This window comes from Acinetobacter rathckeae (assembly GCF_015627125.1).
Lineage (GTDB): Bacteria > Pseudomonadota > Gammaproteobacteria > Pseudomonadales > Moraxellaceae > Acinetobacter > Acinetobacter rathckeae.
This window is the reverse complement of record NZ_VTDO01000001.1, coordinates 403,700-634,385: the sequence shown is the minus strand read 5'-3', so window position 1 is coordinate 634,385 and position 230,686 is coordinate 403,700. Positions and strand designations below refer to the sequence as shown.

The window sequence follows — 230,686 nt, the reverse complement described above, 5'->3', positions numbered from 1 at the left end:
TGCACAGTTTCAATAACTTTGCCAATTGACTCAAAGTGTGTCTGTTGATCACCACGAATGTGTACTTCTGGTTGTGGTCGTTTTACCGAATTTTCTTTCAGCTTACTCAACAGTGTTTCTTGATTTGGTACGTACTGTTCATTCCAAAAAACCTGACCTTCTTTATTTACTGCAAGCGTAATATTATCCGCTTTTGCTGCATACTTCTGGTCAACCTCTTCTGGCAATTTCACAGGAATTGTATGCGTCACTACTGGTACTGTGATTAAGAAAATAATGAGCAGTACTAGCATGACGTCGACCAATGGCGTGGTGTTGATGACGCCAATTACGTCATCATCATCACCCTCAGAACCAACGTTCATTCCCATAGTTTTACTCCACAGTTTTCGCTTTTGCCTGCGCTGGCTCATCACCAGACACCATGTTGCCACTCAGTGCAACAGCATGCACATCTGCACCAAATGAACGAACTTCTTCTAAAATTGCTTTATTACGGCGAATTAACCAGTTATAGCCAAGTACCGCAGGTACAGCAACTGCAAGACCAATCGCTGTCATGATCAAAGCTTCACCCACAGGGCCCGCAACTTTGTCAATAGACGCTTGACCAGACACGCCAATCGCTGTTAATGCATGGTAAATACCCCATACCGTACCAAACAAACCAATAAATGGAGAGGTTGAACCCACTGTTGCTAAAAATGCCAAACCACCTGCTAAACGACTTTGTACTTTCTCTACAGCGCGCTGAATCGTCATGGTTACCCAAGTATTGAAGTCAATTCTGTCTAGCATATGGCTACCATGACTTTGTGTAGATGAGTGTGCTTTTTCAGCAATAAAACGATATGCACTTTTTTGATCTAGTGTTTTAGCACCTTGCTCAATTGTACTGGCATTCCAAAACTTTTGACGAGCAACTTGACCTTGCTTTTTCACTTGTTGTTGTTCAAGGAACTTGGTCACAATGATGTACCATGTACCTGCAGACATGAGCAACATAATAATTAAAGTACCACGAGCTACAAAGTCACCTTCACGCCATACTGCACCCAAACCATATGGGTTGTCTACTTTCTCTGAAGTTACAACAGGTGCAGGTGGCGTTGGTTGTGCTGAAGATGCTGTCGCAGGTGCTTTTTGCTCTGTCACCACTTGTGATGCAACTGGCTTTTCTTCAGCCATGCTATACGTAGAAACAAAACTTGCGCTACACAATGCAACCATTGCAGAAGCTTTTGCGACTTTTTTCAATAAAGATGCTTTTTCCATGTTCGTCTTCCAAATCTATTTATCTGTAATGTATAAACTTAATCAAGTTTAAAGGTATATTCCAAGCTAATTGATCCAGCAACAGCAGCACCATCTTTCATTGCAGGTGCAAACACACATTTCTTATATGCACTTACAGTTGCTTTGTCTAAGTTTCTAGACCCCGATGATTTTGCAACTTTTGCATTCGCAACGTGTCCATCTGCTCCAACATCAAGCTCTAACTTCACAGTGCCTTGCTCTTCATTTGCAAGTGCTTCTTGAGGGTACTGCGGTGTTGGACAACTTGCCGAAGCACTTCCTGACACACCTTTTGTTTCACCTTTTGGTTTTTCAGGTGCTGGTGGTGCAGGCGTTGCTGTCACCTCTTTCACAGGTGGACTCGGTGGTGCTTTTTCTTCACTTTGTGTAGTGACCTTCGGTGCATCTGCCTGTACTGGCGGCGCAACTTGTGGTTTTGGCACAAATGGTGCTGGCTTTGGTGGTACAGGTTTAGGGGTTGGTTTCGGGTCAGGCTTCGGAACAACTTTTTCCTTAACAGGTTTCGGTTCTTCTTTCGGCTGTATAATCGGTTTAGGCGGTGGTGGTGGCTTTACGGGTTGAATAATTTGCATTTCAACGGGCGGCTCTACTGGTTTAGTAATTGGCTTGTCAAGACCTGTGACCAATGCATAAATCAGTACGCCGTGAAGTAAAACAACTATTCCTATTCCTATGAATCGCTTTGTAGAACGCGCTTTACCGTCCTGTGAAAAATTCATAATAGTTGCACCTATATTGCAAGCAGCCAAATATAAAATATATTGGCTGCCAAGTTCACAATTAATCGTTGGATAAACTTGAGAGTTTTACCAATTAAAATTTATACGTTACACGACCAAAGTACGTACGGCCCATCACGTCACTATAACGTGCGTCATAGCCCATTTGGAAGTTATCAACAACATTAGACTTCGGTGGCTGTGCATTTAGCACGTTTTTAATACCTAAAGTAATACCTACGTTTTTAAAGCCAGTATATGAACCAGAAAGGTTATACAATGTGTAATTAGATACTTTATGGTTTTGATTACTCACATTCTGATCTAAGTAACCTTTAAAGAAGGTCTGTTGTAGATTTAAACTCCAAGCGTCGTAGTTCCAGTTTAGGTTGACATTATGCTTCCAACGCGTGATGACTGATCCAAAGTTTGAATTATATTGACCAACTGCACTATACCACTCGCCATTCTTTTCAGTTTGGAATTTATAGCTATTAATGTACGTACCATCAACACCTACAGTTAAACGACCATACTGGCTCATTGGGCTACGCCATTGAACACCTAAGTCGATACCTGAGGTTTTCGTCCCACCCATATTTTGTAGACGCTCATCAATATAATCTAAAGAACCATCTGCTTTACGCACATAGTTTGCCGCATATTTCACAGGATCTCCAAAGATTGCACTTTCTGTAGGTGATCCAATTTGGTTTTTAACTTCAATATTAAAGTAATCTGCAGATAACACTACATTTTTAATTGGTTCATATACAAAACCAACCGTAAATGTTTTAGACTTTTCTGCCTCTAGACTTGCATTACCACCTGTTTTTGTATAAAACTGTGTATTACAGTCACGTACTGCATTGCCATTAACAGTTGGTGTACCACCTGGGCATAACACAGGGTCACTCCAAGATGCTTGGGTATATGTTTTATAGTTTGCACTGTGCATTTCATTCAAACTTGGCGCACGGAAACCAGTAGAAAAACTACCACGCATCATAAACTGTTTAACAGGTTCCCAACGTAAAGCCACTTTCGGGTTAAATGTACCACCAAAATCACTGTAGTCATCGTAACGTGCAGCCAATTGTGCACTTAAACTTTTAAAGATAGGTACTTGAAACTCAGTAAATAAAGCCTTCAAATTACGTGTACCTGTACTTGGTGCTTGTGTTGAATCAACACCTGTACTAGCAACCAAACTGTTTACAGCAGCATTTTGCGTTTGTGACCATTCGTCACGGCGTAAACCACCACCAACTGCAAAACCAACATCACCAGCTGGTAAAGTAAAGATGGCACGACTTGCAGTAAAGTCAAAATTCGTGGTTTCAAGCTGTGCACTTTGTGACAAACCACTGATGCTCATGCTGTTCCAGATATTGGCATTTGCACTGGCACCAAATGGGTTTAATGTACCATTCGCTAGGTTATCACGTACTTTTTGGTTATCTATATAACCACTGTACAACGAGTCTTCACCTTGACTTTTTGCATAGCTAATTCCGGTGTTAATATCCCAGTCTGAAATACTACCATCTAGGCCCAATAAAACACGGTCAGCTTTTTGTGTGGTTTCACTTACACGATTGCCCGCTTGTGAACGAATATTAAGTGACAAAGCTTGACCATTTACTCCAGCAATTGCAGGGGTAATACCATTACCTGGGTAATATGGACTTGTGCTTGGAATATAGTAATCACTACCACCACCCGCTAAAACATCTGGTGCAACCGTTGTGGTCATTCTGTTTTCAGAATGCACATATTCAGCAATCGCATTTAAATTATCTGTTAGTTTAAGTGTACCTTTACCCAAGAAAGAAAAGCTTTCTTCTTCTGGTACAATGCCAATATCTGCTTGACTGTTATAACGACAATTTTTACCAGATACTGTATTCTTCGTAGTATCACCACAGCCTGAACTTGCGTAAGGGTTACCAATGCCTGGAATATTGGCAGGGAATGTACTACCGCTGGTACGGTTCAGACCAAGCTCTGGTAAAATACCACCACGGCGTGAGGCCTCACGTTCACTCGCCATTACGCTATCTTTTTTCGCATAACTGGCTGCGCCATATACGTTAAAGCCTTGGTCTTCTAATGAACCATAGCCACCAAAGAAACTATAGTTTTGGCTATCTCCACCACTTTTTTGTGGTGCTGCACCCTCAACAGTTACACCTGCACCTTGGTATTGCTTCTTAGTAATAAAGTTAATTACCCCACCAATGGCATCTGTACCATAAATTGCCGAAGCACCATCTTTAAGTACTTCAATACGGTCAATCAGTGCCAATGGTATAGTATTTAAATCTACTGTAGATGTATCAAATGGGGTGTTGGCTAAACGGCGACCATTCAGCAGTACCAATGTCTTATTCGGTCCTAAACCACGTAAATCAGCCACAGAACCTGCTGTACCACTACGTCCAACATTACTTGCAGATACAAAAGAAGATTGGTTGGCTGACACTGTCGCTAAAGCTTCTTCTGCTGTAGTAACCCCTTGCTTGGCTAAATCTTCTGTTCTCACAATAGAAATTGGTGATGCACTTTGTGAAGCAACACCTTTAATTGAAGAACCAGTCACGGTGATTCTTTCAACTTTAGCAGTTGGTGGTGTATCAGCCGCATGGCTCATCACACTTGTTAACGTAAAACCAATTCCAACCGTACCGGTTAAAACTGATCGAATAGAACGGGTAAGTCGATTCTGCTTCATGGTCGCCCTCTTTTTAAATCAGGTATAAAATATGGAGTATTCGTTAACAATTTCGATACTTTGTAATATAACTGCAATGAGCATGCCACTTCTTGAAAAAAAATATAAATATTTTGATTTAATAAATTTATATTTTTTTATTATTTAATACCAAGGACTAATAACAACACCATAAGATGCTAATAAACATATAAAAATTAATTATATTTCATTTTAATGAAAATTTGGCACAATGTTCGCATATAACTATCCACTAGATGATTCACAGTGTATCTCGCGAAATTAATGCCGATAACCATTTAGATCAATTATCCATCTAATTCACATTATCTACATATTTTATTCGCATTTAGCACATATTGTGAGATTTAAACGACATTTAATATCAATTTCAGTATGTTTTATTTTAGTGCAACCATCAAAAAAGTTGCACTAAAATAAAGCTAACATACTTAAAGCGATACAGTAATGGCAACCCCCTAATTTACGAGCGTGTTTTTAATGAAACCTAAATTGAATTTAACTCTTAACTGGCTAAACCCCAAAAAGCAGAACGCATTCACTCGTACAAAAAAACATGGGTTAGCCTATATGTTGGTTGCTTGTTTAAATGCCATCCCACTACACAGTTATGCAGCAGACCCTAATAAGGTCATTCATACTTATTTTTCAGGTGCTGAAACTGGTTTTGATCCTGTAGCCACCAATGATACCTACTCTAGTTATGTCGATGCTTCAATTTTTGAAACCCTCTATACATATGATTATTTAGCAAGACCATTAAAGCTCATTCCACTCACTGCGGTAGATTTACCACAAATTAGTGCAGATGGCCTCACCTATACCATTAAAATAAAACCCGGTATTTACTTTAGTAATGACCCTGTATTTAATGGTAAAAAAAGAGAGCTCACCTCATATGACTATGCTTATAGTTTAAAGCGTTTGCTTGACCCTCAACTGCATTCTCCAAATAGCTGGCTTGTTGAAGGCAAACTTGTGGGTAGTGAAACATTAGTGAACCAAGCTAAAAAAACAGGTCATTTTGATTACAACAGCAACTTTCCTGGCATTGAAACACCAGATCGCTATACCCTTATTTTACGTTTAAAAGAAAAAGACTATAACTTACCTATGATCTTGGCACACGGCCCAACAGCAGCTGTAGCTAAAGAAGCCATTGAAAAATATAAAAATGATATTGGTTATGCAATGGCAAACCCTGTAGGTACAGGCCCTTACCTACTGAGTAAATGGGTACGCGGTTCTCGTATTATTTTAAAAGCCAACCCAGACTATAGAGGCTACACTTGGAACTTTAAGTCTAAAGACTTTAATGACCGAAAAATCATTGCCGAAATGACGGGTAAAAAAATGCCTCAAGTCGGTGTAGTAGATATCCAAATTATTGGTGAAGCACAGTCACAATGGCTTGCATTTAAACAAAAACAACTCGATTGGATTAGCCTACCCGCCAACATGGTCGGTGATGTGATTGAACATGGTGAGCTTAAACCTGAATACAAACAAGCAGGTATGACCTTGTCAAGCATGCCAGACCTTATTGCTTCTTACGCATTTTGGAATATGAAAGACCCTGTTGTCGGTGGTCTCACTAAAGATAAAATTGCCTTGCGTAAAGCGATTATGATGTCATTTTCTAAAGAGAAATACCTTAATGTACTTAATAACGGTGTAGGCATTCCTCTAAGTTCACCTATTCCACCGAATATTGTTGGTTATGACCCAAATTATCAATCTGCCACACCCTATTCAGTACGAGCAGCCAATTTATTGCTCGACAAATACAACTATAAAGTCGGTGCAGATGGCTACCGAACACTTCCTAATGGCAAACCATTAACAATCACTTATACGACTGCTACGAGTGGTAATTCAGCCGTCAGTGACTTTTGGCAACGTAGCTTAAAAGCCATTCACATACGCTTTGTCAATAAAGCCATGCAATTCCCCGACTACTTAAAAGCACAAAAACAATGTGCCTTACAAATGGGCATACAAGGTTGGGTTGCCGACTACCCTGATGGCGACAACTTCTTGCAACTTTTCTATGGGCCAAATACCTATGCATCTAACTTTGGATGTACTTCTATTCCAGAGTTAGACAAATTATATGCTCAGTCTAAAGCCATGCCTGCAGGGCCAGAACGCCAAGAATTGTATTTAAAAATGGCACGTATACTTGATGTTAATGCTGCTATCATGCCAATTAGCACACCATACGAAAACACAGTCATTCAACCTTATATTCAAGGTTATAAAAGCCACCCTATGCTAAGTACACCATGGATGTACGTAGACATTACAAAATCAAAAAATTAGCAGGCGAGATAAATCACAGATGAAAAAAATACCATCTCTACCACAGCATTTAACACTTGCAGTGAGCATTGCCCTTACTGCAACAGCCATACATGCAAAACCGAGTACCCACTACCCAACTATTCCTTTGCTCACTGTGCAAGACGTGACAACAGGTTGTAAACAGCGTATAGAACTTTACCAAAACGATGTGAAACAGCTAGAGCAAGGCAAAAGTAATGCCTCATGGTTTGCCATGTGGGACAAATTCAATGCCCAACAGCAAGACTTTATGGGTCCTGTAGAGATACTCAGTCAAGTTTCACCAGATGCAACACTGCGCCAACATGCTGAAGACTGTATTGTCGAATATACAAAATTTACCACTGACTTGTATCAAAATGAAATTATTTATCAGAAGTTTAAACAAAGCACGCCACGCGATGCGATTGATGCAAAGTTCAAACAAGATAATTTAGAAAGCTTTGAAGACACTGGTGTTGGCTTAAGTGCTGAAAAAAAAGTGCAACTTAAAAGCATACTCGAACAACTCACGCAACTAAGCCAAGACTTCGATCGTAACGTCAGAGAAAATAAAACCAAACTTGAATTTACAGCAGATCAGCTTAAAGGGTTACCTGCAAGCTATATTGCTAATTTACAAAAAAATGCCACAGGGCATTACCTACTCGGTTTTGAATACCCTGAATACTATCCGTTTATGCAATTGGCAGATGATGACCAAGCAAGACAACAATACTATTATGAATTTACCCGCCGTGGTACAGAAAAAAATCTAAAAATATTAAAAAATATTATGGATTTACGCTACCAAATGGCACAAATTTTTGGTTACCCAAGCTATGCAGATTGGGCGACTAAAAACCGTATGGCTAAAGACGCAAAAACAGTCAATCAATTTTTAGCTGATGTCAAAAACTTTGTTACACCACTTCAACAACAAACGCTTGATCAACTTCAAGCATTTAAAGCAAAAACACTTAACATTCCACTGAGCGATGCAAAAATGCAACCGTGGAGTACCAGTTATTGGGGTGAAAAATACCGCAAAGCCAATTATCAAGTAGACCAAGAACAACTTCGCCAATATTTCCCAACCGAGGCATCACAGGCATGGCTACTTGCAATCACTTCACACCTTTATGGTATACGTTTTGAACAAGCTCAAGTGCCTGTATGGCAAAAAGAAGTCCGTTATTTCAACGTATTCGATGCAAAAACCAACCAGTTTTTAGGTGGGCTGTATATAGACCCATTCCCACGTGACGGCAAATATGGCCATGCTGCAGTATGGCCAATTTATGGCTCAAGCACACTCGCCAAACGTACCCCTATTGCTGTTTTAGTGACGAACTTTAACCGTAAAGGGCTCAATGCAGATGAACTTGAAACCTTCGTACACGAGTTTGGGCATGCCATGCATAACATTTTGTCTAAAACACGTTATGTTGGTCAATCAGGTACAAGTGTTGAGCGTGACTTTGTTGAGGCACCCTCACAAATGTATGAAGAGTGGGCTCAAAACTTACAACCACTCAGCCAACTTTCTCACTACTGCTCACCTGCTTGCCCAACTGTAGATCAAGCATTAGTGACGCGATTAACTGCTGCCAAAAACTATGGCTTAAGCATACAATATGCTCGTCAGACGCTGTATGCACAATATGACATGAGCATACATGCAGCCGATGCACTACAAAAAGACCCGATGACGGTCTGGAAAAATATGGAAGCACAAACACCATTAGGTTATATGGAAGGCACAGAGTTCCCTGGGCAATTTGGTCATTTAGTCAGTGGCTATGGTGCAGGCTATTATGGCTATATGTGGTCACAAGTGATTGCGCTAGATATGCTCTCTGCATATAAAGGCAACCTAATGGACAGCAAAGTCGGTCAACGCTACCGCCAGACGATTCTTTCTCAGGGTAGTCAAAAACCTGCAACTGCACTCATTCAAGACTTTTTAAAACGCCCAACCAACAACACTGCTTTTTATCAAGAGATTGGCGGACAACGCTTAAAGTAACTTATGTACTACACAGGAGATTGAAATATGTTGGCGTACATTATTCGACGGCTTTGGCAAATGGTTCCGACCATGTTAGGCGTGATCGTACTTGTTTTTTTCTTATTTAGTTGGGTCGGTGGTGACCCTGCATATATTCTTGCAGGGAAAATGGCAAATGCCGACCAAATTGAAAATATTCGCACACAACTTGGCGTAAACCAGCCCTATTATGTGCAATTATGGATATTTATCAAACAAGTCATTACTTTCGATTACGGCCTGAGTTGGAGTACTGGCGAAACTGTCAGCCAAGTGATTACATCTCGTATGGGGCCAAGTTTGACTTTACTTATTCCATTGCTCATTTTCCAAACCGTTATATCTATCATTTTAGCGCTAGGTATTTCTTTGGTACGTGGCACATGGATTGACCGCTCATTCATGGCTGCATGTACTGTAGCAATGTCTATTAGTATTTTAGTGTATATCATTCTATTTCAATACTTTTTAGCCTATAAACTGAACCTATTTCCCGTACAAGGTTGGGGCAATAACTTTTGGAGTAACCTGCTACATTACTCACCATTGCCTATTTTAATTATGCTTGCTGTGAGTATTGCACCCACGCTCAGACTATACCGTAGCTTTATACTTGACGAAGTAGGTCAAGACTATATTCGTACTGCTCGTGCAAAAGGTGTCAGCGAACCCCGAATTTTATTTGTACATGTATTGCGTAATGCATCTATTCCCATTGTGACAGATGTCATGGCAGGACTACCTGCTTTGCTGATTGGGGCATTTTTAATTGAACGTTTCTTTGGTATTCCAGGCATTGGACGTGAAGTGATTTTAGCCGTCGAACGTAGTGACTTTCCTGTGATTAAAGCCATTACCATTTACGTGGCTGCACTTACCATGCTTTTTAACCTATTGGCAGATGTTATCTACAAAGCCATTGATCCTCGCTTGAAACTAAAATAGGTCGGTGAATTAATTATGTCTACATCAAATCCTTCCCTAAAAGATACAAGCACGGCTCAAGCATCTTCACCATCGAATAGCTTATGGGCTTTGGCTTGGAAACGACTTAAAAAAGACAAAACAGCCATGATTTCTTTTGCGGTTGTATTGGCTTATTTCGTCATGCTTATTTTATCTATGACAGGAATTATTGCTAAAAACTGGGACAAGGAAGTGGCTGTAAGCTATGCACCACCTACTTTTGTCAGCTACTTTGTAAAAACCCCAGAGACAAGCAATGCACTACCTGTTCAAGATACCCTACTCAGTAAAGCCAATGTACCTAGCTATGGCATAGAAGATCCGCTTGCTCAAGACATGCAAGAGATTCGCAAAACCGTACAAGCTCACCCCATTGATGATAAAACCCAACTTGCATCTACACTCGCATTTGGTGCAGACCGTTGGGGGGTTGATATTATTAGTAAAACTATTAAAGGCTCAGAAACCTCAATTTTGGTTGGTATTATTGCAGCTTTATTTTCAGTGATTTTAGGTACAATTCTTGGTGCAGTATCTGGTTATTTTGGTGGCTGGATTGATGATATCATGAACTGGTTTTACAACGTCTTTACGTCTATTCCATACATGCTACTCATTTTAGCGATTGCCGCCGTGTTACAAAAACAAGGCTTAATGTCGATTATTATCATTTTAGCACTGACAGGTTGGACAGGCACATACCGTTTAATCCGTGCTGAATATATGAAACATACCCATCGTGAATATGTTTTGGCAGCCAAAGCCATTGGTGTAAGTCACTTCCGCCGTATGTTTGTACATATTTTCCCTAATGTGAGCCATATTGCATTGGTTCAAATGTCTATTTTAGTGGTTGGATTTATTAAGTCAGAAGTTATTTTAAGCTTCTTAGGTTTTGGCGTCCCTGTTGGAACAGCCTCTTGGGGTAGTATGCTCAGTGAAGCACAAAGTGAGTTTTTACTTGGCAAATGGTGGCAATTGGTTGCAGCAACAACAGCAATGGCCATTTTAGTCACTGCATTTTCACTCTTTACCGATGCTCTACGTGATGCATTAGATCCAAAGTTAAAATAAGGGCACCTCGAAAATGACTAGACCATTGCTATCTATTGAAAACCTACACGTTTATTTTAAATCTGATGATGGCTATACCGAGGCCATCAAAGGCATTTCTTTTGACATTCAGCCTAACCAAACTGTTGCGTTAGTGGGTGAATCTGGAAGTGGTAAGTCTGTGACCTCTTTGGCAACCATGGGATTATTACCACCTCAGCAAACTAAAATTGATACGCACAGCAAAATTGTTTTTGAAGGTAAAAATCTTTTAGAATACTCACCTAAAGCACTCAGAAAATTATGTGGTAAAGATATTGCCATGATTTTCCAAGAGCCTATGTCTTCGCTAAACCCTGTATTTAGTGTTGGCTCTCAAGTGGCTGAGATTTTGAAAATACACACCACACTTTCAAAAAGTGAGATAAAAAACAAAGTTATTGATTTATTTACAGAAGTGGGCTTACCTTCACCTGAAAGTAAATATAATGCCTATCCAAGTGAACTCTCTGGTGGTCAACAACAACGTGTCATGATTGCTATGGCGATTGCATGTGAACCTAAATTACTTATTGCAGATGAACCGACCACGGCTTTAGATGTTACCATACAAAAGCAAATTATTGAGTTACTTGAAAGCATTCGTCAGCGTAGACAAATGTCTATGCTATTTATCACCCATGATTTGTCATTGGTTGGTGAAATTGCAGATAAAGTTGTGGTCATGCGTTATGGTGTGATTCGAGAACAAGGTGAAGCTAAGCAAGTTTTAGAGCAACCAAAAGATATTTACACCCAAGCACTACTCAACTGTCGCCCACAATTAGATACTCGCCCCTATTTTCTGCCTATCACCTCTGACTACATGAACCAAGACGGCGAAAAAATTACATCTACTGCTGAACATTTAGCTCAAACTGTCAAACAAAGACAACGTGGCATACAAGGCAATGAAGATATTGTACTTGAAGCAAAATCTTTAAGAAAAGTATTTACTTCACGTAAAGGGCTGTTTAAAAAAGAAGAGTTCGTTGCTGTTAAAGATGCTTCTTTTAAACTCGCCAAAGGTAAAACTTTAGGTTTAGTGGGTGAATCAGGCTCTGGTAAAACCACAATTGGTTTATTACTGATGCGTTTGCATGAAGCCAGTGGTGGCGAGATTTTAATTGATGGTAAAGACATTTTAGCGATGTCTGACCATGAGTTTGAAGCATACCAAAGAAAAATACAGATCATCTTTCAGAACCCATATGCATCTCTCAACCCACGCTTTACCATTGGGCAAATCTTAATTGAGCCGATGCAGGTACATGGCATTGGCAAAGATGACGCAGAGCGAAAACAAGTTGCACTTGAGTTACTCAAACGCGTTAGCTTACCTGAAAGTGCATATAATAGATATCCACATGAGTTTTCTGGTGGTCAGCGTCAACGTATTGCTATTGCACGTTGTTTAACACTAAAACCTGAAATTATTATTTGTGATGAATCTGTTTCTGCACTTGATGTGTCAGTACAAGCCCAAGTACTGAATTTACTACAAGAGCTACAAGATGAGTTTCAGCTCAGTTATATCTTTATTTCACACGACTTAGCTGTTGTAAAATACATTTCAGACCAAGTGATGGTCATGAACCACGGCGATATTGTAGAAATTGCCAATTCAGATGACCTTTATCGCAACCCTCAGCACGAATATACCAAAAAGCTACTCAGTGCCATTCCTAAAGGCATTTAAGGCACATAAAAAAGGTGGGCTAGCCCACCTTTTTTATTAAAATCCAATCACTTTAAGCATCAAGTTGCTCTAAAATATGATCTGGGATCTCTACATTGGTATAGACGTTTTGCACATCATCTAGATCTTCAAACATATCAATCATTTTTAAGATCATTTTTGCCTGATCGACATCAGTAATTTCAGCTTTTGTTGATGGGCTCATGACCACTTCAGCATTGTCTGATTTCAACCCTGCTGCCGCAAGAGCATCTTGTACATCACCAAAACTTTCTGGTGTTGTAATCACTAAAATACCATCTTCAGCGACTTCAATGTCTTCAGCACCCGCTTCTAGCACTGCTTCCATAATTTGATCTTCTAAAGATACATCTTCAAAAGAAATTTCACCACGTTTGGTAAATAAATAGGCCACCGAACCCGATGTACCTAAATTACCATTGGTCTTAGTAAAGCAATGACGTACATCAGGTACAGTACGGTTTAAGTTATCCGTCATGGTTTCAACCAATACAGCCACACCACCAACACCGTAACCTTCGTAAGTCACTTCTTTTAAATCATCGTTTTCTTCACCACCAGCACCACGAGCAATCGCACGGTTAATGGTGTCACGTGTCATGTTTACAGACAATGCTTTTTCAACCACGGCACGTAAACGCGGGTTCGCTTGTGGATCAGGCCCACCAAGCTTTGATGCTGTGACTAATTCACGAATATATTTGGTAAAAACTTTACCACGACTTGCATCTTGTTTTGCTTTACGATGCTTAATATTGGCCCACTTAGAATGACCTGCCATGCAAAATGCTCCTAAAAGATTGGACGTATGCCATATCAAAAGACGGGCAATTCTAACATAAGGCACAATTTTAAAAAAATGGCCTTTACAACTTTTATATCGTAAAGACCATTTTTAATACCAATATATCGCTTAAATCAAAAATAAAACCCTGAGCTAAAAGACATTTTAGCATAAAAATATGCAGGTTTAATAAAGCCATGGAAGTAACGTCCTATATTTATTCAATATGGTTTTTATTTCATGGCTTTAATATAAACTTCTGATAAGCAATAGATTACTTAGGCTATTTTGATTGATTTAACCAACGATACACTACAGGCAGTACAATCAGTGTAAGCAATGTAGAAGAAATAATCCCACCAATCACAACCGTGGCTAAGGGTTGCTGTACCTCTGCTCCTGTACCTGTTGCAATCGCCATTGGAATAAAACCAAACGAAGCCACACACGCCGTCATCAGTACTGGGCGTAAGCGTAAAATTGCCCCTTGCCATGTGGCATAGACAATATCGTGTGTTTGGCGTAGTTCTTTAATAAAGCTCAGCATCACCAAGCCATTGAGTACTGCAACACCCGACAATGCAATAAACCCTACCCCTGCCGACATAGACAACGGAATCTCTCTAAGCCATAACGCAATTACACCACCAGATAGGGCAAAAGGCACACCCATAAACACCAATATACTTTCTTGTATACGCCCAAATACTGCCATTAACAGTGCAAAAATGAGAACCAAAGCAATAGGTACAACGATTTGCATACGCTGTGTGGCAGATTGTAAATTTTCAAATTGCCCACCATAGCCCAACCAATATCCCGCAGGTAGTTTAACTGTAGCCAGCTTTGTTTGTACCTCTTCCACAAACGAGCCTAAATCACGATCACGTACATTGGCTGTGACCACAATACGGCGTTTACCTTGTTCACGGCTAATTTGACTGGCCGCCAGTACCTCTTTTACAACAGCTACATCTTTTAAAGCAATCATTCCCCCATTTGGCAATGAGATCGGCAGGTTCTGCAGTTGTTCTGGGCTTTGCATGCTTGGGTTTAAACGTACAACAAAGTCAAAGCGGCGGTCACCTTGTAGAATTTGCCCGACAGACTGCCCACCCACACTTAAAGCCACAAGGTCTTGAATGTGTTTCACTGACACGCCATATTGTGCAGCACGTTGCTGATCTACTTCAACATTGAGCATCGGTAAGCCTTGAGTTTGCTCCACTTTGACTTCACTTGCACCAGCGATACTTTTCAGTTGCTTTTCAATTTTTTGTGCTTCTTGTGCCAATACCTCTAAGTCATCACCAAAAATCTTCACCCCAATATCACTACGAATGCCTGAAATCAGCTCATTAAAGCGAAGTTCAATCGGTTGTGAAAACTCGTTGGCATTGCCTGCAATTTGATTAACATTGGCCATCATACGTTCACGCAATTCAGCAATGCTTTCTTGAGGGTTGGGCCATGCTTTGCGTGGTTTAAGTAGCACAATGCTGTCTGAAATATTTGGTGGCATGACATCTGTGGCTACTTCTGCCGTACCTGTACGGGCAAAAATGGCTTGAATTTCAGGAAAGTCTTTAAGTAAGTGTTGCTCTACTTTCTCTTGCATGAGTAAAGACTGTTCAATACCTGTACTAGGCGAACGCATAAACTGTATCGCAAAGTCCCCCTCGCTCAGCTTCGGAGTAAACTCACTGCCCATTTTTGCAAATAGCATGCCCGTAATACATAAAATGGCAATCACGCTGGCCAATACCACGCGTTTATAGCCATAACAGACATCTAAACAACGTGCATATTTGTTTTTTACACCTTGCATCCAACGGCTTTCTTTTTCTTGCACACGCCCTGTCACACACAGTGCAACCATAGCAGGAACAAAAGTCACCGATAAAATCATGGCGGCAACCAACGCCAATACCACAGTCATCGCCATTGGGTGAAAGAGTTTTGCTTCTACACCCGTAAGTGCAAAAATTGGAATATACACCACCATAATAATGAGCTGACCAAAGATCAGTGGTCTACGGGCTTGTTGGGCCGCTAAAAATACTTCGGTAAAGCGTTCTGACTTGGTGAGCAAACGACCTTTTTGATGCTGTGCTGTGGCTAAACGGCGTATACAGTTCTCAACAATCACCACCGCACCATCCACAATAATGCCAAAATCTAACGCACCTAAGCTCATTAAATTGGCACTGATTTTTTGCTCTGCCATACCTGTTAAGGTAAATAACATAGACAGTGGAATCACACAAGCTGTAATGAGTGCAGCACGTAAATTTCCTAAAAAAATGAATAAAATAGCAATGACTAAAATTGCACCTTCAATCAGATTTTTCGCCACCGTTTTAATGGCTTTATCGACTAAACTGGTTCGATCATAGACCGTATCAATCACTATCCCTTCAGGTAAGGTATTTTGAATCTCTTGAACTTTTTGATGTACTTTTTGGGCAACCGTGCGGCTGTTTTCCCCCATCATCATCATTGCAATACCCAGTACGGTTTCTTGGCCGTTATAGGTTGCCCCCCCTGTACGTAAATCATGGCCTATAGCAACACTTGCCACATCTGCAACACGAATGGCTGTACCTTGTTTTTGTTCCACCAAAATCTGCTCAATATCAGATAAACGGTTTAAAGTGTTTGGCACACGTACTGTCAGTTGTTGCCCATTTTGTTCAATAAAACCCGCACCACGGTTTTCATTACTCACTTCAAGCGCTTGCAACAACGTATCTAAAGAGATATTGAGTTGCTGTAAACGCTGTAGATTTGGTGAAACAATATAGGTTTTATTATAGCCACCAATACTGTTCACCTCTGCCACGCCTGCAACACGTTGCAACTGTGGACGTACAATCCAATCTTGAATTTCTCTTAGGTCAAGTGGTGTATAGGCTTGGCCATCTGCTTTTTTTGCATTAGGCTCAGCACGTATTACCCACTGATAAATCTCACCTAACCCTGTAGAAATTGGCGACATTTCTGGCTCAACCGCTTTGGGCATTTCGGCACGGACTTGCTGTAGTCGCTCGTTAATTAATTGCCTTGCCCAATAAATATCTGTGCCATCTTTAAAAACCACCGTCACTTGCGACAAACCATAGCGTGACACCGAACGTGTTTGTTGCAAATTTGGCAAGCCCGACATGGCTGTTTCTATCGGATAAGTAATGCGTTGCTCTGTTTCGAGTGCGGTAAAGCCTTTGGCTGCACTATTAATTTGTACCTGCACATTGGTTATGTCTGGTACAGCATCAATAGACAGCTTTTGGTAACTAAAAATTCCAACGACTATCCAAAGAAAAGTAAATAACACCACCCATAATGCATTTTTAATAGCAGCTTGAATGATACGGTCAAACCACCCTTGAAGCTGTGGTAAATCATGATCTATTTTAGTGTGCATGGTCAGCCTCTGATTTTTCCAATTCAGATTTCAACACAAAGCTACCTTGTGTCACATAACGTTGGTTTGGTGTTAAACCAGACTTCACCTCTACCCACTTTTCATCGCTCGAGCGAAGCCCCAACTCGACCACTTGCGGTTTAAATGCCAATTCGCCTGCTTGTTCTTGTACCACAAATACAACTGTTTCACCTTCTACTTGCTGTACAGCAGATTGTGCAATGCGAGGAACAACCACGGTTTCAGTCTGACTTGCCAACCATACATTGGCCATAACATTCGGCTTTAATGTCACAGATTGATCTAAAATTTCTGCCTGTACTTTTAACTGACCTGTGGTTGCATCTGCTTCAGGCAATATATTTTTAATCACTGCTTGATAGGTTTGATCTGACTGTAACAACTGAAAATTAATCTTTTGCTGTGTACGTACAGCCACTTGACTAGGTAAAACAAACTCAAGCCACAAGCGGCCTGTTTGATCAATGGTGAGTAACTGATCTGACATTTGCACATACTCACCCACCACAAGGTCTTTTTTAGACACCACACCCTCTATCGGTGAAGTAATGGCGTAACGCCCTTGCGCATGTGCACGTAAACCCAATGCCTTAAACTTACTTTGTAACGCTTGTACTTCAATTTCAGCGCGTTTAAATGCATTATTTGCCCGTAAATAGTCTTGCCTTGCAGATATTCCCTGATCAAATAAGGTTTTCTCACGTAAATAGTCTTGTTTTGCTAAAGCCAAATTTTGTACTGCAATATCTAAATTGGCTTGTTGCTCAATTAACTCTGGTGCATAAATGGTGGCAAGAATTTGACCTTTTTTCACACGCTGGCCTAAAGCCACATCCACCTGTTCTACACGACCTGCATAACCTGAAGACAAATGCGCTTGTTGATCTAAATTACTCACCACTTTGGCAGGATAACGCTGTGCTGCATTGATTTGACCTTGCTCAAGCGGTACAAATTGAACACCTTGGGCTGTGGCTTGTGCCAATGTCATATGAATACTTTCTTCAGCCTCTTCCGCATGCTCAGCCTCGCCTTCTTTATGGTCATGCTCTTCATCGGCTGTTTTACTGTCTTTTTCAGCATGCGCATGACCTTTTTCTTCATCATCATGAGCATGGGTGTCTGACTTAAAAAATAGTCCAATTGCAATACAGATCGTCACGATCACAACAATTAAAACCCACAACCATTCCATACGTTTTTTTTGTGTATTCATATTCACTCTCCACCCACCACAGGCAAATTACTGCGATTACGCCAAACCATTTGATTTAAATCAGTCACTGCATTTAAATTAGATATCTGCTCAAAAGAAATGCCGAGTAATACTGCTTTTTGTTGCAAGTACTTACCCCACAACTGCTTCTTGAGTTGTAATGCATGTAACTGACACTGCTTTAATGCAGAGGTGGCAAGTTGTACATCTGTGACACTATATTTACCCGCCATAAAGCCAAGTAACGTTTTTTCTTTAATGGAGGTAACCAGTGGCATTTGTTGCTGCATGATTTGCTCATACTGCGTATAAATCATGTCATATTCGGCATCAATCGCACTGCGGTTTAAATCCCTCGTTTGCACATCACGTGACTGTGCTTGAGCCACGCCCTGCATTTTTATGTTTTCAATCTGTTGGCGATATTGTTGCCGTTGAAAAATTGCCAGTGGCAATTCCAAACCAACACGTAACTGTTGCTCTTTGAGCTTAGATTCCGCATCTTGCCGATACACCACGCCCACATTTACAGTTGGCATCGGCTTGGCTTGTGCTTTTAAATACGCACGTTGTGCTTCATATTGACGACTTTGTAATTGCATTAAACTGACATTAACATTACTTTTTTCATCATATGACTGATTTTCATATAATGATGTCTTGGTTAATGGTTTTAAAGCAGACAACTCATACGCTGTCGTGTTCTCTCCCCACGTATGTGAAAGCTGACGTTTCATGACTTGTAATGCTTGCACTTGCTGTGCATATGTGGCTTGTAAGTCGAGATGTTGCACATCTACACGCTCCACTTCAAGCTGAGCAATTGAGCCTGCCTTAAAACGCTGTTTGGTTGCATCTAAGTTGGCTTGACTCATGTTTAATTGTTGCTTTAACAATTCAACTTCTTGGCTTAACAGCTGTAATTGCACCCAAAAATACTCTAAAGCCAAAGCCTGCTGCTGTTGCGTACTTTTTTCTAACAGTGCCAATTGTTCTGTTTGTAAATTCACAAGGTCCGCTGCTTTACGGCGTACCGAAAACACATCAATCGGCTGGGAGATGGCCACTTCTAGCTCTTGGTCTTGGCTGTTTTTTAGACCTGTTTGTTGCACGCTTAGGGTTGGATTTTGCCAACTCAGTTGATGCTGCCGTTCTAACTTTAAGATGTCATGTTGCTGTTGCCATACTTTTTGTGTTTGCTGATATGCGGTTACTTTTTCATTGATCTCATCTAAGCTTAAGTTGGCCTGTGAGACTGTTGATACCGAAATAAATACACAAGCAAGACTCACCCGTATACACACTGGCAAAACGGCACGGCAATGCTGTTTACATATAGAATTGAACATAAAATGCCCCGTATAAAATAAAATTTATGACGGTGGGCGATTTTTTGGCTACCCCACCTTATAGCGGGGCAAGTATTGGAGGAGGTGAATTAAAGGCTAAATCAGGCGATTGATACAGATTTTTCCAATCTGTTTTTTGCACAGTCACAATAGACTTGTATGGTGTTCTTGCAAGGTCATGCTGTAGCTGTGACAGCATGATTGGATTTAACGACGGTAAATGATCACTGTGGTCATGTTTTTCAGAAGCCACAACTTGCTCTAATTGCGTATGTAAACTGTTATGTCGCTCTGTGACCACATGATGCCCAAAGTGCGTACGTTCAACTGTAACCGTTTGCGTATTTTCATGTACGCACCAAGCTGCGGCCACATTCCAAACACTTTGGAGTAGCAATACACAACTAAGCAACGTAAAAAATACCGCTTTCGCTTTCACAGCAGTAACCATCTAAAATAATATTCAGATCAAAGCATATTATGTCTAAAAGATCAATCGGTAAATTAGATAACTTTCGATAAAAAGCTTTGCGTTCGCTGTTGCTGTGGGTGATTCAATACAGCATCTGCACTGCCATGTTCAACCACAACACCTTTATCCATAAACACCACATAGTCCGCTACTTCTTTAGCAAAACCAATTTCATGTGTCACCACAACCATGGTTTTACCAAGCTGTGCCAGTTGTTTAATCACTGCCAACACTTCCCCAACCAGCTCGGGGTCGAGTGCAGATGTCGGCTCATCAAACAAAATGACTTTCGGCTCTAATGCCAAAGCTCTAGCAATGGCCACACGTTGTTGTTGACCGCCTGAAAGTTGCTGTGGCCATGCATCTGCTTTTTCTGCCAAGCCCACACTGGCTAAAAGTTGCTGTGCTTTACTGATGGCTTGTACCTTCGTCATTTTTTTATGTGCAAGTGGTGCTTCAATAATATTTTGTAGTACAGTTAAATGTGGAAAAAGATTAAAGTTTTGAAATACATAACCCACATGTATACGTTGCTTTAAAATCTCTTTTTCCTTTAACTCATACAAAGTATTATTTTTTAAGCGATACCCCATAAAGTCATCGTCAATTTTTATCACACCTTCATCTGCTTTTTCCAAATGATTCATGGTACGAAGTAAAGTGGTCTTCCCAGAACCTGATGGTCCTAAAATCACGGTGACTGAACCCGCAGGAATCTCTAAGCTCACATCTTTAAGTGCGTAATCTGCCCCAAATTTCTTAGAAACATGCTGAATTGAAATGTGCCCAATCGATTGTTTTTCAGATTGTGTCATTTTATTTCCCCCACTTCCATGTCAACAACTGTCTTAAGCCAGTTAATCCTGTACTACGTTTTTGTGTTCTAGATAATTTAGACTCAATCGCATACTGAATAACAGAAAATACACTAGTAATAATGGTATACCAAACCGCTGCCACCATAAGTAATGGAATAATTTGTTGGTTACGGTTATATACCATCTGTACGGTATAAAACAGCTCAGGCATGGCAAGAACATACACAATCGCTGTGCCTTTAGATAAGCTAATACACTCATTGACCAATGCAGGTAAAATACTGCGAATGGCTTGTGGAAAAATAATACGATACGTTCTATGCCACCAAGACAAACCAAGTGCAGAAGATGCTTCAAACTGCCCTTTATCTACTGCCAAAATACCACCACGAATAATTTCAGCCGTATATGCGCTTTGCACAATCGCAAGGCCGATTAATGCAGTTGTAAATTGGTCGAGAGCATTAATGGTTTTATAACTCACAAAAACCACTTCTGTAAATGGTATAGCAATTGCAATTCGTTCATACAAATATGAAAAGTTATATAAAACAATTAATACTACCAGTAACGGTACGGAACGAAACAACCAAATATAAAACCAGGCTACACTTTGTACAAGCCATGAAGATGACAGTCGCATCATGGCTAAAATACCACCTAAGAAAAAGCTTAACAGCATGGCAGCAAAAGTCAGCTTTAAAGTTAAATACAAACCGCTTAATACCGCAGGGTCAAAAAACCACAAACGAAAAACAGACCATTCCCATTTTGAGTTAAAGAACACCGACTCAAGTAAAATCAAAATCAGTAAAATTGCAACCGCACTACCAATATAACGCATGGGGTGGCGGGCTTTGACGATGTTGTACGGTAACTGTGATTTTTGATCCATAATAATAACCTACTCCCCAAAACCCGATGGATTAATTTCTGAGTGTTGTAATATTTCATTTGCAAGCCCCCAACGTGCTAAAACGGCATGCATTTTTCCATTTTGAATATTGGCATTAACAGCAACTTGTATCGCAGGATCAAGCCCTGCACCCTTTTTAAGTGTCACAGCAATATCTGCTGTTTTGGGCCAACCACCATTTAAGTAGCCAACACGTTTAATATTTGCCCCATTTTCCATACGCCATGTACCAGACGGATTGGGCACAAAGTAAACATCAGCACGACCGGACTCAATGGCCAAAATTGCCATGGCTTTGTCTTCAAAATATACAGGTGTGGTGGGTGCTAAGCCATTTTTTTGGTTTTCATCAATCCAACGCAGTAAAATTTTTTCCTGATTCGTTCCTGCACCAACAATCACACGTTGCCCTGCAACATCTTTTGCTTCAGAAATATGCTGAATCGGACTATCTTTTGCTACAAACAAACCTAGACTGTCTTTTCGATAAGTCACAAAATCAAAACGTTCTTTACGGGGTTTACTCACTGAAATATTAATTAAAGCCGCATCATACTTGCCTGAATTAATTCCCAAAGGCCAATCTTCCCAAGAAGTTGGCACAAGCTTAAGCTGAAGCCCTAAAGTGTCGGCAATTAACCGAGCAACATCGACTTCTATACCAATCGGGGTTTTATTATCTAAAGCCAACGTGGTAATCGGTGGTGAGTTCCCTGCAATCACAGCCACAGTAAAGTAACCTGAGTTTACAAAGTGATAATTTGCAGGAATTTTGGTTACAGCGGCCTGATCGACCATACCATGAATGGGTATGGTATTACGTGCTAATAACTCTCGCATTGGCTTTGGCATGGTGAGTATGGTCGCATTTGATACAGATGAATCACCATCTTTATGCGGTTCACAGCCAACAAGCCCTAGGTTCATGCAAAAGATAAAAGGTATTAAAAATCGAGTCATACAGGACATCTTTTTTATATTCTATAAATGTAAAAAACATGCATGCACCCATGGAGGCACATGCATGTTTAATCAGTAAAACTTACCAGTGATAATTTACACGAGTGTAATAAAACGCACCGTTAGCACCAAATGGTGAGAACAAGCTGTATTGAATACTGCCACCTGTCGAGCTTGCAGTGGTACGGTCTTTGTCTGGGTAAACATTAGTAATGTTGTCACCACCCACTTCAAACTTCCAGTTACCTGTCTTATAAGACAACGCCAAATCAAGCAACCATTTCGCACCATACTTTTGATCTAGACTTGGACTGGTATTGCTATATGACACAAAACTACCGTAACGGGTTACGTTGGTACTAATACCCCAGTTCCCTAGGCTATAGTCATTGGTAATAGTCAATTTATGTTTTGGTGTACTGCCTGCCAAAATACCATACTGTTCACGGCGATCAATACGATTTAAGTTCACACCCAATGCATTTAAAATGGCAGGATTCGCACGAATCTTAGTCACTTTATTTTCATTGTAGTTATAGGCAACCGATGTATTTAACTGACCATATGGCAAGTTATTCCATGCATAATTGGCCACTAAATCTAAGCCTTTTGTGCGTGTGTCTGCAGCATTATTAAAGAAACGTACTGTATCAAAGTTAATATTACTAATGCCATTGGCTGCTAAATAAGATTTAACAGTGGCACTACTTGCACTAATATTTGATGACAAGCTAATACGGTTTTTAATATCAATTAAGTAAGCATCGAAAGTTAGATAGAAGTTGTCTGCAGGTGTGAGCACAAAACCTAAGCTATAGTCACGTGATGTTTCAGGCTTTAAGTCTTCTGCACCCAATAGACGTGCCACTTGAGAGGTCGTTGAGAACGTCCCTGCTTCTACAATACTTTGGTTCACAAGCTGTGACGAGGTCTGTGTATAATTCGATTGCGCTAAACTTGGTACACGGAAGCCTGAAGAGAAATTACCACGAAACGCAATTGCAGGATTCACCGCATAACGTAATGACAATGCGCCATTATCTGCATGGCCAAAGTCATTATAATACTCATGGCGATATGCCAAAGAACCAGAGAGTTTATCTGTGATACTTGCATCTAAATCTAAATAAGCTGCAATATTATCTCGTGACCATTTTCCTGCGTCTACATCTCTAAAGCCTGCTAGACCCGATGAACCTGTTTTATAATACGAGTTCGGATCACCTGCTTTAATTTGATAGTTTTGGTTTAAGTACTGCACACCTGTAGAGAATGTCAGTGGCCCACTTAGACCTTTAATATCAAAATCACGAGACAAATCTAAGTTAATCACAGTTTGATCGTTAATTAATGCGCCATTATAAAAACGTGTTGGTGTATAGCCAAAGTCTTTATACGTACTCACGTTAATGGTATCTGTACGCACTTGATATTCATTACGACCAAAGTCTGCCGACAAATCATAACGCCAATCAGCAAGATCACCTTTCACACCAACGACAGCAGCAAGATCTTCAGACTGGCCAAAAATTAGCGGTAAATAGCCATTTGGATACAATGCTAAGATATTACTACTTGATGTACTTAAACGATAAAATGCAGCAGACTCAGCATCTTTACGGCTATACGTTGCAAAACCATATAAAGTTGCATTGTCTGATAAATCATATTCACTGTTTAAAGCAATTTTCACGCTTTCTTGTTTTGGATCACCATAACGGAAAGTACGTTGGCCGTAAGTGGTTGCTTTAGGATCACGGCTATCTGTACCTGCACGGTTAGTGCTGTCATCACCTTCTAGCTCACCTGCAAAAGTCACAAAGCCTTTACCTTGTAAACTTGTGCCACCAGAAACATAGGTTTGCTTCTGCTCACCATCGCCTGCACTATACTTACCGTAACGCACACCCACATCACCATGTTTGGTGTCTGTTTTTAAAATAATATTAATAACACCTGCGATTGCATCTGAACCATAACGCGCCGATGCACCATCTTTAAGGACTTCAATACGACTAACTGCAGACATTGGAATGGCGTTTAAGTCTGTTGGAGATGAACCACGACCAATTGTACCACCCATATTAATAAAAGCACTGGTGTGACGGCGTTTACCATTGACTAAAACCAAGACTTGGTCTGGAGATAAGCCCTTTAACTGCGCAGGACGCACAAATTCAGTGCCGTCTGCAACTGAAGGTCTTGGGAAGTTAATTGAAGGAATGAGCTTAGAAAGTGCAGTACCTAACTCACTAGTACCTGTACGTTTTTGTAACTCCTCTGTGGTCACCACATCAATCGGTTGTGATGACTGCGTTGCTGAGCGGTTTACTTTACGTGTACCCGTGACAATAATCGCACTCAAAGCTTGTACTTTGTTTTCAGTACTGGCTGTCGCACTTTTATTTTCTTCTGCATGAGCTACAGGATACAAACTGCTTGCAACAAGGAGTGTCAAGAGTTTGACTTGAAACTTATTATTCATGTTGAACAAATCCCTAATTTAATGTGTGATTATGTTACAAAGACTATTCTTTATGTAAATCAAGTTTTACAACTATGTTTATTTAAAAAATAGATATTGTTTTAGTTTCAGTTTTTAAAATTGTACGTTATAAATTACGCTTAACATACTTTCCGTTTTTTCGCCCTACCAAAAAATAATCTAAGTTATTATTTTAAATAAACTTAATATCCAACTATATACAATATTTATGCCAGTATTCAAAAATATATATTTTATTTTTTAATAAATAGCATTCATCTTTATCACAAATAGTTTAGAAAAAAGCATGTCTTATTCTTTGTTATCATATACTCAAATGCTTTTTTTATATACATATTTAAATCATTTATTCACCACATCTACACATAAAAAACCCATGTTTTAGGTATTTTCATATAAATAACGTGCCATATATTGTGCAGTAAGTGAAATATCTGGCTGCGCTAATAAGTCCTGTATCGTCCCTGTAAACATTACTTCTCCGCCATGTTCACCTGCATCTGGGCCAATATCAATAATCCAATCCGCTTGAGCAATAATATCTAGATTATGCTCAATCACAATCACTGTGTTGCCCTCATCTACAATGTAATTTAAAAGCTGTAATAACTTTGCTGTGTCTGACGGATGTAACCCCGTACTCGGTTCATCTAATACCAAGATATGATCCCGTTGCCCCAGCTCTTTACTCAGTTTTAAACGCTGACGTTCGCCGCCTGAAAAGGTATTTAAGCGCTGACCTAATGCCAAATAATCTAAGCCTAAACGCATTAAACGCTGTAGTTTTTGTTGGATTTTCTCTTGTGTAAAAAATTGCAGTGCTTCGGCCACAGTCATTGCCAACACTTCAGTAATATTTTTACCCTGATAACAATAATCCAAGACCTCTTTTTTATATCCTGTGCCGTGGCAAACCTCACAAGTCAGCTCAATATTATCTAAAAATGCCAGTTCAATTTTTTCAATTCCCAACCCATTACAGTGTGGGCAAGCACCTTTACTATTGTAGCTAAACCACTTCATACTCACCTGATTATATTCGGCAAATAATTTACGTACATCGTCAGACAAGTCTAAAAAAGTCAACAAATTAGAACGCACACTCGCCATAATTGCAGACTGATCAATCACTTTGGTTTGTGGGTACTGTTGTGGTAAAACCTGTGTCATCAGTGTACTTTTGCCTGACCCTGCAACGCCAGTGACCACAGTTAAACAATACAAAGGAATATCCAACGTTACGTTTTTTAAGTTAAAAACATGGGCTTCTTTAACAGTCATCACCTGCTGAAATGCTCTAGGCTGTTGTTTGATTGTTCTTGGCTGGGAAAAATACGCTGCGGTTAAGCCATGCGCAGATGCCAAGCCTGAAAAGTCGCCTTGATAAACCAGTTCTCCACCATTCACACCTGACTTGGGCCCAATATCAATCACTTGATCTGCAATTTTAATCAGGTCTGGATCATGCTCAACCAATAATACCGAATTTCCTTTATCTCTAATTTTTTTAATCATTTGGGCAATATTTTCAACATCTCTTGGGTGTAGTCCCACACTTGGTTCATCAAAAATATAAAGTAAGTCAACCAAACTATTGCCAAGATGCTTGACCATCTTAATGCGTTGCCCTTCACCACCAGATAAAGTATCACTGGTTCTGTTTAAGCTTAAATAACTTAATCCGACCAATGTAAGCATGTCTAACTTATGCAAAATTTCATCAAGTAAAATTTGATACTTAGGTGCATCAATCGCATTGATAAAGTCATATAAACGCTTCACTGACAACGCTGTACACTGTGCAATATTTAACCCTTGAATGGTGCAACTTAAAGATTTAGCATTTAGACGTTGTCCATGACACTCAGAACATGGCTTAATTTCAATAATGTCATCGAGTCGGGCTTTATAGCGGTTTTTTTCTTGCGCTTGCCCTGTCATAAAATTACGTTTAAAGCGAGTAATTAAACCCTCGTAGAGTGCTGTCTTTTTCCACTGGACTGTGGGGTGCTTGGGCTTATGTTGCTCTGCATTAAGCAAAAGTTCCCATTCTTTGGGGCTATAGTCTTTTAGTTTTTTATCTAAGTCAAAATAACCTGAGTCTGCATAACGTAGCCAACGCCATGCGTGTGGTTGATAGGTTGGAAATAAAATAGCACCTTCATTCAAAGATTTATCTTGATCTAAAATTTTATAAATATTCAGTGTTTGCTCAAAACCTGTTCCCTCACAACGAGGACACATACCACTTGGGTGATTAAAAGAAAATACTTGTGAGTAACCCACAAACGGCGTACCGACCCGAGAAAACAACAACCTTAAACTGGCATAAATATCGGTGGCTGTCGCAACGGCGGAACGAATACTCCCAGAAAGTGGTTTCTGGTCGATAATCACAGGGACATTTAAGTTTTCTATACGGTCTACTTCGGCTTGTGGTGCACTTTGCAATCGATTTCGAGTAAAGGTATCGTAAGTTTCATTGATTTGTCGTTGTGCTTCCGCACCAATGGTTTCAAACACCAAAGAAGATTTACCTGAGCCTGATACGCCTGTAAAAACCACAATTTTATTTTTAGGAATCTGCAGTGATAAGTTTTTTAAATTGTTTTGTCTTGCACCGTAAATATTGATTGTTTTTGTCATGGCTTACTCACTTTCACATAAAGCACACTGTGTAATAAATATACAAAAAAGAGTAAATATAAACACTTTTATTTACATAACATCAACATCTAACAACCGATAAAAAACTACCATAAAGCATCTAATCAAGCTTTGAAGTGACATGCTATGCCAGTACATACTGTATTAAAATTATCTGTATTGACAGCGGTGACTTTCCTTTCTGCATGCTCAACGCTTGGCCCCCATGGTGGCTCAGTTCAACAAAGATCAGCCAAACTTTCAACAGCATTACAGCGTGCGTACCATGTGCCATATGACAAAGCCAATGCCGTGTCGCCTTTAATTATTCAATCTGCCGACCAATACAATGTGCCTGCTGAGCTGATTGCGGCAACCATTCGCCAAGAATCCAACTACCGTAGTCAGTTAAGGTCCTCTGGAGGCGCTGTAGGTCTTGCTCAGATTATCCCAAGTTATTGGTCAACGTCATGCCCTGGTAACTTATACGATGACACTATCAATATTTATTGTAATGCCTACATCTTAGCGCAATATAAAGCTCTTGCAGGCTCGTGGTTTAAAGCTTCTGCATATTATAACGTTGGTCCTACAGGCTATGGCGCTAGCTTTTTCACTCGGCATAAAGCAAAAAAATATGCACGTTCTGTGCGACACTATAAAAAAGAACTCAAGCAAGCCCTGCCTTAATTCCATATTGAGCACATGACACCAAAATATCATTAAATCGTCACAGCACTGTCATATCTTTTTACCATGATACTTACCAATGAGATCGTTCTCATTTGAGTAAATTATTATGAGTAGCATAGTCCAAGTATCTAAAATTGTTGGTGTTTCTAGAGCAACAGTCGCACGGGCATTTGCATCGCCTGAGCAAGTCAAGCCAGAGACACGTGAGAAAATATATCAAGCGGCCAAAACACTTGGTTTTCGCCCAAACTATGCAGCTCGCCAACTCAGAACACAAAGCAGTAAAATGCTAGGTGTCATGTTACCCACACTCAACAATCCCATTTTTAGTGGCCAATTAGAAGCCATGGAAAAAATGGCAAGAGAAAATGGCTACTCTTTATTGGTCGCAACCACCGAATATGACCCACAAGCAGAGCTTGAAATTTTAGAAAATATGCTTAGACAGCGTGTTGATGGTCTGATTTTAACTGTGGCCAATGCACAACAAAGTGATTGTTTAAACAAAATCAAAGAAGAAGCCATACCAACTGTGCTTACCCACAACCCCATTCAAAACACAGATTTTATAAGTATAAACATAGACAACTATGCTGCTATGTATGATGCAACACAACGTTTAATTGAATATGGCCACTGCCATATTGCCATGCTCACAGGGCCATTTTTTCAGTCAGACCGATCTGCTTTACGCTACCAAGGCTATGCAGATGCCATGACAGCAGCAGGTCTCATTGCCATGCCTGTGGTTGAAATGCACAGTCATACACAAGTACATATAGACACCTTACTACCACTTTTAAAACAAAATGTAACTGCTTTGTTATGTTCAAACGATCTTTTAGCACTGAGCAGTATTGGCAACCTACAACGCTTAGGCTATTTAGTACCAGAACAGATTTCTGTTGTGGGTTTTGATGGCATTTCGCTTGGAAAAACCCTGTATCCCGCTTTGTCATCTGTAGCACAACCACGAGAGCTTTTGGGGTGGCTTTCAGTTAAAACGTTGCTACAGATGATTTCAGGTCAGCCCGTTACTTCACAAACCCTATGTACTCAATTCAACCTTGAGGAAAGCATGTCTAATGCCCCTCAACATACATCTATTGACAAGGATCTCTCATGAAAAAACAGCTGTTAAGCAGTTTACTGTGTGCTGCGTCTGTATTACCAAGCATGGCTTTTGCACAAGACAATACTGCGATTTGTTATAACTGCCCACCTGAATGGGCAAACTGGGGCGTACAAATTCAAGCCATTGCCAAAGATACTGGCGTTGTCGTACCACCTGATAACAAAAACTCAGGTCAAGCTTTAGCACAGTTGGTGGCTGAAAAAGCCAGTCCTGTGGCTGACTTTACTTACCTAGGTATTACTTTTGGGATGCAAGCTGACCAAGCAGATGTATTGGCATCTTATAAACCAAAAGGTTGGGACAAAATTCCTAAAGACTTAAAAGACCCAAATGGGAAATGGGTTGCAGTTCACTCTGGCACCATTGGTTTTATGGTTAATGTTGACGCTTTAAACGGTGCACCGATTCCAAAAAGCTGGGACGATTTATTAAAACCTGAATATCAAGGCATGGTTGGTTATTTAGACCCATCAAGTGCATTTGTTGGTTATGCAGCGGCCACTGCTGTGAATATGGCCAAAGGGGGTACATTGCATAACTTTACCCCTGCTATTAACTATTTCAAAAAACTCAGCGCCAATAAGCCAATTGTACCAAAACAAACGGCGTACCCACGTGTATTGTCAGGTGAAATTCCTGTACTGATTGACTACGACTTTAATGCATACCGTGCTAAATACAAAGACAAAGCCAATGTTGTTTTTGTGATTCCAAAAGAAGGCACCATTAAAGTACCATATGTGATGGGGCTTGTTAAAAATGCACCACATAGTGAAAATGGTAAAAAAGTACTTGATTATGTCCTTTCAGATCGTGGACAAAAAATCTGGGCAGACAGTTGGTTAAGACCTGTAGATGAAAAAGCCATTTCACCTGCTGCCAAAGCACAATTCTTACCAGATAGCGAGTACAAACGCGCCCACACGCTAAACTACAAAGAAATGGCAGACATTCAAAAAGACTTTTCACAGCAGTACTTGCGTGAGGTCAAATAATGAAATTGAGGTCTAAGCAAACAATTTGGCCAAAAACAGTATGGTTACTTATACCCACCATGATTGCGTTTTGTGCATTTTGGCTTATTCCTTTTGGGTACCTTGTGGTTTTAGGTACCCTTCCCGACCAATCTAACCACAAAATGGCGTATTGGTCTGTAATTAGCCAACCACATTATTTATCTAGTTTTATCACCACATTTGTGATTTCTGCCTTAGTTGCAATGATTGCTGTCCTTATTTCAACCACTATTGCCTATTTTGTAGCAAGACAGCATTTTATGGGTAAAAAACTATTACTCACCTTACTCACTTTTCCAATTGCTTTTCCCGGTGCAGTGGTCGGTTTTTTTATCATTATGCTTGGTGGTCGTCAGGGGGTATTTGCACAACTTGGCCAAAGCTTAGGCATGGGTAAAATTATTTTTGCTTATAGTCTTATTGGACTATTTTTGGGTTACCTCTACTTTTCTATTCCACGTGTGATTATGACCTTAGTGGCTGCCTGTGAAAAAATAGATATTCAACTCGAAGAAGCCGCACGCTCACTTGGTGCAAGTCGTTGGCGTGTGATTAAAGACGTGATTATTCCAAGCCTTTCTCCTGCTATTGTCTCAAGCATGGCCATTTGTTTTGCAACCAGTATTGGTGCATTTGGTACTGCTTTTACTTTAGGAACAGATCTCAATGTATTACCACTGACCATTTATGGTGAGTTTACCAACTATGCCAACTTTACTGTTTCAGCAGCGTTGTCTGTACTGATGGGACTCATTTGCTGGCTAACGCTCATTCTGACACGAAAACTCACAGGCAACTCAACTGGGAGCCTAACATGAATCGACATTTTATCTTTGCATTACAGCTTAGCCTAACCCTTTGCGTCTGCCTCTTTTTACTTGTACCCATTGCCATGTCTATTCTGGCAAGTTTCACAGAAAACTATTTTATTGGTATCAAAAGTGGTTTTACCTTACGTTGGATTCAAGAAGTTTGGGCCATGTATGCCAACACCTTTTGGCTGTCACTGTTTATTGCTTTGTGTTGTTTATGTATAACGGTTGCTTTAGGTCTACCCACGGCATGGGCACTTCTTAAAAGCCCATCAAAAACTGCTACATATATTGAAGAGTGCCTCATGCTCCCTGTGGCTATTCCGGGCATGGCAACCGCACTTGGCTTGCTCTTAGTTTATGGAAGTTTCAGAGAGTTTCGCGAAAGTTGGGCATTTATTTTAGTTGGCCATGTACTTTTTACACTGCCATTTATGGTGCGTTCAATTTTAGTAGTCATGAAATCTTCCCACCTGCACACGCTCGATGAAGCGGCCGCAAGTTTAGGAGCAACACCTCTACAACGCTTTTTTAATGTGATTATTCCAAATTGCGTTACGGGCATACTTGCAGGGGCATTTACTGTCATCACGCTATCTATTGGTGAATTCAATATTACCTGGATGCTACACACTCCCATGACAAAAACCCTACCTGTAGGCCTCGCAGACAGCTATGCATCTATGCGTTTAGAGGTCGGCTCTGCATATACCACACTCTTTTTTGTCATGATTATTCCGCTGTTACTGACTTTACACTTTATTCGTCACTTGGTTAGCCCTTCAAGCGAGAAAAAAATATGAATCAAACTACCCATATTCATTTACAGCAGTGTGCTAGAACTTTCCACCCCAACAACCAAGTGCTTAAACCACTCGACTTAGAGATTTATCAGGGGGAAACACTGGTACTACTTGGGCCATCGGGCTGTGGTAAAACCACAACACTACGCCTTATTAGTGGTTTAGAGCAACCTGACCACGGCGGAAAAATCTTTTTCAACGACCAAGATGTCACACATCTTCCGATTGAAAAACGTCATGTAGGCATGGTTTTTCAACACTATGCACTTTTTCCAAACTTCACTGTTGGTCAAAATGTAGCGTACGCACTTAAAATACAAAAACTGCCTGCCGATGAGATCAAAGCACGTGTAGAAGAAATGCTCGCGATGGTCGATTTAGCAGGCTACCATGACCGTAACATTAATACACTCTCAGGTGGTCAAAAACAGCGTGTATCTTTAGCACGTGCTTTAGCTGCCCGACCAAAAATATTACTTTTTGATGAGCCTTTGGCTGCACTGGATGTCAAACTCAAAGACAAACTACGTGAAGACATCAAAAAACTACTCAAAGGTTTAGGGATTACTGCCATTTATGTCACCCATGACCAACAAGAAGCGATGGCCCTAGGCGACCGTATTGCGGTCATGCAACATGGTGAAATTGAGCAAATTGGCACAGCCAAAGACATTTACCAACACCCTGAAACGGCATTTGTTGCACACTTTGTCGGTAGCACAAACCATATCAGAATCAATGATAAAACACTCTTTTGCCGACCAGAAGATATTTTACTCAATCAACAAACGTCTGCTTTTAGTCATGGTCAAGTCAGCCAAATTACCTTTTTAGGGCAAACACAAAAACTGATTGTGACAGATCAAAATAACCAAACATTAACCGTCACTTGCTCACCGCATGAGCAATGGCATGTAGGGCAACACGTCAGTTTACACATCTCCCCTGAACGACTATTTCACGCAACTTAGGAACGTATATTTTGAAAGACCAATTTGTTATCGCACAAATTAGCGATTTACATATCAAAGCACACGGTAAGCTTTCGTATAAAAAAGTAGATACGTTGCAGGCCTTTAAAAACTGTATTGCTTATTTAAATCAGCTGTCACCTCAACCCGACTTGGTCGCAATTACAGGTGACTTAACTGACTTTGGCCGTAGCGATGAATACCAAACTTTTTCAGAAGCCATTGCATCACTCAAACTACCGTGGGTCGCGATTGCAGGTAACCATGACGATCGTCACAACCTTCGTACTGCATGTCAAAACCAGCCTTGGCTTCCTGCTGAAAGTGAGTTTTTTCATTGGTCTCTCAATGACTCCCCCCTACACATCATTGGCTTAGATTCAACTGCCCCTGAAAAACCGTGGGGTGAGTTTTGTGAAAAAAGACAACAGTGGTTGGATCACGCTTTATCTCAACACCCACAAAAACCTACGGTTGTCATGTTGCACCATCACCCATTTATCAGTGGAATTGGTCATATGGATGCACAAAACTTACGTGGCATCGAACGTCTAGAAAGCACACTCAAAAAACACCCGCAAGTACAACGTGTTTTGTGTGGGCATTTACACCGTTTCATTACCACAACACTTGCAGGCATCACTGTGTGTAGTGCCCCTGGTACATCACACCAAGTCGCAGCAGACTTTAATGTCAATGCCCCTGCACATTTTAGTTTAGAACCTGCAGGGATGTTATTACACCGTTGGCATGCCGAACAAGGGTTTACCACCCACTACCTAAATATAGGCAATTATGGGCCAACCCATCCATTTTATGATGCCAATGGTTTAATTGACTAAATCAGCTCAACCATTACAGAATCTTGTTTAATATTCTTTTAATCCCTTGACTAGACAATCGAAGCCGTATAAAAGAATCTCACTTCTAGTCTAGGGAAATGTTACAAATGATGAAATACCTGCCAGACCGCTTTAGTTGCATGATTGTCGGCATGCTCATTCTTGCAACCATACTCCCCATACATGGTCAAGCAGCAACTATATTTAACACCCTCACTAACTGTGCGATTGCATTGTTATTTTTTTTACACGGCGCAAAGCTTTCTCGTGAAGCCATCTATGCAGGCATCACCCATTGGCGACTACACCTCACCATTTTCGCCGCCACTTTTATTTTATTTCCAATCATCGGGCTGGCTTTAAAACCCGTGCTTGAGCCCCTATTAGGTCATCAGCTGTATTTGGGCATACTCTATTTATGTCTACTGCCATCTACAGTGCAGTCTTCAATTGCATTTACTTCTATTGCACGTGGCAATGTGCCTGCCGCGTTATGTAGTGCATCAGCATCAAATATTTTAGGTATGTTTATTACGCCGTGTTTGGTTGGATTATTTTTAGTGACGGGCTCTTCAACTCATTCCTCTTTTTCTCTCAGTGCTGTGCTTAATATTATTGGTCTATTGTTTGTTCCTTTTGTATTAGGTCAAATCTTGAGTAAAAAAATACGCCCAATGTTACAACGGCAACCTGCAAGAATTAAAATGGTTGATCAAGGCTCAATATTAATGGTGGTATATGCTGCTTTTAGTGAAGCGGTCATTGAAGGCGTTTGGCATCAAGTTTCTGCAGAGCAACTGATTTTATTGGTTGTTGTGTGTATTGCACTGCTATTCATTGCAATGCTTTTAATCCACTTTTCAAGCAAAAAACTTGGCTTTAATCGTGCAGATCAAATCACTATATTATTTTGTGGCTCTAAAAAAACACTCGCCAGTGGTGTACCTATGGCCAAGATTTTATTTGCAGGCCATGCCTTTGGTCTCATTATCTTACCACTCATGTTATTTCACCAAATCCAACTGATTACTTGCGGTATTTTGGCCAGTCGATTTGCAGAACAACCTGAGCAAAATACCGATCAACAACACTCTTGAAATCAATTATTCATTTAATTCATATAAACATGATTTTTTATTATTTTTTATGCTGATTAATTATGAGTATTCTTGTTTTTCACCTCGCCAGACTTAGCTACAGGGAAATAAGATTATGTCATTTCAGAAGATTAAAATTGCTGTTGTTGCAACTTTAGTAAGTGCTTCAACATATAGCATGGCCGCAAAAGACTTCTTGAATGTGTCTTATGACCCTACCCGTGAGCTATATACAGAAGTCAATCAAGCGTACGGGCAGTATTGGAAACAACGTACTGGCGAAGAGATTAACTTCAAGCAATCACATGGTGGCTCAGGTAAACAAGCCCGTGCAGTCATTGATGGCTTAAATGCAGATGTAGTGACTTTAGCTTTGGCTGCAGATATTGATGCCATTGCAGAAAAAACGGGTAAACTGCCACTCAACTGGCAGTCTCGTCTACCACAAAACTCATCACCATATACATCAACCATCGTATTTTTAGTGCGTAAAGGAAATCCTAAACACATTAAAGATTGGAATGACTTAGTGCGTCCAGACGTTGCTATTATTACGCCCAATCCAAAAACATCTGGTGGTGCACGTTGGAATTACTTAGCTGCATGGGCTTGGGCGAAGCATCAACCTAAAGGCAACGACCAAACAGCACAAGCCTTTGTCAGTAAAATCTATAAAAATACAAAAGTTTTAGACTCTGGTGCTCGTGGTGCAACCACAACATTTGCAGAACGTGGCATTGGTGACGTACTCATTGCATGGGAAAACGAAGCATACCTTGCCACACGTGAGCAACCGGGCAAGTTTGAAATTATCACCCCATCTTTATCTATTTTGGCTGAACCACCTGTAGCCGTAGTCGATGCAAATGTCAAAAAAGATGGCAATGCTTTAGTGGCCCAAGGTTATGTTAACTTTTTATATTCACCATGGGCACAAGATATTATTGCGAAAAACTTTTATCGCCCTCGTAACCCAACAGTGTTAAAACAATATAGTAATGTATTTAAACCACTTAAACTGGTAACCATTGACCAAGAATTTGGTGGCTGGCAGAAAGTACAAAAAACGCACTTTGAAAATGATGGTATTTTTGACCAAATCATCAAAGCCAATGCACAAAGCAAATAAATACAGTATTTCTATACCAAACAGGAGTAATGATATGACACAACTATGCAATATTATTGTTCCTGGTGTGGGTGGTAGTGGTGAAGAGCACTGGCAGACATGGCTAGAGCAACGCCTTCCTAATACTCAACGTGTCATGCAACAGTGGCATGAGCCAATCTTAGAACAGTGGGTTCAGCAATGGCTCAAAACCATTGCTACAACCAAAGGGCAAAAACTACAAATTATTGCCCATAGTTTTGGCTGTTTAACCAGTATTGCAGCCTTGGCTAAACACCCACATTTACAAGCCCGTATTGAAAAACTCATTTTAGTTGCCCCAGCAAACCCAATACGCTTTTCACAACAAGGCTTTGCAACACAAGGACATGATCATTTTCTCGAATACTTTAAATCACTACACATTAATGTACCTACAGTGATGTTCATTAGCGAAAATGATCCTTGGCTGAACTTTGAAGATGCAAAATATTTTGCTAAACAATGGCAAGTCCCTTATGTTAATTTAGGAAAAGTTGGACACATTAATATCGAATCAGGGTTTGGGGCTTTTCCTCAATTACTACCACATCTCGTTGCAATGCAAAAACAAAACATACGAGATTATGCACACTATGCATTGGTAGGAAGCCATAAGAATCATGTTTTAGTGCAGTCTATATGAAAACAATAGACTGCTATTTGAGAGATCATCATGCGTAACAACAAAGCTGTTTTACCAGGTTTTGGTTTATCTTTAGGTTATACAATCTTATATTTATCCATTATTGTATTTTTACCTTTGTCAGCAGTATTCATTAAATCATTCGGCATTGGCTGGAGCGGATTGCTAGACATTATTCAAGACACACGCATACTAAAAGCTTTACAGCTGAGTTTTACAACGGCTTTTGTTGCGGCTTTGATTAATGTTTTTTTAGGCTTACTGTTAGCATGGTGCTTAGTCAGATATACCTTTCCTGGCAAGCGTATTATTGATGCGCTGATTGACTTACCTTTTGCACTACCAACAGCAGTCGCAGGGATTGCACTTACATCACTATATGCTTCTACAGGTTGGGTTGGTCAATACCTAGAACCTTTGGGTATTAAAGTGGCTTATACCTCTACAGGTATTACCTTAGCACTTATTTTTATTGGCATTCCTTTTGTGGTACGTACAGTTCAACCTGTGCTGAGTGACTTAGAAACTGAACTAGAAGAAGCTGCCTCGGCACTCGGTGCAACACGTTGGCAAACCTTTAGGCGTGTGATTTTTCCAACTATTTTACCACCACTCATTACGGGGTTCGCCCTCGCTTTTGCACGTGGTGTAGGTGAATATGGCTCTGTTATTTTTATTGCAGGTAACCAACCTTATAAAACTGAAATTGCACCGCTGATGATTGTTTCACGGCTTGAAGAATATGACTATGCAGGGGCAACAACCATTGCAGTCATTATGCTCATTTTGTCTTTTAGCATTTTGTTGCTGATTAATATTTTCCAATCTTGGGCAACACGCCGTACAGGGAGAAATGTCTAATGAGTGGCTCTAACCAAAATCTTGCCAAACAACTACAAAGCAAAGATGCCACACGTGAGCCAGCATGGGTACGTAATATCTTACTCAGCATGAGTTTAATCGTTTTTCTTGGTTTGCTTATTTTGCCATTGGTTTTAGTCTTTGTTGAAGCATTTAGACAAGGCATTGAGGTTTACTTCAATGCTCTAGTTGAACCAGATACACTTTCTGCGGTTAAACTCACACTACTGACTGCAGCCATTGCCGTTCCTTTAAATGTTATTTTTGGTGTAGCTGCAGCATGGGCTGTAGCCAAGTTCAACTTCAAAGGCAAAACATTACTGACGACGCTAATAGATACACCTTTTTCAGTCTCTCCTGTGATTGCAGGACTCATGTTAGTACTCATGTTTGGTACTCAAGGTTGGTTAGGTAGTTGGCTACAAACCTATAATATTCAAGTGCTGTACTCTGTTCCTGCAATTGTCTTAGCCACCATTTTTATTACTGTGCCTTTTGTAGCACGTGAGCTCATTCCGCTCATGCAAGCTCAAGGCAATGAGGAAGAAGAAGCCGCAATTTTACTTGGTGCATCGGGTTGGACAACTTTCTGGAAAATCACACTACCCAATATTAAATGGGGCTTGCTCTACGGCGTCATTTTATGTAATGCCCGTGCAATGGGTGAGTTCGGTGCCGTGTCTGTGGTTTCGGGTCATATCCGTGGCGAAACCAACACCCTACCGTTACACGTAGAAATTTTATACAACGACTACAGCTACAGTGCCGCTTTCGCTGTGGCATCACTACTCGCATTCTTAGCCATACTTACCCTTATTATTAAAACATGGGTCGAAGTTAGCCAAGAAAAAAACAATTCAAGCAACACATAGGGAGCATGTAAAATGAGTATTCAAGTTAAAAATATCGAAAAGAATTTTGGTAGTTTTCACGCTCTCAACAATATTAGCTTAGATTTCCCAGAAGGCCAACTCGTGGCACTACTCGGCCCATCAGGCTGTGGTAAAACCACTTTACTACGAATTATTGCAGGGCTAGAACAAGCCGATTCAGGACAAATTATTCTTGAAGGCTCAGATGCCACCAAAACGCATGTCCGAGAACGTCAAGTTGGCTTTGTATTCCAACACTATGCACTTTTCAGACACATGACAGTCTTTGAAAACGTTGCTTTTGGCCTGCGTGTACGCCCAAAATCGACACGCCCATCAGATGCAGAAATTAAACAACGTGTTCACCAACTGCTAGAACTCGTTCAACTCGACTTTTTATCTGATCGCTACCCTTCACAGCTCTCAGGTGGACAACGTCAGCGTATTGCACTTGCTCGTGCGTTAGCGGTAGAGCCACGTGTTCTATTACTAGATGAACCTTTTGGGGCACTTGATGCCAAAGTACGTAAGGAACTGAGACGTTGGTTACGCCATTTACATGACGAGCTACATATCACCTCTATTTTTGTGACCCATGACCAAGAAGAAGCATTAGAAGTCGCAGACAAAATTGTGGTCATGAATAAAGGCAATATTGAACAAATTGGTTCACCACGTGAAGTCTATCAACAACCGCAAACCCCGTTTGTATTTGACTTCCTTGGCCAGGCCAATCGCTTTGAAGGTACTGCACAAAATAATGTGTTGCACATCGGAAATGATAGCTTACAATTAACATCAAGCCATGAAAATAGCACGGTCACTGCATTTGCTCGACCACATGAACTGCTTATTCATACCATTGCTTTAGATCATGCCATTGAAGCAACTTTTTTACGTTATGTTTGGGTGGCAGGAAAAATTGTGGCTGAACTAGAAGATCGCAATAACAACCACATTGAAATTTTTGTATCGGCAGAAGAAGCCAATGCTCAAGCACTCAGTGCAGGCCAAACGGTTTGGATTACTGCAAAGCATTTACATCTGTTTGAAACCAAGTCATCATCTGTGACCTAACAATAAGAGTACAACACCATGAATTTTCAACAGTTACGTATTATTCGTGAAACGGTCAGACAAAATTTTAATTTGACCGAGGCATCTGCAGCGCTATTTACCTCGCAGTCTGGCGTAAGTAAACACATTAAAGACTTAGAAGATGAGCTTGGTGTACAGCTATTTATTCGTAAAGGTAAAAGAATACTTGGGCTTACAGAGCCAGGACAAGCTCTACTTTCTGTCGTTGAGCGTATGCTGATTGATGCAGACAACATTAAACGACTTGCCGATGAATTCAATAAAATTGATGAAGGCACACTCACGATTGCAACGACACACACGCAAGCACGCTATATTTTGCCACCTATTGTCAACTTATTTAAAAAGCAGTTTCCTAAAGTACACTTGGTTTTACAACAAGCCAGTCCTGCTGAAATTGTAGAAATGTTGCTACAAGGCCAAGCAGATATTGGTATTGCGACCGAGTCACTCACAACTGAAGACAACCTTGCGGGTATTCCATATTACACATGGCAACACAGTATTATTACCCCTAAAGATCACCCTTTAACAAAGCTTGATCACATTACACTCGAAGATTTAGCACAATACCCGATTGTCACCTACCATGAAGGTTTTACGGGTCGAGCTAAAATCAACCAAGCATTTGTCGATGCACACTTAGATGCAGATATTGTGATGTCAGCCCTCGACACTGATGTGATTAAAACCTATGTTGAACTCGGCATGGGCATTGGTATTATTAATAGTATTGCTTATGATGAAGAGCGTGACATACACCTATCGCAAGTAAAAACAGCACTCTTTGATATCAACACCACGTGGATTGCTGTGCGTAAAGGGCACTTACTTCGTGGCTATGGATACGACTTTATTTCTTTGTGTTCACCTGATGCCAACATTAAAGCACTTAAAAAAGTCGCTTATCCAGATGAATAATGAACGCTTATTGATAAAAACCTGCTGATCACCATTAGCAGGTTTTTTCACTTCAAGATACAATAAAACTTCAGATAAAATAGGACACTGTTATGAACCACCCAGCAGATCGAAAATATGCCACAACACATGAGTGGGCTAAAGTCGAAGGTGATTTAGTTATTACAGGCATATCAGACCATGCACAAGATGCACTAGGTGATTTAGTTTATGTTGAACTGCCTGAAGTGGGTCAACATATTGAAGCAACCACCCAAACAGGTGTTGTAGAATCTGTAAAAACAGCCTCAGACATTCACATGCCTATTTCAGGCACCGTGGTTGAAGTCAATGAAACCCTTGATGATGACCCAGATTTTATTAATGATGACCCATACGGCAAAGGTTGGATCTATAAAATAAAACCAGACAATATCAATGATATAGATAACCTACTATCGAGTACAGACTACGAAGCAGGACTATAAAAATACAGGCCAATCGGCCTGTATTTTTTACACTTCACTTAAGCAGATAAATCTGAATAGACTTGTAACACCAACTGCTCGGTTTTCTCCCACCCCAAACAGCCATCCGTTACAGATTGACCATAAGTCATATTGGTTGAAATTTTCTGAGCACCATCCAGCAAATGACTTTCAACCATGACCCCCCTAACTTGCGTTAAAGCTCTTTCTGCAACGATCTGCTTTAATATAGCAGGTTGTTTTAATGGGTCTTTTCCACTATTTCCATGGCTACAGTCAATCACTAAAGCAGGCATTTTTTCACCTACTTTTTCTTTAATGACTTGCACAGATTGTGCATCATAGTTTGTACCCGTATTTGCACCACGTAAAATTAAGTGTGGAAATGGGTTACCTAAACTACTTTTGAGTACTGGCCCACCGTGTTGCCCAAGGGCAAAGAAATCATGCTTTGCCGCAGCAGATTGTATTGCATCTAATGCAATTTGTACGGAACCATCTGTACCATTTTTAAAGCCTACTGCAAACGGCAAGCTACTTGATATTTCACGATGAATTTGTGACTCAGATGTTCTTGCCCCTATCGCTCCCCAAGCAATTAAATCATCAAAATAGCCTGTGGCCATTGGGTTTAAAATTTCACTCGCAATGGGAATACCAGCCGCAACCAATTCAAGATACAACGCACGAGACTTTTCAATCCCTTGTTTTAAATTTGCACTACCATCTAACATTGGGTCATATAAAAAGCCTTTCCAGCCCACTGTTGTTCTTGGCTTTTCAATATAAGCACGCATCACAATAAAAATACGATCTTTCACTTCTAATTGTAGCTTTTGTAATTTTTTCGCATATTCTACAACCGCAACAGGGTCGTGAATCGAACAGGGTCCCATAATGAGCAATAAACGGTCATCTTGACCCGCTAAAATGGCATCTACAGTACGTCTATGCTGTGTAATTTGTGCTTTAAGTGTGCTAGAAAGTGGCAAATCTTTTTTAAGTTGCTGTGGTGTAGGAAGCGTTTGTTCTTGAACAGGAGTAACAACAGTATTCATTTTATATCCTTAGGGGGTCGAAACCCTTACTTTATTTCTGGGAAGATCGTATTTGATGTTGAGTATCTTGTGCTAGGCAAAATTGGCTATAGATAAAGTAAAAGTTAAATTGGTCAGCCATGTGAAATCTCCAAAAAATGACATAAAAAAACCTGATTGGCTGTTGCCAATCAGGTTATAAATATGATGGGCAACCTATCTTTTGCCCATACGCATAGGGGCAACTATCTAAAGTGCCAAAAGTATACGTATGAAAAAACAGATTGCATCAATAAGGTCATGTATTGTCTTCAAAATAAATATGATCTCATTTTAAAATACGCTATTTTTTCTATGCTGACAAGTGCTAATCAAAAAAATTAAGGTCACTGTATAGACGTGCCATAGCAGTGACCCTAACTTGCATCAATTACTTAATTTTTGCGACTGACTTTAAGTAATCAATATAATCTGCCAATTCCTGCTCACCATGAAGTTGCTGATAGGCTTTTGTTGCTTGCTGAACTTGCTCTGGTGTGAGCTTAGTAAATGCATCTCGATCAACCTTAGATACAGCCACAATTACGAGTTCATCAGATAAATCTGCTGTACCTACAGACCACATACCTGCTTTAGGTATAGGCTGCGTAAAGGCAACATCAGCAATATCTTTTTTCAGATTTTGACGACTAAATAATGCAGGTTTCTCAAACTTAATCGCACTTTTAGCAAGTACTTCAGCTGCAGGCTGTGTTTTAAAGGCCTCTAGCGTAGCTGCAATTTTTGCGGTTGCAATCGCTGCTGCTTTTTTATTTAACAATGTTGCTTTAATGGCATCTGTTGCCTGCTCTAAAGTCTGTAAACCTTCTGGATAGTAGCGACGTATTTTCAACCACAACGTTTCACCATTGGCAAGAGCAATGCTCGTTGAAATATTATGATCACCATTTTTTACATCATCATTAAACAATTTTGCTTTAACAAGAGGCTGACTTAAATAAGTATTGCTTGTCCATAAAGTCACATTTTTAGCACTTTGAATTGAAGCTGTTTTTACTTGCTGTGTAATTACATCTAAAGCATCTGCATTCACTGCAGCATCATTCAAGCTATTCACAGTATCTGTATACACATTTGCAAGCTTACTTTTTTCCAGACTGGCTTGAAGTGCTGCTTTTTCTTGCTCAAATGGCACGACTTTTACAGCATCAGTCTTCACATCAATAATATGGTAACCAAAGTTTGTTTTTACAGGTGCAGAAATTGTATTGTCTTTTAATGCTTTTACAGCATCATCAAACTCAGTTGAACCCAATGTTCCTGCTTGGTAATCTTGGATTAAACCACCTTGCAATTTAGATGTTGGATCCTCTGAAAATTGTTTAGCCGCATCTGCAAAGGATAAACCTGCTTTAATTTTAGCTTCAACGTCATTTGCCAACTTGAGTGCATCTGCGTCACTGCGGGTATCTTTAGTAATCAGAATATGACGAACTTTTTTCAATGCATTATTTTTTTGTGCATCTACATATTGCGTATATGCTTGCTGTAACTCAGCATCTGTTATTGGCGCTGTTTGCGTAAACATGCTTGGCTTCACCACCACATAGTCTACATCTACAGACGCACTACGTCTAAACTCAGCTTTATGCTTTTCATAGTAATCCGCAACATCTTGGTTTGATATTGTGATTCCTTTTTTGTACTCATCTAATTTAATGCTTGATAAATACAGCTCTCGTTGTTCAGATTGTAGGTTAACAAAGTTTTCAACACCTTGTTTGCTGGTTAAAGCATAACTTGATGCTGTAGCAGTGAGCATTTTCAAAGCATGATCTTGCTGTAAATTTGCCAACAATGCCTCTTTAGTAATACCACGGCTACGTAAGTAATTTCCAAATACTTCATTACTGAACTTACCATTGACTTGAAAGTCAGGGAGCTGAGATAACATTTGTACAAATTGAGTATCACTCATTTGAATACCGAGTTTACCAGCTTGCTGTAAAAGTAATGTTCTAGCAATTAAAGTATTAAGCGCTGACTCTCTAATAACACCTGTGTTCAAAAGAGATTCATCTCCTTGAACATACTGTAAGTACTGTTGTTGGTAAGATTTCACCAACTCATCAAGTTCTTTATTTGAAATGGCTTGACCATTGACTTTTTTAGCAACATCTCCCTTGTTTGATCCACTAAAATAGCCTTCAATACCCACAAGTGCCAAAGGAATTAGGAATAAAACAAGTAATACAATACCTAACCAACCTTTAATCAGTTTACGAAACGATTCCATCTGTATTCCAATATCTTATTTGTCTGCAATTCTAACTGAAATAACACCATCAATGCATGTATTACGCCAGATTTATTTATGAGTGTGAATAAAAAAACGCGCCTTCAGGCGCGCTTTTATGCAAGTTGTAATTAAGCAACCGCATCTTTTAGGCTTTTACCTGCTTTAAAGCTTGGCACTTTGCTCGCTTTAATTTGTAACTCTTCACCAGTTTTAGGGTTACGGCCTGTACGTGCTGCACGTTCTTTTACCGCAAACGTACCAAAGCCAACCAACGTTACCGCATCGCCTTCTTGTAATGCTTTTGTAATTGAAGCAATCGTTGCGTCAAGTGCTTTACCAGCATCAACCTTTGACAATCCCCCATTTTGTGCAATGTTATCAATTAACTCTGATTTATTCATGAAGATTATGTCCTCTAGTATGGTCTATTTAAGATCTAGTCATGTTCTATCTCTTGCCTCAGTGCCTTTATATCAATGCTTTGGGGCAAAAGGCAAGACTCAGCTATGGCTTTTCATACTTTTTAATTTTAAAAAAACAAAAAAAGCACGAAAACACATATTTTTTGTCAAAACATCTGCTTTTCATCAGTTTACTTTGCCCAAAGTGGCACCAGATACCAACAAAAGCAAACATCTATAGAGACATGCTTACACCTCAAGAACATGCATAAGAAGTATGCAACAATTCAGCAATAGATGGCATGTCCTTGCTAGATTTTGACTTTTGATCTATTTTAGATAGCCAATATAAATCAGCTTTTAAGTGGCTAAAGTAAATCTTGACGAATATGAAGTCATAAGACAAACATAAATACACTTTCATTGTATATAACGCCACTTTATTGAGGACTCCCAATCATGAAAACACCAACAGAAGAAAAAAAATTACTTTCTTTCTTACTTGAAACACTCATGATTGGCTTAGAAACGTTCTACAGCTTTGTTTTCAAACATGACAATATGGTACAGCAACAAGCTCAACCATTTGTAAGTAACAATATTGTGCTCAAAGTAAATTGCTATATTCCCTACTTCAATTTTTATGTCAGCTTCACAAACAAAGGCTTACTCTTTAACCTAAATACACCAGAGCAAAAAACAACGCTAGAAATCAGCAGTACAATTTTTGGCTATGTTCAGGCATTGGCCTTGGGCAATAAAAGAAGCATTTATGGCATAAAAATTTATACTGAAGATGCAACGACTAAAGATCAACTCAGAGATTTCCTTATTTCTTTATCGCTTCCTCACCTTGGTAGCGATTGGAAAAAATGGATTTTCACACCTAGCCATAAAAAAGACACTACAAGCTCACCACTGCGCACATCTGCTTTATTAGAGAAAATCGACCAACAACGTGCTAAAATCAATCACTTATATGTAGAAAACAAACAGCTAAAAAATCGTGTTCGACACATTCAATCATCGCAAAAAAGAATTAATATTATCTTTTTTATCATTACATTAAGCTTAATTATTGCGTTAATATATAGCCATGTTCATTAAAAATTTTGGCCTATAAATACCGTCATCATTTTTATATGAGTTAAAACTTGACTATTTTAGTCAGGATTCTTAAAATTGTACTATCTAGTCTTAAATATGTGTATCGAGTCATGCGCCTAACAACTCGCGGTCGCTACGCAGTGACTGCCCTTTTAGATCTTGCGTTACAACCAGCAGATAAAACCATTACACTGACTGAAATAGCAACCCGTCAGACTATCTCAGTGGCTTACTTGGAACAACTGTTTGCTAAACTCAAACGCAACGGCCTCGTATCTAGTGTACGTGGTGCAAACGGTGGCTATCACCTTGCGAAAAGTGCAGATGAAATCACAGTATTAGAAGTGATCGAAGCTGTAAATGAGACCGTCGATACAACACGTTGTGACCATCAAGGCAATTGTCAAAATGGTGCAATGTGCCTTACACACGACCTTTGGCATGATTTGTCAAACCATATTGAAAATTATTTAGCAAAGATATCGCTCGCTGACCTTACATCTGCAAAGAATGTACAAACTGTAGCTATCCGCCAAAAATCAGCACATCTTGATTCAGCCACCTTACAGGCGACAGGTATTTAACATGAAACGTCCAATCTATCTTGATTATGCAGCAACAACACCAGTAGACCCTATCGTGGCGGAACGCATGATGGAATGTCTTACCTTTGATGGTACTTTTGGTAACCCTGCTTCACGCTCACATGCCCATGGTTGGCAAGCTGAGGAAAAAGCAGAGTACGCAAGAGAGCAAGTTGCCAACCTTGTGAAAGCTGACCCTCGTGAGATTGTCTGGACTTCTGGTGCAACTGAAGCAGATAACCTTGCACTTAAAGGTATTGCACAATTTTACTCACAAAAAGGTAAGCATATTGTTACCAGTAAAATTGAACACAAAGCAATTTTAGATACCTGTCGTGAGCTTGAGTCAGAAGGTTTTGAAATTACGTATATTGAACCTGAACCAAAAACGGGTTTAATTACTCCAGATATGGTTGCTAAAGTATTACGCCCAGATACAGTTTTAGTGTCACTGATGATGGTAAATAACGAACTTGGTACGATCACTGATGTCGCTGCTATTGGCGAACTGACCCGTGCCAACAAAACATTTTTCCATGTTGATGCAGCACAAGCGGCAGGTAAAGTAGACATTGATTTAAGTACACTTAAAGTCGACTTAATGAGCTTTTCTGCACACAAAATATATGGCCCTAAAGGCATTGGTGCACTCTATGTACGCCGTAAACCACGTGTGCGTTTAAAAGCACAAATGCATGGTGGTGGACACGAACGTGGTATGCGTTCAGGCACACTTGCAACTCACCAAATTGTAGGTATGGGTGAAGCATTTGAGCTTGCAGGTAAAAATCTGGTGGCTGAACAAGAAAGACTACGTGTTTTACGTGACCGTCTTTGGAATGGTTTACAAGACCTAGAGCAAGTATTTTTAAACGGCCATCCTGTTTATAATGTTGCAAACTATCTAAACGTGAGCTTTAACTTTGTTGAAGGCGAATCACTCATGATGGCACTTAAAGATATTTCTGTATCAAGTGGTTCAGCATGTACGTCTGCAACACTAGAGCCATCTTATGTACTTCGAGCACTTGGTTTATCTGATGAACTCGCACATAGCTCAATTCGTTTTAGTTTTGGTAAATATACCACTGAAGCAGAGATTGACCATGTGATTGCCATCACAAAATCAGCTGTTGAGAAGTTACGTGATTTATCTCCGCTTTGGGATATGTACAAAGACGGGATTGACCTTTCATCGGTTGAGTGGGCTGAGCACTAATCTCACCCATCTTTCAATTTCATAACATATATTGCAAAACTTAGGTAACACCCAGGTTAGGAGAAATATCATGGCGTATAGCGACAAAGTAATTGACCATTACGAAAACCCAAGAAACGTGGGTGTATTAGATAAAAATGCAGCAAACGTAGGTACAGGTATGGTGGGTGCACCTGCATGTGGTGACGTCATGCGTTTACAAATTCAAGTAAGTGATGATGGCATTATTGAACAAGCACGTTTTAAAACGTATGGCTGTGGTTCAGCAATCGCTTCAAGCTCTTTAGTGACAGAATGGCTAAAAGGCAAAACACTCGATGAAGCTCAAGCCATTAAAAATATTGACATTGCAACAGAACTTGCCCTTCCTCCTGTAAAAGTACACTGTTCAGTACTTGCAGAAGATGCAATTAAAGCTGCAATTGAAGATTTTCGTACCAAGAAATCTAGCGTTTAACACCTTACCCACTGGCGGAGTTTTCATGATCTACTTAACCGAAAGTGCTGCAACACACATTCGCAATTACATTACAAATCGTGGTAAAGGCGAAGGCATTCGTGTTGGGGTGAAAACTTCTGGGTGTTCAGGGCTTGCTTATGTTCTCGAGTTTGTCGATGACATAGATCAACACGACCAAATATTCGAGCACTTTGGGGTAAAAGTTTTTATCGACCCTAAAAGCCTTGTTTATTTGAGTGGTCTAGAAATGGACTACGTGAAAAATGGTTTAAATGAAGGTTTTGAGTTTAACAACCCCAATAAAAAAGGGGAATGTGGCTGTGGTGAATCATTCACAGTTTAAGCCTGAAATAAACGCTCACTCTTTTGCAATGTTCTTTAAACGGTGTTTCACCGTTTTTAGCTTTTTATGGCGATGACGTATGAACTATTTTCAACAGTTTGATCTTCCTGAACAATTAGAGCTTAATTTAACTACACTCAAAGCTAATTTTCTGAAGTTACAACAGCAATATCACCCAGATCAGGCAAAAGATAAAAACCTTGCACTCATTCAATCGAGTGAAATTAACCAAGCGTATAAAACCCTTTTTTATGTCGACTCACGTGCAGGCTACCTCTTAAAGTTGCAACAACAAGACCAGAATCTTGATCAATCTATTCACGACTTAGATTTTTTACAGTCTGCATTAGAGTTAAGAGAAATGCTTGATGAGGCAGCCTCGGTAGAACAACTGAATCAACTAAAAAAAGAAGTTGGCTCACACGTTGACAGCCTAACCAATGCATTTAACACGCAGTTTTCCCAACAACAGTGGTTAGATGCTCAAGACAGCGTTAGAAAGTTACAGTTTTTCCAAAAAGTTTTAAACGATATAGATAAAGCAGAAGAAGATATCCTCGATCATCAAATCAATTTAGATGACGACTTCTAACTCACTTTACACTTATCAAGGATTTTTAACACATGGCCCTTTTGCAAATTGCAGAGCCCGGACAATCAAGCGACCCACATCAACACCGTATCGCAATCGGTATTGACTTAGGAACAACCCACTCTTTAGTGGCAACCATGAGGTCAGGCAAAGCACACGTACTACCCGACCAAAATGGCCATGTATTGCTTCCATCTGTCGTGCACTATAGCACTGAAAGTGTTTCGTATGGTTACGCTGCACAAGCATTTTTAGTCAATGATCCAAGCAACACCATTACCTCGGTAAAACGCTTTATGGGGCGCTCTCAAGCCGATATTAAGTTTCAGCACCCATATCAATTGGTGGGTACAGCACAAGACATGCCAACATTTCAAACAGCCGTTGGTCAAAAGACACCTGTTGAAATTTCAGCTGATCTACTTAAACAGCTGAAAGCGAGAGCAGAAGAAAGCGTCGCTCAAGACATTCAAGGCGTTGTAATCACAGTACCTGCCTATTTTGATGAAGCACAAAGACAAGCCACTCGTGATGCCGCACAATTAGCAGGCCTCAATGTACTACGCTTACTCAATGAACCTACAGCAGCAGCTGTAGCTTACGGTTTAGATCAAAACACTAAGCTAGAACTTGATCAAAACTATGTCATTTATGATTTAGGTGGTGGTACATTTGACGTCTCTATTTTACGCTTTTCACAAGGCGTATTTGAGGTTCTAGCCACGGGTGGGCATACAGCTTTAGGTGGTGATGATCTTGATAGACTCATTGTTAAATGGCTCAAACAACAGCTAAATATTGAAAGCATAGACAATTCAACCAATGCAAACTTCATAACAGCTGCAAAAAAAGCAAAAGAAGCACTCTCGAATCAACCAGAAGTCACTATTAACATCGCTGACCAGATTGTTACATTAGATAGAGCAACATTTGAAACAATTATACAGCCAGCTTTAGACCGTACCTTACATGTATGTAAGCGTGTACTCAGAGATGCCAAGCTTGAGCTTTCAGATATTAAACATGTGGTATTAGTAGGTGGCTCTACCCGCTCATATGCTGTACAAGATGCTGTAGAACAGCTATTTGATCAAACACCACTGTGCAGTATCAACCCAGATGAAGTTGTCGCAATTGGGGCAGCAATGACTGCCGACCAACTGATTGGCAACAGTAAAGATCAAGCCTTATTGCTCGATGTGACACCACTTTCTCTAGGTTTAGAAACCATGGGGGGACTGGTTGAGCGTATTATTCCTCGTAATACAGCCATTCCAATTGCACGTAAGCAAGAGTTTACCACCTATAAAGATGGTCAAACGGCCATGCTCATACATGTACTACAAGGTGAACGCGACTTAGTAGAACATTGTAGATCGCTTGGTCAATTTGTTCTGCATGGCATTCCGCCTATGACAGCCGGTCAAGCACGTATTGAAGTGACCTTCCAAGTCGATGCAGACGGCTTACTCTCTGTATCAGCACAAGAAACAACATCGGGTACGCAAGCAAAGATTGACATTAAGCCTTCTTATGGTCTATCTGATGCAGATATGGAACGCCTACTACTCGATGGCTATAAATATGCAGAAGAAGACAAGCACCTTCGCCACTTGCATGAAACCAAAATGGAAGCAGAGCGTGAGCTTGAAGCACTCACTCAAGCACTGACTGTAGATGCTCGATTGCTCAATGAAACACAGTTGTTAAAGCTACAGCAGGTTCAACAAGAACTAAGCACGGCGTTACAAGGTGATGATATTGATCACATCGAAAGGTCTGTGAAACAGTTAAAGCAACATAGTGATCAATTTGCTGCTTTACGTATGAACCGCCATATTGACCACGCCCTCAAAGGCACTAAACTTGATGACTGGTCCACCCCAAGTACTAAATAGGTAACCGATATGCCACGTATTAAAGTCCTTCCTCATGCACAGTTTTGCCCAGAAGGTGCAGAGTTTGAAGTTGAACAAAACAGCAACTTGTGTGCTAGCTTACATGAACATGGCATAAAAATTGAACATGCTTGTGATATGTCATGTGCATGTACAACCTGCCACGTTGTAATTCGTAAAGGGTTTGATGGCCTAGATGAAATGAATGATGTAGAAGCAGATCTACTTGACCGTGCATGGGGTCTTGAACCAGATTCTCGCTTATCTTGTCAGGTTAAAGTTATAGATGAAGATTTAGAAGTAGAAATTCCGAAATACACCATCAATCACGCATCAGAAGGTCATTAAGACTCTGAGTAAATGCTTAGAGTGACTAAGCATTTACTCTTTATCTAAGATTTCAACCACTTCATCACTTAAAGTCAATTTAGCAACACCTTGATTAGTTGTCATACGCTTTTGGGTTTTAAGCGTTGCTGTCATTTTTTCTAAAATATCAATCAGCTTTACATGTTCATAATGCTGTATTTCTTCTAAATTTAATAATAAATGAAAGCCTTTGTAATTATAGTCAAACCATTGTTGCATATCGGCAGTGTTACCTGTGTATTTCTCTAAAATCTGCCATGTATTCATTGAGTTTTGCATTCCTTTCAACTGCATAGGCTGTTTTGGAATACAAATAAATTGGTCTTTTACTAAGTTGTATGTACTATCTGCCACCAGAATTTCATCAATATCTGCAACAGCCTGCAAGCGAGATGCTAGATTTACATTATGACCAATTACGGTATAAGACATGCGATAATCTGAACCATAATTTCCAACGTGACAATACCCTGTACTTACTCCCATACGAATATGTAACTCAGGAAATCCCATTTTAAACCATCGTTCACGCAATACATGCATTTGCTGACGCATCATCAGTGCCATTTCAATACACTTTTTAGCGTCTTGTTCTAAACCATTACTGTGAGGGTCACCAAAGAAAATTAAGATTCCATCGCCAACAAACTTATCTAATGTTGCTTCATATTTTTTGGCAATTTCAGTCATATGCCCTAAATAATCATTCAATAAAAATGCCAACTCTTCAGGCGGTAAGTTTTCTGCAAGCTCAGTAAAACCTTGAATATCTGAAAAGAAAATGGTCATTTTTTTTCGTTTATATTCAATTTTAGCTTGGGTTTCACCGCTCATAATCGACTGCCACAATTGTTTAGGCGCGTAGCGACTTAGCTGCGTAGAAAACTGGACATAACGGTCCATTTGTTCTTGGTAATAATGTTTAGTTTTTTTAACATGCTCTAAGTAGTTTTTATAAAAATAAAATGCGGAACCTAAAAACAACAAGAAACAGGAAAAGCTATAGAGCACCAGTCGGATATCATTTAAATTAAAATAATTTTGAAACCCAAAGATAAAAATACTAGCTAAGTAGCTTGTGATAATCCCTATGGCACACACAACTACAGTGGTTATAAATGATGATTTAAAACTATTACCAATAAAAATCAGGCTAATAATTAACAGTAAACTAAAAACCAATGAAAAATGTACAGATGCAATCGCCAATGCAGCCACGACAACATCTAATACAAAAATACATTGTCGTGCAGATGCTTCATTAATTTTATATTTTAAATAGTAAAATGCTTTAATGGATATGGATAATAAGATCACACTGGCAATGGGTACGGTCCAATACATCAAACGCATAGGCTCATCTGTATAATAGATGAGTACACCCACAGAAAGTATCGTATATGCAATTGCACGATAAACGCATTCTATAGCAAACCTATTCATTGAAATACGATCAAACAGCATCTATAACACGCCTATGCAACCAGTGTATTGATTCTATCTTATACCAATTAGTCCATACGCCAATCAAACGGCATGTCACCTTGCCCACGTAAAGCAAGCATCAGTGTTTGACGCATATGCGATAACACTTCACTGCTATACGGTACAGCATTTAAACCCCAAACAGGTTTTGGCCATGCAGTGTCATTTTGATAGCGAACAACATGATGAAAATGTAATTGCGGTACAACATTACCAAGCGCCGCCACATTCATTTTATCTGCACGAAATACTTTTGATAATTGGCTAGACAACCAACTAGACTCTCTTAAAAATTGTTCTTGGTCTGCTTGGCTTAACTCATATAATTCAGTAATGCCTGGTACTCTTGGCACAAGAATCAACCAAGGAAACTGCATATCATTGACTAATCGGCATGTTGATAACGGAAAGTCACCAACAAAAAAGGTATCTTGGGCTAACTGTGGATGTAAACTAAACATATCTTTATAGATCATGACAGTAGAAGTTGCTTCATATTAACATATAGATGCTATTGTGAATATCTAAGCACCCTATTTATGACAATATTTGCCCAATAGAGTGCTGTCTTTAGCAACAATTTAATTAGCTCGTTAGACTCTGTTGTAGCTTTTGTAGCAAATCTTTAATAAAAGCAATACGCTGTGCGTAATCAGTCAGATTAACAGATATTTTCAAGCGTTGCCCACCTTCCATTCTAAAATGGGTTGGTTGCTTTTGCATAAGCTGAATAATAGTAATCGCTTGTACAGGTGTTGTAGGTGAAAACTCCAAATACCCACCTTGTGCTGCAATATCAATCTTACTAATTTCTAATTGTTCAGCAGCCAAGCGAATCTCATGTACTGCAAACAACTGCTTTACAGCATCAGGCAATAGACCAAAACGATCAATTAACTCCATACGGATATGGTTTAGCTTATCTAGCGTACTGGTATTACTAATACGCTTGTAAAAAAGTAACCGCTGATGCGCATCACCCAAATAACTGTCTGGAATCAAAGCAGGAAGATGTAAATTAATCTCTGCGGTTAAATTCAGTGGTGCATCAAAATTGGCTGTTTTACCTTTTTGTACCGCTTTGGTCGCTTTTTCAAGCATTTCCATATACAAACTATAGCCAATGGTTTGCATTGAACCACTTTGTTTTTCACCGAGTAACTCACCTGCACCTCGAATTTCCAAGTCTTCAGTGGCCAACATAAAGCCGGCACCCAAGTGCGTAGCTCGTTGTATGGCATCTAAACGCTTTTCAGCATCGCCCTTTAACCCCTTAATCGATGGCACTAAAAGATAAGCATACGCTTGATGATGCGAACGCCCAACACGACCACGTAACTGATGTAACTGTGCGAGACCCAATTTATCGGCACGTTCAATAATAATGGTATTGGCATTGGGAACATCAATCCCTGTTTCTACAATGGTCGAACAAACTAAAACATTATGTTCTTTGTGATAGAACTGTTGCATCACTTGCTCAAGCTCAAGTTCACGCATTTGCCCATGTGCCACAGCAACACGGGCTTCTGGGACTAAGTTACGAATATTTTCTGCAGTACGTTCAATGCTATCCACTTCATTATGCAAGAAGTAAACTTGTCCACCACGTAGCAACTCACGCAAAATTGCTTCTGTAACAGTGGCATTGGTCTGCTCTTGTACAAATGTTTTAACTGCTAAACGGCGTGCAGGTGGCGTAGCAATAATAGATAAATCACGCATACCACTAAATGACATATTTAAAGTTCGTGGAATGGGTGTTGCTGTGAGCGTGAGCATATCTACATCGGCACGCAATGCTTTTATACGCTCTTTATCACGCACACCAAAACGATGCTCTTCATCGACCACCATCAAACCTAAGTTTTTAAATACAATATGATCTTGTAAAATTTTATGTGTGCCAATCACAATATCGACTTGACCATCAGCCAAATCTTGAATGGTTTTTTGATGCGTTTTGTTTGAGCCAAAACGAGAAAGTACCTCTATACGTACAGGCCAGTCGGCAAAACGATCTTTAAAGGATTCATAATGTTGCTGTGCCAACAACGTTGTCGGTACCAGTACTGCCACCTGCTTACCATTTTCAACCGCAACAAATGCAGCTCGCATAGCTACTTCTGTTTTACCAAAACCAACATCACCACATACCAAACGATCCATTGGTTTTGGTTGTTGCATATCATGCAAGGTCATTTCAATGGCATTGGCTTGATCTAAGGTCTCTTCATATAAAAATGAGTTAGCAAATAAATGGTATGCCGTATCATCTACTTTAAACGCAAAGCTTGGTTTCGCCTGACGGCGGGCTTGCACATGTAATAACTCAACAGCCACATCGTGTATTTGCTCTAATGCTTTGCGCTTTGCTTTACTCCAAGCATCTGTACCTAACTTATGCAATGGTGCTAAATCTGGGTCGCCACCGCTGTATCTACTAATTAAATGTAGGTTTGATACTGGTACATATACTTTTGCCTCGCCTGCATAGTTTAGCTGTAAGAATTCATGTTCTTGACCATCAATTTCTAAAAATACAAGCCCTGCATAGCGTCCAACACCATGATCTATATGCACAATTGGCGAACCAATACTCAGCTCCGTTAAACTTTTAATTAAAAACTCTTCAGAAACCTCTTGTTGCCTTTTCTTACGGCGTTGCATGACTCGATGTTCGTATAGTTGGTTTTCAGAAATCACCACCAAACGCTCAGGCACATCCAAACCACGATCTAACGGTGCATGAGTAATCGCAAGTTTTGTTTTGTTTTTTATAAAATCGTGATATGACTGTGTTTGTTTTATTTCCCCCAAGTGTGGGCGTAAAGCATCTTTCAGTGACTCTCTACGACCTGCTGTTTCTGCCACAACCAATACCTTGGCTATTTGTGACACAATAAATTGACTCAGCTCAGCAAAAGGTTGTTGTTTTTTAATGTCTACTGCCAGTTTTTTTGGTGGTTGTGCCGTTAAATTCACAACCCCAGACTTATCAGCAACTAAAGACTCAGACATTTCAATTCGACGAAAGGTATTCATATGCTCAAGCACCTGATTTGGCTGTAAAAACAGCTGTTCAGGGGCAAGAATTGGCTGATCTAGGTTATGTCTACGGTCTTCATAACGTCTATAGGTATCTTGCCAAAAATGTAATAAGTCAGCATCTAGTCCATCATGTGTAATGACAACTGCATGACTTGGAAGATACGATGAGACATAACCATCTGCTAGCATGGCTTCTTCAGTAAAAAAGAGCGGAAAGTAAAACTCAATCCCTGGCGATGAAATACCTTCGAGAATATCTTGATAAAATGGATTTTTCTTACTGTTTGAGCGTGGAAAGCTTTGGGCATAACGCTCACGAAAATTCGCTCGCCCCTCTTTAAGCGGAAATTCTTTGGCAGGCAACACACGAAACTCAGTTAGGTTTTCTGTGGTACGCTGTGTTTCTGGATCAAAAAACTTAAGTGTTTCAATTTCATCATCAAATAAGTCTATACGTATTGGTTGTGTTTGACCTGATGCATAGATGTCCATGATGCTACCACGTACTGCAAATTCGCCGTGGTCATATACAGAATCAACCAAGTGGTACCCTGCTTGAATCAAACGCTTTTTTTGCGTTTCTAAATCAAAATGATCACCAAGCTGAATATCAAAATGCTCACCCAATAACCAAGAGGTTGGTGCAACACGTTGCGAAAATGTTGAAGCTGTGAGCAATAATACACCGCTATTTGGCATATTTGACAAGATTGCCAAACGCTCAGAAACAATGTCTTGATGCGGTGATAAACGGTCGTAAGGCAAGATTTCCCAATCTGGAAATACAAAAGCTTGTACACCATAAAATGCCAGTTCGCTCTCTAACTGTACAAGGTGTTGCGTATTTTTGGCGACTACGACAAAAAGCTGCTTCTTGTGTGTTGCTAAAATTTCCGTCAGTAATAAACTGGCTGCTGAACCAGATACACCACCTACCCAACGTTTTTGTTTGTGTTTTAACTGATCTAAACCTAGGGTTGCAATTTCTTTTTCAAAAATAAACATAGACTCAAGACATCATCTGCATTTTCATAAAGTGAGATATTAACATGTATTATCTCGCTTGTTATGTTCTTAAATTGAGAGCATAAATTTGCTTAGGCTAAATACAAATTTAACACTGCACCGTTTCTAAAAGCGTACGCCCTATCAAATGCATAAAAAAAAGACAAGACAGATAAATTCATCACCTTTCTAGGTATATTTGCACATTTTGAAGTAAACACAGGCGATCACTGACCGAATAAGGGTTGACTTAATCGCTATGATTCATCACAATATCGCACTTGTTTACGGGCTGGTTTAAGGGGAACTGTGTAGTTTCGGTTTTGTTTCAGCCCGCCCAGACCAATCTAATTCAAGGAGTGCAAGAGTGGCAAACTCTGCTCAGGCAAAAAAACGTGCACGTCAAAACGTGAAAGCACGTAAACACAACGCAAGCTTGCGTTCAATGGTTCGTACTTACTTAAAACGTACGTTAAGTGCGATTGCTTCTGGTGACTACGCTGTTGCTACAGATGCTTACAAAAAAGCAGTTCCTGTAATCGACCGCATGGCTGACAAAGGCATTATCCACAAAAACAAAGCTGCTCGTCATAAGAGCCGCTTAAATGCACAAGTTAAAGCACTTGCTTCTAACTAATTTGCATTAAGTAAAAAAGCCTCCTATAAAGGAGGCTTTTTTATGTCTATATGTTCTATTTGGCTTTAAATAGGCCAGAAACACTTACACAATGCTTTTGGCCTCGCCACACCCAAACTAAATCACTGTCTAAAAATGTTGTACCTTCAAACCAAATAAACATGCCCTCCATCATCTGTGGCCAATCACTTTGCTCTAACACTTTTATTTGTTTTAAATATGCATAAGCAACCGCCATAATGGTGTCATGAGTGACTACTAAATGCATACCAGAACGGTGTTGGCTTAACTGATATAAATCTGCCAAAATATCGAACACGCCTTGACGTACAGACTTCATGCCTTCAACTTGATTGTTTAGAAAAGCGTTCACAAAGCCTAAAGCACCATATTTTTTAAATGAGGGCGATGCTTTTTTTAAATCAACGACAAAACTTCCAGGCTCAACCAACAATGGGTTACACACCTGTTTTAAATCAGCAGATACATTTTTTCCTGCACCAGTGAGCATATGCCGACTTGTGTCTACACAACGTTGTATTGGACTAGTATTTGCACTCACAATAGTCACCTCTGTAGCTAGATATGCACCCCACGCTTGTGCTAAAGCCACGCCCTCTTCGGTCAATTGTAAATCATAGCCTGCTAAGCCCTGTCCCTCGACCACTTCTCGAATCGAGTGTCTGGTCAGCAATACCACAGGTATATCTTTAGGTAGCAAAGCAATCGCATCAAGCATGTTTGCAGGGAGTTTTGCTAAAGTCATCCTTTGCTCCTCAGTTAGAATCAATACAGGCTATAAATTTACACACACTGAAATGCATTGTGTGCATATTGCATCTGCGTAAAGGCAATAAAGTTTCCATTCAGTAAACTTTGCCTTTGATTATAAGTAAATGGCACTTGTGTATGAGACCACAATCCACCACCCACACTTTCTAAAAGGCATTGCCCCGCACTGGTGTCCCACTCACATGTTGGATGAAATCTGGGATAAATATCAATTTTACCTTCTAACATCAAACAAAACTTATAAGCACTTCCAGCACGGATGACTTGCAGTGGCTTAATCTTTTCTAGTCGTTGTAAAAAGTCTTGCATTTGCTTAGAGTCACTATGATGACTCACACCAACACGTAAAGGTTGATCAGCTAAATCTATATTTGATTTTTCATATCGCCACCACGTATAGTTTGAAAAGTCATATTTAAAAGGCAGTTGTCCAACATAACCAATATAAAGACAATTTTCTTCGGGAACAGAAATAATGCCTAGCTCTGTTTTTCCATGTTTAACCAAACTTAAGTTAATGGTAAATTCAGGTCGCTTTGCCAAGAACTCCTTTGTGCCATCTAATGGGTCTAATAACCAAAAGGCATCCCATGCCTGCCGTTCATTATGTATTCCCTCTTCTGACAACACAGGATACTTCTCGCTCAAGCTTTGCAATGCCTTTGATAAATATGCATGTACACTAAAATCTGCCTGTGTCACGGCGGACTGGTCTGCTTTTTGTTGTATATTAAAGGTATCGCTATGATTTAAAAACAGTTGAAATTGCTGTCTTAATATTTGGTTTGCTTCACCCATAAGCAAGATAATTTCTGCAAACAGTTCATCTTTTGGAGCAATACTCTGTTTAAACATCATGATAAAATTCTAATAAATAAAGCTAATCTACAATACATCTTGCTTAAAAATACAGTCATCACTGCTAGAAAAACCCAAAGCGTGGCTTTCTTAACATAAAACATGCCATAATTTAGTCTATTTTTTGAAATATGAGCATGATGTTAAAACAAATTTATATGTTTGATATGGACGGCACATTGCTTGACCTCGCTTATGATGACTTCGTTTGGAACGTTAAAGTCCCTGAATACTACGTCTCAACACATTCATGTAGTGACAACGACATTCATCACCTGATGCACCAATATCATCAACAATACAAACATACACTGTCTTGGTATTCGACCCAATTCTGGTCAAAAAAATTACAACTCGATGTTGTAGAGATACACAGACAGCATGCCAAACATATCGCTACTCGACCGTACTGTACTGAACTACTCACCGAACTGACACAACAGGGCCATGAGTGCTGGCTTGTGACCAATGCAGATATAAAAACCTTAAATCTTAAGCTTGAAAAAACCCAGATTGGGCATTATTTTAAACATATTATTAGCAGTGAAGACATTGGCTATGCCAAAGAAGATGCTCAGTTTTGGCATACATTACATACACACCTGCCGTTTTGCATCAAAAGTAGCGTCTTTATAGATGACACAGCAGCCGTACTACAGCAGGCTGAGCAATTTGGCCTGAAGCACTTATGGAGCATTACACAACCTTCGAGTACACGAACAATAACAGCAACACATCATTACCCTATGCTAGACCAACTCACCGATCTCCTCAAATTCCTGCCAAAACCATTAAAGGAACACGATGAAAAAAGTCACTGAATCTACACATCATATAGAACGTATGCGTATTGATAAATGGCTATGGGCTGCACGATTTTTTAAAACACGTAGCCTAGCTAAAACAGCCATTGAAGGCGGTAAAGTACATCACCTATTTGAGCGAGTTAAAGTATCTAAAGAAGTCCACGTTGGCTTAGAACTCACCATACAACAAGGTTCAGATAAAAAAACTGTTGTGGTTCAAGGGTTATCCAACCAACGTGGCCCTGCCCCCACAGCACAATTATTATATGAAGAAACTGCGGTGAGTATTGCACGTCGGGAGCTTCTTGCATCTCAGCGAAAACTAGACAACTTAGCTAAACCAGATCATCGACCAAATAAAAAAGACCGTCGCCAAATTCATAAGTTTAAACAAAGTCATGATGAACAATGGACCTATCAATGAAAATAGTACGACATAAACTGTCGCACCAAATAAAAACTTACTAGTAGAAATTTAACAAACCTGTCAATATAGCCTTCGTGGAATCAAGATGTACTCAAACGTCCACCTGGGTTATCAATCATATTTATTATTTTGAGGTCTTCACATGGACGAAAATAAAGGCAAAGCCTTAACTGCAGCACTGGCACAAATTGAAAAGCAATTTGGTAAAAATTCAGTCATGCGATTAGGCAGTAACACTGTGCAAGCGGTTGAAGCAATTTCAACAGGTTCATTAATGCTAGATATTGCGCTTGGCATAGGTGGTCTACCTAAAGGACGTATTGTTGAAATTTATGGCCCTGAGTCATCTGGTAAAACCACTATGACCCTACAAGCCATTGCTGAGTGCCAAAAAGCAGGTGGTACATGTGCGTTTATTGATGCTGAGCATGCCCTAGACCCACAATATGCACGTAAACTTGGTGTAGATATTGACAACCTATTGGTTTCGCAACCAGACCATGGTGAGCAAGCATTAGAAATTGCAGATATGTTGGTACGCTCTGGTGCAGTCGATATGATTGTTGTCGACTCAGTCGCTGCCCTTACCCCACGTGCAGAAATTGAAGGTGAAATGGGTGACTCTCATATGGGCTTACAAGCACGCCTTATGAGCCAAGCACTACGTAAAATTACAGGGAATGCAAAACGCTCAAACTGTATGGTGATTTTCATTAACCAAATCCGTATGAAAATTGGTGTTATGTTTGGTAGCCCTGAAACCACAACAGGTGGTAATGCACTCAAATTCTACGCTTCTGTACGTTTAGATATTCGCCGTGCTGGCCAAGTAAAAGAAGGCGATGAAATTATTGGTTCAGAAACCAAGATTAAAGTGGTAAAAAATAAAATGGCACCTCCATTTAGAGAGGCTTTATTCCAAATTTTATATGGTAAAGGTGTCAACCACCTCGGTGAAATTGTTGACCTTGGGGTACAACAAAACATTGTGAAAAAAGCAGGTGCTTGGTACTCATACCAAGATGGAAAAATTGGTCAAGGTAAAAATAACGTCATACGTTATCTTGAAGAAAACCCAAGTATTGCTGCCGAAATTGAAGCAAAAATTCGTGCTGAGCTACTTACAAAAGTCACTGTGACCGAAGAAACAGAAGATGAAATAGCCCCTTTAGATGAGTAGATCATCTAAACCGAAACCGAGCATCTATTGCTCGGTTTTTTCATATCCAACTGCTTTGACTGTAAAATCATGTATAAAAATCGCCAATTTCAAACCAAAAACCCAAATACCGAGCTACCAAAACTAAAAGGTGCAAAATTACGTGCCTACGCCTATAGATTACTTGGCCGCAAAGAGTATTCTAAAGCAGAGCTTACAGAAAAATTACAGCAATATGCAGAAGATATAAATGAAGTACAGGCCATTGTTGAACAAATGATTGAGTATAATTACCAAAATGATGAACGATATGCGCAACAAATGTTTAGAAGTCAGCTAAGCAAAGGACAAGGTCCTCAACGTATTAAACAAAAAATACAACAAAAATCTGTAGACCTACAATTTATTGAAGATCAGTTAGAGTCGACCAATTGGCTTGCTGAAGCATACGCACTAAAAGTCAGAAAGTTTGGGCAAGAGATTGCAACTGACCCTAAAATTAAAGCCAAGCAAGTGAGATTTTTACAGTATAGAGGATATAGCTTAGATATTATTTTTAAAGTCATTGAAATGCGAACGGAGGATTTTGAAGACTTATAAATAAATGGAGGCAACCCTACTAGCAAAAACTCGGCACATCGCACATCTGCTACCGTTGCTACCTTCCGGTCCTGGCGGGGTTCACAGGGTACAATTGCGAGATAACCAGTAGGATCACCATCACAACGACAAGTATAGAGGTTTTTTTAATCCACACAAGTCAAAAATATGTTTTTTCATACAAATCGAGTGTGTTTGATTACTAATAAATCACTTAAAATCATATACCCCAAGAAAAAAAATGCTTAAACTATAAAACATCTTCTTAATACATATGACCCTCAAATCTAACAATCACCTTGTTATATATGGGTAAATTTTAAATTGAGTCTATTTTATGCAATTATCAAAATACAATTATGCTTTTATCGCACTGCTCAGTTGTTCTATGTCGTATGCAGCCATACCTATTGAAAATGTCTCTTTGAGCCAAAACACCACAGCATCTTTACCAACAACTGCGACCAACAATACAGCGTCTACCACAGACAACAATGCAGCACCGGTAAATATTAACTGGCAACTCATGCAAAAAAGTGAGAAGTTAGAGGAAGAAGTCCGTCGTTTACGCGGTACGATTGAAGAGCATGAAAATACCATACAACAGCTGAAAAAAGATTTAGAAAATCACTATGCAGATTTAGATCAACGTTTACAGCTACTGCAACAAAAAGTCGATGAGCAACAACAAACACAACAACCAACCACACCACCTGTGGCAACACCGCCGACAACAAATACTGCCAATACCCCCCCAACGCCTACAACCAGTAAAACTAACAGTACAAACCAAGTAGCACCCAATAATACCGCAGAGAACACAACTGAAACAAAGAAAACCGAGTTAACCGAAAAAGAAGCTTACACCCTTGCCCTAGAGGCATATAAACAAGGTGGTGCAAAGAAAGCGATTGCACCGATGCAAGACTTTATTAAACACTACCCTAAAAGTATCTACACTGGAAATGCCCACTTTTGGCTAGCAGAGTTTAACCTTGCAGTAACGCCTTCAAATTATACCGCCGCGAAAAAGAATTATGAGATTGTTGCCAAACAATATCCAGAATCAGATAAAGCCTCTCGTGCGTTGTATCAGCTCTATAGTATTGCAAAAGAGGTTGACCATAACTCTACCCTAGCAACAACATACAAACAGCTGATTTTAACTAAATATCCAAAATCCAAAGAAGCTGGTTATTTTAAAACTAACTAAAACACAAAAAAAGACGAGTCATATGACTCGTCTTTTTTTGTGTTAAAAGCTTTAAACTTAACGCACAATACCACGTTTAGATTGCTCTAAAGAATCAATGAGAAGTTGGACTTCTGCAACCGTTGGTAGAAGCTCTGTACGAATACGTTCAATGGCCTGTACAGTTGTCAGGTTTTCTTTGTAAATCAACTTAAAAGCTTCTCTCAAGCCATTAATGGTTTCTCTTGACCAACCTCTACGCTTCATACCTTCAATATTTAAACCAAATGCATGTGCAGGGTTACCTGAAGCCATAACATATGAAGGAACATCTTTGGTAATTAAAGAAGCAGCACCGATCATACTGTACGAATCAATTTTACAAAATTGATGCACACCAGAGTTACCGCCGACAATCACATTGTTACCAATCTGAACATGCCCTGCGATACCTACATTATTGGCAAAAATATTATGGTTACCAATTTGACAATCATGAGCAATATGCGTGTTCACCATGAGTAAGTTATGGCTACCCACTTTGGTTAAAGCATGGTCTTGTACCGTACCACGATGTAAACTTGAATGCTCACGAATGGTATTATGGTCACCAATTTCAAGCCATGTTTCTTCGCCGTTATATTTCAGGTCTTGGCATACCTCACCAATACTCGCAAATTGAAAAATTTGGTTGTTTTGGCCAATACGCGTATAACCTGCAACAACAACATGTGAGTGTAATTTTGTTCCAGATGCAATACTGACCTCTGGCCCAATTATACAATACGGACCAATCGAAACATCTGATGCAATAATTGCAGATGGATCGATAATCGCAGTGGAGTGGATATTTGCCGTATTTCTCATGCCTACTCTATAATTTTTGATGGGAGATAATAATTTCTGCTGTTGCTGCAACAATTCCGTCAACAGACGCAGTACATTGGTATTTATAAATACCACGCTTTTGCATCAGTAACTCAGATTTTAAAACAAGTTGATCACCTGCAACAACTTGTTTTTTGAAGCGAATTTTTTCAGCACCCGCAAATAAAAACAATGAGCCTGGTGCTGGCTTAACATCATTCATCACAAAACCTAAAATACCAGATACTTGTGCTAGTGCTTCAATGATGAGTACACCTGGCATAATCGGATATTCAGGAAAGTGACCTTGTAAAAACTCTTCATTAATTGAAACGTTTTTATAACCCTCAATCGCGTTATCTGTAATCTCTACAACACGGTCAACCAATAAAAATGGATAACGATGTGGCAGATACTCACGAATTTGCTGAGTGTTCATTGGCAATTCGGGTTTATTTTGATTTGTTTTTGCTGACTCTGTGACCATATTACTTACGCATCTTTAAAGTGGATTCAATTGACTCTATTTGAGTCTGTATATGATCTAGCCGTTTGACAAGTTTGGTCAATGGCACATCTGCTAATTGTCTTAGCCCAACAACCATTTTTCGCCACTGCTTACTTTCAAAAGATCCTGTGCCTGAAGAATGGGTTCCAGGTTCTAAAATATTTTTTGTGACCATTGACATTCCTGTCAACGTCACATTATCGGCAATTTTCAAGTGCCCGCCTACACCACATGCCCCTGCAAGTATACAGTTTTTGCCAATCACGGTACTCCCTGCAACACCTGTATTGGCAGCGATTGCAGTATTTTCACCAATATTGACATTATGAGCAATTTGCACAAGGTTATCAATAATCACACCATCAGCCAAGATGGTATCATCTAATGCACCACGGTCAATACTACAGTTTGAACCAATTCGTACATGATTACCAATTTTAACCGAGCCTAATTGTGCAATTCGGTGCCATTTACCTTGGTAAGGTGCAAAGCCAAAGCCTTCACTACCTATGACTGTATTTGCATGTACTCTGACATGGTTTCCAAGCTGTGCATAGCCTGTAATTGTCACATGCGAGTCAATAAAGCAGTGCTGTCCAATTTCAACACCACGATCTATTTTAACGTGTGCTTGAATATGTGTACCATCACCTACCACACAGTTTTCTTCAATCACTGCATAATGCCCAATATAAGCAGTATCTGAAATGATTGCAGATGGATGTATTTGTGCTGTGTTTTCAATACCTAGACGAGTGTCTTTCACTTCAAAAGCATGTGTGAGTTTTGCAAATGCAAGGTATGGATTATCAACAATAATAAATTGCTGAGTTTGTGGTAATTCTTGTTGTAAATCAGGCGTTATAATGAGCACGCCCGATTTAGATAAACTGGCCTGTGGCAGATATTTTTTACCATTTACAAAAGAAATCTGGTTTGCATTGGCTTGTTCAAGACTTGCTAAGCCTTGAACAATAAAATCTGCTTCACCAACAAACTCACCTTGTACAAGATGAGCTACGTCTGAGAGCTTATAGTGTTTTTGGTTCATAGATTATTTAGCTGTATTTACTCTTTGGAGCATTTTATCAGTTAAATCACTATTATTGTCATATGCAAGGGCAGCATTTTTATTCAAAATCACATCTAAGTTATTTTCTTTACGTAATTGTTCTGCCGCTTGTTGTACACGTGCAGTGAAAATTTGACTTGTTGTTTGTGATGCTGCTTGAACACGTTGCTGAATACTTTGCTCAAGACCGTTAATTTCTTTCACTTTTGCTTCATATTGTGTTTTAAGTTGCTGTACTTCAGCAGGCTTAGCCGTTGCTGCTTTTTCTTGTAGCGCTTGAATTTCTTGGTTTAGTTGCTCAGCCCGTGTCGCACTTGGCTTTACAGACTGTTGTAGTGCATCATTTTGTTGTTTTAGGTATGTGCTATTTTCTACAATACGTTGCATATCTACAACGCCATAACCTGCAGCATGAGAGACTGTTGCTATAGTAGAACCTAAAATTAATGCAACTGTTGCTAGTTTTTTCATGAGATAACCTTTTAATATTTCATTTGTAGCCGTACTTAGAAAGTACGACCGATTTGGAATTGAACAGACTGTGTTTCATCGCCGTCTTTTTTATTCAATGGATATGCATAACTGATTGAAAGTGGTCCAATCATGGTGTTCCATGTTAAGCCAACACCTGCACTGTAGCGTAAGTTCGCCAAGTCAAAACCGTAATTATCTTTACAATATTGCTTACCACTTACTTTAGTCGTGCCGTCATAAAAATCCGAGACATTTTTACATTCTGTATCAAATGTTTGCCCGCCTTCAACAAACAAGGTAGGTCTTACATTTCTTGCCCAATCACCTTTAGATGGTACAGGTAAGATAATTTCACCACCAAACTGCACCAACGCATTACCACCAATTGGGTCTTTATTTGAGTCAGTCGTCTGTGTACCACTGTAGTATTCACCAGGGTATCTTGGACCTAGTGTATTATCTTCATAACCACGGACTGAACCCCAACCACCTGCATAGAAGTTTTTCCAAAACGGTAAGTCATGACCATAACCTACTTTGCCATAACCACGTAAGCCAAAGCCTTTACCAATTGGGAAGAAGACTTGACCACTATATGTCAGCTTTTCATAAGCCGAATCACTACCTGGCAAAGCAACTTCTAAGTTAACTGAGTGCAACTGACCAGATGTTGGGAACATAGGGCGGTCTAATGTATTAAATGACCAACCAAGACTTGCTAAGTAGTTTAAATAACTACCTTGGTACTCATTGTACGTGCCAGAAGTTGTCGTTGTACTATTTTTAACTTTACCATCATGGTTCATTAAATAGCCACCATAGGCCACTGAGCCATAAATATCGGTAGTAATTTTAGTGTTTTCAACACCTAAAGTCCCACTAATACTTTGGTTTTCATCAATCGGATATGACAAACTTGCACTTGCACCCAGTGATTTTGAGTAGTAATCACTGACATGGTAGTCTTCATACGGCTTGGTTTCACGATAATACACGTTATAACCCGCACTAATACCATCAATGGTAAAGTAAGGATCAGTCACCGATAAATTATAGTTGGTTGAGTACGATGAACGAGTAAAATCAAAAGCAACACTATTTCCTGTACCCAAGAAATTGGTTTGACTAATACCTGCTTGGTAGGTTACACCACCACTTTGTGAGTAACCAATCGCCAATGTACTTGTACCAGAGTGCTGCTCTTCTACATTTACATCTAGGTCAACTTGATCTGGCACGTTAGGAATACGTGTCACTTTCATATCGACTGTTTTGAAGTATCCTGTACGTTGTAAACGAATTTTTGACAAATCAATTTTTTCGTTACTCGCTAAAGCACCTTCCATTTGACGCATTTCACGACGTAAAACAGTATCTGCTGTTTTTGTATTACCCATAAAGTTAATACGACGAATCGTGACTTGTTGTCCTGGATTAATAAAGTAAACCACATTAACAATTTTTTTGTCGTTATCAATCTGAGGTACAGCATTCACCTGTGCAAAGTAGTAACCTGCATTTCCATATTTTCTGAGTAAGAGGTTCTTCACTGCATCAATTTTTTCTTGTGAATACACCTCCCCATCTTTATAAATTTGTAGGGTTTTTAGTTCTTCAGGTTTATATAGCGTATCACCTAAGAACTTTGTCGTACCCACTTTAAATTGCTGGCCTTCACTTACTGAAAGATTAATAAAGATTTTGTTTTTATCTTCACTAATATTTAAATCAGATGAGTTAACTTCAAAGTTCACATAACCATTATTTAGATAAAGTGCGCGCATTGCATCTAGGCTTGTCGCCATTTTTTCTTTCGCAAATGCATCATTACGTGTAAGTATCGAATACCAACGTGCTTCTTTCAGTGCAAAGGCTTGCTTAATATCTTCATCACTAAAGACTTTATTACCAACCACATTGACTTCAATCACTTTTGCAGATTTACCCTCTACAAAGTTTACTGTGACATCTACGCGGTTATTTGGTCTAGGTGTCGTTTCAACTTTAACTGTTGCATTATAACGACCTTGCTGAATGTATTGCTGCTCAAGCTCAGTTTCAACAGTTTGCAATAAGGCAGGCTTTAACACCTCTCCTTCAGCAATACCCATTTTTTTAAGACCATCTTGCAACGCTTCTTTAGGAATCAGCTTATTGCCTTTGAATTCTACTTTTGCAATTACGGGACGTTCAGACACTTTAAAAAGTAATGTGCCATCAGGCTGTTGAGACGCCTTAATGTCATCAAACATCCCTGTATCATATAAGGTATGAATTGCACTATTGAGTATGGCATCATTAACACGATCACCACTTTTAATAGGCAACATACTCGATACATTTGCTGGTGTTAAACGAACTAAGCCATCAAATTTTATATTTTGTGCAATAAAGTCATCAGCCGCATAAGCTTGTTGTACTGCTGCCATTGCACTAACGAGCGCAAGAGGCATAAAAAGATGTGTGTGACGCATGCCTATTTTTTCCACTAAGTTAAATATTGTGTGTAAGCCTTGTTTTTTATAAACGCATAAAATCATTAAATAAAGCAAGGATCATCATGCTACCAAGCAGTACCATACCGACTTTTAAGCCAAATAGCTGTATTTGTTCTGAAACAGGCTTACCACGAATTGCTTCAATAAAGTAGTACAGTAAATGTCCACCATCAAGCATAGGAATAGGTAATAAGTTTAAAACACCTAAACTTACGCTCATTAAAGCCATAAACGAGACAAATGTTTGCCAACCCATTTCAGCACTTTGCCCTGCTACTTTAGCAATTGTAATTGGCCCTGACAAATTATCTAAACCAATTAAACCCCGAACCATTTTAACCATTGAGTTTAACATCATGCCAGAAATATCATATGTTTTATCAATGGCTTTACCAAATGCTTCTATAGGAGAATACTGTATTGTTTGCTTGTAGTCATCTGGAATAACAATTTTACTGCTGTTACTTTGTACACCAAGCACACCTGTAACATTACCCATATCATCACGGTGGCCCTGTGGCATCACTTTTAGGTCAATCTTTTGATCTTTTCGAAGTACAGTAATCTCTAGCATTTTCTCAGGTGATTTTTTAACAATATCAACCACATCAAACCAATCTGGCGTAGTTACGCCATCAATTGAAATAATCCGATCACCCACAAGCATGCCCTGACGAATAGCAGCACCATCCTCACTTAGTTTTTGTACAATGGGCTCAATTTTAGGGCGGTAAGGTAGAAAACCTAAGCTATCAAATACAGATTTTTTTTGATCATTTAAAAAGTGTGTTACAGGGAGGTCGAATAATTTTTGTTGGCCCTGATGCTCAGCTTGGATTTGTATATGACCTGTTTCACCAACACGGCGTACCAATGCAAAATTAACAGCTTCCCATGTAGACACTGCTTGACCATCTACAGCAGTAATTTTATCGCCCACCTGTAAACCAGATTGAGCCGCTGGTGTATCTAAAATCACTTTCCCTACACGGGTATTCAGTTGCTCTTGTTTTGGTAAAAATAATACCCAAAAAAGTAAAACAGCTAAAACCAAGTTAATGATTGGCCCTGCTGCAACAATCGCAATACGCTTCCAAACAGACTGCCGATTAAACGCATAAGGTAAATCTTCAGCTTTCACATTTCCTTCACGTTCATCTAACATTTTTACATAACCACCGAGTGGCAGTGCAGACAACTGATATTGAATACCCGTTTTTTTAGAAGTCCATTTAAATAGCGTCGGTCCAAAGCCAATGGAATACACAAGTACCTTCACACCAAGTTTACGTGCAGTGTAATAATGCCCAAACTCATGAATTGCAACCAATGGGCCAAGTAGCAAGGCAGCAGCAACAATCATAAAAAGTATATTCATTTTATTTACTGCCCCTTGCGTTGAATATATGTATTTGCAGTATGACGAGCCAATTCATCATGGCCTAAAATTGTGTCTAAACTATTTGCAGCAACATTGTTGACCGTGTTGAGTACATAATCTATCACTTTAGGGATATCTGTAAACTTTATTTTCTCACTTAAGAATGCATCAACAGCAATTTCATTAGATGCATTCAGTACTGTTGGCATCACACCACCTTCCTGTATTGCCTCTCTTGCAAGCTGTAATGCAGGAAAGCGTTGATGATCAGGTGGCTGAAAATCTAAATGATGATTTACAAATAAATCAAGTGCAGGCACTGGTGTTTGTATACGCTTAGGCCACGCTAAAGCATGGGCAATGGGTGTACACATATCAGGGTTACCCATTTGAGCAAGCGTTGAACCATCAACATATTGCACCATAGAATGAATAATACTTTGTGGGTGTACCACTACAGTCACTTTAGACTCACAAATATTAAATAAGTGGCAAGCTTCTATCAGCTCTAAGCCTTTATTCATGAGTGTTGCAGAGTCTACAGAAATCTTTCGCCCCATAGACCAGTTTGGATGCTTACATGCTTGTGCGGGGGTAACATGTTCTAAATCTAAGGCAGAACTGTGTAAAAATGGACCGCCAGATGCAGTCAATAGAATTTGTGAAACCCCCTGTTTTAAAGGAGTATTGGTATGTGTTGTATTATAATCATGAGGTAAACATTGAAAAATGGCATTGTGTTCTGAGTCTACAGGCAATAATAGCGCATTATTTTTTTGTGCTTCTTGCATCATAATGTCACCTGACATCACCAATGCTTCTTTATTCGCCAATAATACACGTTTTCCTGCACGGACCGCAGCGAGTGTAGGCAACAAGCCTGCCGCCCCTACGATCGCAGCCATCACAACATCAACTTCTGGATGCGATGCAATATGAACTAAACCATCTTCATCGGTCAGTATTTCGATCTCAGTTAGGTGATGTTGCTGTAGTTTCTGCCATATTTCTTGTTGTTGCTGTTTGGGAACAACAACAACTCTTGGTCGGTGTATTAAACAGATTTCAATCAGTTTATCTATACGATGATAGCCCGTTACAGCAAATACAGCATACTGCTCTGTATGCTGTGCCAAAACTTTAAGTGTACTGTCACCAATAGAACCTGTTGCACCCAAAATACATACATTTTGTCGCATTATAGTTCAACACCAATCATTTTTAGTAAGTAAATACCTGCTGCAAATACAGGAGCAGCAGTGAGTAGAGAGTCTATACGATCTAATATGCCACCATGGCCAGGTAACAATGTGCCTGAATCTTTCACACCCGCACGGCGTTTGAGCATAGATTCGATTAAGTCACCTAAAACCGAAGCCAATACGGTCAACAACGACAGCAGTAAAAATGCACTATGTTGTCGTAAGTTTAGATGGTCAAGATAAATACTTTGTACTACAACAATGATGATTAAAGACGTTAGTAAACCACCACACAGCCCTTCTATAGTCTTTTTAGGACTCACATGAGGTACCATTGGCCTTTTACCGAGCTTACGTCCGACAAAATATGCGCCACTGTCTGCTGTCCATACCAATAAAAATAAGTACATTAGCCACCAAGCAGAAATCAGCCATACTGAAAATATGGCAGTTACTGTTGCAGTAATCAGTACTGTGCCAACAATTGTCAGGCCCTTGTTATACCAAGCATCATATTGGGGATAATTTTTAATGCAATATATACTGAATACTGCAACAAAAATCGCACCGCACCACAGTAGCAATGCTAAATCTCTAAAATACAAAGTCACTACAGATGTGATTAAAATAATGGCCGCATACACTTTTGATGCTACAGCTGAAACGTCTGTACCATCCGTTTTTGGCATAAGTTTATACCACTCATCACCTGCCAGTGTTGCAACAATCACCATGAGTATCAGCATTGGGTAATGAGACGGCGTGGCAAACATACAACTTAAAACAACGACCACTAAAACCAATGCGGTTTTTATCCGCTCAAACATGTATTAATTCTCAATTTTATCTTGTTGGATTTGCTCAGAGGTTTTACCAAAACGGCGTTCACGCTCTGCAAATACCTTAAACGCATTTTGAAGCTCTTGTATAGAAAACTCTGGCCATAACACTTTACTAAAATAGAGCTCAGCGTATGCCATTTGCCATAACAAGAAGTTAGATATGCGATAGTCGCCACCTGTTCGAATTAACAAGTCTACAGGTGGTAAATCCCCTAAGCAGACATAATTGCTAAATAAGTCAGCATTAATATCTGTAACCGAAATTTTACCATCTATTGCATCTTGAGCAATTTGACGTGCGCTGTTTGCAATATCCCATTGTCCACCATAACCCACCGCAATGGTCAGTGTCATTTTATTAAAATGTGCTGTTTTTTGCTCTGTATCGGCAATGAGTGTCTTTAGGTGTGCTGGCAACCGTGTTTGATCACCAATAAAGCGTAAGGCAATTTCAGATTCAATCATGCGTGGAATTTGCTCTAAAATGGCCTGTTCTAAAAGCCACATGAGCAAATCAACTTCAGCTTGAGGACGATTCCAATTTTCACTAGAAAAAGCGAATACCGTAAGTGCTCTCACACCTACTTTTCGGCAATATTCAACCACAGGATCTAAAACCAACTTGCCCTGCCGATGCCCTTCACCTTTAGGTAAATCTCTTTTTTTAGCAAAACGATTGTTGCCATCCATAATGATGGCAACATGTTGAGGAGGAGAAATATCTTCAACGATCGTCATAGTCTATTAAACCTTCAGTAGTTCAGCTTCTTTTGCGGCAAGACGCTTATCTACCTCGGCAACGTACTTATCAGTAATTTTTTGAATATCATCACCTGCACGACGATCATCATCTTCTGAAATTTCTTTGTCTTTTAGAAGCGACTTAATATCACCCAATACATCACGGCGAATATTACGAATCGCGATTTTTGCATTTTCTGCTTCGCTACGTGCAACTTTTTGCATATCACGACGTGTTTCTTCAGTCAGTGCAGGTAACGGTACACGAATACTGTCTGCTGAAATTGGGTTTAAACCTAAATCACTTTCACGAATCGCTTTATCAATTACAGTCACCATTTGACGCTCAAATGGTTGTACCAATAATGTTCTTGAGTCTTCAACACCCACGTTTGCCACTTGGTTTAATGGTACATCTGAACCATAGTAAGGCACCATCACACCATTTAAAATAGATGGGTGTGCACGACCTGTACGAACCTTCGCAAAACCTTGCTCTAAAGATTCGATTGACTTTTGCATGCGCTGTTCGCTGTCTTTTTTGAGATCGTTAATCATATGATCTTCCTAAATAATTAAAAGAGTTGAAACCAAAATTGGGCTTAGTATAAAGAGCTTTCGCACTCACGTACATCACTTCGTGACGTGAGTTCCTTCTTTTTCACCCATAACAACAGATAAAAGCGCACCTGATTTATTCATATCAAATACATGTAGCTTGGCATCGTGGTCACGACACAAGCAAATAGCGGTTAAATCCATGACACCTAACTTACCATCTAACACTTGATCAAAGGTCAAGTGGTCATATTTTACGGCATCATCATATTTACTTGGGTCTTTATTATATACGCCATCAACTTTAGTGGCTTTAATAATCATATCCGCTTCAATTTCAATACCACGTAAACATGCTGCTGTATCTGTGGTAAAGAATGGGTTTCCTGTACCTGCAACAAACACACATACTTCACCACCATTTAAATGGCGAATGGCATCACGGCTTGAGTAAGGCTCAACAACTGTACCAATAGACAGTGCAGACATTAAGCGTGTTTTGATATTACGGCGGACCAAGGCATCACGTAATGCTAAGCCATTCATAACTGTCGCTAACATACCCATTTGGTCACCCGTCACACGGCCAACCAAACCATCTTTTTGCAACTGGCTACCGCGGTATAAATTACCACCACCAACAACAATACCGACTTGAACACCCAAACCAACTAAATGTGCAATAGACAATGACATTTGGTCAAGTACTTGTGCATCAATACCCATATCACGATTACCAGATAATGCTTCACCTGATAACTTAAGTAGAATTCTTGAATAACGAGGGCTATTTGGATCTGCCATAATTTTTCTCTCAATCAATATGTTGTCGGTTTAAGCTTTTTTTACATCAATCAGTTTGGCAAATAAGTCATACTCATCTGCATCTGTAATTTCAACGACCAGAACATCGCCTGCCTGAATCGCTGATTTATCTATATCTTCAACAAAAACATTGCCATCAATTTCTGGGGCATCTGCGTAAGAGCGTGCCACAGCCACAGGAAATTCGTCTTCTAAGCTGTCTACAAGCACAGTCATGGTTTGACCAATACGTTTTTGTAATTTAGCTGCTGAGATTCTTTGCTGTACTTCCATAAAACGCTCATAACGTGCTTGTTTGATATCTTCAGGCACATGATCTGGCAAGTCGTTTGCAGTTGCACCCTCAACAGGTGAATAGGTAAAGCATCCTACACGGTCAAGCTGTGCTTCTTCCAACCAGTCAAGTAACTGCTGAAAGTCTTGCTCTGTTTCACCCGGAAAGCCCACCACAAAAGTTGAACGAATCACTAAATCTGGGCATTTTTCACGCCATACTTTTAAACGCTCTAGTGTATTTTCACTATGTGCAGGGCGCTTCATCAGTTTTAAAATGCGTGGACTTGCATGCTGAAAAGGAATATCTAAATACGGTAAAATCTTCCCTTGAGCCATAAGGTCAATCACAGCATCTACATGTGGGTATGGGTAAACATAATGTAAACGCACCCAAATACCTAACTGACCCAATGCTTCACACATATCGTAAAACTTAGTTTTGACAGGTTGACCATTCCAAAACTCAAGTTTGTATTTGGTATCTAAACCATAAGCAGAGGTATCTTGAGAAATCACCAAGACTTCTTTCACACCTGCACGTTTTAATGCAGCAGCTTCATCAAGTACCGAGCTGACCGGACGAGAAACTAAATCACCACGCATGCTTGGAATAATACAAAATGTGCAGCGATGGTTACATCCTTCAGAAATTTTTAAATACGCATAGTGTTTCGGTGTTAAACGCACACCTTGCTCTGGCACAAGATCAATAAATGGATCATGCTTTTTAGGGGGTGCAGGCACATATTGATGTACTGCTTCCATCACGTCTTGGTAAGCTGCTGCACCTGTGACTTTTAGAACATTAGGGTGCATTTGACGAATTTTATCTTCATCTTTACCCAAACATCCTGTCACAATCACACGACCATTTTCATTAATTGCTTCACCAATGGCATCTAAAGACTCTTGCATAGCAGACTCAATAAAACCACAGGTATTCACAACAACTAAATCAGCACCATTATAATCTGGCGCAACTTGATAACCTTCGATACGTAATTGGGTTAAAATACGCTCAGAATCAACCAATGCCTTAGGACAACCTAAAGAAACAAAACCGACTTTGGGGGACTTCATGGAACTCAGCACTCTACTAGAATGCTGGTATTGTATGACTTTTCAATGCATAAGCATAGATTTAAAACACGCAGATTGTAAATTGCACTAAAACAAAACCACAGATTTATCACAAAAAATAATGCACCATGACTGTGCAAAATCACAAACTTACCCTATATTAAAAATAACAGATCACCACATAAACAACCCAAACTAGATCTATAAACTCAAAAAATGCACCATAAAGCAAAAGAAGTTGGCTTGCATTTTGCTTTATTTAAAATAAATCATGATGTAAACACGTGCTATAACAGGGAAAAACTACCATGAATACTGTATTTACGCCCTATTTCAATACAGGAACTGCTACAAAATGACCAGGCAACTTGCGATCGACTATCAACTTTTAGTAGATAGCTTGTCCACAGCTGTATTACTTGTAGATGAAAAGCTAGATGTGTTCTATCTCAACCCTGCCTGCGAGGCACTGTTTGACATCAGCTCATTACGTGCCTGTAATCACTCAGTATTACAACTGCTTGAAATTCCAGATGACGAGTTCGACACAAAAAAAGCATTACTCAATACATTAGATAAAGGGCAAGCATATACACGTAGAGAAGCAATTATTCGGGTGAATTTTCAAAACATTCATGTCGACTACTCTGTATCTTGTGTTCATATAGATAAAAACACTGCACCATTTTTGCTCATAGAGCTCAACCCAATTGAAAGAATGTTGCGAATTTCTAAAGAAGAGCATTTACTTCAACAACACCAAGTTACACGCCAACTGATTCGTGGTGTAGCCCATGAAATTAAAAATCCATTAGGTGGAATACGTGGTGCAACACAACTGCTTGCACGTAGTCTCAACGACACAAAATATAATGAGTTCACAGAAATTATTATTAGTGAGGTTGACCGCCTACGTACTTTAGCAGACACCATGCTCGGTTCTAGACAATTGCCAAGTTATATTGATGTCAATGTCCATGAACCTTTAGAGCGAGTACATTCTTTAGTTAGTAATCAAACTAAAAAGAAAATTAAACTGGTGCGTGACTATGACTTATCACTACCAGACATACAAGCCGACCGTGACCAGCTCATACAAGTCATGCTCAATATTAGTGTTAATGCTGTACAGGCCATGCTTGAAAATAAAGCGTTTTATCATGACCGTGAGCAACCGCCACAACTGACCTTCAGAACACGCATTCAACGCCTTGTCACCATTAATAATATCTTACATCGTTCAGCAATTCGTATAGATATTGAAGACAATGGGCCTGGTATTCTTGCTGACATACTCGAAGCCGTATTTTACCCTTTAGTCACAGGCCGAGCCAATGGCACAGGGCTTGGCTTGAGTATTGCACAAAATATTATACACCAACATAACGGCGTCATTGTATGCCAATCCGTTTCTGGAAAAACCACATTTAGTTTATATTTACCTTGGGAGTCGAAACATGTCACGAAATAAAATTTGGGTAATTGATGATGATCGTGCCATGCGTTGGGTACTTGAAAAAACCTTTAAAGAAGAAGGATTTAATGTCACAAGTTTTGAAGATGCGCAAAGTGCATTAGACCAACTCCATAGTGACACCCCTGATGTCATACTCACAGACATTCGTATGCCAGGCATAGATGGCTTAACCTTCTTAGGTCGTGTAAAAAACAACCATCCAGACCTACCTGTCATTATTATGACCGCACATTCCGACCTTGAATCTGCCGTGTCAAGTTACCAGACAGGTGCCTTTGAATATTTACCAAAACCTTTTGATATTGATGAAGCGCTTGCACTTGTTAATCGTGCCATTTTACATTTAGAAAAGTTACAAAACCAAGAAGCAACACAGAACTATCAACCCCTGCAAACCACTGAAATTATTGGTGAATCCCCTGCCATGCAAGAGGTTTTTCGTGCCATTGGGCGATTATCTCAATCACATATTACTGTACTGATTAATGGTGAATCTGGTACAGGTAAAGAATTAGTGGCACATGCACTCCACCGCCATTCGCCACGAAAAGCCAAACCATTTATTGCACTCAACATGGCAGCCATTCCAAAAGACCTGATTGAAACTGAGCTTTTCGGTCACGAAAAAGGTGCTTTTACAGGGGCCAATACACAAAGACAAGGTCGTTTTGAGCAAGCCAATGGCGGTACTTTATTTCTAGATGAAATTGGTGATATGCCATTTGAAACCCAAACTAGACTACTTCGTGTTTTAGCAGATGGTGAATTCTACCGTGTAGGTGGACACATTCCAGTTAAAGTTGATGTACGCATTGTGGCTGCCACACACCAAGATTTAGAAAAACTGGTTGAAGATGGTCGCTTCCGAGAAGATTTGTATCACCGTTTAAATGTCATACGCATACATATTCCAAAACTTGCTCACCGTAGCGAAGACATTCCAATGTTGGCACAACACTTTTTGGAACAAGCAGGTAAAGAGCTCAATGTGAGCTCTAAAATCTTACGCCAAGAAACCATCAGCTATATGCAACAGTTGGCTTGGCCTGGTAATGTGCGACAACTCGAAAACATTTGTCGCTGGCTCACTGTTATGATTACAGGCCGTGAAGTTTATCCAAATGACTTACCTGCCGAACTCAGACAAAATACAGCGGTTAAATCACAGGAAACACCTGCTAAAGCAACACGTGTTATTTCACAAGAGTGGGATGAATTATTGGGTGAGTGGGCAATCAACAAGCTCAAAAATGGCGATATGAAGATTTTAGATATCGCCACGCCAATTTTTGAACGGACTTTGATTAACGCAGCACTTGAACAGACACGTGGTCGGAAACGACATGCCGCCGAAGTCCTTGGTTGGGGACGTAACACTCTCACAAGAAAACTCAAAGAGCTTGGCATGGATGACTCATCTGATGATGATGATGAGCGTACCGATTAAATTAGGCCAAAGTATCACTTCTCTAGGTGCATATACTTATATGTGCACCTAGCAACACCCAAAAAAACGTGCTATAAAAGATAATAATTATCATTTATATTAAGGCATGTCAGTATGGGTGCATTTCGAGACTTTAAAAATACAATACGTGATTTAGACAAAAACCTTCAGTCTCTGTTTGAGCAAGCCAATACTGCCATCTCTGAACAACAATTTGATCACGCCAAAATTTTACTTGAACACATTAAGCATCAACGACCTAAAGATGCTCGTTGGATGCATGGTTTAGGCAACCTACACCATTATCGGGGTGAAAGCACTCTTGCCTATCACTACTACATGCAAGCAGCTCAACTTAAATTTGCATTGGCTTTCGATCATTTAGGGCAAATAGAATCTGAACGCCACAATCACTTACTTGCAGAACACTACTTCCTCTCTGCAATACAACATGGTCATAGCAAGTCTCTTGTCGCGCTGGGTAAAATTTTACTTAACCAGTACCGAATTGAAGATGCACTAGGATGTTTTTATCAGGCACTTGAACATGAATACAATGAGGTATTTATTCCACTTGCTCAGTGCTATTTACTACAAAAACAATACGACCTTGCTAAAGATGCACTCACCAAAGCACTCGATTTGGACTTACCTCATGCATCGCACTATATTGCTCAAATGTACCAACAACAACGCCGTTTTGATGATGCTAAAAGTTGGTATCTGCATGCTTTTCAAACTGAGAAAAACATTGCATCTTTAGAACAGTTTGGTCAAATTTTATGCGCTCAAGGACAACTTATACAAGGTGAAAAAATCATTCAGCTCGCACAAAAAATTGAATTTACAGATGAGCTTAGCCAAAACGACCAGCAACTCATGCAAACCATCTTAGGTAATAATTCATCTTTTCACATCACATAAAAACTAAAGCAAGTGAAAAACCCATAAAGTTTGTTATAATTGACACACTTCATTCTTTTCACTTGTTACTTATCGTTTATGTCAGAATCAAAAGATAAATATATTCATGAGCTCCCACAAACAAAACGGGGCATGGAAAGATGTATTGCTTTTTTAAATATTGCGACTGGCCTTTTCTTAGAAAAAGGCTACGATGCAGTATCCCTAAACGATATTATTCAACACGCAGGTGGCTCAAAAGCATCTATCTATAAATTTTTTGGCAATAAAGAAGGCTTATTTAAAGCCATTTGTGATTATAGACGTGATATCTGCCTACAAGCTCTGTATCTAAATACTGAAAATTACGAGTCTGATTTAAGAAAGTTCTTTCTCACCATCTTACACAACTTCCACAACCATCTAACTTCACCAACCAACGTTCAATTTTTACGGCTTATTTTAGAACGAGCGAAACATGACGCCGAGCTTGCCAACTATCTACACGATAAAGGCATACAGCAAATTATTGAAAATATTAAAGACTACCTCATTAAAGCAACCGAACAAGGCATTATTGTCTGCCACAACCCAACCTATTCAGCCAAAATTCTCCTTGGGTCAGTTTGGCACTTTGAATGGCAAATGTTAATGGGTGTTTCTGAGCCTCAATCTGCCGAAGACATACAGAAATATATTACCTATTACGTAGACAACTTCTTAAAAGCACACGAATACAAACAATCTTTTTGAATTTGTAACAGACTGTAGTATATTTGACGATTCTTTTTTATTCACAATCAATAAGTAATTGCACAAGCAATTACGTGGAGTAAGTATGGCTCTACGTCATTTTTTAACATTGCGTGATTTATCATCTGCAGAACTAGAACGCATCATTAGCCGTGCACAAGAGTTAAAAAAACTACAACATCAAAACCAAGTCTACCAACCATTTGTTGGTAAAGTACTCGGCATGATTTTTGAGAAATCAAGCACCCGTACACGTGTTTCATTTGAATCGGGTATGAGTCAATTTGGTGGTAGTGCCATTTTTTTATCATCTAGAGACACGCAACTTGGTCGTGGTGAACCAATTGAAGATTCTGCACGTGTGATTTCAAGCATGTTAGATATTGTCATGATTCGTACTTTCGGACATGACATTGTTGAGCGTTTTGCCTCTTACTCTAAAGTACCTGTCATTAATGCACTGACAGATGACCACCACCCTTGCCAACTCCTTGCAGACATACAAACTTTTGTTGAACACCGTGGCTCAATTAAAGGCAAAACCGTTGCTTGGATTGGTGATGGTAATAATATGTGTAACTCATATATTGAAGCAGCACACATGTGGGGCTTCAAACTCAAAATTGCTGCACCAAAAGGATATGAGCCACAAGAAAAATTCTTAACTGAATATGCACACTGTGCTGAAGTGGTTGCGTCTGCCGAAGATGCTGCTGTCAACGCAGACTTGATTGTGACTGATGTTTGGGCATCTATGGGACAAGAAGAAGAGCAAAAGATTCGCGAGAAAGCATTTGCCAACTACCAAGTAAATGAGCAACTCATGCAACTTGCACACCCAGATTGCTTATTTATGCACTGTCTGCCTGCGCATCGTGGTGAAGAAATTTCTGAACATATGCTTGAACATAAAAACTCAGTGGTATGGGATGAAGCTGAAAACCGTCTACATGCACAAAAGGCATTAATGGAATTTTTACTAAACGAGCAATTAAATGCTTAAAATGTACTAAAAATACACATCAAAGCCTTATTAATTTAAATTAATAGGGCTTTTTTTAAACTTCGAATTAATTTATAGTTTAGAGCGATATTAATCTTAATTATAATTTTACAAAAGATAACACTAAGCCACAAATCTAGATACATAAAAAAACATTTAAGAAACATTAAGCATATAAAGTAACCACGGTACATCTTCTGAAATCGCTTATAATATTTAAGTCATTGAATTTTTTCATGTTTAAACGTTACAAGAAAAAATACATGCTCAATGTTATATTTTTGCACCTATTTTCTCTTGTCATGTCGAAAATTTTCTTCCTTTAAATGATTGCTTTTTATATAAAAATTTAACTTAGTTTTATGTATATACAGTAATCCCTCAAGATTAGGAATATTACATGCGTGGATTTAGAAAAAAAGCCAAGCCTGTCGATATTGCAGATGTAAGCATTGTCGATCAAAGTAAATCAAAACAAGCTATTCGTGCAGCAGCACTGGGTAATGCCATTGAATGGTTCGACTTCGGTGTATATGGCTATGTAGCCTATGTACTGGGTAAAATATTTTTTCCAAATGCAAGCCCAAGTGTACAACTTGTCGCTGCTCTTGCAACATTCTCTGTACCATTTTTATTTAGACCTCTTGGTGGTATTTTATTTGGTCGTTTAGGTGATAAATACGGACGTCAAAAGGTACTCGCAACTACAATTATACTAATGACCGTCAGTACCTGTGCCATTGGTCTACTCCCCTCCTACGACACCATTGGTATTTGGGCACCTATTTTGCTTCTTGTCATTAAAATCTTACAAGGTGTTTCTGTAGGTGGTGAATATACAGGTGCGATTGTATTTGTCGCAGAGTACTCACCTGACCGTAAGCGTGGCTTTATGGAAAGCTGGTTAGACTTTGGATCTATTGCAGGCTTCTTACTCGGAGCTGGTTTAGTTTCATTTCTCAGCTACTTAATTGGTCAAGAAGGTTTCCAAGAGTGGGGCTGGCGTATTCCATTTATTCTATCTCTACCTTTGGGTATTGTTGGTCTCTACTTACGTCATTCTCTTGAAGAAACACCTGCCTTTAAGCAATACAGTGAATCTGAACAAAAAAATACTAAGCTTTCGTTTAAAGAAGTCTTTGCAAAATATAAGCGTAGTATGTTCTTATCTGTAGGTATTGTGCTATGTACTAACGTTGCTTACTACATGCTACTGACTTACTTACCAAGCTACTTTACCCATAACTTAAAATATGACGAAGCACACGGTACTGTACTTATTATTGCAGTCATGATTGGTATGTTATTTGTGCAACCACTCATTGGTTGGTTAAGTGATAAATGGGGTCGCCGTCCATTTATTTTTGCAGGTAGCTTCTCATTACTTTTCTTATCTTACCCTGCAGTGAAGTTATTAGATTCAGGCAGTACTGTACTGATTGTTCTTGGGCTTACAATTTTAGCACTCAGCTTGAACATGCTCTTGGGGGTTATGGCATCAACATTACCGGCGTTGTTCCCAACCGCGATTCGTTATAGTGCTTTGGCTGTTTCTTTCAATATTTCAATTATTGTGGCTGGTTTAACTCCAACCATTTCAGCTGCTTTGGTTGAATATACAAAAGACTTAATGATTCCTGCATACTACCTCATGGTATTTGGTGTGATTGGTATTATCACCGCATGGAACCTTAAAGAAACTGCCAACAAGCCATTATTTGGTGGTACGCCAATGGCAACCAACAAAGAAGAAGCGCAAGAGTTACTTGAAGAGTTTCACGGTACAATCGAAGAACGTATTGAAAAAATTGATGAGCAAATTATTGCACTACAGAAAAAACGTCAAAGTTTGGCAGACAAACACCCAGAAATTGAGTAATCTTTAATTCAATAAAAATAGGGAGCGATTAACGCTCCCTATTTTTTTATTTTAAAAAGTGAATCACCACTAAAACTATCACACTTGTAATTAAAAACCAGCCAAATAACGACAGCAATATTATTGCTGTTTATTCCATGCCTGCTGTAAGCGTTTAGGTGAAACTGCAATTTTAGTTTTCATGGGCTGCGAAAATAACGAAATCCTAAACTCTTCGACCATCTTGTAAAACTCATGACTATGGGTCTGCTTTTTATCAAACAACTTTTCCATCCATGGGTCAATTTCATCAATCGCAGTATTATCTTTACTCAAGTTATTTGGTAAACGCTCTAAACGCATAAGCAATGCTTTTAAATAACGAGGGAACTCTTGCCACAATGTTATAGGTTGTGTGTAAGCAAATTGATCTAACTGCATTAAAGATAGTTGATCTTCGATATCATCTATACTGCCACCAAAAATACGTTCATCTAGACCTGCAAGTTGTGTTCTCGCACTTTGCCAATCTGTGTAAATCTGATGAAATTGCTGTAATACCACTTGCCCACTGCTTAAAAACTGTTGTTTCACCTGTTTCTGTAATGCCTGAAATGCCTCAAGATTTTTGGGCAGTTCATTTTTACACATGACATCATCTAAAGTGGCATAAACCAACATATTTTCTAACTGAGTTTTGTCACCTAACGGTGAATAAGCCAGTGCAAGTGGTCGACTAATTTGCTTTTTAAGTTGCCTCACCATGTCACCAAGCTGTGCATACAGCAAACAAATCACCCCTTCTTTATGCAGACGTAAAGCCTCTGACTCATCATGCAACGCCTGTACAGTCACTTTTGCATCATCTTTTGATTTTAATTCAGCAAATGGTTTTTGTGGTACAAGTGCTTGGTATTGTTTCACCACAACACCTGTCACTTTTTTTGCAGATTCAAAAGTAAACTGATCTGGAAAGTCTGCCAACACACCACTGGCCTGTACAATAGGTTTTTGTGTTTCAACACGACAACGAGCTTTTAGTTCATCTAAATCTCGCCCTTTTTCAATCACACGGCCTTTTTCATCAATGACCTTAATCAAAGGTAAAAGGTAGCTCGGTACACGCTCAAATGAAAAATCCTGTATCGTGATTTGCTCACCACGCAATGCAAAAGCTAAATATTTAAAAATATGTTGCTGTAGGTGCATTGCATCAATTGCACGGACTAAACGCTGTGCCGTATCTGGAATGGGTACAATATGACGGCGTTTGTCTTTAGGTAAAGTTTTGAGTAAAGCCTCTACTAAAGCTAAACGCCAACCAGGAATTCCCCAAGACCATAGATCTTCATTGACTTGTGATAATGCTTGTAACGGTATTTTAACGGTTGCACCATCCTCATCATGACTGGGGTCAAAATGGTAACTGGTTGATAACCGCAAACTACCATTATGTAAATAGTCTGGGAACTGCTGTGTGGTCGGTCGATCATCTTGCCATAATGCATCTTCATCTATGTATAAATAGCGTGCATCTTTACTCTCTACCGTGGCTCGCCAATCTTCAAAGCTTTTTCGACTGGCGATGTCTGTAGGAACTTTACTGGCATAAAACTGAAAAATAGTTTCTTCATCTACAACCAAGTCACGGCGTCGTAGCTTATCTTCTACACGCTCAACTTCTTCTAGCTTGAGTAAATTATGCTTTAAAAATGGTGGCGTAATACCCAACTGCCCTGTGGTCAATCCATCTCGTAAAAAGATTTCATGTGCTGCAGGTTGATCTACTTTTTCAAAGTTGGTCAGTCGTTTCGGTTCAATAATTAAACCAAACAGTGTCATCTGTACATAAGAATGTACAATGCCTGTTTTTTTCGACCAATGTGGCTCAAAGTAATGGTATTTTAATAGGTCTCGTGCCGCCAATAAAATCCATTCTGGCTCAATCTTTGCCAAACCACGCAAGTAAACCTGCGAAGTTTCTACCATTTCAAAGGCCATTACCCATGATGCACCTGCTTTATGCAACGTACTGGCAGGGAAAATCCGCGCTTTTTGTTGTCTCACGGCCATATAAACATTTTTTTCATCGGTTTTATTGGCAACAAAAGACAATAGTCCCGTCAACAAAGCACGATGCAAGTTTTCATAACTGGCTGGCTTTTCGTTCATCGAAAGCTTTAAACTTTCAGCCAACGAAAGCAGTTGCACATAGGTCTGCTTCCATTCACGCAGACGCAACCAACTCAAAAAGTGTTGGCGAGCAAATTGCCGACGTTTATTTTCACTCATCTCTGATTTATTGGCGTCAAGCACTTCCCACAGTTTCAAATAAAACAGAAAATCTGAATCTGCTTGTTTAAACAAGGCATGTTTTTGATCTGCTTGGGTTTGTTTGTCCGCAGGGCGCTCTCTAGGGTCTTGTACAGCCAATGCACTCACAATAATTAGCGTTTCTTGTAGTACACCAAAATGTGCGCCACCCACAATCATACGAGCAAGTCTTGGGTCAATTGGCATTTTCGCCATCATTTGACCAACTTTGGTGAGCGTTGTCTTTTTCTCATTCAAAGCGCCAAGCTCTATCAGTAGCTTACGCCCATCATTCACCAAACGATGATCAGGTGGCTCGATAAAATCAAACTGCTCTAGCTCACCCAAACCTAAACTTTGCATCTGTAAAATCACAGATGCAAGATTTGTACGTTTAATTTCAGGTTCGGTAAACTCAGGACGACTTAAAAAGTCTTCTTCACTATATAAGCGAATACATACACCTGGAGCAATACGGCCACAGCGCCCTTTACGCTGATTAGCTGCTGCTTGCGAAATCGCTTCAATGGGTAACCGTTGTACCCGTGAGCGATAGCTATAGCGAGAAATACGTGCAAAACCGCTATCAATCACATAGCGAATATTAGGCACAGTTAAGGCTGTTTCTGCCACGTTGGTGGCAATAATAATACGGCGACCTCGCCCACTTGGATTAAATATTTTTTGTTGTTCAGATAAAGCCAGCCGTGCATATAGTGGCAAAACCTCGGTATGGCGTGGGCCATGCTTTTGCAAGGTGTCTTGTAATTCTCTAATTTCTTGCTCTGTACTGGCAAAAATGAGAATATCTGCATGTTCAGGGTGTCCTGATTGGTCAGCATCTAAAAAACATTCTTCTACGGCATTTACAACAGCGCGAGGCAATAGCTCTTCAAAATCATCAAATTCATCGTCATCACTGCTCGCAATGCTCATTTCTGAAATTGGACGATAGCGAAGCTCTACAGGGTAACTACGTCCTTCAACCTCAAACACTGGTGCATTATTAAAATATTGACTAAAGCGGTTTACATCTAAAGTCGCTGAAGTAATGATGACTTTTAAATCAGGGCGTTTTTTAAGAAGCTGTTTTAAATACCCCATAATAAAGTCAATATTGAGTGAACGCTCATGGGCTTCATCAATAATAATGGTGTCATATTTGAGCAAGTAACGGTCATGCACCAACTCTGCCAACAGAATACCATCTGTCATGACACGCACTAAAGCATCATTTGAGCCTTGCTCATTAAAACGGACTTTAAAGCCAATTGATTGACCCAGCTTTTCACCCACTTCTTCTGAAATACGCTGTGACACGCTTCGTGCTGCCAAACGTCTAGGCTGAGTATGACCAATCATACCTGTAAGCCCACGCCCTGCGAGCATGGCAATTTGTGGTAACTGCGTGGTTTTACCAGACCCCGTTTCACCCGCCACAATAATCACTTGGTTTTTTTGAATGGCATCGATCAATTGATCTGCATAACGTGTAACAGGAAGGTCTTGATTTAAACGAATACGTGGCAGGGTTTCAACACGAGATTTTACTTTATGGTTTGAGCGTTCAAATGCGTGAATATACTGTTCGGACTGTTTACCTTTTTGTTTAGCCATCAGATTTAAATGATGTCGGTCACGCGCCATAACTAAATGATCTACATCTAATAAATCGTGCTGCACTGAACTTTTCTCTACATAAATTTCACAAGAGTGCTATTTTACGCCACTCTAGTGGTGAGATAAAGACACTATATTTAAAGTTTTTTTCGCCCCAAGGCTTGAAAAACACAAAAAACACCCCATGTCATTCATCAGGATGTCACGGTATTCACGCAGTATTTTATTGGCATCGGTTTTATATATGAAATGATTTATTTTTCCGATAGTCTTTATTTAAAAATACCATTTCCTCGTACAAGATATTTTTTTTACCATTTAACCAATTATTAAAACCCAACCATAATCAATCGGAGCATATTATGAGCTTGATTAATACTGAAGTTAAACCATTTAACGCAACTGCGTATAAAAATGGTCAGTTCGTCGAAGTTTCAGAAGCGGATCTTAAAGGTAAGTGGTCTGTATTTTTCTTCTATCCAGCAGACTTTACATTCGTATGCCCAACTGAGCTTGGTGACTTAGCTGATAACTATGCTGAATTCCAAAAGCTTGGCGTAGAAATCTATGGCGTATCTACAGATACTCATTTCACGCACAAAGCATGGCATGACACTTCAGAAGAAATCAAAAAAATTGAGTATCCTTTAGTCGGCGATCCAACTTGGACGCTTTCTAAAAACTTCGAAGTGTTAATTGAAAGCGAAGGCCTTGCTGATCGTGGTACTTTCGTTGTTGACCCTGAAGGTATCATCCAAATCGTTGAAGTGAACGCTGGTGGTATTGGCCGTGATGCACAAGAATTGCTACGTAAAGTAAAAGCAGCTCAATATGTACACGCTCACCCAGGTGAAGTATGCCCTGCTAAATGGAAAGAAGGTGATGCAACGCTTGCACCATCAATTGACCTTGTAGGTAAAATCTAATTTTGTAACTTACAAACTAGATTAAAAAAAGACCGTTCATTTGAAAGACCGTTCATTTGAACGGTCTTTTTTATGCTTGTTGTTTTAAAATCATTTTTTGCTCAATAAAGTCATAGCACCATTGAAACACAAATGTATAAACTAAAATACACAATGTGAGTGTGATATCTAGTGCCAATGCCTCAAACAGTGTGACTTGTAATGCATAAGCAATCATTGGTGTTGTGGCTAAAACTAGCCCACCCTCAAAGCCAATCGCATGTAAAATACGTATAAAAACTGTTCTTTTTAACTTGTATTTATGTTCAGCCTTTTCAAACATATAGTTAAATAGCATATTCCAAACCACAGAAGTCAGTGCCATCACTATACCTAACGTACCTGTGACCTCAAGGGGCATGTTTAAAAAGATACTCAGTGCAACAGCGATAATGATGAGTAAAATAATTTCATAACTGAGTGCATGAATTAATCTACGTTTTGAAATAAACATTCTAAAAAACCTATTAAAATTTATAATATGACTTATTTTATTTCTATAATAATGATATATCTAGTTAGAACCTTTCAGAATTATTGATAGATGAATATTAACCAAGAACAACTTCTTATTTTTAAAGCCGTCATGCAATCTGGTTCTTTTTCAGCAGCGGCAAGACAACTTGGCAAAGTTCCATCGGCTGTCAGCATGTCTATTGCAAATTTAGAAATTGACTTAAATATGCAATTATTTACCCGACAAGGCCGTGAACCGATTGCTACGCCTGCAGCACATAGCTTGTATCAAAAAACACTCTATTTACTCAGCGAAATGAATCAGTGGAAGCAACATGCACATGCACTAAGTGAGGGTTTAGAAAGTCATTTTAATATTGTGATTGCTTCAGAGCTGATTTACACCCCGTGGATTGAATACATTTTATTATTAGAGCAGACCTTTCCTAGCCTAGAAATTAATGTATTTACAGCACCGCAAGAAGAAGCCATGCAAATGCTTCTGCAAGGTCAGGTACAATTTTCACTCTTATTTGAACGTGAAGTTTTAGATTATAGAGAGAATTTTGTAGAGCTTTTTCATGAAAGTATTGTTCCTGTGGTCAGTCGAAATCATCCTCTCTCCTCGCTTAAATCAGTTTCTTTAGAAGACCTAGATCAATATAGACAGATTGTAGTGACGAGTCGCCAACTTAAGATTCAGCCTGAATTATTATTTTCTAAAACATATTGGCGTACCAATCAACATCACTTGGCAGTTTCTATGATTCAAGAGGGTTTAGGCTGGGGTTTTCTACCACTGCGATCACTGCAACACATAGACCAACGCAAAGATAAAATTCAAACCTTAAATGTGATTAATTTTACTGAAAAACTAAATTACTTTGTAGATTTAGTTTGGCATAAAGAACATGCTCATGGTGTAGCAAGCCAATTCCTCATAAATTATGTGAAGAAACAAAGAGCTGACCAAAATAGCCACTGAATTGTCATCAAAAAATTGCTCAAATATGGTATAAATAGCCCCAACATATGACTCTATGATGAAATACAGTATGACTGAATCTGCTTTGTCTCAACTCAATCAAATGACAACTGTTGTCGTAGACAGTGGTGACTTACTTGCAATTGAGCAATTTAGACCACTTGATGCAACAACGAATCCATCATTAATTACTGCTGCGGCAAATCAACCTCAAAATCTTCAACTGATTGAAGATGCATATGCACAAGCCAAAACTGAAGGTTATGCATCTGATGCACTCATTGAGCGTACAATTGATATTTTGACCGTGAAACTTGGCGTAGAAATCTTAAAACTCATTAAAGGCCGTGTATCTACTGAAGTAGATGCAAGCTTGTCTTATGACACACAAGCAACTGTGGCAAAAGCCAAAGAATTACTTTCACTGTATGCAAGCTATGGCGTATCATCTGATCGTATTTTAATTAAAATTGCTTCAACTTGGGAAGGTATTCAAGCCGCTAAAATTTTACAAAGTGAAGGTATTGACTGTAATTTGACACTATTGTTTGGTTTACACCAAGCTAAAGCATGTGCCGATGCCAATGTAAAATTAATTTCACCATTTGTTGGCCGTATTTTAGATTGGTATAAAAAAGCTGAGAATGTATCTGCATATCCAATTGAAAAAGACCCTGGTGTGCTATCTGTGAAAGAAATCTTCACATACTATAAAACACATGGTATTCCGACCGAAGTGATGGGGGCAAGCTTCCGTAGTACAGCGCAAGTACTTGGTCTTGCTGGGTGTGATCTTCTAACCATTTCACCAGGCATTTTAGCAGATCTTGAAAAAGAAACGACTGTTGTAGCAAAACAACTCACTACACCTATGGCAACTGCACCACAAGCAACAACAGCCATCAGTGAGGAAACCTTTAGACATGAACTAGAACATGATCTTATGGCATTTCAATTACTACAATCTGGTATTGATGGCTTTATTAAAGCAAGAGAACAACTCAGTGAACTACTTCATCAATCATTAGGTGTAAGTGCTGAAATTAAAAAATAAATCATTTAATATAAGCAATACATAAGCCGATACTTTTACAGTATCGGTTTTTCATTTCAATAAAAAAAGAGGTCGCCCGTGCTAGGTATCATTAACCTATCTACATTTATTATTGGTACAGTCATGATTATTATTTTGCCTGGCCCAAACTCTTTTTATATTTTGTCTATTGCTTCAAAATATGGCATTAAAGCAGGCTATAAAGCTGCTTTAGGAGTAATCTCTGGCGATTTCATTTTAATTTTAGCCACTATTTTTGGTGCAGCATCGTTATTGCATAGCTTTCCTATTTTATTTTTAATATTAAAAAGTGGTGGAGCTATTTATTTATCTTACCTTGGCATTAAACTGATTAAGCATGGCTTAACCACTTGGAAAAACCGAAACCGTCCTGTTGCACGTGAAACGATTGCCTTTGATGTCAGCGATAAAAAAGAAACACCCTATAAAACAGCACTCACCATTAGTCTACTTAATCCAAAAGCGATTTTATTCTTTTTGTCTTTCTTCATTCAATTTGTAGACCCTAAAAATGACTCACCGCTACTGAGCTTTTTGGTCCTATCTCTTATTTTAGAAGCCATTAGTATCACCTACTTAACCCTCTTAATATTTTCTGGGGTCAAACTTTCAGGGTACTTTGCCAAGAACTTGCGTTTAACCAGTATTTCCATTTTAACAGTAGGTTGTCTATTTATTGGTTTTGGTATAAAACTCGCACTCAGTAGCATTTAGTAAAATTTTACTATAGTGCATTGGCTTATATGCTTTAAATACGACACTGTGGCGTAGTCCTTGCTCAAACTTTTCTTTATTGTAAAAGCGAATTTAATTCCTGAAGCCCCTGATAGGCTTTGGGTTGTTTAATGAACAATATTTCAATTCATAAACTTGAAAGAGATTTTCACCTTATAACAACGATAATAAAGCGTTTATTTTGCTCTGGCATTATTTCACGAAAAGGAAAACTACTATTTTATAAATATTTCATAGAGTATTGAGAGGTTTATACAATTAAGATTCATTTGACATTACCTATCCATCTCATTTATATAATTTATGCTTTTAAATCGCAGAAATAAAAGCCCTTTAAAGCTATATTAGATTTTAAAAATATAACCAGAGCTTTAAATTATATACGCTGTGGACACCACACAGTTGCTTCACTTTGTTCATCATAATAATAACCATTTGGGAATCGTCTGTAATTCAATCAACATATGCCAAGGGGTTAACGTATAAATACTGGCATTATTAGGAGTATCTTCATGTTTTGAGTTTTCATGAAGTTCATCAATCGCAACACCACCTGCTGCTTTGATACGTGCCAAACATGCCTCAATATCATCACAATACAAAGATAAATGATTAATTCCAAAGTCATTGAGTTTTAATGGGGGTCTTTGTGTGGGTGCTTTAATTTCAAAAACTTCTAGATTTGGGCCATTGCCAAGTCTAAACACACGTTGCTTAATAATTTTAGCCCCTTGAGGTAAATTCAGCTGCTTTTCTACAATGATTCCTTGTCGTGGCTCATCATCTGAGGTCAAACCATCATATGCCCATTTTGCCCCCAAAGCCTGTTGAAAGAAAACTGTTGCAAGCTCTAGATCGGGTACCGTCACACCAATATGATTAATACCTCTAGGTAACTCACCAAAATCGTCACATGAGCTAGCCACTGATAAATGCCGATTTGCCATAAAATTTCTCTTATTAAGCCTTTTAAATCTACTGTATAAGAAATTTGAGTGATTTTATGTTGTTTTATTAAGTAGCTGCTGTTACATCAGCGAAATTTTTTAATCATAAACGTTTATTTTTTTCTTGCTAAAATCACTAGAGAAAGAATATATAACCTGAAACCTATTTCTTCTTTTGTTTTAAAATAAAAAATTTAGGTCTATTTAAGCAATATACAGCTCTGCTAAGGCACCTACTTTAAGTCATTTAATCTTGAATGATTAGCTTGGATCATCTTGTATACGATGTAATAGAGTAAATAAAAATCATGCCCTTAAATAAAAAACATATAAAACAGCATCTGATAATAACCACTTAAACAGGGTTCGGGTTATATATCCTTCTTTGTTTATCGCTTTAAATTAAGTCAGGCCTTCTACATAAAACTGAGCTGGTTAACTAGATACACATATATTGCATATCGTGAGGGCTCATGTTCAGACAAACAGCTAAAATTAACACCTCATAGATGCCGTCATATCATGGCTATTTTTATGTCTTAACGTATAAAGAAGACCACATCATTGTGGTCTTCTTTATACATATTACCATTCGTATATTTTTGTTTTAACTGCTCGCCAAATTAAGAATAATGCAATAACAGATAACGCAATATTTAACCCAACAACTGCAGGCCACCCGCCATGTTGCCAAAATACACCACCAAAAGAGCCGACAACACTTGAACCTAAATAATAAAATAGCAGATATAAAGATGATGCATGGCCTTTATTGGTTTTAGCTGTTGAGCTGACGTTACTACTTGCCATTGCATGTGCGATAAAGAAGCCCGTTGCAACAAAAGCAACACCAATAATAATGGCAAATAAATGCCCACTTAAAGTAATTAATGCACCCACTAGCATAGATAAAAAGCCCAAACACATAATCGGTGTACGACCTAATTTATCTGCCATATAGCCTGCAAGTGTCGAAGATACAATACCGAAACTATATGATAGAAAAATCATGCTAATCTGGGTTTGAGTTAATGTATACGGTGCAGTAGATAATCTAAAAGTCACATAGTTAAATAGTGTGACAAAAATACTCATGACTAAAAAGCCAATCACATAGTTCATGAGTAATGCTTTATTTTTTAAATGTGTTGCCCATGCTTGAGAGTGAAAGCTGAAATTAATGCCTTTTTTCGCCACAAAATTACGTGATGCAGGTAATAAGAAAAAGAAACCAACACAGCACATAAAGCAAATTACACCCAAAATACCCATAGCAACTCGCCATGAAAAGTATTCTGTCATTAAGCCCATGCCTACGCGACCCATCATGCCACCAAAGGCTGTTCCTGCAATATATAAGCCCATTGTACGTGCTAAATGTTTTGGATTAATTTCTTCTGCAATCCATGCCATAGCAACCGCAGGCACACCACCCAAAATAAACCCTTCAACCGCTCGAGCCACTAGCATTAAATCCCAACTTGGTGAGATTGCACATAAGATATTGAGTAATGCAGCCAGCCCCATAGAGCAAAACATCAGCCCTTTACGGCCTAAAGCCTGTGAAAATGCACTCGATAACACAATAGAAAATGCCAAAAACCCTGTGGTTAAAGACAGTGCCAATGAACTTGTACTTGCTGTTACGCCAAAAGCATGCGTAAATTCAGGAAGTAGTGGTTGTACGCAATAAATTAAGGAAAAACTAGCAAAGCCCAATAAGAAAATAGAAATTCCAGCTTTTTGGTAGTCTGTTGTACCACAGCTAATACCTTCATAAGGGCGGTTGTTTTGAATGGGTGTTGATGTACTTTGCTCCAGAGAATCTGTCGCTGACTGAGTTTTCATGATGTGCCTAAATGTCACAAAATATATATTAGATAGGAAATATGGTAACAATTTGAAATATATATGTATAATATATTAGACATCATAGAACTATACTTTTAAAATATGGAAATACGTCACATAAAATACTTTATGGCTGTGGCAAAAACACATAACTTCTCAAAAGCAGCACAACTTTTAGGAATTAGTCAGCCCCCATTAAGTATCCAAATCAAACACTTAGAAGAAGAAATTGGCAGCGAGTTATTTTATCGCACATCGCAAGGCGCAACTTTAACACCTGCTGGCGAAGTCTTTTTAAAGTCTGTTACTCAAATCGAAGAACAATTAAATAATGCAGTGGAACAAACCCAACGTGTTGCAAATGGTGATATGGGTGAATTGCGTTTGGGCTTCACGGGCACAGCCATTTTAAATCCGCTCGTCCCAAAAGCGATACAAACCTTTCAAAAGAAATACCCCAACGTAAATTTAATTTTAAAAGAAGCCAATTCACTCTTACTGATTGATGATGTCGCTAATAATGAATTAGATATTGCTGTGATTCGAACACCACACAATTACCCTTCAGATATTTGTATTCAACATCTTGTTTATGAAAACCTAGTCGCTGTGCTACATGAAGATACACCATGCACAGGCGAACCATATATTTTACTTAGCTCACTCAAAGACCAAAAATTTATTGTTTCACCTTATGAGGTGAGTGCAGGGTTGCATGATGCAACCATTAACGCCTGTAAACAAAGTGGTTTTGAACCGATATTTGGCCCAAGTGCGCCACAAATTGTTTCGATTTTATCGCTTGTCGCTGCAAATTTAGGGGTATCTTTAGTACCAGAAACCACACAACAAGTGAATATTAAAGGGATTCAATACAAACCATTACACCCCGACACCACTAAAGTGAGTTTAGGTCTGGCTCATCAACATGACTATCACTGTCAGCCTGCCATTAACTTTTCGAGTATTTTACATACCTTACTTAATCAGCAAATTTAATACATCATAAACGATGCTCGCCCATAATCAGTGATGATAAGTCATAACCTTGTTCAATGGCTGTATCTAAAAAAGATTGGCACGTTTCATCAGCAATATTTGGTGTACGTGCCAATAACCATAAATACTTGTGTTGACCATCACCAATCAGTGCAGTTTGATAGTCTTCGTCTAAACGTAAAATCCAATAGTCACCTTTTGTATAGGGCAACCACTGTAAACATTTTGGTAAAAAGCTGACTTTAAGTTGACTATTACCCTTATTTTGAACAAAGGCTGTACCTTTAGCTATTTTGTGACGGCCTTTTTTATCTATACAACGATTGGTTACAGCAATGGTTTGATCTGGGTTGAGCACATAGTTTGCTGAGGTATTATAGCTTTTTGAATTTTGAAAATAGTTAGGTAGCCGAGCAATTTCATACCACTGCCCTAGATATTTTGAAAGGTCGACATAATCAATCGCCTGAGGGCTATTTGTAACGGCTTTATTTTTCTTTTTTTGGTACAGCACTACCCCTACGCCTAGAACTACTGTTGCAAATAATAAACTACTTTTTTTCATTTGATTTGCTCCATATCATATCTCAGTTGGACTCAGATGATTACATCTCAAATGCAGATATAAATCTGTTTAAAAAATACTTATGCTTTGTATCCAAATTTGATGACCCAAGCCATTAAATATCTTCAGTGCATATTATTTTTGAAAAGTCTGCTTCAAGTAAAGACATTGTGATGTTATGAATAGTCTTTGCATCGCCACCATCACCTGCTAAATCAAAACTGATCGTTGCATCTTGAACCACACACATATTAAAACCCAAATCAGCACCGTGTCGAACGGTTGAATTTACACAGAAGCCTGTCACCCCACCAATGACAATAATTTCATTGGCATGTATTTGCTTTAAGTAATCAGCAAGATCTGTCGACACAAATGCAGACGACGTATTTTTAATAAAAATAGGCTCTCTTCCTTGGCTTCGGAGCTTATAAATTATTGGGTAAGATGTTGCCTCTTTATGTAAGAGACTTCCCTCTTCGAGAGTCTCATGCATGATATGTATAATATGTTCATTATTTTCTCTAAATTTATTCAGTATATGCACCATATTATCTATAGCATTTGATGGGAAAAAACCAAGCCCCGCTTGTATTCTTTCTTCAATAAAAATTTGCATATCTATAATCAGTAATACTCTACTCACACATACCTCCGAAAAATAAATATCACTTAAGATTAATTGATTACTCTATATTTATTAATACCAATACCCCATCATCTCTAACACACTATTTTCAACCCATTCCTTGTCACCCAACGGTTTATACATCAAACAATCTTCAATATGTTCTTCTTTCATACCGTAATTAATATGCTCTTCTGTGACGAGCCATTTCACATATTGATTGGTTAATCTAAAACCAAACTTTTCATAAAAATCAGGCTTTTGTGTCACTAAAAACAAAAAATCAATGTTGTGGCTAAACACTGACATTTGATCTATTAAAGATTGCATTAAGAATGTACCTAAACCTTGGTTGTGTAACTTTGGCATAATTGCAAAATCAATGACCCCCAACACATTCATCGGCTGTTTATTCAGTGTCATCACTCGAAAATCTAGACCCAGTTGACCAATTAATTGATTATGGTCCTTCAATAATAATCGACTATGTGGAAGTTGTTTAAAATAGTGCCGACCATGAAAGTCTTCTTCTGGAAATGCAACTTGTAACAAGGTTGCTATTTGCTTTTTTGTCTCTTGGCTCAGTTGAAACTCAGTGATTAATTCTAAAGAAAGATCAGCATAATTTATCATTGTAAATCAATTCCTTGTTATTCATTACCTTAAATTTATAAGTACCTATTAAAAAATAAAAGTCCCCAAAACATCCTCTCCAATTAAAGCCTTATACAATCGATCTTCATAAAAGCCATTTCCAACCCAAACCTTACCACCTCGTTTTAAAATAAAGTCTGGTACACACCGATCTACAGAAGTATGGCCTAATTTGAGTAAGTCTTGTGCTGAGATATTTTTAATAGGTGTCGCTTTTGAAAAGTCTGTATTTATAGGAGATATGCCATCAACATTGGTTAAAATCATCGTGATTGGTGCCTGAACAACCCATACAAACCAAACTGCTATACCATCAGATGTAATGTCCCAAGTTTTTTCAAAAGGGTCCATGGCAAAAATAATTTGTGATGGCAGTAGTACTGGAATAAATCCTTCCTCTGAGATATGCCGAGCATCGGACAGAGTTGTACATGGCCGTAACCATTGGCTAAAAACTTTATCACAAATTAACAACCCTGTTTGATCTTGAGTTCTTGCGCAGGCTGCATGATGCGTTTCAGGAGACAATGGAAATTTTGTATTAATACTTTCAATGGTTTTATCTGTTGGCCCTCCACCAGGTATCACCAATAGTTTTTTACCGTGCTGTCTGCACAGTTCTAAAGATTGAATAGCACTGTGCATTTTATTACTTTCTAGTAATAAACTTCCTCCAAATTTAACAATGCAGTCAAAATGATAATCTGTATAACCTAGAATAGATTTTTTATTCATTTATTATTCCTTTTTGTATTGAATAGATCATATACCTCGCCTAATGTCGCATACATTAGTCCATAGTGCTTTTTAAATTCAGCTAACCTGTATAAATCAATACATTGAATCCCATGAAAAATATCGGCATGCTTAAATAATTCATTGGTGCTTAGTGAGAAACTTTCAGTATTTACATCAAGGTAAATTTTAGCCACGTGATTATATAATTTAGGCTTGCCATTTGGACGTATCTTATAAATCCAAGCAGGATCATTTTTTAATTTTTCAAATCGTTTTGGCGTTACCACAATATCTATATCAAAAATCTCTCTCATATTTCTGACAGCTAGAGCACCACCGCCAACAATAATATATTCATATTCTGAAAGTTGTAATTCATCATCACTTATTTTTAGTTTAATTAAAAAAAACCGCATCACTTTGTGATACGGTTTTTAAAGCTTCGCTTATGCGTTCAATATGCTACTGAGTGTTTCCGACACATTTTTTGAGCGGATACTTGGTTGCACATCTTTTAACGCCTGCAATACTTCAGATCTTTTCGGCTCTGTCAATGTATACCAACGTGACAATGCTTGTAATAGTCGAGAACCGATAATTGGGTTTTTCTCATCTAAATACTTTGCCAACTCAATTGCGTGTTGTACACCAAAACTCCAAGCATTTACAGGACGGCTATTTAGCCCACCAATCACCGCACGAATACGGTTCGGTGTACCCAAATCATAATCTGGATGTGTCGCCAAAGCTTTTAATTGTGTTTCTGTTAAGTTTGGATGAGCCGCTTGAATCATAAACCACTGATCAAGTGCTAAAGGTTCACCTTTAAAACGTGTATAGAACGTTGCTAAAGCATCTGTCGCTTGCGGTGCATCATGCCAAACTAAGACTTTTAAAGCACCCAATTTCTCAGTAATGTTTTTACTGTCACTAAATTGTGCAAATGCCAAGTCAAAAACATCTTTGTCTTTTTGGGTTGCCATATAGCCCAACATAATATTTTTTAAAGCACGCTCACCCATGGCTTGCGAAAACTCAGATTGCTTTGCAGGATCTAGTGACTGGTAAGTCTCTTTCCAAAAGGCGCCCATTTCATCAGCAACTGTTTGAGTTAATTGACTTCGAACGGTTTTCACCAGTTCTGGTGAATAGTTACTGTCTATACGACTCGCCAAGTAACTTTCAGATGGCACATCAAGCAAACGAGATGCTAATAACGGATCTTTTTTCACCAATGCAGGTAACGTATGTTTTAAGGCATCAATATAACTGTGTGCAGCATGCCCATTAAGTAAAATACGCTCGAGTAAAGTTTGAGTTGCTTGCCATTGGTTAAAACCATTGGTTTCGTGCTGAATTAGAAATGCCAAATCATCATCAGAATAATCAAATACTAAGTTCACAGGTGCAGAGAAATTACGCAGGAGAGATACTACAGGTGCTTGCTCTACCTCTGTAAAAATAATACTTGCTTCATCTTGGTCAAATAAATACATACCATCTTGTACATGGTTTTCAAATAAGTCATTTGAATGCAATGTATATTGTTCACCAGTATTTGGATTAAACAATGCGACTGCAACAGGAATTGGAACAGCTTTTAAGTCAGGGTATTTTGCGTTTGCTTTTAAACTTTGTTTAAAGCTGAGTTGATATGTTTTCGCCGTGGCATCATAGTCAGCTTTGACTTGTAATGTCGGCGTACCCGGTTGATTATACCAACGTAAAAATGCAGATAAATCAACACCAGAACCTGCCGATAATGAAGTAATCCAATCCTCTACTGTGACTGCTTGACCATCGTGACGGCGGAAGTATTCATCAGTCCCTGCACGATATTTAGCTTTACCCAGTAAAGTAGCCATCATACGGTTAATTTCAGCACCTTTTTCATACACAGTTGCAGTATAAAAGTTATTAATTTCCACAAAGTGATCTGGGCGTGGTGGATGTGATAATGGGCCTGCATCTTCAGGAAATTGATGTGATTTTAATACAGATACATCATCAATACGTTGTACAGCCGCCGATTGTAAATCTTCCGAGAAAGATTGATCACGGAAAACTGTTAGGCCTTCTTTTAAGCACAACTGAAACCAATCTCTACATGTAATACGGTTCCCTGTCCAGTTATGGAAATATTCGTGTGCAATCACCGACTGTACACGCATAATCGCACCGTCTGTGGTGTATTCTTCATCAGCCAATACACACGATGTATTAAAGATATTTAAACCTTTATTTTCCATTGCACCCATATTGAACTGGCTTACAGCAACAATCATATAGTTGTCTAGATCATATGGGAGTCCGTAATGCTCTTCGTCCCAACGCATAGAGTGCTTCAAGGCTTCCATCGCAATGTGACACTTAGGAATATCTTTTTCAATCGCATAAATCTCTAAAGCCACATCACGGCCTTCAGACGTCACATAGTGATCTTTTAGTACAGCTAAATCACCGACCACACAAGCAAATAAATACGCAGGTTTTTTGGTTGGATCTTCCCAAATCGCATAATGGCGTGTGGCACTCACTTCACCTTTTTCTAATAAGTTACCATTGGCAAGTAGGATTGGGTATTTTTTATCAGCTTCTACACGTGTGGTAAATACAGACAGTACATCCGGACGGTCTGGATAAAAGGTAATTTTACGAAAACCTTCAGGTTCATTTTGTGTCACAAATAAATCACCTGCTTTATATAACCCTTCGAGCATGGTGTTTGTTTCTGGATGAATATGTACTGATGTTTCAAGCTTTAGTTTCTCTGGTGTATTTAAGATCACCAGTTGCTCTGTATCTAGCTGATACTGTGTTTCATTTAGCACATCATCGTTTATTTTTACATATTTCAGCTCAAGCTCACGACCAAGCAATACTAATGGTCCTTCAGCTTGGCGTTGCATGTGTAGTGTACTGTTTACAATGGTATGATCGTCAAAGACTTGTATGTCTAAATGAACTGACTCAACCAAATATGTTGGTTTTTGATAGTCTTTTAGGTAAATCGTTTCATCTGCCTGTACTACAGGATTTGCCGCTATGTTCATATTCGATCCTACTGGTTGCACCAACTTAACCATCTTTTGTTAAGTATTGTCGTTATATACTGTCATTAATGAGGCAATAACATCAAAAATTCAATAGATCACTGATCAAGTGTCTTCGATTTGTGCATTTATACAAAAATCATGCCATATAGTTTCAAATTAATGAATATGTTTTTTGGCACTCATTTTTATTATATTGCCTACTAGTACATGAATTATTTATAGAATACCCCCAATCCTGTTCAAGCCGAATCACTCACTTTTTGAATGATCAATTTGTTGCTATGGAAGAGCTGATACATTGGTAACAGAATAATGCCTTAAAGTATGGCCTTTGATGATTTTTAATACAAAGAAAAAGGCTTTAAATTAGGAGCCCTTATAATAGATTGCGATAGATATGATTTTAGACAAGCTAAGCTTTGTATGGTCGTATTCGCTTGAAGCGTGTATTTTGTTTTAGAAAATTCCAATAGATAGACTCAAATTTTATAAAAAATCATCTAGCATACAAATTAAAGCGGTAATATCATGCATGGTGGCTAGAGCTTATTTAAGGTGGTGTCGTAACTTTCTTAAATGGCTCTAGCCACCGATTTTTTCAACGATATTCTTATCTGTGATAAGGGTTAAACTCGTTGAATTGTTTTTCTATTTAATAGCATGAATAAAATTTATTGAACAAATTCATTTCAAAATAAGCATGGCTGGATATATTTAACATCCCCCCCAATCTAAAAAATAGGAGAATGTTAAACATAAATAGAAACATTTATTTATCTAAAGTATAAGCAATTAAATAATCACCCATTTTCGTTCCAAAAGATCCATGCCCACCAGCCATAATGACGATATATTGTTTACCATTAATCGCATATGTCATTGGTGTTGCTTGCCCACCAGCTGGCAGTCGAGCTTGCCATAATTGCTCCCCTGTCGTGACATTAAAAGCCCTAATATAATTATCCTGTGTTGCACCTAGAATCATAATATTTCCAGCTGTAGATATCGCTCCACCTAAACCTGGAACACCTATTTTTAAAGGAGGGAGTTGAAACATTTTAGGTAAACTATCTCTAATTGTACCAACACGCTTTTTCCAAATTACTTGATTTGTTTTTAAATCAACACTTGAAATATATCCCCAGCCCGGTTGTTTACATGGTAATCCTAATGGAGATAAAAATGGGCCTATAGATGCTGCATAAGGTATGCCATACATAGGTCTTATACCATGCTCACTGCTTGACCCTACTTTTTCCTCTTTTCTATTCGGGTCTTTTGGAATCAATTTACTTACAAATGGAAGTGCTAATGTATTCATCGTTGCAATTTGACGATCTACATTTATTGATATACCTCCCCACTCTAAGACTCCTAAATTACCAGGAAATACTAAAGTCCCATTTTCTGATGGAGGTGTATAGTTACCCTCATAATTTAATGTTTTGAAATAAATACGACAATATAGCTGATCAAACAGGGTTGCTCCCCACATGTCTTTGTCTGTTAACTTTTCTTTTGGTGCTAAATTTAGATCCGAGTACGGTTGAGTCTTTGAATACCACTCACCTTTTGTCTGTGGCCCTTTTTTGACAGATTGAGGAACTGGGCGCTCATGAATCGGTGTAATAGGCTGACCAGTATATCGATTCAGCACAAAAATATTTCCAGTCTTAGTTGGAATATATACTGTTGGTATAATATTTCCTGTTTTATCTTTTATGTCAGCTAATGTTGGTTGTGCTGGTACATCCATGTCCCATAAATCATGATGAGTTGTTTGGAAAGCCCAAAGAAGCTTGCCGGTAGATGCATTAAGTGCAAGGATAGAATTCGCATAACGCTCTTTTAATGAAGTACGATCTCCACCCCATACGTCTGGCGTCCCAGATCCCGTAGGAATATATACGATATCTGCTTTTTCATCATAAGATAACGGTGCCCAAGCATTTGGTGAATTATTAACAAATGTCTGTCCAGATGCTGGTATTGCATTTGGATCTTTAGCACCCGTATCAAATACCCAAAGTAGTTTACCTGTATTTACATCATATCCACGAATTACCCCTGATGGTTCTTTAGTAGAGTAATTATCAGTTACTGATCCTGCGATAATAATTGTAGTACCCGTTACAATTGGAGGGGATGTTGGGTTATATCCACCAGGATATGGATAAGGCATATCTTTTTGTAGATCAACTTCACCATTTTTTCCAAAATCTGTACAAGGCTGTCCAGTCTCTGCGTTTACAGCAATAAGGCGACCATCATTGACAGGTAAAATAACTTTTTTCGGACATTGAATAGAGGAAGAGTGATTGTTTTTAAGGCTTGTTTCAAATTCAGATGTATTATCCTGATCAAAATAAGACACCCCCCTACACATAACATGCTGGAAGCTTATATCTGACTTCAGTTTAGGATCAAATTGCCATTTTTCTTGCCCAGTTTCGGGGTTAATAGCTATTAGTTTTTGATGCGCCGTACATATATACATGTTATTACCAATTTTGATTGGTGTAACTTCATTAGTGATTTCAACTGGATCAGCTGCAGTTTTTAAATCTTTTGTACGTAACACCCATGCTTCTTTTAAATTTTTTATATTTTTATCATTAATTTGATCAAGCGGAGAAAATCGTTGACCTGCTTGTGTTCTACCATAAGCTGGCCAATCTTCATCAGCTACCCCAGAATGACTACTCATAGATTTTGGTTGCGTATTCTCTACTTTACCAGATACCTCTTGTGGATCATTAAAGATTGAATAAATTAAAGTAAGTATTGTAAATATTAGCGTAGATGCTAAGCAAAAGTAGTATTTTTTCTTTTGACCTCTACTTACTCTAGATATACTCGGTAAAAATAAGATTAAACCCAAAACGCCGATAACATCAACTCTAGGAACCAATGCCCAAAAGTCAGAACCTACTTCCCATAAACCCCATAATGTCGTAGCAAACATAAGTAGTGCATGACTCAAAAAAGCCAAACTAGATTGACGACTTAACATGAATCCAGTTACTAAGAACATTAAGCCTGCTATTAAATAGTAATAGGAGCCACCTAAAACTATTAAATATATACCACTGGCTAAAACGACAATACCAATGAAAATAAAAATAAAGGCAATAACTTTATTAAGTAATATATCCCTTGATGACAACTCCATTGTCTTCCTCTAGTACAATTGTTTAAATAAAGTTGACCAATTTAAGGTAGTATTGACCTAGTTAGTAGGGACAAGAATTAAAGAATGAGATATGACATAAAGCTAGACTTAAGTCACTTCAATATAAACAATAAGCATGAAATGCCGCTTTATAGACAGCTCTATTATCGTTTCCAAGAGGCTATTGCGACAGAAAATCTTAAACCAGGAGATCGAGTGCCTTCTGTTCGCAGCTTGGCCAATGAATTAAATATTGCAAAAGGTACGATAGAACAGGCCTATGAAATGCTCGTTAGTGAGGGCTATTTTACGACGCATGGAGCTGCTGGAACGATTGTTTCAAAACAAGTGAGCTTGATTCCAAAAATCAGTAAACAGACAATTATAAAATCTCATGAAAAAAATAATTTTTTTTCACAAGGGAGAGAGATTGAAATTTCACCATTCCAAATTGGTATTCCAGCATTTGACTTATTCCCCAATAAAACATGGAATAGATTGCTAAAAAATAATTTGCATAAGCTAGAAACTACCATAATGGCAAAAACTGATCCAAATGGATATGAACCTTTAAGGCAAGAAATTGCAAATTACTTGGGCATATCACGTGGAATTTCTTGTACTGCAGAACAAGTCTTTATTACAACTGGCTATTCTGCAACACTACAGCTGATCTGTCATACATTATTGAAGCATGGAGACCTAGGATGGTATGAGGACCCTGGCTATCCTTTTGCAAGGAAGCTTTTAGAACATTCAGGAATGAGGTTATTGCCAGTTCATGTTGAAAGTGATGGTCTTGATATATCACTAGGGAAAAAAATTGGCTTAAATGCTCGCTTTGCTGTTGTCACTCCGACACATCAAAGCCCATCAGGAGTTACATTATCATTGGCTAAGCGTTTGGAGTTATTAGAATGGGCAACCCAACAAAACTCATGGATTATAGAAGATGACTACGATAGTGAATTTAAATACCACGGTCGTCCATTACCAGCTTTAAAGAGCTTAGATATAAATGATCGTGTGCTCTACGCTGGTACATTCAGTAAAGTGATATTCCCTGGGTTACGGCTAGCATATCTAGTCGTACCTAAATCACAAGTTAGTCAGTTTCAATACTCGGCATCATATTGTAGAGTACTAGGTTCTACGCTGTACGAAGCTACCACGGCAGACTTTATGAATCAGGGATATTTTTTGCGTCATCTACAAAAAATGCGTTCATCATATGCATTGCGATATGACTATGTAAAAAAGGCGCTAATAGAATTAGAAGACGACCTTCAGATCAAGCCACAAATTGGCGGTATTCAAATTTTAGCCCATTTAAAGCACAATATGAATGACATTAAGATTGCCATGAAAGCAAAAAGCCATGGATTGAGTATAGAACCATTAAGTAATTGGTATATAAAGAATAGTTCAAGTAAACCAGGGCTTATTTTAGGATTTAATAATTTTTCAACAATAAAAGAGACTGAAAATGCTGTAGCTCGTTTAGCATTATCAATAAGATCTTAAATTGAGAGGTTACCTGTATATAGCACATAATCCTTTCACATGATGCAATCGAAAAGGAGGACTTCATCTGAAAACAATAGGATCTAAGGATAACCTTTTCTCTTACAAATTAAAGAGTACTTAAATACACAAATGTCTCTGAAAGTAATCTATTAGGTGGAGTATGTCAGAAAAACAAATACATCATTTTGATATTTCAAAAAAGAGACTTAGGCTCAAATAAAACATGAGGTTTCTAGACATAAACATATGACTTAAAATCAAATGACCATGGCTCATTGATCAGTCCAACCTATACATTTTACAAATAACGAGCTATCTATATGCGTATTAGAAAATCAGCAAGAATCTTGTTAATCAATCAAAATCTAGAAATACTACTCTTTAAGTTTTCTCATAAAGCTGACGCTTTAGCAGGACAAAGTTATTGGGCAACGATTGGTGGTGGCGTAGAAACAGGGGAAACTTTTCAGCAAGCAGCCTGTAGAGAGCTATTAGAGGAAACAGGGCTGAATATCAATGATGTTGGACCATGCATCACCACACGCAGTTTTGAAATGCAACTCCCAAGCTCTGAGACTGTGATCGCGGATGAACAATTTTTTGTGGTTTTTATAAAAGATCATCAAATAAAAGAAGAGCGCTGGACTGAGCATGAAAAACAAGTGATAAAACAACAAAGATGGTGGTGTTTAAGACAACTTAAAAATACGCAAGAAACCGTTTTTCCAGATAATATTCCACAAATACTCAGTCATCACTTTCCAGATATCTTTAAGGTTTAATCTCTATTGATGGATGATAAAACATCACAATTTCACATAAAAGTAGTAAATCAAACTGACTTATGTTCGTTTGGCTTGTATACTTAAATCCTATTCAAGTAAGAGTCGTTTTTTGTGTTTATTCAGGTCATCAAAAAACAATTAGATAGCAGTACCTTATGCCCACTCTGCCAAGCGGCAATGTATTGGGTCGATGCTGAACAACTTGAACAAGAGTTTAACTTTCACGAATGTAGCCATTGCCAACACCGTGTTTTTCAAAGTGACCGTTTCACTTGCCACTGTGAACGCTGCACCAAACAGCGTAAAAATATTTTAAAAGAAACCAAATCTCAAGAATACAAAAAAAAGAAACTCAAAGACCGCAACACTCCCCGCTTAGAGCAACTCTCTTTTTTACATAAACTGTTTTTATTGGCAATCCTTGACGACAACATACGTGAAGACTCCGAGCACAAAGAATTTATCGACTGGAGTCAGTTAAAGTATGCACCTATTTCACCGAATATTGCTTTTCAAAATAGCTTAATTAAACAACTAGAAAAAGAAGATATTCTTTGTCTGATCGAACAGCAAGATGATTGTCACACCTACTATATTAATGTACGTTTAGATGGATATACTGAACCTAGTTTGTTTAGTATCACTCATCAGCTAAGAGCATGGTTTTATGAAAATTTAAGTCAAGGCGTACCTTTTGAGCATAGCAACGAAGTCAAAGATGTGCTTTATTTAATGCTCTACCAAGAGATTGTCCAATTTTGTATGTTTATCTGTAAACCGTGGAATATACAAATTGCAGGCCATGCATCGTTTAGACAATTATGTTATCAACTCTTAGATCAACTGGCTGTTGAACAAATTTTTCACTTAGTCTATACCGCACTCTCTTACCTACGTGAAAAAAATGTGCTAGAAACTCGTAATGATGGGTTTATTAATACTCACCGGCTCAAAAAAACCGTTATACAGTACCGTGAACGTGCAATATCACAGCATTGGGAAACACCTAACCTCCCCCGCCCTGAGCAATTGCCTTTTCATAAAATGGGAGAAATTCTTTACTTTAAGTTTTTAAATTACGACCAAAAGATTCTAAGCCAGCCCATATGGCACTTATGGCGAAAAATCTCCCCACGTTTAGGGTTTTATTCAGATAAACGTTGTATGCATTGTGGCTCAAATGAACTAGATATTGAATACGATGCTCAAAGTTATGTCTCTATGATTTGTCGTCAGTGCAAACATAGAGATCATTATTTTACCCAATAAATGATTTAAGGTACTCCCATGACAACAATCAATGATTTAAAAAAACAGGTCATACACGCTTGGAGCGAGCTACAGCAACAAACACCTTTAGTCCAGTGCATTACCAACACTGTAGCAGCGAATTATGTAGCCAACACACTGCTTGCTTGTGGTGCTTCGCCTGCAATGGTAGATAATCCCTACGAAGCAGAAAGTTTCACTCGAGTCAGCAGTGCATTAAGCATTAATTTAGGTACGCCTACATCTGAACAAATGCAATCCATTAAAATTTCAGCAGCAACAGCTCATCAGCAAAGTGTGCCTTGGGTATTAGATCCAGTTGGCTACAGTAGTATTCTCAAATGGCGTAGTGAAATGACCCAGTCGTTGCTGAACTTCACACCTTCCGTCATTCGTGGTAATGCTTCTGAAATTGCTTGTTTAACAGGTGATGAAACCACAGCAAAAGGCGTAGACAGTACACAAAACAGTGCTGATACCTACCATAGCGCAACAGCATTGCTTAAATTTACTTCATGTGTAGCCATCTCAGGTGAAGTAGATTTTATTGTCTCAAATGACTTACCACACATTGTTAAAGTCAGTGGTGGCAGTGCATTACAGCCTAAAGTAACGGCAACAGGGTGTGCACTCGGTGCTTTAATCGCAGCCTACTGTGCTGTCGCACCTGTTGCAATAGCGACTATAGCTGCACATGTACACTTTGCAATTGCAGGGCAACTTGCAGCACAAAAATCACAAAGTATTGGTAGCTTTAATGTGGCTTTCTTAGATGAATTACATACATTAAATACCACAAAGCTTGAACAATATATGCAGATTGATTTTGTATAAAAAAATACCCCCATTGACCAATAATGGCAATGGGGGTATTTAAACCACAATCAAGTGCTTAGAAGTGTAGTGTCACAGACAACTGCGTTGTTCTAGGATTACCTAAGAACATATAGTCATCCCCCATAAACCCACCTACATCTCGCCAATATTGCTTATTAAATACATTATTTACATTTAAGCGAATATCGGTATCGTACCCAAAAGGTTTAGCGGTATAAACAGCTCCTACATTAAATACGCTATAGCCTGCCACTTTCACTGTGCCCGCTCTATTGGCATATTTAGCTGAGCTACTTTGCATACCTGCAAGCAAACGCATACGATCATCTAACACAGGTAATTTATAAGACAGATATGTAGCAAAACGCCATGTAGGCACATTTTGTATTTGATGGTTTTGATAACTGACATCACTCACATTCTGCAAACGTGCTTTGGTATAACTTACACTCGTGCTCATATCCAAACGATCAAAGACTTGACCGCTTATAGATGCCTCTACGCCACGATTATGTTGTTTACCTTCTTGCACAAAGTCCAAGGACCCATCTGTATTAGCTCTACTATATTGATTATCTTGTTTTAAATCAAAAATAGACAAAGTAAATAATGCCTGATCCAATTGTTGTTTAAGCCCCAACTCATACTGTGTAGCGTGGCGAGGTGCTAAAGTCACACCATCATTATTGGTATACCACGGCGCAGTACCGCCATCAGACAACCCTTTAGCATAACTTGCATATAATGTCGTTGTTGTTGAAGGCTTATAAATGATCGCCCCTTGCGGTAGAAACTGATCAAGTTTAGTTGAACGAACTAAACCTTTGGTTTTATACGCTTGCTCATCTAAATGAATCCAACGGCCACTCAATAGCACAGACCACTGGCTGTTTAAGTCAATCAAATCTGAAGCCAATAAACTGAGTTGTTTACTGTCTAACGACTTATAACGTGCACCTAAATTGTTTTTTGCAGAAGGTTCAAAGTCAGTGTTATTTTGATAAATATTGGCTGTACCCACATACTCATTAATACCCTTATAACGAGTACGAGATTTCTCTAATTCAGACAATGCAAATACAGTATGATGATTGAAGGTACCTGTATTAAATTTACCTTCAAGCTGTGCTTTGACCTGATTCGTCACATAGGTATCTTTAGGGCTTCGGTAGTCATAGACATCATAGTCGCCATTGGCATAAAAACCATATGGAAACGCTGAGTAGTCATCAATCACGACTTTACTACGTGATGCCGTTAAACTCGCGTTCCAATGCTTAGACCATTGATAACTATAGGTTAAATCTGTATTTAAACTTTTATTGGTAACTGGCTGACTCCAGCTTTGGTAGCCAAGCAATTTTGACCAATCAATATTTTGTGGCACAGTCTGACCATTTAATAACTGATATCCAGGAACAGAGCGTTGTTGTTGGCGTTGTGACTCAATGTTAAACGCAATACTCGACCGATGACTCATCTTCCAATCTAAAGCCAAACTACCAAAGTAACGCTCACCTTTACTATGCTCTACATAAGGGTGTAAACGCTCTTGAGCTAAGTTTAAACGATATCCAAACTGATCTTGTGTACCAGCAAAGCCACCTAAATCTGTAGATACTGTACGATCACCATATTGGTCTAAGTCAAAAGTTACCGTTTTAACTTCTTTAGGACGTTTGGTGACATAATTGACCACACCCGCAGGTGTAGACATACCACTTTGTATTGCAGAAATACCTTTGAGTATCTCAACTCGCTCTTTATTTTCTAAAGCAATATTTTGCTCACCACGTACTACATTATTATTGATCAAGTAGCTTGATGCTGTGTCTAAAGAGAAACCTCTGACCATAAAGTTTGGGTAATACCCAATGGCTGCATAACCATCTCCAACAGATGCATCATTTTTAACCACATCTGTTAAAAGTTTGGCATGCTGATCGGCAATCATCGAGGCAGTAATACTCGTTAATGATGCAGGTATTTGCTGTAGTGCAAGCCCATCAAACCCTGTAAGTTGGGTCTCTATAGTGGCATAATCTGACGTATTTGAAGTATCACTACTGACAGCAATAGATGGTAATTGCTGTACTTCTTGTGCCGCATGAGTCGAAATAATTGGGCATAAAAGAAGTATTGATGAATATCCCCACATTTTCCAATGCATAGATTGCATTAAACTGTTCATTGTTATGGCCTAAATTCAGCTTGGGTGAGACGTGTGTTTTTGTACTAAAAGTATATACGCAAACGTGACGTAAAGAGGACGATTTACAATATAGGTAAACCTAAATGAATTTTAATCAACTATTTTTTATTATCTATGACTTTTTTCATCAAAATACAATTTATATTTAAATAATATTTTCTTCACATAAGATTTGGAAGGAATAAAACCATGGGTTCTAAATCATTAATACAGGCTTAATCATAAAAAATTTAGATATCTAAAGAAAAGTCATATAGAAAAATAGGCTGTTTCAGCTAAAATCAATTAAAATTTCAAATAAATAATGGCTACAATATTGCGTTAATATACGACAACTTTATTTTAGAGATATAAAAAGTCTTTACAGTATAAATGCATTGAAAAACCTCTTTTTTAAAACATTTTATGATTTTCAACACCTCAGGTAAATTCATGCTTTCATTAAATAAAATCCTATCTTCCATGTTTATTTATTTAACAGGTATCGGTGCACAAGCCGTTGCGGCCGAATCAACAACGCCCCCTTCAATTGAAGGCTCTTGGGTACTGGTAAGCTATAAAGTCGAAGATCAAGCCACAAACACTTTCATTCCAGCAATGGGAGAACACCCAACAGGGCGAGTCATTTTCACCGCAGATCATCGCATTAATTTTGTCCTCACAGGCGACAACCGTAATACCAATGCTAAAACAGATGCAGAGAAAGCCGCGCTCTTAGATTCAGTCATTGCCTATACAGGAAAGTGGTCAGTGACAGGAAATAAATGGTGTACAGATGTTGAAGCGGCTTGGAACCCTAAGTGGGTTGGCACACAGCAATGTCGAGAGTTTGAGATTAATGGAGATACATTAAATGTATTAACACCATGGCGTCAAATGCCGAACTGGCCAGGTATAACACGCTCGATCATCACCTTTAAAAGAGATAAATAATGGTGTGTACCACATCATAAATACAGGCGATAAAACCATTCATGCCTTGTATATTTACATAAAAAACCACCTCAAAATTGAGGTGGTTTTTTAACGATTTAATCAGCACGTCGCCATGTTGTACCCTGTCGAGTATCTTCAAGTACAATGCCTTGAGCCAGTAAATCTGCTCGAATCGCATCAGACAATGCAAAGTCTTTGGCTTTTTTTGCATCAACACGTGCTTGTATTTTGTCTTCAATCTCTGCATCAGACAAGCCATTGGCTTCTTGACCAATGGTCGATTGTAAAAACTCATCAATCGGGTGTTGAACCAAACACAATACATCCGCAAGATGTCTAAGCGTTGCACAGTAACGGTGGGCATCTGCCTCAACTTGTTCTTTGACTGCACGGTTCAGCTCACGAGAGACTTCAAACAAAATCGCAAACGCTTCAGGTGTATTAAAGTCATCATTCATCGCTGCATTAAAACGGGCCACATAGTCTGCATCTGCCTGATGCGTTGGTGCTAATGCACCGTAAACTTGTTCATAGCCTTTCAATGCATGATAAAAACGGCTGAGTGCAGTTTTTGACTCTTTCAGTGCCGTATCAGAAAAGTTAATTGGGCTACGGTAATGTGACGCCGTAATAAAGTAACGTACCACTTCTGGGTGAAATTTCTCTAGCACTTCTCGAATGGTAAAAAAGTTATCTAATGACTTAGACATTTTCTCACCATTAATATTTACAAAACCAACATGCATCCAATAATTGACATATTGCTCACCTGTTGAGGCTTCACTTTGTGCAATTTCATTTTCATGATGTGGAAAAGGTAAATCTCCCCCACCGCCATGAATATCAAAGTGATTCCCTAAACAGCATGTAGACATTGCAGAACATTCGATATGCCAACCCGGGCGACCATTGCCCCACGGCGATGGCCAAAATGGCTCATTTGGTTTTGCACGTTTCCACAATACAAAATCAAATGGATGTTTCTTTTCTACTTCTACATCAACACGCTCGCTTGCACCCGCTTGCATATCTTCTAGCTTTCGCCCAGACAAACGACCGTATTTCTTAAACTTATCGACTTCAAAATATACGTCGCCATTATTCGCCGCATACGCCGTACCATTATTCACCAACGTACCAATCATATTTTGCATTTCACCAATATAATTGGTCGCACGAGGTGACTCATCAGGTGCAACACAGCCAAGAGCAGTAAAGTCTTCGTCCATGGCATCAATAAAACGGTCTGTGAGTGCTTGAATACTTTCATTACGTTCATTGGCACGCTGAATAATCTTGTCGTCAATATCGGTAATATTACGAATATACTTTACAGACCAACCCTGACTACGTAAAAAACGGACAATGTAGTCAAATGCAACCACTGTGCGAGCATGACCAATATGACAATAGTCATACACCGTCATACCACAAACATAAATATCGATATGTCCTGATTGACGTGGTACAAATTCAACTTTTTTTCGTTGCTCGGAGTTATATAAAACAAATGGTTGCATAAAATCTTAAATTGCTTCAACACAAAGATAGTTCATCATAACTGATCCATAATTTTTCACAAACAATTCTGCACAAAAAAAGTAAAGTTCCGCAAACACAATACATTTTCAAACATTGCTTGGGCAGTTTTATGCTAGTATGTATGGCGTTTTTGTTGCATATTCTGCATAGCAATTTAGATGATGACCAAAGGTAATATGTTTTGAAGGCTTCCCTTGCACCCCACACCATCGACTTTAAAAAGGTCGCGTTAGAAACCTTGCACATCGAACAGCAAGCATTGGCGGTTTTAGCCACACAAATAGATGCTCGCTTTGTGCAAGCCTGCGAAATTATTTTACAGTGCAAAGGGCGCTTAGTCGTGACTGGTATGGGAAAATCTGGCCATATTGGACGAAAAATGGCGGCTACTTTTGCCTCTACAGGTACACCCTCATTTTTTATGCACCCGGGTGAAGCCAGTCATGGTGACTTAGGCATGTTGGTTCAAGGCGATGTTGTTATTGCTATTTCCAACTCAGGCAAAAGCGATGAAATTATGATGCTTATGCCTCTCATCAAACACCTAAACATTCCTTTAATTACCATCAGTGGCACAGACCAAGGGCCTATGCCACAAAATGCAGATGTTGCACTGACGCTTGGTGAACTACAAGAAGCCTGCCCTCTTGGCCTCGCACCAACCTCAAGCACTACAGCCACCCTTGCCTTAGGTGATGCCCTCGCTGTGGCACTACTTGATGCCCGTGGTTTTACCTCAGATGACTTTGCCCGTTCACACCCTGCAGGTGCATTAGGTAAACGTTTACTACTTCATGTTAAACACCTCATGCACACACAAAACGAGTTACCTAAAGTACGACCAGAAACCCCTATGGGAAAAGTCTTATTTGAAATTACAGAGAAGCGCTTAGGTCTAACAACTGTGGTTGATGAACAAGACACCTTACTAGGCGTGTTTACCGATGGTGACTTAAGACGTCTCATTGACAAACAACAAGGCTTTGATGTGAACCTCCCTGTCAGTGAAGTAATGACCAAAAGCCCTAGCACCATTGACCAAGAAGTACGTGCTGTCGATGCTTTAGAACAACTCAAAGAGAAAAAAATTAACCAATTTGTTGTGGTCAACACACATAACCAAGTCATTGGCGTACTCAGTATGCATGACCTGATTCAAGCAGGAGTTGCATAACATGGCATCTTATATTTTACTCGAACAAGCACGAGACATGCAGGCTCTCGTGCTTGATGTCGATGGCATACTCAGCGATGGTTTTGTGACCCTCACCAACTCAGGTGATGAGCTTAAATCTTTTGATATTCGTGATGGTTTAGGCATGAAGCTTGTGCAACAAGCAGGTCTAAAAGTCATTATTATTACAGGAAGACAAAGTAATATTGTCAACCAACGCATGTCTAGTCTAGGCGTAGACCTTGTCTATCAAGGCCGTGAAGACAAAGGTACTGCACTGCTTGAAGCTTGTAAAACACTCAATCTTTCACCGCAAGAGTGCTTATATATGGGCGATGATTGGCCTGACCTTTCTGCATTTGCCATTGCAGGCATGAAAGTCACTGTACCTAATGGCCATACCGAAGTACGTAAACGTGCCGACTTAGTGACCCAAGCCATGGGGGGACGCGGTGCTGTACGTGAAGTGTGTGATATGCTGTTACATGCCAAAGGTGTTTACCAAGAGCTACTTGAAAAGTATCTTACCCAAGCCCATTAATACAATAACTTGCTTAAAACAGTGCTTATGGAAACCAGAAACATATATATCATTGCTTTAGTCATTGCTTCTGTGAGCAGTGGCTACTATTACTTTAGTGGTAAAGGCAAAAAACTGGACAGCGATAGCACATCTCAAATGAGCTTTTCTGCGAATGATGTAAAGCTGACACAAAGCGATGTCAAAGGCATGGTTTCGGTACGTGCCTCTGTAGCACAAGCCCAGCAAGACCCAAATACAGACATCACTCAACTGTATGATTTAAAGGCTACGACCTATATCGCAGGTAAAGAAGACACAATCTATACAGCGCCAAAGGCAACGGGTTACAATGACAACGAAAAATTTGTCTTACAAGACAATGTCGTTGCGCAAAAGACAACCCCTCAAGGTGATATGATTTTTCATACCACTGAACTGACGGGCTACCCAGACACAAAAACCATACAGACGGATCGCACCATTCAAGTTGACTCGCCACAAGGACGCTTTACTAGCCAAGGGCTAAAAGCCGACCTCAATTCGGGACAATATGAGTTTTTTAATATTCGAGGCAAATATGCACCTTAATACACCGTTATTTCAGCGTAAAATAAGTTTAAACATCGCTTTACTTAGTGCATTATTGGTGCAACCACTCACCGCTTTTGCCTTACCGAGTGACCGTAGCCAACCCATTTCATTGGTTGCAGACAAAGCCACTTATAATGACAAAACAGGCATAACCACCTATACAGGCAATGTGGTCATTGAGCAAGGCAGTATGAAACTGCAAGCCAATGCTGTGACCGCACAGCTCAATAAGGCGCGCCAAATTAGCACTGTATCTGCTCTAGGTTCACCTGCTCGCTTCCAACAACAAACCGATGCCAACAAACTGGCTAAAGGTCAGGCACAAAAGATTGTTTATAGTGCAGATACAGGCATTATTACCCTTACAGGCAATGCATTGGTTGACCAAGATGGTGCAAGCATTCGTGGAGCAACCTTACGTTACAGTATGAATAAAGGTGATATTGAAGCAGTTGGTGATCGTACTGGCGGGGCAGCAGTCACAACAACCAATGCCTCACAAAACCAAGGCCGTGTACAAATTACAATTCCTGCAAACAGCTCTAAAGCAATGCCTGGAGCAGTAAGCCAATGAGTGAAAATCAAAACGTACAAACATTAAAAATTAAACACCTTGCGAAAAACTATAGCAAACGCTGGGTGGTCAAAGATGTGTCTTTTGAAATGCAAAGTGGTCAAATTGTTGGCTTACTTGGGCCAAATGGTGCAGGAAAAACCACAAGTTTTTACATGGTTGTTGGCCTTGTTCGCATGGACAAAGGTGAAATTTACCTAGATGACCAAGACCTTTCCCACTTTGCTATGCATGAACGTGCTCGTAAAGGCTTAGGCTATTTACCACAAGAAGCCTCTATTTTTCGCAAGCTGACCATTGGCGAAAATATTATGGCCATCTTAGAAACCAAGAAAGAGTTAAATAAAGCTCAACGTGAGCAACGCCTTAAAACACTGCTTGAAGACTTTAAAATTACTCACATTAAAGATTCATTGGGTATGAGTGTCTCTGGTGGTGAGCGTAGACGTGCGGAAATTGCACGTGCTTTAGCTGCTGAACCCAAATTTATGTTACTTGATGAGCCATTTGCAGGGGTTGACCCAATTTCGGTGGGTGACATCAAAGATATTATTCAAACTTTAAAAGACCGTGGAATTGGTGTTCTAATTACCGATCATAACGTGCGTGAAACGCTAGCCATTTGTGAAAAAGCATATATTGTGAGCGAAGGTGCGGTGATCGCTGAAGGTACAGCCGAAGAAGTACTTGCCAACACCACAGTGCGTGAAGTGTATTTAGGTGATGACTTTACCGTGTAATTAAACCCTTTTGAAAAAGACCAAAGCTTATGCCTTGGTCTTTTTTTTACCCAAAACAACACATGCATATATCAACAAGGCCAAAACATGCATCGCAATAATACTCATCGTCCATACTGGAATGAGCCAATACGACAGCACAATCAGCACAATAACACTTGCAAGTTGCAACCAGCTGCCCGAGCGATACCAATATGCAATATGCTGATGAAAACCTGTAAAAATAGCTTTAAATCCAAGTCGGCTAAGCCAAGATGCATATGCCCAAGCAATTGCCACTAAAATCAGTAAACCACTTAACACCAATACCAATTGATTTACCCAACCAAACAATACCCCCACGTGCAAGTCTATCCCCCAGCGTGTCAATTTGGCAGACAAAGGATAATCAGCAAAGCGTGTTTGATCTATCACTTGTGCATGTCGCATATCTACAGCCAGCGAATCAACTTTTGTAGGCCAAGCATGTTGTAATTCTTGTACGCTCCAAGCACGTACATTCACATTTTCACTTGGAATAATTCGCAGTGCAGAAGCCGTTAAACCATTTGAACGGGCGACTTGAACAATTTGGTCAAAGTATTGAAGCTCCTCGCCACTAAATTGAGCCATACGGTGGTTACTTGCTTGCTCATGCTCTGCATGTTGTTGTGATGCAGAAACAGCTGTGTTGGTACCATCTAGGCGTAAATTTAAACTAGGGGTGTCGCCATTAAATAGGTGACGAATCTTGGCAATATTTGTACCTGCCCAATTTGACCATGTCAGTCCTGTCACCGAGAAAAATAACATCATCGGCAACACACATAGCCCAATCCAAATATGCCAACGGATTTTTTTAAGCTTTGGATCTGTAGTTTTGAGTTGTGATTTTCTTTGATACCACTGCCAAAAACCTGTGATTGCAAAAAGTCCCAACCAACTGGCTACCAACTCGCTATAAATACGCCCATACTGCCCCAATAATAAATCACGGTGCATGTGGTCTAAAAAAGTTCTCACAGGAAAAACACCGCTTTTACCGTAGACTTGTGTTCTCCCTTGCAATGCAAGCGTATATGGATTAATAAAAATCGCCGTCATTTCGTCAGGAGACTCTTGATCCATATACAATACACGTGTGGTGGTATGGTCTGTACTTGCAGGGCGAACTTCCATAATATGTGCCCCCGCAGGTAAAGCCTTTTGTGCCCGACCGATTTGCTCACTTAAAAGATGTGCTGTGCCTGTTGTAGACGTCACTTGTGTATGACGCTGATAAAGATAGTTTTCGAACTGTGGCGTTAAGCCATATAAAACCCCTGTTAAAGCAGCAATAAAAATAAATGGTGCAATAAAAAAACCCATATAGCTATGAACAAGTTTTAGGCTTATATCAATAAAACTTTTTTTGGCAGATGGCTGTGTCATACATAAATTTAATCTAAAGCAACTGCTATAGTGTAGCAATCGCACTCTAAACTGAACAGTAAAAAAGCCACTTGTACACCGCCAACAGTAGATCTAGGCTCTTATAAACGCCTTGTGTATAAAAAACAAACACACAAAATTATTTTTTCTCGTATAATGCATGGCTATTTCCAGCCAATTGTTTTGTTAGTTTTATGCAAAGAGCCAAGTTAGAATTGCCAAATAAGGCAGATAAATTATTGCTACACTCGTGCTGTGCACCTTGCTCAGGCGAAGTTATGGAAGCAATTATCGCATCTGGTATTGATTTCTCAATCTTTTTTTATAATCCAAACATTCACCCTGTAAAAGAATATTTGATTCGTAAAGAAGAAAACATTCGCTTTGCAGAAAAACACAATATTCCATTTATTGACTGTGATTATGACACAGACAATTGGTTTGAACGTGCTAAAGGCATGGAAGATGAACCCGAACGAGGCATTCGTTGCACCATGTGTTTTGACATGCGTTTTGAGCGGACTGCCCTCTATGCACATGAGCATGGCTTTTCAGTAATTTCAAGTTCGCTAGGGATTTCTCGCTGGAAAGACATGAAACAAATTAACGGCTGTGGCGAACGTGCAGCATCTCACTACCCTAACATGACTTATTGGGACTACAACTGGCGTAAAGGTGGTGGTTCTAGTCGTATGATTGAGATTAGTAAGCGTGAAGAGTTTTATCAGCAAGAATACTGTGGCTGTGTGTATTCATTACGCGATACCAACCGCTTTCGTAAAAGCCAAGGTCGTGAACGCATTAAACTTGGTGTGAAATTTTACTCTGCCATGAGTGATGACCAATAAGCCGATCCTAAAAAAAGCCCATTATGGGCTTTTTTTATACGTCATGATTTCCAAATACGATTGAACACGGCATGCCAATTTTTATAACAGATATTTTCAATGCGTGTATCTCTATAGCCATAATCAGACAAGGCATCAATCAATCGTGGGAAATAATCTATAGATGGCCAATGAGCAGACATAAAACCACCATCGTAATCTGAGCCAAAAGCAACACCTTGCTCACCCACATACTCAAGCAAGTAGTCTAAGTGTGCAAACATGACTTCATACGGCGTATCTTTGTTACGCTTGCCATCTGATCGTAAAAAGGCCGTATCAAAATTCACACCAACTACACCACCGCTGGCTTTAACTGCAATTAATTGTGTGTCGAGCAAATTTCGAGCTTGTGGGCAAATGGCATGTACATTAGAGTGTGTGGCAACGATTGGCTGTGTTAAACATTGCTGTGTCTGCCAAAACGCCTGCTCGTTCATATGCGATACATCAACAAGCATTGACCGTTCTTCACATGCTAATACCCATGTTTGACCAAGCTCAGTTAAGCCTAACCCTGTATTGGGTGAATGTGGAAACTTGGCCTGTAAGCCGTGCCCAAACTGCGAAGGCTGATTCCAAACCAAGCCAACACTCCGTAAGCCCAACGCATGCCATGCATCGAGTTGGCTCAATTCAGTGAGTGCTTCAGCACCTTCTAAATGCAATACCATTGCTAAACACTGCTGTTGCATACATGCATTAATATCTGCTACGCTCCGACAAATTTTCACTTGCCCCTGAGACCTATACTCTATTTGCTGGGCATATTCAAACTGAGCCATACAAATATCATAACGTTGCATGGTGGTATAATCGGTTTGATGGTCTGCATAATGTACAATTTTATGCGGTGCATTGGCTTTTACATAGTCAAATGGCGGTACAAATATGGCAAATAAACCGCCAAACACACGCCCCTGCTGGCAACGGTGTAAATCTATTTGTCCATCTAAAGTCTCATGTAAAAACGCACCCACAGGGTCTTTATGCGATGATAGCCACAAGCGTGCCAATAAATCATTATGACCATCAAAAACCATACGCCACCACTACCTAACCCTTAGACACTAAAATCATCTTAGAGTTCTTTTTGTTTCTAAAGGTCAACTCAGATAAAGCCAACTGTTTTTCACTGTCTTTACGCGCTTGAACAATCATATGATGATGCTCTGACTTAGAACAAACAGGGTCTGTATTGGCAGCATCACCTGTCAGCATAAAGGCTTGGCAACGACACCCACCAAAGTCTTTTTTCTTATCAGGACAACTTCTACACGGCTCTGGCATCCATGAGTCGCCCCTAAAGTGGTTAAATCCTGTCGATTTATACCAAATATCAGACAATGGCTGGTCTTTCACATTTGGAAAGTGCATTGGAAGCTGTCTAGCAGCATGACATGGTAATGCCGTACCATCAGGTGTAATGGTTAAGAAAATACTTCCCCAACCATTCATACACGCTTTCGGTCGCTCTTCATAATAGTCAGGTACCACAAAGATGAGCTTACACGGGTTATTGGCAGCTTTAAGCTTAGCACGGTACTCGTTGGTTATCCGTTCTGCTCGTTCAAGCTGTGCTTTAGTTGGTAGCAAACCTTGACGGTTTAAATAGGCCCAACCATAAAACTGACAAATTGCAAGCTCAACGGTATCTGCTTCAAGTTCAATACACAGCTGAATAATTTCTTCAATCTGGTCAATATTATGCCGATGAATCACAAAATTGAGTACCATTGGGTATTCATATTTTTTGACTAACTTAGCAATTTGCTTTTTCTTTTCAAACGCTTTTTTAGAACCAGCTAACATGTCGTTAATAACAGGATCGCTGGCCTGAAAGCTCACTTGAATATGATCAAGTCCTGCTTGCTGAAATTGTGCAATTTTCTCTTCATTGAGCCCCAACCCAGAGGTAATGAGATTGGTGTAGAAACCCAAATCATGTGCATATTTAATCAGTTGTGGAAGATCTTGGCGAACCAAAGGCTCACCACCCGAAAAGCCAAGCTGTACTGCACCCATTTGCCGTGCATCTTTAAACACATCAAACCACTGCGCTGTGGTGAGCTCATTTTGCATCGATGCAAACTCTAACGGATTAGAGCAATAAGGGCATTGTAATGGGCAACGATAGGTCAGCTCGGCAAGTAACCATAAAGGTAAACCGACTTCAGCCATGAGAGAGTTTAATCCAGTTTTCTTTTTCTGCCACCAACATATAATCTGTCACATCTTTATCAATTTCAGAGATGTCGCCAAACTGCTGTTTTAATTGCAAAATAATCTCAGCCACTGAGCGCTTGCCATCGATATGTTGTGCAATTGCAGAGGCTGTTTCATTGAGTTTGATCATCCCCTCAGGATATAAAATAATATATGCCTGTTGCGATGGCTCGTACTGGAAACGATAGCCTCGTTGCCATACGGGCACAATAGTGGTGTCGAATTGGCTCATTTAAATAATCCTTTATGCCATACAGCTTGATCCGTCACGCTGTGATATGGAGGTTGTTGATGCACATAAGCAAGTGTCAATGCATCAAGTATAGACCATAGTATGTCAAGTTTAAACTGTAGAATCTCTAGCATGCGTTGTTGAGACTCATAAGTCGTGAATGAGTCTAAAGTAATGGTTAGACCATGCTCTACATCACGGCGTGCTTGACTGAGCCGAGAACGGAAATAATCATAACCTTGCTCGCTAATCCACGGATAATGTTTTGGCCATGAATCTAAACGTGACTGATGAATTTGCGGTGCAAATAATTCTGTAAGTGAACTACTTGCAGCCTCTCTCCACGTGGTTCTACGTGCAAAGTTAACATATGCATCGACTGCAAAACGTACCGCAGGCAATACTAACTCTTCAGAAATGACTTGTTCACGAGTCAGCCCAACAGCTTCAGCCAAACGTAACCATGCTTCACGCCCACCCCCATCTGGATATTCACCATCTTGGTCAATCATACGTTGAATCCAAGATTGACGCACACGTTGATCAGGACAGTTTGCCATAATGGCAGCGTCTTTGAGTGGAATATTAATTTGGTAATAATAACGGTTCGCTACCCATGCTTGTAGCTGTTGTTGCGTGGCCTTTCCTTCATACATCATCACATGAAATGGGTGATAAATATGATAATACTGCCCTTTTGCCATAATGGCGGCTTTAAAATCTTCTAGGCTTAAGGCCTTGTTCGAATCACTCATGCGATATATATCCTTATATTACAGCTCAATTTGCATGCCATCAAAAGCCACTTCAACGTCATGGTTTTTTAAGGTTGCAAACTGGCTAGAGTCTTCGTCTAAGATCGGATTGGTATTGTTAATATGTATGTATATTTTACGTGGTTTTTGCAGTTGGTCTAAATAAGACAACGACCCACCGTCACCATGTATATACAGATGCCCCATGTCTTTGCCTGTTTTTGTTCCCACGCCACGACTTTGCATTTCATCGTCACTCCACAGCGTGCCATCTATCATCACACAATCAGACTCAGCCATAATTTGCATAATTTGGTCATCAATTTTGCCAAGACCCGGTGCATAAAACAGCTGTTTTTGTGTACGACGATCTTTTACAATCATGGCAATATTATCACCATCATGTGGGTCGTTTCTGTGTGGTGAATATGGTGGTGCAGCACTGCGTATGATCAGCGGTGTAAATTCAAGATCTGCAATATTTGGAATCGTGAATGAGGCTGTAGGGTCAATTTTTTGATGCTGTAAACCACCATTCCAATGCGTTAGCATATTAAATAGCGGAAAACCTGTACTTAAATCTTGATGTACCATTTCTGTACACCATACATCGATTGGGCAACCTTCTCGTAAGGTTAATAGTCCTGTGGTATGGTCCACTTGACTGTCCATCAACACCACACTGTGTATGCCCGTATCTCTTAATGCACGTGCAGGCTGGGCAGCTTTAAAGTCAAAAAGTTGCTGACGAATATCTGGCGATGCATTAAACAATACCCAATCTATGCCATCTACAGACACGGCAATAGACGATTGAGTACGTGTTTTGGCATTAAGCGTACCATTACGCACACCTGCACAGTTTTCACAGTTACAATTCCATTGTGGAAATCCGCCACCTGCGGCAGAACCTAAAACATAAATATACATAATTCACCACTGTTTTAAATGAATAAGCCCCAGAAAATCTAGGGCTTATATGTACTACATTGAAAATTAACGGTGTTCAAAATACATCGTTACTTCAAAGCCAATACGTAAATCAGTGTATGCAGGTTTAGTCCATTGCATGTTAAATACTCCATTTGAATCCGTGCATGTATTGGCACGTATATTTACATTGAGCTTTAATTATAACGAAAAAATCAAAAAACGGTAGCCCAAATACCCAAAATCATGTCTTTTCTAAATGACTAAAATCATCTTCATGTTGTATTTTAAATACAGTGGTTTCAAAATATAAAGGATGATTCTTATAAAACAATCTACTTCTATATATTTAACAAGTAACGACAACAACACCCTTATTTCTATAAATACGTGAACCAAGTCTATGAAAACACCGCTGATTCAGTCAAAAAAACTAAGTGACTTAAATTGCTGTAACGTTTGGCTAAAAATGGAATCTTCAAATGTTACAGGATCTTTTAAAGAAAGAAGTATTGGCCATGCTTGTGCACAATATGCACAGCAAGGGGCAAAAAAATTTATTAGCTCATCTGGTGGCAACGCAGGAGTTTCTGTTGCATATATGGGGAATCAACTACAAATTCCTGTCATTATTATTGTTCCTAAAACAACTTCTCAAACAGCCATTGATTTAATGCGAAAAGAAAATGCTGAAGTGATTGTACATGGCGACTCATGGCTTGAAGCAAATGACTTGGCATTATCTTATGTCAGTTCAGACAATATTTATATTCACCCCTTTGATCACCCATACTTATGGGATGGCGTATCACAAATGATTAAAGAAGTGCTTGATGCAGGTGTTACACCAGATGCAGTTGTTTTATCTGTGGGTGGTGGAAGCCTACTTTCAGGGGTACAACAAGGTTTAACAACTCATGGGCTAAAGATTCCAATTTATGCAGTTGAAACTGAAGGAACAGCATCTTTAAACACAGCAATACAGAAAAAACAACATATTAAATTAGATGAAGTCACAGGCATTGCCACAACGCTTGCAGCCAAACAGGTCTGTAAAAATGCCTTTGATATTTCACAGCAAGAAAATATTGTTGGATTAACCGTGTCTGACAAAGAGGCTTTACAGGCTTGCTTTGAGTTTTTAAATGACCATAGAACCTTAGTTGAGCCTGCATGTGGTGCAACACTGTCTGTTTTATACGATAAGAAACTAAGCTTTTCTGCCACATCAAATGTATTAGTAATTGTCTGTGGCGGTGCTTCTGTCACGTTAAACCAGTTACTCAACTACGCCAAAGACTTATCTTTAAATCAGTAGTCGATTTAGATAACACCTCATTAGACTTCTTAAGCAATCACATCTTTGCATAAGAAGTCTAAAATAAACAACATTATTTATGGCATGTTGCCTGTTGTAAGCCAGTATTTTTTGATTTCATTTTGAGTGAGCTCATCATAATTCCAAGTAAAATAAAGATTGCTCCCATAATAATATTTATGGTTAACATCTCATGCCATACCATGGCACCAAAGAACAAACTTAAAATGGGTATACACATGATTGAAATCGATGCAATAAAAGTATCTACTTGGCTCACAATCCAATTCCATAGTGCAAATGCAAAACCTGTTCCCACAATTGCAACATACAGTAAAACAGATTCATTTAATGGATACAGCCATACACCGAGTTGTACTGACTCAAATTTCAATGCACAGATAAACATGACAATACCACCCATGAGAAACTGCCATATTGTGAGTTTAATTTTGTCATACGTTGCAAAGTACTTTTTAATATAAATGGTTGATATGGCCCAAAATAAACCAGATACAATTAAAAGTGCTTGCCCAAGAAGCGATACATTCAGTTTAAGATGATGTAGTTGAGGCCAAAGGATTGCTATCAGCCCTAATGCACCCAAAATTAATCCAAATACTTTTTGACGGCTCAAGTGTTCATTTAAAAAGTAATGTGCTAAAACCGCAATAAAAATGGGCATCGTAAAGACCAAAACAGCAGACAGACCAGAGTCAACAAATTGCATTGCAAATGTTTGCGTCGCATAAAAACCAAAACAGACTAAAACACTCAGTACAATTAAACGTGGCCATTCATGGTATTTAGGTAAAATCGATTTTTTTAAAACACATTGAACGAGCATTAATGTAAAACCCGCTAAAATCAAACGGACTGAAATAAATAAAAATGGCGGAAATACATGTAGGCTATGCTTAACAAGCCCCCATAGAGAGCCCCAGATTAAGCATAAAAGTGTAATTGCACTAATGACCCGCATATTCATAACACTTCACTCAACAATTATAAATTGATTTGATTTTAAAAAATAAATAACATCATGAATAATGCTATGTTTTAATGTATACATCATTTTTTTTAATACCAACTTAAAAATCAGAGCACATAAGGGCAATACAATGAATATTGACATCAGTGATATTAAGTCTTTTATTACCGTTGCTGAGTTAAAAAGTATTACTGCAGCCGCACACAAATTAAATTATTTACAATCAAATATGACTGCAAAAATAAAAAAGATTGAAAACCACTATAAAAAACAGCTTTTTATTAGAAAACCCAAAGGCGTTGATCTGACAGAATCAGGTGTAGACTTATATAAACAGTACAAAAAAATGATGTTTACCTGGGAGGAAACTGAAAACAAAATTTATCAGCAAGAGCACAGCTTACGTTTTGGTACAAATACTAGTCTAGGAAGCATGCGTTTTTATCAGCCATTTCAACAACTCTATACGGCGTATTCTGACCTTTCTGTCAGCATTAAAACAGGCTCAACTAGCTATATTGAAGATGAAATTTTGGCAGGTCATTTAGATATTGGTTATGTACTTGGCTATCCATCACAAAAAAACCTTCAGTATATTCACAAAGCAAATGACCAATTGGTGGTCATTGGAAAAAACTTAATGAACCATCAGCGCCTAGAGGATGGATTACATCAGCAAAATATTTTATTGGCTTCAGAAGCCTGTTGCTATGCCACAACGTTAAATCATATTTATACAGATCATCAAATTTCTAAAGGGGAATTAACGCATATTTATGATCATGAAGCTTTAATACAATTTACCCAATTGGGTATGGGGGTTTCTATGATTGCCAAGTCCTTGGTCAAAAAATTTAATATTCAATATTATAGAGAAACGCCCGAAAAGTACCGAGATATTGGTTTATATTTAATCGCTCGAGCTGAACACCAATTTACTCCAATTGAAAGACAATTTATTGGTTTAAGCGATGCCCTTGAAAAAATCTAAGTCTTTTTATAAACAAGGAAAACGCGTATTAGACAACCCACTACTTTATTTACACAGCATTGCAATAAATAAAGCAGTGGTACATCACTAAAGACCGCTTATATTAGGCATGACGGCTTAAACGTTCAGTCAATAGCTCAAAGAAACCATCGCGGTCAATATGATTTAAAAAGTATGCATTAGAATCTCGGCTTGTTACACCCCACCAATCTGCAACTGTTGCACCTGCTGTCAATGGACTATCTGCTTCAATTTCAACATTAATTTTGCGACCTGAGAACAAATCTGGACGCAACAAGTAACCAATCACACAAGGGTCATGTAATGGTGCACCCTCTGAACCATATTTTTCTTTATCATAACGTTCAAAAAAGTCAGTCCAAGCGGCAACAGCCTCACCCACATTTGTATTCATCGCACGTAGGTCTTTAATCCACTGTGCATTGGTCATGGCTTTATGAGTCACATCGAGTGGGATTACGGTTAAATCAATACCCGCACCAAACACCACTTTAGCTGCATCTGGGTCTACAAACATATTAAACTCAGCAGATGGCGTAATATTACCCCCTTCAAAGAAACCACCGCCCATCAATACAATATTTTTAATGCGTGAAGCAATATCAGGGGCTTTCATGAGTGCATGTGCAATATTGGTCATTGGCCCAAGCGTACATAATGTAATACTTTTTTCAGGCTCTGAACGGAAAGTTTCAATTAAAAAGTCAACTGCATGCTGTTCTTGTAGTGGCATCGTTGGTTCAGGCAACTCTATACCATCTAGACCTGTTTTACCGTGTACATTTTCCGCAGTCACAAGTGGTTTTTTCAGTGGCTTATCACTGCCTGCAAAGACTTTAATATCTGTACGTTTGGCTAACTCACAAATCATACGTGCATTACGTTGTGTTAATGCTAAAGGCACATTACCCGCAACGGTAGTAAGCGCCAAAATATCAAGTTCTGGACTTGCCAGTGCCAATAAAATGGCTACGCCGTCATCTTGGCCTGGGTCTGTATCAATAATGATTTTTTGTGGATGAAGTGACATAAAATACCTTTTATACAATCCTAAAATTTACAAATAACATGGCGTTTCTTAGACAAGAACTTTACCGTCTTGAATCACCTTTAACTCTTGCATACGTTCTGTATGATATTGACCCGCAGTATATCTTTTTGACAATACCACATCAGGGCGAGGCTGTAGAAAAAATGGCATTGAAATCCGCTCAAGCTCTACATCATTTTTATGCTTAATCACCCGATGTGTCGTTGATGGGTAATAGCCTTGTGAAGCCTCTTGCAACATATCACCAATATTAATAATCAAAGAGTTTGGCTCTACAGGAATATCAAGCCACTCCCCTGCTTTATTTTTAACTTGTAAGCCTTTGGCAGTAGCAGCAGGTAAAATGGTAATTAAATTAATATCTTCGTGTGCAGCTGCACGTACGTAGTCTTGGGTTGAAGCAATAGGGGTATAACGTAAAATACGTAATAAACTTTCTGAGCCTTCAATCATATTGGGGAGCGGTTCACTATAAAGCTGCTGAACATCTACAGGAGATTGTTGCTGAATCCAACCAAGTAATTGTTTGGCTAAATCATGTGCCTGATCGTAATAGCACAATGCATTGTTGGATACCTCTAATGGGTAAACACCTGTTTTAAAAATATGAAAAAACTCTTTCGGGTCTTTTTTTGTTTCACCTTTGGCCGTTTCAGACAATGCTGTAGAAAATAAGCCCCCTTTTTTATGGGAAGAAACAAGGTAGTTTTTTTTATGTTCTGAGCGAAAAAAAACAAGCCACTCGTCATATATGGCTTGGATTTGTGACCAGTCTAGTGGGTGATTAATTAACACTGCAAAACCACTGTCTTTCAGCGATTGTGTAAATTTTATCTTCGCATCTGGGCTTTGGTAGTCTACGGTTGCAATATACATGTACTACTCCTGTTATAAGGTAGGTGACCAAAATCATGATACACCTACCATAACAATATCAGACCAATTTATAGTGCAAAAGAAAGGCAAAGACCTGCAATAGTTGCACTCATAAGGTTAGACAGTGTTGCTGCCAACAATGCACGAAAAGCAAGTTTAGATAAAACAGGGCTTAAACTTGGTTCAACCACACTAAATGCACCAACAACAATACCAATAGAGCTAAAGTTAGCAAAACCACATAGACCAAAAGAAATAATCGCAGCGGCATGTGGTGAAATTGTATGATCTGCTAAATGTGGTGCTAAACCAAGGTAAGCAACAAACTCATTGATTGCAAGTTTTTGCCCCAAGAGTGACCCTGCAAGTGATGCATCATTCCACTCAACGCCCATTAGATATGCCAATGGTGACAAGATATAGCCAAAAATAGAGTTAATTGATAAACCAGAAAAGCCAAATACGCCACCTAGTCCGCCAACTAAACCATTGAGTAATGCCAATAAGCCAACAAAGACCATCACGACAGTACCAACCCCTGCCGCAATTTTTAGACCCAACATTGAACCGCTCGCCGCTGCTTCAATAATATTGGCAGGTTTTTGATGACCAAAAGTCAGCTCTTTTACTTCAACTTGTGTTTCTTCAGTTGCAGGACTCAGTAAACGTGCAAATAAAATACCCCCTGGAATTGCCATAATAGATGCTGCCAGTAAGTACTCTAACGGTACACCCATACCTGCATAGCCAACCAATACCGAACCTGAAACTGCAGCCATACCACTACACATTACAGTAAACAACTCATTTTTATTCATTTTTAATAAAAATGGACGCAGTGCAGCAGGCAGTTCATTTTGACCAATAAAAATAGTAGTTACCGCAGCAAAAGATTCAACTTTACTAATATTTAATATTTTTTGAAATGCACCACCTAAAATACGAATGAGAAAACCCATAATTTTGAGATAGTACAAAATTGAAATCAGTGCAGTTACAAATACAATGGTTGGTAACACTTTAAAAGCAAAAATAAAGCCTGCACCATTAAATACAGTGTTCATTTGTGGGCCAACTAACGCACCAAATAAAAAGCTACTCCCCGCATCTGCATAACCAATGACTTTATTGAAACCAATCGCCAATTGTTCAAATAAATATTTGCCCATAGGTACATATAAAATTAAAATACCCAATGCAAACTGCAACCCCAATGCGGGTAAAATGGTACGCAATTTAATCATACGTTTATTATTTGAAAAGATATAGCCAATAAGTAGTAAAACTAATATTCCAATTAAGCCACGGTATTCAGACATATTTTTCTCTCCGTAACATAGCCCCCTGTACTGGCTTATTCTTTAAGCCCAAAGAAACAGTTATGCTACAATATTTAAATTAAACAATAATAAGTGGTGTAAAAATTAAACATCTTTTTTCTGAGTAAAAACCAGATGTTTAATTTAAGCAATAATTAAGCCAAAATATAAGCACAACACCCATAAAAAAGAAGTAATTAAAATTAAGTCCTATAAAAACAGTGACTTAATTTTAATTACTTCTTAAGGAAAAACAATTTAGCAAATTTAGGTAAAAATATCGACTATTTTTAACAAATCTCACTTTACTCGTTCAGCTTTTACACATATTTAGCGTCATACTTTGGGCACTGCTCAGTTGTTCAACAATTTCAAAGAAAAATAAAATCAGATGCATTTCAAACAGTGAACAAGCGATTGAAAAAAGGTATCATTCCCATCAAATGAACTCAGATTAAGTAATTCATGAACACTTACCTAAGAAAAAAGCTCGTTGTCCTTGGCAGTATTAATGCAGATCATATACTCAGATTAGAGCATTTTCCACACCCAGGGCAAACACTACATGGTAATGCTTACCAAGTTGCATTTGGTGGGAAAGGTGCAAATCAAGCTGTCGCTGCAGGTCGCAGTGGTGCAGATACACACTTTATTGCCTGCGTAGGTGAGGATGAGATTGGTACTTCCATCAAAGCCCAGCTCGAAAAAGATCAGGTCAATACACAAGCTGTTTCTGCAGTAAATGGGGAGACGACAGGTGTGGCCCTTATTTTTGTCAATGCTTTAGCCGAAAACTGTATTGGTATTTGCTCAGGTGCCAATGCCAAATTGTCTCCAAAGTACGTTCAAGACCATCAAGCCCTGATTACCTCTGCAGATGCTTTATTGGTTCAACTTGAAACACCAATAGATAGCATTATAGAAGCCTGTAAAATCGCACAACAAGAAAATGTAAAAGTCATTCTAAACCCTGCACCTGCCCGTGAGCTACCTGAAGAGTTACTGCGACTAGTTGATATTATCACTCCAAATGAAACCGAAGCGCTGAGTTTAACCGGTAAAATTATTCACAACGAAAGTGATGCTGCAGAAGCTGCCCATATTTTACATAGCAAAGGCATAAAAACTGTTGTTATTACCATGGGGTCACGTGGTGTTTGGCTCAGCGAAGAAAACCAAGGGCAACTCATCTCGGGCTTTAAGGTCAATGCGATTGATACCATTGCAGCAGGCGATACATTTAATGGTGCATTTATGACAGCACTATTAGAAAATAAAACACCTGCCGAAGCAGCTCAATTCGCCAATGCTGCAGCAGCCATTGCCGTCACTCGAAAAGGAGCTCAACCCTCTGTACCTTGGCGCACAGAAATTGATGCTTTTTTGGCACAAAATAAATAAAAAAAAAGGGTGTGTTGTAAAACGCACCCTTTTTTTTATGATTTATTCAGTAAAGTCAGCAAAACTAAGGAATAAACTTAATGTCTGTTGGCTGCCCAATTTGTAGTGCAATACGCGTTGACTTTAATGCACCTGTAGTTTTGTTTCGTTTAAATTCACTCACCGTATGAGAGTTTACATTTGAGACAATTAAGTAGTTACCCGATGGATCAATAGAAAAAGCTCTAGGTTCTAATCCACTACTTGAATAACGTCCTACAAGTGCCAATTGCCCAGTGCTTTGATCCACTTTATAAGCAACAATTTCGTTGATTTCTTTACGGTTACCTACATATAAAAACTGTTGATCTGGAGAAAAAGCCAAACCTGATGCACTTTTATGTGACTCATGACCTGTTTCAGAAAGTGCAACGCGCTGAACTTCAACCAGCTTATTATTTTTATCTGCAAATACAGTCACTTCAGCAGACATTTCGCTCGTTACATATGCAAATTTGCCATTATCTGAAAACACCAAATGTCTTGGGCCACTGCCTTTAGGAAAAACTAAGTCTTTGGCTTTATTGGCTTTCAATGGTTCTTTTTTAGTCGGTTGATAATCATATGCTTTTACGACATCTGCACCTAAATCTGCTGCATATACTGTTTTACCATCTGGAGAGAACGTCACCGAGTGTGCATGACCAGACTTTTGACGGCCTGCAACCACATTACTTCCCTCTAAATATGGAATATTTTGTACAGCTTCGCCCAACTCACCGTTGGCCAAAATAGGAAGTACCACCACACCAGAATTCTTCGGCTCAACAGAGTAATTCGCCACTAATAAGTATTTTCCATCTGGGGACAGTGTTGAATGGGTTGGATGATCGCCTAAACTACTTACATCATTTAATTTTTTTAGCTCACCATTGGCATCAACGGCAAGGGCTGTCACACGCCCTTTTTCCATTTCATTGGTCACATATGCAAAGCGATGATCTTTTGAAAATGTAATCCAAGATGGGTGTGGTACTTTCAGCTCACTAATTGGCAGTAAACTTCCATCTTGATTCAGTTGTACTGTATACAGCCCCTCACTTGCAATGTGTGATGAAACTTTAGAGCCCTCTGGTAGACCAGTCCATGTGCCTACTAAGAATTTTTGCCCTTGTTGAACCATACTGTTGTTCTCCGCAAACGATGTTGTGCCTGTTAACAATGGCACAGATAAACTTAATGCAATAAATAACTTACTTAATGGCTTCATACACTACCTGACAATTATAAAAGACGATATTTTGGTTTTTTAAATACGTGAGCTACTTATGGCGTAGACTTAAAGTATTCTTAAAATCATAGTTTTTTATCGACCATCACACAAGTAGATATATACATAAGAATGTAACTCTTTTGTGACAAATGCGTGTTATTTATTGTCATAAAAAAACCATCAAAATTGATGGTTTTTTAAGTACTTATGGTGTCTGAGCTAAACATTGCTCATTACGACCTTTGGAGAAATCATCCATGGCTTGCTCTTTTTTCTGCATTTGCTCATAAATGGGTATGTTATATGCTTCATCAATGAGGCTAATTAAATACTTTTGCGCATGAGGCTGCTGAACTTTTTTAACATGTTCTAAAGCCGCATCTTTAGTAATGTCCTGTTGACGGTCAGTCATGATATTAAAAGCCGCACCTTTAGCAGATTTACAAAAACCTTCCCATGCTTCTTTATCACTCAGAACTTTTTTCTGACCACAACCAATAAGGCTTAAAGCAACCAAGCCAAGTAAAAATACTTTTTTCATTACTACTCCAAAATTTACCGCTTTGTCGCCCAATCAAAAACGCCAGTTGTAGAAGATATCTACAGCACGTTCAACAGATTCACTGGCTTCTAAATATAAGCGTTTGTTTATTTGATATCTTAAGGTTAATTTATTTACTGCTGTAAATACACCCACACCATATCTTAAATATAAGTCTGGGGTAATATACCCTGTGACGCTCACTTGTGTGTCATCACCTGTGCCTTGTGCGTCTAAAGCTAAACCACTTAAACCAAAAGCGTGGCCTATTTGATTAGTGAAAGCACGTGTTCCACCTAAACCTAAACTAATACCCGCTGCAGCAAGTGTATTATTCACATCCGACTTAAAGCCTTCTGTTTGACTTAAACTACTACTCCCTTGGTTAATTCGTCCTGTAAGTAATGCGTTAAGTGCTTCTTGTTCAGACAACCCACCATCGTTATAAATCTGAATATTTGGGGTTGTTGCAGTACCTGTAATACGCACACCAAGTGTGGTATTCGATATTTTTTTCGTAGTGTCTATATCTAAAGTTGGATTCGCAAGTGGCCCATTAAATCGAGCAATCGCACGGTTTAAGTCTAAGGTTTGCCCGTAAGACTCAATTTTAACTTTTTGGCTGACGCCAATCGCACCATTTGCACTCATGGCTGTTTCTAAACCACGTTGTGATAAGTACAGTCGACCTGTAAGTGGAATACGACTATTAAAGCCTTGGAAAATCACTCGATCACCCAAAGAAAAGTCAATATCTGCTTGCACATTCCACGGCTTAGCCGCTTTAAGTACGGCAATCAAGTCTTCACCACCACGTACAACACGGGCATCTGATGACACATTAATCACATCTGGGCTTGTTTCAGGCATATTAATAATCGCACGTGGCACTTCAATATTACCTTTCACCGTCACACTACGTTGGTTTGGATATAAATCCACATTCATGACTGTGTTGACCAGTGCCGTGATTAATGGTGCTTGTTTCACCAATAAATTTTCACCCTGTACTTTCAGCTGTATATGCGGGTCATTACGCCAAGACACTAGACCATCTATTTTACCTACGCCAGGCCCACTATTAAATATGCCCATAATGGTAGCCTGATCTTGACGTATCGCAGAATACATTTGAATATTATTTAAGTTCACAGGCGTGGAGATCATGCTAATCAGACCATCTTTTAAGCGAAGATCACCTGTGACCAATGGCTTAGACACTGTACCATTAATTTTCGCAGCAAAATCTAACGTCCCACCAATACGGCGTGCATCGGGTATAAACGGCTTTAAGAACTGTAAATCTACTTGTGAAAATGCGGCTTCGCCCTGCATAGGCAATTGGTCTTTATAAGGGTCTATGGTCACACTGGCATAACCATTACCAATATTTTGTGTTTTAACATCAAATCTGACCTGCAAACCTTCTGCAACACTTCGTGCAAAAACACTGAGTTGTTGATAGCTCGTAGTGGTTGCCGCATCGTCTGGGTCATCTGAGGTTATACCTATACGGCCATTTTGTGCAGTAATTTTTGCATCTAAATGTGGGGCTTTACCTTGTTCCCAATTGGCTTTTGCATAACCATTCAACTCGCCTGTCATAGCCAAACCATCTGGCATAAAAGCGGCAAAGTCGCTAAGATTTAAACGGTTTGCAATGAATGAAATATCACCTTGTTTTGGACTTGCCTGTATTGGTTTATCAAAACACAATTGGCTTTGGTTGCTCGCCCAACAGTGCTCACTAATATATAAATGTTGCGTGGCTGCTCTGTAGACTACATTGGCATTTTGTTGCTGTTTTAATGATGCTCTCAGTGAATCAAAATTCCCTTTTTGAATTTGCCCTAGCCAGTCATGATCTTGATTAAACCCACCACTGAGTTGCACATACAATTTAGAGTACTTATTCCAACCTTGTACGCTCACCAAATGTGCTTTAGGTGTACCTGAAATAGTCACGGCACCATATTGAATTTGCCGTTCGCCATAGTTTAGGCCATCAATTTCAGCTTGTAATTTGGTTGGTGTGGTTTCTGATGTAGGCAACTCTCCACGCAAGCGGATTTTTTCAACATTAAGCTGATCGCCAAAACCAAAACCATCTACATTTAAATTGGCAATGGCTTGAATGTTCGGTTGCGTTTGCACATTCACCACACCATAGGCACGCCCTCTTAATCCGTTATACACTCGGTTTAAATAAGGAGCATTTAATTTGACTTGTAGCTTTTGTGCATTCCCCGTAATCTGTGCTTGGTTACCCGCATAGGCTAAAAAGAAATCATTGGCTTCAAACTGTTGCGGAATCAGTGTATTGTCTTTGTTATTCATAACAAGGCTAAGCTTACCTTTGCCTCGTAATATTTGATTATTAATTGTCCCTGCTAAATTCAAATCATTAATACGAATATGTTGTGCATGATCTGCCCATACCCCTGTGGAGTTGACCACACCCGACACCTCACCACGAACATTGGATACAAAGTATTGTGGTTTGAATCGAATCAGCGATGTATTAATATCCCACGCCACGCCTTTTGTGAAATTCACTTTACCATTGGCTAATATTTTTCCTGCCACGCCATCATGCTGAAAACGATTAATCTCCACACTACTTGGCGTACCTGAAACTTTAAAACTCAACACACCATCAGCACCTTGATATTGGCTTGATGTCAATTTACCATCGTACACAACCCCATAGCCTTTTAACCCACCGCCATGTTTTTCATCATTCATTAAAACGGCTGTGGTACTTTTGCCTGTTAAGTGTACTATTTCTTTTTGCTGTGCCAATTGCCCAGTTAAGTCTATGCGATTTAACTCAATAAATTGGTCATTATTTTTTGCATAACCATTGGCATGTATTTCACCATTTAATACATCTAAAGGAGCACTAGCAGATACAGTTTGTGGATTAAAGTTTTTTACAAACAGTTGGGCTGTCCACTTTAATTGCTGTTTTTTTGTCGGTAAATCGACTTGGGCTTGACCAGTTAAACCGCCTTGTGGCGTGACGAGTTTGAGCTCACTCACATCTACATGGTCACCTTTTAACATGGCTTTCGTCTGATACAGCCCTTCAGGTAATACAGATTGTGCATGTTGAACAATTTTTGCAGATGCTGAAAGCTCAGTATTTTGATCGCTTAGGCGTATTGTTGCCTCGCCTTGCGGGCTATTCAGCCACCCCACCGATGGAAAACTGCGGTTCATATTCTGCCAGTTCACCAATACATTTAACGGCGGTGCTTTTTTAGGGTCTTGTTGTACTGCTTGATTAAGCTTAAGCTGAATTTTCTCATACTTATCAAAGTCAACGAATGCATTTAAATGCATACCTTGATCGAGTGACCCTGTTGCACCGAGTTTTCCATTCATGTTTGGTGGCAAATAGGCTTGTAGTTGTTGCGGAATAGATTTTTCAGTGGCCTTTAAGCCTTGAAGCGTACCTTTAATATCCCATGCGAGCGCTTTATCCCAATTTAAAACACCATTTAAATCAAGCGTTCCACCCATGAGTTGGCCTGTAAACTGCTTAATATTTAATTGATGCACATAGTCTACATTCAGCTCACTTTGATACTGCCCTTTAGGTACATCTACGCCTTGTAGATCTGTACTTAAATGGATATTCATTTCAGATGCAGTACCCTGTAGGCGGGCAATACCGGCTTCTGTAAATAGCTTTTGATCTGTGGCAATCGGCCAATGATATTGATTAAAATTTATCTGACCCTGCATGGGTACGTTATCTCGTACAGGGTGTATCAGCATACGCCCTGTGAGCAAATCAGGCGTATTTACTGCAAAACCTGTCGCCAAAGCATCTAACGTGCCTCGAACATCAACAAAAATATCTTTAATATTCATGGCATGAAGTGATGGCAAATCGACCTGAGCAGTCGCTTGTAATGGATATTTATGTTGAAAGTCCATCTGACCATTGGCCTGTTTTACAAGAACTTGGTCAAGTATGTTTAATGAGGTATTTTTAAAACTCAGCTTCGTCCCTTTCCATAGGGTATTGTTTAACTGAATATTTTTAATCTCTGTACTTGATGTCGTGGTTTTTAACTCAAGTTTATCTACATTTGCATGGTCTAAACGCAACGTCACTGGCATGTCTATGACTGCGAAATCAAATGGCGTATTTTTCGGTGGCTTTTTATTAATAATTTGCAATTCTTGGATATTGGCTTTGTAAAAATGGACTTCTTTATTGAAAATCGCACGCCAACCAATCACCACATTGGCATGCTTCATTTTAACGTCTAAATCCGTTAAATGAATATCTAAATTTTTTAGCATTAACCCCGACAAAAAGCTACCACTTTCATATTGATAACTCATCATACTTTGATTTTTCAACACCCGATCAAGTAAGAACTGACTGCCACGGTCTGTAGAAAACATAATCGCTAACGCAACAAACAGAACAATTAATGTGCCGAGAACTGACCAAAGAATACGCTTTAACCAACTACGTTGTGGTTGTTGTTGTGTGTTGTCTTCAAGCATTGTCATTGAGTACGTTACCCCAAAATCAAAGTTGTGAACCAATAAAGAAGTGTAGTCGAATTGGGTGACCTGGGTCTGAAATACCCGAAGCAACATCTAAACGAATCGGACCAATCGGGGAACGCCAGCGGATACCTACACCAACACTGTAAGCAATTGGATTGCTAAAGTCTTTGTTATAGGCATTACCAAAGTCGGTAAATAATGCTGCTCGCCAACCTTCTTTAAATTGATAGTTATATTCGAGTGACCCAACAGCCAAAGCCTGACCACCAATTTTATAGCCATTTTCTTCAGGCGATAGACTCTTATAGTCAAAGCCTCTTAAACTTTGATCTCCACCTGCAAAAAATCTCAGGTTATATGGCACATTATCAAAGTCATCGGTAAAGATGTAAGCCAACTGTGCACTTGCGATAAATTGGTGATCATAATTACTCCCCAAAGAGTAAATACCTGCCCAGTCAGCACTTAAAATGGCCATATTGGCATCTGAAACAACTGACTTTGAGCCAAGCTGTATTTTGTAGCTTTGTTTAAAGCCTTTCACAGGGTTAAGAGGGTCATTACTGTCGGTACGTGAGATTTGATAACCAAGCAATAATGCCTGCTGTTGTGGGTTTGAACCAGGACGTAAAAATGCACTTGGTACGTCAGCTTCATTCACTTCGCCAATTTGGTGAATTTTATCTAAACGATAACGAAAGCCAAACGTTTGTTGCCAACCACCAAATGGATTACGTATGACACGCTCGGCACCTGCAATGGCTGTTTCTGTGGTTAAGCTCATGCCTGGACCGACGCCTGTAAACTCCTCACGTTCATAACCACTCACTAAGTTAAAGTAGTCATTAATAGGATGTTTGTATGGAATGGTATAATGCGTGTCTACAGCTTGGCGAATCTGTGACACCTCCATGTTGGCATCAAAAGAATGCCCATAACTGTTTACAATGGCACGGCGGTATTGTGTACGTAGGCGAAACCCCGTGTCTGTCCCGTACCCTACACCCACTTCGGCACTGTTGAGCTTATCTGCGTTTAAAGTCACAATCACAGGCACTTTTTTACTGTTTCTTACTTCCGCTTTTTCTTGGTCGCTGTCATTAATTTGTTGCGCCTCTGTTTGTTCATTAGTCGTTGAACGCTCTTGTGCACCTGCAAACTGCTTTTCATCTGCAACGGTTTGTTTTTTAGCAGGCTCATTTGTATTTGTTATTTTATTTTTTGATGCTTGATTAGCATGAACACTTTCATCTTGTAAGCTGGTTTGAGCTTGGGTTTGTGTGATCTTTTTTTCATCGACCAAAGCTTGTATATCTGGTGGTAAGTCTTGAGGCTTTGAAATAGGGTCAGGTTTCACCGTTTCAACTAAACTCCAGTTGAAGTAACGACTGTTGGTTAAGTTGTTCGCAAGCGTGTTTACACGCCAAAAAGCATAATCATCACCACTTTGCCACGGCACCATGCTCTTTAAAACACTCATTTTTAATGGAAATGGCTTTTTTGAGTCACTCATACGAAATTCAACATCACCGAGCTTATAACGCTGTCCGGTGTCATAACGTAAGTTAATGTCTGCTTTATTTTCAGGTAACTGTATTTTTAGGTCATGCAGTTGCCAGTACGCATCAAAAAAACCATTATCTGAAGCAACATCATTAATACGCGTTTTGGTCTGCTCATATTTCCCCTGATTGAGAATATCGCCAACCTCTAAATCTGGTAATAAACGAATCACCTGAAACTGTGCAAGATTTTTACCTGCACCAAAAAATTCAATATTTTGAGATGCAACGGTTACAGGTTGATTTGGCTCTACAATGACTTTAACTTTTTTATTGCTTAGGCGTTCAAATTTGAATTTTGCATTGTAATAGCCAACTGCTTGAGCAGCTTGCTGGACTTGCGTTCTCAGTTGTGGCACCGCTGAACTTTCATCGTCAAAAGCTTCTTGAGTAAATGTAGACAGTTTATTTTTAATATTGGTTTCTAAAAGTGGTGGAGCACCTTGCACTTCAGCTGTAATTTTGGGAATAACAAAACTGTCTGTATCTTGGCTTGGTTTTAAACGATTAAACCAACGTTTAAAAATATTCTTTTCAGGGGCATGCTGTGGTTCAATCTCGAAGGTTGTATCATTAAAAATTGCACCTTTTTTTGCTTGAGGATTCGCATCATTAGCACGTGCTTGAGCAAGGTCTTGCTCATGTGCCGTTTGAATATCAGTAATAATCTGATTCACTTGCACAGATGGTATACTTGTGTCTGTTAGACTTTGCATGGTTTGTGCAGAAATTTGGCTATTCACTGCAACACCTTGCTGTCTATTTATCTCTGCTTGTTGTTTTGCTTGTGCTGCTTCATTTAAAATTTGCTGTGCCATACTTGGATCAACAGCAACCGCAGGAAGTTGCTCTAAGTCACCAAGGTGAACAGGCTTAAAATCTGTTAAAGCAGGGTTTTGTTGCTGCTGTTGTAATAACTGCATACTGTCTGTTGTATTAGATGTAATTGTACTGACTTGCTGAGGCGTTGCTGTAGTTGCGTTTTGTGTATTAGGCTGTGAACTATTTGACGATGTATCTTGTGCAAAAGACTGCGTCATCGCACAGCTGGCCAACAAGGCAATACATATTAAGTAAGGTTTGTCATCTATTTTTAATATGGACTGAACATGCTGAACAAGTCGCAATTTTTTAAAATGTGTTTTTAAAAGCATGGCGTACAACAACCCATTTTTATTGTCAAAATAATATCTGTCTTTGCACAACAAAGTTTTCAACAGATCAATGTTTTTTATATCATACATGATTTTGTTCATGAGATAATCTGTTATCAATCATTATGTGATTTTTTTGAGCAGCCATAATTATGCAAGAAAAACAATCTTTAATTACTTCAAAACGATTTTTACCCATGTTTTTAACCCAATTTTTTGGGGCACTCAATGATAATGTCTACAAACAGTCATTATTGTTGGTCATCACTTATGGGCTTATACAGCACAGCGGTAACAACATTAGTTTCTTAAACAACCTCGCCGCATTATTGTTTATTTTGCCTTATTTCATTTTTTCTGCCACCGCAGGGCAAATTGCAGATAAGTTTGAACGTGCCAAACTCATTCGCTCAATTAAAATCCTTGAAATCATTATTATGTTGATTGGCTCATGTGGTTTTTTACTAGGGCACATTAGCCTCTTATTATTTGCCCTATTTTTAATGGGCGTACATTCCACCTTTTTCGGCCCCATCAAATATGCAATTTTACCTGAAATATTAAAACCCAATGAACTTATGGCAGGTAATGCACTCTTTCAAACAGGAACATCTTTAGCCATTTTATTGGGGATGATTTTAGGCGGCACCATCATTTCACTGTCTCATGGGCAATTAATTTGGGTCTGTATTGAAGTCCTGACTATTGCTTGCTTAGGCTATTTAGCCAGTCGATTTATTGCAACACAACCTGTTAATGACGCCAATATTCAAATAGACTGGCATGTATTACGTACCAGTTTACAAACCATTCGTTATGCCAAAAGTATTCCAATCATTTACCTCATTTTATTGGGTAATTCTTGGTATTGGTTTTATGGTTCATCGTATTTGACACAAATCCCTGAACTTACTCATCAATATTTAAATGCCTCTGAAAATGTTGTGAGCCTATTACTCACACTCTTTTCCGTAGGTATTGGCGTTGGCTCTTTATTATGTAAAAAAATTGCAGGCTCTGAGGTTAATTTTAAAATGGTTCCTATTGGAGCCATTGGTCTAACTCTTTTTGCTTTTTATCTCTCTACTGCCCTGCACTTTGTACCAAAATCTTCAACTGTACTGGGCTTTGCTGATGTATTTACACAGGGTCAAATGTATTACCATGTTATGTTAGCAATTATTCTATTGGGGGTCAGCGGTGGTTTTTATATTGTGCCACTATATGCACTGATGCAAGCGTACTCACCTCGTTCACACCGTGCTCGTGTTGTTGCTGCAAATAATATTTTTAATGCCATTTTCATGGTGGCTTCAGCATTATTTTCAATTGTCATTTTGAGTGTATTCAAAATAGACATGACGATTTTATTTTGTATTACTGCTATTTTTAGTGCATGCTTTTGTTTTTGGCTCATTCGAAAAATACAGCCATTACTTACTCAAAAATCTACGACTGTAGAGGATTAATTTATGCGTCATTATTCAACCATTGACCGTTGTATTCAATCACTAGATCAAGCCCTGCGTAGTTTAGTCCCTGGGGCAACTGCTGCTCATCGCACCAATCCTGCCGAAGACTCTGAGTCTGCACTCTCTATTAGTGAAGCACGTCATGTTGCAGGGCTTATGCGAGTTAACCATAGTGGTGAAGTTTGTGCACAGGCACTTTATCATGGGCAAGCACTGACCGCGAAACTACCAAATGTACGCCGTGAAATGGAACATGCAGCCATTGAAGAGCAAGACCATTTAGCATGGTGCGAAGACCGTTTAAAAGAGCTCGACAGTTTACCAAGTCTACTTAACCCAATTTGGTATGGGCTTTCTTTTGCAATGGGTGCAATTGCAGGTGCAGCAGGTGACAAATACAGTCTAGGCTTTGTTGCAGAAACAGAACGCCAAGTCAGTTTACATTTAGTAGACCACATTGAACAATTACCAGAACAAGATGAACGCTCTCGTAAAATCTTAGTGCAAATGAATGAAGATGAATTAAAGCACCGTGATACTGCACTTGATGCAGGTGGTGTAGACCTACCTAAGTCTGTACAAATCACCATGGGTGCTATTTCAAAACTAATGACTAAAACCAGTTATTATATTTAAAATAAATGATTTAGCGTATCGACTTGATACGCTAAATAGCGCTATGCATAACCAGAATTGTACTTTAACTGTTTGTAATGCGGTATAGGGCTGACATGAAATGTCTGTATGGGCAAAACATCATATAATGGTACTTTCACATCTAGTGCGAAAGGCATTTTCTTAGCATTCAATTGCCAAGATTGTGTGTGTTGGTCTTGCCAAGCAATCACATCTATATCAAGAGTAATCTGATGCGATGGGCGAATGCGTCCTGTCATAGACTCTAGGTTCTTGATAAACACATGTATTGTGGCAAAGTCTAGCTCTGCTGACTCAAACAGACAAGCTGCATTTAAATAATCTGCCCCGACCCCATCTCTACATGGCATTTCATAAGCACAAGACACTGCAATTAGCTTACCCTGATGTTCAAGTTGCTGTAATGCCCAATTTAAATGCTTAGATGCATTTAAATTACTGGCCAGTGCGAGTGCAAAAATCATGGCGTTGTCGCTCAAGACGAATTCCAACTGCTTGGGCTTCGGGAATAATTGCAGGTTTACGAATTGTAATTTCTATTTTCTCTATGCCTTCAAAATGCTCAAAAAGCTTTTTCATCACTAAATAAGCCGCATGCTCTATCAGTTTCGGCTGTGCTTGTTGAATAACCTCTCGGCTTAAATCACAAATTTCTGCATAGCTAATGGTATCTTCTAATTGATCTGATTGACTCGCAGCCGACAAATCATAACTTACCATCAAATCTAATGATAATGGTTGTTCAATTTCTCGTTCCCACGCAAAACAGCCAATCACTGTTTTTATATGTAGGTCTTCTATTAAAATAATATCCACAAATACTCTCTACTTTAAGTGTTCACACAAAACTATGACTGACCTAGCATATTTAGGCGTTGGTCGGCATAGATATCTGTATAAGGTGCAAGTGTTTTCATAAAGCGATCAAAATAAAGAATTTGTTTAAACAGTAGTGCAAAATCTCTTGGGAAACGAATACCATGCCGCTCACCGACAGCCACAATATCTAACATCATATGGTTTAAATCTGATGGGCTGGTCGATAAAATTTCTTGCGGGTCTGCAAGCATAACACCTGTAAATAAGCGTTCAATGTCTTGTGCAAGCAAGTGAGTATCAATTTTTTGCTTAGTCATTCCCATCTGCAACATATTTTCGGCCATTGCCATATAATTGGTATGTTGCAATGCATCCATAAATGCAAGCGACGCAGACCACACCTTGGCTGGAAGTTGTCCAACAATACCAAAGTCGATAAAAGCAATTCTTCCATCTTCAAGCAACATGACATTACCCGCATGCAAATCTGCATGAAAACTCTTACATGCTGTTAAGCTACCAAACCATGTATTCATGGTAGTAATTAAAACTTGTGATGGGTCTTTACTGTATTTTTTCACCATATTAAAGTCAGTCAGTGATACACCATACAACCTTTGCATAGTAAGCACTCTGCGTGTCGAGTGTTGTAAATAGACTTTTGGCGCAATTACATCTTGAATATGACTGTCTTGCAAATATGCAATAAAATCATTGAGATTATTGGCTTCTTCAATAAAGTCGACTTCTCTGACCATACGAGTCTTAATTTCTTCGACAATGTCTGCAATTGAAGCAAACTTAACTTTAGGTACAAATTTTTCTAATAGTTTTGCAGACCAATGTAATACGTTTAAGTCGGTATATAGCGTATTTTCAACATGGGGTCTTTGTACTTTAATGACGACATCTTCACCTGTCACCAAACGCGCAGCATGTACTTGTGCAATTGATGCTGATGCTAATGGTACTTCTTCAATATATGAAAAAATATCTTCGATTGGAGTGTTAGGAAATTCTTGTTTTAATACATCTTGAATATAACTAAATGGGAGTTTAGGTGTCTGATCTAAGCAACCTTGAAACTCTTCAACAAACTCTCGAGGAAATAATGAAGGTGTACTCGCAATAAACTGACCTAGTTTGATGTAAGTTGCACCAAGGTCTTCAAATGTTTCTCTGATAATTTTTGCAGGTGTTGGCTTTTTTAAACCATATTTGACGCCTGCTCGTGCTGCGATAAGTGCTGTTTCACTCACACGAACAATTGAACGCACACCATTAAAAAATATATCTTTTTTCATCATTAAGAAATGCTAAAACCATTATGTTTTGAGTGTAGCAAAAATTTATGTCTTACAGCGTATTTGATAAAAATTTATTACGCAAACAGCAGATTATGCTTTAAGACTCAAAATGCACTATGAACCATACAAAATAGCCCATGATTGCAGTCATTTGTTTTTGCACCTATTAAGTAGCAAGAAAACTAGCATTGTATGAGATTCAGTCAATAAAATATGAGTGCATTATCGTATTGCTATTTTGTCTTAGAAACAGGCAACATATCAGTTAAAAGTAGATAAAGTCTTTTAAAAAGCTCTAGAATAAAATCAAAAAACAATAAATAAAAAAGGCTTTATAAGTCTTTGAAAAACCTATAAAACCTTTTTTGGAATTTGGTAGGCATATCCAGATTTGAACTGGAGACCTCTACGATGTCAACGTAGCGCTCTAACCAACTGAGCTATACGCCTATAATGAATCGCATAATATCTAGAGTTAAAAATAAATACAAGTCTAATTTCTTGCCAGAACAATCAATTGATTAATATTAAGTCGAAAAATTACTTCTTACAATGCTAAAAGTATGACAACAAATAGCTTAAATCTAACGACCAATTAAATTTAAGGCTTTATTTGAGTATATTGGAAATCATCAATTTAAGTTTCTATACTGCATATGCTCAAGATATGAAAAAAACAGATATAAATTTCATCAGTACTCGATTTTTTTACTTCATTCATTATACAATTAAATGTACTGTATAATAGAAGGATGGCCGATACTTGACGAAAAATAATAAAAATATTCTTATTGTTTATGGTGTTTATATAAATCCAAACGTAAATTGGAAGCAACTTGTTAAACAACAACTTCAAGACATTCAAAAAAGTGGCATACTTAAAAACGCCGAACTCCACATTATTATTAGTAATCCAAATAATGTAGAGAATTTAAATGCTTTTTTCTCAACCCTTTCACTCCCAATTAGCCATATTCAAATATATTTTGAAAATAAGTTTGAGTATTGGGCAATTAACCATCTTTGGCATACCGTAAAAACCTCAGAAAACTTTCAATATGTAATTTACCTTCATACTAAAGGCATGAGTTATTATAAAAACTCTCGCAATCGTGATGAGAAAATTCTCACTTATTTTCTATTTCATCATTGGAAAAACACGGTATCAATCTTAGAAAACAATGCTCAGATTAATAAAGTAGGATTATTTCCATCAATTGACCCACTCAAGTCAGATTGGGGTGGTTGGATCTGGTTTAACTTTTGGTGGGCAAAAGCAGAATATATTAAAAAAGTTGAAACTCCCATTGAATCAACTGACCGGTATTACTATGAACATTGGCTGTCATTAAGCCAAAAAAATCGTGTTTTGAGTGATTGTTTTAGCCTAGTGTCCTTTAACAATACATTATTTACTACCCACGAGTTACCCAAATACTTTAAGATGCTAAGAAAGAAATATAGACTACTTTTCTGGACGAGATTAAAGCATTTTATTTTATCTTAGCTTTATTTACATAATCGTAAGCCAAATATAATCATACCCCCATAAAATATTTAATATTAAAAAACTACTTGGTCTTTATTAAAGGTGGTGGCATAAGATATTTTTATTATAAATATATGCTCCACCTTGCAAACACAGAAAATATATAGCTTCTCTTACTATAATATAGATTGGACTCTGCTTAAATATTAGGTCAGTTAAGGCTAAGACAACCACAAGAATGAGATGAACATAAAACGCGTAGTGATATAGCCCTTCAGAATTATCACGAGATGCATTCATGTAACCAATAATAATTAATCCAAGAATTCCAAAGATAATTCCTAAAGTAAAACCTAATGGTTCATTGTAATTAGCTAAGTAAGTACAAAATAATTTAAGTGCTACTGCCCCAACAATGACAAGACCAATAAAACTTACAACTAACCCCTTAATTAAATGTAATATTTTATCCATATTCTTTCTAAGTATTATTAAAATATAAATTAATTTAACATATAAAAATTCAAAAATCTAAAAATGATTGGTTAAACAGCTACGTTACCAGTTGCATCACTGGAAGCACAGAAACAGAAAAGGCCGCTAGTTAGCGACCTTTTTTTTACTACAAAAACATTTGTGAATAACTATTCAACAATCATTAAATTAAGTATTTTAATTCAATGATTTAAATAGAAACCGAGTGGCTTACATCATTCTGAACACTATAATAATCTTAACTAATCTTCTATAATCTGAGCAAAGCCATTTTTTATCTTATATGACATTATTCTAATTACATCTAATCTTTTATAATGTGACATAAGAGAATTTTGTGAGTAAGATTGTGAGTAATCTAAACTAAAATAATCCTTACTCACACATCATGCTAAATGATTTAAAAATCAAACGCCTAAAGCCTACTGACAAAATGTATCGAGTTGCTGACCACTCAGGACTCTGTCTTGAAATACGCACAACTGGTAGTAAGATTTGGCGTTATCGCTATCGTCACTTAAATACTGCAAAAATGGTGACAATTGGAAAGTATCCAGAAATTAGCTTAGCTTATGCTAGGGCTAAAACACTAGAATATCGTGAACAACTAGAAAAAGGAATAGATCCTTCAGAATATAAAAAGAATGAAAAAGTATTGGCCATACAAACTAAACAAGAGACCTTTCAGTTTGTTGCTGAAGAATATCTAGAATTCAAGAAGTCAGTTAAATCTGCAGAATGGCTATCATTAAGAAATCGTTATCTGCCTAAAGATATCTACCCTGTTCTTGCAAAACTACCTGTTAAAACTATTACATCCCTTCATATTAGAACTGTTTTAGATAATGCAATTCAACGTATTCAAAAATCAGGCCGTGGTACTGGAGCAACTAAGGGTAATTTGATCCGTCAAATTATGTGTGAAGTCATGCAATATGCAATTATGACCAGTCGAATTGAGACAGATCCAACCTATGCACTTCGTGGGTATTTGAGTAGACCAGATGTTCAACATGCTCAACCAGTCGATAAAGAAGATATAGCAAAACTTTTAAGCGCTATACCTAATTCAAAAAGTTCGCAAAGTGTTAAAAATGCATTAAAGTCTACAATATATACGATGTTGAGAACTATCGAGATTAGAAGATCTAAAAAAGAGTTTATTGACTTTGAGAATAGAACTTGGACTATTCCACTTGTATCTAAAGCAGATTTAGATGCAGGTCATCGAAATATGAAAAAGAATAGAACTCATGTTATTCCCCTGTCAGATCAAATGATGATGATTCTAAAAGAGCAATTTGCACTTTACCCTGAAAGTTCTTATATCTTCCCTGGTGCAGATCGTTACTCAATGATTGGTAAAACCACTTTAAATAATACGATTAAAAGCATGGGATTACCGCACGTCACTATGCATGACTTTAGGGCTACGGCATCAACTCAATTACATGAAGCTAATTTTAATAGCGATTGGATTGAATTGCAGTTGGCTCATGTTAAAGGAGATCGTACACGTGCATCATACGATCATGCTAAATGGCTAGATGGTAGAAGAGAAATGATGCAGGTTTGGGCTGATATGGTTGATGGGTGGAAATAGTTACTAAATTTTTATGCAGTAAAACATGGAAAAACATACGTCATACACAATTTTTTAGTGCTGTTTTGACAATTATTGCTAAATCACACATTTGTCAACCAAGATTTATTGCTGATATGAGGTTTTGTCAACTAAATCGTATTTTAGTTAAAAATAATCTCCATATATCTACAAGCCCTCTTGACATTGTGACTAGTCACGATTAATATGTGTACATAGACAGGAGAACCACGCAATGATCGGCTATCACAATACATGCACACAAGAATTAAAAGAAATCATCAAAGGACATGGTGATTACGCAGGGATTTTCGTAACTTTAAATGCTTCACACATGCAATCAAGTGATTATGGCGATCATTGCTACCGTGTTACTTTTGACTCTATTTGTGAGTTATCTGATATTGAGGCTTACTTAGAAACTAATACAGATTTTTTGATTAAACACCCTAAATTTCTAGCTGACTGCGAAGAAGAAGCTCAAGATGACAATTCTTATTTTGAGAACCAAAAGCTACGTGCATTAATTGCAATCGAATTAGGATTTGATGCAATAGAAGAAAATGATGGCATTTTAGTTGTTAATGGCACAGTAGAGTACATTGGCACAAAAGATAGTGAAGCTGTAGAAATTGAAATTGAGGAGAATTATTAATGGCAGGAATGACAACGTCAGAGAGAAAAGCTAAACAAAGAAGGGAATTGAGGGAAAAAGGTTTTTTGGCTAAGGAGGTTTGGCTACATAAAGATGTTATCGCCTCTCTAGAGAGATTAAAAACACATAAGAATCTTAAATCCATTGATGAAACTATCGCCTACCTTGCCAAAGAAAAGCTATAACTTAATTACCTCCTCCCCGCATCAGCTTCGTGTCCGTCAGCTCTTTCTGCCATTTTTGTATATTCTGTGACGCACTGATCGAATACGTTTGAGAGCGTTTTGGTGTATTGGTCACTGGCTTCTCTGGTAGCTGTGGACAGACGTTTGTTTGCAATGGCAAGTTGCTTTGACAAGCTGTTAGCATGAGACTCAGCAATACGAGCATCATGTGAGATTTGTTTAATTTTTTCACTATAATTCCTCTCCGCTGTGAGTGCTTTTTTTGCATAGTCTTGTTCAATCTTTCGAGCATTGGCTTGTGCTTGTACATTGGCTTCAGTCAGCTTTTGCACATAACTTGCATGATCAAGTTGCTGCTGTTGTATCTCGATGTCTTTTTGATTGAGTAAAAACAGACAGACAATGAATAAAAAAGCGAGTAATGCAATAATGCACTCTCGCCAAAACTTTAAAACAACTGCTAAATAGATCATGTGTTCACTCCCATACATCGATTGATGCGCCACTCTTGCCGATTCCAAACACCGCGACATTTTGAGTTGAGGCGACAATCCACTTTCACTCCATTTACTCTACTAAATCGCCAATTCTCAAGAGAGCGACACGCTTGCACGTACTTCCCCTTTTTTAAGTGTTTCAGCATCTGTGATTGCGTCCAAGCGTTAATGCCGTACTGATAGACGAAATCGGCATACAGATCATATTCTGCTTGTGACAAAGCCACGTTTTTGAGTGATACATTGAACGCCTGTTTGTGTCGGCTCATGTGTGCATGTAAATAATGCAAAGCTTCTTTTTCTGAAATCGGCTTGTCAGTCATTTTGATTTTTGTACCATCGGGTTTTAATGTTGAGCCATTGCCTTGGGTAATCACCCCACCTGAATCACGATAGGGTTTGGCTCGATAGCCCTCTTGTTTTGCTGTAGCCTGTATGCCTGCTTGACTGACATCAGCAATGTAGTAGCCTGCTGGTATGCCTGTTAATGCTGTTACAAGCGAGCCAATAATAAAGAATTTATTCTTGTCCATGCCATTTGCCCTCACGCATTAACTGCATTTTTAAATCATGTACTTGCTGTGCCCGCTGGTTATCTCGAAGCTTGTAGTACCAATTCATCAAAAAGCTAAATGCTGTAATCAGTAAACTACACAGTGCAATGCATAAAAAAAGCTGTGCAACAAAGTCTATCTTTGCTAGTGCTGATATCACGCCTGCACCTGTTGTTGTAATCCCCCCAACTTGTGTTGTCTTATTTGTAAATACTGCACTTGCTGTCTCTACAAGTTGATCTGTCATGTCGCCCTCTTTTATTGAATTTTTGGCATTAAAAAACCCTAGTGCTATTAGGCACTAGGGTTGGTATGTGTTTGTTGGGTGATTATTCAAAAAGCATATCTGTTGAGTTAGTCTCATCAATAACTTTTGCACTCGCAACATCAACAAGAATACGAATATCAGCATGATTTTCTGTTGCTAAAAAACGTGTGTAGTATTGCTCACCATCTTCAGTTGTGACTAACATTGCGTAGCCTTTTTCATCTGTTGTGATTTTATTTACACTATCTTCTGTTAGTAAATTAATAATCATATTTTAACTCCCCATGTACATTTTCATAGTGTAGACATAACCATTTCCACTTGCCGTTCTGGTGGCTGGATCAATATACATGCGACCAACTTCAGATCCATTCGCTTGTGTCATGTTCGGAAGTACGTTGTAAGCAGGAATTGTTTTTGATGCAAAATGGTTGAACTGTACCGTGCCATAATTGTTAAAGCTCATACCGGCTTGAGCCACACCAAATGATTGATTAATTACAGTAGTCAATCTGTATGCTGTACTACTTGTGATTAAGTTATCAAATTCAGCAAATGCAGTGGAATCAACAACGTAAGGCACTGTGCATGAGCGTAAGTCTAGTGCGAACGTCATACAGGTTTTTGCTGTATTGGTACCACGAACAAACAGCCCATAAGTACAACCACTCGATGACCCTGTGACACGGCCAGTCATACGACCGTTAAACACTCGACTGAATAATGTACCTGTGTCTTTATAGGAGATATGATTGATCTTTGCAGAATCAATGATTGCATTATTTGATGCGTTGCTTACAGATAAACCGCAGTAGCTTGATCTTGAGGTATATATATCTAAGTTAATATCTGTAAAATCAACAACACATGCTGATTTCATTTCAAGTAAGACACCACACCAAGCAACAGTATCACCCCTGATTTTCCCTGTGATACCTGAGCAATAGTCATCTGCTGCACCTGTACCGGCATCATTGATATACACGCCTGTACCACCAACAACATTATCGTAACGCCAGTCCAACCCAATATTTTTACTCGCTTGAATGACTAAGCTGTTACTGTAGTCATATTCTGAACGACCTGAGAAAACACAGTTTTTATTAAATTTCTCACATTCTATCGTGGCATTTGCATTGCGTGTACCGTAGATGCCATGTAATTCAACACCATCGCTAAACCAAACTTTTGCACCTGCACCAAAATTCAAATCGTTTGGGGCTGAGTTTTTTATAGGTGACTGAATCGCACCTATTAGAGTAACACCCCACCCCTTAACATCTTTGCAGCCATCAATGAACATATTGAAGTAAGCTTTGTTTGAGGTCACGTTATACATACGGACTTTAGTGCATGATTGTAAATGAAGCCCATAAGTACCTGTATTTGCAACGTAGTAGAGATTTTTTGTTGTGGCTATCTCACTACCATCTGTATTTACAAATGTGCCTAGCGTTGCATTTGCATCTAAGTGCATATCATATAGGTAATACTCAGCATTCTTTAAACGTAGCAAGGCTGTATCTTGGTCCGTATACTTTGTGTTGCTTGTGTCATTTTCATCACCAATCGGCTTTGCACGAGTGATTTTACAATTATTAAATTTGAATGTTGCTGTCGAACTTCTAGTCCATACATTTCTTTTTAGTGGTTCAATATACGTACCATCATTAGCAAATGCATTGTAGTAAGTTTTAGACCCATCGAATTCAAACGTACATCCAGCAGCACCCGCATTTAACATATTTTGGATAGGCGTATAATCATCGAATGACTCACCAATACCTTTTGCACCGAACATCTCAGGTGTTAGGTAGTTATATGTGGCTTTTTGGCGTACCCACCCATTAATACAAATACCGCCATCGTTATTACCCTTTAGAGCACCAACATATCTAAATGACCCTCCACCCTCAGTGATTGGCAGTACTGGTGATGAATAGTCAGGCTTATTGTATGATGTAACATTAACTGTACGCCCTTCCCATACTGCTAAACCCGCTAGATCTGCAACACTTTCAACTGTAGTCACACCTTTTTGGTTGAATAATTCTTGGGTGGCTGCATCTGTGATGTTAGTTGCAACAATATCTGTTAACCATCCATTTGCACCAGCCCCTGCTGCCTTTGCTACCTCCAAAGTTTCTTTTAATGTATTTAAGGCATCAACTTGTTTTGAGTCAAAATTATCAGTTGCTACCTTTACTTGAGCATCAATATTTCCAAGAATCCCGTCAATATCCAACTCTGAAAATTTATCAGTCTGACCTAATATTTTTCGCAAAATTGCTAATACATCATTGAGATTTTTTGTATTACTTAAAATAGTATTCCAATTCGTAGCCATGTTAAAAAATCCCCACAATTATAGCTTTTGCTGTTACTGCCTCATCGGTGTTGCCGGTCCATCGCTGAAAACGAGCACATAGCTGTGTTTGTGCATTTGTACTTCGATAACCGTCATACATCACATTAACCAACCACTCCGCTGCCTCTAGGTTGTAAGCAGTTACCGTTCCCTCTTCACTAATTTGAATCGATGCAGACATTCGCTTCTTTAGTGTAATGGGTAATGTGAAAGAGCCAACCCGACTATCTGATCGATTGTTATCTGCTGCTGTTTGGTTAATAACACTATCATTAGTCCATAGCGGCATTTCAATAATTGCAATGCGTCGTGCATCATCATAGGTGATAGTGTAATCACTTCCTGTCACAACCCTTAATGGATCGGTATTAGCTGATAGTTGAATATCTGCATCACCTGTGCCATCAAAACTCGCTGAACCTGAAGCAACCCCAGAAAGAGTTATATTTCTCTGATTTTGTAGCTTTGTCGCTGACACAGCATTTGCATCTGCATCTAACTTCTTATCAATAATTTCATTTATCTTTGAGAAAGTGACATTGAATAAGTAATTGAACCATTGTCTTGCTGGACGTATGCGGGATGGAAACCCTTGTGATAATGTTAGGTTATCAGTGCCTTTTGATGCTGTGCTATCTGAAGCAAAGCCAGGCAGTTTATCAATACTCATTTTCACCCTCGAATCTTAGTTTTACGCCCGAAGGCAATGGGAACATCATTCGCACTAGTTCTCTCTCCCACACCTCATAGGTGTCAAGAAAAGTAAATGTGATTGACATATCCAAGTTGTCTACAAATTTGAATTTTTTAGTTAAAATTAACGACAAGATATCGATTGCTGATTGTTCGGAGCAATCTGATTGATTAAGAAAAATTTTGGCATAAATCACTTTGCGAAATAGATCCGTATCCATTGCTTTGGCTGTAGAGTCATTCATCCCAGATTCACGCCAATAACCACCAACAGTGGAATCATCTAACTCACCAAAAGGTAGTGACCCATCTTGATCATCGAAGCCAAAAAATGGGATAGGAATTGCATTGGGTATCGCATTTGGTGCGCCAACCCAATCTGCAATAATTTGTAGTTGATCGCCTGTTGCAGTTGCTAGGTCAAAATGCCCGTTCATGGATTGCAAACAGTTAATGACATCAATAATAGGTTCAATAGAGACCCTAACTGCCGCATTAAATTTTGGTTGTGATCTATGTTGGCTTGTAATGAGAGATAAGAAACTTGATGAGTCCATTTACCCCCCCGCAATACTGATATCTATGTTCTTTGTTTCACAATATGCTACTTCATTAAAACCCAGTAAGAAGTCACCAGAAACCTGTTGTCCATCAGCCGTAATAGCGATTGACTCGATATCGTAGGTCATTGAATCCAAGCCACCATACAGGCCTGCAGGAACATAGATTTTATTCAAGGCAATTTTGTCACCAATATCTAGCTGATTCACATAATTGGCTATTGCTTGTTTGATTGAATCTCCAATATCACTTGTGTAGTCCACAGTGCTTTGAGCACTTATAGCAAAACCAATACTTCTGATATTTGGTCGATAAAACTGCACAACAACTGCCTCGCCAAAATTATCATTTACAGAAACACTGGTATTGCCATACCAACCACAACCTAGTGACTTTTTAGAACGCATAGTTTGGGCTATTTCATTTGCATCACCACCTGAAATCACAACACAGAGCGTATTTGGGGGTAAGCCAAGACTATTAGTCTGCTTTGTATCATTCTCATAGGTTTTACAACGTGACACGCCTGCAAGACTAAATAACGCCCCCTTGATACTATCTGTTTTAGACTGAGATGGGATTGCAACAGATAGGGCTTGTCGCTGCTTTAAGTGGGCATCTTGCTCTACTGCTGTTCCAAGCGTGGATGATGCAACATTTATTACGCCCTGCCACCCTCTTGTTGGCTTCCCGATTGTTGTTACTGAACCAGCCATAGCCAATATTGCACCTGCTTGAGATGCTGTTGCAGTTACTACAATTGAACCACTAGGTGGAATGGTTACTGTTGCTGGTAGTGTCCATTGGTTGTTATTTTTATCAATTGCATATCCATTAGTAATCACTGTACCCACTGTGCCCGTAATAGTCAGATCAACAGTTGAATATGTGGGTAATGCACGTTTAATGCCGTTAATCGCGACATTTCTTGAGAGTGCATCACCTGTGGCGGTTTTTGGTGAAAATGTTGAATAGACATCTACACATGCGGCACCACAATCCGAAACTACACGAGCAATTACACCAAGCCACTGACCATCTTGACTATCATTCTCTAGATAAGCATCGCTACCGTAAATCGCTTTGTACTGGTCTTTTAGATAATCTAAGGCTTCAAAGTAAGTGGGTGCAGATACACCTGAATCTGTGACTTGAGGAGCTATCGTTGTTAACGTCATCTGTTAATTTCCTCATCCAATGAATATGTGCCATAAATTGTGTTTATCATCATAGTGACAGTGAGCTTTCTTATTTGTGGATCAATCTGGCTTTCAAAGTCTTCAATACTCAAAACGCCTTGAGTCTCCAAAACTCGCTGTCTAAGTGTTAGTTCGTATAGGCTCCCTGACTTCTTTCCAAGTATACTTTGATTCCACCCAGTACCATCCGAGGTATCTGCAAACCACTCACCAATCCAAAAGTTAAGTCGTGTCTTAACTGATTGTGCAATTGCTTCAGCAGAATCAACATAGAAGTCGTTTGCACTAGAACCAAATACGTGGTCCCCGTCTTGATCTTGCTTTCTATAGCGCATAAAAAAAGACGCTTTCGCGCCCCTCTATTTGGATTAAAATTATTGTGGACCGCTACTGGTTGATCCGCCATTCTGAACCCCGCCATGCTTATGACTAAACAGACTTATTGTTTTTGCAAGCACATCAGCAAGTGATTTAATAATGCCTGTTACAGTCAAGGTTTGAGTCATCTCTACAGGGCAGTTAAATGTTGCTTTTTGACCAAAGAAATTAATCTCACCACTAGGAGTCATCTGTATCTTGCAACTACCATCATCAGTTCTAATTTCTAAACTATCTGTCGATATATTGGATATTTTATTGAGCTGAGATTGTGGCCTGAAGAATGCAAAACCATCTGATAGGTCATGCTTTCTCATGTCAAACGGATCTTGTATACCACCTGATTGCCACCACAAATCAATGTTTCTATCGCCAAAATTCACCAAGCACTCATCACCCTCTCTAATTGGGTGTGTAATGGTAAAACCACCCGCACAAGTGAACATCACGGGTACATCGAGTAGCAATGGTAAATTAACAGTTTGAATACTGCCATCTTGCTGTCTAACAGGAATCTTAATTAATGGTTGAACGTCGACCGTGACATTACTGGCGTTATATGACATGACTTCACAAGGTAGGCATGTCCAAAGGTGTGATATTTCATCACGAATTGATTCTTTAATAATATTGAGCTGTGTTGGGGCGTGTTCTTCGTAGCTAAGAGCCATCAGCCATTTACTCCTGATATTAACAACCCTGATTTAGGTACTACAGCATCAACACCAACACAAATGAGTGTGCTATACCATTCATCACCACGTATATCACCATAGTGCTCCACAGATACAATAATGAATGTGCCCTGAGGGTTTGTTGCTGAGTTTTGATTTTTAAATGGCTGATCAACACCCTGTTTCCCATACTGAATATCGTAACTTTCAGTTTGAAGATTAGATAAGTCGATCTGTACTCGCCCGTTACGCTTGAATTTGGGGTTAATTAGCGATGTTACTCTCAATCCCTCACTTGTCAGCTGAGGCATTCCAATCATGCCGGTGTCTTTATTTAGTATCTGCATTGGAAGCATGCTATACCCACCAAATGGAACAGCATTAAATATGTCGTCATCAAGTGAGAAGCTAATATTATTATCTCTACAAAACTGACTGGTATGGCGGTCCAAAGAGCCAAAAAACACTCGACCTCTTGGATATCTTTGCCCAGTTAATGTGGGTACTTCACCTGTATCAATTCCATTACTGCTATATTCTTTAACAATAAAATCCTGCATATCACTTACCGATGTTCCTGCCGGAAGCGAATTATTTACAATAGCAAAACTTTTTACGGTATCAGCACTTTGGGCTAAGATACATAACCAAGTATCTACCTGATTATCCCGACCTTTTCTAAATTGGAAGGATGTTCCTTTGAAAAGGATTTCTAGTGGCCCTGATTTATAGCCAACTTCAAGAATAACTTGAGTATCCTTATTTTGACTATTCTCACCTGCAAGCATATTCATTGTTTTATGAGATATGTTGTAAATATATATCTCAGCAGATTTTGGTTGTTCAGTTGTTGGTTGTGCAACGTGGAATACGATTCTAAAATCCGATAGATCAAGTGCTTGCGGTTGGTCTTTATTGATTTGAACAGTAAGTTTGCATTGTCTAATCCATTGCTCCATTAGCTGTCACTCCAATACAAAGTGATTTTATCTCCCAAATCACTAAAATTTTGAGCCTCATCATCATTCATATTAACTACATATAAAGAGCCTTGCAGAACATGTTGATGCTGAACAAGCAGGTCATCACCCATGACCATAGGAATAGCTAAAATTACTGGGTTTTCTGCTGTATCTAGCACGTCTAAAAACCACTTTTGTGATCTAAATATTAGGCGAAGCTTGTAAGTTGTACCACCCAAAGCCACATTTATTTTTTGATTATTACCAGTCAATGGGATATTAAAGTAAGCCATAATTAATTCCCAAATGGATTGAGTAGAGTATATGCGCCACCTTTAGCCCCGCCCATCATTTGTGACAACCAGGACTCGCTTGTTTCTTGCTTTTGAACCGTACCATTATCCTGAACTTGGGCTGTTTTTTCAGGTTCTGCTTGTTGCTCTAGAAGCACGGTGGTTTCAGTGGTTTTAACGATATTCACTTTTTTAAATGTGATATCAATCATCAAAACATTTTCAGTCTCAGGGTCTGTTGTACATTCGAGCGATTTAATCAGCATGTTGGTGTATAGGCGTTTGCCCGTAGATACGATTAGTCGCACTGCCTTATCTTGTAGTGTCTGTAAAATTTCATATACCGCCACAAGACCAATGTCGCCCGATAACAATGAGTCGCCCACTAAACCATTTAAGCGACCTGCACTTTCTGACCAGCCCACCTTAATTGAAAGTTCAGGCGGGATTTTATAAGCATGGTCAGAAATTGGAGAACCCGTTTCAACTGGGTGTTCGGTAATCTGCATTTCATCTTTGTGTTTTTCTTCAATCGTTACATCCGCAAACAATCCCATGATTGTTCTGCCTTTACCTGCAAGTAGTAAAGATGCTGCTTTTTCTGTATAAGGTGAGCTTGAAGCAGTGCTGTAAGCTGAACTTAGTAAAGACTCTATTCCCATATTTCACCTATAAAACACCATTCAGATGCTAATTTTTACTTCACAACTTCTATTAATTTAGCAATTGCATTAATAATATTTGGTGCTTGCCATAGGAGAATTGCAAATAAGCAAACTCCTGTTACTTTCCAAAATCCATGTTTTTCCATAATCACCTCTACTTTATGTAGAATTACTGCTATACTTTTATACATAGGTATTTATTGTTTCCCTTATTATTAAGGTGGATACAAAAAACCCCTGATGTTGGTCGCATCAGGGGTTTTACTTTTTTGGAGAGATAAAAAAACCACCCGAAGGTGGCTTAATTAATTTTGATTACTTATTTTGTAACTTATTGCTTATACATTTATATAGCATTTTCAGCACAGCCTTACCCTTGACAAAATATGCTTTACTATATTGATTAGTCACTTTCCTGTTAACATCTTGTAGCACCTTAAATATATTAAGAAAGAGCAATAAAATGCAAACCTATAGACCCAAAGTAAATTGCCCATATTGTGGAAGCATTCAAGTAAAAAGAATGCCCGCTCAGCCCAACAAATACCCACGACCTATAGACCCATCACTTCTATCTGATTGGCAAAATGGTTACGACTGTAAAAAGTGTGGCAGCGAGTTTGTTATAGCTGAAGTAATGCCCAGAAAAAATGGTGGCTGCCTAAAGACCATACTCAGCACAGTTATTTTCATGTTAGCAATATACGGTGCATATCACTTTTTGTTTAGTGAAAAGACAACTCAAAACACAAAACAAGAAGAATCCGAGCCAGCAGAAACCAATCAAGCAAATATTGCATCACAACCTTTAGCACCATTGTCGCCAGACACTGTACCTCAAAATCCCCCTGTCATCGCAGATCAGCAGTTTTCCTCAGAAGCTGAGCAATCAGCTCATGTATACACACCAACTGCTGAAGATTACAAACGAGTTGAACAACAGAAACAACAAAGCATTGCAAATAGCTCTGATCCAAGCGAAACTCTACACATATCAACAACAATTAGGCATAAAAACTAATGAAAAAACTACTTACAGCCTCTCTGTTGGCAACTTTGAGCTTTGGTGCTTTTGCTGAGCAACAGGACTGTGAATCTAAATACAAAGAACCCGCCGATATTGCTATTTGCTATGAAAAGTCTTCGCTTGATGAAGTGGAAGTTAGATTTAAGAAACTCAAAACGCTTGGAAAAGATCAGATTAGCTATGATAAGGGCATCTTAGCTCGACTTGATGGTTCTCAGCGTTCATGGATTAAGTATCGAGATGATTACTGTAGTGTATATAGTAGCTTTCACAGTGAAATAAATAATAATGCTAATTGCATCATACAATTAAACAATGATCGAGCTAAACAGCTTCAGAATGACATTGATACAAACTAAGCCATAATTCCCTGGGCATTCCGTCTAGCGATAACTAATGAGTTCTCTTGCTGTCGCTTCACGGCATTAGCAGATTCTTGAGGGTTCTTAGCTCCATTAATTGTCATATCAGTTTTGAATGACTGGTGAATCGTGACATTTGACTGTGAGCTATTAGCTGAGTTATTAACCTGTGATTTATTTGGGTTGCCCGATGGTGGGGCAATATTTCTAATCTGTGGAACACCACCAATATTTGCACTATCTGCCCCCTTGTTTGCAAAGTTATACTGCTTGTTAAACCTCTCTTGCTGATACCTAACAAATTCAACAGGAGTTTGCCCTTTTACTGGTGTATTTACACTAATTGCCTTTAATGTTCCTTGGCTCACATTATTTGAGCCCTTTAATGCAGGAATAATACCAGCACCGATATTATGCAATAAGTATAAATTCTCACCCGTTACAGGAAGTCCATTTTTTCGCAGAATATCCGCATTATTTTTTGCCAATAAAGCTGTAGCTAAAGTGTTTACTCGCTTGTCATACCTTGGATCGCTAGCTGTCCTAAATCTATCGCCAATGGTTGTCATTCCAATTGCTTTTCCATCCTTAGTTTTTGCCAGACCGTCCCAAGTACTTTTAATGAATTGACCTGTACCAATTGCACCAGTAGGTGACATTTTTCCAGTCCAACCATCCTCCATTTTAACAAAGCCACGAAGTACTTTTTCATCTAACGAATACTTTTCAGATGCCTCCTTGATATACCCATCAACATCGTGACCAAAACTAAATTGACTCCCCCCCACAGCCCCCTTCACTCCGTCTACCGCAGCATGTGCGATTCCTGTGGTAATTTCTGCTGTTTTCTTGGCAACTACTGGGGCAACCTCAGCAACCGTGTGAGCAACGTCCTTAATAACTTTAGGTGCTTCTTTTGCAAGCTCTGTTAATTTTTTAGCACCATCTTTTACAAGATCCTTAATTGTACCCTCAGGGTCGTTAATTAATTTCTGCACAAACTCAATAGTCTTGCCTGCAACGTTGGAAATTAAGTCAATAAAGTCCTTAATTTTTTGAGTCACCCAATCAATTTCTTTTGACCATTGAGACCAGTCAATAAAAGACTTCCCACCATCTTTCCATGTTTTGTAATCATCATATAAGGCAAGGATAGCCGCACCCAATGCAGCAATAATCCCAAGTGGCGTGGCAAGAAAAGCAACTCTCAACAGCCCAAGTAAGCGAATAAACATTTTCAATGGAGCAACCAATCTAAAAATCAGACCAAATGCTCTCGCTACACTGCTAAATATTGTGGCAAGTAATGCAAAACGGCCACCAGCCACCAACACCTCTTTGATCTTAGGGTTCATCTGACTAAAGGCATGCACACCCATAAGGATTAGTTGATTTAATCCTTTCATGATTGGAATGAGTGCTTTGCCAACCTGCATGACAATGACTTGAAAGCCTGTCTTGGTAATCATAGATAGATCACGGTACTGCGTCATAAAGTCATTTCCTGACTTCACTAGGCTGTTATCCATACCCAATTCTTTTTGAATCTTTTGGTACTTCTCCATGTTTCCGATGAACTTGTCATCTCGCATGGCTAGAAGTGTTTTTTGATCTATCCCTAAAGAGTTTGCATAGGCATTGGCTTGGTATGACGGCATTTTAGCAAGTGTGGTGCTGAGGTCTTTCATGACTTCTACACGGTCACGTAATGCACCGTTTGAGTCTTTGGTTTTTACACCCAGACTGTTAATCATTCCCTCGTAACCAGGGGAGTTACGCATTTTTTCAGCAAGGCTTTCAAGTGTGCCTATCGCCTGTTCTGCACTACCGCCCATCTGTGAGATAGCGTTGCCGTATGCATTAATATTGTCAGCACTCGCACCAATACGCTGTGATGAAAAATAGAGTTTATCTAACTCACTTGCTGTTTGGCGTACCGCAAGTACAGCACCTACAGCTAAAGCACTTAACGCCATGTTTAGAGATTTAGCTTTTAGCTCCACACCTTGTAAAGCACCCTGCATCTTGGCAAGACCTGCATTGTCAGTCTTAAATCCAAGTGCAACGAGGAAGTCTTTAATTGTAGCTGCTTGTGCCATATCTATTGCCCATAAAAAAACCACCCGAAGGTGGTCATCAAACTACTTGTTTGCTGCTTCTCTCTCCCTTGCTTTTTCAACAAGGTATTCATTGTCAGCAACAACATCTAAAGCATCATTCATTAATGAAATATCATGTAAATCGATAGTTCCATCTTTTAATGACTCAAACCTACACATGCCTTTCATGACCGGTCTTAATAACCAATCTTCACCGTCAGGCAAGCTTTTATAATTTACGTGGACTGCTCCTGCAAAGCTCTCGCCTTGGTAAACAGCCCTTGAATAAAATTTCCCATGCTGTCACGAATCACCGCAACAACAAGAGCAAGCATTTGGCTTAGCTCCAAGTCATCAAACATAATTGCATTGTTTCGACAGACCTTAGCCCCATTTCTACTACACGCTGAAAGACACTTATAAATGACGTAATCCACGTCCTCTTGAGGCAATTCAGCATAGGCCTTTGTTAATGGAGATAATGCCGTGGATAGGCCATCTAGCAGCTTAAAATCCACGTTATTTATGAGGTCATCAATGTTTTTAACATCGATCTGACTCACATCAATATCGCTATCAATTTTCTGTAAGGCTTTAACAAGACCACCATGCATTACTTCTGAAATCACAGGAATAATATGTGGTGTAAGTGGTGCAATTTTTCGAGAAACGTGCAACTGGTCAAAAGCATTTAATTTGCTAATGGTGTACTTATGGCCACCAATATTTAAGACTTCCATATTTAATTACTCGTATGTACCCAATTTCATATCAATTTTGATTGCATCAAACACCCAATCAACTGTTGCTCCATCTTCCGCTGCGTTGTAGTCAGGTGCTTTTTGAAAAGCAAGCTTAGTACCTGTGACGTTATCGCCTGAAGCATCATTGTTGAGTGTGAACGTATTTTTACCCCACTTTTTAGAACTTGATGACTGTGTGTTATACAGATTCATTAGTTTGGCGTTGGTGGGTGATGTTTTTAAAAGGCGTACTGTAATTGTCCCAGACTTGCTACAGTGTAGAGAGTGCATCCCCTCGCCATCTGCACCTGTTGTCATTGTGTTTTTGTTTTCCGACATGGAAACGGTGATGCCTTCTTTTGCAATAGCAGCGCCATACCCCAAGTCAATTGAGCCATCATCACTTACTAGCGTGGCATGTGTGTCCATAAAAGACCAGGTTGACATTGTTTTTCTCCTATCGGTTTACTGACACAATCACGTCAGCAAAGTGTATTGCACCTGCAAGTTTTGAGGCCATTTGAAATACTGGGGCTTTACGTGATTCACGCTCAGATTGCAACTGATCATCTAAGCTATTGGCAAATACGTAGTAGCCTTTTGTAAGATAGTCACCTGATTTCAGTGTTCCAAATTCATCGCCATTCCATACACCACCTGCAAGCAACCCATTAGTCACACCTTGCTCAGCGACTTTTTCAAGCACTGCACATTGGCGATTCATACCTGCTGGGGTCTGAGGGATCTTAGTGGTTGTGGTGTAGTAAAGATTCCAAAGGGCTGTTTCTAATGCATTTTGATACCAATCCAAACCATGAACTTCATCAAAGAATGAACCATCAGACATCGCGCCTTCTTGTAGTATTGCAGTGTCATTGTTGTACGATGCATACACATTGCCATTATTGGCTGTGATGTTTGCAGCTTGAGAAACTTTCAAGTCTTCAGCAGTAATACCAGGTAGTTGCTTAAACTTCAGCGTAATGGTGGTGTTTGTACCCTCAAAATTCACAGTAAAAGCACGACCAAATACTGAGACATCAGCATATTTAGAAGAACTTGAGTAAATCCAGAATGTGCGTTTGTATTTTGCTTTCGCCAATTTAACACCAATGTTGTCTGTACTCGTTTTATCAAGCACATTTACATCTTGTGTCGTGTGCCCATATAGACGACTTGGGCTTGCCGCTTCAATCAGTGACGCAACCGATAAAACATCGCTGTCAGCAAGATCGTCGGCAATAACAAGGCCATACCACTTCAATGAGTCTAAGCAAGCAGATACGGCATCTGTAACCTTTTCAGGTGTTGCAGATGTTTTATCCCAATGCCCGATATACAACGTGCGTGGCTTTGGTGACTGAGAGAAATAAACAACCGCAGCCTTGTATTCATTGGAATCCACACCAAAGTCAGAAGAAATTGATGCAATATCTGAATACAAGCGAATACGTTCAGTCGTGCTAATCACACCTGATGTTGTACCCAAAATAAGTAGAGAGCCAAATGATCGTGGCCCTGCCGCTAAAGCAGCAATAGAAACGCTGACATTGACGACATTAGAAACAGGAAGTGTCATTGATGACTCCTAGCTATTTTTTAAATTAATTTGAAAGCTCTTAAATGTGAGCATCGGAATGTTTCGTTGTGTTTTTCGTCTAAATATGGCGGTCATGTCATGACGCTGTACCCACTGCTGGTTTAGAAGATCAGGTACAGCAATGATTTGATCGACAGAAACGAATTTGATTTGAAACTGATTGAGTTGAGCGATATTTTGCGGAATTGCTAAGCCGTCTTTGAGTAGGTTGATATTGCTTTCAGATGATGGACCATAAAATGAAATCAACACTTCAATAGACTCATGTCGAGTAGATATGGCTGAATCATCTTGCTGTTCAAAATATGGGGAGTCATTTGGCTCTGTGACCTTCACCCCAAAAGCACACCAATCTGTATTGATGTCGGGTGTAGGTAGTGGAACTTGTTGCCATCGTGGGCGAACCAAAGTGCCATCCATTGCAACGACTGCACGAATGAAAGCTTGGAATATATCTCTTAACTCTTGATCGTAAGCAACCCCACCCGTCGGCACAATGTAGCCACCTGTAGCGGAATCTGCCATGGTTTATCCTGAAAGTGGTTTTAACTCACAGATTGCTTTCACAAAACCTTGCCCAAAGTGAGCATTTGAAAGCACTTGTGAAACAATATAAGTTTTACCTCGCCACTGAACTTCATCGGCTTGAGTTGAACTGTCACCTGAAATCAAATGGAACTGCGTATGAATATTGATTGCACCCTTAACCAATGTTCCATCTTCTTTACGATCCATTTTAAGGCCACTATTGGTCGTCACAACGCCCGCAAATGGAATGCTCTGCAAAGACGTATCAGCAGTACCATTTTGTTTCACAGTTACTTGGGTGCGATTACAAAGCAATTCAGTAGTCATAAAATCAGGGTCGAGCAATACATCAGAAACATCAAGATTGGGCACGATTAACCTCCTTATCTCCATTCATCACAATATACGTTTGTGAATTTCGGTACTGACCTGTGTCTACAAGCGGTTTTGTTGAAGTCCTGCCACGAGATAATCGATTGCGAATCGTTGCAGGTGCAAGTGGAACAAAGTCACCTGCATTGATGATATTTTTCACACTACTCATGGCCTTCATACCCGCAGTATTCAAATAGAAATACATTTTCTTTTGGTTACCCTCTAGTGAGGCTTCTACGGCTTTTGTGAGTTGCTTTGAGATAGAGTCTTGTACCTCTTCAACACCTCTCACTAAATGCGGTCTAGGTGGTAAGTTGGTTGCTGGCGATCCATTCTCTAGCAAGTAACCAATTTGAGCATTGGTTAATTCACTATCTATTCTTTCAGCACCACTATCAGGAACACCTACAAGTACATCTGTTTTTGAGAGTTGTGAGACTGCTTCTAAAATATCAATCAGCCCCACACCTGTTGATGTGACACCACTCATAATTGAACACCACCTGCACCCACCATTCTAGCAAGTTGCAGAAACTGAATGCCCCATGTTGTTTGATTCCATTGCCCTGCATCATCAAGTGTTACACCTGATACATCCATTGACTTAGAAACACTATCAACAGACTTGGAAGTTTCATTGCCCACAACCTTTCCTGCATCAGCACCAATCTGTGAGGCACTGATTGCACGTTTATATAGTGTTAGGTAGTGAGCAATAAAAAAGGTTAACCCCTCATCTAACAGATCATCCCAACGATTCTCAGGCAACAATTTCACACCATAATTTAGGTAAAAATTAAACTGTGATAATGGATAAGCTTTTACATCTGCAAACATCGGCATTGATTCACGAAAAGATGATTCTGTTAACATGATTACTTCGCTTTAGTGTCTTCGATTTGTTTTTGCAGATCGGCAATCGTTTTTTGTGCAGCAGCAAGTGCGGAATTTGATGTGTTTAGCTCAGCTTGTAAGGATTCAACCTCTTTTTTATGAGCATCATCCTTAACCGCATCTGACGTGACTGGCTGGGAGTGTGCTTTAACATACCAATGATCGGCAATTTCTTGCTCGACCTCTTGTAGCCCTGACTTTAATTCAACTGACTCTTCAGCAGAAAGATGGATCAGCAAATCTTTGGATAAGAGAATCTGTACTTTTGACATGTCTTACTCCTTAGATACCATCTGCATAGAATGCTGTTTCAGGATATACCCATTCGACAACACCTAAACGACCATAGTAAGTTACAAGCTGGCGTAAATCGCGATATTCAAGTGGCGTACGTTGCAATGGCACCAATGGGAAGCGGACACGATTTTGATCCTGTGTGTAAGCAACCATACGATCTGTACCGCCAACCCCGCGACCTGACAACCATTTCAACGGCTGGATATCTAAAGGACGGCCATTGGCACTGTTTGATAAGCTATTTGTTTTCAAGAACTCAAGAATTGAAATATTGCCCGCTTCTGATACTTTACGAGTGACCAGTAAGCTAAATTGTGTCGGTGAAATTAAAAGCTTATCAGGAACAACTGCAAAACCTGTTGCAACCCATGATTGGTTTAAGATCAAGTTGACATCTGCAAGAATTTCATCAGCGGTTTTATTTTTCCAATCCGCCTTACCAGATGCACCAACTGGCACATTGGTTGCACCAACTTTTGAGCTAGTGACAAGACCTTCAACACCCAAAATACCATCACCAATGTAGACTTGCTCATCTACATCCATATTGTATTTCAGCATCATGCCGTTATATTTCTGCGTATCAATTGGGCGGCCCACTTGTTGTGCGGATGCAAGCTCTGGAAGCGTCCAACCTAACTGCATACCCCATAAACTTAAAGGATTTGCTGTTTTCCCAATATCTAAAGCCAAACCCTGAATGGCATCGGTTTCTTTGCCGATCCACGACTTACCATTTGGTGATGCACCGCCGGCAGCTGCAAAAGTTGAGTTTGTAAAAGATGAGAGTTCATCAGCAATAGAAACATCTGAACGCAAATCAATATCACGGGACCATGTCACTGTTGCTAATGGCTCATGCATGGTTTGATCTAAACGTTCAAGTTCGCCAACAACAAAAGCACCTGCACTATCTATAGTCTGCGCATCAAATGTTTGCAATCCATCACGTGTTTGAGCACGAGTTTTAGGTAAAATTAAAGAACCCATATTTATTTATCTCCGCACATAAAAAAGCACCTTTCGGTGCTGTGCATATTTGATGTTTTTAAATGTTGTAAGCGATTTCTACGTTGCCACTTGCATCGGCATCACACATAAAGTGAGCATCGACAGCAATGGTTTCTTTGTCTGTAGCAACGGCTTCAATACCACCCAATGGCTTAGTATCTGTTGCATTCGCTACACGAACATAGACTTGGCCACCTTTTTTGGCAGTGCCCACATTGTTCATTACTGTCATGTAGCCACGAACAAGCACATCATTAATAGTATTCGCTGACGGGGCAGAAGATCCTAGTGCAACTGATTGCCCTTGGAATGGGTAGGCACGAACCAATATACCGTATGGCTTGGTTGTGTCTGCTGTTGGGGGAACGAAGCTTCCGTTTGCATCTACAATGCCAAATAGGCCACATGAGGCAAATTGTGCACCAATACGATGTGCTTCAATGGTTGATTGTGATTTACGAGAAACATCACCTGGAATGCCTGAAGGCATACGATATAAAAATGAATTGCCCATATTATAAGTCCTTATTTATTCCAAAATTCGCGGTTTTTTGCATTGATATCGGCAATGCTCATCGGCTGACGACCAAAGTCTTTGGTTGAAATGCCTGAGCGAATACCTTTTTCATTATTTTTTAATTTAATGAGTTCTGATGCACCGATAAAAGCAGCATCAATGGTGTGACTTGGTAATTTGTCAAAATCAGTACTACCGCCTGTAAATGGTGTGATTGCACTTAATGCATCTTGTGTTTTAACTGCCTGTTTTAGTACTTGACGCTTTGTATTTAATACAGCCTTGCCATTGTTTGCACTGTCAAATGTTGGGGTACGAAAGCCCGGTGAAAGGATTTCTGCACGAGACAATACTTCTGTAAGAGAGTCACCTGTGTATGTACGAACACCTTCATCAGAAAGCTCTTTACCTACGCCTGGTTCCGTTAGATCTTCACCATCTTTAGTTTTTTTTGGGTCATCATCTTCATCAGAAGTTTTTTCAGGTTCTTCATCTTTGGTTTTGCCCTGCTCTAATGAACGCATACGAGAATCCATTGTTTTCATGAATTGACGCATTTCTTTTTGAAAAGCTGCATCACCTGTTTTGGTTTTGCCTTCTTCCTCTTCATCAGAAGTTTTTTCAGGTTCTTCATCTGAAGTTTGTCGATCCTGTTCTGGATCTCGGTTTTCTTCATCTTCAACTTGTTTAGCGATTTTTTCTGCTTCATCAGCATCACGTGTAAAAACAAGGCTACGAATTCGATCACCAATACTTACTCGTTTTTTATTAGGCTTTGTCGCCATAAAACTATCTCCTATGCGGCATCGTGAACCACAACGCCCTTTATCAACTAATGCAACGTGATTACCTAAAATGTTGCTTTGAACCCCTTTACCTACACTAACTTCTTGATAGTCAGCATCGTAGCCAAGAGAAATTTCAACTTTCCCATCCATAACTTTATCGATGGTTTCTTTATCTGTAATAAGTAGATCGGCAAGCAAAAACTCATCATCAGGGCCTTCACCACGATGAACATTTTGTGTTGTACCCACTGTGAGTTCTTTCCAATTTTCAGGACTTACCCATTCATCAGGATGGTCGTCTGTAACTGACTTTCCTTCAAAACTTGAAATCGTTTTTGGATCGAATAACTCATCCTCACCACGCTCAATCAGGATCAAACCTGTATTGTCAGCAGTAACAGGAACTTCACCCTTGCCATACTGAAGAACGCCAATTCGTGCGACAGCAACATCACGGCAAAGCAAATAACCCTCAGGCGTGGTTTCGCGTGTACGTCCAATCTTGCCAGTGGTATAAAGGTTTGATCGATCTAACGTTCGACTGTCTTTCGTTTTCTTTTTAAACATGTATTTCACCTAAATTTAGGCAATAAAAAAGAGCCTTTCGGCTCTAGTAATCTTCGGGAATAACAGGCTCGGCATAGCACCGACAATTGGGTAAGCACCCTGCATGACCCGTCATGTTGTCTAACGTTGGTGGACTATCCCATCGCACAAATTTTCCATCCATTTCCTGGTGACTGTGACGAACATCAGAATCTTTACTTGTACGCCAAATATAGCCTTCTGAACCTAAATGTTCGGCACGTGCTTGTGTAAAACTTGTTTGTGCCCTACTTATCTCAGTTCGTGCAATAGTATTTGCTCTAGACTTTGCAACATGACCCGTCTCCATGATCATGTTCACAATTTCTTTGGTTCGCCCACCACCAATAACAGCTTTGGTTGCGAGATTTTGAACACGCTGAGCTGATTCTAAAGGCAAGGACTTAATAAGATTAACTTGTTCATCAAGTAGCTGTTGATACGTTGCCCCAATCGGTGTGTTCCGTATTTCATACTGAACACCTTTTGAAATATCCTTTGCATAAATTAGCCATGTTTTCTCATCACGCAAAGCAACATCCATCATGATGCGACCTGCGGTATTCACAGCCCACTCATGCAGTGTTGAAGCATACTGATTTAATGCATTGGCAATAATTGGGTAGTTATTGGGGTTGTTTAAGTCAAACCCCTTAACAATTGTATCAATGTAAAACGCTATCTTTCGAAGCTGTTGGCTGTACCGTATCTCCACCTTCCTCGCTCGATGGGGATTGATCCGCGTCAGTTGGTTTTTCATTTGTCATCTCACTTGGAGGCGGTGGATCATCATCGGCTTGATCAATTTCTTCATCTGTGATGTGGGAGAAGATACCGGTTATTTCTGATGACTGACGTAACTCTTTCAATGCGGTTTTGCGAGAGATTAAGCCATCCTCTACCGTCCGAGCCACAGCAGTAGATACTTTATCTGCCACACTTGCTTTTGTTTCATCATCAATCTGCCAAAGTGAGGCAAAATCAAACTTAAATGAACTTGGTAGAGGCTTACCAAGCGTAGACATAGAAATCACCTGTAACAGCGTATTAAGCGGTGTTCTAAGTCGACCCTCTTGTGACTGATTAATCCCATCATAGTAGTTCGACAGGTCACTCTCGCCAGTTGAGTTAAGCCCAGCAGGTGCTTGTCCAAACAACTTCACCAACGGAATGCCTAAAGCGCCCGAAAGCTGTTGTCCAAACTGCATCAAAATATTATCTAAGCCAGCAAAGCTATATTGATGTGTTGCAAACTCATCCTTGGAATCCATGAGGGTTAAGCCCTCATTAGACTGCCACATACGGATTTGTTGAATCTGCTTAACTAGACCCTCAAAAGCTCGACCACCTGTTGCAATAATGCTTCTAAGGCCTTCAACCTTGTATGTGCGTAAATGCGCTTTATAGACAAGTTGACCTGCACCGAGTGTCGCACTATCAAAAATCGTTAAACGATCCTCTAGACGCTCAATAACAGACTGTCCCCATAGATTCTCAGCAATTGACTGCCAGTATGGGAGTTTCACACCATCAATACGAATCACACGTGAGTAATGAACCCGCTCGTTGCACAAACCAACTGAGTCAGAAAACACATCGTAGTACTTTGGCTTCCCATAATGTGGCCCATGCTCAGTAACTAAATCTTGTAGTGTGGGTTGTGCCATCCACCGATCAAGAACAAGAAGTCCTTTAAATTGATCTTTTCCGACGGTCTTAGGATTTAAAGGTGTTGAAGCATCTTGACCATCAATCAACATGACAGCTAGTGCACCACCGTATAAACGACCCCATTTAATGGTTTCATTTAAACGGTCCCAAATCTCAAGCTGGTCCATCGTGTCATTAATAATTTCAACTTCACCTGGATCATCTAAACCACGAATATTGATACCTTCGCGCGTCATATCGTCAGCAACAACATCAATTGCTTGGCCAACTACCCAGCTAGACCGATACATAGCCTCAAGTTTTAGGCGGTTACGACTTAGAAAATTAAAGCCATAGGTTGATTCATCATGTTGATTTCCTGCGCCCAAACCAACTCGAGCCGCAAAGTTCTGAAAACTATCAGCAGTACGTTTTAAGATATTCATATAAGACTCGAATTAAAGCTTACTCCAAACATCAATGTTTGAGAGTTGCAGGTTATAGCAGATCATTACAGCATCAGCTCGGTTAGGTGATTTCGAGCCATCAGGCTGTTTATCTACAAGTATTTTTCCCACACCATTTTTACTGTATGTCGGTTGTGATAATTCCATGATGAGCTGTGTTATCTCATTCTTATCAAGATCATCACTAGAAATTGAAATAAGATTGTCTGCATCATAGTCACGACCATTTAAAGCACGATGTGTATTTTGGAAGCGTAGTCGTAAAGACCACCAAGACTGTGCTTTAAGGTTTGCAAAGAAGTCTTTATTTAGGCGTTTCTCAACCATTTCACCATCAGGATCATGTACTGAAGCAGAACCACGAAATGACTCAACTGTAATTTCTGGTCTTCCAATCTCTCGGTTTTTCTCATTAATCACGCGAGCATCACCACGGCACCCCGCACCTAGACCATCAGCATCGTAGAACAATGTTGAGTAGGCATCATCGATACAAATATCCATGGCTTTTTGTGTGGTACCAAAAATATCATCACCCTTACCTGACCATGTATCCAAGCGTTTAAGTAAGATGCCATGACGACCAGCAAATGAGTTTTTATCCTTACCTTCATCTGCAACATCAAGCCCGCCAATCTTGTCGCCAGTCGGTTCGATATTTAGCGTCTTATGTGCATCTATCGCAGAACGAACCCACTCAGCAGGAATTAATACACCTTCAACAGAGGCTGCATAGTTAATATCTACTTCTTGAGCTAAGACAACATCGTCCAATGTGGCCAATTGTTTTTCATACCATGGATGAATCTTTTTACCTTTGTATTCAATCGACCAATTCTTATCAGGATTATCACGCCAAGGCATTGTAAAAATGGGATAACGACCACTAAAACGATCTTGATAAAATCGATCACCAATACCATTTGGCGTCGAACCTTTGATGTGTACGTTTGTATTTTGAGATATTGCAGCATCTACAGCATTTTGACGCTCTGTAAATGCCCATTCATCAAGTAAGTACATTGAGGTACGGCCACCACGGCCAATATTATCACCTGCCTCACCTGTAATAGTTGCCCCATTATCAGGGTTCACAATACGCAAATAATTGTCGTGGTCACGCTCACTAAATCCTTTAGGCTTCATCCATGAGGGCATCTTAGAGAACATATCTCTAAACTTGTGCAATAGTGTTTTTGGGTCACCTTTCTTATCAACCAGGTCTTCTTTACGACTCCCAACGCCCGCAGCAAAACCATCAACAAAAAGCCAGTGGTGTAAAAAGAAACCCAAAACAACATAAGACATGCCTTCATCTCGTGATTTTTCAATTAAACCACTAGTTTGTGTGTTTTCTCGATCAAGTAACCATTCAACCAATTCAACTTGCTTGGGTCTAAGTACAAAAGGTAGATTAGCTGGCAACCCATAAGCCATACCACGAGGATCATAAGTCCATATCCAATGGTTAAACCAATGAACAGGATCTTTTCTGCATTTCTCGATTTCTGCTTTCTTGGATTCTTCTGATTGCTCAGTGACTGCTTTGTAGTAGTACCGTCTAGTCATTTCAGCAACAACTTCAGGAAGTCTTGTATTGACTGTCCAGTCTTTTAAGAGAGGTGTAATTTCTTCAAGTGTATACATTAAATCCCCCCATTAATTGCTAATCGAGATAACTCTTGTGCTGTAAGTTTTGAGAGTTCTTCAGGTGTAAGTTTTGGTTTAGCTTCTACAGAGTGCTCTATAGGCCCACCATCTTTACCAGTGTGCTCAAGACGCTCTTTAAACGCCCCAACAGAAACATGCTTACCAAGCAACTCAAGGTTTTTAACTTTATCGGGCCATTTGATTTTCTTGACAGCACCATCACCATCAGATAACTCAAGGCTTTCAAAGTTTGAAATATACTGTCGCCATATCTTTGGCCATTCGCTCAAAGGTAATAAATTACCAACATCATCCATGATATCTAATGCATCCATCTGGTCTATTTCAACCAAACGTCTAAGCACATAATCAGCGTCCACTTGAACTCGATCTAACCGATGACCATTTAAATATTGGATACGTTCCTGAACTTCTTCGCGGTTATAAACATCGAAACCATGTTGCTTGGCTGAACGCTCACTAAACCCTGCACGAACGGCAGCTTGTGAAATATTTAGGTCTTTTAAATACTCTTGGCAGAACAACTCATGACGCTCATTTTTAAGTTGTTCAGCGCCTTGTGTTGCGTCTGTCATTTTTATTCCTTAATTTATTACCCACTTCAAATCATCAGGACACGTTAAATATAGCCCTAAAGTAATCGATGCAAAGTCGTGAATTTTGTCGCAAAACTCTGACAACTGCTTAGTTGTTGCCTTGTGCGTCTTTAAATGATCTTTAACAAACATTTTTACAAGATTGTTGTATTGCACCCAGTAGTGGTTCTGCTCTTTCTCACTCATTTGCTCAATCACTTTTTTAAACTGAATGACTGAATCGTATTGCTCTTTTGATTCTTCATTATCTCGAACTATGATTGACGCAAAGAATTTCTTTTTCATTAAGAACTTCATTTGCTCTGGCGTATCACCTGTATGTTTAGCTATCTCACCAAACCACATATGGATTAGCCGATTTTGAGCTTTTGTGCGTGTTTCTTCTTTCTGATCCACCTTCACAACCAACGGCTTATTATCACCTACTGCATCGCTGTGATGTTGACCCAAGAATGAATGCACTCGCATTACATCGGCAAAGGATTTAATGACGAATGTTTGTTTTAAATCCATCGTCATTTCCCCACGTTTAGTTACCCATAAAACTACAAATTTCGGACTAGAATATCTCCGTCTGATCCATTGCTAACATCCGATTCGTCTTAACCAGCATCTGTTCAAACCACAACTTCGACTCATCGCGTTTCATACTTGAGTACGTGTCAAACTCGTAATGGCACTTATGGCAAAGTGGTATTGTGTATTCATCACTGGCCTTAATACCTCGACCTTTCCCATGCTCGGTAAAATTGCTATGTGCTGCTTGAGAGTAAGGACTACCACACTTCACACAAGGCAATGATCTAACCGCGTTTAAACGTTTGTTACTTCGCATCAAGCTGTTCTCTAATGTTCGCTATACACTTCTTGAAATAAGTAATCTTCTTGTCTGTATGAATTAAATCGTCATAGCTCATTAATTCACGAGATAAGCTTTGGTATTTGTTGAGTTCTGCTTGGTATTTTTTTAAGTGCTTACGTGCTTCTATGATGTTCATAAGCACTCCTTGGCTGTTGCAGTATTTGAACTACAGATTCATTTGTTTTAAATGTCGCTGAGCAATTTGTATTTCGACACTGGTAATACGCTTCTTTTGTCATTTTTGTGATATACCGACTTGTTCTTATATGTGAGGCACTTCCACAGATCGGGCATTTCATCATGTTGCTTTGCTCAATAAAAAACCGCACAACATTTCTGTGTGCGGTATAGTTCTTAAAACTTAGTTAAATTTTAAATGTAATGTCCAATACGTCTGATCAATTTAAAGAATTTCTATATCCAATCTTAAGAGGTTTGGCAAAATTAATTTACATACCTCTTTATGTTATATGGCAAATTTTGCGCTTTATTCTAATAGCAATATTAATCATCTTCACCTTAGACACTGGAGCGACAATCCCATCTATGAGTGACTTTAGTCGCATGGATAAAGAAGCTGTTTTAAGAGTTTTATCAATATTGTTAACTATAGTTGGAACGATTTCTGCTGTATTTTTATATTACAAATATATAGAACACTCTATCTAAAAATTTGGTGGCCTTAGATTTCGACATATTAGCTCGGCCAAATGCTAATACACCGCTACTCACAATCACATCCGCCCTACATGCATGGCTAACTTTACTTGCTTTCGTTCCTTTTATAGTCGGGCATACCAATAGCCCTAGTTTTGGTTTTTTTTACTCGATGGCATGTTCTGTAGGTGGTCAATCTACAGGCAATAAAAAAGCCCAACAATTAAATGTTAGGCTTATTAATCGAGTGGATTACTTATAACTTCGTCCACTGTAACACGAATATAGCAGTTGCTTTGCGCAAGGTCAACTGCCGAATGGGATAAATGGATAACGAACATGTAAAGCGGCCAAACCACACTTAACATCTTGTCTAGCATCATTTACAGTTTTATCCACTGCGATTTCCGCCCATGAATTGCCATAGAAATACCGATCAATCACTGCATCAAGCCATTCATCAAGTACTTCTGATCTACCCATCATGTCTAAGATAAGACGCTGTACTGCTCTAGCTTCATCATCTGTGATTTGACATGTATATTTAGTTGCCCTTGCTTTGGGCTCTCCAGCGTCACTCGTTAAATAATCAGCAATCACTTGTCTTTGCTTGTTGAAATCAAGTTTAAACTTCTTACGCTTCACTACTGCCTGATCCATCGCCACAGCAATTGGATTGATGCTTTTACCACAAGTGCCTGAACTCGAATATTGCCATGCTCCAAATTGATATAACCACTCTTCAAGACTGTACTTAGTCCAATCCATCACTTGCATAATATGTCGTTCAGTCACTGCACTCATCTTTAACCCCTACTTCAAATCTATATACTTAAAAAAATAAGTTGTGCCATCTTCTTGTTCTAGATAAATACTTTCACCCTGATCTAGTTGATCAATTTGTTCTGTATTTAGTAGTTTGCCAGCACCTAATAAAAACTGTTCTTTGCTGTCATATTTTGCTTTGCTATAGATGTTTCCTTTATCTATTTGCCAATGTTCAAACAAGTAATAAGTACCTTTTGAATAAAACATCCAGTCATGATCTTCCACAACTACCCCTTAAATTTCGTTAATCTCTATGCCGTGTACTGTCATCATCAAGTGTTTTTTAATTCTGTAAGCTGGCAATGAGCGTGTATGACTTGACTTCACATCTTCAACAACTAGCTTCCCGTCATGCTTGTATGTGAAATCTGAAACATAGCGTAATGCAGGCTTCTTACGTGCTTCACATTGAAACTTTACGCCCTCTGCAAGTACAAATGGCACTTGGCATTCAAGCTCACTGATTATTCCGTACTCTTGCATGTCACGTAATGTTTTATAACGTAGTGCCTCTTTCTTGCTGTCGAACTTCAAACCATCAACATTAGTTTTTTTGCTTTTAAATTTAGTTGCTCTGGGGCGTTTTAGGTCATGTTTAATCATGGCAACCGTCTCCCTGCTTTGATTTCTTCTGGGGTGGCGTGTCTTACATCGCTCAAATCTAGTAAATATCCATGTACTCTTATAGAGGGAACAAATACTTTTTTAAGCTGTATGTCTTCAAGTTTCACGATTACACCCCTATGCTTATTGATATCATTAAAAACTAAGTAATCACCCACCTTAAATTCACTCATTGACAGCTCTCCACATCAGCGATGGCTTGCTTAACCTGACTAATTTCATAGACATAACCACCTAATGAAAATGACGTACAATCATCAATTTCACAGATATAAATACGATCTCTCGCACCATCAATACCGTCTATTTCATCGAGTAAATCATGCGATTCAACAAGCCTTTCAATTTCCCTAACATCTACTCCCGACTTAAGCATCATTAATTGATCAATTGAGTAGCTAGGCACTTCCAAAAACTTGCGTGCTTCATCTATCCCATACTTTTTTATGTATTCATTCGCTTTCATACCAACACCTCAAGTTCAAGATCAACTTTGCCCATGACTTTCTCCCAAGACTCACCCCAACCATTTTCAAAATAGAACCACTGACCATTTTCTTGTTTGTAGTACACGTTGTGCCTTGGATCAAAGTGTGTAGCACCTTCAGGTCTGTCTTTATCTTTACGCATTGCGTACATACTTCGTTGGTGTCTGCATCTTCTGTTTGATCGCATTTTTGTTTTTAGCTTCATGCCACTTTCCCCATTTCACGCATTTCCGACATCGCCTTAAACATTGCTACTGGGTATGACAGCCCTGTATCAACCAACTCCTTAGTTTTAGCCTTGAGCCATTTCTCTTGTTCTGGTGTATGTTGATCTAGTTTTGATTCAGGCTTGCCAGGTAATCTCACTGGTGGCTCAATCACATCAGGTTTCTTCCAAATCTCTTGTGTAAGCCCTTGTTCTACAAATTCCTTAACTACGTCCATGTAATTCTCTTTAAATGCCTCATAAGCGTAATAAGCCGATCTCTCGTAATTGTTTGCAGTATTTAAGACTTGAAACAACTCAATTGATCTCACATACGCTTCACGCTCTGCTGTGGTGATTTTTGTATTTTCATTGCCACGCCATTTCACAATGTTTGCAAGTGCAGCATTGCGACCCTTGAATGAATCAATCGCTCTTTGTTGTTCAGTACCAAAGCCAACAACTCCCAAACACCATTTGCGAAACATTGCTAAGTCTGGACAAAAACCGTTATCACGTACTTGAGCTAGACCTAGATTGATTTGATCTCGTGTTAGACCATCAATGCAGATTTTCATTGCAGTGTTAATCGCTTCTGTTGGCATACCATCAAATGTTTTTTCAAATGAGCGAGGTACGATAGATTTGAAGACAGCAACCAGTTGAGCTGATTTCACTGGTTGTATTTCAGCTTGAGTATTCGTGAGATTAGAAACCATAGTGTTCATCGCCCTGCTCCTCTTTTTGAACTAACTCTTGGATTTCAGACCAACGTGTTGATGGCTGTGGTTGTTTTGAAGTGTTGTTCTGCTTTGGCTTCACTGAATCCCAGTTTGAGTTAAAACTTTTCCATGAGTTCACAATGCAAAGCTCTAGGACTGCATCGAGTGATTGATCTGATTTTTGTTGTTCGGAGATAAAACGATTTAATGCGGTTTGTGAATCGACTGCATGTTTCGCTTTTCGTACTTGCATGAACTCAGATACGAATTGTTTGTTTGCTCCGAGTTTCAAAAGTGATTTTTCAAATGAGAATTTTGAAGGTTTGGTTTTGCGTGTGTGCCCTACGCTCTTAATATCTGTAGTACTCTCTGTAGTACTCTCTGTAGTACTCTCTGTATTAGTTTGGCGGATTCCGCCATCACAGTTTGGCGCTTTCGTGCAAACTAGCTTGTCGGTTTCGTGCAAACTAGTTTGGCTGTTTTGTGCAGACTTGTTTGTACGTTTCGCACATGGTTTTTCTTGTGCCAAATTGATTAATGCTTGGTATAAAACTTCGTATTCAACCTTGAAAAACACCTTACATGGAACACCGTGTTTATGCTCTGTGATGAAGCCTAATTCCTTAAGTTTATTACGTGCCGTTTCCTGCTCACGACGAGATAAGCCTGTTTCTTCGGTCCACTCTACACCTGTCTTGTAAATCCAGCCATTGGCGTTATTTGTCTTCTTTGTCCAGTACACCAGTTGAGACAACATCAATGCCCCTGTGATGCCACAGCCAAGGTCTACATAGTGTTTATTGAATGCGATAGGACGTTCATTGAGTGTGTCAACAAGGGCCATCAGTTGAATGTTCATTGAACTCATTATTTGCCCACCTGTAAAATTAAGCCTATACGCTCAGCTTCTCTGCCTAGTGAATCCATCATGTCGTCAAGACCAAAGATATTTGCACGCTCTACCAGATGGCGAATTGTGTTTGCGTCAAATTCAACTAAAGGGGCAATATCGCAAATGTCACGCTTGTTAATAGCTTCTTGCAATTCATTGATTTCCTCTTTTTCAGCAAGGCTAATGAATTTACACACATCAGAAACTTCTATCTCAACATCGACATCGGCGTAAGTGCTAACTTCAACTTCTTTTGTAATAGAGATACTCATTAGATAAGCCCCTCATTCGTTAATTGCTCAAATACCCATTGCTCACCTTTTGTTGTGAACATTGCTTGTGAGTAGCCCAAATCTGTCTCTTTCAGCTCTCCTAAGTCTTGGTCTATAAACCATTGCTTAAATACACGACCACGCTTCACGGCATGGCTGTATACATTTAGGCTATCTAAAATCTTGTTAAGCTTTTGGGCTGACATACCAATCTTTTGACCGACCTGTGTGGCATTCATCAAAGTGGTACGATCTGCCAGTTGGTCATAGAAATTAACTTTAGGTGCTTGCAGTTCAAGTTGCTTCGCTTGGTCTGCTGCAAGTTGAAGTGCTTCAGCAAATGACTGTGGGAGTTGTTGCTGGTTTTCTAGTTCATACCAACGTTTTACAAGTGCTGCTGTAAATTCAGGGCAAAGCTGTGCGACAACGGTGATGCTGTCTAACTTTCCTTGTTCACCTGTGAATACAAATGAGTTGGTTTTTTGATTTCTACCAATTGAGTCTAAAAAAGACGTTTCCTCAATTTGAGGAAGCGCTATAACACTTTGTTCTGCTAACTTTTCAATAAGACGTTTCACATTGTCGTGGCGCTTGCTAACAAGTTCAGCAATTTCCAAACTCGTCATGCTGTTTTCTTTTTGGTTAAACTGTGCAATCATATTCATTGTTCATTTTCCTTTAATTAGTGAACATAAAAGCCTGATGTCGACGATCAGGCTTTTTCTTTGTAACCAAGGTCGAAACCCATTCCAAAATCTTCAATATCATCTTGAAAAAAGTCATCTACTGACTGCTTGCTCTCCATCCAAGCCTTAGCCATAACAAAAAGTGCATTCAGTTTTTCTTCACGAATCATTCGATATTTTTTGTTTACGGTTTTATATCCAAGAATGTCCAATAGGACTAAACAGTTTTCAATTTCCGTCAAACCATTGGTTTTCTTATCATTTTTCATGCGAGATAAAGTACTGGGATCAAGTCCTAACTGCTCTGCAATCTGCCCTTGATTACATGACGCAAGAGCTTGCAATACTCTTGCAACTTCATTTCTCGCTCTTGCAGATAATTCAGTGGATAATTTATTCATGGGTTTAAGCTACTTGTTGTTTCAGATCGGCTTTTAATGCGCCATTGGTTTGGATTTGTAGAATTGCTTGTGCACCGTTTGGGATTCCAAATTTATCCCAATCACAAATAGTCGTTCTGCCTCGACCAATCTTTCGGGCTAATTGAGAGTTATTTTTCACTCTGTAAAACGCCCTTAATTCACTTACGTTCATATTCTATTAACCGAACAATTATATTCGGTTTATTGAAACACATGTTCGTGTAATCGTCAATTAAATTGTTCATAATTCCGAACATAAATACATATTTATACATTGAGGCTTTCATGGAAGTTGCTGACAGAATTAACCAAAAAATGCAAGAACTCGGATTGTCACAGGCAGACCTATTGAGAGGCACTGGTGCAGGCAGGGCTACTATTTCAGGGTGGGTAAATGGCACAAATAAACCGAGTGCAAAGCATATTGGTGCTCTAGCTCAAACCCTGAAAGTAACAGAGGGTTGGATTCTTTATGGGGTAAAGGGCAATCCTACTTTGGAAAACATTCGTGTTTGGGATGAGCACACGCCATTAGATAGTGATGAGGTTGAAGTTCCTTACTTTAAGGACTTTAGATTTGCTTGTGGGCATGGTTCGGTTGGTGAGGCTATGGCTAACCAATCAAGCAAACTAAGATTGACAAAACTAGTCTTACGCAATTTAGGGATACAGCACAGCGAAACCTTTGCTGCAGATGCATCAGGTGAGTCTATGTCTCCAACTATTAAAAATGGAGATACTGTGTATGTCGATATGGGTAAAAAAATTATAAAAGATGGAAAGGTTTTTGCAATCTGTCATGGCGGTTTATTTATGATTAAGCGTCTATACAACCTTCCCCTAGGAGGTGTAAGGATTGTCTCGGATAATGCTGTCGAATTTCCTGAAGTTAGATTGAGCGCACAACAGATAAAAGAAGAAGAATTTGAAATCGTAGGATGGGTTTGGCAAGTCTCATCTTTAGATACTTGGTAATAAGAAACAGAGGGTTTATGAAAAATTTAGCTTTAGGGGTTGCTGTACTGGTTTTAGCTGGATGTAGTAGCAATGATGGTGATGACTATAATAACCAATACTATCAATGCGTTGATAAAGGTATTCAATACTATAAAGATATTGGCTCTTATCCAAGATTAAGTAGTGAAAATATTTCAGCAGAAGATAAAGCTAGGCAAATGTGTAGAAACAGTTTAGTTGCTTTCGGTGAATAAATAAGCCCCAAACACGAATGCTTGAGGCTTAAGGTATTCGAGACCATCAATCTCGAATTGCGGATTGATACTCCGCTAAAGGTGAACTATTAAAAACACTGCTCTGGGAGTAGGACGGATGTCAGTTTTTAATAGGAAGCTGCCGCCCCGACAGTGTGCGCACACTTTAAGGGCAAGCGGTTGGCAAATCGCTATATAAATTCACCGACTTTAATTGGTGAGCGCTCGCCAGTGAATTACAAGGTAAATGCCATGTTTTCATTGACGTTACAAACTAAGACAGGTTTTAAATTAAAAGTAAAAATAAACCTTTACGCACTAATTGCAATCTGCTCTTGGTTTGTATAAATCCGAGGGGTGATGGTCGTCATCACCCCTCACTCTATTTTAAAAATACACAACCATTACAACAAAATCAAACTGTGCACCCGACACAGTCCATACAACAGATCGGGCGGAGAAAATAATGAATGATGCAACGATAGAAGCAATAGCTTTAGAAATAACCAAAGCCAAGTTTGCTAACAACTCTAAACTAAACCCAACCTCAAGCTATGATTGGGTTAAGACTTACAATGATTCACTCAAAGAGGTAAAGAGTGAAATCAAGCGTAAAAGCAAGCCTGTGGGTAATGTTGATTTTAGGACTTCATATTAGAAGATTACACTGCTTGTCTTTTAATATTGACTGCGCCCAAACCATTATCTAAAGAGTATTCTTGAACAAGGCTAAAAATGTTTAAGTGATGCTCTTTAGGACAGCTGATAGTTATTTCTGCATCTTTGTCAAAATGGATACCACCATCTGATTTATCTTCCGATCCTACCCATGCCGAACCCTTTGCTGATACTTTCTCGTGATTTAAGTCCAATCCATCAATAAAATTCTGTACATCATTAAGGTTAGTCACGCCCTGAGAAATTAGAGCTAATGCTAAGTTGTATTTTTGCTCTTGTGTCATAAGAACCTCCATTCAGCCCTGCACTATGCGGGGCTTTCTTTTGGGTATTATAAACTTCTTATTCCAAAAACCGAACAATAATTACAAATAAAACCGAACAAAGTCTTGACTTATTTGTTCGATTATCCGAATATATGTTTTAACAAGACAACAAAAAGCCCGTGCAGACGTCGAAATCAACCACGGGCTTTCCATCGGAACGAGGTAATTATGCAACAAGATCAAGAAATGACGCAAGATGAAATGCAGAAATACTGCATTCATAACCTGCTCAAGCTTCAAAAAGAACGCCTTAAAAAAGATGCTCGCAAGAAGTTAAAGGACGACATCAAAGCCGTTGCTTTATGTGCCTTTCTCTGCCTAGTCACTGTATCAATCGTTTGGGGGATTAACTCATGAATGCAAAGTTTGAACCTAAAAAACTGTACGAAGTTGAAGTTGCCCGACTTGAGAAAAAGGCTTTATCAATGGCCATAGGGCTTGTGAAGAAAGCTATTTCAATTGATGGCTTGCGTGTAGAAATCAGCAAAGAGTCTTGTTTAGTAACGATCTGGGATAACAACAAGCTCATATTGAACCAACGCTTTTTCTTAAATGCCGATAATCAAGCAGATTGTTTGCAAATCATGCACATGGAACAACAGATCGAAAAGGCTGAAAACATTTTGTTGTATCTCAATATTGGGAGTAAAGCAGCATGAATACATTGGCTAAAACATTTCCAACCACTGAGTCATATTGGGATTTTATGGCTAAGTTTGGCAAGTATCCAGGCAAGCAAAATGAGGCAACCCACTACAAGACGCTTGGCAACAGTACTGTGTTCTTGAAAGTTGAGAATGGTCAAACCTATTTTTGGGTTGAATCAGAAAGTTGCTGGGTTAAAAACAGTCACTACAAAGATGACAACATGACCCCTATTGGTCAAAAAGAGCCAGTGATTTATGGCCCACCTAAGCCTGAACGTATTTTTGTTGTTCCTGCTCCTGCAAAGCCGTATGAGATCTACTCAGACAGAAGATATAAGGGGGATTAAATACCCCATTCACAACAAAACACACTGAATACTGAGGAATGACAAATGAGTATAGCAACACTAATTTTAGGGCAAAGTGGTACAGGTAAATCCACAAGCCTGCGTAATATGAATCCTGACGATATTTTATTAATTCAGGCAGTTAGAAAGCCATTGCCTTTTCGTTCAGCAAAATGGAAACCTCTCACTAAAGATGATGGTTGTGTGACTAAGCAAACAAAAGCTGAAAATATCATAAATCTTCTTACCAAGACTCCAAAAAACATCATCATTATTGATGACTTTCAATACATCATGGCCTCTGAATTTATGAATCGAGCAATGGAAAAAGGCTTCGATAAGTTTACAGAGATGGCTAAAAATGCATACGACATTTTGATGACCGCAATGAATCTTCCAGACCATAAACGAGTTTACGTACTCTCTCATACAGAAGAAAACGACAATGGAAAAACAAAAATGAAAACCATTGGAAAACTTCTTGATGAAAAAATCACACTCGAAGGCTTGGTTACTGTTGTTCTTCAAACTGCTGTTACTAATGGTCAATATATTTTCACAACACAAAACAATGGTCAAAACACCGTTAAGTCACCGATGGGCTTATTTGAAACTGAACATATTGAAAATGATTTAAAAGTGGTAGATGACGCTATCTGTGAATACTGGGGCATTAATACCAACACGCAAAACCAACTGACTGAAAACGCTTAACAGAGGATTTTATCATGAGCAACTATCAACAATTTAACTTTAATCAAGATGCTGCAAAAAAAGCCGATGGTGGTGGTCGTATAGACCAAACAGGAAAATATGCAGGGAAAATCTCACACGTTGAATTTGTGACATCAAACAGTGGAAAAAAAACACAAGGTTTAGAATTCCACTTCATCGCAGACAACGATGCAACAACGTCCTTTACGATCTGGACGCATCAAGCTGATGGTACGCCTATCTTTGGTTTTGACAAGGTTAATGCTTTACTGGCATGTGCTCAAATTCAAACCCTAACACCAACAAATCGCACATTAGAAAAGTATAGCTATGATGCAGGTGGAAAAGTTAAACAACCTTGTACTGTCGCACCCGAGCTTGATAATAAGCCTATAGGCCTACTCTTACAGCGTGAAAACTACCAAAACCAAAACGGTGAGTGGCGATATCAAATGAATTTCTATGCTGCTTTTCAATATGGTACAGATTTCATGGCTGCTGAAATTCTTGATCGTGCCATCAAGCCTTTAGCATTAGAAAAAGTATTAAATCGACTTATCAATGTTGGTGATGCGACTCGTAAATCAAATAACAATAATAGACCACAGCATCAACAGCAAAATCAGGGTTACAACCAACCTCAACAATCACAAGGGTATGGCAATCAGCCACAACCCCATGATGACGATAATTTGCCATTTTAGGAGGGTTTGGAATGACTGATTTAAAGAAAGAATATGGAGTTTTTGCTGAACACTTTGGATTACCTAAACCTAATGAAGACAATCCAATTTTACAATGTAGTTGGCTAGCTTGGCAAAAACGTGCAGAACTAGCCCAAGCCGAAATCAACGAGCTAAAACAAAAGCTCGAAAAACTGGAAAGTGGTGAGTTTGTTTTGGTGCCGAGAGAATTACCTGGGCATATAGCTGAGTCAATAATCAATAAGGGAGAGTTTCTAGAGAGCGATCCAATCTGGTTTGGCATAATGGATACAGAATATTATAAGGAAAGACTAAAAGATAAAATATATGAATTGTCGCTAAAACACAAATCACTGATCGAAGCAGTGGAGAAAGACCATGAGTAAGATGATAACTCATTTTCTCCCTCATGAACTTATTATCGATAACTTTGCAGGTGGTGGTGGAACAAGTACAGGTATTGAACAAGCCTTTAATCGCCCGGTTGATGTTGCTATCAATCATGACCCTAAAGCATTAGCTATGCACAGAATCAATCACCCTGGTACAAAGCACTATTGTGAAAGTGTATGGGATATTGATCCTATTGAAGTAACAAGCAATCAACCTGTGGGTCTTGTTTGGCTCTCACCAGATTGCAAACATTTCTCTAAAGCAAAAGGTGGCAAACCTGTTGAAAAGAAAATACGAGGCCTTGCTTGGGTTGCACTACGTTGGGCATCAAAAACTCGTCCTCGAGTCATCATGCTTGAAAATGTGGAAGAGTTTAAAACTTGGGGCACTTTAGGTAAAGATGGTAAACCATGCCCAAATAGTAAGGGTAAAACCTTTAACAGCTTTGTAAATGCATTAAAAGCTCAAGGCTATAAAGTTGATTATCGTGAGTTACGTGCTTGTGATTATGGATCACCGACCATTCGTAAACGCTTTTTCTTAATCGCAAGACGCGATGGACTGCCAATCAAATGGCCTGAAGCAACACATGGTAATCCAAATAGCTTGGCAGTAAAAAAAGGTAAATTAAAACCATGGCGTACTGCAGCTGAATGCATAGATTGGTCTATTGAATGCCCAAGTATTTTTACACGTTCACGTCCACTGGCTAATGCAACATTAGAGCGTATTGCAGGTGGGTTGAAAAAGTTTGTTTTCAACAATCCTGATCCATTTGTTGTGAATAATATTGCACCTGTTTTAACAGAATGTGCCAATGCATCAAATAAACGTTGTATGCCAATTAATGAGCCATTGCGAACGATATGTGCTCAAACAAAAGGCGGTCATCATGCTCTGATTGCTCCTAGCTTAGTTGTTAATACTTCAGGACATCCTGGTAACACGTTGGCCAATCCTTTACACACCATAGCAACAGGTGGCCATCATGGATTGGTCTCGGCTTTCTTAGCTAAAAACTACACTGGTGTAGTTGGTAGTTCTATTAAAGACCCAGTACACACGATTACAGCTAAAGACCACAACTCACTTGTTATTAGTCATTTATCAAAAATGAAGAATAACTGCATTGGACAGGACTTAAACGAGCCATTACATACGATGACTACTGTTAACCAGTTTGCAGAGGTTCGTGCGTTCTTAACCGCATTTTACGGTAATGAAAAAGATGGAAATTCCGTAAATGAACCTTTAAGAACTATTCCCACACGTGATCGATTTGGGTTAGTCAAAGTAAATGAAATTGAATATCAAATTGTAGATATTGGATTTCGCATGCTTCAACCGGTTGAACTTTTCAAAGCTCAAGGATTCCCAGACTCATATGTATTTGAGAAAGGACTAGATGAACATGGCAATGAAATCAAATTAACTAAAACAGAGCAAACGAGAATGGTGGGTAATTCAGTATGCCCTCAACTATCGCAAGCATTAGTTGAGGCCAACTTTGGTCATGAAAAACAATATAGAGGTGTGGCATGACTAAATACATCCAAACCGAACTCGGCACAGAAAAGCAATGTATTCACTGCGGTGAGTACTTCCCTGCTACGAAAGAGTTTTTCTACGGCACTGGTCGTATCAAAAAAGATGGTACCTATAGCTTAGAAGCGAATTGCAAAGACTGTTACAAGCAACGCTTTAAGCCTTGGGTGAAAAGAACTTATGAAATTAGTTATCGGTATGCGTGAGGTGAAATGATGGGATTTATGATTGATTTATCAAATACAGAGCGACGTGTATCTACAGCTGAATTTGCTATGCGAATGAATATTAGTGAAAATGAGTTATATCTTCGAATAAAGGATAAACGAATTGCTCAACCACTAAAAGATGGCCGTAAGAACTATTGGCTTAATAGTTATGTATTAACTTGTATCACAATCACAGAAGCAGGCTTAGCAAGTTAATGAGCAAAGACCAAAAAAAAGACCACATAACGTGGTCTTTTTTTTGTTGATTTATTGATTTGTGAGTAACAAAGTGAGTAAGTTTTAAATAATACTCAATAATAATTAAACACTATCAATAACTTAGATCAACTATAAGTGGCTTACATCATTCCACCCATTCCACCCATTCCACCCATATCTGGTGAAGCAGGTGCTTTCTCTTCAGGAATATCTGTGATCATTGCTTCTGTTGTAAGCATTAGACCAGCAACAGATGCCGCATGTTCAAGCGCTGAACGAGTTACTTTTGCAGGGTCAAGAATACCCATTTCAAGCATATCGCCATATTCAGCAGTTGCTGCGTTATAACCAAAGTTACCTTCACCTTGTTTTACTGCATTAATCACAACAGAAGGCTCACCACCGGCATTAGAAACAATTTGACGGAAAGGTGCTTCAATCGCACGGCGTAAAATATTTACACCTACCGTTTGGTCATCATTATCACCTTTCAACTCAGCTAAGCGAGCCACGGCACGTACAAGTGCAACACCACCACCTGCAACAACACCTTCTTCTACCGCCGCACGTGTTGCATGTAATGCATCATCTACACGGTCTTTCTTCTCTTTCATTTCAACTTCAGTGGCTGCACCAATTTTAATAACAGCAACACCGCCTGCAAGTTTAGCAACACGCTCTTGTAGCTTTTCACGATCATATTCAGAAGTTGATTCTTCAATTTGTGCACGAATTTGTTGTACACGATCGCTAATCATTTCAGCGTTGCCTGCACCATCAACGATCACTGTGTTTTCTTTAGATACTGTCACTTTATGTGCTGTACCTAAATCTTCAAGTGATGCTTTTTCTAAAGACATACCGACTTCTTCAGAAATAACGTTTGCACCTGTAAGTACAGCAATATCTTGTAGCATTGCTTTACGGCGATCACCAAAACCTGGTGCTTTTACTGCACAGACTTTAATGATGCCACGCATGTTATTCACAACCAATGTTGCAAGTGCTTCGCCTTCAACATCTTCTGCAATAATAAGTAGTGGTTTACCTGTTTTTGCAACAGCTTCTAGCGTACCAATCAGTTCACGAATATTGGCAATTTTTTTATCAACCAATAAAATAAACGGATTTTCAAGTTCCGCTGTTAGCGTATCTTGTTTGTTTGCAAAGTATGGGCTTAAGTAACCACGGTCAAACTGCATACCCTCTACAACATCTAGAGCATCTTCAAAGCCTGAACCTTCTTCAACGGTAATCACGCCTTCTTTGCCTACTTTTTCCATCGCTTGAGCAATTAACTTACCAACCGTATGGTCTGAGTTTGCAGAAATTGAACCCACTTGCTCAATCGCTTTAAAGTCATTCGCAGGCGTTGCTGTTTCACGAATATTTTCCACTACAGCTTTTACTGCAAGGTCAATACCACGTTTTAAATCCATTGGGTTCATACCTGCTGTTACAGATTTAATCCCTTCATTCAAAATCGCTTGAGCAAGTACAGTCGCTGTTGTTGTACCATCACCAGCAACATCATTTGTTTTTGATGATACTTCACGTACCAACTGTGCACCCATGTTTTCAAATTTATCTTGTAATGTAATTTCTTTCGCAACCGTTACACCATCTTTTGTAATGTGTGGTGAACCAAATGAACGATCGATAACAACATTACGACCTTTAGGGCCTAAAGTCACTTTTACTGCATCAGCAAGTACATTCACACCAGCAATCATTTTTGAGCGTGCTGAATCACCAAATTTAATATCTTTAGCAGACATTGTTTAGACTCCAAATTTTGTTTACTTCAAAGAGATGAATTTTTAATAAAAAAATAGTATGTTAGTTTGTAAGTACAGCTAAAATATCAGATTCTTTCATAATCAATAATTCTTCAGCATCTACTTTCACTGTTGTACCTGCATAAGTACCAAACAGTACTTTATCACCCACTTTAACATCTAAAGCACGTACACCATTTTCAGTAATTTGGCCATTACCTACAGCAATCACTTCCCCTTGTGATGGTTTTTCAGCAGCAGAACCTGGTAGCAAAATACCGCCTGCTGTTTTTGCTTCTTCTTCAACACGGCGAATGACAACACGGTCATGTAAAGGACGAATAGTGCTCATTTTAAAACTCCAACTCAGTTTACTGTTTTAAATGGCTTATCATGGCTATATCAGTATGTGTTATACCACGACTTACCAAAGGTTCATGTCAAATTGGTGGGGGTAAAAATAATAGCTTCAAGGGCTACAAAGAAAAATTTTTGCTTAATTGATTTTTTTTTATGCACATGCCAAAAATTACCATTTTAGGTCACATAAACTCGGTTGATTCTACCCACTCAAACCAGTCATGCTTGTTCTATGCCATAAATACTTTGATGAACCACTAAAAATATTAGCTAAAAGCACTGTCGCTAGAAATAAAGTATCTTCACTTAAATCTTAAGTAAAAACTTCTTTCACCAATAATAAGTAAAATCAATATAGTATTCTTTTCTAAAAATTATTTTCACTTGAACAAATAGCTAAAAATCAACCATGATTAAAATAAATTTTTAATAAACTACAAAATGACTTAAGCGAGAATATATGAACACACGTTCTTAAACAGAAATAAAAACATACCACAGTCGCTTACACAGTATTAAACTACGTGTACTCAAGAAAAAATCTAAGTTTCACTTACTTAAGCTCAGCCTTATTAGGTCATTTCAAATCTAAAGATCAACTTACACACCCAAGTCAATTAAAGCATTATATTTTCAAAGGATCACTCACACTGGCTTTAAACTCATATTTCTATAAGCCTGTTTCTAAATACACCCCTTTTAACTCGTGGAAGCTGTAGTGTTTTACCTCACCCGTTGCACTAATGGTATTAAAGCTGTTGGGCTGATTTTTTCGTAACCGCCATGAAGTTGCTGTACCCGCATGAATATCCCATATCGGCTGTGTCACATTTAAATCAAATAATTGAGTCAAGTTATATACACCAGTATGATGCAAATGTCCGTGCAATAGACCAAACAATCCTAAGCCCCCCCAACGCTCCAACGCCAGTTTTGCTTGTTTTGGGCAGTCTTTCCAACCATGTGATTTACGTGGAGTATAAAACGGTTGATGCACGACAACCAATTTAAGCTTATTTGCAGGTGCTTTTTTTAGTTTATGATTCATCTGCTCTATTTGTGCAAATGAAATATCACCTTTGGTATGATGCCGACGGCGTATGCTATTTAAACCCATTAAATAAAAATTTTTCGTCTCTAACACTTGCTCAGCAGGGCCAAAAAAACCTTCATAAAATGTAAATGGATAAAACACACGCTTCCACACATGATAAAGCGGTATGTCATGATTGCCAGGCACTACCAAATATGGCAAATGAAGGCTCTTTAAAAATTGCTTACATGCAAGAAATTCAGCAAATTTTGCTCTTTGGGTTAAATCGCCACTCACCACCACGGCCTCAAGCTCAGATGACTGCTTGCAAAACAGGCGAATGGCATCAAGGCATGATTTCTTTTCAGTACCAAAGTGTAAATCAGATAGATGAAGTAGCATAAGGCACCATAATATTTAAGGCATGTTTATGTACAGAAATGTGTAAAGGTGAACACTCCTCTATTAACTCACCATCAATCGCTAAATACAACGGTTGATCTTGCACAGACTTTATTTCTATATGTTCCGCAGTAAATAAACAAATACCATCTGCATGCTCTACATTGCCTTTAAACAGTTTGACCAGCAATTTAATCAGCGATATACGATCACTTTTAGACACCACAACGCCTGCCACTTTACCCTCTTTTGCAGCATCGGCAATGGTCAAGTTAAGCTCTTTGAGTTGTAATTGATTATTTCCTAAAAATACCAAAGACGTGGTGACGGGGTGCTTTACACCATCAATGGTCAATTCTAATTTTAATGCCTTGTATTTTCTTAATAAAACATCTAAAGCAGATGTATAAGCATGTAATGGGAAACGCCCCAAATACTTATTATAACGCTCTCTTTGTTCGATAAATAAAGGATACAACCCCAAACTGGCATTATTTAAATAGACATGCTCATTTAAACGTGCAACATGTACTGCACGAGGTGCACCCTTGACAATCACTTCAGCAGCTTTAATAAGATCAAGTGGAATATCTAAAGCACGTGCCACATAATTAAACGTACCTAAAGGTAAAATACCCAGTGGAATATCTGTACCTATTAAATGTGAAGCAATCGAGTTCAGCGTACCATCTCCGCCTGCACCAATCACCACGCCTTTATGCTTAGTTTTTTGATGCCGTGCAATAATTTTTTTCATGAGCAGTGAAATAGGACTACGCTCACTCAATTCAAACACTTGAATTTCAAAACCGTAGAAAGAAAACAACGTCATCATTTGCTCATAGACTTCATCGTTATGACTGGCATGAAACCCTGATTTATGGTTATACACTAAAGATAATGGTTTTAAATTTAACATCACAACCACAAAAATATTATTACTACGAATTCATAGCATACCACTCATCATGTGCTATTTTGTATAAAACCTGCGTTTTTTACGCACAACCAATCAACAAAACAAGATATTGTTTTTAATAATTATTTATTTAAAAAATAAAAATACTTTTAATATTTTAAATAGAAATACCAACCACACAAACACAACAAGACACTGATATTTATATTTATTTAAAAAACAAATATAAATTATAAACTATACTGATATATGATTTTAAGCTTAAACTAAAGTCGTAGTTATGATCTAATAAACACCGAAAAACATCAAAAAATCTGTTTTTTTTGACTGTACTACCCTATTTTAAACAGCAAGGCATTCGCATGATTTCACTCAATGTACCCGCATTTGTTCAACACACAAAATTGATCGAATGGGTCGCAGACATTGCAAAACTTACTCAACCAAAAAACATTCAATGGTGCGACGGTAGTGAAACAGAATACCAAGAACTGATTCAACTCATGATTGCCAATGGTAGCATGCAGGCTTTAGACCCTGAAACACACCCAAACTCTTACAGTGTGTTATCTGATCCAACAGATGTTGCCCGTGTAGAAGACCGTACTTTTATATGTAGCGAAAAAGAAGAAGATGCTGGCACTACAAATAATTGGCAAGCACCAGAAATCATGCGTAAAACTTTAAATGGACTCTTTGAAGGGTGCATGCAAGGTCGTACTATGTATGTGGTTCCATTTTCAATGGGCCCAATGGGTAGCCATATTGCACATATTGGTATTGAAATTACCGACTCGCCTTATGTTGCAATCAGCATGCGTAAAATGACCCGTATGGGTAAAGCGGTATACGATGTTTTAAAAACAGATGAGACTTTTATTCCATGTGTACACAGTGTAGGCATGCCTTTAACCGAAGGCATGACCGATGTGGCATGGCCATGTAATGCTGAAAAATATATTGTGCACTACCCTAAAAGCCGTGAAATCTGGTCGTTTGGCTCAGGTTATGGCGGCAATGCATTATTAGGTAAAAAATGCTTTGCACTACGTATTGCTTCTGTAATGGGGCGTGAACAAGGTTGGCTTGCTGAGCACATGCTTATTTTGGGCATTACTAACCCACAAGGTAAGAAGCACTACGTGGCAGCTGCATTCCCTTCTGCATGTGGTAAAACCAATTTTGCCATGCTCATTCCACCAAAAACATATCAAGGTTGGAAAGTTGAAACAGTTGGTGACGACATTGCTTGGATTAAACCGGGTCAAGATGGGCGTTTATATGCCATTAACCCAGAAGCAGGCTTCTTTGGCGTTGCACCAGGTACCAATGTAAAAACCAATCCAAACTGTATGGCAACATTACAAAAAGATGTCATTTATACCAATGTTGCGGTGACAAAAACAGGGCAAGTATGGTGGGAAGGTTTAACAAAAACTGCGCCTCAAGACCTTATTAACTGGAAAGGCCAACCACACCAAGGTACAGAAAAAGCAGCCCACCCTAACTCACGTTTTACAGTCGCTGCAGATCAATGCCCATCTATTGACCCAGATTGGGATAATCCACAAGGTGTACCAATTTCAGCATTTATTTTTGGCGGTCGTAGAGCAGACACTGTACCACTCGTATCTGAAGCATTTGACTGGGTTGATGGTGTTTATAAAGCCGCAACCATGGGGTCAGAAACCACCGCCGCTGCTGCAGGCCAACAAGGCGTTGTACGTAGAGACCCGTTTGCGATGTTGCCATTTATTGGCTACAACATGGCAGATTATTTTGACCATTGGTTAACACTTGGACAAACCACAAAAATTCAAGCAGATGCAAACAACCAACAATTGCCAAAAATATTTAATGTGAACTGGTTCCGCCGTGATGAAGATGGTTCATTTATTTGGCCAGGTTTTGGTGAAAACATGCGTGTGCTTGAGTGGATTATTGCACGCTGCGAAGGCACAGCAAACGCCACTGATACAGCAATTGGTCGTGTGCCTTGCTATCAAGATATCAACTGGAAAGGCAGTGACTTTAGTCAAGTTTCATTTGAAAAAGTGACTACACAAAACCCAACACAATGGCAAAAGGAACTTGAAAGCCACGGCGTATTGTTTGAAAAACTTGGTGATCGCATGCCAAAAGTCTTAAAACAACACCAACAAAAACTGCTAAAACAATTTAGCCAAACTGAAACCATATAACGATTAAAAAAAGAGCCAAAATATTGGCTCTTTTTCTTTTTATACACAGCACAAAAACAACAAAACAGTGAATGAACTATGGCATACTCAAATCGAAAAATACTGTGGACTCTACAAAAATGAAAAAATTATACGCAACCCTCGCAACATCAAGTGTAGTATTACTGCTAAGTGCCTGCCAAACTTCACCACAGGCTTATAATGGCCACACAGGCTACCAAGTTGAACAACGTACTTCACAAGATGCCATTATTAACTACACACTTGCAGCAAAAGCAAACGCGAATAGCAATACAGCCAAGCTACAAAATGCATGTAAAAAGGTACTTGGCTCACAGCAAGATTATAAAATAGAGATTTTAAGTAATAGCGAAATTATTAACCCTGCAAACACTCCAAGCTCATACGGCATTGGAATTGGGCAAAGCAAAACCAGCTTTGAATTGGCACAAATTAATAATACAACTGACCAGTCAACTGCAGCACGTACGGCACTAAATACACACCCACAAACACTGAATGTCATTCGCTATCGTTGCACAGCATAAATTGCTTTTTTTTTGCATAAAAACATGAGGGCAAACATGCAAAACTTGGCACAACACACCATTTTAATCACAGGTGGTACAGGGCTTATTGGTACAGCACTGATTCAATACTTTTTAGCACAACAGTGCCACATTATTGTACTTACTCGCTCCCCCGAACAAGTGTCAGCGAAATATCAAAACAAAGCTGTCACTCTAGTGCCTCACTTCAATGACATAAGCCCCAATACCACCATAGACTATGTGATTAATCTGGCTGGTGAAAACATTAGTAGTCAACGTTGGAATGAGCAACGTAAACAAGTACTGATTCAAAGCCGTGTAAATACCACCAAACAACTGACCAATTGGCTAGACACCCAAAACATCAAACCCAAATGTATTATTTCAGGCTCTGCTGTCGGTTATTACGGCATAGATCAAACTAAAACATGGCAACATGTTTGCAATGAAAATAGTCCACCACAAAATATTTTTATATCGGAAATTTGCCAAAAATGGGAAAAAGCAATTCTACCGTGGGCAATCGAACAACAGCAAAATCTAAAAATTATTCGTTTAGGTGTCGTCTTCTCACAACACGCACCTGCATTTAAACAAATGCTGCTCCCCATTAAACTCAATGCAGTGGGCAATATTGGCTCAGGTCAACAACCATTAACATGGATACATATTGAGGACGTAATAAACGCAATTGTCTTTCTCATGACATCAAGAGGAAAACACCAGATCTATAATCTATCTGCACCACAACAAACATCACAGCAGCAATTTGTTATGGCCTGTAAAAGCATACTACACAAACATACACCTTTTTCTGTACCAGAAAGCTTGCTCAAGTTAGTTTTAAAAGAGCAAGCTGAATTGATTACCAACGGACAATATGTATCTCCAACGCATTTGTCTGACGATGGTTATCAATTTTTGTATCCAACCCTAGACCAAGCTTTAGGTCATTTACTTGCATAAAAAAAGCACTTAACCTGTAAGTGCTTTTTTCAACGCTAGCCCTTTTATTTAAGCAAGGGCTTTTTCAGCAGCTTCCACCGTTTGGCGAATTAAAGTAGTAATGGTCATTGGCCCAACACCACCCGGCACAGGTGTATAAGCAGAAGCAACGTCTTCAATGCCATCTAGCTCAATATCACCGACACCACCATTTTCTCTTGGGTGGAATCCTGCATCTACTACTACAGCACCCGCTTTAATCCAATCTTTTTGAATTAATTCTGCTTTACCTACAGCACCCACAATAATATCAGCCTGTTTTACAAACGCAGCTAAATTCTGCGTGCGTGAATGACAAATCGTCACCGTTGCATTGGCTTGCAACAACATCATTGCCATTGGCTTACCTAAAATTGCAGAGCGTCCAACCACTACCGCATGCTTACCTGCAATTTCAATGTTATTTTCTTCTAAAATCGTCATAATGCCAGCAGGCGTTGCGGAACTATAAGCCGCCTCATCCATTGCCATACGACCAAAACCAAGACAAGTTACACCATCAACATCTTTATTCAGTAAAATAGTGTCAAAGCAGGCACGCTCATCAATCTGCGCAGGTACAGGATGCTGTAATAAAATACCATGTACATCTGGATTTTGATTTAATTTTTCAATTTCTGCTAACAATTGTTCTGTTGTAGTGTGTTGTGGCAACTCTACCTTTAAAGAGTCCATGCCCACTCTACGACATGCATTACCTTTCATACGTACATATGTTGCAGATGCGCCATCATCACCGACTAAAATAGTCGCTAAAATAGGTGTACGCCCTGTTTTTTCTTTTAAAGCACTAACTCGCTCAAATAAATTTGCTTCAATTTTTTTAGCTAAAGCTTTTCCATCTAAAACCAATGCCACGGTGCATCTCCAACAGGATTTAAATTAATTTATGAATAATACATGATAATTTGAGCAATTTTCTTTTACATGTTGTTTTTATGAACATATATCTACAACAACCTATTGTCTTTTTTTAAAAGCTTGCTAATATGTGCATCACCAAGAGATGGCGGGGTGGCAGAGTGGTCATGCAGCGGACTGCAACTCCGTGTACGCCGGTTCGATTCCGACCTCCGCCTCCAATCTTGTGTAACGCCCGGGTGGTGAAATAGGTAGACACAGGGGATTTAAAATCCCCCGCCCTCAAAGCGTGCCGGTTCGAGTCCGGCCCCGGGCACCATTTTTAATTAAAATGGTGTAAATAAAAAACCAGCTTAAAGCTGGTTTTTTTGTGTCTATCGTTTAGTCACTTACTTTTTATGTTGTGCTAAAGTCCATGCCACAGATGCATCAAAGAGTTTTAAACCATCTTCTGATAAATTATCAAATGTATCATTCGCCAAGAAAAACATTAAACGGCGTGCAGGTGCAAGAGTTTCATAATCCATAGTACTGTCTTTTTCATACCCCCAAATCGCCACTTTCTCTGGTTGTCCATAAATTGTTGCAATAATCGTCGCACCTAGGCCTGGTTTCCCCCAATTCATCGCCGCTTGCTTTTTATAAACATTCACCGTACCCGCAGGCAATTGAGCAGACAATTCATGTGGCTGATTCACCAACCACAAATAACGCTCTTTTTCTAACTCACCAAAATCTGTGCCACTTCTTTTTCCTGTCATGGCCAAATCATCAAGATAATCATTTTCCCAAGTCATGAGTGGGTAAGAAATACCCCTCCAACCCGACTTTAAGCTTTTAGATGCCACGGTAGAAGATAAAATCACTAAATCTACATTTTTAATTGTACGTGGATCAATCGCCTGATCTACAATTTCGACTTGATGCCCTTTTTGTAGCAAATAATGCTGAATGCTTTGATCTGATGCAGCCTCTTTACCTTGAGTTTGTGAAACCAACATAATTTTTGCAGCATGGCTGAGCTGTGTCATACCTAAAATAAGTACAAACATACTTGCAATACTACGAATACTTAACCACTTCATTGATAAAACCCTTTGCTGGGTAGAAAAAGGAAAAATAACCCTTTTTCTACGCCATGCTTTAAATTAAAACTTCATTGTTGCTTTTAAAACAAACTCTCTTGCATCACCACGAGAAACATTTAAGTATGCTGTACTGTCTGTTGCAGTCGTAGATGTCAAATAATCTTTATCAAATAGGTTATTTACATTTAATTTAAGATTTAAATCTTGACCACTAAGCTTGGTGTCATAACTCACAAATGCATTCATTAATGCATAATCTGGCAGTTTAAAGTTATTCGATTGATCACCTGCTCTGTTTCCAACATAATTTCCACTCGCACCAAACCGCAACTGACCATTAGCAAATTGGCCGTAATCATAAGACAACGACAGCGATGCCGTATTTTTTGCAACATTGGCTAAATATTTTCCAATCGCTGTCGTGTTTGTCGAGTCGGTAACTTTGGCGTAGGTGTAAGCATAGGTTGCAATCGCATCTAACTTATCTGTAATACTCCCTGTCATATCAATTTCAAGACCTTTTGAGCGTGCATCTTGTGCTGTAGAAATGCTTGTAACTGTATCATTATCAATAATATTGGTTTTCTTTATGTCGTATAAAGCTATGTTTGTCGTAAAACGCTGCCCAAGCTCATACTTCAAACCAATTTCATACGACTTTCCTTCTTCAGGGGGTACAGAGCTATCTAGCTGTGATTTATATCCTGCAATTGTCCAACTTGGTTTAAGTGACTCGGTATAACTTGCATAAATTGAGGTTTGATCATTTACTTTATAAACAAGTCCAAAACGTGGTAGCCATTTGCCAGCGTCAGTATTGGTATTTAACACAAATGGACGACCTTTACCTGCTGTTTGTTGCCAGTGCGTATACCGCCCACCCAATACAGCAATCCACTGATCTGTTAAATAGATCGAATCTTGTAAATACATACCATAAGTATGCAATTTATTGGTTTGATCACTGGCTGATGCATCAATTGAAGACACCATACTCGCATCTGTTCCGGCAAGTGTTTCGTAATTGATTGTCTTTTGATTTGCAGTGGTGGTACGCCATAAATCTTTACGGTAGTACTTCACGTAAGCACTTTCTACACCCAACTGTATGTTGTGACGCAATCCGAAAACTGACGTGTCTCCATTCAAATACGCCTGACCAAAACTTGAAATACTATTTGCACCTGTTGTTGCATCACTGCTTCTTTTTAAAGTATGTGTTGTTGTATTTAAACTTCCGGGTACAACACGCATCTGATTTGCATCATAGGTTTCTTTGTTATAACTATAGCCTGCATGTAATTGCCATTGTTCACTCAATTGATGATCCATTGTCAATTGAGCCAAATGGTCTTCACCAGACATTTGATTACTGGCCTGATCTAAACGTGTATATTTAGAAATCGGTAACACCTTGCCTGTTCCAAAACGATCAACAATTGTAGAGCGGTCAAAAGGCACATCAAACTTATGATATTGATAGCTTAAATTAAATGTCGTCGTGTCATTAGTCCACTGTATAGAAGGTGCAATCAGTTGTTGATTGTTATAGCCAAAATTACGCCAATAATCTTTATGTGATTGATCTGCAATGAGTCTATATGAAAAATGACTGCTTCCAATTTGCCCTGTTGTATCAATCGTTGCACCTGCACCATTTTTACCACGTGCATAACTTGAACCATATACAGAAAGTACTGTACTTTGTTTTTGTTGTGGCTTTTTAGTGACTGCGTTCACCACGCCACCAGGGTCCATAATTCCATAGAGTAAAGACGCAGGCCCTTTAAGGACTTCCACTTTTTCTACGCTGGCATTCATGACACGACCTTGTACCACAGGCATGCCATTCACCATGATTGACCCATCACGGTTGTCACCAAAACCACGCTTCATGATTGTGTCTTGTGTACCTGCAAGTGTATTGCCTTGCGTGATACCACTCACTTGGCTCAGTGCTTCATCTAAATTACTAGGGTCGTAATCAGCAAGATATTTAGATGACACTACATTCACAGTCTGAGGGATGTCTAAGTTTTTTTGCTTGGTTCTTAACGTTGAATCATCTTTAACAGCGGTATAATTTTTGGAGGGATCATTTTGAGCTGAAGTTGCAATGGTTGGAAGTATTGTCTGTGTTTCTGCATAAATAGATGATGTAGAAAGTAATGCAATCGCAAGTGTAGTGAGTTTAAATCGAGAGAATATTGGCATATCAACAAAAGGTTATCTAAAATTTACCAAAACGATACAGTTAATCATTCTCATTATCAATGAATCATATTGTTTAATAAGAATTAAAAATAAAACTCTAGCCATGATGATTTTTATCACTAAACAATTACCCTAAAAACTAAGAATTTCTTCATTTTCATCATAATCAAACCTTAAATGCATCAACAAAAGCTAAAATGAGTTATTTTATGAACAGTCTCTCCATTAATATGTCCTAATCTATTGCCATTTATCATTTTTTTCACTATTATTGCGCACATGCCCGGGTGGTGAAATAGGTAGACACAGGGGATTTAAAATCCCCCGCCCTCAAAGCGTGCCGGTTCGAGTCCGGCCCCGGGCACCATTTTAATTAAAAATGGTGCCAATAAAAAACCAGCTTTAAGCTGGTTTTTTTGTGCCTTTTTTTCTATTTAAATAATCAATAAAAAATCCATTTTATTTCTAAAAGTTACTTTATGTATTCTTTATGTAATGTTATAAGCATGTTTAAAATGCAACCATGCTATAGAGCCATACAATGTCTATTGATTTAAGTGCGAAAAAAGCGACTCGAATACACCTATTCAACTTTAAAACAGCAGCGATGCGAGCTTTCCATATGAGTTGGCTCGCTTTTTTTGTCTGTTTTTTTGCATGGTTTGCCTGTGCACCACTTATGCCAGTGATTGCAGATGAATTTCATTTAAGTAAAAACCAAATTGCCAACATTAATATTGCCGCTGTTGCAATTACGATCTTAGTTCGTCTGATTGTTGGGCCACTATGTGATAAATATGGCCCACGTAAAACACATACTGGTCTTCTTCTCATTGGAAGTATTCCTGTATTTGGACTAGCGGCTGCCAATAGTTATGAAATGTTTTTATTTTTTAGACTACTTATTGGTTCTATTGGAGCAAGCTTTGTAGTGACGCAATACCATACCAGTATTATGTTTGCCCCCAACGTTGTAGGTACGGCAAATGCAACTACAGCAGGTTGGGGAAATTCTGGTGGTGGTGCAACACAAGCTCTCATGCCCTTTTTACTGTCTGCTTTGGTCATGTTTGGTGTTGAGCAAACCTTAGGTTGGCGTTTTGCCCTCGTTGTGCCTGGGGTCATGATGATTATTGTTGGCATCATGTATTGGAAATTCACACAAGATTGCCCTCAAGGTAATTTCAAGGAATTACACGCTCAAGGCATATACGTGAGTAGTGGCAAAAAAGGTGGCCTCGCCATTTTACTACATGCCGCCAAAAACTACCGAGTATGGGTCTTATTTACAGCTTATGGCGCGTGTTTTGGTATTGAGATTTTCATACACAACGTTGTTGCTATGTACTATGTAGACCAATTTAAATTTGGCCTTAAAGAGGCTGGTCTTACCGCAGGTATTTTTGGCTTATTAGCACTTTTTGCACGCGCATTAGGCGGTATCGTATCTGACCGCATTGCCATCACCAAAGGTTTAGATGGACGTACCAAAGTCTTATTTTGCATGATTGCGTTAGAAGGTATTTTCTTAGTCCTTTTCTCACAAATGCAAACCCCTTTATTGGCTATCTTAAGCATGACTATTTTTGCCATTTTCACGCATATGGCTTGTGGGGCAACTTATGCACTCGTACCATTTATAGATAGAGATGCATTAGGTGGTGTTGCAGGTATTATTGGTGCAGGTGGTAATGTTGGTGCTGTAGCAGCAGGTTTTTTACTGAAAGGTATGTTAGACATTCAAACCTGTCTGATGATTTTAGGCATATTAGTGAGCATTGCTGGCGTATGTGTATTAACGATTCGCTTTTCAACAGCGCACAAAGAAAAAGAGCAAAAACTCTTTGAAGATGCTTTACGTGAGCGAGCAAATTCAGCCTAATCGATTTAAATATCAACTGTACTTAAAATACAGCTGATATTTTTTGTATTTAAACAAAAATTTAAATACCATTTTCAGGTTACATTCTTTAGTTTTTCTCAGTTTAAGGCCATGCGCAAAACTGTGATCTTTACTTGGTCTGTTATGATAACGAGCATGATTGACAACAAACATTTGTCAAAACCAAACAGAAGACATTAAATCTGCCCTCTTAACTTACTTGATATAGTATTAGTAAAACAAGAGGTCACAGAACCAGAGACTTTTGCAAAAAAGTTTAACCATGACCTAAGTAGCGTAAATATTAAAAGTAGCGAAGCAAATCGATTATGCAAGCCAATCAGATTGCACTTGAGTTGGCTAAGGCAGAGGAACAATCCAACCTAATGTAAAAAAATAGATCAACTGACCCAACAAGCAAAACAAGCTCAAATAAATATTGAAAATTCAATGCATTCTCTGCACACTCAAATACAAACCAAACCATCAAACACATAGCCAAATCAATAATGCAAAAGATTCAACGTAGCCTACTTAGAAAAAAGCGTAGATCCCTTTCTCATAGAGTGCAACAACGTACCGAACAACGTATTTGTGCACGTGTTATACACTCTGCTCTATTTAAAAAAGCACAACGTATTGGGCTTTATTTGCATGCCTTTGGCGAAGTACGCACTCACCTACTCATCATGCAATGTTTTAAACATAAAAAATCCGTATATTTGCCTCAAGTATCTCAGCTAAATAAACAGTTAAAGTGGGTGAAAGTAACACAGCAACAGTATCTACAAAAAAGATTTAGTCGACATCATTTAGGCATGTATGAACCTAAACAACGCGGGCATTCTGTTCATATTTTAGATCTTTTGATTATGCCACTACTCGCCTGTGATGCTTTAGGTACACGTATTGGTATGGGCGGTGGTTTTTATGATCGAACACTCGCCACAGCCCCTTACAAACCGTATAGATTAGGTATTTCCCATAACTTTCAGTACATTCCCACAGCTGTGATTAGAGAGGTTTGGGATCAACCCATTCACGCACTATTTACTACAGATCAAGCCTATTATTTTTAAACAAACAACAGCAACAATGCTTTATTTTTAGGCACTTCTGTGTTTTTTTAGCGTTTTTCTCTGAAACACCCTTGTAATTTTTCAAAAGCACTTCACTATAAAATGATACTTAGCAACATTGTTGTTACTCATTAGGAGTGCCCATGGCTGAACAAATTTTAAATCACGATGATTTCAAAGAAGCAACCCCAATACAAAATGTATTGCCTTTATTGGCGCTTCGTGATGTGGTCGTTTACCCACATATGCAAATCGCACTGTTTGTTGGTCGTGAAAAATCAATCAAAGCAGTCGATGTTGCTCGAGCCAATGACAACTTGGTTTTTGTAGTTGCACAAAAAGATTCTCTCACTGAAGATATCGACCAGAATAACTTATACCAATATGGTACTGTTGCAAAAATTATACAGGTCGTTAATCATGAAAATGATGAAAACTGCATTAAAGTCTTAATTGAAGGCTTACACCGTTCTGAGCTAAAAGCGATCATCAATGAGCATGACGACTACTTATGTGCTGAACATGAAATTAGCCCTATTGCGGTTGACTTAGATCAAGATGCTCAAAACACGGCGATACAAGATTTACAAGGGCTCTTTGCACAATATGCAGAAGCAAAACTACGTAATTCCCGTGAACTAATTACCGCAGCAAATAAAATTGAAGACTTACAACAATTACTATTTTTTGTTGCCACCCGTGCACCGCTCACCATTGAAGCGAAGCAAAAGTTCTTAGAATATAATGACTTCAATAGCCATTACAAAGAGCTTACAACTTACCTCGTTCAACAATCTGAAGAACAACAGATTGAACAAGGCCTACATGACAACGTAAAACGTCAGATGGAAAAAAACCAGCGTGAATACTTTCTCAATGAAAAGATGAAAGTGATTCAACGTGAACTCTCTGATATTAATGGTGGTGCAGAAGATGAAATTGCTGAGCTAGAAAAACGCCTTGCAGAAGCAGACTTACCTGAGCACGTACGTAAAAAAGCTGAGTCTGAATTCCGCAAACTCAAAGCAATGCAACCTGCATCAAGTGAAGCTGCGGTTGTCCGTAACTATTTAGAAGCAATTTTAGATACGCCGTGGAACAAAGCCAGCAAAGTTAGTATTAATCTTAACAAAGCACAAGACATCTTAGACAAAGACCACTATGGGCTAGATGAAGTTAAAGAACGTATTGTAGAGTACTTGGCTGTTCAATCTCGTGTGAAAAAACTTCGTGGTCCAATTTTATGCCTTGTAGGCCCACCAGGGGTTGGTAAAACCTCTTTAGGTGAATCTGTTGCTAAAGCTACAGGTCGTGAGTTTGTACGCATGGCTTTAGGTGGTGTACGAGACGAAGCAGAGATACGTGGTCATAGACGTACTTATATTGGTGCTATGCCGGGTAAAATTGTGCAGTCACTCACAAAGGTTGGGGTGAAAAATCCGCTCTTTTTACTCGATGAAATCGATAAAATGGCTCAGGACTACCGTGGCGATCCATCATCTGCACTGCTTGAGGTGCTCGACCCATCACAAAACAATAAGTTTAATGACCATTATTTGGACTTAGACTTAGACCTTTCAGAAGTTATGTTTATTTGTACAGCAAATAGCATGAACATTCCTGAAGCATTGCTTGACCGTATGGAGGTCATTCGTCTACCGGGTTATACCGAAGATGAAAAAGTGAATATTGCATCACGATACCTTGTACCTAAAGCGATTAAAGACAACGGCTTACGTGGCAAAGAACTGACCGTACACGAAGAAGCGATTCGAGATATTGTACGTCGCTACACCCGTGAAGCAGGTGTTCGTAGCCTACAACGAGAAATTTCTAAAGTTGCTCGTAAAGTAGTCAAAGAAGCTGTCAGTAAAAAAGCCAAGAACCTAGAAACGGAAGTGGGTATAACAAACCTTCCAGATTACTTAGGTGCACATAAGTTTGACTATGGTATTGCCGAAGAACAGGCAGAAGTTGGCCGTGTCAATGGTCTTGCTTGGACATCTGTTGGTGGTGAACTCTTAACCATTGAAGTGGCTGCAGTGAAAGGTAAAGGTAAATTCATTACCACAGGTTCACTTGGCGATGTCATGAAAGAATCAATTACCGCTGCTATGACGGTACTACGTACACGTGCTGATGAACTCGGTATTGAAGCCAGTCGCTTCGATGAAACCGATGTACACGTACATTTACCTGAAGGTGCAACACCTAAAGATGGCCCATCTGCAGGCTTGGCACTCACTACCGCATTGGTTTCTGCTTTTACAGGCATACCTATTCGTGCAGATATTGCCATGACAGGTGAAACCTCATTACGTGGTCATGCATTACGCATTGGTGGTTTAAAAGAAAAGCTACTTGCTGCTCACCGTGGTGGTATTCAGCTTGTCTTTATCCCTCAAGATAACGTCAGAGATTTGGCCGAGATCCCAGACAATGTCAAAGAAGGCTTAGAAATTAAAGCAGTAAAAAACATTGATGATGTGTTGCCATTGGCACTCACTGAAATGCCAAAACCACTACCCACCCCAATAAGTAAACCTGTGGCCACCCCAAAAGCCACTAGACATTAAGCTCAATAAAGCCACTTCATGAAGTGGCTTTATTTTTTCTAGCATATCGAGATTCCACTTAATTGGTTGTTCTATTTTCGCTATACTGCGTTTTAATTTATAGACTACGCAACAAAGCATTATGAAGATTAGAATACTCAGTATTGGACAAAAGATGCCTGCATGGGTACTTACTGGTGTGGAAGACTACTTAAAACGCATTCAACCATTTGTACAAACTCAGTTTGTAGAGTTACCCATGGCAAAACGAGGTAAAAATGACTCTGATGCAGATATTTTAAAATACTGTCAAATTGAAGGTGAAAGTATTTTATCTGCACTCAAAGCCAATGAAATACTCATTGCATTAGAAGTCAATGGTCGGGAGTTCAGTACCGAAAAGCTTGCAAGCACTATGCAAGAGTGGATGTTATCAGGTCAAGATATTGCTTTAGCGATTGGTGGCCCAGATGGTTTAAGTCAAGCAGTCAAGCAAAAAGCCGTTTGGCACTGGTCTTTATCTAAACTAACACTACCACACCCTTTAGTACGTGTAATGCTGATTGAACAACTCTACAGAGGTATGACCATTAACCACAACCACCCCTATCACCGTGCATAAATGATTAAGAGAGGAATAATGCCTTTACATACGTTGCCAGGTTTATTTATTTCACATGGCTCGCCAATGCTCGCACTCAACCCAGAACAAGTTGGGCCTGCATTACACCGCCTAAGTACAAACTTACCTAAACCGCAAGCAATTATTGTGATGTCTGCACATTGGGAAAGTGATGTACTGGAAGTAAGTACAGCAACTCGCCCCAACACATGGCATGACTTTCGTGGTTTCCCTGAACTTTTGTATCAAATCAAGTACCCTGCACCTGGCTCTCTTGAAATTTCAGAACGATTACTGAGTTTATTTGCTGAACATCAAATTTCAGCGCATGCCAACAGCAGTCGACCAAGAGATCACGGCGTTTGGATGCCTCTTTTACATATGTACCCAGATGCAGATATTCCTGTCATTACATTGTCACTCCCTACAAAATACACAGCAGCACAAATTCACCGTATTGGTGAAATCGTCTCTGTGCTACGTAAAGAGCAAATACTGGTCATAGGCTCTGGTAGTATTACTCACAATCTTCGCGAACTCACATGGCATGAAACAGATGCACCTACGCCAATATGGGCATCTCTCTTTAGAAACTATGTCGTGCAACAGTTACAACAAGGTCATCAAGATGGCGTACTTGATTGGCAAAACTTACCTTATATTGCACAGAACCACCCTACATTAGAACACCTTGCACCGCTATTTTTTGCAATGGGGACAGGAAAAACATTTAGTATTGTGCATAGTAGTTTTTCTATGGGCTCATTAGGTATGGATATTTATCGCTTTGACTAAAAGTACATACAGAGTAAAGAGCATTTGTATGGCTTAGTAATAGGCCTAAGCGTCTTTTATAAATCACAAACTCAAAGCATACCCCCTAGTGAACTCTTGTTTATTCATAGAATACTTTCAGATAAAGATTTAAAGTATTTTTTAAATGAAGATAAAAAGTGATTAAAATGATATAGCTTATGTTCTGATGGGCTCGATTTTGAAGGTTATAGGCTTGAAATGCTTATCTTACTCTAATAAGTAGTTCACATTTTATAATGATCTGCTGTACAAAATAAAGCTGTAATATAATTGTATGGGCGTTAAATTTTCAGATTTTAACATTCCTACCTTACTCTAATCACCTTCTTTTAAACTGCTAAGTTTATCCATCATTTGAGTTAATTATAAAATAAATATCACAGTCGATAGATTTTCCATCTTTGATGATTCTATTTTTCTCATTAGCCTTTTTGGAAAACCCACACTTTTGTAACACCCTTATAGATTGTGTATTCCAAGGAAGTGCAGATGTTTCAAGTCTTTCAAATTTTAATTTATGGAAGGCAATATCTATAACCATTTTAGTTGCTTCAGTGGCAATCCCTTTCCCCCAGAATTTTTCACCTATCCAATAAAAAACAACTCCAGAGAAAGGAGCTACTTAGATATGACCATACGGCTAGAAAAATGACCTCTGATAGCTCTAAAAATGCTTGGCGGGAACGCTATATCCCCCTGATTCCTTGAGTACCTCAAAATAAACAGGCTTAAACTGGATACAAAAGTTATCGATTAAGCAAAATAGTTCCGTATAATCTTACATAGATGATTGTCTCGCCGTTGGATACTAAATAAACTTACTGTAAAAGAATAATTTGTATGGTGTTTTCTCCTGATCTTAAAACGAAAAAAAAGGGCTTTCATTACATATTGATTGCTACTCTAGCCTTAGTTCACACGCAAGCATTTGCATTACAAAATGCTGCTGAAATGTGTACATCAAATGCCTCAGATGGTCATGCCTTAGCTGTGAGTACACCACTATCAATGCAAATGTTTGGAGAGCCTGAAAAAATAAAACAGGAAGCACCTTTTCAACTGTTAGAAACCAATGATTTTTATCAAATTAATACAGGAGCAGGGCTTGTTGTTGAGGTTCAAAAGCATAATCGATTTGGTACACATATAGGTACAGGTGATATTTCTTCAATGCTTTACCATGGTGTTGAATATCAAGATTCATTAAAAGGCAGTCAAATTAATTCAGGTTTTAATCAGCTCTATACAAGTCAGAACCCTGCAACAGTAACAGCAAGTTATGTAGATAAAAATCATATTAAAGTGGTTGTAAACGCAGGAAAATTGAAACACTACTATCTATTTAGACAAGGTATCCCTGCTATTTTTATGGCAGATACATTTAGTGAAGAGCCTATTCCTAACTTAGTTCGATTTGTAGTACGTGTACCACATAACACACTGCCAAATGGTGCACAATGTTCAGAGATTATTAATAATATAAAAACAGTTGAAGCACACGATATTTTTGAGATGTCAGATGGAGAAATTCATTCAAAACACTATTCGAATAGTCGTTTAAAAGATTGGGTTTACTTTGGTGCAACGGGAAAAAATGTCGGTATTTGGATGATCAGAGACAACAATGAGGGTGGCTCAGGTGGCCCTTTTTATAGAAGCTTAAAAATGCAAGGTGCATCTGATCAGGAGCTCACATATATTGTTAATTATGGTGAGGCACAAACTGAGCCATTTAGAATCAATACATTAAATCAATATACACTCTATTTTACGAATGGTGCACCACCTTCAGGGTTAGATGTATCTTGGTTAAGAAGAATGGACTTAGACCATTATATTGCTAAAGATCAGCGTGGAGCACTTGCCTTCAATACGGCAGATCACACCAAAGACTCTAGACCTATGACTTTGGTGTTGAATAATGCGACCGCACAGTATTGGGGAGATATAGACTTGCAAGGTCATACAGTAATTAAGGATATTATTGCGGGGAATTATACAGCAACTTTATATAAAGGAGAGCTTGCAGTCGCTACACAAGCTGTCGAGATTTTACCTGAAAAAGTAACAACACTTTTACCTTTTAAAAATGAAAATGATCCTGAAAAAGATAGCGTTCTATGGCGAATAGGATATTGGGATGGTAAACCAACGGAGTTTTTAAATGGTGGTCAGCTTACTTGGATGCATCCTAGTGATTTCAGAATGCAAAACTGGCATGTTACAGATTTTAGGATTGGGAAACAGTCAGATAGAGAATTTCCTGCTTATTTGTGGAAAAGTGTTAATACTCCTATAGCACTACATTTTAATTTAAAGCAAGTTCCTAAAAATGCTAAATTACGTATAGGTATTACTAATGCTTGGTTTGGAGGGCGTCCCGCTATTGTATTAAATAGATGGAAAGGTCAACTACAACCTATGAGTGAGCAACCGAAAACAAGAACCGCAACGGTTGGTACATATAGAGGGCGAAATACAATGTTTATATTTAATATCCCTCAAGATGTTTTAAAGCTTGGAGAAAATCAATTACAACTTAGCGTTATTAGTGGTCAACAAGGTCAAAATTTTTTAAGCCCAGGTTTTTCAGTCGATGCAATAGATATTATATATAACCCGAATCCTGTGTAAGCCGAAGCATACACCATCTGAATGGTCGGCTTATTCACATGACAAATATGATACGCACATAAATAGGCATAAATTCCAGATAAATACCCTTGAATACTTCTCACTTTACTTGTAACTAAATAATGTTCGATCTTATTTCTTTGTTTTAAATGATGCCGATCTATCTTAGATAACTGAATAACCTGCATATTTTTGCGATGGTAAGTCACCAAATCAACGCCTTGTAACTTTAGTTTCTCTTTGAAATCGTGGCTAATATAACCATGATCTGCATAAACTGGCGCTTTAAAACCATTGACTAAATCTTCCACCATTTTAATATCTGCAACATGTCCATTTGATAAAGCTGTTCCTTTACTTTTTCAACCACCAACCTTATCCATGATTCGGGTTATCTAAATTTATTTTAATTATTCGGCATCAATAACGTCAAAATGCCCAATAAAAAATCAGCTAACAAGCCTTTCAAAATAGTAAAAATAAAAAAGCCAAAGACGAAGCTTTGGCTTTTTTAAATACGCACTTATTGGCCTGAGCGAATAATATAATCAAATGCTGACAGCGATGCTTTTGCACCCTCGCCTGTTGCAATAATAATTTGCTTGTACGGTACCGTTGTACAGTCACCTGCAGCAAAAACACCTTTTACATTGGTTTCATTACGGCTATCAATCACAACTTCACCACGAGGTGACAACTCAACATCACTTGCTTTTAAGAAGTCTGTGTTTGGCAACAAACCAATTTGTACAAAAATACCCGCCAAGTTCACCACATGTTCTTCATCAGTCGTACGGTCTTTGTATTTAAGACCTGTTACTTGACTACCATCACCAATCACTTCTGTAGTGAGCGCACTTTTAATCACCGTACTATTTGGTAAGCTGTGCAGTTTATCTTGTAACACTTGGTCTGCAAGAAGCTTGTCACTAAACTCAATTAATGTCACGTGCTCTACAATACCTGCAAGATCAATGGCTGCTTCAACACCTGAGTTACCACCACCAATCACAGCAACATGTTTGCCTTTAAATAATGGGCCATCACAGTGTGGGCAATACGCTACACCACGAGTACGGTATTCTACTTCACCAGGTACGTTTAGCTCTCTCCAGCGTGCCCCTGTAGAAAGAATCACTGTTTTAGACTCAAGTACAGCACCATTTTCTAATTCAAGTGACACTAGACCATTTGCAGTTTTATCAGCACCAGTAAGCGTTTTTACACGTTGTAGATTCATAATATCTACATTGTACTCTCGTACATGTGCTTCCATATCACTGGTAAATTTAGGCCCAACGGTACGTTGTACTGTGGTGAAGTTTTCAATGTCCATGGTGTCCATGACTTGACCACCAAAACGCTCTGCAACAATCCCTGTTTTAATGCCTTTACGTGCCGCATAAATGGCTGCCGTACCACCTGCAGGACCACCACCTACAACTAAAACATCAAATGCTTCTTTTGCATTTAATTTTTCTGCTTCTTTTTCCGCAGAATTGGTATCTAATTTCGCAATAATTTCTTCTAGCGTCATACGACCTTGGCCAATGTGTTCATTGTCTTGAAACACCATCGGTACAGCCATAATTTTACGTTGCTCAACTTCGTCTTGGAAGAATGAACCATCAATCATAGTTGCTGTCGTATTTGGATTATTCACAGCAATTAAGTTTAACGCTTGTACAACGTCTGGGCAGTTATGACATGTCAGTGATACAAACACGTCAAAGTTTGCTTTAAGACTTAAAGCTTTAATTTGAGCCAGTACTTCATCAGATACTTTTGGTGGATAACCAGAGACTTGTAGTAATGCCAAAATTAACGATGTAAACTCATGGCCCATAGGCAAGCCAGCAAAATAAACTCGAGGCTCTTCGCCTGCTTTTGCAATACCAAAACTTGGACGGCGTGTATTTTGACCATCTAAACGTGCTGTCACTTTATCAGATAGTGCTGCTACTTCTGTGACTAATTCTTTAATTTTAATTGCTTTATCTGATTCATCTAAAGAAGCAACCAATTCAATTGGGCTTTCTAGACGTTCTAAATAGCCTTTTAACTGTGCTTTAATATTTTGGTCTAACATTATTTGCGTCTCCAAGGGAGTTTTTCTGTGCTTGAAAACATACTACCCAAATTTAACATATAGTCAAAACAGTATATTTTTATAGATATAATCGGTTTTTCAAATAACCATAAAAGACTTACTTTATCTACAAATAAATGCTAAAAAATCAGTATTATGAAATAATAAATTGTATAGACCTCTGATCACTATAACAGGAATCACTCAACCCAAGAGCCATCTTAAGTAAAACGACTACAGATCATATTTGTCTAGATAGTCAAATAATTGTTTTAAGGCTAAAACCATAGATTACGTTTGGAGTTATCACAACTTAGTCAGCAAGTCACTCAAACTTAATACATAAATATACGACATTTCACTTTGCGTTATAGTATAACAAATGAAAGGGTAATTTTACTGAATAACTATGCAAAAAACATATACATATACCATCATAAGTTTAATCTGCATTGGCTCATTGAGTGCATGTGTATCTCAGCCACAAGTGACTACACAAAAAGTCATCATTCCAACAGTAGTCAATACTTTAACACCTGCACCTACACAACAAATACCGACACCACCGCCCACCTTAAAAATAATTACAACGCTACAACCTGTTACCTATACTAACTGGTTATTTCAAACACAAAATCAACAACAACTGAGCCAATACAAAGCCTATTTAAAGCAAAGACAGGCCGACTTTATTGTACCTGACTATCAAATGCTACGTTCAGCAAGAGAATGGCAAAACTGCAATGCAAGTGAATACAACGTTCCGCCTATGGAAGTATGGGAGTACGCTGTACCCACATTAAAATTATTCAAAACACTCAAAGATCAAGGCATTATTTCTGCAAATAATATTGAAGTCACCTCAAGTTACAGATCGCCTAATTTAAACAGCTGTGCGGGTGGTGCAAAAAGCTCAAGCCATGTTAAAAATGCGGCCATCGATTTTAGAATTGGCCCTGAAAATCCAACCCCTGAAGATAGCTATCAAATTCAACAAACTAAAATTGCACTATGTCGTTTTTGGCAAACTCAAGGAAAGTATTACAACATGGGCATTGGCATTTATGAATCAGGGCAAATTCACATAGATACTTTAGGCTTTAGAACATGGGGCTATAATCACAGCTGGCGTACTTCACTGTGTGGTGAAATTATTCCCTAACACTCTTAACCTCAAATAATATGACTGCTAAAGCATTGCGAAAGAACAACACCCATGAGCTTTCGCAATTAAAGATATTCAACTCTCTTATATTTTGATGTTTTTAATCTAAAAATACTTATAGAAAAATCACTAAACCTTACCAAATTGAGTGAAATTTAGCTTTAATTCACTTCTTAGCATATTTAATGTTATATTATAACATAACTTATTTTAGATTCTAACCTCATGCAACTCCCAGATGTATCAACACAACAATTGCCACAGTATTTTAGCCCAATCAATTGGGTTGGTATGGAGAACATTGCCTTACCACTGCAACTCAACAACAAAACCATTTTGAGCACTGCAGATATTCACATCAATGTACCCAAAGAAAACACTAAAGGCATTCACATGTCTAGAGTATTTTTACAGTTGCAAAAGCTCACAGACATTAATGCCAACACAATCGAAACCCAACTTCGTCAAATCATTGCCACACACCAAGCAGACAATACCAATCAAGCCCGTTTAACACTCCATTTCAAATTACCAATACAGCAATATGCACTTAAAACACCTCAAATTAGTGGCTGGAAATATTACCCTATTACCATACAAGCACAGTTAAACGCTGAGGAATTAATACTTTGTTACACCGTTGACATAGAGTACTCATCCACTTGCCCATGCTCAGCAGCATTATCTCGCCAAATCATTAAAGATCAACTCATTCATGACTTTACAAACGCTGATCAGATAAATAAATCAGAAATTGCTGACTGGATTACACAACATGCTAGCCTCGCAACACCACATAGTCAGCGAAGCACCGCTCAAGTTAGTATTACAAGTAAAGTAGACATTGATGTATACCAGCTGATTCAAACTATTGAAAACACATTACAAACAGCCACTCAAACTGCAGTTAAGCGTGCAGATGAACAAGCTTTTGCACAGCGTAATGGACAAAACCTAATGTTTGTTGAAGATGCTGCCCGACGCATTGGCCATGTATTAAAAAATAAGTACTCTCTTTGGCACACGAAAGTGACGCACTATGAAAGCCTACATTCACACAATGCTGTTGCTTACCTAGACCAAACTCTTACCTAAAAATAAGGCGTTTAAGGCACTCCTTAAACGCCAATATCATGACACTCATGCTGAGCTAATAAACTATTCATTCAAACTCATAATCTATATAAATTACATGAACTAAAAACACGTAAATAAGGCCAAATATGAGATTTAAAATTTTTAAAAATAGGCTTAACTAATACGGCGTTTTAAGCCCGTAATTTGTAAAACACGGGTCGAGATTTCCTCAATTGACATTTCAGACACATTTAAAAATGGAATGCCTTCAGAAATATAAATTCCCTCTATCGCTCTCAGTTCCATTTGACATTGGCTATAACTGGCATAACGACTACCCGCTTTACGCTCGGTACGAATCGCTACTAAACGATCTGCATCTATCATTAAACCAAACAGTTTGGCCTTATGCTCACGCAAAACCTTCGGCAAACGGTTGTCATCAAGGTCTTCTTCTGTAAGTGGATAATTTGCCACTCGAATACCAAACTGTAATGACAAATAAATTGCGGTTGGGGTTTTTCCTGAGCGAGAAACACCAATTAAAATAATATCTGCTTTATCATAATGTCGAGTTCGCGCCCCATCATCATTATCTAAAGCAAAATGTACAGCATCAATACGTGCTTTATAATATTCTGAGTCAATCACCGCATGTGTTTGCCCAACCAAACTGGTTGGTGATGTTTTCAGCTCTTGCTCAAGCTTACTAATCATGCCTTCAAAAACATCTAAATTCACTGCATTGGCTGTATTAATAATTTCTCGCACATGTGGATTCACCAACGTATCAAATACCAGCGGTAACTCCCCCTCCACCTGCTGACATGCATTGATTTCCTGTACCACTTTTAAAGCGTCTTCTTCAGAAGAAATATATGGAATAATATGTACATTGAATTTTACATTTGGAAACTGCGCCAATAACGAATGGCCTAAAGTTTCAGCAGTAATTGCCGTCCCATCAGAAATAAAAAACACACTTCGTTCAATTTGTTGATTTTCGGGCATGAAAAACTCCTCAAATATTTGTCATAGTCGGCTATATTCTTTATAGTAAGCCCCATCGGAGATAAGTATGTATGGCTTGAAGTTAAAAAGCCAAAAAACTTTACTCCATTAAGATACTAGCGAACAAATAACATACTGAAAAAGTGGAGAAGCTACTTTGGAATCGCACGTAATTGGTCTAGAAAAACTAGGAAAGCATGATGTTGAACTCGTAGGTGGGAAGAACTCATCTTTGGGGGAAATGATCAGTCATCTTTCTACTGCAGGTGTATCTGTACCGGGTGGCTTTGCAACTACGGCAGCAGCATATCGTGAATTTCTTGAGCAAAGTGGTCTTAACTCAAAAATTCAAGCAGCTCTAGACACACTAGACGTTGACGATATTCAAGCACTGACTAAAACTGGTGCACAAATCCGCCAATGGATCATTGAAACGCCGCTTACACCGGCACTTGAAAAAAGTGTGCGAGATGCATTTAATACACTTGCAAGCGGTAATGCAGATATTGCAGTCGCTGTACGTTCATCTGCAACTGCAGAAGACTTACCAGATGCCTCTTTTGCAGGACAGCAAGAAACTTTCCTAAATATTCGTGGCATAGACAACGTCCTCATTGCCATTAAAGAAGTGTTTGCATCACTATTCAATGACCGTGCTATTTCATACCGCGTTCATCAGGGCTTTGACCACAAACTTGTGGCATTATCTGCGGGTATTCAACGCATGGTTCGCTCTGAAACAGGTGCGGCAGGCGTCATGTTTACCCTAGACACAGAATCAGGCTTCCGTGATGTGGTATTTATCACATCATCTTACGGCCTCGGTGAAATGGTGGTACAAGGTGCAGTTAACCCTGACGAGTTTTACCTTTCTAAACCACTACTTAAAGCAGAAAAACATGCCGTTGTTCGTCGTAACTTAGGTTCAAAACACCAAAAAATGGTGTATAGCGACGAAGCATCTGCAGGTAAATCTGTATCTATTGTTGAAGTTGAAAAAACTGAACGTCAACGATTCTCTCTTACAGATGCCGAATTACATGAGCTCGCTAAGCAAGCCATGATTATTGAACAACACTACGGTGCGCCAATGGACATCGAGTGGGCAAAAGATGGCGATGATGGCCGTTTATATATTGTTCAAGCACGCCCTGAAACAGTAAAAAGCCGTCAAAACGTCAGCACGATGGAACGCTACCTACTCAAAGAAAAAGGTACGGTACTTGCTGAAGGTCGCTCAATTGGTCAACGTATTGGTTCAGGTAAGGTCCGTATTGTTACTTCTATTGATGAAATGGATAAAGTACAAAATGGCGACGTACTCGTTTCAGATATGACTGACCCAGACTGGGAACCTGTCATGAAACGTGCTTCTGCCATTATTACCAACCGTGGTGGTCGTACTTGTCACGCAGCAATTATTGCTCGTGAGCTTGGTGTACCTGCAATTGTCGGTTGTGGCAATGCAACAGAACTTCTTAGCGAAGACCAAGACGTAACCGTTTCATGTGCTGAAGGCGACACTGGCTTTATTTATGAAGGCCAACTAAACTTCGAAATTCAACGTAATACCATCGACTCAATGCCACCATTACCATTTAAAGTCATGATGAATGTGGGTAACCCAGATCGTGCCTTTGACTTTGCTCAAATTCCAAATGCAGGTATTGGTCTAGCTCGTTTAGAGTTCATCATTAACCGTATGATTGGTGTGCATCCAAAAGCTCTGCTTAACCTAGAAAGCTTACCAAGAGAGCTCAAATCAACCATCTCTACACGTATTGCAGGTTATGACTCAGCAGTAGACTTTTATGTAGAAAAACTGGTTGAAGGGATTGCAACATTAGCATCAGCTTTTCATGATAAACCAGTTATTGTGCGTATGTCTGACTTCAAATCAAATGAGTATGCCAACCTTATTGGTGGTAAGCTCTATGAGCCTGAAGAAGAAAACCCAATGCTTGGTTTCCGTGGTGCAAGCCGTTACGTCTCTGAAAATTTCCGTGATTGCTTTGAGCTCGAATGTCGTGCGCTCAAGAAAGTACGTGACGAAATGGGTTTAACCAACGTACAAATCATGATTCCATTTGTCCGTACAGTCAATGAAGCAAAACGAGTGATCGAGCTATTGGCTGAAAATGGGTTACGCCGTGGTAAAAATGGCCTTAAAGTCATTATGATGTGTGAATTGCCAACAAATGCTTTACTTGCAGATCAATTCCTAGAACACTTTGATGGCTTCTCAATCGGTTCAAATGACTTAACACAGCTGACTTTAGGTCTAGACCGTGATTCAGGGATTGTATCTCAACTCTTTGATGAGCGTGATGCAGCCGTTAAAGTATTGCTTTCTATGGCCATTCAAGCATGTAAAAAAGCAGGTAAATATGTAGGTATCTGTGGTCAAGGACCTTCAGACCACCCTGACCTTGCTTATTGGCTCATGGAACAAGGTATTGAATCTGTATCACTCAATCCAGACTCAGTATTAGACACTTGGTTCTTCTTAGCAAAGCAAGACAGTAAACCACTTTAAGTTATCTTAAAAACATGTTAAAAAAGACCCTTTCAAGGGTCTTTTTTACTGAGATTATAGTTTTATGCAAATTTATTTGGCTCGAAATGGTCAGCAAGCTGGGCCATACTCCCTAGAGCAAATCAATCAAATGCTCCAAGATCAACAAATTTTACTCACAGATTTAGCATGGCATCAGGGCATGACTGAATGGAAAGCTTTAGGTGAACTCACCCGTGGGCAATTACAATACTACCCTGAAGGCTACACACACAACACTCCTCAGCCAAATGAGGCCCACCCACAAAAAGTAACGCCAGTTGAGCTTGCAAGCATTCAGTCTCGTATACTTGCTAAAATGATCGATATGCTCCTTTGGTTTATTGCACTTATTATTTTTTCCCTTTCTCTTAATACAGAACATGTTAAACAATTAGAAGCTTTCAAGAACAGCGTTAACCAGCCAACTCTAAGTGAATTCATACACCTTATGCCAAACCAAGCATGGTTTGCCATGTTAGCTTATATTCTTGTTATGCTCATCATCCAAGCTTTTTTGCTCAACAAACGGGGCCAAAGTATTGGTAAGATTGTGACTAAGATCAAAATTGTTGATCAAATCAATGAAAGTAAAGTCCCACTCACTCGTATCTTTCTTATTCGCAGTGTATTTTTTATTATATTCAACATGGTATCTAGTCCATTAATGAGCATTATTGACTATGCTTTCGGGTTTGGTAAAAATAGACAAACCTTACACGACCGTTTATCTAAAACAAAAGTGATAAAAGAGAGTAAAAAATAACCCAAAAAAAAGGGCTTATAAAAAAACCAAAAAAAACATTAAGTCACTATTATATATACATATATACACACCTTTCATTTAAATCCAACTGAAACTGTTGGATTTAAAACTGCCAATTTAAAAGCCTCTAAATGTAGCGTAGTTGCTTAATATGAGGCATAATGCCCTATAAAGTAGCGGTGTAATAAACTTTAAATACTCAATGATAAAGTTACCGTCACTATAATCGCTATCCCATAGTTATAATCCATATACATGGGCTCTCTTCACCGAGGTTGTAAAATGAGACAAACAATATTAGCTGTATTGTCTTTATCTGTGATTTCTGCACTTCTCAGTGGGTGTGGTGGTGATTTAGTACTTCTAAACTCAAAAGGTCCAGTTGCAGCAGGCCAAAGTGGCTTAATGATGACTGCAATTTACCTTATGCTATTGGTGGTTATTCCATCAATTATTATGGCTCTTTGGTTTGGTTGGAAATATCGCGCGTCAAATAAAGAGGCAGACTATAAACCAACATGGGCACACTCAACTGCGATTGAAATCGTTGTATGGGGCGTTCCTATTATTATTATCGCTATATTGGCTTGGATGGCATGGTGGGGTTCTCACCAATACGATCCATACAAACCACTTGATGCAGAATCTGATAAAAAACCATTAGATGTTCAAGTGATTGCAGAACCGTTTAAATGGGTATTTGTTTATCCAGAGCAAAAAATTGCTACGGTGAACGAACTTCGTATTCCTGAGCAAACACCAGTACACTTCCATATTACCTCTGACTTTACAATGACGTCTTTCTTCATTCCACAGTTAGCAGGTCAAATCTATGCAATGGCAGGTATGCAGACCCACCTACACGTTCTTGCAAATGAAGTAGGTATCTTCCGCGGTTTTGCATCTAACTATAACGGTTATGGTTTCTCACAAATGCATTTTAAAGCACACAGTGTAACTGATGCTGACTTTAAAAAATGGATTAGTGACGTACAAGCTGGTAAAGGTAATAACAACGACACTTCAGCTATTCAAAAAGGCACTTTAGATTTTGCAACATTACAATCGCTACGCGATGGTGAACGTTCTCACCACCAAATCGAAGCTATGTTAATGGATGCAAGAACACCTAAACAAAAAGAAATTGCCGAAGAAGCTGAGCGTATGGGCCCTTACCCTACAAAACCATATCCTGTGACATACTATTCTTCAGTTGAACCAGATTTATTTAAGCAAGTGATTAATAAATATATGAGTAACTATCATGGTGCTCAAGGTTCTTCTCAAGCAAATATGCAACATGCAGCCTCTGCAGGAGAATAAAACATGGAGATGCTACTAGGTAAAATTGGATGGGGTGCCATTCCAAAAGAACCCATTGTAATTGTTACCGCAATCATTATGGCAATCGGTGCGATTGCTGTATTTGCAGGAATTACCTACTTCAAAAAATGGGGATACCTGTGGAGAGAGTGGGCTACTTCAGTAGACCATAAAAAAATTGGTATTATGTACATTATTGTATCTGTCGTCATGCTATTACGTGGCTTTGCAGATGCATTTATGATGCGTTTACAACTATTCCTTGCAGGTAGTGGCGGTACAGGCTACTTACACCCAGACCACTATGATCAGATCTTCACCGCACACGGTGTCATCATGATTTTCTTCGTGGCAATGGGTCTTGTTGTTGGTCTAATGAATATCGTTGTACCACTACAAATTGGTGCACGTGACGTTGCTTTCCCTATTCTCAACCAATTTAGTTTCTGGCTTTTTGCAGGTGCTGCAGGCCTGATTATGGCTTCACTTGTTTTAGGTGAATTCGGCGCAACAGGTTGGATGGCTTACCCACCACTTTCAGGTATTCAATACTCACCAGGCGTTGGTGTCGACTATTGGATTTGGTCAATCCAAGTTTCTGGTTTAGGTACGCTACTTACAGGGGTGAACTTCCTTGTAACGATTATAAAAATGCGCGCACCTGGCATGAAGCTCATGGATATGCCAATTTTCACATGGACTGCACTATGTACATGTGTACTGATTGTTGCAACATTCCCTGTACTGACTGCAACTGTCGCAATGCTTACGCTAGATCGTTACTTTGACTTCCACTTCTTTACAAATGAGCTTGGTGGTAGTCCAATGCTTTATGTAAACTTGATTTGGACATGGGGTCACCCAGAAGTATATATCCTAGTATTGCCTGCTTTTGGCGTATACTCTGAAGTTGTACCTACTTTTGCACGCAAAGCATTGTTTGGCTATAAAACGATGGTCTATGCAACACTTGCTATTGCTGTACTGTCTTTAATTGTGTGGTTACATCACTTCTTTACGATGGGTGCTGGTGCAAACGTAAATGCATTCTTTGGTATCATGACCATGGTGATTGCAATCCCAACAGGGGTTAAAATCTTCTCATGGCTATTTACCATGTACAAAGGTCGCATTACATTCACATCACCAATGCTATGGACACTAGGTTTCTTAATCACTTTTGGTATCGGTGGTTTAACAGGTGTCTTAATGGCATTACCGCCAGCAGACTTCTTAGTACACAACTCGCTATTCCTCATCGCTCACTTCCATAATGTCATTATCGGTGGTGTGGTATTTGCACTATTTGCTGGTATTACATTCTGGTGGCCAAAAATGTTTGGTTGGAAACTCAACGAAGCATGGGGTAAAGCATCGTTCTGGTTTTGGTTCATTGGTTTCTACTTTGCATTTATGCCATTATACATTCTTGGCTTTATGGGTATGACACGTCGTCTAAGTACCTATGACAACCCTGAATGGACGCCATATCTACAAATTGCAATGGTTGGTGCAGTACTTGTTGCACTCGGTATTTTTTGCTTTGTTATGCAGGTTATTGTTGGTTACTTACAACGTAAAGATAACATGGACTATACAGGCGATGCATGGGGTGACGGTCGTACATTTGAATGGTCAACCTCATCACCAGCACCTTTTTATAACTTTGCATACCTACCACAAGGCGAACACATTGATCGCTTCTGGTTAGACAAAGAAAATGGGGTCGCTTATAACAAACCTGAAAAATATGAAGATATTCATATGCCTACAAACCGCTCTGCCGGCTTTATTATGGCGATATTGATCACTATTTTAGGTTTTGCTCTGATTTGGCATATTTGGTGGCTTGTAATTGTTTCTTTCGTAGCAACGATTATTACTTTAATTAATAGTAGTAACACTAAGAAAGTTGACTATTACGTTCCTGCTGCTGAAGTTGAGCGTATCGAAAATGAACGCTTTGCCGTTTTAGAAAAACACTTGAAGAAGGACTAAGACATGGCTGAAGTACTTCATCACGGAAACAACGCTCATGATGAACACCATCATGACGATACAGACATTACTGTGTTTGGTTTCTGGACTTACTTGATGAGCGACCTTGTACTTTTTGGTACGCTCTTCATCGCTTACGTGGTTTTACAATCACATATTCCAGCTGGAACACCATCACCACATGAGCTATTCAGTGAATCTTTAGGCTTTGTGTTAATTGAAACATTTGCCTTATTGATTTCATCAGTTACATTTGGATTTGCCGTGCTTGCACGTTACAAAAACAATGTAAAAGGTGTTTTAACTTGGCTCATGATCACATGTCTATTTGGTATGACATTCATTGGGATGGAGCTTTACGAGTTTCATCACCTTGTAGAAGCTGGACATGGACCAACACATAGTGCTTTCTTATCTGCATTCTTTACACTTGTCGGTACTCACGGTATCCACGTGACATCTGGTATTGTCTGGATGATCATTCTAATGTTGCAGATCAAGAAAAATGGTTTAACTTTACCAAATACACGTCGTTTAGCATGTTTGAGCCTGTTTTGGCATTTCCTAGACATCGTTTGGATTTGTGTATTTAGTGTTGTTTACTTAATGGGAGCTATCTCATGAGTCATGATAATCACGCATCAGGTGCATCTCACGGTAGTATGAAGCAATATACTGTTGGCTTCATTCTATCAATCATCTTAACGATCTTACCTTTTGGTATGGTCATGTCAGGTGGTTTTAGTAGAACACTTCTTCTTTCAGTCGTTGGTATTACTGCAATTATTCAAATTCTTGTTCAGTTAATCTTCTTCTTACATATGAACTCGTCTGAAGAACAACGTTGGAATGTTATTGCATTTATCTATACCATTTTAACCATTGCAATTTTGTTAATTGGTTCTGTATGGGTAATGAACTACCTTCACTACAACATGATGATCTAAACTGGTTGTCATGCTGAAAAAATATATAATCCTGACCAAACCAGGGATTATCTTTGGTAACTTCGTTACTACCTTGGGTGGCTTTTTCTTAGCCGCCCAAGGCAATATAGATATTCTCCTCCTCTTAATCACCCTCATTGGCACAAGTTTAGTTGTGGCATCGGGTTGTGTTATCAATAACTTTATCGACCAAGATATTGATCATAAAATGCAACGCACACAAAACCGTGCACTTGTCACAAAAAGCATTTCACCAACAGCTGCACTCATTTATGCATTTGTTTTAGGCATATCTGGTCTCACCTTATTGTGGGTGTTTACAAATATGTATGCTTTTGGGGCGGCCGTACTTGGTTTTGTTGTTTATGTATTTTTCTATAGCCTTTGGTCAAAACGTACATCAATTCATCAAACCATTATTGGTAGTATTTCAGGTGCTTGCCCACCTGTAGTTGGTTATACTGCTGTATCACATTCCTTTGATATTGCAGCACTGCTTGTTTTTCTGGCTTATGGTTTATGGCAAATGCCCCACTCTTGGGGAATTGCAATTTACCGCTTTGATGACTACAAAAGTGCCAACATTCCGATACTCCCTGTTGCACGTTCAATAAAACGTACCAAAATAGAAAGCTTTATTTATGTACTTTTATTTACTGCTGTACTGAATGGATTATATTGCTTTAACTATACAAATATATTTTTCTTAATTACATTCAATACACTCTGTGCTTATTGGATCTACTTATCAATTATTGGCTTTAAAGCAGTAGATGACCAGCTTTGGGCAAAACGCTATTTTCTATACTCTGTGATTTTAATCACAGCGTTAAGTATTAGTTTAAGTTTTAGTTATCAATCTCCTGCCCCATACTTGCCATTATTTTAAAGCAATTAAAAATAGAGTGGATTAACACTCTATTTTTATATCTTTTCTAGCACAATTACTTGAAAAACAATCTAAACTCCTTTACTATTTCGCTTCGCTTAAGCGACATACTAAATAGTATGCCTCCTTGCTTCTAAAATATAAATTAGAAGCTGTATAATCCGTAAGGAGCTGACAATGCGTCACTACGAAATCGTACTTCTGGTACATCCAGACCAAAGCGATCAAGTGGTAGGTATGGTAGAACGCTATATCTCTCACATTAAAGAAGCTGAAGGTCAAATCCAGCGCTTAGAAGATTGGGGCCGTCGCCAATTGGCATACCCTATCAACAAAATTCACAAAGCACACTACATTTTAATGAATGTTGAATGTGGTCAAACTACGCTTGACGAATTAAACGAATTATTCCGTTACAACGACGCAATTATTCGTAATGTTGTTATTCGCCGTGATACTGCAATTACAGAAGAATCTTTACTTGCAAAGAGTGCTGAAGAAAAGCGTGCGCGTAAAGCACAACGTGAAGAAGCACAACACTCAACTCAAGACTCTGCTGAAGCATAAGGAGAACACACATGGCACGTTTTTACCGTCGTCGCAAGTTCTGTCGCTTCACAGCAGAGAAAGTTGCATACATCGACTATAAAGATATCGATACTTTAAAACAGTATATCACTGAAAACGGCAAGATTGTTCCTAGCCGTATCACTGGTACAAAAGCACGTTATCAACGCCAACTTGCACTTGCTATTAAACAAGCTCGTTTCTTGGCTTTGATTCCGTACACTGACAACCATAAGTGAGGTGAGCTGTGGACGTTATCTTATTACAACGCATTAAAAACCTTGGTAAACTAGGTGATAAAGTTTCAGTTAAAGCTGGTTATGGCCGTAACTACTTAATCCCTCAAGGTCAAGCAGTTGCTGCTACTGAAGCAAACACTGCTGCTTTTGAAGCACGTCGTGCTGAACTTGAGAAGCAAGAAGCTGAAGTACTTGCAGCTGCTCAAGCACGTGCTGATCAATTAGACGAAGTAAATATCGTTATCACTGCGAAAGCTGGTGATGAAGGTAAACTCTTCGGTTCAATCGGTACACGTGATATTGCTGATGCATTAACAAGTGCTGGCTTGAATGTTGATCGTGCGGAAGTACGTTTACCAAATGGCGCACTTCGTCATACTGGTGAATTCAACATCGCGATTCAATTGCACCATGATGTAACTGCAGACGTACTTGTAACGATTGTTGCTGAGTAATTTATCTGCATAAAAAAGAGCATGCATCTGCATGCTCTTTTTTTTAATCTTCGAAAAACCAATCCAAATGCTAGTTTTTAATGTTATAAAAATCTATACTTTTAATCCGCATTTTCATTTGCCTTTTATTTTAACGATCTGTCAGCACAAGGTTTCTTTATGTCTCAGGCGAATACCCCAAATTCAGTACAAACGACTAATAATAGCTCAGAAAAAACAACAAGTAACGAGATTAAAGAGTTTCGTACACCGCCACATAATTTATCTATAGAACAAGCTGTACTTACAGCACTCATGACCGTTGCAGAATCATTTGAACAGGTCAGCGATATTTTAGAAGAAAATGACTTCTATGCCACGCGCCATAAATATATTTTTAGAGCCATTGAAAAATTGGCACAGCTTAGCTCCCCTTACGATGCTGTACTTGTCCATGACTGGCTCACCAACCAAAAACTCATTGAAGCCGTTGGTGGTGAAAGTTACTTAATGCAACTGATGTCTGACTCTCCATCAAGTTTCTACAACCTAGAAACATATGCACAAAAAATTAAAGAGTTTGCAACATTACGCCACATGATTAAGGCAGGTAATGAAATTTTAATTAATGCCTATGATACTAAAGGTCGCAGTGTCAGCGACATTTTAGATATTGCTGAAAGTAATATTTTTTCAATTACAGAACAGCATAATAATAATAAAAAATCAGAAGGCCCAAAGCCCATTACTGCAGTCGTATCTAGTGTATTTAATAAGCTTGATGAGCTCTCTCAACTTGATGGTAGTATTACAGGATTGTCTACAGGTTTCATTGAATTAGACAATAAAACCTCTGGTATGCAAGCAGGTGATTTAATTATTGTTGCAGCCCGACCATCTATGGGTAAAACAACTTTTGCCATGAATCTTGTAGAAAGTGTTTTATTTAACAGTAACTTACCTGCACTGGTTTTTTCTATGGAAATGCCAGCAGACTCGATTGCAATGCGTATGATTTCATCGATTGGAAAGATACACCAAGGGCATTTACGCTCAGGAAAGCTAGATGATGATGAATGGTCAAAGGTAACCGCAAGTATCTTACAGCTACAAGAAAAACTACTTTATATTGATGATTCATCAGCACTCCCACCAACAGAACTCAGATCACGTGCTCGACGTATTGCTAAACAACATGACGGTAAAATTGGCTGTATTATGGTCGATTATCTACAGCTGATGAAAGTACCCGGCATGGGTGATAACCGTGTTGGCGAGATTTCAGAAATTTCACGAAGCTTAAAAGCACTTGCCAAGGAAATGAACTGCCCTGTTATTGCATTGTCACAGCTTAACCGAAGCCTAGAAAATAGACCAAATAAACGTCCTGTTATGTCAGATTTGCGTGAATCTGGAGCAATTGAGCAAGATGCCGACTTAATCATGTTTATTTATCGTGATGAAGTCTATAACAAAGAGTCTAAAGAAGCAGGCACAGCAGAAATTGTCATTGGTAAACAGCGTAACGGTCCTATTGGCACGGTTCGACTGTCTTTTGAAGGCCAATATACCCGCTTTGGTAACCTCTCTCCAGAGTACTACAATCAATTTGATGATGATGAATAATCACTAAGAAAATTTATCTTTCATATAGCCCTATACGCTTAAATTGAGGTATGATCATGTGAAAATAACAGCATGGTCATATCTATTTATCTCGTATGTCTACACAAGAAAAAGAAACATCCAACAGTCTATACCGCCAATGGCAGATACTATCTCATCTTAATGTAGGTAAATGGACAGGCACAAGGCAACTACAAATAATACTCGAAAGAGATGGTGTAGAAGTCAGTATGCGAACAATACAACGTGACTTAAATCAACTTTCAGAACGCTTTCCCATAGAAAAAAATAAAGAAGTTCCGCAAGGTTGGCGATGGAGAGATGATGCACCGCTTCAAAGCTTGCCACATATGACCAGCTCACAAGCCGTCACATTTATGATGGTAGAGGATCACTTAAAACACTTACTTCCACCAAGCCTGATTGAAGAGATGAACCCTTGGTTCGATTTAGCACGGCGTAGCTTATCTGAGCAAAATAACGCACGGCAGTGGATTAACCGTGTCAGAATTGTGCCTGCAACCCAACCACTTATTCCACCGATTGTAGAAAAAAAAGCCCAACAAGGCATTTATGAAGGGTTATTGCAAGATAAACAAATTGAATGTATTTACCGTAGTCGAACCAATCCAGCACAAGATAAAACCTATACACTCAACCCATTAGCTCTTGTACAAAAAGGTGCTGTTATTTACCTCATTTGTACTCGGCATGATCGTTCAGATATACAAACTTTCGCACTCCATCGTTTTTCATCAACCAAAGTACTAGAAGCACGTGCACTCCACCCTGCTAACTTTAATATCGATGAATATATCGAGTCTGGTGCACTTGGCTTTAGAGTCGATTTTAGTGTGCCAACACAAAATGTACAGCTACAACTACAGATGGATCACAGCATTGCTCAAATGTTCTATGAAAGCCCTCTCAGTAAAGATCAACATATTGACATTATTGATGAGCAAATGACTCAAGTCACAGCCACTGTGCCATTTACCTCACAGCTAGTTTGGTGGTTGCGAAGCTTCGGTAAACGCATCTCTCATATTTCCCCCGAAAGCGTTGCAAAACAAGTTTATGAGCAATAAAAAAAACTGCTCATAAAGAGCAGTTTTTTTTATTTCACTAAAGGCATTAAGCACTTTTTTGCTTAAAATGATTTTTACGTACAGTAATCATAATAAGCTGAACAGCAGCTGGGGTAACACCAGGTATACGGTTAGCTTGTGCCAATGTTTCAGGACGTACTGTTTTTAACTTCTGCGTAATTTCACGAGACAACCCAGATACTACATCATAATCAAAGTCTTCAGGAATTTTTGTTTCCTCTAAACGTTTTAACTGAGCAACATCTTCTTGTTGACGGTCAATATACCCTGCATATTTCACTGCAATTTCAATTTGCTCACCGACTTGGGCTGTCACCGTCGACTCTGTTAATTCTGCAATATGAGAGAAATCAATTTTAGGACGCTTTAATAAGTCAATCGCACTACACTCTTTACTTAAATCTGCACCTGTCATTTCAACAAACTTTTTACCCATTGGGTTATTTGGTGCCGCCCATAAATGCTTTAATCGTGCCATTTCAGACTCGACTGCGTCCATTTTTTCACAATATGCTGCCCAACGTACATCATCTACCAAACCAAGCTCACGGCCAATTTTAGTTAAACGCTGATCTGCATTATCTTCACGTAACATCAAACGATATTCAGCACGAGAGGTAAACATACGATACGGTTCTTTCGTACCCAAAGTAATCAAATCATCAACCAACACACCCATATAAGCCTGATCACGCTGTGGTGACCACTGGTCTTGATCCCATGCACGGCGAGCCGCATTTAAACCGGCTAATAAGCCTTGTGCACCTGCCTCTTCATAGCCTGTCGTACCATTAATTTGACCTGCAAAGTATAGGTTTTGAATGGCTTTGGTTTCTAAAGTCATTTTTAATGCTTGCGGGTTAAAGTAATCATACTCAATGGCATAACCTGGGCGTAAAATATGTGCGTTTTCCATCCCACGAATAGAACGAACTAACTGAAACTGAACATCAAATGGTAGCGATGTAGAAATCCCATTTGGATATAATTCATGCGTGGTCAAACCTTCAGGCTCAATAAATACTTGGTGAGAGTCTTTATCTGAAAAACGATGAATTTTGTCTTCAATTGATGGGCAATAACGTGGGCCAACACCCTCAATCACACCTGTATACATCGGCGAGCGATCTAAACCTTGACGAATAATCTCATGCGTTTTTTCATTGGTATGGGTAATGTAGCAATTCACTTGCTCTGGGTGCATAGATGCATGCCCCATAAATGACATGGTTGGTGATGGGAAATCACCGGGCTGTGCCGTCATCACAGAAAAGTCAACTGAACGCGCATCAATACGTGGTGGTGTACCTGTTTTTAAACGCCCAACAGGTAAGTTTAACTCTCTTAAACGATCAGCCAACGCAATAGAAGGTGGATCACCTGCACGCCCACCACTCGACTTCTCTAAGCCAATATGAATGACGCCACCTAAGAATGTCCCTGTCGTTAATACCACAGTTTTCGTATCAAAACGAACACCCATTTGGGTCACAACGCCTTTTACCGTATCGCCTTCTACAATAATGTCATCAGCCGCTTGCTGAAAAATATCTAAATTTGCTTGGTTTTCTAGTTTTTCACGAATGGCGGCTTTATATAAAATGCGGTCTGCTTGAGCACGTGTTGCACGAACTGCAGCGCCTTTTCTTGAATTTAAAATACGAAATTGAATACCACCTTGGTCAGCAGCCAAAGCCATTGCGCCACCAAGTGCGTCAATCTCTCTAACCAAATGCGATTTACCAATACCGCCAATGGCAGGGTTACAACTCATCTGCCCCAAAGTTTCAATATTATGGGTTAGAAGTAAGGTCTGGCGTCCCATACGTGCAGCAGCAAGTGCCGCTTCGGTACCCGCATGACCACCACCAATCACGATAACATCGTAAACTTTTGGATAATGCATAATATAAACATCGGCAATGAAAAGACCGCACATTATATCAGAGTATTTTACTAGAAATAAATATATTCACCACCTAGATAAACTCAAATGGCCTCACAACAAAGTTTAATAAAAATGAATTTACTGCTCAAAAAAGAACAAATAGCCTTTGATTTAACATAAAAAATTGACAATACAGCCTGACTAAAATATGGCATAATATAAATATATGTTATGGCGTTAATTTAGGTATTTATTTGATGAATCTTGAACGTGTTGATTTAAATTTACTTATCTACCTTGATGTATTGCTTAGAGAAAAAAATGTGACTCGTGCAGCTGAACAACTTGGTGTCACTCAACCTGCTATGAGTAATATTTTAAGACGACTCAGAACACTATTTAACGACCCCTTACTTATACGCTCATCTGAAGGCATGACACCTACTGAACGTGCTATTGAATTACAACCAAGAATACGCAGTGCTTTGGCTGACTTATCAAGTATTTTAGAACCACGCACCGAATTTAAACCGTACAGTAGTCATCGTGTCTTTCGAATTATGACCTCTGACTATGCCGAAGCGACATTAGTTCCTAAACTCATTAAAGCATTACGTGCTGAAGCACCACATGTCGTTTTAGACTTTCTCACACCAAGTGACGTTTCTTATAGAGATATGGAACAAGGTAAAGTTGATCTTGCGATTAACCGCTTTAATGAAATTCCGCAAAGCTTTCACCAAGTTTTGGTTTGGCGAGACCGCTTTTCATGTTTAATGAATGCTAAACACCCTTATGTCAATAATCTTAATTTAAAAAACTATTTAGATGCAGACCATATTTGGGTCTCTAAAACAGGCATGGGCATTGGTTTTGGGGTAAACCCAGAAAAACAATCGGGCTTAGGTTGGATTGATCAATCTCTTGAACGCATTGGACAAAAACGAAAAATTTCGATTTTTACTCGCCATTATCAAATGCCTGCACTGTTGGCACGAAATGTTGACCTGATTGCAACTTTACCTACACGAATTGCCAACCTACAAAACAACAATAGCGAACTTGTGATTCAAGACCCACCATTTTATATTCCAGAAATAGAGCTTAAAATGGCATGGTGTCCACTGCTTCACCATCATCCTGCTCACCGTTGGTTACGTCAGCTGATTTTATATGTTGCAAGACAAATGGTTGAAGAAGAAAATAGAGCGTTTCTGACAAAACATAATACTGCAATACATTCTTCATCATGATGATGAATTAGAATCAAAGATATGCAGTAACCCTTTTTTATGTTAAAAAACATAAATAATGCAAAATTTATAAACATAGGTGCATTGTGACTTTTTTTCAAAGTATGATTATTATGGGCATACTCATGATTGGTGGTGGCTTTCTCGCCCTTGCCGAAATTGCTTTAGCAGGTGCCCGTAAAGTAAAATTAAAAATATTAGCTGAGTCAGGCGATGAACGTGCGCAGAAAGTACTCGACGTACAAGCACAGTCGGCAGATTTTTTTGCAGCATCACAAATTGGGTTAAATGCAGCTGCTATTTTAGGCGGTATTGTTGCTGAACCTGCTTTTCGCTCCTTTTTTGCAGATTTTCTTGCGCAGTTTTTTGTCGGTGCATGGATTGAAAAAGCCGCTTTTGGTTTATCTTTTTTAGTCGTCACTATGGCATTTATTTTATTTGCTGACTTTATGCCAAAACGTCTAGCAATGATTGCTCCTGAGAAAATTGCTTTAGCGGTGATTAATCCAACGCTGGTCTATGTCAAAATCTGTACCCCATTGGCATGGGTAATCAATGCGATCAGTAATCTTTTATTCCGCTTATTTAAAGTCAATACCACACGAGAAGACAATGTCACTTTTGATGATATTGCAGCGGTCATGGAAGCAGGTGCTC

Annotated in this window: 227 protein-coding genes, 4 tRNA genes, 1 other RNA gene and 2 pseudogenes (2 of these 234 cut by a window edge); 107 read left to right on the top strand and 127 right to left on the bottom strand. The window is 39.0% G+C overall.

The window, feature by feature from the left end:
- From I2F31_RS03055 to I2F31_RS03040, 4 genes are all read right to left on the bottom strand, one after another.
- On the bottom strand, positions 1 to 371 hold the 5' portion of the coding sequence (locus I2F31_RS03055) for an ExbD/TolR family protein (RefSeq protein ID WP_195767853.1). Its footprint begins 55 nt before the window's first position; 371 of the gene's 426 nt are visible here — the first part of the coding sequence; it begins with the start codon at positions 369 to 371; its stop codon lies beyond the left edge, outside the window.
- 4 nt (positions 372 to 375) lie between these two features.
- Complete coding sequence (locus tag I2F31_RS03050; protein WP_195767854.1) at positions 376 to 1,275, bottom strand: MotA/TolQ/ExbB proton channel family protein; 900 nt, start codon at positions 1,273 to 1,275, stop codon at positions 376 to 378.
- 38 nt (positions 1,276 to 1,313) lie between these two features.
- Entirely contained in the window at positions 1,314 to 2,036 is a 723-nt protein-coding gene (locus I2F31_RS03045) for an energy transducer TonB (RefSeq protein ID WP_195773421.1), read from the bottom strand.
- Positions 2,037 to 2,130: 94 nt separating this feature from the next.
- On the bottom strand, positions 2,131 to 4,770 hold the full coding sequence (locus tag I2F31_RS03040; RefSeq protein WP_213014787.1) for a TonB-dependent receptor: 2,640 nt from the start codon (positions 4,768 to 4,770) through the stop codon (positions 2,131 to 2,133).
- Positions 4,771 to 5,361: 591 nt separating this feature from the next.
- Between I2F31_RS03040 and I2F31_RS03035 the strand changes: the two genes are divergently transcribed.
- The 5 genes from I2F31_RS03035 to I2F31_RS03015 are packed head-to-tail and all read left to right on the top strand — an operon-like array spanning position 5,362 to position 12,920.
- Complete coding sequence (locus I2F31_RS03035) at positions 5,362 to 7,113, top strand: ABC transporter substrate-binding protein (RefSeq protein ID WP_228285044.1); 1,752 nt, start codon at positions 5,362 to 5,364, stop codon at positions 7,111 to 7,113.
- A 19-nt stretch (positions 7,114 to 7,132) separates the two neighbouring features.
- On the top strand, positions 7,133 to 9,142 hold the full coding sequence (locus tag I2F31_RS03030) for a M3 family metallopeptidase (protein ID WP_195767857.1): 2,010 nt from the start codon (positions 7,133 to 7,135) through the stop codon (positions 9,140 to 9,142).
- Between the two features lie 27 nt (positions 9,143 to 9,169).
- Positions 9,170 to 10,108, top strand: coding sequence for an ABC transporter permease (locus I2F31_RS03025; RefSeq protein ID WP_195767858.1), 939 nt, complete (start codon positions 9,170 to 9,172; stop codon positions 10,106 to 10,108).
- Positions 10,109 to 10,123: 15 nt separating this feature from the next.
- A complete protein-coding gene (locus tag I2F31_RS03020; RefSeq protein WP_195767859.1) occupies positions 10,124 to 11,203 on the top strand; it encodes an ABC transporter permease in 1,080 nt (359 codons plus the stop codon).
- Positions 11,204 to 11,216: 13 nt separating this feature from the next.
- Entirely contained in the window at positions 11,217 to 12,920 is a 1,704-nt protein-coding gene (locus I2F31_RS03015) for an ABC transporter ATP-binding protein (RefSeq protein WP_195773420.1), read from the top strand.
- Positions 12,921 to 12,972: 52 nt separating this feature from the next.
- Here the strand turns inward: I2F31_RS03015 and I2F31_RS03010 are convergent, their stop codons facing one another.
- The 10 genes from I2F31_RS03010 to I2F31_RS02965 all read right to left on the bottom strand — a co-directional run bounded on the left by I2F31_RS03010 (position 12,973) and on the right by I2F31_RS02965 (position 28,053).
- Positions 12,973 to 13,722, bottom strand: a complete 750-nt coding sequence (locus I2F31_RS03010) for a YebC/PmpR family DNA-binding transcriptional regulator (RefSeq protein WP_195773419.1) — start codon at positions 13,720 to 13,722, stop codon at positions 12,973 to 12,975.
- Positions 13,723 to 14,008: 286 nt separating this feature from the next.
- On the bottom strand, positions 14,009 to 17,149 hold the full coding sequence (locus I2F31_RS03005; protein ID WP_195773418.1) for an efflux RND transporter permease subunit: 3,141 nt from the start codon (positions 17,147 to 17,149) through the stop codon (positions 14,009 to 14,011).
- Positions 17,139 to 18,386 (bottom strand): efflux RND transporter periplasmic adaptor subunit, encoded by a 1,248-nt coding sequence (locus tag I2F31_RS03000; RefSeq protein ID WP_195767863.1) that lies wholly within the window; start codon positions 18,384 to 18,386, stop codon positions 17,139 to 17,141. Before I2F31_RS03000 ends, I2F31_RS03005 begins: the two co-directional genes overlap by 11 nt.
- A gap of 2 nt (positions 18,387 to 18,388) precedes the next feature.
- Positions 18,389 to 19,735: a TolC family protein gene (locus I2F31_RS02995; RefSeq protein WP_195767864.1), complete on the bottom strand. Its 1,347-nt coding sequence runs from the start codon at positions 19,733 to 19,735 to the stop codon at positions 18,389 to 18,391.
- Between the two features lie 58 nt (positions 19,736 to 19,793).
- Positions 19,794 to 20,174 (bottom strand): cation efflux protein, CzcI-like, encoded by a 381-nt coding sequence (locus tag I2F31_RS02990; protein ID WP_195767865.1) that lies wholly within the window; start codon positions 20,172 to 20,174, stop codon positions 19,794 to 19,796.
- A 65-nt stretch (positions 20,175 to 20,239) separates the two neighbouring features.
- Positions 20,240 to 21,022, bottom strand: coding sequence for an amino acid ABC transporter ATP-binding protein (locus I2F31_RS02985; RefSeq protein ID WP_195767866.1), 783 nt, complete (start codon positions 21,020 to 21,022; stop codon positions 20,240 to 20,242).
- A 1-nt stretch (position 21,023) separates the two neighbouring features.
- The gene (locus I2F31_RS02980) at positions 21,024 to 21,920 is read right to left on the bottom strand and encodes an amino acid ABC transporter permease (RefSeq protein WP_195767867.1); all 897 of its coding nucleotides are present in this window, start codon (positions 21,918 to 21,920) and stop codon (positions 21,024 to 21,026) included.
- Positions 21,921 to 21,929: 9 nt separating this feature from the next.
- Entirely contained in the window at positions 21,930 to 22,901 is a 972-nt protein-coding gene (locus tag I2F31_RS02975) for an ABC transporter substrate-binding protein (protein ID WP_195767868.1), read from the bottom strand.
- Between the two features lie 82 nt (positions 22,902 to 22,983).
- Positions 22,984 to 25,386: a TonB-dependent receptor plug domain-containing protein gene (locus I2F31_RS02970; RefSeq protein WP_195767869.1), complete on the bottom strand. Its 2,403-nt coding sequence runs from the start codon at positions 25,384 to 25,386 to the stop codon at positions 22,984 to 22,986.
- 402 nt (positions 25,387 to 25,788) lie between these two features.
- Complete coding sequence (locus I2F31_RS02965; protein ID WP_195773417.1) at positions 25,789 to 28,053, bottom strand: ATP-binding cassette domain-containing protein; 2,265 nt, start codon at positions 28,051 to 28,053, stop codon at positions 25,789 to 25,791.
- A 147-nt stretch (positions 28,054 to 28,200) separates the two neighbouring features.
- Between I2F31_RS02965 and I2F31_RS02960 the strand changes: the two genes are divergently transcribed.
- The 15 genes from I2F31_RS02960 (at position 28,201) to gcvH (ending at position 41,434) form a co-directional block, all read left to right on the top strand.
- Entirely contained in the window at positions 28,201 to 28,743 is a 543-nt protein-coding gene (locus I2F31_RS02960; protein ID WP_195767871.1) for a transglycosylase SLT domain-containing protein, read from the top strand.
- Positions 28,744 to 28,852: 109 nt separating this feature from the next.
- Positions 28,853 to 29,872, top strand: coding sequence for a LacI family DNA-binding transcriptional regulator (locus I2F31_RS02955; RefSeq protein ID WP_195767872.1), 1,020 nt, complete (start codon positions 28,853 to 28,855; stop codon positions 29,870 to 29,872).
- A complete protein-coding gene (locus tag I2F31_RS02950) occupies positions 29,869 to 30,876 on the top strand; it encodes an ABC transporter substrate-binding protein (RefSeq protein WP_195767873.1) in 1,008 nt (335 codons plus the stop codon). Before I2F31_RS02955 ends, I2F31_RS02950 begins: the two co-directional genes overlap by 4 nt.
- The gene (locus I2F31_RS02945; protein WP_195767874.1) at positions 30,876 to 31,715 is read left to right on the top strand and encodes an ABC transporter permease; all 840 of its coding nucleotides are present in this window, start codon (positions 30,876 to 30,878) and stop codon (positions 31,713 to 31,715) included. Before I2F31_RS02950 ends, I2F31_RS02945 begins: the two co-directional genes overlap by 1 nt.
- Positions 31,712 to 32,512 (top strand): ABC transporter permease, encoded by an 801-nt coding sequence (locus tag I2F31_RS02940; protein WP_195767875.1) that lies wholly within the window; start codon positions 31,712 to 31,714, stop codon positions 32,510 to 32,512. The genes I2F31_RS02945 and I2F31_RS02940 overlap by 4 nt, the downstream gene beginning before the upstream one ends.
- Positions 32,509 to 33,483, top strand: a complete 975-nt coding sequence (locus tag I2F31_RS02935) for an ABC transporter ATP-binding protein (RefSeq protein ID WP_195767876.1) — start codon at positions 32,509 to 32,511, stop codon at positions 33,481 to 33,483. Before I2F31_RS02940 ends, I2F31_RS02935 begins: the two co-directional genes overlap by 4 nt.
- Positions 33,484 to 33,494: 11 nt before the next feature.
- On the top strand, positions 33,495 to 34,325 hold the full coding sequence (locus I2F31_RS02930; protein WP_195767877.1) for a phosphodiesterase: 831 nt from the start codon (positions 33,495 to 33,497) through the stop codon (positions 34,323 to 34,325).
- A 107-nt stretch (positions 34,326 to 34,432) separates the two neighbouring features.
- Positions 34,433 to 35,422 carry a bile acid:sodium symporter family protein gene (locus I2F31_RS02925; protein ID WP_195773416.1) on the top strand — a complete coding sequence of 330 codons (990 nt, stop codon included), beginning with the start codon at positions 34,433 to 34,435 and terminating at the stop codon, positions 35,420 to 35,422.
- Between the two features lie 115 nt (positions 35,423 to 35,537).
- Complete coding sequence (locus I2F31_RS02920) at positions 35,538 to 36,551, top strand: sulfate ABC transporter substrate-binding protein (RefSeq protein WP_195767879.1); 1,014 nt, start codon at positions 35,538 to 35,540, stop codon at positions 36,549 to 36,551.
- Positions 36,552 to 36,585: 34 nt separating this feature from the next.
- Positions 36,586 to 37,215 carry an RBBP9/YdeN family alpha/beta hydrolase gene (locus I2F31_RS02915; RefSeq protein ID WP_195767880.1) on the top strand — a complete coding sequence of 210 codons (630 nt, stop codon included), beginning with the start codon at positions 36,586 to 36,588 and terminating at the stop codon, positions 37,213 to 37,215.
- A gap of 30 nt (positions 37,216 to 37,245) precedes the next feature.
- Positions 37,246 to 38,076, top strand: coding sequence for a sulfate ABC transporter permease subunit CysT (cysT, locus tag I2F31_RS02910; RefSeq protein ID WP_195767881.1), 831 nt, complete (start codon positions 37,246 to 37,248; stop codon positions 38,074 to 38,076).
- Positions 38,076 to 38,948, top strand: a complete 873-nt coding sequence (gene cysW / locus I2F31_RS02905; RefSeq protein WP_195767882.1) for a sulfate ABC transporter permease subunit CysW — start codon at positions 38,076 to 38,078, stop codon at positions 38,946 to 38,948. Before cysT ends, cysW begins: the two co-directional genes overlap by 1 nt.
- A 12-nt stretch (positions 38,949 to 38,960) precedes the next feature.
- Positions 38,961 to 40,025 carry a sulfate/molybdate ABC transporter ATP-binding protein gene (locus tag I2F31_RS02900; protein ID WP_195767883.1) on the top strand — a complete coding sequence of 355 codons (1,065 nt, stop codon included), beginning with the start codon at positions 38,961 to 38,963 and terminating at the stop codon, positions 40,023 to 40,025.
- An 18-nt stretch (positions 40,026 to 40,043) separates the two neighbouring features.
- Positions 40,044 to 40,967, top strand: coding sequence for a CysB family HTH-type transcriptional regulator (locus tag I2F31_RS02895; RefSeq protein ID WP_195767884.1), 924 nt, complete (start codon positions 40,044 to 40,046; stop codon positions 40,965 to 40,967).
- A 92-nt stretch (positions 40,968 to 41,059) separates the two neighbouring features.
- Positions 41,060 to 41,434, top strand: coding sequence for a glycine cleavage system protein GcvH (gene gcvH, locus I2F31_RS02890; RefSeq protein WP_195767885.1), 375 nt, complete (start codon positions 41,060 to 41,062; stop codon positions 41,432 to 41,434).
- Between the two features lie 38 nt (positions 41,435 to 41,472).
- Here gcvH and I2F31_RS02885 read toward each other — a convergent pair whose 3' ends face one another.
- The 3 genes from I2F31_RS02885 to I2F31_RS02875 all read right to left on the bottom strand — a co-directional run bounded on the left by I2F31_RS02885 (position 41,473) and on the right by I2F31_RS02875 (position 45,171).
- Positions 41,473 to 42,492 carry a 3-deoxy-7-phosphoheptulonate synthase gene (locus tag I2F31_RS02885; RefSeq protein WP_195767886.1) on the bottom strand — a complete coding sequence of 340 codons (1,020 nt, stop codon included), beginning with the start codon at positions 42,490 to 42,492 and terminating at the stop codon, positions 41,473 to 41,475.
- A 409-nt stretch (positions 42,493 to 42,901) separates the two neighbouring features.
- Positions 42,902 to 44,767, bottom strand: coding sequence for a SurA N-terminal domain-containing protein (locus I2F31_RS02880; protein ID WP_195773415.1), 1,866 nt, complete (start codon positions 44,765 to 44,767; stop codon positions 42,902 to 42,904).
- 131 nt (positions 44,768 to 44,898) lie between these two features.
- A complete protein-coding gene (locus tag I2F31_RS02875) occupies positions 44,899 to 45,171 on the bottom strand; it encodes an HU family DNA-binding protein (RefSeq protein ID WP_195767888.1) in 273 nt (90 codons plus the stop codon).
- Positions 45,172 to 45,630: 459 nt separating this feature from the next.
- Here I2F31_RS02875 and I2F31_RS02870 point away from each other — a divergent pair, with 459 nt between their 5' ends.
- From I2F31_RS02870 to fdx, 8 genes are all read left to right on the top strand, one after another.
- Positions 45,631 to 46,278 carry a hypothetical protein gene (locus I2F31_RS02870; RefSeq protein ID WP_195767889.1) on the top strand — a complete coding sequence of 216 codons (648 nt, stop codon included), beginning with the start codon at positions 45,631 to 45,633 and terminating at the stop codon, positions 46,276 to 46,278.
- Between the two features lie 110 nt (positions 46,279 to 46,388).
- On the top strand, positions 46,389 to 46,862 hold the full coding sequence (locus tag I2F31_RS02865; RefSeq protein ID WP_195767890.1) for an Rrf2 family transcriptional regulator: 474 nt from the start codon (positions 46,389 to 46,391) through the stop codon (positions 46,860 to 46,862).
- 1 nt (position 46,863) lies between these two features.
- The gene (locus I2F31_RS02860) at positions 46,864 to 48,081 is read left to right on the top strand and encodes an IscS subfamily cysteine desulfurase (RefSeq protein WP_195767891.1); all 1,218 of its coding nucleotides are present in this window, start codon (positions 46,864 to 46,866) and stop codon (positions 48,079 to 48,081) included.
- 70 nt (positions 48,082 to 48,151) lie between these two features.
- A complete protein-coding gene (iscU, locus tag I2F31_RS02855) occupies positions 48,152 to 48,538 on the top strand; it encodes a Fe-S cluster assembly scaffold IscU (RefSeq protein WP_195767892.1) in 387 nt (128 codons plus the stop codon).
- Positions 48,539 to 48,563: 25 nt separating this feature from the next.
- Complete coding sequence (iscA, locus tag I2F31_RS02850) at positions 48,564 to 48,884, top strand: iron-sulfur cluster assembly protein IscA (RefSeq protein ID WP_195767893.1); 321 nt, start codon at positions 48,564 to 48,566, stop codon at positions 48,882 to 48,884.
- A gap of 79 nt (positions 48,885 to 48,963) precedes the next feature.
- Entirely contained in the window at positions 48,964 to 49,476 is a 513-nt protein-coding gene (gene hscB, locus I2F31_RS02845; protein ID WP_195767894.1) for a Fe-S protein assembly co-chaperone HscB, read from the top strand.
- A 32-nt stretch (positions 49,477 to 49,508) separates the two neighbouring features.
- Positions 49,509 to 51,374 (top strand): Fe-S protein assembly chaperone HscA, encoded by a 1,866-nt coding sequence (gene hscA / locus I2F31_RS02840; RefSeq protein ID WP_195767895.1) that lies wholly within the window; start codon positions 49,509 to 49,511, stop codon positions 51,372 to 51,374.
- Between the two features lie 9 nt (positions 51,375 to 51,383).
- Positions 51,384 to 51,722 (top strand): ISC system 2Fe-2S type ferredoxin, encoded by a 339-nt coding sequence (gene fdx / locus I2F31_RS02835; protein WP_195767896.1) that lies wholly within the window; start codon positions 51,384 to 51,386, stop codon positions 51,720 to 51,722.
- Between the two features lie 33 nt (positions 51,723 to 51,755).
- On the opposite strand, the gene I2F31_RS02830 is transcribed toward fdx, so the two are convergent.
- The 3 genes from I2F31_RS02830 to mfd form a co-directional block, all read right to left on the bottom strand.
- Positions 51,756 to 53,207: an adenylate/guanylate cyclase domain-containing protein gene (locus tag I2F31_RS02830; protein WP_195773413.1), complete on the bottom strand. Its 1,452-nt coding sequence runs from the start codon at positions 53,205 to 53,207 to the stop codon at positions 51,756 to 51,758.
- Positions 53,208 to 53,254: 47 nt separating this feature from the next.
- On the bottom strand, positions 53,255 to 53,689 hold the full coding sequence (locus tag I2F31_RS02825; RefSeq protein ID WP_195768151.1) for an HIT domain-containing protein: 435 nt from the start codon (positions 53,687 to 53,689) through the stop codon (positions 53,255 to 53,257).
- A 124-nt stretch (positions 53,690 to 53,813) separates the two neighbouring features.
- Entirely contained in the window at positions 53,814 to 57,278 is a 3,465-nt protein-coding gene (gene mfd, locus I2F31_RS02820) for a transcription-repair coupling factor (RefSeq protein WP_195773463.1), read from the bottom strand.
- A gap of 373 nt (positions 57,279 to 57,651) precedes the next feature.
- Between mfd and rpsT the strand changes: the two genes are divergently transcribed.
- Positions 57,652 to 57,921, top strand: coding sequence for a 30S ribosomal protein S20 (rpsT, locus tag I2F31_RS02815; RefSeq protein ID WP_092747128.1), 270 nt, complete (start codon positions 57,652 to 57,654; stop codon positions 57,919 to 57,921).
- A 55-nt stretch (positions 57,922 to 57,976) separates the two neighbouring features.
- Here the strand turns inward: rpsT and I2F31_RS02810 are convergent, their stop codons facing one another.
- Positions 57,977 to 58,687 (bottom strand): histidine phosphatase family protein, encoded by a 711-nt coding sequence (locus I2F31_RS02810; protein ID WP_195767898.1) that lies wholly within the window; start codon positions 58,685 to 58,687, stop codon positions 57,977 to 57,979.
- Between the two features lie 38 nt (positions 58,688 to 58,725).
- Complete coding sequence (locus I2F31_RS02805; protein WP_228285045.1) at positions 58,726 to 59,571, bottom strand: 3'(2'),5'-bisphosphate nucleotidase CysQ family protein; 846 nt, start codon at positions 59,569 to 59,571, stop codon at positions 58,726 to 58,728.
- A gap of 137 nt (positions 59,572 to 59,708) precedes the next feature.
- Here I2F31_RS02805 and I2F31_RS02800 point away from each other — a divergent pair, with 137 nt between their 5' ends.
- The 4 genes from I2F31_RS02800 (at position 59,709) to I2F31_RS02785 (ending at position 62,563) form a co-directional block, all read left to right on the top strand.
- Positions 59,709 to 60,392 carry an HAD-IA family hydrolase gene (locus I2F31_RS02800; RefSeq protein WP_195773412.1) on the top strand — a complete coding sequence of 228 codons (684 nt, stop codon included), beginning with the start codon at positions 59,709 to 59,711 and terminating at the stop codon, positions 60,390 to 60,392.
- Positions 60,376 to 60,801, top strand: a complete 426-nt coding sequence (locus I2F31_RS02795; protein ID WP_195773411.1) for an RNA-binding S4 domain-containing protein — start codon at positions 60,376 to 60,378, stop codon at positions 60,799 to 60,801. The genes I2F31_RS02800 and I2F31_RS02795 overlap by 17 nt, the downstream gene beginning before the upstream one ends.
- 145 nt (positions 60,802 to 60,946) lie before the next feature.
- On the top strand, positions 60,947 to 61,984 hold the full coding sequence (gene recA / locus I2F31_RS02790; RefSeq protein ID WP_195767901.1) for a recombinase RecA: 1,038 nt from the start codon (positions 60,947 to 60,949) through the stop codon (positions 61,982 to 61,984).
- Between the two features lie 69 nt (positions 61,985 to 62,053).
- Positions 62,054 to 62,563, top strand: a complete 510-nt coding sequence (locus I2F31_RS02785; RefSeq protein ID WP_195773410.1) for a regulatory protein RecX — start codon at positions 62,054 to 62,056, stop codon at positions 62,561 to 62,563.
- A 14-nt stretch (positions 62,564 to 62,577) separates the two neighbouring features.
- Here the strand turns inward: I2F31_RS02785 and ffs are convergent.
- An RNA gene (gene ffs / locus I2F31_RS02780) (signal recognition particle sRNA small type) lies at positions 62,578 to 62,674 on the bottom strand.
- Between the two features lie 226 nt (positions 62,675 to 62,900).
- On the opposite strand from ffs, the gene I2F31_RS02775 reads away from it, so the two are divergent.
- Positions 62,901 to 63,776 carry a YbgF trimerization domain-containing protein gene (locus tag I2F31_RS02775; protein ID WP_195767903.1) on the top strand — a complete coding sequence of 292 codons (876 nt, stop codon included), beginning with the start codon at positions 62,901 to 62,903 and terminating at the stop codon, positions 63,774 to 63,776.
- Between the two features lie 57 nt (positions 63,777 to 63,833).
- On the opposite strand, the gene lpxA is transcribed toward I2F31_RS02775, so the two are convergent.
- The 12 genes from lpxA to rimO all read right to left on the bottom strand — a co-directional run bounded on the left by lpxA (position 63,834) and on the right by rimO (position 76,079).
- Entirely contained in the window at positions 63,834 to 64,622 is a 789-nt protein-coding gene (lpxA, locus tag I2F31_RS02770; protein WP_195767904.1) for an acyl-ACP--UDP-N-acetylglucosamine O-acyltransferase, read from the bottom strand.
- Positions 64,623 to 64,629: 7 nt separating this feature from the next.
- The gene (gene fabZ / locus I2F31_RS02765) at positions 64,630 to 65,109 is read right to left on the bottom strand and encodes a 3-hydroxyacyl-ACP dehydratase FabZ (RefSeq protein WP_195767905.1); all 480 of its coding nucleotides are present in this window, start codon (positions 65,107 to 65,109) and stop codon (positions 64,630 to 64,632) included.
- 1 nt (position 65,110) lies between these two features.
- Entirely contained in the window at positions 65,111 to 66,181 is a 1,071-nt protein-coding gene (gene lpxD, locus I2F31_RS02760; RefSeq protein WP_195773409.1) for a UDP-3-O-(3-hydroxymyristoyl)glucosamine N-acyltransferase, read from the bottom strand.
- Between the two features lie 3 nt (positions 66,182 to 66,184).
- Positions 66,185 to 66,673 carry an OmpH family outer membrane protein gene (locus tag I2F31_RS02755; RefSeq protein ID WP_195767907.1) on the bottom strand — a complete coding sequence of 163 codons (489 nt, stop codon included), beginning with the start codon at positions 66,671 to 66,673 and terminating at the stop codon, positions 66,185 to 66,187.
- A 35-nt stretch (positions 66,674 to 66,708) separates the two neighbouring features.
- Positions 66,709 to 69,150 (bottom strand): outer membrane protein assembly factor BamA, encoded by a 2,442-nt coding sequence (bamA, locus tag I2F31_RS02750; protein WP_228285046.1) that lies wholly within the window; start codon positions 69,148 to 69,150, stop codon positions 66,709 to 66,711.
- A gap of 46 nt (positions 69,151 to 69,196) precedes the next feature.
- A complete protein-coding gene (gene rseP, locus I2F31_RS02745) occupies positions 69,197 to 70,552 on the bottom strand; it encodes an RIP metalloprotease RseP (RefSeq protein ID WP_195767909.1) in 1,356 nt (451 codons plus the stop codon).
- A 5-nt stretch (positions 70,553 to 70,557) separates the two neighbouring features.
- Positions 70,558 to 71,754, bottom strand: a complete 1,197-nt coding sequence (ispC, locus tag I2F31_RS02740) for a 1-deoxy-D-xylulose-5-phosphate reductoisomerase (protein WP_195773408.1) — start codon at positions 71,752 to 71,754, stop codon at positions 70,558 to 70,560.
- The gene (locus tag I2F31_RS02735) at positions 71,754 to 72,584 is read right to left on the bottom strand and encodes a phosphatidate cytidylyltransferase (protein ID WP_195767911.1); all 831 of its coding nucleotides are present in this window, start codon (positions 72,582 to 72,584) and stop codon (positions 71,754 to 71,756) included. The genes ispC and I2F31_RS02735 overlap by 1 nt, the downstream gene beginning before the upstream one ends.
- A gap of 3 nt (positions 72,585 to 72,587) precedes the next feature.
- Positions 72,588 to 73,337 (bottom strand): polyprenyl diphosphate synthase, encoded by a 750-nt coding sequence (gene uppS / locus I2F31_RS02730; RefSeq protein ID WP_195773407.1) that lies wholly within the window; start codon positions 73,335 to 73,337, stop codon positions 72,588 to 72,590.
- Between the two features lie 6 nt (positions 73,338 to 73,343).
- Positions 73,344 to 73,898 carry a ribosome recycling factor gene (frr, locus tag I2F31_RS02725; protein ID WP_195767913.1) on the bottom strand — a complete coding sequence of 185 codons (555 nt, stop codon included), beginning with the start codon at positions 73,896 to 73,898 and terminating at the stop codon, positions 73,344 to 73,346.
- A gap of 75 nt (positions 73,899 to 73,973) precedes the next feature.
- A complete protein-coding gene (gene pyrH, locus I2F31_RS02720; RefSeq protein WP_195767914.1) occupies positions 73,974 to 74,702 on the bottom strand; it encodes a UMP kinase in 729 nt (242 codons plus the stop codon).
- Between the two features lie 30 nt (positions 74,703 to 74,732).
- On the bottom strand, positions 74,733 to 76,079 hold the full coding sequence (gene rimO, locus I2F31_RS02715; RefSeq protein ID WP_195773406.1) for a 30S ribosomal protein S12 methylthiotransferase RimO: 1,347 nt from the start codon (positions 76,077 to 76,079) through the stop codon (positions 74,733 to 74,735).
- 355 nt (positions 76,080 to 76,434) lie between these two features.
- Here rimO and glnL point away from each other — a divergent pair, with 355 nt between their 5' ends.
- The 6 genes from glnL to proP all read left to right on the top strand — a co-directional run bounded on the left by glnL (position 76,435) and on the right by proP (position 83,541).
- A complete protein-coding gene (glnL, locus tag I2F31_RS02710; protein ID WP_195773404.1) occupies positions 76,435 to 77,550 on the top strand; it encodes a nitrogen regulation protein NR(II) in 1,116 nt (371 codons plus the stop codon).
- The gene (gene glnG / locus I2F31_RS02705) at positions 77,537 to 79,003 is read left to right on the top strand and encodes a nitrogen regulation protein NR(I) (protein WP_195767917.1); all 1,467 of its coding nucleotides are present in this window, start codon (positions 77,537 to 77,539) and stop codon (positions 79,001 to 79,003) included. The genes glnL and glnG overlap by 14 nt, the downstream gene beginning before the upstream one ends.
- Positions 79,004 to 79,117: 114 nt before the next feature.
- The gene (locus tag I2F31_RS02700; RefSeq protein ID WP_195773403.1) at positions 79,118 to 79,927 is read left to right on the top strand and encodes a tetratricopeptide repeat protein; all 810 of its coding nucleotides are present in this window, start codon (positions 79,118 to 79,120) and stop codon (positions 79,925 to 79,927) included.
- A gap of 78 nt (positions 79,928 to 80,005) precedes the next feature.
- A complete protein-coding gene (locus tag I2F31_RS02695) occupies positions 80,006 to 80,659 on the top strand; it encodes a TetR/AcrR family transcriptional regulator (protein WP_195767919.1) in 654 nt (217 codons plus the stop codon).
- Between the two features lie 85 nt (positions 80,660 to 80,744).
- Entirely contained in the window at positions 80,745 to 81,662 is a 918-nt protein-coding gene (gene argF, locus I2F31_RS02690; RefSeq protein WP_195767920.1) for an ornithine carbamoyltransferase, read from the top strand.
- 400 nt (positions 81,663 to 82,062) lie between these two features.
- Positions 82,063 to 83,541: a glycine betaine/L-proline transporter ProP gene (proP, locus tag I2F31_RS02685; protein ID WP_195767921.1), complete on the top strand. Its 1,479-nt coding sequence runs from the start codon at positions 82,063 to 82,065 to the stop codon at positions 83,539 to 83,541.
- Positions 83,542 to 83,661: 120 nt separating this feature from the next.
- On the opposite strand, the gene hrpA is transcribed toward proP, so the two are convergent.
- Positions 83,662 to 87,516: an ATP-dependent RNA helicase HrpA gene (hrpA, locus tag I2F31_RS02680; protein ID WP_195767922.1), complete on the bottom strand. Its 3,855-nt coding sequence runs from the start codon at positions 87,514 to 87,516 to the stop codon at positions 83,662 to 83,664.
- Positions 87,517 to 87,815: 299 nt separating this feature from the next.
- Here hrpA and ahpC point away from each other — a divergent pair, with 299 nt between their 5' ends.
- A complete protein-coding gene (ahpC, locus tag I2F31_RS02675; protein WP_195773402.1) occupies positions 87,816 to 88,379 on the top strand; it encodes an alkyl hydroperoxide reductase subunit C in 564 nt (187 codons plus the stop codon).
- 70 nt (positions 88,380 to 88,449) lie between these two features.
- Here ahpC and aceI read toward each other — a convergent pair whose 3' ends face one another.
- Positions 88,450 to 88,872, bottom strand: a complete 423-nt coding sequence (gene aceI / locus I2F31_RS02670; protein ID WP_195767924.1) for a chlorhexidine efflux PACE transporter AceI — start codon at positions 88,870 to 88,872, stop codon at positions 88,450 to 88,452.
- Positions 88,873 to 88,962: 90 nt separating this feature from the next.
- On the opposite strand from aceI, the gene aceR reads away from it, so the two are divergent.
- The 3 genes from aceR (at position 88,963) to leuE (ending at position 91,648) form a co-directional block, all read left to right on the top strand.
- On the top strand, positions 88,963 to 89,859 hold the full coding sequence (aceR, locus tag I2F31_RS02665) for an HTH-type transcriptional regulator AceR (RefSeq protein WP_195767925.1): 897 nt from the start codon (positions 88,963 to 88,965) through the stop codon (positions 89,857 to 89,859).
- Positions 89,860 to 89,929: 70 nt separating this feature from the next.
- Positions 89,930 to 90,913 (top strand): transaldolase, encoded by a 984-nt coding sequence (gene tal / locus I2F31_RS02660; RefSeq protein ID WP_195767926.1) that lies wholly within the window; start codon positions 89,930 to 89,932, stop codon positions 90,911 to 90,913.
- Positions 90,914 to 90,991: 78 nt separating this feature from the next.
- The gene (leuE, locus tag I2F31_RS02655) at positions 90,992 to 91,648 is read left to right on the top strand and encodes a leucine efflux protein LeuE (RefSeq protein WP_195773401.1); all 657 of its coding nucleotides are present in this window, start codon (positions 90,992 to 90,994) and stop codon (positions 91,646 to 91,648) included.
- Between the two features lie 440 nt (positions 91,649 to 92,088).
- On the opposite strand, the gene I2F31_RS02650 is transcribed toward leuE, so the two are convergent.
- Positions 92,089 to 92,616 carry a VOC family protein gene (locus I2F31_RS02650; RefSeq protein WP_213014785.1) on the bottom strand — a complete coding sequence of 176 codons (528 nt, stop codon included), beginning with the start codon at positions 92,614 to 92,616 and terminating at the stop codon, positions 92,089 to 92,091.
- Between the two features lie 585 nt (positions 92,617 to 93,201).
- Positions 93,202 to 94,464, bottom strand: a complete 1,263-nt coding sequence (locus I2F31_RS02645) for an MFS transporter (RefSeq protein WP_195767929.1) — start codon at positions 94,462 to 94,464, stop codon at positions 93,202 to 93,204.
- Positions 94,465 to 94,569: 105 nt separating this feature from the next.
- Between I2F31_RS02645 and I2F31_RS02640 the strand changes: the two genes are divergently transcribed.
- Positions 94,570 to 95,466 (top strand): LysR family transcriptional regulator, encoded by an 897-nt coding sequence (locus tag I2F31_RS02640; protein WP_195767930.1) that lies wholly within the window; start codon positions 94,570 to 94,572, stop codon positions 95,464 to 95,466.
- Between the two features lie 4 nt (positions 95,467 to 95,470).
- Here the strand turns inward: I2F31_RS02640 and I2F31_RS02635 are convergent, their stop codons facing one another.
- The 7 genes from I2F31_RS02635 to I2F31_RS02605 form a co-directional block, all read right to left on the bottom strand.
- Positions 95,471 to 96,031: a lipocalin family protein gene (locus tag I2F31_RS02635; RefSeq protein ID WP_195773400.1), complete on the bottom strand. Its 561-nt coding sequence runs from the start codon at positions 96,029 to 96,031 to the stop codon at positions 95,471 to 95,473.
- Between the two features lie 115 nt (positions 96,032 to 96,146).
- A complete protein-coding gene (locus I2F31_RS02630) occupies positions 96,147 to 96,677 on the bottom strand; it encodes an isochorismatase family protein (protein ID WP_195767931.1) in 531 nt (176 codons plus the stop codon).
- Positions 96,678 to 96,731: 54 nt separating this feature from the next.
- Positions 96,732 to 97,292, bottom strand: coding sequence for a GNAT family N-acetyltransferase (locus I2F31_RS02625; RefSeq protein ID WP_195767932.1), 561 nt, complete (start codon positions 97,290 to 97,292; stop codon positions 96,732 to 96,734).
- A gap of 48 nt (positions 97,293 to 97,340) precedes the next feature.
- Positions 97,341 to 98,048, bottom strand: coding sequence for an amino acid kinase family protein (locus I2F31_RS02620; protein WP_195767933.1), 708 nt, complete (start codon positions 98,046 to 98,048; stop codon positions 97,341 to 97,343).
- Complete coding sequence (locus I2F31_RS02615; protein WP_195767934.1) at positions 98,045 to 98,467, bottom strand: zinc ABC transporter substrate-binding protein; 423 nt, start codon at positions 98,465 to 98,467, stop codon at positions 98,045 to 98,047. The genes I2F31_RS02620 and I2F31_RS02615 overlap by 4 nt, the downstream gene beginning before the upstream one ends.
- Positions 98,468 to 98,497: 30 nt before the next feature.
- A complete protein-coding gene (gene pepN / locus I2F31_RS02610) occupies positions 98,498 to 101,104 on the bottom strand; it encodes an aminopeptidase N (protein WP_195767935.1) in 2,607 nt (868 codons plus the stop codon).
- A 772-nt stretch (positions 101,105 to 101,876) separates the two neighbouring features.
- Positions 101,877 to 104,279, bottom strand: a complete 2,403-nt coding sequence (locus tag I2F31_RS02605; RefSeq protein WP_195767936.1) for a glucose/quinate/shikimate family membrane-bound PQQ-dependent dehydrogenase — start codon at positions 104,277 to 104,279, stop codon at positions 101,877 to 101,879.
- A gap of 84 nt (positions 104,280 to 104,363) precedes the next feature.
- Here I2F31_RS02605 and pdxR point away from each other — a divergent pair, with 84 nt between their 5' ends.
- The 4 genes from pdxR to thiM all read left to right on the top strand — a co-directional run bounded on the left by pdxR (position 104,364) and on the right by thiM (position 108,694).
- Positions 104,364 to 105,803, top strand: a complete 1,440-nt coding sequence (gene pdxR / locus I2F31_RS02600; RefSeq protein ID WP_195767937.1) for a MocR-like pyridoxine biosynthesis transcription factor PdxR — start codon at positions 104,364 to 104,366, stop codon at positions 105,801 to 105,803.
- Positions 105,804 to 106,126: 323 nt separating this feature from the next.
- Positions 106,127 to 106,588, top strand: a complete 462-nt coding sequence (locus tag I2F31_RS02595) for an NUDIX hydrolase (protein ID WP_195767938.1) — start codon at positions 106,127 to 106,129, stop codon at positions 106,586 to 106,588.
- A 114-nt stretch (positions 106,589 to 106,702) separates the two neighbouring features.
- Positions 106,703 to 107,860, top strand: a complete 1,158-nt coding sequence (locus I2F31_RS02590; protein ID WP_195767939.1) for a hypothetical protein — start codon at positions 106,703 to 106,705, stop codon at positions 107,858 to 107,860.
- A gap of 18 nt (positions 107,861 to 107,878) precedes the next feature.
- Entirely contained in the window at positions 107,879 to 108,694 is an 816-nt protein-coding gene (gene thiM / locus I2F31_RS02585; protein WP_195767940.1) for a hydroxyethylthiazole kinase, read from the top strand.
- A 58-nt stretch (positions 108,695 to 108,752) separates the two neighbouring features.
- Here the strand turns inward: thiM and I2F31_RS02580 are convergent, their stop codons facing one another.
- Complete coding sequence (locus I2F31_RS02580) at positions 108,753 to 110,888, bottom strand: TonB-dependent siderophore receptor (RefSeq protein WP_195767941.1); 2,136 nt, start codon at positions 110,886 to 110,888, stop codon at positions 108,753 to 108,755.
- A 453-nt stretch (positions 110,889 to 111,341) separates the two neighbouring features.
- On the opposite strand from I2F31_RS02580, the gene I2F31_RS02575 reads away from it, so the two are divergent.
- The gene (locus I2F31_RS02575; RefSeq protein WP_228285048.1) at positions 111,342 to 111,842 is read left to right on the top strand and encodes a lipocalin-like domain-containing protein; all 501 of its coding nucleotides are present in this window, start codon (positions 111,342 to 111,344) and stop codon (positions 111,840 to 111,842) included.
- Positions 111,843 to 111,940: 98 nt separating this feature from the next.
- Here the strand turns inward: I2F31_RS02575 and cysS are convergent, their stop codons facing one another.
- Positions 111,941 to 113,365 carry a cysteine--tRNA ligase gene (cysS, locus tag I2F31_RS02570; RefSeq protein WP_195767942.1) on the bottom strand — a complete coding sequence of 475 codons (1,425 nt, stop codon included), beginning with the start codon at positions 113,363 to 113,365 and terminating at the stop codon, positions 111,941 to 111,943.
- Between the two features lie 230 nt (positions 113,366 to 113,595).
- Here cysS and I2F31_RS02565 point away from each other — a divergent pair, with 230 nt between their 5' ends.
- The 5 genes from I2F31_RS02565 to lptB are packed head-to-tail and all read left to right on the top strand — an operon-like array spanning position 113,596 to position 116,989.
- Positions 113,596 to 114,561 carry a KpsF/GutQ family sugar-phosphate isomerase gene (locus tag I2F31_RS02565; protein ID WP_407647858.1) on the top strand — a complete coding sequence of 322 codons (966 nt, stop codon included), beginning with the start codon at positions 113,596 to 113,598 and terminating at the stop codon, positions 114,559 to 114,561.
- A 1-nt stretch (position 114,562) separates the two neighbouring features.
- Complete coding sequence (locus I2F31_RS02560) at positions 114,563 to 115,102, top strand: KdsC family phosphatase (RefSeq protein WP_195767944.1); 540 nt, start codon at positions 114,563 to 114,565, stop codon at positions 115,100 to 115,102.
- A gap of 27 nt (positions 115,103 to 115,129) precedes the next feature.
- Entirely contained in the window at positions 115,130 to 115,672 is a 543-nt protein-coding gene (lptC, locus tag I2F31_RS02555) for an LPS export ABC transporter periplasmic protein LptC (protein WP_195767945.1), read from the top strand.
- The gene (lptA, locus tag I2F31_RS02550; RefSeq protein ID WP_195767946.1) at positions 115,662 to 116,249 is read left to right on the top strand and encodes a lipopolysaccharide transport periplasmic protein LptA; all 588 of its coding nucleotides are present in this window, start codon (positions 115,662 to 115,664) and stop codon (positions 116,247 to 116,249) included. Before lptC ends, lptA begins: the two co-directional genes overlap by 11 nt.
- On the top strand, positions 116,246 to 116,989 hold the full coding sequence (lptB, locus tag I2F31_RS02545) for an LPS export ABC transporter ATP-binding protein (RefSeq protein ID WP_195767947.1): 744 nt from the start codon (positions 116,246 to 116,248) through the stop codon (positions 116,987 to 116,989). Before lptA ends, lptB begins: the two co-directional genes overlap by 4 nt.
- A 27-nt stretch (positions 116,990 to 117,016) precedes the next feature.
- Here the strand turns inward: lptB and I2F31_RS02540 are convergent, their stop codons facing one another.
- Positions 117,017 to 118,399 (bottom strand): PepSY-associated TM helix domain-containing protein, encoded by a 1,383-nt coding sequence (locus I2F31_RS02540; RefSeq protein ID WP_195767948.1) that lies wholly within the window; start codon positions 118,397 to 118,399, stop codon positions 117,017 to 117,019.
- 194 nt (positions 118,400 to 118,593) lie between these two features.
- Here I2F31_RS02540 and I2F31_RS02535 point away from each other — a divergent pair, with 194 nt between their 5' ends.
- Positions 118,594 to 119,247, top strand: a complete 654-nt coding sequence (locus I2F31_RS02535; protein WP_195767949.1) for an epoxyqueuosine reductase QueH — start codon at positions 118,594 to 118,596, stop codon at positions 119,245 to 119,247.
- Positions 119,248 to 119,288: 41 nt separating this feature from the next.
- Here the strand turns inward: I2F31_RS02535 and I2F31_RS02530 are convergent, their stop codons facing one another.
- The 6 genes from I2F31_RS02530 to pqqA form a co-directional block, all read right to left on the bottom strand.
- Positions 119,289 to 120,329, bottom strand: coding sequence for a dipeptidase (locus I2F31_RS02530; RefSeq protein WP_195773399.1), 1,041 nt, complete (start codon positions 120,327 to 120,329; stop codon positions 119,289 to 119,291).
- A 13-nt stretch (positions 120,330 to 120,342) separates the two neighbouring features.
- On the bottom strand, positions 120,343 to 121,467 hold the full coding sequence (gene pqqE / locus I2F31_RS02525) for a pyrroloquinoline quinone biosynthesis protein PqqE (protein WP_195767951.1): 1,125 nt from the start codon (positions 121,465 to 121,467) through the stop codon (positions 120,343 to 120,345).
- Positions 121,460 to 121,744 (bottom strand): pyrroloquinoline quinone biosynthesis peptide chaperone PqqD, encoded by a 285-nt coding sequence (pqqD, locus tag I2F31_RS02520; protein WP_195767952.1) that lies wholly within the window; start codon positions 121,742 to 121,744, stop codon positions 121,460 to 121,462. The genes pqqE and pqqD overlap by 8 nt, the downstream gene beginning before the upstream one ends.
- Positions 121,741 to 122,499, bottom strand: a complete 759-nt coding sequence (gene pqqC, locus I2F31_RS02515; protein ID WP_195767953.1) for a pyrroloquinoline-quinone synthase PqqC — start codon at positions 122,497 to 122,499, stop codon at positions 121,741 to 121,743. The genes pqqD and pqqC overlap by 4 nt, the downstream gene beginning before the upstream one ends.
- Before the next feature lie 18 nt (positions 122,500 to 122,517).
- Positions 122,518 to 123,429 (bottom strand): pyrroloquinoline quinone biosynthesis protein PqqB, encoded by a 912-nt coding sequence (pqqB, locus tag I2F31_RS02510; protein WP_195767954.1) that lies wholly within the window; start codon positions 123,427 to 123,429, stop codon positions 122,518 to 122,520.
- 66 nt (positions 123,430 to 123,495) lie between these two features.
- Positions 123,496 to 123,570, bottom strand: a complete 75-nt coding sequence (pqqA, locus tag I2F31_RS02505; protein WP_081401732.1) for a pyrroloquinoline quinone precursor peptide PqqA — start codon at positions 123,568 to 123,570, stop codon at positions 123,496 to 123,498.
- A 262-nt stretch (positions 123,571 to 123,832) separates the two neighbouring features.
- Between pqqA and I2F31_RS02500 the strand changes: the two genes are divergently transcribed.
- The gene (locus I2F31_RS02500) at positions 123,833 to 124,747 is read left to right on the top strand and encodes a pyridoxal-phosphate dependent enzyme (protein ID WP_195773398.1); all 915 of its coding nucleotides are present in this window, start codon (positions 123,833 to 123,835) and stop codon (positions 124,745 to 124,747) included.
- A gap of 73 nt (positions 124,748 to 124,820) precedes the next feature.
- Here I2F31_RS02500 and I2F31_RS02495 read toward each other — a convergent pair whose 3' ends face one another.
- Positions 124,821 to 125,735 carry a DMT family transporter gene (locus tag I2F31_RS02495; protein WP_195767956.1) on the bottom strand — a complete coding sequence of 305 codons (915 nt, stop codon included), beginning with the start codon at positions 125,733 to 125,735 and terminating at the stop codon, positions 124,821 to 124,823.
- 133 nt (positions 125,736 to 125,868) lie between these two features.
- Here I2F31_RS02495 and I2F31_RS02490 point away from each other — a divergent pair, with 133 nt between their 5' ends.
- On the top strand, positions 125,869 to 126,729 hold the full coding sequence (locus I2F31_RS02490) for a LysR family transcriptional regulator (protein WP_195767957.1): 861 nt from the start codon (positions 125,869 to 125,871) through the stop codon (positions 126,727 to 126,729).
- Between the two features lie 103 nt (positions 126,730 to 126,832).
- Here the strand turns inward: I2F31_RS02490 and I2F31_RS02485 are convergent, their stop codons facing one another.
- From I2F31_RS02485 to I2F31_RS02475, 3 genes are all read right to left on the bottom strand, one after another.
- Complete coding sequence (locus I2F31_RS02485; RefSeq protein WP_195773397.1) at positions 126,833 to 127,780, bottom strand: nucleoside hydrolase; 948 nt, start codon at positions 127,778 to 127,780, stop codon at positions 126,833 to 126,835.
- Between the two features lie 48 nt (positions 127,781 to 127,828).
- Positions 127,829 to 128,677: an isopenicillin N synthase family oxygenase gene (locus tag I2F31_RS02480; protein ID WP_195767959.1), complete on the bottom strand. Its 849-nt coding sequence runs from the start codon at positions 128,675 to 128,677 to the stop codon at positions 127,829 to 127,831.
- Between the two features lie 68 nt (positions 128,678 to 128,745).
- Complete coding sequence (locus I2F31_RS02475) at positions 128,746 to 129,996, bottom strand: NupC/NupG family nucleoside CNT transporter (RefSeq protein ID WP_195767960.1); 1,251 nt, start codon at positions 129,994 to 129,996, stop codon at positions 128,746 to 128,748.
- 465 nt (positions 129,997 to 130,461) lie between these two features.
- Between I2F31_RS02475 and rbsK the strand changes: the two genes are divergently transcribed.
- Positions 130,462 to 131,397, top strand: coding sequence for a ribokinase (gene rbsK, locus I2F31_RS02470; RefSeq protein WP_195773396.1), 936 nt, complete (start codon positions 130,462 to 130,464; stop codon positions 131,395 to 131,397).
- Positions 131,398 to 131,461: 64 nt separating this feature from the next.
- Here the strand turns inward: rbsK and I2F31_RS02465 are convergent, their stop codons facing one another.
- The 4 genes from I2F31_RS02465 to I2F31_RS02450 all read right to left on the bottom strand — a co-directional run bounded on the left by I2F31_RS02465 (position 131,462) and on the right by I2F31_RS02450 (position 140,439).
- Positions 131,462 to 132,646, bottom strand: a complete 1,185-nt coding sequence (locus tag I2F31_RS02465) for a lactonase family protein (RefSeq protein ID WP_195767962.1) — start codon at positions 132,644 to 132,646, stop codon at positions 131,462 to 131,464.
- Between the two features lie 208 nt (positions 132,647 to 132,854).
- Positions 132,855 to 133,190 (bottom strand): hypothetical protein, encoded by a 336-nt coding sequence (locus I2F31_RS02460; RefSeq protein WP_195767963.1) that lies wholly within the window; start codon positions 133,188 to 133,190, stop codon positions 132,855 to 132,857.
- 33 nt (positions 133,191 to 133,223) lie between these two features.
- Positions 133,224 to 137,723 (bottom strand): translocation/assembly module TamB domain-containing protein, encoded by a 4,500-nt coding sequence (locus I2F31_RS02455; protein ID WP_195773395.1) that lies wholly within the window; start codon positions 137,721 to 137,723, stop codon positions 133,224 to 133,226.
- A gap of 19 nt (positions 137,724 to 137,742) precedes the next feature.
- Positions 137,743 to 140,439: an autotransporter assembly complex protein TamA gene (locus I2F31_RS02450; protein WP_195767965.1), complete on the bottom strand. Its 2,697-nt coding sequence runs from the start codon at positions 140,437 to 140,439 to the stop codon at positions 137,743 to 137,745.
- A gap of 149 nt (positions 140,440 to 140,588) precedes the next feature.
- On the opposite strand from I2F31_RS02450, the gene I2F31_RS02445 reads away from it, so the two are divergent.
- Positions 140,589 to 141,908, top strand: a complete 1,320-nt coding sequence (locus I2F31_RS02445; protein ID WP_323127553.1) for an MFS transporter — start codon at positions 140,589 to 140,591, stop codon at positions 141,906 to 141,908.
- Positions 141,909 to 141,911: 3 nt separating this feature from the next.
- Positions 141,912 to 142,547, top strand: coding sequence for a 2-polyprenyl-3-methyl-6-methoxy-1,4-benzoquinone monooxygenase (gene coq7, locus I2F31_RS02440; protein ID WP_195767967.1), 636 nt, complete (start codon positions 141,912 to 141,914; stop codon positions 142,545 to 142,547).
- 41 nt (positions 142,548 to 142,588) lie between these two features.
- Here coq7 and I2F31_RS02435 read toward each other — a convergent pair whose 3' ends face one another.
- The 4 genes from I2F31_RS02435 to I2F31_RS02420 all read right to left on the bottom strand — a co-directional run bounded on the left by I2F31_RS02435 (position 142,589) and on the right by I2F31_RS02420 (position 145,144).
- Complete coding sequence (locus I2F31_RS02435) at positions 142,589 to 143,032, bottom strand: 2-amino-4-hydroxy-6-hydroxymethyldihydropteridine diphosphokinase (protein WP_195767968.1); 444 nt, start codon at positions 143,030 to 143,032, stop codon at positions 142,589 to 142,591.
- On the bottom strand, positions 143,004 to 143,384 hold the full coding sequence (gene folB, locus I2F31_RS02430) for a dihydroneopterin aldolase (protein WP_195767969.1): 381 nt from the start codon (positions 143,382 to 143,384) through the stop codon (positions 143,004 to 143,006). Before folB ends, I2F31_RS02435 begins: the two co-directional genes overlap by 29 nt.
- Before the next feature lie 32 nt (positions 143,385 to 143,416).
- The gene (locus tag I2F31_RS02425; RefSeq protein ID WP_195768156.1) at positions 143,417 to 144,691 is read right to left on the bottom strand and encodes an ABC1 kinase family protein; all 1,275 of its coding nucleotides are present in this window, start codon (positions 144,689 to 144,691) and stop codon (positions 143,417 to 143,419) included.
- Between the two features lie 376 nt (positions 144,692 to 145,067).
- Positions 145,068 to 145,144: transfer RNA gene (locus I2F31_RS02420), tRNA-Val, on the bottom strand.
- A 313-nt stretch (positions 145,145 to 145,457) separates the two neighbouring features.
- Here I2F31_RS02420 and I2F31_RS02415 point away from each other — a divergent pair.
- Positions 145,458 to 146,201, top strand: a complete 744-nt coding sequence (locus tag I2F31_RS02415; RefSeq protein ID WP_195767980.1) for a hypothetical protein — start codon at positions 145,458 to 145,460, stop codon at positions 146,199 to 146,201.
- 78 nt (positions 146,202 to 146,279) lie between these two features.
- Here the strand turns inward: I2F31_RS02415 and I2F31_RS02410 are convergent, their stop codons facing one another.
- A complete protein-coding gene (locus tag I2F31_RS02410) occupies positions 146,280 to 146,657 on the bottom strand; it encodes a hypothetical protein (RefSeq protein ID WP_195767981.1) in 378 nt (125 codons plus the stop codon).
- Positions 146,658 to 147,066: 409 nt separating this feature from the next.
- Between I2F31_RS02410 and I2F31_RS02405 the strand changes: the two genes are divergently transcribed.
- From I2F31_RS02405 to I2F31_RS02395, 3 genes are all read left to right on the top strand, one after another.
- Complete coding sequence (locus I2F31_RS02405) at positions 147,067 to 148,281, top strand: tyrosine-type recombinase/integrase (RefSeq protein ID WP_195773394.1); 1,215 nt, start codon at positions 147,067 to 147,069, stop codon at positions 148,279 to 148,281.
- 235 nt (positions 148,282 to 148,516) lie between these two features.
- Positions 148,517 to 148,936: a hypothetical protein gene (locus I2F31_RS02400; protein ID WP_195770022.1), complete on the top strand. Its 420-nt coding sequence runs from the start codon at positions 148,517 to 148,519 to the stop codon at positions 148,934 to 148,936.
- Complete coding sequence (locus tag I2F31_RS02395; protein ID WP_195773393.1) at positions 148,936 to 149,121, top strand: hypothetical protein; 186 nt, start codon at positions 148,936 to 148,938, stop codon at positions 149,119 to 149,121. The genes I2F31_RS02400 and I2F31_RS02395 overlap by 1 nt, the downstream gene beginning before the upstream one ends.
- Before the next feature lie 5 nt (positions 149,122 to 149,126).
- Here I2F31_RS02395 and I2F31_RS02390 read toward each other — a convergent pair whose 3' ends face one another.
- The 13 genes from I2F31_RS02390 to I2F31_RS02330 all read right to left on the bottom strand — a co-directional run bounded on the left by I2F31_RS02390 (position 149,127) and on the right by I2F31_RS02330 (position 158,230).
- A complete protein-coding gene (locus tag I2F31_RS02390; RefSeq protein WP_195773392.1) occupies positions 149,127 to 149,594 on the bottom strand; it encodes a hypothetical protein in 468 nt (155 codons plus the stop codon).
- Positions 149,591 to 150,151, bottom strand: a complete 561-nt coding sequence (locus I2F31_RS02385; RefSeq protein ID WP_195773391.1) for a glycoside hydrolase family protein — start codon at positions 150,149 to 150,151, stop codon at positions 149,591 to 149,593. Before I2F31_RS02385 ends, I2F31_RS02390 begins: the two co-directional genes overlap by 4 nt.
- On the bottom strand, positions 150,138 to 150,419 hold the full coding sequence (locus tag I2F31_RS02380; RefSeq protein ID WP_195773390.1) for a phage holin family protein: 282 nt from the start codon (positions 150,417 to 150,419) through the stop codon (positions 150,138 to 150,140). Before I2F31_RS02380 ends, I2F31_RS02385 begins: the two co-directional genes overlap by 14 nt.
- Positions 150,420 to 150,501: 82 nt before the next feature.
- Entirely contained in the window at positions 150,502 to 150,711 is a 210-nt protein-coding gene (locus I2F31_RS02375; protein ID WP_195773389.1) for a hypothetical protein, read from the bottom strand.
- A 3-nt stretch (positions 150,712 to 150,714) separates the two neighbouring features.
- Positions 150,715 to 152,787: a hypothetical protein gene (locus I2F31_RS02370; protein WP_195773388.1), complete on the bottom strand. Its 2,073-nt coding sequence runs from the start codon at positions 152,785 to 152,787 to the stop codon at positions 150,715 to 150,717.
- Position 152,788: 1 nt separating this feature from the next.
- Positions 152,789 to 153,478: a hypothetical protein gene (locus tag I2F31_RS02365; RefSeq protein ID WP_195773387.1), complete on the bottom strand. Its 690-nt coding sequence runs from the start codon at positions 153,476 to 153,478 to the stop codon at positions 152,789 to 152,791.
- Positions 153,468 to 154,058: a DUF2612 domain-containing protein gene (locus I2F31_RS02360; protein ID WP_195773386.1), complete on the bottom strand. Its 591-nt coding sequence runs from the start codon at positions 154,056 to 154,058 to the stop codon at positions 153,468 to 153,470. Before I2F31_RS02360 ends, I2F31_RS02365 begins: the two co-directional genes overlap by 11 nt.
- Positions 154,059 to 155,240, bottom strand: a complete 1,182-nt coding sequence (locus tag I2F31_RS02355; protein ID WP_195773385.1) for a baseplate J/gp47 family protein — start codon at positions 155,238 to 155,240, stop codon at positions 154,059 to 154,061.
- Positions 155,237 to 155,596, bottom strand: a complete 360-nt coding sequence (locus tag I2F31_RS02350) for a hypothetical protein (protein ID WP_195773384.1) — start codon at positions 155,594 to 155,596, stop codon at positions 155,237 to 155,239. The genes I2F31_RS02355 and I2F31_RS02350 overlap by 4 nt, the downstream gene beginning before the upstream one ends.
- Before the next feature lie 39 nt (positions 155,597 to 155,635).
- Positions 155,636 to 156,310, bottom strand: coding sequence for a Gp138 family membrane-puncturing spike protein (locus tag I2F31_RS02345; protein WP_195773383.1), 675 nt, complete (start codon positions 156,308 to 156,310; stop codon positions 155,636 to 155,638).
- Positions 156,310 to 157,272: a baseplate hub protein gene (locus I2F31_RS02340; protein ID WP_195773382.1), complete on the bottom strand. Its 963-nt coding sequence runs from the start codon at positions 157,270 to 157,272 to the stop codon at positions 156,310 to 156,312. The genes I2F31_RS02345 and I2F31_RS02340 overlap by 1 nt, the downstream gene beginning before the upstream one ends.
- Positions 157,272 to 157,568 (bottom strand): phage baseplate plug family protein, encoded by a 297-nt coding sequence (locus tag I2F31_RS02335; RefSeq protein WP_195773381.1) that lies wholly within the window; start codon positions 157,566 to 157,568, stop codon positions 157,272 to 157,274. Before I2F31_RS02335 ends, I2F31_RS02340 begins: the two co-directional genes overlap by 1 nt.
- A gap of 2 nt (positions 157,569 to 157,570) precedes the next feature.
- On the bottom strand, positions 157,571 to 158,230 hold the full coding sequence (locus I2F31_RS02330; RefSeq protein WP_195773380.1) for a phage baseplate protein: 660 nt from the start codon (positions 158,228 to 158,230) through the stop codon (positions 157,571 to 157,573).
- Positions 158,231 to 158,924: 694 nt separating this feature from the next.
- Here I2F31_RS02330 and I2F31_RS02325 point away from each other — a divergent pair.
- Positions 158,925 to 159,254 carry a hypothetical protein gene (locus I2F31_RS02325; protein WP_195773379.1) on the top strand — a complete coding sequence of 110 codons (330 nt, stop codon included), beginning with the start codon at positions 158,925 to 158,927 and terminating at the stop codon, positions 159,252 to 159,254.
- Complete coding sequence (locus I2F31_RS02320) at positions 159,254 to 159,619, top strand: lysozyme inhibitor LprI family protein (protein WP_195773378.1); 366 nt, start codon at positions 159,254 to 159,256, stop codon at positions 159,617 to 159,619. Before I2F31_RS02325 ends, I2F31_RS02320 begins: the two co-directional genes overlap by 1 nt.
- Here the strand turns inward: I2F31_RS02320 and I2F31_RS02315 are convergent.
- The 33 genes from I2F31_RS02315 to I2F31_RS02155 all read right to left on the bottom strand — a co-directional run bounded on the left by I2F31_RS02315 (position 159,616) and on the right by I2F31_RS02155 (position 180,273).
- On the bottom strand, positions 159,616 to 161,721 hold the full coding sequence (locus I2F31_RS02315; protein ID WP_195773377.1) for a phage tail tape measure protein: 2,106 nt from the start codon (positions 161,719 to 161,721) through the stop codon (positions 159,616 to 159,618). The genes I2F31_RS02320 and I2F31_RS02315 overlap by 4 nt on opposite strands.
- Positions 161,722 to 161,763: 42 nt before the next feature.
- Positions 161,764 to 161,910, bottom strand: a complete 147-nt coding sequence (locus I2F31_RS02310) for a DUF6889 family protein (RefSeq protein WP_407647857.1) — start codon at positions 161,908 to 161,910, stop codon at positions 161,764 to 161,766.
- A 47-nt stretch (positions 161,911 to 161,957) separates the two neighbouring features.
- A complete protein-coding gene (locus I2F31_RS02305; RefSeq protein ID WP_195773376.1) occupies positions 161,958 to 162,461 on the bottom strand; it encodes a phage tail assembly chaperone in 504 nt (167 codons plus the stop codon).
- A 6-nt stretch (positions 162,462 to 162,467) separates the two neighbouring features.
- Positions 162,468 to 162,911, bottom strand: coding sequence for a phage structural protein (locus I2F31_RS02300; RefSeq protein ID WP_195773375.1), 444 nt, complete (start codon positions 162,909 to 162,911; stop codon positions 162,468 to 162,470).
- Positions 162,912 to 162,921: 10 nt separating this feature from the next.
- A complete protein-coding gene (locus I2F31_RS02295) occupies positions 162,922 to 164,043 on the bottom strand; it encodes a DUF3383 family protein (protein ID WP_195773374.1) in 1,122 nt (373 codons plus the stop codon).
- Between the two features lie 9 nt (positions 164,044 to 164,052).
- Entirely contained in the window at positions 164,053 to 164,589 is a 537-nt protein-coding gene (locus I2F31_RS02290; RefSeq protein ID WP_195773373.1) for a phage neck terminator protein, read from the bottom strand.
- Positions 164,590 to 164,592: 3 nt separating this feature from the next.
- A complete protein-coding gene (locus I2F31_RS02285; RefSeq protein WP_195773372.1) occupies positions 164,593 to 164,964 on the bottom strand; it encodes a hypothetical protein in 372 nt (123 codons plus the stop codon).
- Complete coding sequence (locus I2F31_RS02280; RefSeq protein WP_213014783.1) at positions 164,951 to 165,457, bottom strand: hypothetical protein; 507 nt, start codon at positions 165,455 to 165,457, stop codon at positions 164,951 to 164,953. Before I2F31_RS02280 ends, I2F31_RS02285 begins: the two co-directional genes overlap by 14 nt.
- The gene (locus tag I2F31_RS02275; RefSeq protein WP_195773371.1) at positions 165,454 to 165,840 is read right to left on the bottom strand and encodes a DUF4054 domain-containing protein; all 387 of its coding nucleotides are present in this window, start codon (positions 165,838 to 165,840) and stop codon (positions 165,454 to 165,456) included. The genes I2F31_RS02280 and I2F31_RS02275 overlap by 4 nt, the downstream gene beginning before the upstream one ends.
- Before the next feature lie 2 nt (positions 165,841 to 165,842).
- Complete coding sequence (locus I2F31_RS02270) at positions 165,843 to 166,133, bottom strand: STY1053 family phage-associated protein (RefSeq protein ID WP_195773370.1); 291 nt, start codon at positions 166,131 to 166,133, stop codon at positions 165,843 to 165,845.
- A gap of 10 nt (positions 166,134 to 166,143) precedes the next feature.
- Positions 166,144 to 167,148: a DUF2184 domain-containing protein gene (locus tag I2F31_RS02265; protein ID WP_195773369.1), complete on the bottom strand. Its 1,005-nt coding sequence runs from the start codon at positions 167,146 to 167,148 to the stop codon at positions 166,144 to 166,146.
- A 58-nt stretch (positions 167,149 to 167,206) separates the two neighbouring features.
- Complete coding sequence (locus I2F31_RS02260) at positions 167,207 to 167,683, bottom strand: structural cement protein Gp24 (protein WP_195773368.1); 477 nt, start codon at positions 167,681 to 167,683, stop codon at positions 167,207 to 167,209.
- Between the two features lie 11 nt (positions 167,684 to 167,694).
- Positions 167,695 to 169,041: a DUF2213 domain-containing protein gene (locus I2F31_RS02255; protein WP_195773367.1), complete on the bottom strand. Its 1,347-nt coding sequence runs from the start codon at positions 169,039 to 169,041 to the stop codon at positions 167,695 to 167,697.
- A gap of 43 nt (positions 169,042 to 169,084) precedes the next feature.
- On the bottom strand, positions 169,085 to 169,774 hold the full coding sequence (locus tag I2F31_RS02250; protein WP_323127546.1) for a phage head morphogenesis protein: 690 nt from the start codon (positions 169,772 to 169,774) through the stop codon (positions 169,085 to 169,087).
- Positions 169,725 to 171,155 carry a DUF1073 domain-containing protein gene (locus I2F31_RS02245; RefSeq protein ID WP_195773365.1) on the bottom strand — a complete coding sequence of 477 codons (1,431 nt, stop codon included), beginning with the start codon at positions 171,153 to 171,155 and terminating at the stop codon, positions 169,725 to 169,727. The genes I2F31_RS02250 and I2F31_RS02245 overlap by 50 nt, the downstream gene beginning before the upstream one ends.
- A 12-nt stretch (positions 171,156 to 171,167) precedes the next feature.
- Positions 171,168 to 172,823 (bottom strand): terminase, encoded by a 1,656-nt coding sequence (locus tag I2F31_RS02240; protein ID WP_195773364.1) that lies wholly within the window; start codon positions 172,821 to 172,823, stop codon positions 171,168 to 171,170.
- Positions 172,823 to 173,422 (bottom strand): terminase small subunit, encoded by a 600-nt coding sequence (locus I2F31_RS02235; RefSeq protein ID WP_195773363.1) that lies wholly within the window; start codon positions 173,420 to 173,422, stop codon positions 172,823 to 172,825. The genes I2F31_RS02240 and I2F31_RS02235 overlap by 1 nt, the downstream gene beginning before the upstream one ends.
- A gap of 9 nt (positions 173,423 to 173,431) precedes the next feature.
- The gene (locus I2F31_RS02230) at positions 173,432 to 173,956 is read right to left on the bottom strand and encodes a recombination protein NinB (RefSeq protein ID WP_195773362.1); all 525 of its coding nucleotides are present in this window, start codon (positions 173,954 to 173,956) and stop codon (positions 173,432 to 173,434) included.
- Positions 173,957 to 174,002: 46 nt separating this feature from the next.
- Positions 174,003 to 174,278, bottom strand: a complete 276-nt coding sequence (locus I2F31_RS02225; protein WP_195773361.1) for a DUF968 domain-containing protein — start codon at positions 174,276 to 174,278, stop codon at positions 174,003 to 174,005.
- The gene (locus I2F31_RS02220; RefSeq protein ID WP_195773360.1) at positions 174,268 to 174,441 is read right to left on the bottom strand and encodes a hypothetical protein; all 174 of its coding nucleotides are present in this window, start codon (positions 174,439 to 174,441) and stop codon (positions 174,268 to 174,270) included. Before I2F31_RS02220 ends, I2F31_RS02225 begins: the two co-directional genes overlap by 11 nt.
- Positions 174,419 to 174,604, bottom strand: a complete 186-nt coding sequence (locus tag I2F31_RS13480) for an ogr/Delta-like zinc finger family protein (protein ID WP_407647856.1) — start codon at positions 174,602 to 174,604, stop codon at positions 174,419 to 174,421. Before I2F31_RS13480 ends, I2F31_RS02220 begins: the two co-directional genes overlap by 23 nt.
- Before the next feature lie 664 nt (positions 174,605 to 175,268).
- A complete protein-coding gene (locus I2F31_RS02210; RefSeq protein WP_195773358.1) occupies positions 175,269 to 175,766 on the bottom strand; it encodes a hypothetical protein in 498 nt (165 codons plus the stop codon).
- Between the two features lie 9 nt (positions 175,767 to 175,775).
- The gene (locus I2F31_RS02205) at positions 175,776 to 176,015 is read right to left on the bottom strand and encodes a hypothetical protein (RefSeq protein ID WP_323127545.1); all 240 of its coding nucleotides are present in this window, start codon (positions 176,013 to 176,015) and stop codon (positions 175,776 to 175,778) included.
- A 9-nt stretch (positions 176,016 to 176,024) separates the two neighbouring features.
- The gene (locus tag I2F31_RS02200) at positions 176,025 to 176,393 is read right to left on the bottom strand and encodes a DUF1064 domain-containing protein (protein ID WP_195773357.1); all 369 of its coding nucleotides are present in this window, start codon (positions 176,391 to 176,393) and stop codon (positions 176,025 to 176,027) included.
- Entirely contained in the window at positions 176,390 to 176,587 is a 198-nt protein-coding gene (locus I2F31_RS02195; protein WP_195773356.1) for a hypothetical protein, read from the bottom strand. The genes I2F31_RS02200 and I2F31_RS02195 overlap by 4 nt, the downstream gene beginning before the upstream one ends.
- Positions 176,584 to 176,880 (bottom strand): hypothetical protein, encoded by a 297-nt coding sequence (locus I2F31_RS02190; protein ID WP_195773355.1) that lies wholly within the window; start codon positions 176,878 to 176,880, stop codon positions 176,584 to 176,586. Before I2F31_RS02190 ends, I2F31_RS02195 begins: the two co-directional genes overlap by 4 nt.
- Positions 176,877 to 177,107 carry a hypothetical protein gene (locus I2F31_RS02185; protein ID WP_213014782.1) on the bottom strand — a complete coding sequence of 77 codons (231 nt, stop codon included), beginning with the start codon at positions 177,105 to 177,107 and terminating at the stop codon, positions 176,877 to 176,879. Before I2F31_RS02185 ends, I2F31_RS02190 begins: the two co-directional genes overlap by 4 nt.
- On the bottom strand, positions 177,104 to 177,835 hold the full coding sequence (locus tag I2F31_RS02180) for a hypothetical protein (protein WP_407647846.1): 732 nt from the start codon (positions 177,833 to 177,835) through the stop codon (positions 177,104 to 177,106). The genes I2F31_RS02185 and I2F31_RS02180 overlap by 4 nt, the downstream gene beginning before the upstream one ends.
- Positions 177,816 to 178,697, bottom strand: a complete 882-nt coding sequence (locus I2F31_RS02175; RefSeq protein WP_195773353.1) for a DNA-binding protein — start codon at positions 178,695 to 178,697, stop codon at positions 177,816 to 177,818. Before I2F31_RS02175 ends, I2F31_RS02180 begins: the two co-directional genes overlap by 20 nt.
- Positions 178,697 to 178,993, bottom strand: a complete 297-nt coding sequence (locus I2F31_RS02170) for a hypothetical protein (RefSeq protein ID WP_195773352.1) — start codon at positions 178,991 to 178,993, stop codon at positions 178,697 to 178,699. Before I2F31_RS02170 ends, I2F31_RS02175 begins: the two co-directional genes overlap by 1 nt.
- Positions 178,993 to 179,658, bottom strand: a complete 666-nt coding sequence (locus I2F31_RS02165; protein WP_195773351.1) for a Rha family transcriptional regulator — start codon at positions 179,656 to 179,658, stop codon at positions 178,993 to 178,995. Before I2F31_RS02165 ends, I2F31_RS02170 begins: the two co-directional genes overlap by 1 nt.
- Positions 179,659 to 179,705: 47 nt before the next feature.
- Positions 179,706 to 180,080 (bottom strand): transcriptional regulator, encoded by a 375-nt coding sequence (locus tag I2F31_RS02160; RefSeq protein ID WP_195773350.1) that lies wholly within the window; start codon positions 180,078 to 180,080, stop codon positions 179,706 to 179,708.
- Between the two features lie 4 nt (positions 180,081 to 180,084).
- Entirely contained in the window at positions 180,085 to 180,273 is a 189-nt protein-coding gene (locus I2F31_RS02155; protein WP_195773349.1) for a hypothetical protein, read from the bottom strand.
- Between the two features lie 113 nt (positions 180,274 to 180,386).
- Between I2F31_RS02155 and I2F31_RS02150 the strand changes: the two genes are divergently transcribed.
- The 3 genes from I2F31_RS02150 to I2F31_RS02140 all read left to right on the top strand — a co-directional run bounded on the left by I2F31_RS02150 (position 180,387) and on the right by I2F31_RS02140 (position 181,970).
- Entirely contained in the window at positions 180,387 to 181,076 is a 690-nt protein-coding gene (locus I2F31_RS02150; RefSeq protein WP_195773348.1) for a S24 family peptidase, read from the top strand.
- A 17-nt stretch (positions 181,077 to 181,093) separates the two neighbouring features.
- Positions 181,094 to 181,312, top strand: coding sequence for a hypothetical protein (locus tag I2F31_RS02145; RefSeq protein ID WP_195773347.1), 219 nt, complete (start codon positions 181,094 to 181,096; stop codon positions 181,310 to 181,312).
- 466 nt (positions 181,313 to 181,778) lie between these two features.
- Positions 181,779 to 181,970, top strand: a complete 192-nt coding sequence (locus I2F31_RS02140) for a hypothetical protein (RefSeq protein WP_195773346.1) — start codon at positions 181,779 to 181,781, stop codon at positions 181,968 to 181,970.
- Positions 181,971 to 181,974: 4 nt separating this feature from the next.
- On the opposite strand, the gene I2F31_RS02135 is transcribed toward I2F31_RS02140, so the two are convergent.
- The gene (locus I2F31_RS02135; RefSeq protein WP_195773345.1) at positions 181,975 to 182,274 is read right to left on the bottom strand and encodes a hypothetical protein; all 300 of its coding nucleotides are present in this window, start codon (positions 182,272 to 182,274) and stop codon (positions 181,975 to 181,977) included.
- A 210-nt stretch (positions 182,275 to 182,484) separates the two neighbouring features.
- Here I2F31_RS02135 and I2F31_RS02130 point away from each other — a divergent pair, with 210 nt between their 5' ends.
- Genes I2F31_RS02130 through I2F31_RS02090 form a run of 9 tightly spaced genes read left to right on the top strand, consistent with a single transcriptional unit; the run spans position 182,485 to position 187,091 of the window.
- Positions 182,485 to 182,673, top strand: a complete 189-nt coding sequence (locus tag I2F31_RS02130; RefSeq protein ID WP_195773344.1) for a hypothetical protein — start codon at positions 182,485 to 182,487, stop codon at positions 182,671 to 182,673.
- A complete protein-coding gene (locus I2F31_RS02125; RefSeq protein ID WP_195773343.1) occupies positions 182,670 to 182,975 on the top strand; it encodes a hypothetical protein in 306 nt (101 codons plus the stop codon). Before I2F31_RS02130 ends, I2F31_RS02125 begins: the two co-directional genes overlap by 4 nt.
- Positions 182,972 to 183,310: a hypothetical protein gene (locus I2F31_RS02120; RefSeq protein WP_195773342.1), complete on the top strand. Its 339-nt coding sequence runs from the start codon at positions 182,972 to 182,974 to the stop codon at positions 183,308 to 183,310. Before I2F31_RS02125 ends, I2F31_RS02120 begins: the two co-directional genes overlap by 4 nt.
- A gap of 45 nt (positions 183,311 to 183,355) precedes the next feature.
- On the top strand, positions 183,356 to 184,024 hold the full coding sequence (locus I2F31_RS02115; RefSeq protein WP_195770170.1) for a DEAD/DEAH box helicase family protein: 669 nt from the start codon (positions 183,356 to 183,358) through the stop codon (positions 184,022 to 184,024).
- Positions 184,025 to 184,038: 14 nt separating this feature from the next.
- The gene (locus tag I2F31_RS02110) at positions 184,039 to 184,728 is read left to right on the top strand and encodes a hypothetical protein (RefSeq protein WP_195770172.1); all 690 of its coding nucleotides are present in this window, start codon (positions 184,039 to 184,041) and stop codon (positions 184,726 to 184,728) included.
- A gap of 11 nt (positions 184,729 to 184,739) precedes the next feature.
- Positions 184,740 to 185,114, top strand: a complete 375-nt coding sequence (locus I2F31_RS02105; RefSeq protein ID WP_195773341.1) for a hypothetical protein — start codon at positions 184,740 to 184,742, stop codon at positions 185,112 to 185,114.
- Between the two features lies 1 nt (position 185,115).
- Positions 185,116 to 186,663, top strand: a complete 1,548-nt coding sequence (locus I2F31_RS02100) for a DNA cytosine methyltransferase (RefSeq protein WP_195773459.1) — start codon at positions 185,116 to 185,118, stop codon at positions 186,661 to 186,663.
- Positions 186,660 to 186,872, top strand: coding sequence for a hypothetical protein (locus I2F31_RS02095; RefSeq protein ID WP_195773340.1), 213 nt, complete (start codon positions 186,660 to 186,662; stop codon positions 186,870 to 186,872). Before I2F31_RS02100 ends, I2F31_RS02095 begins: the two co-directional genes overlap by 4 nt.
- 9 nt (positions 186,873 to 186,881) lie before the next feature.
- Positions 186,882 to 187,091: a hypothetical protein gene (locus I2F31_RS02090; RefSeq protein ID WP_195773339.1), complete on the top strand. Its 210-nt coding sequence runs from the start codon at positions 186,882 to 186,884 to the stop codon at positions 187,089 to 187,091.
- A 143-nt stretch (positions 187,092 to 187,234) separates the two neighbouring features.
- Here I2F31_RS02090 and groL read toward each other — a convergent pair whose 3' ends face one another.
- From groL to I2F31_RS02070, 4 genes are all read right to left on the bottom strand, one after another.
- A complete protein-coding gene (gene groL, locus I2F31_RS02085; protein WP_195773338.1) occupies positions 187,235 to 188,872 on the bottom strand; it encodes a chaperonin GroEL in 1,638 nt (545 codons plus the stop codon).
- A 61-nt stretch (positions 188,873 to 188,933) separates the two neighbouring features.
- Positions 188,934 to 189,224 carry a co-chaperone GroES gene (locus I2F31_RS02080; RefSeq protein ID WP_195767983.1) on the bottom strand — a complete coding sequence of 97 codons (291 nt, stop codon included), beginning with the start codon at positions 189,222 to 189,224 and terminating at the stop codon, positions 188,934 to 188,936.
- Between the two features lie 678 nt (positions 189,225 to 189,902).
- Entirely contained in the window at positions 189,903 to 190,667 is a 765-nt protein-coding gene (locus tag I2F31_RS02075; protein ID WP_195767984.1) for a metallophosphoesterase family protein, read from the bottom strand.
- A complete protein-coding gene (locus I2F31_RS02070) occupies positions 190,648 to 191,586 on the bottom strand; it encodes a diacylglycerol/lipid kinase family protein (RefSeq protein ID WP_195767985.1) in 939 nt (312 codons plus the stop codon). Before I2F31_RS02070 ends, I2F31_RS02075 begins: the two co-directional genes overlap by 20 nt.
- Before the next feature lie 362 nt (positions 191,587 to 191,948).
- On the opposite strand from I2F31_RS02070, the gene I2F31_RS02065 reads away from it, so the two are divergent.
- From I2F31_RS02065 to I2F31_RS02055, 3 genes are all read left to right on the top strand, one after another.
- Entirely contained in the window at positions 191,949 to 193,787 is a 1,839-nt protein-coding gene (locus I2F31_RS02065; protein WP_195768159.1) for a phosphoenolpyruvate carboxykinase (GTP), read from the top strand.
- Positions 193,788 to 193,906: 119 nt separating this feature from the next.
- Positions 193,907 to 194,335, top strand: a complete 429-nt coding sequence (locus I2F31_RS02060; RefSeq protein WP_195767986.1) for a hypothetical protein — start codon at positions 193,907 to 193,909, stop codon at positions 194,333 to 194,335.
- 36 nt (positions 194,336 to 194,371) lie between these two features.
- Positions 194,372 to 195,304: a TIGR01777 family oxidoreductase gene (locus tag I2F31_RS02055; protein ID WP_195767987.1), complete on the top strand. Its 933-nt coding sequence runs from the start codon at positions 194,372 to 194,374 to the stop codon at positions 195,302 to 195,304.
- A gap of 48 nt (positions 195,305 to 195,352) precedes the next feature.
- Here I2F31_RS02055 and folD read toward each other — a convergent pair whose 3' ends face one another.
- Positions 195,353 to 196,201: a bifunctional methylenetetrahydrofolate dehydrogenase/methenyltetrahydrofolate cyclohydrolase FolD gene (gene folD, locus I2F31_RS02050; RefSeq protein WP_195773337.1), complete on the bottom strand. Its 849-nt coding sequence runs from the start codon at positions 196,199 to 196,201 to the stop codon at positions 195,353 to 195,355.
- A gap of 150 nt (positions 196,202 to 196,351) precedes the next feature.
- On the opposite strand from folD, the gene I2F31_RS02045 reads away from it, so the two are divergent.
- Positions 196,352 to 196,425 (top strand) — tRNA-Cys (locus I2F31_RS02045).
- A 12-nt stretch (positions 196,426 to 196,437) separates the two neighbouring features.
- Positions 196,438 to 196,523: transfer RNA gene (locus tag I2F31_RS02040), tRNA-Leu, on the top strand.
- 70 nt (positions 196,524 to 196,593) lie between these two features.
- Here I2F31_RS02040 and I2F31_RS02035 read toward each other — a convergent pair.
- Positions 196,594 to 197,256 (bottom strand): hypothetical protein, encoded by a 663-nt coding sequence (locus tag I2F31_RS02035; RefSeq protein WP_228285064.1) that lies wholly within the window; start codon positions 197,254 to 197,256, stop codon positions 196,594 to 196,596.
- Positions 197,257 to 197,352: 96 nt separating this feature from the next.
- Positions 197,353 to 199,506, bottom strand: coding sequence for a TonB-dependent siderophore receptor (locus I2F31_RS02030; protein WP_195773336.1), 2,154 nt, complete (start codon positions 199,504 to 199,506; stop codon positions 197,353 to 197,355).
- Positions 199,507 to 199,787: 281 nt separating this feature from the next.
- Between I2F31_RS02030 and I2F31_RS02025 the strand changes: the two genes are divergently transcribed.
- The 6 genes from I2F31_RS02025 to I2F31_RS02000 all read left to right on the top strand — a co-directional run bounded on the left by I2F31_RS02025 (position 199,788) and on the right by I2F31_RS02000 (position 206,439).
- Positions 199,788 to 199,873, top strand: a tRNA-Leu gene (locus I2F31_RS02025).
- 174 nt (positions 199,874 to 200,047) lie between these two features.
- The gene (locus tag I2F31_RS02020; protein ID WP_195773335.1) at positions 200,048 to 201,388 is read left to right on the top strand and encodes an MFS transporter; all 1,341 of its coding nucleotides are present in this window, start codon (positions 200,048 to 200,050) and stop codon (positions 201,386 to 201,388) included.
- Between the two features lie 509 nt (positions 201,389 to 201,897).
- The gene (locus I2F31_RS02015; protein WP_195773334.1) at positions 201,898 to 202,467 is read left to right on the top strand and encodes a 5-formyltetrahydrofolate cyclo-ligase; all 570 of its coding nucleotides are present in this window, start codon (positions 201,898 to 201,900) and stop codon (positions 202,465 to 202,467) included.
- Positions 202,468 to 202,610: 143 nt separating this feature from the next.
- Positions 202,611 to 205,043: an endopeptidase La gene (gene lon, locus I2F31_RS02010; protein ID WP_195767993.1), complete on the top strand. Its 2,433-nt coding sequence runs from the start codon at positions 202,611 to 202,613 to the stop codon at positions 205,041 to 205,043.
- Positions 205,044 to 205,164: 121 nt separating this feature from the next.
- Positions 205,165 to 205,644, top strand: coding sequence for a 23S rRNA (pseudouridine(1915)-N(3))-methyltransferase RlmH (rlmH, locus tag I2F31_RS02005; protein WP_195767994.1), 480 nt, complete (start codon positions 205,165 to 205,167; stop codon positions 205,642 to 205,644).
- An 18-nt stretch (positions 205,645 to 205,662) separates the two neighbouring features.
- Positions 205,663 to 206,439 (top strand): DODA-type extradiol aromatic ring-opening family dioxygenase, encoded by a 777-nt coding sequence (locus I2F31_RS02000; protein ID WP_195767995.1) that lies wholly within the window; start codon positions 205,663 to 205,665, stop codon positions 206,437 to 206,439.
- A 364-nt stretch (positions 206,440 to 206,803) separates the two neighbouring features.
- On the opposite strand, the pseudogene I2F31_RS01995 reads toward I2F31_RS02000, so the two are convergent.
- Positions 206,804 to 207,052 (bottom strand): annotated as a pseudogene (locus I2F31_RS01995) (GNAT family N-acetyltransferase); the annotation flags it as partial.
- A gap of 299 nt (positions 207,053 to 207,351) precedes the next feature.
- Here I2F31_RS01995 and I2F31_RS01990 point away from each other — a divergent pair.
- Positions 207,352 to 209,094 carry a rhamnogalacturonan lyase B N-terminal domain-containing protein gene (locus tag I2F31_RS01990; RefSeq protein WP_195773333.1) on the top strand — a complete coding sequence of 581 codons (1,743 nt, stop codon included), beginning with the start codon at positions 207,352 to 207,354 and terminating at the stop codon, positions 209,092 to 209,094.
- On the opposite strand, the pseudogene I2F31_RS01985 reads toward I2F31_RS01990, so the two are convergent.
- Positions 209,094 to 209,444: pseudogene (locus I2F31_RS01985) on the bottom strand (transposase); the annotation flags it as partial. The gene I2F31_RS01990 and the pseudogene I2F31_RS01985 sit on opposite strands and share 1 nt — an antisense overlap.
- A gap of 173 nt (positions 209,445 to 209,617) precedes the next feature.
- Positions 209,618 to 211,183 carry an alkyl hydroperoxide reductase subunit F gene (gene ahpF / locus I2F31_RS01980; protein ID WP_195767998.1) on the bottom strand — a complete coding sequence of 522 codons (1,566 nt, stop codon included), beginning with the start codon at positions 211,181 to 211,183 and terminating at the stop codon, positions 209,618 to 209,620.
- 409 nt (positions 211,184 to 211,592) lie between these two features.
- On the opposite strand from ahpF, the gene I2F31_RS01975 reads away from it, so the two are divergent.
- The gene (locus I2F31_RS01975) at positions 211,593 to 212,345 is read left to right on the top strand and encodes a D-Ala-D-Ala carboxypeptidase family metallohydrolase (RefSeq protein ID WP_195767999.1); all 753 of its coding nucleotides are present in this window, start codon (positions 211,593 to 211,595) and stop codon (positions 212,343 to 212,345) included.
- Positions 212,346 to 212,573: 228 nt separating this feature from the next.
- Positions 212,574 to 213,443 carry a GTP cyclohydrolase FolE2 gene (gene folE2, locus I2F31_RS01970; protein ID WP_195768000.1) on the top strand — a complete coding sequence of 290 codons (870 nt, stop codon included), beginning with the start codon at positions 212,574 to 212,576 and terminating at the stop codon, positions 213,441 to 213,443.
- A 156-nt stretch (positions 213,444 to 213,599) separates the two neighbouring features.
- Here folE2 and ppsR read toward each other — a convergent pair whose 3' ends face one another.
- A complete protein-coding gene (gene ppsR, locus I2F31_RS01965; protein ID WP_195768001.1) occupies positions 213,600 to 214,436 on the bottom strand; it encodes a posphoenolpyruvate synthetase regulatory kinase/phosphorylase PpsR in 837 nt (278 codons plus the stop codon).
- A gap of 157 nt (positions 214,437 to 214,593) precedes the next feature.
- On the opposite strand from ppsR, the gene ppsA reads away from it, so the two are divergent.
- The 12 genes from ppsA (at position 214,594) to I2F31_RS01905 (ending at position 226,867) form a co-directional block, all read left to right on the top strand.
- Positions 214,594 to 216,972: a phosphoenolpyruvate synthase gene (gene ppsA, locus I2F31_RS01960; RefSeq protein ID WP_195773332.1), complete on the top strand. Its 2,379-nt coding sequence runs from the start codon at positions 214,594 to 214,596 to the stop codon at positions 216,970 to 216,972.
- 64 nt (positions 216,973 to 217,036) lie between these two features.
- Positions 217,037 to 217,756, top strand: coding sequence for an RDD family protein (locus tag I2F31_RS01955; protein ID WP_195768003.1), 720 nt, complete (start codon positions 217,037 to 217,039; stop codon positions 217,754 to 217,756).
- A 282-nt stretch (positions 217,757 to 218,038) separates the two neighbouring features.
- A complete protein-coding gene (cyoA, locus tag I2F31_RS01950) occupies positions 218,039 to 219,079 on the top strand; it encodes a ubiquinol oxidase subunit II (RefSeq protein ID WP_195773331.1) in 1,041 nt (346 codons plus the stop codon).
- 3 nt (positions 219,080 to 219,082) lie between these two features.
- Positions 219,083 to 221,077 carry a cytochrome o ubiquinol oxidase subunit I gene (cyoB, locus tag I2F31_RS01945; protein WP_195768005.1) on the top strand — a complete coding sequence of 665 codons (1,995 nt, stop codon included), beginning with the start codon at positions 219,083 to 219,085 and terminating at the stop codon, positions 221,075 to 221,077.
- A 3-nt stretch (positions 221,078 to 221,080) separates the two neighbouring features.
- Positions 221,081 to 221,701: a cytochrome o ubiquinol oxidase subunit III gene (cyoC, locus tag I2F31_RS01940; protein WP_195768006.1), complete on the top strand. Its 621-nt coding sequence runs from the start codon at positions 221,081 to 221,083 to the stop codon at positions 221,699 to 221,701.
- Complete coding sequence (locus I2F31_RS01935; RefSeq protein ID WP_195768007.1) at positions 221,698 to 222,024, top strand: cytochrome o ubiquinol oxidase subunit IV; 327 nt, start codon at positions 221,698 to 221,700, stop codon at positions 222,022 to 222,024. Before cyoC ends, I2F31_RS01935 begins: the two co-directional genes overlap by 4 nt.
- A 10-nt stretch (positions 222,025 to 222,034) precedes the next feature.
- Positions 222,035 to 222,913 (top strand): heme o synthase, encoded by an 879-nt coding sequence (cyoE, locus tag I2F31_RS01930; protein ID WP_195768008.1) that lies wholly within the window; start codon positions 222,035 to 222,037, stop codon positions 222,911 to 222,913.
- Positions 222,914 to 223,090: 177 nt separating this feature from the next.
- Positions 223,091 to 223,480: a 30S ribosomal protein S6 gene (rpsF, locus tag I2F31_RS01925; protein WP_195773330.1), complete on the top strand. Its 390-nt coding sequence runs from the start codon at positions 223,091 to 223,093 to the stop codon at positions 223,478 to 223,480.
- A gap of 11 nt (positions 223,481 to 223,491) precedes the next feature.
- Positions 223,492 to 223,719 (top strand): 30S ribosomal protein S18, encoded by a 228-nt coding sequence (gene rpsR, locus I2F31_RS01920; RefSeq protein ID WP_092748871.1) that lies wholly within the window; start codon positions 223,492 to 223,494, stop codon positions 223,717 to 223,719.
- A gap of 8 nt (positions 223,720 to 223,727) precedes the next feature.
- Positions 223,728 to 224,174, top strand: a complete 447-nt coding sequence (gene rplI / locus I2F31_RS01915) for a 50S ribosomal protein L9 (RefSeq protein ID WP_195768010.1) — start codon at positions 223,728 to 223,730, stop codon at positions 224,172 to 224,174.
- Positions 224,175 to 224,333: 159 nt separating this feature from the next.
- The gene (gene dnaB, locus I2F31_RS01910; RefSeq protein ID WP_195768011.1) at positions 224,334 to 225,779 is read left to right on the top strand and encodes a replicative DNA helicase; all 1,446 of its coding nucleotides are present in this window, start codon (positions 224,334 to 224,336) and stop codon (positions 225,777 to 225,779) included.
- Between the two features lie 95 nt (positions 225,780 to 225,874).
- The gene (locus I2F31_RS01905) at positions 225,875 to 226,867 is read left to right on the top strand and encodes a helix-turn-helix transcriptional regulator (RefSeq protein ID WP_195768012.1); all 993 of its coding nucleotides are present in this window, start codon (positions 225,875 to 225,877) and stop codon (positions 226,865 to 226,867) included.
- Between the two features lie 46 nt (positions 226,868 to 226,913).
- On the opposite strand, the gene mnmG is transcribed toward I2F31_RS01905, so the two are convergent.
- Positions 226,914 to 228,794 (bottom strand): tRNA uridine-5-carboxymethylaminomethyl(34) synthesis enzyme MnmG, encoded by a 1,881-nt coding sequence (gene mnmG / locus I2F31_RS01900; protein WP_195773329.1) that lies wholly within the window; start codon positions 228,792 to 228,794, stop codon positions 226,914 to 226,916.
- A gap of 239 nt (positions 228,795 to 229,033) precedes the next feature.
- On the opposite strand from mnmG, the gene I2F31_RS01895 reads away from it, so the two are divergent.
- Entirely contained in the window at positions 229,034 to 230,029 is a 996-nt protein-coding gene (locus I2F31_RS01895; protein ID WP_195768014.1) for a LysR family transcriptional regulator, read from the top strand.
- Positions 230,030 to 230,115: 86 nt separating this feature from the next.
- On the top strand, positions 230,116 to 230,686 hold the beginning of the coding sequence (locus tag I2F31_RS01890; protein WP_195768015.1) for a hemolysin family protein. The gene runs 767 nt beyond the window's last position; the window shows 571 of its 1,338 coding nt (coding positions 1-571); it begins with the start codon at positions 230,116 to 230,118; the stop codon falls past the right edge of the window.

What these genes read in the sequence shown, in the direction of transcription:
- I2F31_RS02650 (WP_213014785.1), bottom strand. Translation starts at nt 92,616, where the DNA reads ATGGCAAATCGGCATTTATCAGTGGCTAGCTCATGTGACGATTTTGGT.
- I2F31_RS02500 (WP_195773398.1), top strand. Translation starts at nt 123,833, where the DNA reads ATGAAAACACCGCTGATTCAGTCAAAAAAACTAAGTGACTTAAATTGC.
- I2F31_RS02140 (WP_195773346.1), top strand. Translation starts at nt 181,779, where the DNA reads ATGAATGATGCAACGATAGAAGCAATAGCTTTAGAAATAACCAAAGCC.
- I2F31_RS02605 (WP_195767936.1), bottom strand. Translation starts at nt 104,279, where the DNA reads ATGGAGTTGTCATCAAGGGATATATTACTTAATAAAGTTATTGCCTTT.
- I2F31_RS02195 (WP_195773356.1), bottom strand. Translation starts at nt 176,587, where the DNA reads ATGAGTGAATTTAAGGTGGGTGATTACTTAGTTTTTAATGATATCAAT.
- rpsR (WP_092748871.1), top strand. Translation starts at nt 223,492, where the DNA reads ATGGCACGTTTTTACCGTCGTCGCAAGTTCTGTCGCTTCACAGCAGAG.
- I2F31_RS02615 (WP_195767934.1), bottom strand. Translation starts at nt 98,467, where the DNA reads ATGCGGTTTTTTTTAATTAAACTAAAAATAAGTGATGATGAATTACAA.
- I2F31_RS02105 (WP_195773341.1), top strand. Translation starts at nt 184,740, where the DNA reads ATGACTGATTTAAAGAAAGAATATGGAGTTTTTGCTGAACACTTTGGA.
- I2F31_RS02810 (WP_195767898.1), bottom strand. Translation starts at nt 58,687, where the DNA reads ATGACTTTAGCAAAACTCCCTGCAAACATGCTTGATGCGATTGCTTTG.
- fabZ (WP_195767905.1), bottom strand. Translation starts at nt 65,109, where the DNA reads ATGGTCACAGAGTCAGCAAAAACAAATCAAAATAAACCCGAATTGCCA.
- I2F31_RS02235 (WP_195773363.1), bottom strand. Translation starts at nt 173,422, where the DNA reads ATGACAGACGCAACACAAGGCGCTGAACAACTTAAAAATGAGCGTCAT.
- I2F31_RS02290 (WP_195773373.1), bottom strand. Translation starts at nt 164,589, where the DNA reads ATGGCAGATTCCGCTACAGGTGGCTACATTGTGCCGACGGGTGGGGTT.
- frr (WP_195767913.1), bottom strand. Translation starts at nt 73,898, where the DNA reads ATGATTAACGATCTCAAAAAAGACAGCGAACAGCGCATGCAAAAGTCA.
- I2F31_RS02460 (WP_195767963.1), bottom strand. Translation starts at nt 133,190, where the DNA reads ATGAAAAAAGTATTTTTACTTGGCTTGGTTGCTTTAAGCCTTATTGGT.
- I2F31_RS02465 (WP_195767962.1), bottom strand. Translation starts at nt 132,646, where the DNA reads ATGAAGCCATTAAGTAAGTTATTTATTGCATTAAGTTTATCTGTGCCA.
- I2F31_RS02380 (WP_195773390.1), bottom strand. Translation starts at nt 150,419, where the DNA reads ATGACAGATCAACTTGTAGAGACAGCAAGTGCAGTATTTACAAATAAG.
- I2F31_RS02595 (WP_195767938.1), top strand. Translation starts at nt 106,127, where the DNA reads ATGCGTATTAGAAAATCAGCAAGAATCTTGTTAATCAATCAAAATCTA.
- I2F31_RS02125 (WP_195773343.1), top strand. Translation starts at nt 182,670, where the DNA reads ATGAATGCAAAGTTTGAACCTAAAAAACTGTACGAAGTTGAAGTTGCC.
- argF (WP_195767920.1), top strand. Translation starts at nt 80,745, where the DNA reads ATGGCTCTACGTCATTTTTTAACATTGCGTGATTTATCATCTGCAGAA.
- ppsR (WP_195768001.1), bottom strand. Translation starts at nt 214,436, where the DNA reads ATGCCCGAAAATCAACAAATTGAACGAAGTGTGTTTTTTATTTCTGAT.
- I2F31_RS02350 (WP_195773384.1), bottom strand. Translation starts at nt 155,596, where the DNA reads ATGCGCTATAGAAAGCAAGATCAAGACGGGGACCACGTATTTGGTTCT.
- I2F31_RS02580 (WP_195767941.1), bottom strand. Translation starts at nt 110,888, where the DNA reads ATGAACAGTTTAATGCAATCTATGCATTGGAAAATGTGGGGATATTCA.
- I2F31_RS02885 (WP_195767886.1), bottom strand. Translation starts at nt 42,492, where the DNA reads ATGAATACTGTTGTTACTCCTGTTCAAGAACAAACGCTTCCTACACCA.
- cyoA (WP_195773331.1), top strand. Translation starts at nt 218,039, where the DNA reads ATGAGACAAACAATATTAGCTGTATTGTCTTTATCTGTGATTTCTGCA.
- I2F31_RS02900 (WP_195767883.1), top strand. Translation starts at nt 38,961, where the DNA reads ATGAGTATTCAAGTTAAAAATATCGAAAAGAATTTTGGTAGTTTTCAC.
- I2F31_RS13480 (WP_407647856.1), bottom strand. Translation starts at nt 174,604, where the DNA reads ATGAAATGCCCGATCTGTGGAAGTGCCTCACATATAAGAACAAGTCGG.
- ahpF (WP_195767998.1), bottom strand. Translation starts at nt 211,183, where the DNA reads ATGTTAGACCAAAATATTAAAGCACAGTTAAAAGGCTATTTAGAACGT.
- I2F31_RS02805 (WP_228285045.1), bottom strand. Translation starts at nt 59,571, where the DNA reads ATGATGTTTAAACAGAGTATTGCTCCAAAAGATGAACTGTTTGCAGAA.
- I2F31_RS03000 (WP_195767863.1), bottom strand. Translation starts at nt 18,386, where the DNA reads ATGAATACACAAAAAAAACGTATGGAATGGTTGTGGGTTTTAATTGTT.
- I2F31_RS02385 (WP_195773391.1), bottom strand. Translation starts at nt 150,151, where the DNA reads ATGGACAAGAATAAATTCTTTATTATTGGCTCGCTTGTAACAGCATTA.
- I2F31_RS02075 (WP_195767984.1), bottom strand. Translation starts at nt 190,667, where the DNA reads ATGCTACTTCATCTATCTGATTTACACTTTGGTACTGAAAAGAAATCA.
- I2F31_RS02475 (WP_195767960.1), bottom strand. Translation starts at nt 129,996, where the DNA reads ATGTCTGAATACCGTGGCTTAATTGGAATATTAGTTTTACTACTTATT.
- rpsF (WP_195773330.1), top strand. Translation starts at nt 223,091, where the DNA reads ATGCGTCACTACGAAATCGTACTTCTGGTACATCCAGACCAAAGCGAT.
- I2F31_RS02310 (WP_407647857.1), bottom strand. Translation starts at nt 161,910, where the DNA reads ATGAAAGGCATGTGTAGGTTTGAGTCATTAAAAGATGGAACTATCGAT.
- I2F31_RS02980 (WP_195767867.1), bottom strand. Translation starts at nt 21,920, where the DNA reads ATGGATCAAAAATCACAGTTACCGTACAACATCGTCAAAGCCCGCCAC.
- I2F31_RS02480 (WP_195767959.1), bottom strand. Translation starts at nt 128,677, where the DNA reads ATGTATATTGCAACCGTAGACTACCAAAGCCCAGATGCGAAGATAAAA.
- I2F31_RS02635 (WP_195773400.1), bottom strand. Translation starts at nt 96,031, where the DNA reads ATGAAAAAAAGTAGTTTATTATTTGCAACAGTAGTTCTAGGCGTAGGG.
- I2F31_RS02575 (WP_228285048.1), top strand. Translation starts at nt 111,342, where the DNA reads ATGCTTTCATTAAATAAAATCCTATCTTCCATGTTTATTTATTTAACA.
- I2F31_RS02165 (WP_195773351.1), bottom strand. Translation starts at nt 179,658, where the DNA reads ATGAATATGATTGCACAGTTTAACCAAAAAGAAAACAGCATGACGAGT.
- aceI (WP_195767924.1), bottom strand. Translation starts at nt 88,872, where the DNA reads ATGTTTATTTCAAAACGTAGATTAATTCATGCACTCAGTTATGAAATT.
- I2F31_RS03045 (WP_195773421.1), bottom strand. Translation starts at nt 2,036, where the DNA reads ATGAATTTTTCACAGGACGGTAAAGCGCGTTCTACAAAGCGATTCATA.
- I2F31_RS02160 (WP_195773350.1), bottom strand. Translation starts at nt 180,080, where the DNA reads ATGAATAAATTATCCACTGAATTATCTGCAAGAGCGAGAAATGAAGTT.
- I2F31_RS02240 (WP_195773364.1), bottom strand. Translation starts at nt 172,823, where the DNA reads ATGTATACACTTGAAGAAATTACACCTCTCTTAAAAGACTGGACAGTC.
- I2F31_RS02225 (WP_195773361.1), bottom strand. Translation starts at nt 174,278, where the DNA reads ATGCGAAGTAACAAACGTTTAAACGCGGTTAGATCATTGCCTTGTGTG.
- I2F31_RS02800 (WP_195773412.1), top strand. Translation starts at nt 59,709, where the DNA reads ATGATGTTAAAACAAATTTATATGTTTGATATGGACGGCACATTGCTT.
- proP (WP_195767921.1), top strand. Translation starts at nt 82,063, where the DNA reads ATGCGTGGATTTAGAAAAAAAGCCAAGCCTGTCGATATTGCAGATGTA.
- I2F31_RS02115 (WP_195770170.1), top strand. Translation starts at nt 183,356, where the DNA reads ATGAGTATAGCAACACTAATTTTAGGGCAAAGTGGTACAGGTAAATCC.
- cyoC (WP_195768006.1), top strand. Translation starts at nt 221,081, where the DNA reads ATGGCTGAAGTACTTCATCACGGAAACAACGCTCATGATGAACACCAT.
- I2F31_RS02080 (WP_195767983.1), bottom strand. Translation starts at nt 189,224, where the DNA reads ATGAGCACTATTCGTCCTTTACATGACCGTGTTGTCATTCGCCGTGTT.
- rimO (WP_195773406.1), bottom strand. Translation starts at nt 76,079, where the DNA reads ATGAAGTCCCCCAAAGTCGGTTTTGTTTCTTTAGGTTGTCCTAAGGCA.
- I2F31_RS02425 (WP_195768156.1), bottom strand. Translation starts at nt 144,691, where the DNA reads ATGAAAAAAGATATATTTTTTAATGGTGTGCGTTCAATTGTTCGTGTG.
- I2F31_RS02735 (WP_195767911.1), bottom strand. Translation starts at nt 72,584, where the DNA reads ATGTTTGAGCGGATAAAAACCGCATTGGTTTTAGTGGTCGTTGTTTTA.
- I2F31_RS03050 (WP_195767854.1), bottom strand. Translation starts at nt 1,275, where the DNA reads ATGGAAAAAGCATCTTTATTGAAAAAAGTCGCAAAAGCTTCTGCAATG.
- I2F31_RS02795 (WP_195773411.1), top strand. Translation starts at nt 60,376, where the DNA reads ATGAAAAAAGTCACTGAATCTACACATCATATAGAACGTATGCGTATT.
- I2F31_RS02300 (WP_195773375.1), bottom strand. Translation starts at nt 162,911, where the DNA reads ATGTCAACCTGGTCTTTTATGGACACACATGCCACGCTAGTAAGTGAT.
- I2F31_RS02700 (WP_195773403.1), top strand. Translation starts at nt 79,118, where the DNA reads ATGGGTGCATTTCGAGACTTTAAAAATACAATACGTGATTTAGACAAA.
- I2F31_RS02435 (WP_195767968.1), bottom strand. Translation starts at nt 143,032, where the DNA reads ATGATTTTTGCACTCGCACTGGCCAGTAATTTAAATGCATCTAAGCAT.
- groL (WP_195773338.1), bottom strand. Translation starts at nt 188,872, where the DNA reads ATGTCTGCTAAAGATATTAAATTTGGTGATTCAGCACGCTCAAAAATG.
- dnaB (WP_195768011.1), top strand. Translation starts at nt 224,334, where the DNA reads ATGTCTCAGGCGAATACCCCAAATTCAGTACAAACGACTAATAATAGC.
- I2F31_RS02895 (WP_195767884.1), top strand. Translation starts at nt 40,044, where the DNA reads ATGAATTTTCAACAGTTACGTATTATTCGTGAAACGGTCAGACAAAAT.
- I2F31_RS02945 (WP_195767874.1), top strand. Translation starts at nt 30,876, where the DNA reads ATGAAATTGAGGTCTAAGCAAACAATTTGGCCAAAAACAGTATGGTTA.
- I2F31_RS02490 (WP_195767957.1), top strand. Translation starts at nt 125,869, where the DNA reads ATGAATATTGACATCAGTGATATTAAGTCTTTTATTACCGTTGCTGAG.
- I2F31_RS02450 (WP_195767965.1), bottom strand. Translation starts at nt 140,439, where the DNA reads ATGCTTTTAAAAACACATTTTAAAAAATTGCGACTTGTTCAGCATGTT.
- I2F31_RS02275 (WP_195773371.1), bottom strand. Translation starts at nt 165,840, where the DNA reads ATGTTAACAGAATCATCTTTTCGTGAATCAATGCCGATGTTTGCAGAT.
- pqqD (WP_195767952.1), bottom strand. Translation starts at nt 121,744, where the DNA reads ATGAGCCAATTCGACACCACTATTGTGCCCGTATGGCAACGAGGCTAT.
- I2F31_RS02965 (WP_195773417.1), bottom strand. Translation starts at nt 28,053, where the DNA reads ATGACAAAAACAATCAATATTTACGGTGCAAGACAAAACAATTTAAAA.
- I2F31_RS02935 (WP_195767876.1), top strand. Translation starts at nt 32,509, where the DNA reads ATGAATCAAACTACCCATATTCATTTACAGCAGTGTGCTAGAACTTTC.
- I2F31_RS02035 (WP_228285064.1), bottom strand. Translation starts at nt 197,256, where the DNA reads ATGTTTGTACTTATTTTAGGTATGACACAGCTCAGCCATGCTGCAAAA.
- I2F31_RS02120 (WP_195773342.1), top strand. Translation starts at nt 182,972, where the DNA reads ATGAATACATTGGCTAAAACATTTCCAACCACTGAGTCATATTGGGAT.
- cyoE (WP_195768008.1), top strand. Translation starts at nt 222,035, where the DNA reads ATGCTGAAAAAATATATAATCCTGACCAAACCAGGGATTATCTTTGGT.
- I2F31_RS02975 (WP_195767868.1), bottom strand. Translation starts at nt 22,901, where the DNA reads ATGACTCGATTTTTAATACCTTTTATCTTTTGCATGAACCTAGGGCTT.
- I2F31_RS03030 (WP_195767857.1), top strand. Translation starts at nt 7,133, where the DNA reads ATGAAAAAAATACCATCTCTACCACAGCATTTAACACTTGCAGTGAGC.
- I2F31_RS02940 (WP_195767875.1), top strand. Translation starts at nt 31,712, where the DNA reads ATGAATCGACATTTTATCTTTGCATTACAGCTTAGCCTAACCCTTTGC.
- cysS (WP_195767942.1), bottom strand. Translation starts at nt 113,365, where the DNA reads ATGCAACCATTTGTTTTATATAACTCCGAGCAACGAAAAAAAGTTGAA.
- I2F31_RS02145 (WP_195773347.1), top strand. Translation starts at nt 181,094, where the DNA reads ATGAAAAATTTAGCTTTAGGGGTTGCTGTACTGGTTTTAGCTGGATGT.
- I2F31_RS02340 (WP_195773382.1), bottom strand. Translation starts at nt 157,272, where the DNA reads ATGGAGCAATGGATTAGACAATGCAAACTTACTGTTCAAATCAATAAA.
- I2F31_RS02950 (WP_195767873.1), top strand. Translation starts at nt 29,869, where the DNA reads ATGAAAAAACAGCTGTTAAGCAGTTTACTGTGTGCTGCGTCTGTATTA.
- I2F31_RS01895 (WP_195768014.1), top strand. Translation starts at nt 229,034, where the DNA reads ATGAATCTTGAACGTGTTGATTTAAATTTACTTATCTACCTTGATGTA.
- cysT (WP_195767881.1), top strand. Translation starts at nt 37,246, where the DNA reads ATGCGTAACAACAAAGCTGTTTTACCAGGTTTTGGTTTATCTTTAGGT.
- cysW (WP_195767882.1), top strand. Translation starts at nt 38,076, where the DNA reads ATGAGTGGCTCTAACCAAAATCTTGCCAAACAACTACAAAGCAAAGAT.
- I2F31_RS02825 (WP_195768151.1), bottom strand. Translation starts at nt 53,689, where the DNA reads ATGTTTAGTTTACATCCACAGTTAGCCCAAGATACCTTTTTTGTTGGT.
- rbsK (WP_195773396.1), top strand. Translation starts at nt 130,462, where the DNA reads ATGAACACTTACCTAAGAAAAAAGCTCGTTGTCCTTGGCAGTATTAAT.
- I2F31_RS02875 (WP_195767888.1), bottom strand. Translation starts at nt 45,171, where the DNA reads ATGAATAAATCAGAGTTAATTGATAACATTGCACAAAATGGGGGATTG.
- I2F31_RS02305 (WP_195773376.1), bottom strand. Translation starts at nt 162,461, where the DNA reads ATGGAAGTCTTAAATATTGGTGGCCATAAGTACACCATTAGCAAATTA.
- I2F31_RS02395 (WP_195773393.1), top strand. Translation starts at nt 148,936, where the DNA reads ATGGCAGGAATGACAACGTCAGAGAGAAAAGCTAAACAAAGAAGGGAA.
- I2F31_RS02995 (WP_195767864.1), bottom strand. Translation starts at nt 19,735, where the DNA reads ATGTTCAATTCTATATGTAAACAGCATTGCCGTGCCGTTTTGCCAGTG.
- I2F31_RS02535 (WP_195767949.1), top strand. Translation starts at nt 118,594, where the DNA reads ATGCAAAGAGCCAAGTTAGAATTGCCAAATAAGGCAGATAAATTATTG.
- I2F31_RS02390 (WP_195773392.1), bottom strand. Translation starts at nt 149,594, where the DNA reads ATGATCTATTTAGCAGTTGTTTTAAAGTTTTGGCGAGAGTGCATTATT.
- I2F31_RS02060 (WP_195767986.1), top strand. Translation starts at nt 193,907, where the DNA reads ATGAAAAAATTATACGCAACCCTCGCAACATCAAGTGTAGTATTACTG.
- I2F31_RS02000 (WP_195767995.1), top strand. Translation starts at nt 205,663, where the DNA reads ATGCCTTTACATACGTTGCCAGGTTTATTTATTTCACATGGCTCGCCA.
- I2F31_RS02245 (WP_195773365.1), bottom strand. Translation starts at nt 171,155, where the DNA reads ATGAATATCTTAAAACGTACTGCTGATAGTTTTCAGAACTTTGCGGCT.
- I2F31_RS02915 (WP_195767880.1), top strand. Translation starts at nt 36,586, where the DNA reads ATGACACAACTATGCAATATTATTGTTCCTGGTGTGGGTGGTAGTGGT.
- fdx (WP_195767896.1), top strand. Translation starts at nt 51,384, where the DNA reads ATGCCACGTATTAAAGTCCTTCCTCATGCACAGTTTTGCCCAGAAGGT.
- I2F31_RS02335 (WP_195773381.1), bottom strand. Translation starts at nt 157,568, where the DNA reads ATGGCTTACTTTAATATCCCATTGACTGGTAATAATCAAAAAATAAAT.
- I2F31_RS02260 (WP_195773368.1), bottom strand. Translation starts at nt 167,683, where the DNA reads ATGGGCAATTCATTTTTATATCGTATGCCTTCAGGCATTCCAGGTGAT.
- I2F31_RS02090 (WP_195773339.1), top strand. Translation starts at nt 186,882, where the DNA reads ATGGGATTTATGATTGATTTATCAAATACAGAGCGACGTGTATCTACA.
- I2F31_RS02785 (WP_195773410.1), top strand. Translation starts at nt 62,054, where the DNA reads ATGTATAAAAATCGCCAATTTCAAACCAAAAACCCAAATACCGAGCTA.
- lptA (WP_195767946.1), top strand. Translation starts at nt 115,662, where the DNA reads ATGCACCTTAATACACCGTTATTTCAGCGTAAAATAAGTTTAAACATC.
- I2F31_RS02495 (WP_195767956.1), bottom strand. Translation starts at nt 125,735, where the DNA reads ATGAATATGCGGGTCATTAGTGCAATTACACTTTTATGCTTAATCTGG.
- I2F31_RS02210 (WP_195773358.1), bottom strand. Translation starts at nt 175,766, where the DNA reads ATGAGTGCAGTGACTGAACGACATATTATGCAAGTGATGGATTGGACT.
- I2F31_RS02880 (WP_195773415.1), bottom strand. Translation starts at nt 44,767, where the DNA reads ATGGAATCGTTTCGTAAACTGATTAAAGGTTGGTTAGGTATTGTATTA.
- I2F31_RS02625 (WP_195767932.1), bottom strand. Translation starts at nt 97,292, where the DNA reads ATGATAAATTATGCTGATCTTTCTTTAGAATTAATCACTGAGTTTCAA.
- lptC (WP_195767945.1), top strand. Translation starts at nt 115,130, where the DNA reads ATGGAAACCAGAAACATATATATCATTGCTTTAGTCATTGCTTCTGTG.
- tal (WP_195767926.1), top strand. Translation starts at nt 89,930, where the DNA reads ATGACTGAATCTGCTTTGTCTCAACTCAATCAAATGACAACTGTTGTC.
- I2F31_RS02185 (WP_213014782.1), bottom strand. Translation starts at nt 177,107, where the DNA reads ATGAAGCTAAAAACAAAAATGCGATCAAACAGAAGATGCAGACACCAA.
- I2F31_RS02190 (WP_195773355.1), bottom strand. Translation starts at nt 176,880, where the DNA reads ATGAAAGCGAATGAATACATAAAAAAGTATGGGATAGATGAAGCACGC.
- I2F31_RS02410 (WP_195767981.1), bottom strand. Translation starts at nt 146,657, where the DNA reads ATGGATAAAATATTACATTTAATTAAGGGGTTAGTTGTAAGTTTTATT.
- I2F31_RS02530 (WP_195773399.1), bottom strand. Translation starts at nt 120,329, where the DNA reads ATGGTTTTTGATGGTCATAATGATTTATTGGCACGCTTGTGGCTATCA.
- I2F31_RS02620 (WP_195767933.1), bottom strand. Translation starts at nt 98,048, where the DNA reads ATGAATAAAAAATCTATTCTAGGTTATACAGATTATCATTTTGACTGC.
- mnmG (WP_195773329.1), bottom strand. Translation starts at nt 228,794, where the DNA reads ATGCATTATCCAAAAGTTTACGATGTTATCGTGATTGGTGGTGGTCAT.
- uppS (WP_195773407.1), bottom strand. Translation starts at nt 73,337, where the DNA reads ATGACGATCGTTGAAGATATTTCTCCTCCTCAACATGTTGCCATCATT.
- I2F31_RS02860 (WP_195767891.1), top strand. Translation starts at nt 46,864, where the DNA reads ATGAAACGTCCAATCTATCTTGATTATGCAGCAACAACACCAGTAGAC.
- coq7 (WP_195767967.1), top strand. Translation starts at nt 141,912, where the DNA reads ATGCGTCATTATTCAACCATTGACCGTTGTATTCAATCACTAGATCAA.
- I2F31_RS02925 (WP_195773416.1), top strand. Translation starts at nt 34,433, where the DNA reads ATGATGAAATACCTGCCAGACCGCTTTAGTTGCATGATTGTCGGCATG.
- I2F31_RS03015 (WP_195773420.1), top strand. Translation starts at nt 11,217, where the DNA reads ATGACTAGACCATTGCTATCTATTGAAAACCTACACGTTTATTTTAAA.
- rlmH (WP_195767994.1), top strand. Translation starts at nt 205,165, where the DNA reads ATGAAGATTAGAATACTCAGTATTGGACAAAAGATGCCTGCATGGGTA.
- folE2 (WP_195768000.1), top strand. Translation starts at nt 212,574, where the DNA reads ATGCAACTCCCAGATGTATCAACACAACAATTGCCACAGTATTTTAGC.
- I2F31_RS02970 (WP_195767869.1), bottom strand. Translation starts at nt 25,386, where the DNA reads ATGAATAATAAGTTTCAAGTCAAACTCTTGACACTCCTTGTTGCAAGC.
- I2F31_RS02020 (WP_195773335.1), top strand. Translation starts at nt 200,048, where the DNA reads ATGTCTATTGATTTAAGTGCGAAAAAAGCGACTCGAATACACCTATTC.
- I2F31_RS02365 (WP_195773387.1), bottom strand. Translation starts at nt 153,478, where the DNA reads ATGAGTATTGATAAACTGCCTGGCTTTGCTTCAGATAGCACAGCATCA.
- I2F31_RS02320 (WP_195773378.1), top strand. Translation starts at nt 159,254, where the DNA reads ATGAAAAAACTACTTACAGCCTCTCTGTTGGCAACTTTGAGCTTTGGT.
- thiM (WP_195767940.1), top strand. Translation starts at nt 107,879, where the DNA reads ATGACAACAATCAATGATTTAAAAAAACAGGTCATACACGCTTGGAGC.
- I2F31_RS02865 (WP_195767890.1), top strand. Translation starts at nt 46,389, where the DNA reads ATGCGCCTAACAACTCGCGGTCGCTACGCAGTGACTGCCCTTTTAGAT.
- I2F31_RS02355 (WP_195773385.1), bottom strand. Translation starts at nt 155,240, where the DNA reads ATGACGTTAACAACGATAGCTCCTCAAGTCACAGATTCAGGTGTATCT.
- I2F31_RS02030 (WP_195773336.1), bottom strand. Translation starts at nt 199,506, where the DNA reads ATGCCAATATTCTCTCGATTTAAACTCACTACACTTGCGATTGCATTA.
- gcvH (WP_195767885.1), top strand. Translation starts at nt 41,060, where the DNA reads ATGAACCACCCAGCAGATCGAAAATATGCCACAACACATGAGTGGGCT.
- I2F31_RS02175 (WP_195773353.1), bottom strand. Translation starts at nt 178,697, where the DNA reads ATGAGTTCAATGAACATTCAACTGATGGCCCTTGTTGACACACTCAAT.
- I2F31_RS02345 (WP_195773383.1), bottom strand. Translation starts at nt 156,310, where the DNA reads ATGGCTCTTAGCTACGAAGAACACGCCCCAACACAGCTCAATATTATT.
- I2F31_RS02135 (WP_195773345.1), bottom strand. Translation starts at nt 182,274, where the DNA reads ATGACACAAGAGCAAAAATACAACTTAGCATTAGCTCTAATTTCTCAG.
- glnL (WP_195773404.1), top strand. Translation starts at nt 76,435, where the DNA reads ATGACCAGGCAACTTGCGATCGACTATCAACTTTTAGTAGATAGCTTG.
- pqqB (WP_195767954.1), bottom strand. Translation starts at nt 123,429, where the DNA reads ATGTATATTTATGTTTTAGGTTCTGCCGCAGGTGGCGGATTTCCACAA.
- I2F31_RS03005 (WP_195773418.1), bottom strand. Translation starts at nt 17,149, where the DNA reads ATGCACACTAAAATAGATCATGATTTACCACAGCTTCAAGGGTGGTTT.
- pyrH (WP_195767914.1), bottom strand. Translation starts at nt 74,702, where the DNA reads ATGGCAGATCCAAATAGCCCTCGTTATTCAAGAATTCTACTTAAGTTA.
- I2F31_RS02830 (WP_195773413.1), bottom strand. Translation starts at nt 53,207, where the DNA reads ATGCTGTTTGATCGTATTTCAATGAATAGGTTTGCTATAGAATGCGTT.
- pepN (WP_195767935.1), bottom strand. Translation starts at nt 101,104, where the DNA reads ATGAACATAGCGGCAAATCCTGTAGTACAGGCAGATGAAACGATTTAC.
- I2F31_RS02640 (WP_195767930.1), top strand. Translation starts at nt 94,570, where the DNA reads ATGGAAATACGTCACATAAAATACTTTATGGCTGTGGCAAAAACACAT.
- I2F31_RS02170 (WP_195773352.1), bottom strand. Translation starts at nt 178,993, where the DNA reads ATGAGTATCTCTATTACAAAAGAAGTTGAAGTTAGCACTTACGCCGAT.
- lptB (WP_195767947.1), top strand. Translation starts at nt 116,246, where the DNA reads ATGAGTGAAAATCAAAACGTACAAACATTAAAAATTAAACACCTTGCG.
- lpxA (WP_195767904.1), bottom strand. Translation starts at nt 64,622, where the DNA reads ATGAGAAATACGGCAAATATCCACTCCACTGCGATTATCGATCCATCT.
- cyoB (WP_195768005.1), top strand. Translation starts at nt 219,083, where the DNA reads ATGGAGATGCTACTAGGTAAAATTGGATGGGGTGCCATTCCAAAAGAA.
- I2F31_RS02200 (WP_195773357.1), bottom strand. Translation starts at nt 176,393, where the DNA reads ATGATTAAACATGACCTAAAACGCCCCAGAGCAACTAAATTTAAAAGC.
- I2F31_RS02755 (WP_195767907.1), bottom strand. Translation starts at nt 66,673, where the DNA reads ATGAAAAAACTAGCAACAGTTGCATTAATTTTAGGTTCTACTATAGCA.
- I2F31_RS02315 (WP_195773377.1), bottom strand. Translation starts at nt 161,721, where the DNA reads ATGGCACAAGCAGCTACAATTAAAGACTTCCTCGTTGCACTTGGATTT.
- I2F31_RS02220 (WP_195773360.1), bottom strand. Translation starts at nt 174,441, where the DNA reads ATGAACATCATAGAAGCACGTAAGCACTTAAAAAAATACCAAGCAGAA.
- I2F31_RS02330 (WP_195773380.1), bottom strand. Translation starts at nt 158,230, where the DNA reads ATGGGAATAGAGTCTTTACTAAGTTCAGCTTACAGCACTGCTTCAAGC.
- I2F31_RS02645 (WP_195767929.1), bottom strand. Translation starts at nt 94,464, where the DNA reads ATGAAAACTCAGTCAGCGACAGATTCTCTGGAGCAAAGTACATCAACA.
- I2F31_RS02055 (WP_195767987.1), top strand. Translation starts at nt 194,372, where the DNA reads ATGCAAAACTTGGCACAACACACCATTTTAATCACAGGTGGTACAGGG.
- iscU (WP_195767892.1), top strand. Translation starts at nt 48,152, where the DNA reads ATGGCGTATAGCGACAAAGTAATTGACCATTACGAAAACCCAAGAAAC.
- I2F31_RS02130 (WP_195773344.1), top strand. Translation starts at nt 182,485, where the DNA reads ATGCAACAAGATCAAGAAATGACGCAAGATGAAATGCAGAAATACTGC.
- I2F31_RS02295 (WP_195773374.1), bottom strand. Translation starts at nt 164,043, where the DNA reads ATGACACTTCCTGTTTCTAATGTCGTCAATGTCAGCGTTTCTATTGCT.
- I2F31_RS02155 (WP_195773349.1), bottom strand. Translation starts at nt 180,273, where the DNA reads ATGAACGTAAGTGAATTAAGGGCGTTTTACAGAGTGAAAAATAACTCT.
- I2F31_RS02695 (WP_195767919.1), top strand. Translation starts at nt 80,006, where the DNA reads ATGTCAGAATCAAAAGATAAATATATTCATGAGCTCCCACAAACAAAA.
- I2F31_RS02400 (WP_195770022.1), top strand. Translation starts at nt 148,517, where the DNA reads ATGATCGGCTATCACAATACATGCACACAAGAATTAAAAGAAATCATC.
- I2F31_RS02370 (WP_195773388.1), bottom strand. Translation starts at nt 152,787, where the DNA reads ATGGCTACGAATTGGAATACTATTTTAAGTAATACAAAAAATCTCAAT.
- I2F31_RS02955 (WP_195767872.1), top strand. Translation starts at nt 28,853, where the DNA reads ATGAGTAGCATAGTCCAAGTATCTAAAATTGTTGGTGTTTCTAGAGCA.
- I2F31_RS02560 (WP_195767944.1), top strand. Translation starts at nt 114,563, where the DNA reads ATGGCATCTTATATTTTACTCGAACAAGCACGAGACATGCAGGCTCTC.
- I2F31_RS02095 (WP_195773340.1), top strand. Translation starts at nt 186,660, where the DNA reads ATGACTAAATACATCCAAACCGAACTCGGCACAGAAAAGCAATGTATT.
- iscA (WP_195767893.1), top strand. Translation starts at nt 48,564, where the DNA reads ATGATCTACTTAACCGAAAGTGCTGCAACACACATTCGCAATTACATT.
- I2F31_RS03035 (WP_228285044.1), top strand. Translation starts at nt 5,362, where the DNA reads ATGTTGGTTGCTTGTTTAAATGCCATCCCACTACACAGTTATGCAGCA.
- I2F31_RS01975 (WP_195767999.1), top strand. Translation starts at nt 211,593, where the DNA reads ATGCAAAAAACATATACATATACCATCATAAGTTTAATCTGCATTGGC.
- lon (WP_195767993.1), top strand. Translation starts at nt 202,611, where the DNA reads ATGGCTGAACAAATTTTAAATCACGATGATTTCAAAGAAGCAACCCCA.
- I2F31_RS02455 (WP_195773395.1), bottom strand. Translation starts at nt 137,723, where the DNA reads ATGACAATGCTTGAAGACAACACACAACAACAACCACAACGTAGTTGG.
- I2F31_RS02180 (WP_407647846.1), bottom strand. Translation starts at nt 177,835, where the DNA reads ATGAACACTATGGTTTCTAATCTCACGAATACTCAAGCTGAAATACAA.
- I2F31_RS01935 (WP_195768007.1), top strand. Translation starts at nt 221,698, where the DNA reads ATGAGTCATGATAATCACGCATCAGGTGCATCTCACGGTAGTATGAAG.
- I2F31_RS02920 (WP_195767879.1), top strand. Translation starts at nt 35,538, where the DNA reads ATGTCATTTCAGAAGATTAAAATTGCTGTTGTTGCAACTTTAGTAAGT.
- I2F31_RS02110 (WP_195770172.1), top strand. Translation starts at nt 184,039, where the DNA reads ATGAGCAACTATCAACAATTTAACTTTAATCAAGATGCTGCAAAAAAA.
- I2F31_RS02100 (WP_195773459.1), top strand. Translation starts at nt 185,116, where the DNA reads ATGATAACTCATTTTCTCCCTCATGAACTTATTATCGATAACTTTGCA.
- I2F31_RS02405 (WP_195773394.1), top strand. Translation starts at nt 147,067, where the DNA reads ATGCTAAATGATTTAAAAATCAAACGCCTAAAGCCTACTGACAAAATG.
- I2F31_RS03020 (WP_195767859.1), top strand. Translation starts at nt 10,124, where the DNA reads ATGTCTACATCAAATCCTTCCCTAAAAGATACAAGCACGGCTCAAGCA.
- hscA (WP_195767895.1), top strand. Translation starts at nt 49,509, where the DNA reads ATGGCCCTTTTGCAAATTGCAGAGCCCGGACAATCAAGCGACCCACAT.
- rseP (WP_195767909.1), bottom strand. Translation starts at nt 70,552, where the DNA reads ATGAATATACTTTTTATGATTGTTGCTGCTGCCTTGCTACTTGGCCCA.
- I2F31_RS02540 (WP_195767948.1), bottom strand. Translation starts at nt 118,399, where the DNA reads ATGACACAGCCATCTGCCAAAAAAAGTTTTATTGATATAAGCCTAAAA.
- aceR (WP_195767925.1), top strand. Translation starts at nt 88,963, where the DNA reads ATGAATATTAACCAAGAACAACTTCTTATTTTTAAAGCCGTCATGCAA.
- I2F31_RS02360 (WP_195773386.1), bottom strand. Translation starts at nt 154,058, where the DNA reads ATGGACTCATCAAGTTTCTTATCTCTCATTACAAGCCAACATAGATCA.
- ahpC (WP_195773402.1), top strand. Translation starts at nt 87,816, where the DNA reads ATGAGCTTGATTAATACTGAAGTTAAACCATTTAACGCAACTGCGTAT.
- I2F31_RS02985 (WP_195767866.1), bottom strand. Translation starts at nt 21,022, where the DNA reads ATGACACAATCTGAAAAACAATCGATTGGGCACATTTCAATTCAGCAT.
- I2F31_RS02960 (WP_195767871.1), top strand. Translation starts at nt 28,201, where the DNA reads ATGCCAGTACATACTGTATTAAAATTATCTGTATTGACAGCGGTGACT.
- I2F31_RS02265 (WP_195773369.1), bottom strand. Translation starts at nt 167,148, where the DNA reads ATGGGTTCTTTAATTTTACCTAAAACTCGTGCTCAAACACGTGATGGA.
- lpxD (WP_195773409.1), bottom strand. Translation starts at nt 66,181, where the DNA reads ATGAACCAAAAACACTATAAGCTCTCAGACGTAGCTCATCTTGTACAA.
- I2F31_RS02325 (WP_195773379.1), top strand. Translation starts at nt 158,925, where the DNA reads ATGTTAGCAATATACGGTGCATATCACTTTTTGTTTAGTGAAAAGACA.
- I2F31_RS02015 (WP_195773334.1), top strand. Translation starts at nt 201,898, where the DNA reads ATGCAAAAGATTCAACGTAGCCTACTTAGAAAAAAGCGTAGATCCCTT.
- I2F31_RS02255 (WP_195773367.1), bottom strand. Translation starts at nt 169,041, where the DNA reads ATGTTTAAAAAGAAAACGAAAGACAGTCGAACGTTAGATCGATCAAAC.
- bamA (WP_228285046.1), bottom strand. Translation starts at nt 69,150, where the DNA reads ATGCGTCACACACATCTTTTTATGCCTCTTGCGCTCGTTAGTGCAATG.
- I2F31_RS03010 (WP_195773419.1), bottom strand. Translation starts at nt 13,722, where the DNA reads ATGGCAGGTCATTCTAAGTGGGCCAATATTAAGCATCGTAAAGCAAAA.
- hscB (WP_195767894.1), top strand. Translation starts at nt 48,964, where the DNA reads ATGAACTATTTTCAACAGTTTGATCTTCCTGAACAATTAGAGCTTAAT.
- I2F31_RS02070 (WP_195767985.1), bottom strand. Translation starts at nt 191,586, where the DNA reads ATGTTAAATTTAAAACCATTATCTTTAGTGTATAACCATAAATCAGGG.
- I2F31_RS01905 (WP_195768012.1), top strand. Translation starts at nt 225,875, where the DNA reads ATGTCTACACAAGAAAAAGAAACATCCAACAGTCTATACCGCCAATGG.
- pqqE (WP_195767951.1), bottom strand. Translation starts at nt 121,467, where the DNA reads ATGGCTGAAGTCGGTTTACCTTTATGGTTACTTGCCGAGCTGACCTAT.
- I2F31_RS02775 (WP_195767903.1), top strand. Translation starts at nt 62,901, where the DNA reads ATGCAATTATCAAAATACAATTATGCTTTTATCGCACTGCTCAGTTGT.
- I2F31_RS02870 (WP_195767889.1), top strand. Translation starts at nt 45,631, where the DNA reads ATGAAAACACCAACAGAAGAAAAAAAATTACTTTCTTTCTTACTTGAA.
- I2F31_RS02485 (WP_195773397.1), bottom strand. Translation starts at nt 127,780, where the DNA reads ATGTCACTTCATCCACAAAAAATCATTATTGATACAGACCCAGGCCAA.
- I2F31_RS02065 (WP_195768159.1), top strand. Translation starts at nt 191,949, where the DNA reads ATGATTTCACTCAATGTACCCGCATTTGTTCAACACACAAAATTGATC.
- I2F31_RS01955 (WP_195768003.1), top strand. Translation starts at nt 217,037, where the DNA reads ATGCAAATTTATTTGGCTCGAAATGGTCAGCAAGCTGGGCCATACTCC.
- I2F31_RS02280 (WP_213014783.1), bottom strand. Translation starts at nt 165,457, where the DNA reads ATGAGTGGTGTCACATCAACAGGTGTGGGGCTGATTGATATTTTAGAA.
- recA (WP_195767901.1), top strand. Translation starts at nt 60,947, where the DNA reads ATGGACGAAAATAAAGGCAAAGCCTTAACTGCAGCACTGGCACAAATT.
- I2F31_RS03025 (WP_195767858.1), top strand. Translation starts at nt 9,170, where the DNA reads ATGTTGGCGTACATTATTCGACGGCTTTGGCAAATGGTTCCGACCATG.
- I2F31_RS02150 (WP_195773348.1), top strand. Translation starts at nt 180,387, where the DNA reads ATGGAAGTTGCTGACAGAATTAACCAAAAAATGCAAGAACTCGGATTG.
- I2F31_RS02375 (WP_195773389.1), bottom strand. Translation starts at nt 150,711, where the DNA reads ATGATTATTAATTTACTAACAGAAGATAGTGTAAATAAAATCACAACA.
- ispC (WP_195773408.1), bottom strand. Translation starts at nt 71,754, where the DNA reads ATGCGACAAAATGTATGTATTTTGGGTGCAACAGGTTCTATTGGTGAC.
- I2F31_RS03040 (WP_213014787.1), bottom strand. Translation starts at nt 4,770, where the DNA reads ATGAAGCAGAATCGACTTACCCGTTCTATTCGATCAGTTTTAACCGGT.
- glnG (WP_195767917.1), top strand. Translation starts at nt 77,537, where the DNA reads ATGTCACGAAATAAAATTTGGGTAATTGATGATGATCGTGCCATGCGT.
- I2F31_RS02270 (WP_195773370.1), bottom strand. Translation starts at nt 166,133, where the DNA reads ATGTCAAAAGTACAGATTCTCTTATCCAAAGATTTGCTGATCCATCTT.
- pdxR (WP_195767937.1), top strand. Translation starts at nt 104,364, where the DNA reads ATGAGATATGACATAAAGCTAGACTTAAGTCACTTCAATATAAACAAT.
- pqqC (WP_195767953.1), bottom strand. Translation starts at nt 122,499, where the DNA reads ATGAGTGATTCGAACAAGGCCTTAAGCCTAGAAGATTTTAAAGCCGCC.
- I2F31_RS02230 (WP_195773362.1), bottom strand. Translation starts at nt 173,956, where the DNA reads ATGGATTTAAAACAAACATTCGTCATTAAATCCTTTGCCGATGTAATG.